Genomic DNA, 227140 nt, shown 5'->3' with positions numbered 1-227140 from the left:
GAACTTCTCGGTCTCGTCGATGGGGGCGTAGGTGCTGACGGACTCGGCACCGCGCATCACGTTGATCGCGTTGACGTAGAACTCACCGGCGACCCGGGCGGTCTGGGCGTCCTTGCCGTACGAGAACATCCCGACGCCGGGCACCAGCACGATGAGCGGGTCGGCGCCGCGGATCGCGGGGGAGTCCGGCGTCGCGTGCCGGTCGTAGTACGCCTGGTAGTCCGCGCGGTACTGCTCGTGCAGTTGGTGCAGGCGTGCGGTCTGCTCCTCGACGGAGGCCGTTGCCGGCAGGTCGAGGATGAGCGGCTTGACCTTGGTGCGCAGGAAGTGGTCCGGGCAGCTCGTGCCGAGGGCCGCGAGTGCTTCGGCGCGCTCGCTCGCCAGGAACTCGAGCACGACGTCGCTGTCGGTGAAGTGCCCGACGACCGGCTTGTCGTGCCCGGCGATGCCGCGGATCGTCGGGGCGAGGGCGGCGGCGCGTGCGCGACGTTCGTCGGTCGGAAGTGCTTCGAACCCCGCTCGGACGCCGCCGAACGGGTCCGCCGTGCCGTGCTCCGCGAGGTACTGCTCGGCGGTGTCGATGATCCAGCGGGAGTTCGCTTCGGCCTCGTCGCTCGTGTCCCCCCACGCGGTGATGCCGTGGCCGCCCAGGATCGTGCCGACGGCGTCCGGGTGGTCACGCTTGACCGCCGCGATGTCGAGCCCGAGCTGGAACCCGGGCCGTCGCCACGGCACCCAGACCACCTTGTCACCGAAGATCCGCTCGGTCAGGGCCGGACCGTCCGCCGCCGTGGCGATCGCGATGCCGGCGTCGGGGTGCAGGTGGTCGACGTGTGCGGCATCGACGAGGGCGTGCATCGCGGTGTCGATCGACGGCGCGGCACCGCCCTTGCCGTGCAGCGTGTAGTCGAAGGCGGCGACCATCTCGTCCTCGCGCTCGACGCCGGGGTAGACGTCCTGGAGGGCACGGACGCGGTCGACGCGCAGGACCGCGAGGCCCGCCGGGGTGAGGGTGCCGAGGTCGCCCCCGGAGCCCTTCACCCAGAGCAGCTCGACCGGTTCGCCCGTGACCGGGTCGGTGTCGATGCCCTTGGCGGAGGTGTTCCCGCCCGCGTAGTTCGTGATCCGCGGATCCGAGCCGAGCGCGTTCGAGCGCGCGACCAGCGCCCGGATCGTGGTGTCTGCGTCGGTGCCGTGCGCTTCGGGGTCCACCCGTGCCTCCACTGTGTTCGTCATGTTCCTACGCGCCCCAGCCGGCCTGGACGCCGCCGACGCGGTCCTCGGCGATGGACTGCTGGTACCCGGACTCCAGGTAGGCGCGCATCGGGTTCGCCGGCAGCCCGCGGGACTCGCGCCACTCGGCCAGGTCCTTCCGGACGTCGGTCTGGTACGCGTCCATGAAGACCTCGTTGGCGCCGAGGACGTCGTGCGCCTCTTGTGCGGCGGTCAGTGCGACGCGGTCCAGGAGCAGTGCGCGGGCCGTCATCTCCTGCACGTTGAGCACCGAGCGGATCTGGCCGGGGATCTTGTCCTCGACGTTGTGGCACTGGTCGAGCATGAACGCGACGTCGGGGTTGTCGTAGCCACCGCCGCGGATGACCTCGACCAGGATCCGGAACAGCTGGAACGGGTCCGCGGCGCCCACGATCAGGTCGTCGTCGGCGTAGAAGCGCGAGTTGAAGTCGAAGGAACCGAGCTTGCCGAGGCGCAGGAGCTGCATCACGATGAACTCGATGTTCGTGCCGAGGGCGTGGTGGCCGGTGTCGAGGCAGACCATCGCCTTCGGCCCGAGTGCCGCCGTCTGCACGTAGCTGGTGCCCCAGTCGGGGACGTCCGTGTGGTAGAACGACGGCTCGAAGAACTTGTACTCGAGCACCAGCCGCTGGTCGGCGCCGAGGCGGTCGTAGATCGTGCTGAGCGACTCGTGCAGACGGTCCTGGCGGGAGCGCATGTCCTCCTGCCCCGGGTAGTTCGAGCCCTCGGCGAGCCAGATCTTCAGGTCGCGGCTGCCGGTGGCGTCCATCACGTCGATGCAGCGCAGGTGGTGGTCGATCGCCTTCTGCCGGATCGTCTCGTCGACGTGGGTCAGGGCGCCGAACTTGTAGTCGTCGTCCTGGAACGTGTTCGAGTTGACGGTGCCGAGCGACACCCCGTGCTCCTCGGCGTGGCGCTTGAGGTCGGCGAAGTCGTCCACCAGGTCCCACGGGATGTGCAGTGCGACGGTGGGGGCCAGGCCGGTGTACTTCTGCACCTGGGCGGCGTCGGCGATCTTCTCGTAGGGGTCGCGCGGGGTGCCCGGCGTGCTGAACACCTTGAAGCGGGTGCCGGAGTTGCCGAAGGCCCAGCTGGGCAGCTCGATCTGCTGTCGTGCCAGCTGGTCGGCGATACCGGCGAAGCTCGGGGTCGATGTCATCGTGTCACTTCCTCGTGTGCGATTGAATCGTTTCATACAGTACGGCGCGCGGCGGTCTGCCGCAACCGTGGTGGGTGGGCGGGGTGCGACGGGGGAACCTGGTTCCGGCAGCCCCCTACGCGGCGGGGACCGCGGCGGGGGCGCGGAGGTCGTGGGTGCCCGCGCCGAGCCGCTGCTCCGCAGCACCGGGCAAGCGCACCACCGCGGTCACGCCCTCGGGCACGGTCGCCCGGACGCGCAACTCCCCGTCGACGAGCTCCCACCGCACGGCGACGTGCCCGTGCACGGTGTCGAGCGAGGTCTCCGCCCACGTCAGCCCACCGCCCGGCTGCGGGGCGATGAGCACCGACTCGTACCCCGGCGCCAGCGGCGACAGACCACCCACCACCCGGTGCATCCAGTCCGCCACGGCACCGAGTGCGTAGTGGTTGAACGAGGTCATCTCACCCGGGTTGATCGTGCCGTCCGGCAGCATCGAGTCCCACCGCTCCCACACCGTCGTCGCGCCCATCGTCACCGGGTACAGCCACGACGGGCACTCCGTCTGCAGCAGCAGCCGGTAGGCGTCCTCCAGGTGGCCGGTCTGCGTCAGCGCGTCGGTGATGAACGGGGTCCCGGCGAAGCCTGTCGAGATCCGGTACCCGGACGCCTCGACCAGCTCGGCGAGACGGTCACCGGCCACGGCCTGCTCCCGCGCGGACAGGATCCCGAACACGATCGCCAGCGTGTACACCGTGGTCGCGTCCGACAGGATCCGCCCGTCGTCCTGCAGGTAGTGGGTGCGGAACCCGGCCTGGAGGCGCGTGGCGAGTTCCCGGAACTCCGTCGCTTCCGCCTCGTGACCGCCCAACAGCTCCGCCGCGTCCGCCACGATCGTCGCGGACCGGTAGGCGCAGATGGTCGCGACGACGCCCTTGTCGGCCTTCGCGTCGGCCGGGGCCTCGGGCGGGGCGTCCGGGTCGAGCCAGTCGCCGAACTGGAACACCGTGTCCCACAGGTCCTCCGGGGACAGGTGGTCACGGACCCGGCGCAGGTGTGCGGCCATCGAGTCGAACTGCTCCTCGAGCACCGCGGTGTTGCCGTACGCCTGGTACAGGGTCCACGGCACCCAGACGCCGGCGTCCGACCAGACGGCGGTCGCGTCGGGCTTGCCGAAGTCCTCGGCGGGGGAGTACTTCAGCACGTCCGGCACCACGAACGGGATGACCCCGTCGGCGTGCTGCTGCTCGAGCCAGACGTCGCGCAGCCAGTCGGCCAGGAACGTCCGCGTGTCGAACAGGTACGAGGCCGTCGGGGCGAACGCGGCGATGTCGCCCGTCCAGCCGAGTCGCTCGTCGCGCTGCGGGCAGTCCGTCGGCACGCTCAGGAAGTTGCCCTGCATGCCCCGGACGACGTTGTCGTGGAAGGTGTTCAGCAGCTCGTGGCTCGACGCGAACGTGCCGGTGCGGGTGAGGTCCGACCCGACCTGCACGGCGGTGACCGCGGCGCGGAGCTCGTCGTGGGTGCCCGGCCAGCCGTCGACCTGCGCGTACCGGAACCCGTGGAACGTGAACCGGGGCTCGAACGTCTCGGGCTCGTCGTCACCGCGCAGGGTGAAGTGGTCCGTCGCCTTCGCGGTGCGCAGGGGGCGGGTGCCGAGCTCGTCGTGCTCGAGCACCTCGGCGTGCTGCAGGGTGAGCACGGTGCCTGCCGGGCCGGTCGCGGTGACCCGGAGCCACCCGACCAGGTTCACGCCGAAGTCGAGCAGGGTCGCTCCCGACGGGCTCGTCCAGATCGCCACCGGGGTGATCTCGGCGAGCGGGCGGACCGGCGGCACGGTGTCGGCGACGAGTTCGCGCTCGCCGATGTCGACCGTGTGCACCGTGCTCGTCCGGCCCTCGTGGCCGTCGACGCTGGGCACGGTGACCTCGCCGGGTGTCAGGAACGAGCCGTCGCGGAGTCGGGCGTCGATGTCCTGCCCGTCGTAGAGCTGGTCCGCGGTGATCGCGCTCGACAGGGCCTGCCAATCGGTGTCGGTCGTGACGTGCTGCTCGTGCCCGTCGGCGAAGGTGATCCGGAGTTCGGCGAACCCGGCGCGCTCGTCGGTGTACCAGCCACCGCCGCCGCCCCAGGCCAGGCGTCCGGCGGCCCAGCCGTTGCCGACGACGAGCGCGAGCACGGCCGGCTGCCCGGGGACCGTGTCGGTCAGGTGCTCGGTGACGTCGTGCGAGACGACGCGGATGCGCCACTCGTAGCTCGTCCACCCCGGTTCGAGCAGGTGGTCGGAGACCCGCTGCCCGCCGAGCCAGGCCTCGATGACGCCGAGGGCGCTGACGTCGAGGGTGGCGGTGGTGACGGCGCCGTGGCCGTCGTCGAGGGTGAACTCCCGACGCAGGATCGGGGCGCTGCCGAGGTCGGTGTCGGCCGCGATGAAGGGTGCGGTCCAGGTGGTCATGTGGTGGTCCTTTCACGCGACCGGTCATCGTCGACCGGTGCGGGGGTCGTGGGCCCGGCCGTCCGCCCGGGTGGGCGGTGTGGCGGAGGCGGGTCGCGCCTCCAGGCCGGGGTGGGCGGTCAGCCCTTGACGGCGCCGCTGGTCATGCCGGCGACGATCTGACGGTTGAAGAAGACGTAGAGGATCAGTGGCGGGATCGTGATGAGCAGCACGTCGGTGAACAGCAGGTTCAGCTGGCTGACCGACTGGCTCTGGAACGCGTAGAGCGTCTGCTGCACCGTCGCGTTCTCGGACCCCGGCAGGAAGTACAGCGGGTTGGTGAAGTCGTTGAACACCGTCACCGACTGCACGAGCACGACCGTGATGATCACCGGCTTGAGCAGCGGCAGGACCACCCCGAAGAACAGGCGGATCGGCCCGGCGCCGTCGAGCACGGCGGCCTCGTCGAGCTCCTTCGGGATCGTTGCGACGAACGCCCGGAAGAGCAGGATGCAGAACGACAGGCCGAAGGTCGCCTCGATGAGGATCATCCCGCCCATGGTCTTGAACAGGTTGAGCCCCTGCAGCACCCAGATGGTCGGCACGATCGCCGGCGGCACGATGAGCCCCGCCAGCACGAAGAAGTTGATCAGGCCGTTCCACCGGCTCGGGCGCCGCTGCAGCACGTACCCGACCATCGCCGAGAACACGACCATGACGGTGACGCTGCCGACGGTGAGCAGGGCGCTGTTCCAGAACGCGCGGAGGATCCCGCCGTCACCGCTCTGGAACACCGCCTGCAGGTTCTGCCACAGCTGCCAGTCGGTCGGCAGGCTGAAGCCGAGCTGGTTCGCCTCGGCCGGGTTCTTCGCCGCCTGGAGCAGGACGAACACGAACGGCACCAGGAAGACGACGAAGCTGACGACGATGGCGATCGAGCCGATGATCCACCGGCGGGCACGGCCCGGGTGGCGGGACCGCGTCGGGGTGCTGACGCGGGGGCCGGTGAGCGCGGTCACAGCTCCGCCTCCTTGCGGTTGAGGAGCCACGACACCGGCACCATGATCGCCGTGACGACGACGAACAGGACCACGTTGCCGGCGGTGGACAGGCCGTAGAACCCGGCCTGGTACTGCTTGTAGATCACGCTCGCGATCACGTCGCTCGTGAACCCCGGCCCGCCGCCGGTCATCGCCCAGATCAGGTCGAACGACCGCAGGCCGCCGATGAGCGACAGGATGATGACGGTGCCCATCGCGGGGCGGGACAGCGGCAACGTGATGTTCCGGAAGATCGACCACGCGCTCGCGCCGTCGACCCGTGCCGCCTCGAAGTACTCCTGCGGGATCGCCACGATGCCGGCGATGAAGATGAGCGTCGCGATGCCGACGCCCTTCCAGACGTCCACCGCGGCGACGCTCCACAGGGCGAGCGCCGGGTCGGTCAGCCACCCGGGAGTGGGCAGGCCGACCGAACCCAGCACGCCGTTGATGATCCCGTGGAACGGGTCCATCAGCGCCTTGAACGTGATGCCGATGCCGATGGTCGACACGAGCACCGGGAAGAACACGACCGCCCGCAGGTAGCCGCGCCCGAGCACGGGCGACGTGAGGAGCAGGGCGAGGGCGAGTCCGAGGACCACCTTCGCCGCGCTCGTCACGAAGCCGTACTGGAAGGTGTGCACGAACCCGGAGACGAGCTGCGGGTCCTGGAAGAACCGGACGAAGTTGTCGAAGCCGATGAAGGTCTGGTCGAACAGCGTCCAGCGGGTGAGCGAGAAGTAGAACCCGGCGAAGGTCGGGACCGCGAAGAACACGACGTACAGCGCGATCGCGGGGATGAAGAACCACGCGGGGTAGAACGAGCGCATCCGCTTGCGCGCTGGTCCGGGGCGGCCGGCCTTGCGTGTCTGCGGCGGGGCCACCGCCGTCGTGAGGGTCGCGGTCACGCCGATCACCAGCCCTTGATGCCGAGCTGCTGTGCCTGCTGGACGACGTCGTCGTCGTACTGGTCGGCGCCCATGCTCGCGGTGGTGATGCCCGAGCCGACCTGCACGCAGATCTTCTCGAGGTTCGGGCCCTTGATCGGGGACAGGAACTCGAGCGCGGGGCTGGCCTTGCCGTCGTCCAGGTACTGCTGCAGGTCGTCGATCATCGGGGGCACGTCGTCCGGCAGCGAGCAGGTCGAGATGACGTACGGGCCGGCGGGGGTGCCGGTGTCGTTCTGCACCTGGCAGCCCTCGGTGGAGTTCGCGAAGGCCACGAACTTCTTCGCCGCCGCCAGCTTGTCGCCCGTGGTCGTCTTCGGGATGTACAGGCCGTTCGGCTCCCAGATCGTCAGGTTCGTGTCCGCGGCGTCCTCGGCAGGCAGCGCGAACGCGCCGATGTCGTCGACGGCGTCGGGGGAGTCCTGCTGGATCGCCGAGATCGCATTCGTGAGCATCGGGTACTGCGCACCCGTGCCGTCGGCCAGCATCTTCAGGCCGTTCGCCTGCGTGGCCGAGGCGTAGTCCTCGTTGTAGAGGTCCTTGTCCTTGCCCTCGGCGAGGTGCTCGAACCCGGCGAGTGCGGGTTCGTCGGCGTAGGACTCCTTGTTGGCGGTGTAGTCGTCCGCCCACTTGTCGTCCTGCGCGGTGATGTTCGCGAAGTCGCCGAGGACGAACAGCTGGCTGGTCCAGGTGTCGCCGTAGGTCTGGATGATCGGGGCGACGTCGCCGGCGTCCTTGATCTTCTCGCTGTTGCTGATGAACTCGTCCCAGGTGGTCGGGACCTTCAGGCCGAGGTCGTCGTAGACCTTCGTGTTGTAGAGCACCGCGCCGCCGAAGCTCGTGCCGAACGGGGCGCCGTACATGCCCTTGTCGGTGCTGACGACCTTGGTGAACTGCGGGTCGACGTCGCCCGCCCACTCCTCGTCGGACAGGTCCACCAGGGTGTTGTCCGGGTTGAGGGCCTGCATGAGCGAGCCGGAGTTGTAGTTGAAGACGTCGGCGGCCTCGCCGGTCGACAGGCGGGTCTTGATCAGGTTGTCGCCGTCGGTGCCCTGGGGGCGGGTGTCGAACTTGACGGTGATGTCCGGGTTGGCCTTCTCGAAGGCCTCGATGAGCGGCTTCGCGGTGGCCGCGGTGGCCGGGGCGTTGTCGGCCTGGTACGTGATCTCGACCTTGCCGCCGCCTTCGTCGGCGGAGCCGCCGGACGAGCACGCTGCGAGCCCGCCGATCAGGACCGTTGCGCCGCCGATGGCGATCGCGCGCTTGGTCATGGAACGAACTGACATTCCTTACCTCCTCGTAAGGCCCGGGGCTGGGGTACCCCGGGTGAAACGGACCCGGATCCCGCGCCGTCGCGGGGTCCGGTTACTGCGTTTTAGAACGTTTCAATCAGGATGGAACCACGAGGATTGAAGCGTGTCAATCGCTGTGCCGATTTCGTTACGCGATCCCGCGGAGCGGGGTGCGGGACCCGCTCGTTCGCTCGCTCGCTCGTCCGTCCATTCGTCTGGTGCGAGGTTCCACACTCCGTGACGGGCGCGCGGGCTCGCACGGAGTGCGGAACCTCGCACCGAGCCGACGCGCGGCGCTGCACCGTGCGGTGGTCGCGCCGCCTGCCGGCCGGGAGGCCCGTGTCGGCCCCTCCCCGCGCCTCCCGTCCGGTGCCCGGTCGCGTCCGCGGGCCGAGTCTCGGCTCCGCGGGCAGGATGCGGCCGTGTCCGCGGGCCGAGTCTCGGCTCCGCGGGCAGGATGCGGCCGTGCGAGGGCGAGTCCTGTCCGCCGGGCCGAGTCTCGGCCGGCGCGGTCAGGCCTCGGTACGCCTCGGGTCGCTCGGCGTCGTGCCCGCGACGGCGGCTGCGGCGGCCGCTGCGGCCGCGCCCTCGCGACCGAGCGTGCTCTCGCGCGGCACCAGCTCACTGCCGAGCACGACAGTCCGGTGCACGTGCATCGGGTCGGTGAGCTCCTCGAGCAGCAGTTCCACCGCGGCCGCACCCATCTCCGAGCCGTGCATGGTCACCGAGGTCAGCGGCACCGCCCCGCCCCACGCCACGGAGTTGTGGTCGCAGCCCGACACGGGGATGTCCTCGGGGACGCGGATCCCGGCGGCTCGGAGCTCGGAGACGACCGCCATCGCGAGCAGGTCGGTCACGCCCAGAACCCCGTCGGGGCGTTCGTCCGCGGGCATCCGGGCGATGCGGAGCCCGGCGTCGGTGCCTCCAGGAGGGTCGATGTCCCCGGCGTCGACGTCGACGAGTACGACCCCCGGGTGCGCCGCGACGGCCCGCAGCACGCCGGCCCGTCGGCGGTCGACCGGCTGCAGGTCCGGGCGGGCGCTCACGAACCCGATGCGTCGGCAGCCGCGGTCGATCAGGTGCTCGGTCGCCAGGAACCCGGCCTGCTCGTTGTCCACGACCACCGCGCACGCGTCGAGTTCGGTCGGTTCGTAGTTGACGTACACGACGGGCCGGCCGTGGCGTCGCGCGACCTCGACCTGGTCGCGCGACTCCGTCATCGAGGCGAGCAGGATCCCCGACACCCGGGCGCTCTCGAGGTAGGCGAGGTGTTCGCCCTGCGCCTGCAGGTCGTCCTCGCTGCTGGCGATCAGCAGGGTGAAGCCGCGTTCCCGTGCGGCCAACTGCGCGCCGTTGACCATGTCGCTGAACAGGGAGTTCCGCAGCGACATGACGACCAGACCGATCGCGCGCGTGCTGCCGGACACCAGCGCCCGGGCGTTGCGGTTCGGGGTGTACCCGAGCGCGTCGATCGCGTCCCGCACGCGTGCGGCGGTCGCGTCGGCGACCCGCTCGGGGTGGTTCAGGACGTTCGAGACCGTGGCGAGCGAGACCCCGGCCCGGGCTGCGACGTGGTGCACGCTCGGCGGACCGTCGCGCCGGGGGACATGCACCATGCTCCGATCGTAGGCGGCGGCGGAGCCGTGTCCGGACCGGGCTCTAGGCGTCGGCGACGGAGGACTGCCGCACCACGAGCTCCGGTGTGAACTCCACGTGCTCGAGGTCGATGTCCTGCCCCTGCTCGACCTGCTTCGTCAGGAGTTCGATCGCGCGGCGACCGAGGTCCTGTGCGGGCTGCCGCACCGACGTCAGCGGGACCACGGCCGACTCGGCGAACGCGATGTCGTCGTAGCCGACGATGGCGATCTGCTCGGGCACCGCGATGGTGCCGCGCATGATGAAGGCCTGTTCGAGCCCGACGGCGAGCAGGTCGTTGGCGGCGAAGACGGCATCCGGGCGTTCGGTGGCCGGGCGTGCCTGGATCGCTTCGCCGATGCGGCGCCCTTCGAGCACGGACAGCGAGGTGGTCGGCAGGGCTTCGAGCCGGATGCCCGCGGCCTGTGCGGCGGCGAGTGCCCCGGCGTAACGGTCGGCGACCTGGCGGATGCCGAACGGCCCGCCGACGAAGGCGATGTGGGTGCGGCCGATCGCCGCGAGGTGCTCGATCGCGATGCGACCACCGGCGACGTCGTCGACGGAGACCGAGGCGAAGTGCTCGTCGTCGGCGCGACGGTCCACCAGCACCACGGCGGTGCCCTGGTCGCGCAGCCGCGCGAGGCGGGACAGGTCGTCGCCGGCGGGGGAGATCAGGAGTCCGGCGACCCGGCGTTCCTCGAACAGGTCGACGTAGGTGCGTTCGCGGTCGGTGGACTCGTCGGAGTTGCCGATCAGCACCGCGAGGCCGTTGTCCATCGCGGCGTCCTCGGCGCCCCGGGCGACGTCGGTGAAGAACGGGTTGCCGCCGTCGAGCACAATGAGGCCGACGGTGGAGCTGCGCCCGGCCCGGAGCTGGCGCGCCGAGTCGTTGCGGACGAACCCGAGCGTCGCGATCGCCGACTGCACGCGTTCCACCGTGCCGGGAGCGACCTTGTCGGGGCGGTTCAGCACGTTCGACACCGTGCCGAGGGACACGCCCGCGAGCGCTGCCACCTCTCGCACGCTGACCGCCATGTGGCCATCCTGGCATCGGCGCGGTCCGCGCGGTCGGCCCGCGCCGTGATCCGTGGAAAACGCGGACGGGAGGCGCGGGGCGGGCCGGTGCCGGGCCTCCCGTCCGTGGCGTGGTCGCGTCGACTGCCCACTCACGGTGCGAAGAGCAGCCCGGCGAGCCCGCTCTTGCCAGCGCGCACACCGGAGCGCTATCGTCCTCGTCGTCCCGTTGAAACGATTCACCGACGAACACGCGAACGGAGGACCAATGGCGGTCCGCATCGGAGCCCGGAACACCACGGGCTGGAAGGCCACCGTTTCGGTGGCCATGTCGAACTACATCGAGTCGGGGTCGATCATCGCGATCGCCACGAGCCTCAGCCTGTGGCAGGCGGAGTTCCGGATCGGCGACCTCGAGGTCGGCCTGCTCGCGAGCCTGTCCGCGAACGCCTTCGGTGCCGCCGTCGGCGCGATCGTCGGCGGACCGCTGTGCGACCGGTACGGCCGGAAGTTCATCTACACGTACGACCTGCTGCTCTACATGCTCGGCATCCTGCTCGCGGTGTTCGCCGGCAGCTACGGCATGCTCCTGGTCGGCTTCATCCTGACCGGCATCGCCGTCGGGGCGGGCGTGCCGGCGAGCTGGACCTACATCGCCGAGCAGGCCCCCGCGGACAAGCGTGCGGCCCACGTCGGCACGGCACAGCTCGCGTGGTCGATCGGGCCGATGGTCGGGTTCGCCCTGGCGATCGCCGCCGCACCGCTCGGCCTGCTCGGGAGCCGCCTCATCTTCGCCCACCTGTTCGTCGTCGCCGCGATCGTGTGGTGGCTCCGCCGCGGGCTGCCCGAGTCGGCGATCTGGAAGGACGAGCGCGCGGCCACCGGCACGGCGAACTTCTTCCACGGGATCACGCAGCTGTTCAGCCGCCGGAAGAACCTGACCGCGATGCTGTTCCTGTTCGGCGTCTACGCGCTCTGGAACACCGTCGCCGGGCAGGCCGGCATCTTCCAGCCCAGGGTGTACGCGGCGACCGGGGTCACGAGCGTCACCGAGCAGTACGGACTGCAGATCCTGGTCTGGGGCTGCACCGTGGCCGCGACCTACTTCGGCTTCATGCGGTACGCCGACCGGGTCAGCCGCCGCGCGCTCTACGCCGCCGGTGCCGTGCTGGCGATCATCGCGTGGGCCGTGCTCATCTACGCGCCCGCCAACCTCGGCACCCTGCTGTTCTTCGCCGTGGCGTGGGGCATCTCGTCGGGCATCGGCGCGCAGGCGTTCTACGGCCTGTGGACGAGCGAGCTCTTCGCCACCCGCTACCGCGCCAGCGCCCAGGGCGTGCTGTTCCTGGCCGCCCGCGTCATGGTCGGCCTGCTGAGCATCTGGTTCCCCCTGCTGCTGTCGGACATCGGGCTGCGGGCCCTCGGCGGCCTGATCCTCGGGCTCCTCGCGCTGTCGTTCCTGGTCGGCACGATCTGGGCACCGAGGACGCAGGGCAAGACCCTCGAGGCGATCGAGGCCGAGCGCTACGGCACCGTCACCACGGTCACCGGGACGGTCCGCACCGCCGACGAGCGCACCGTCCACGACGCCGAGCAGCGTCGCCGCGAACAGGCCGGCCGGTGACCCGCGTCTGCTTCCGGCTGCAGGTGCAGGTCGAGCTGCTCGACGCCTACCGCGAGCGGCACGCCGCGGTGTGGCCGGCGATGCTCCGGGCGATCGCGGCGGCGGGGCGGCGGAACTACTCGCTGTTCCTCGACGACGACGGGCTGCTCATCGGCTACTACGAGACGGACTCGGTGGCCGACGCGGACGCGGCACTCGCCGCGTCCGAGGTGGCCGCGGCGTGGGAGGCGCACATGCAGGACCTCTTCGCCGGGGCCACCGGGCGTGCCGACCAGACGGCGCGGGTGCTGCCGGAAGTCTTCAACCTCGAGGACCAGCTGGCGGCCGCACCGGACTGACGGGGGCCGTGGCTACCGTGGACGCATGCAGCCGCCAGCAGCCGGGACCCTCCGCATCCTCCACCTCTCCGACACCCACCTGACCGGCGACGGAGCCCTGCACCAGGGCGCGGTCGACACCACGGCCGCGCTCGAACGGCTGCTCGCCCACGTCGACGGGGTGCCCGGCATCGGGCTGGTGGTGGTCTCGGGTGACGTCTCCGAGGACGGCACCCCCGAGTCCTACGCGACCGTGCGGGACCGCGTCGGCGGCTGGGCGGAGCGGCACGGTGCGGCCTTCGTCGCGGTCCCCGGCAACCACGACCTGCGCGAGGGCTTCCGGCAGGTCCTGGCGAACGGGCACGTCCTGGGCCAGGGCGGTACGGCGCTGATGCACACGATGGAGTACCTGCCGCCGACGGTCCCCGTCTCCGGGCAGTCGGTCGTCGCGGGTCGCCGGATCGTGACGGTCGACACGAGCGTCCCGGGTGCCGGGTACGGCGAGCTCAGCGACGCGGCGCTCGAGCACCTGCGCACGGCCCTGGCCGAAGGCGCCAACAGCGGCTCAGACGACGCCCCGCACGGCACCGTCGTCGTCCTGCACCACCCGCCGCTGCCCGCACCGACCGAGCTGCACGAGGCCCTCCGCCTGCAGAACCCCGAGGCGCTCGCCGACGTCATCCGTGGTTCCGACGTGCGGGTCGTCCTCGCCGGCCACTACCACCACCACTTCGCCGGGTCACTCGCCGGCGTCCCGGTCCTCGTCGCCCCCGGTGTCGCGAACGACACCGACGTCGTCGGCCCGTACGACGAGGAATCGGCCGTCGTCGACAGCGGCGCACTCGTCGTCGACGTCGCCGCGGACGGCTCCGTCTGGTCGACACCGGTCCGCGTGCCCCGGGGCGATGCCGACCCGCGGGCGTTCCGCCTCGACCCCGAGACGGTCCGCGCCGTCATCGCGGCCGCCGGCAAGCACTGAGCCCGGTCCCCACGCGCGGTGGACGCGCGTGACGGCGGCCTGGAGGCCCGCGGCGGCGCCGCCACGGGCCTCCAGTCCGTCGTCTGGTCACGTCCACAGCCGCGGTACCCCACGTCTTCGGGTTGCGTGCGGGAACACCGAGTAGCACGGACGCACACCCGGAGCGAAGGAGCACCCATGCGAGTCGGCAGTGCAGTGCAGTACGACCGGTACGGCGACTTCGACGTCGTCGAGCTCGTCCCCCAGCAGAAGCCCACGGCCGGACCGGGCGAGATCGTCGTCGAGATCGTGGCCGCGGGCCTGAACCACATCGAGCGGTTCCTGCGCGAGGGGAAGCTCCGCGACCACGTCGACCTCGAGTTCCCCGCACACCAGGGCGTCGACTTCGCCGGCATCGTTCGCGCGCGGGGCGACGGCGTGAAGGACCTCCGCATCGGCGACGAGGTGATGGGGCACGCGCCGACCGGCGGTGCCCACGCCACCTGGATCGCGGTGCCGCGCGGCGCCGTCATCAAGAAGCCGGAGCACGTCGGGTGGGAGGTCGCCGGCGGCCTGTACCTGGCGGGCTGCACCGCGGTGTCGGTCGTCCGGTCGCTGCGGCTCGGACCGCAGGACACCGTCGTGATCACCGCGGCAGCGGGTGGCGTCGGCCACATCGAGTGCCAGCTGGCGCACGATGCCGGCGCGACCGTGATCGCCCTCGGCAGCCCCCGCAACCACGACTACCTGCGACAGATCGGCACGCTGCCCGTCGCGTACGGCGACGGCGAGGAAGACCGCATCCGCGACATCGCCGACGGTCGGCCGATCACCGCGTTCATCGACAACCACGGCGAGAGCAACGCCGAGCTGCTGGCCGAACGCCTCGGAGTCGGCCAGGAGCGGTTCGTGTCGTCGGAGGAGCGCCGAGACATCGAGGTCCGCTTCCTCCGTGCACCCGCCGAGGACGAGGAGACCCGCGAGCTGCTGACGCTGCTGGCGAAGGCCGTGCAGGACCGTCGGGTGCAGGTCCTGATCTCGGGCTTCTACCCGTTCGAGTACATTGTCGAGGCGTACGAGGACCTGGCGGAGATGAAGTCCCGCGGCAAGGTCGTGATCGGGATGCAGACGGTGGAGACCGGGGCGCGGCTCGACTGGTACCGCTCCGAGAAGGCCCGTGACCTGCGTGACCGGTACGCCGATGCGCGGGGGACCGACACGGAGACGATGGCCGGCGGATCGGCGTCGCCCGCGAGCTGAGCGAGCTGCTCGTCGCAGGGGCCCGACACCTTCGTGCCGGGCCCCTGCCGCGTCAGCTCAGGATGTCCTTGGAGGCGAACCGGCTGTACGCCAGCGCCCCGAACACCACGACGTACCCGAGCTGCAGCACCGCGTTCGACCCGAACGAGTCGAACGAGATCGGGTCGCGCAGCAGGTCGCCGAACCCGAGCCACTGGTGCGAGAACAGGAACGGGTGCAGCCAGTCGAGCTGGGGGAGCTGGTCGAGCACCTGCGACGCCCCGGCGAGCACGACCGTCGCGGCCATCGCCCCGACCGGCACGTTCGTCAGCGTCGACGTGAACATGCCGATCGCCACGAGCCCGAGCATCGACATCGCGACGTACAGCGCGAGCAGCAGGGCACGGCCGGCGTACGACCAGCCGCCGACCTGGGTGCCGGAGAGCAGCGTGACGGGGCCGATCGGGAACAGCACGGCGCCGATCGCCGCACCGACCAGCACCACCAGCAGCGTGGCGGCCAGGCAGAACGCGACGGCACCGGCGAACTTCACCAGGATGAACCGCACGCGGCCCGTCGGCGCGACGAGCAGGTAGCGGATCGTGCCGTGGCTGGCCTCGCCCGCGACGGTGTCACCGGCGACCACGCCGACGGTCAGCGGCAGGAACAGCGGGATCGACACCGTCAGTGCGGTGAACGCGACGAACAGGCCGTTGTTGGTGATGTCGCCGAGGAACGCCGGCCCGCCGTCGTCGTCGCCGTCGGTGGTGAGCTTCACGGCGACCGCGATCAGGATCGGCACGAGCGCGAGTGCTCCGAGCATCGCCCAGGTGCGGCGACGCCGGAACACCAGCGCGAGTTCGGAACCGAGCAGTGCGAACGGGCGCTGCCGGCGGCGGACGGGCAGGTCGCGCACGGCCGCGTCAGGCTGCGACATCGAATCCCTCTCCGGTGAGTGCGACGAACAGGTCCTCGAGGGTGCCGCCGCCCACCGTCAGGCCGCGCACCCGGACGTCGGCGCGCACGAGCTCCGCGGTGATCGTCTCGGGCAGCAGCTCGTTCGGCAGGTCGGCCACCAGCACGTCGGCCCCGCCGTCGTGCCGCGGGGTGAGCCCGAGCCGGGTGAGGACGGTACCGGCCTGGCCGATGTCGGGCGTCCGCACGGTCACGGTCCGGGCCCCGGCTGCGCGCAGCTCGTCGAGGGGGCCCTGCGCGACGATCTTGCCCGTCCGCATAACGGCTGCGTGCGTGCAGACCTGTTCGATCTCGGCCAGCAGGTGGCTCGACACGAACACCGTGGTGCCGTCGTCGGCCAGGGAGCGGATGAGGTTGCGGACCTCGCGCGTGCCCTGCGGGTCGAGGCCGTTGGTCGGCTCGTCGAGCACCAGCAGGTCGCGCGGGGACAGCAGGGCGTTCGCGAGCCCGAGTCGCTGCTTCATGCCGAGGGAGTACGCGTGCGCCTTCTTGTCGGCTGCGTGGGTCAGCCCGACGCGGTCGAGGGCACGGCCCACGCGGGCCTTGCGGGTGCGCGGGTCCGAGGTGGGGTCGGCGGCGTCGAAGCGCTGCAGGTTGGCCCGGCCGGACAGGTACGGGTAGAAGGCAGGCCCCTCGACGAGCGCGCCGACGCGGGGCAGGACGTCGTGCAGCGCCTTCGGCATCGGTTCGCCGAGCAGCTCGATGGTGCCGCCGCTCGCGCTCGAGAGCCCGAGCAGCATCCGGATCGTGGTGGTCTTGCCGGAACCGTTCGGCCCGAGGAACCCGAACACCGCGCCGCGCGGCACCGCCAGGTCGATCCCGTCGACCGCACGCTGCTTGCGGAACACCTTCTGGAGGCCCGTGGTGCGGATCGCCAGGTCGGGCACCGGCCCGGCCGTGCTCGCCTCGCGGTCGGCTGTGCTCGCCTGGTGATCGGCTGAGCTCGCCCGGGCTGTGCTCACCTCGTGGTCGTCCGCGCTCACTTCGCGGCGTCGACCAGGGAGGCGACCGGCACGGCACCCGCGAGCACGCGGCCGTCGTCGGTCAGGTAGACCGAGACGAGCGACGTCTGCACGGCACGGCCGCCGTCGACGGGCTTCGTCAGCTGGTCGAGCAGGCCCGAGGCCTCGCCCTCGAGCCCGGATCGGTCGACCGTACCCGCGGGGAGCTCGGCGATGGTGCTCCAGCCCGTGCCGGTGAAGGTCGGCTCGTCACCGCTCGGGGTGCCACGGCGGTCGCCGTGCTCGCCCTTCGCGTGGGATCCGGCGTCCGACAGGTCCTTCTCGGTCACCTTCGCGTTCGACGGCGGGGTGAAGTCGAAGAGCCGGGCCGCCGGGGCGCCGTAGTCGAGGCTCGTGAACCCGACCTGCACCGCGGGGTCGTCCGCGCCTGCAGCCTGGACGCTCGCACGGAGCGGGAGCCCGGTCTGCTGGTCGACCGCCAGCCGGACGGCTCCGACGAGGGTGTCGGACGACTTCGGCGTGAGGGTGATCTGCCAGGCGTCGTGTCCGGCGACGCTGACCTCGGTCGGCTTCGACACGGTGGTGGTCGGGGTGATCGCGTCGATGGCCTGCTTCGCGATGTCGGCCGGGGTGGTCGTGCCGCCCTGCGGGTCCTTCGCGGTGTCGCTCGGCAGGGTCACGTGCGTGGCCGTGCGTTCCTTCGAGTCCCAGGTCCAGACGTCCGAGCCGTTGCGGACGACGTCCTGCTCGGCGAGCTGCTGCGTCAGCTGGACGCGCTGCTTGTCGGGGCCGTCGACGTAGACCCGGGCGGTGTGCGATGCGGTGAGCAGCCCGAGCACGTCGGAGGCGTCGCCCTCGAGCGAGGAGCCGCCGGACCCGGTGGGCAGTTCGGGGAGCCCGAGTGCGCTCGTCTGCGAGAGCTTCCCCGAGTACTGCGCGTCCGACGACTTCGCGATGCTGGCGATGACGGCCGCCGCGCTGGGGTTCGTCCCCGCGATCGGGTCGTTCGCGGCGTTCGCGATCATCGGCGCGGCAACGGCGCCGGCGACGACGACCGGTGCGATGACGGCTGGCAGCCAGGCTGACTTCTTCATCGGGTTCCCCTCGTGGAGCATTGGAGTCGTCGGTACGGTACGTCCGGCCCCCGACAGGCAGCTGGGCGTTCCGAGGGGCCCTACGCCTGGGCGTCGACGCCGGCGGGCGCGCTGCCGTCGTACTCGCAGATGGCGTTGACCTTCTCGGCGCTGGCACTGGAACGGTCGAACTCGTAGCCGAGCCACTCCTTCGCCAGACGACGGGCGAGCTCGATGCCGACGACCCGCTGCCCCATGCAGAGGACCTGGGCGTCGTTCGACAGGATCGAGCGCTCCACGCTGTACGAGTCGTGCGCGGTCACGGCACGGATGCCCGGCACCTTGTTGGCGCTGATCGCCACACCGAGCCCGGTGCCGCAGATCAGGATCGCCCGGTCGGCCTCGCCGTTCGCCACCAGGCGCGCAGCGTCGACGGCGACGTGCGGGTAGGCGGTGTGGCCGTCCGCGTCGACGCCGACGTCGGTGACGTCCGACACCCGGTCGTCGGCGAGCAGGTCGGCCTTGATGATCTCCTTGTAGTCGAACCCGGCGTCGTCGGACCCGATCACGAGACGGTACGTCATGTGTGTGCTCCTCCCGCGCCCCGAGGTTCCGGGCGCTCCCGAACCAGTCTGCGACGGCCGTGGACATCTGTCCAGCACACAATTTCTGCGTCGTGCGTGGCGGTAGCATCGCACCATGTCGGCCGAGACCCCCACCCCGGACGGAGCCCGCACCCGGTTCCCGCTGGACACCGTCTACCAGGCGGCGCGGATGTACTACCTCGAGGACGCCACGCAGGTCGAGATCGCCTCACGCCTCGGGGTCTCGCGGCCGACCGTCTCGCGGCTCGTGGCCGAGGCTCGCAAGGCCGGACTCGTCCGCATCGAGGTCGTCGACCCGTTCCAGGACGAGACCGTGGCGCTCGCCGAACGGCTGCAGGTCGTGCTCGGGCTCCGCGCGGTGCACCTCGCCGCCGTCACCCACGCCGCCACGCTCGGCGCCGACCTGGCCGCGCCGCTGGCCGCCGCAGTTGAGGGCATGGGACTCGTCCCCGGCGACGCCGTCCTGATGTCGTCCGGCCGCACCGTGTACGACGTCGCACGGTCCGGCATGCCGACCATGCCCGGCGTGCAGCTCGTCCCGACGGTGGGTGGGCAGGCCGACCCGATGCCGTGGTTCCAGACGAACGAGATCACCCGGACGGCCGCGGAGCACTCCGGCGCGATCCCGGCGTTCCTGTTCGCCCAGGCGCTGCCGTCCCCGGTGATGCGGTCCACCCTCGACGAGGACCCGGCGTTCCAGCACGTCGTCGGGCTGTGGAGCCGGGCGAAGGGCGCGATCCTCGGCATCGGGGCGCCGACCCACACACGGGACGCCCTGGCCCGGGGCATCCCCGTCGAGGACGTCGCGTTCGACCGTGCCGCCGGGGACGTCTGCCTGAACTTCTACGCCGCGGACGGCTCGCCGATCGAGTTCCCCGGCAGCGACCGGATGGTGCGGACCTCACGCGAGATCCTGTCGACCGTGCCGCACGCGGTCGGGGTCGCCGTGGGCAGCGCCAAGGTCACGAGCATCGTCGCCGCGGTACGGGGAGGGCTGGTCAACGAGCTGGTGACGGACGCCGCGACGGCGCGCTCCGTGCTCGACGCACTCGCCTGAGCGCTCCGGCTCGGCGCCCGATCCTTCCCATCACGCGCGCGATGGATGGTGCTTTCGGGCATACCTGGTCGTTTCTTCCCGGTAGGTACGCCCGGATCCGGCAGGTACGCCCGATTCCGGCAGGTACGCCCGGTTTCGGTAGGTACGCCCGAGTCCGGCAGGTACGCCCGGTTTCGGTAGGTACGCCCGAGTCCGGCAGGTACGCCCGGTTTCGGTAGGTACGCCCGAGTCCGGCAGGTACGCCCGGTTTCGGTAGGTACGCCCGATTCCGGCAGGTACGCCTGAGTCCGGCAGGTACGCCTGAGTCCGGTAGGTACGCCCGGGTGCGGGGGCGACCGCAGGCGGCCTGGAGGCGCGGGGCGCAGCCGCACCGCGCCTCCAGGCCGGTGGTCCCCACGTCTAGCGCGTGTGCCGCACGTCCCACAGGTGGTGCACCGGGTCGTGTGCGTAGTAGGTGGCGAGCGTCGCGACGGTGAAGGCGCTGCCGTCGGACCGGAGCCCGGTGCGCTCGAGCACCTCGTCGGGCACCGCCGCGAAGGCCCGGGCCGCGCGGTCGGCCGACTCCCGCAGCTCCTCGGCGACGACCGCGGGGTCCTGCTCGCCGTAGCGGTCCGCGACGGCGGTGGCGTCCTGGTCCCAGTTCGGGAAAGTCGGGGCGTCCTCGGTGAGCATCAGCTCGAGGCGCTCCGCCATCTTCCGGTGGACGTCCCGCACGTGGGCGCCGTACTCGAGCGGTGACCAGGTCTGGTCGTCCGGGCGGTCGCGCACGTCATCGCGTCCGAGGACCGCGGGCCATCCTGCGGTGTTCTCGTCGATGATGCCCGGCACGTCGCGGACGGTCACCGCGCTGCCGTCGTAGCCGCACTCGGGACACGCGGACTCGATGACCCACGTCCAGTTCTTCGTCTCGGGTTCGATCGCCATGGGCCGATGTTACGGCCTCGTTACTCAGCTTCCGGGTTCGCCGGACTGGTGCGGATCGGCGGCGACCCCCGTTCGGGTGACACGCCGTTCCCTGAGAATCACCGGCCAATGACATTTCGGTTGCTCGGTAACGTCGCTCGCTGTTCTGGGCCGGTTCCCGACGGCCCACCGATCTTCTCGAGGAGCGATGCATGGGTTCCGACCCCAGCAGTACCCACCCCCGACCGCACCGACGGCTGCGCGAGAGCGACGTCACCGTGGTCGACAAGAGCATGATGCGACGAGCCGTCAGCGGCATGGTCGTCGGCAACACCATGGAGTGGTACGACGTCGGTGTGTACGGCTACCTGGCCGTCACGATGGGGAAGGTCTTCCTGCCGACGGCCGAACCCGCGGTGCAGATCCTGTTCAGCCTCGGGGTGTTCGCGGCGACGTACATCGCGCGGCCGCTCGGTGGCATCGTGTTCGGACGCCTCGGTGACCGGATCGGCCGGCAGAAGGTGCTCGCGACGACGTTGATCATGATGGCAGCGTCGACGTTCCTGATCGGGGCGCTCCCCGCGTACGCGACGATCGGCGTGTTCGGCCCGATCCTGCTCGTCGTGCTGAAGCTCGCGCAGGGCTTCTCGACCGGTGGTGAGTACGCCGGGGCGACGACCTTCGTCACCGAGTACGCCCCGGACCGCCGTCGCGGGTTCTTCGCGAGCATCCTGGACTTCGGCAGCTACCTGGGCTTCGCGCTCGGTGCCACGGTGGTGTCGGTGCTGCAGCTCACCCTCGGTGACGAGGCGATGACCGCCTACGGCTGGCGGTTCCCGTTCCTGGCGGCCGGTGTGATCGGCGTCGTGGCCATCTACTTCCGCCTGCGGATCGAGGAGTCGCCGGTGTTCCAGGCGACCCAGGCCGCGCAGGAGGCCGCGACCGAGTCCCGCGCGTCCTTCGAGGGTGAGCGTCCGGCCAACGTCGTCGCGATGGTCCGCCAGCACTGGCGTCCGATCGTCATCGCGATCATGCTCGTCGCCGCGTCGAACACCGTGGGCTACGCCCTGACCTCGTACATGCCGACGTACCTGACCGACTCGCTCGGGTACTCCGCCATCGACGGCACGCTGCTGACGATCCCGGTGCTCCTGCTGCTCGCGGTGATGCTGCCGCTGACCGGCAAGCTCTCCGACCGCCTCGGCCGCCGCGTCGTGATGTGGATCGGTGCGGCCACCACGGTCGTGCTCGTCGTGCCGGCGTTCATGCTCATCGGGCACGGGGCGCAGTGGTCGACGCTCGCCGGCCTCGGACTGCTCGCGCTGATGACCGCGCTGTGGGTGTCGAACCAGGCCGCGTCGCTGCCGGCGCTGTTCCCGACCTCGACGCGGTACGGCGGCATGGGCTTCGCCTACAACATCGCGATCGCGGTGTTCGGCGGGACCACGCCCCTGATCGTGCAGGCGCTGCTCACCGCGACGGGTGACGAGCTCGCGCCGGCGTACTTCCTGATGGCGATGAGCGTCGTCGGAGCGATCGGTGTCTTCTGCATGAAGGAGTCCTCGCAGCGCCCGCTGCCCGGGTCGATGCCGGCGGTGGAGACCGAGGACGAGGCGAAGGAGCTCGTGCTCACGCAGGACACGAACCCGCACCTGGACCTCGGTGACCTGCCGTTCGCGGCGCAGGACGCGGCGGCTGCCGCTGCGCGCGAGGCTGCTGCGCGGGAGGCGTCGCCGGTGCGGTGACTCGTGTGGGGGATCGGTCGGCGGGGTGGGTCCGACCGATGTGGAACGACGGGGTCGTTGTCGTACGACAACGACCCCGTCGTTCGTTGCGTGCGCGGGCTGTTGCACCGTTCGCGGAGCGACGATGTCGCCGTCGTACGACATCGACAGTGTGGTTCGGCGTCCGCACCCGCCCGCGCGCCCGCACCCACGCACCCGCCCGCGCACGCGCCCCGTCACTCGTGCCGGTGCTCCGACGCCGGGTCCACCGCGGGCCACACCGGGAACGGGTCCGGCCAGCCGCGCCACACGTCCGGCCCGGCGAGCAGCTCCGACGGCGTGAGCAGCGCCCCGTCGAGGGCCCGCTCGATCGCCCGGACGTCGAGCTGCTCGCCGACGAACCACAGCGCCTGCCCGATCGGGGCGTCGGCGTCCCACGACGGGTTCGCGGTGGGGTCGAGCGCGAGCATCGACCCGAAACTCGACCACGAGCCGACGTGGTCCGGCCGGGACGCCAGGCGGAAGAACCCCCGCGACCGCAGCACGCGGCCGTTCACCCCGGCGGACAGGTCGTCGGCGATGACGGACGACAGTCGTCCGGGGTGGAACGGCAGCGGCTCCCGGTAGCGCATCGAGACCAGGGCGTCGCGGGCTTCGCGCCCGGTGTCCGCGCCGCTCGACAGCGCCCGCATCCAGCCGGCACCGGTGGCGAGCACCCGCGCGGCTCCACCGTTCGACGCCGGCAGGTCGGCGGCGCTCCGGATCGCGGGCAGGGCGACGATCACGGCCTGGGGTGCCATCCGGTGCAGCAGTGACACGAGCGCCCGTCGCCGACGGCCGGACAGCGGCTCGATGCGGTCGAGGGCGATCACCGTCGCGTACTCGACGAGTGCGGCCATCCGGTCCGCGGCCACGAACGCGTCGTCGACGTCCGACCACAGCAGGTGCGCGACGTCGTCGGCCCGCAGCACCCCGACGACGTGCCGCAGCACCCGGTCGTCGCCGGTCTCGGACCGTGCCGCGTTGGCGAGCAGCATGCCGACCGCTCGGGCATCGGCCCCCGGGTGCAGGGTGACGACGAGCCCGTGGCCCGCGTCGGGCCCGCAGACCCGGTCGAGCTGGTCGGCCCGGTCGGCCACGGCGCGGGCGGTGGCGAAGGCACTCCCGGCGACGTGCATCCGGTGTCCGTCCGAGATCCGGGCGGCGACGCGGTCGGCGTCGACCTGGTGCAGGGCGGTGACGAGGGTGATGGCAGCAGCACGCATGTCCGCTACTGTAACTGAAAACCGTTATCAACAAGGAGGCTCGTCGTGAAGGTCCGCAACTCCCTCAAGGCCCTGAAGAAGATCCCCGGCTCGCAGGTCGTCCGACGCCGCGGCCGCGTCTACGTCATCAACAAGAAGAACCCCCGCTGGAACACCCGGCAGGGCTGACGTCAGCGGCGGTCCGTAGGGTGGCGGCATGCGACTGCTGCTCATCCGCCACGGCCAGACCCCCGCGAACGTGCACGGCATCCTCGATGCCGTGGTGCCCGGACCAGGACTGACCGAGCTCGGGCAGCAGCAGGCCGACGCCCTGCCCGCAGCGCTCGCCGACCGGGGGATCGAGCGACTGTTCGTGTCGTCGATGGTCCGCACGCAGATCACCGCGGCGCCCCTGGCGACCTCGCTCGGCCTCGAGCCCGTGGTGCTGCCGGGCCTGCGCGAGATCGAGGCGGGCGACACCCAGGGCAAGAGCGACAAGGTGTCCGTGCAGACCTACATCTCCACCGTGCACGGCTGGTCCGGCGGTGACCGCACGACCCGGATGCCCGGTGCCGAGAGCGGCGTCGAGTTCTTCGAGCGCTACGACGACGCCGTCCGGCAGATCGAGGCCACCGGGGTCGCGGTCGCCGCCGCCGTCAGCCACGGTGCCGCGATCCGCACGTGGGCGAGCGCAGCTGCGCAGAACACCCCGGACCACTTCGGCACGAAGCGTCACCTGGAGAACACCGGCATCGTCGAGCTCGAGGGTTCGTTCGCCGACGGCTGGCGCCTGGTGGACTGGGAAGGCGAGCCGGTCGGCGGCGACCAGCTCATCGACCGCACGGCGCTCGACCCCACCGGCGAGCGTTTCTGACGCGACCAGCGGGTCGCCGACGCGACCAGCGGCTCGCGAACGCGACCACGAACGGACGGGAGGCCCGGTACCAGCTGGTACCGGGCCTCCCGTCCGTCGTGTCCTTGCGTCGACTACGCGAGCTGGGACGCCGACGCGGACGTCAGCGGCACGATCACGCCGTGCGACTCACGCAGCACGTCGAGCGTGCGCTGGACCTCGTCCGCGCGCTCCTCGGTCGTCCAGTCGAGCGCCTCGGCGAGCACGTCGGCCAGCTCGTCGAGCAGGTCGATCGTGACCCCGCCGACGAACGCCAGGTTCGTGCGGCGCAGGACGACGTCGACCAGGTGGACGGCCTGCTCGTGGCGGGCGAAGTACGCGACCTCGGCGCGGGTGAGCGACGGGTCGGACTCGAGCGGCTCGACCGGGCCGTCGGTCAGGACGTCCACGACCTCGGCGGCACGGGTGCCGTAGCGCTCGAGCAGCCCCTCGACCAGGGACTCGTCCAGGCCGTCGCGGTGCGACTTGATCCACAGGGCGCGCTGCGCGTCGGTGGTCGGGAACTCCTTGCCACCGCCGATCGGCATGCCGGTCGTGTCGACCTTGCGGCTCATGCCGAGCTTGGTCGTCGCCTCGGTGGACAGGTGTGCAGCGAGGGCACGGAAGGTCGTCCACTTGCCGCCGACGAGCGACAGCACGGTCGACTTCGGCAGCCCGGCGATCTGCGTGTCCACGATCCGGTAGTCACGGGACACGAAGCCGGGGGCGGTGTCCTCGTGGCGGGGGAGCGGACGGATGCCGGAGTAGCTGTAGACGATGTGGTCGCGGGTGACGTCGATCTGCGGGAACACGTGCTTCACGAGCCCGAAGAAGTAGTCGATCTCCTCGTCGGTCGTCGTGACCGGCTTCGCGGGGTCGGCGTCGATGTCGGTCGTGCCGATGAGCACCCGGCCCTTGAGCGGGTAGATGAGGACGATGCGGCCGTCGTCGTTCTCGAAGAACAGCTCGCGGCCCTTGGTGGCCTCGAGCAGCTCGTCGTTGTGGACGACGATGTGCGAGCCCTTCGTGCCGCCCATGAACTTCGTCTCGCCACCGAACGCCTCGTTCGTCAGGTCGGTCCAGGGGCCGGAGGCGTTGATCACGACGTCGGCCGTGAAGACGAACTCGTCGCCGGTCTCGCGGTCGCGCAGCAGGACGCCGCCGTCGCGGGTGCCGGCTGCCTCGACGTAGTTGACTGCGCGTGCCTTGTCGGCTCCCGCGGCCAGGCCGTCCTTCAGGACGTCGAGGGCCAGGCGCTCGGGCTCGTGCACGCTCGCGTCGTAGTAGGTACCCGTGTACTTCAGGTCCTTGTTGAGGGCGGGCATGTCCTCGAGCGCGGCCTTCTTGGTGCGGAAGACGTGCTTCGGGACGGATCCGCCGTCACGCGAGAAGGAGTCGTAGATCGTCATGCCGATCTTGATGAGCATCGCGCCGCGCTCCTTGGTGGAGCGCTGCTTGTGCGTCAGCATGCGCAGCGGGGCGTTCATGATGCCGGAGAACGTCGAGAAGATCGGCATGGTCGTCTGCAGCGGCTTGACGTAGTGCGGGGCGATGCGGATAAGGCCGTTGCGCTCCTGTACGCTCTCGCGCACCAGGCGGAACTCGCCGTTCTCCAGGTAGCGGATGCCGCCGTGGATCATGTGGCTCGAGGCCGCGGAGGCGCCGGAGGCGTAGTCGCCACGTTCGACCAGGGCGACGTCGACGCCCTGGAGCGCCAGGTCGCGGAACGTCGCGATGCCGTTGATGCCGCCGCCGACGACGAGGACCTGCGCGTTCGGGCGCTCGGTGAGGGCGGTCACCGTGTTCCGGGGCTGTGTCTTCTTCGACATGGTTCGTCGCTTCCTTCGTCTGTTCGTGGGGTCAGGATCGATCGTGCGCTCGTTCGACAGGGCGGGCAACTCGCGTGCACGAACGTGCAGCACACGTGTCGTCCAGGCCCGACACGGCGGTCAGGAGGCGCGGCAGGGGTTGCAGAGGCCCTGCACGTCCGTGCATGGTTGCGTTCGACAGATCGGAGCACCATGAGCGATGCGGCTCAGCCCATGCGCACGCAGCAGGCGCTGCGCGCCGCCCACCTGTACTACCTGCAGGACCTGACGATGGACGCGATCGCCGACGAACTCGGCACCTCGCGCTCGTCGGTGTCGCGCCTGCTGAAGTACGCCAGGGACACCGGGCTCGTCGACATCCAGATCCGTTCTCCCCTGGACCAGGCGGCTGCGCTGAGCCGGAGCATCCGCTCCCGCTTCGGGGTGCACGCGCACGTCGTCCCGGTACCGGACCACACGAGCGACGTCGACCGGCTCGAGCGGGTCGCCCTGTCCGCCGCCCGGATCCTGACGCAGTACGTCGAGTCGAACATGGTGATCGGGATCTCGTGGGGCTCGACGGTGAGCGCGGTCAGCCGCTACCTGGTGCCGAAGACCACCCACGGCTCGACGATCGTGCAGATCAACGGCGCCGCGAACACCCGCACCACCGGCATCGTCTACGCGTCCGAGATCCTGCGCCGGTTCGGCGAGGCCTACGGCGCGTTCGTGCAGCAGTTCCCGGTGCCGGCGTTCTTCGACGACCCCGCGACGAAGGAGGCCCTGTTCCGGGAGCGCTCGATCCGCCGTGTGCTCGACCTGCACGAGCGGATGGACCTCGTCGTGTTCGGTGTCGGTGCACCGCAGGCCCCGGTGCCCTCGCACGTGTACTCCGGCGGGTACCTCGACCCCGAGGACCGCGACGAGCTCACGCAGGCGGGGGTCGTCGGTGACGTCTCGACGGTGTTCTACCGGGCCGACGGCTCGTGGAAGGACATCGGGGTGAACGCCCGCGCCGGCGCTCCGGACCTCGACACGATCAAGCGCGCGCCGCGGCGGGTCTGCGTCGTTGCCGGGCGGTCGAAGGCGGCCTCGCTGCGGGGCGCGCTGGCCGCCGGGCTCATCACGGACCTGATCCTGGACGAGAGTGTGGGGCAGGCGATCCTGCAGCCTTGAGTCGGGATCTGACGCAGTTTGTCAGTGGTGCGTCGTATGTTCTCAGCCATGGTGCCCAGTTCTGAGACCTCGGCCGACACCCGGTACTTCCGGCGCCTCATCGGTGCCGACATCGACGAGGCGCTGACCTTCTTCGGTGGCGACTACGACTTCCAGTCGCCCCGGGTCCGGCGCACTCGGCCGACGGGGCACTGGGACTTCGCCGGCGTCGGCGACGACCGGATGTCCCTCCGATCGTCGCGGTTCATGGTCGACCTGCAGACGGACAGCCGCACCGACGGCGAGTTCCTGGTGGCCTGGACCCGGACCGGATCGAGCACGCTCAGCCACGCCGGTGGCGAGCAGGCGCTCGAGCCCGGTGTCCCCGTGGTCCTGCCGTTCGCCGAGACGTTCCAGCTGCACCACCACGACATCGGGATGAACATCGTGCAGCTCGACGCTGCCTTCGTGCGGTCGATCGTGGGCGAGGACGACTTCGTGTTCGAGTCCTTGCGGCGGCCCAGCGCCGAAGGACTCCGCGCATGGCAGTCTGTCGTCCGCCGGCACTCGTCGACCTGGCTCGACGTCGAACGGCAACTCGATCCCGTCACCTTGCGGACGATCACCGAGGAGTTCGCGACCGCGGCGATCGCGGCGTTCCCGCAACGCAGTCCTTGGCGCGCCTCGGTGTCGGGGAGCGGCCCCGAGCACGACCGGCTGCGCCGGGCGCTCGAGTTCGTGCACGAGCACGCCCGCGACCCGATCGGCACTCCGGAGATCGCCGCGGCGGCCGGGCTCAGCCCGCGTGGGTTGCAGCAGTCCCTCCGCCGGCACCTCGACCAGACGCCGGGGGAAGTCCTGCGGAGCGTCCGGCTCGAAGGTGCCCGGACCGACCTGGTCGGCAGCGACCTCGACGAGACGACGGTGGCCGAGGTCGCGCGGACGTGGGGATTCGGGCACCTCGGACGCTTCTCGGCGACCTACCGCAGTCGCTTCGGGGAGCTGCCGAGCGAGTCGCTGCGCGGACGCTGACCGACCGGCGCTGGGGACCGTTCCGCCGAATTCCGTGACACGGATCGCGCTGCCGTCGTCAGGATGTTCGGTTCCGCGCTCCTGTGGGCGAATCCGGTGCTCAATGGACGGGACGAACGCACCGCCCACGAAGGAGTCCGCATGCGCATCGGCGTCCCCACCGAGATCAAGAACAACGAGTACCGCGTCGCCGCCACCCCGGCCGGCGTCGCCGAGCTCGGGTCGCACGGCCACCAGGTGCTGGTGCAGGCCGGTGCCGGGTCCGGTTCGGCCTTCACCGACGACGAGTACCGCACCGCCGGCGCGACGATCGTCGACACCGCGGCCGAGGTGTGGGAGCGCGCCGAGCTGATCCTCAAGGTGAAGGAGCCGGTCGCGTCGGAGTACCCGATGATCCGGCCGGGCCAGGTGCTCTTCACCTACCTGCACCTCGCCGCCGACCGACCGCTGACCGATGCGCTCATCGACTCGGGCGCGACGGCGATCGCCTACGAGACCGTGCAGCTGCCGGACCGCTCGCTGCCCCTGCTGTCGCCGATGTCCGAGGTCGCCGGGCGACTGTCCGCCCAGGTCGGCGCGTTCCACCTGATGCGGACGAACGGCGGGCGCGGGCTGCTGCTCGGCGGGGTCCCCGGCACGCCGAAGGGCCGCGTGGTGGTCATCGGCGGTGGTGTCGCGGGGGAGCACGCCGCGACGATGGCGCTCGGCATGGGTGCCGACGTCACGGTGTTCGACATCAGCCTGCCGCGGCTCCGGGCCCTGGACGCCCGGTTCGACGGCAGGGTCACGACCCTGCGCTCGTCGGCGCACGCCATCGCCGAGGCCCTGCGCGACGCCGACCTGGTGATCGGCTCCGTGCTCATCCCCGGGGCATCGGCGCCGAAGCTCGTCACCGACGCGATGGTCGCCGACATGCGGCGGGGTTCGGTGCTGGTCGACATCGCGATCGACCAGGGCGGCTGCTTCGAGGGCTCCCACCCGACCACCCACGACGACCCCACCTTCGCCGTGCACGACACCGTGTACTACTGCGTGGCGAACATGCCCGGCGCGGTCCCGCGCACGAGCACGATCTCGCTGACGAACGCCACGCTGCCCTACGCCGTCGCGATCGCCGACCGTGGCTGGGAGGCCGCGCTCGAGGCCGATCTCGCACTCGCCGCCGGCCTGAACGTGCACGCCGGCCGGGTCACGAACGCCGCGGTCGCCGCCGCCCACGGCCTGGTGGTGTCCGCCGAGTCGTCGCGCTGAGCCCGCGGGCGCCTGCCGCGCGACTCTTCGTGCTGAGCGACACCTCACGGGGCAGCGGCCGCGTGAGGTGTCGCTCAGCGCGAAACGACGCGCAGGCAGATCCGCGTCAGGGTGCCACCGGAGCCGCCGCCCGACCGGCACGGCCGCCGACCCAGCCGGCACGGGCACGCACCACCACGGTCACGACGACCACGGCCACCGCAGCCACCACGGCCGCCACCGCCGTCGGCGCGGAGACGAGCGGCCCCTCGAACCGGGCCACGGCGACCCACGCCAGACCCCACGCGACCGACGCCATCGGCGCCAGGCGTCCCCGGCCCCACAGTGCGATGAGGACCCCGACGAGCCCGGCCACCGCGGCGACGATCACGCCCCACGGGTCCTGGCCGAGCCCGAAGCCCCGGAAGCCCGCCGCCGTCAGCACCGCAGCGGTGTTGGCGGCCGTCGCGACGCAGACCCACCCGAGGTACAGCCCGAAGGTGCCGTCGGTCAGGATCGCCTCGACCACGCCGCGCGACGGGGTGCGCCGCAGGATCGTGAACGTCCAGATCAGCACGACGAGCAGCGCGACGATGATCGGCTCACTCGCCCACAGGAACCCGAACTGCACCGACAGGATCCACGCGGCGTTGAGCAGCAGGGAGAGCACCGCCGGCACCACCAGCCGCTCGTGCCGTTCGTCGTTCTCGGTGCGGAAGAGCTGCAGCACCGCGTAACCGATGAGCCCGGCGTAGACGACACTCCAGATCGAGAAGGCCGGGCCGTCCGGGGCGATCGCGGTGGAGGACGCCGACAGTGCGCCACCGGCGGCGTCCTGGATGGGCGTCCCACCGGCAGCGCCCGACCCCACGTACGCGCCGATCACGGCGACGACCGCGCTCACGGCCACCGCGATGCGCTTCCAGATCCTCTTCATGACAGTCCCTTTCGTCAGCATGCTGATGACCTGCACCGTAGGCGGCCGGTGCCGACGGCCGTGCAGCGCGCGGTCAGGCAGGACGCGGGGCGCGTGGCGGGGCCGCCATGGGCCTCCAGGCCGGAGACCGGCCACCCTGCGTACGGTGGTCGCGTGAGCGTCGAACTGAACACCGTCTACATCGACCGGATCGCCCCGATCGCGAGTCCGTCCCTCGACGACACCTTCCGGATGCTCGACGAACAGGGCGCCAGCGCGTGCATCGTCCTGCACCAGCCCGACGCCCAGGAACTCGGCGACGTCGCGGTCGCCCTCGGCCTGCACGAACTCGCGGTCGAGGACTCCGCCGAGGGGCACCAGCGACCGAAGCTCGAGCGCTACGGCTCGACGCTGTTCGTGGTGCTCAAGCCGGCGCTGTACAACGACCAGCAGGAAGAGGTGGGGTTCGGCGAGGTGCACGCCTTCGTCGGTGAGACCTTCTTCCTCGCCGTCGTGAAGGCCGACCCCCGCGGCAAGCAGACCGTTCCCCGGGCGCTGCAGCGGTTGAGCGGCAAGCCCGGGTTGGTGACCGTCGGCCCGCAGGCGCAGCTCTGGGCGCTGATGGACTCCATCGTCGACGGCTACGTGCCGGTGATCGACGGACTCGAAGAGGACATCAACCAGATCGAGGACCAGCTGTTCTCCGGCGAGGCCGGGGTGTCCCGGCGCGTGTACGAGCTGTTCGGCGAGGTCGTCGACTTCCAGCGTGCGGCGCGTCCACTCGTCTACATGATCGAGAACCTGCACCGCGGTGCCGAGAAGTACCACCTGCCGATCGAGATGCAGCGGCGGTTCCGTGACGTCCTCGACCACGCGATCCGGGTGGTGGAGCGCCTCGACACGTTCCGGCAGCTGCTGCAGAACGCCCTGACCGTCGACTCGACCCTGGCGGCGCAGAAGCAGAACGACGACACGAAGAAGATCTCCGGCTGGGCGGCGATCCTGTTCGCGCCGACGCTCATCGCCGCGATCTACGGGATGAACTTCACGCACATGCCCGAACTCGGCTGGACGTGGGGGTACCCGCTGTCGATCGTCGCGATGGTCCTGTTCGCCGCGATCCTGTACGTGGTGTTCAAGGTCAAGCGCTGGTTCTGAGCTGCGCCGCAACCCGAGCCGCGCCGCAACCGGAGCCGCGTCGCACCCGGATTTGCAGCGGACGGCTCCGGACCGGAAAGCTCTGACGTGCAACGACGCCGACTGGAGCCCGCATGCCGCACGAACTCGTCCACCTGACCGCCGGTGGCGTCTCGCTCGTCCTGGACTGCCGTGACGACGCGCTCCCCGCCGTCGTGCACTGGGGAGCGGCACTCGGCCCGCTCGACATCGACGCGCTGACGGCCCTCGCCGACGCCGACGTCGCGCCCGTCGCACCGAACGAGATGGACGACCCGGTCCGCCTGTCGGTGCTGCCCGAGCCGCACCGGGGCTGGAACGGTCGTCCGGGTCTCGCCGGGCACCGTGACGGCGCCGACTGGTCGCCCGCGTTCACCGTGACGTCGCTCGCGGTCACCGACTCCGCGGTCACCGCCGACGCCGAGGACACCGTCGCCGGGCTCACCGTCCGGGTGATCATCGAGATGCTCGGCTCCGGGCTGGTTCGGGCCCGCGCGAGCGTGACGAACACCGCCGACGGCGTCTACACCGTCGACGACCTGACGCTCGCGATGCCGATCCCGTCGGGGGCCCGCGAGATCCTGGACTTCGCCGGCCGCTGGGGCAAGGAACGGACCCCGCAGCGCCGCGAACTCGTCGTGGGGACCCACCAGCGCGAGGGGCGGAAGGGCCGCACCGGCACCGACGCCGCGACCGTGCTGACGGTGGGGGATCCGGGCTTCGGCTTCGCGCACGGTCAGGTCTGGGGCGTCCACACCGCCTGGAGCGGCAACCACCGGCACCACGCCGAACGGCTCGCCACGGGCCGCCAGGTCATCGGCGGCGGCGAGCTCCTGCTGCCCGGCGAGGTCCGGCTCGACACCGGTGCCACGTACGAGGGGCCGTGGGTGTACTTCGCCCACGGGGACGGCCTCGACGACCAGGCCCGACGGTTCCACCGTTGGCTCCGCAGCCGTCCGCAGCACCCGACGACGCCCCGCCCGATGACGATCAACGTGTGGGAGGCCGTGTACTTCGACCACGACCTGGCCCGGCTCGTCGACCTCGCCGAGCGTGCCGCGGCCCTCGGCGTCGAACGCTACGTGCTCGACGACGGTTGGTTCCGCGGCCGCCGCGACGACCACGCCGGCCTCGGTGACTGGTACGTCGACGAGGACGTCTGGCCGGACGGCCTCGGCCCGCTCGTCGATCGGGTCCGTGCGCTCGGCATGGAGTTCGGCCTGTGGTTCGAACCCGAGATGGTGAACGAGGACAGCGACCTCGCCCGCGCCCACCCGGAGTGGATCCTGCAGGCCGACGGTCGGTTGCCCGTCCGGTCCCGCGACCAGCAGGTGCTCAACCTGGCGATCCCCGAGGCCTTCGCGTACGTGCTCGAGCGGATGACGGCGATCATCGGCGAGTACGCGGTCGACGCCGTGAAGTGGGACCACAACCGCGACCTCGTCGAGGCGGGGTTCCCGGGCGGTGGCGCAGCGGTCCACGAGCAGACCCTCGCCGCGTACCGATTGATGGCGACGCTCGGCGAGCGGTTCCCGTCGCTGGAGATCGAGTCGTGCTCGTCGGGTGGTGGCCGGGTCGACCTCGGCGTCATCGAGCACACCGCGCGGGTGTGGGTGTCCGACGACATCGACCCGCTCGAGCGCCAGCAGATGCACCGGTGAACGCAGCAGCTCCTGCCGCCGGAGTTGCTCGGGTCGCACATCGCGAGCGGCCGGAACCACACGACCGGTCGCGTCCACGACCTCGCCTTCCGTGCCGGCACCGCCCTGGTCGGGCACCTCGGCATCGAGTGGGACCTGGTCGGCGCGACCGCCGACGAGTCCGCCGCGCTCACCGAGTGGATCGCGCTCTACCGCGAGCTCCGCCCGCTCCTGCACGGCGGCGACCTGGTGCGCTCGGACGAGGTGGACGACGCGCGGCTCGTGTACGGCACGGTCGCACCGGACCGGCAGCAGGCCGTCTTCTTCCTCGCCAGCATCGGCCGCTCTGAGGTCTCCGGCACCGGCAGGGTCACCTTCCGCGACCTCGACCCCGACACGGCGTACCGCGTCGACCCCGTGGTCATCGGCGACGGCCACGACCTGGTGCGGCCCGACTGGTGGTCGGGCCCGCGCGTGTTCAGCGGCCGGGTGCTCGGCACCGTCGGCCTGCAGCCACCGCTCATGCCGGCCGACTGCGTGGTGCCGTTCCGGGTGACGGCCGTCTGACGGCGGGTGGTCGGGGCTCCCGGCCTGGAGGCCCGTCCCGCGTCGGGCGGGCCCGTCGCGGTCCGTCATCGGGTGCGTCCAGCCCGTTAGGCTTCCGGTCATGCCGCACTCCGGACACGCGACCCCGGTCTGGGCCCTCAAGCTCGCCGTCGTCACCGCCCTGGTGGGCGTCTCCGGCGGCATCGCCGGCATCGCGGTCTGGCTCGCGCTCCAGCTCATCCAGTTCGTCGCCTTCGGGTACGGGTTCGGCGGGCACCTCGAGGCCGCCGACGCATCGTCGGGCCTGAACCGGTTCCTCGCGCTCACCGCGGCCGGCGTCCTGACCGGGTTCGCCTGGTGGGCGCTCCGTCGGTGGGGGCGCTCGATCGTCTCGGTCACCGCGGCAGTCGACGGCAAGCGGATGCCGGCCCTGGCGACGCTCGCGAACGCCGGCATCCAGATCCTGGCCGTGGGGCTCGGCGCGTCCATCGGCAAAGAGGTCGCGCCGCGTGAGGTCGGGGCCTGGCTGGCCCAACTCGTCACCCGCCGTGCGGGGCTCACCGCACGCGAGACGAAGATCCTCGTCGCCTGCGGTGCTGCGGCCGGCCTCGCCGCCGTGTACGACGTGCCCCTGGGTGGTGCGCTGTTCGCGGTCGAGGTCCTGCTCGGGGAGATCAGCTTCGCGACCGCCCTGCCCGCCTTCGCCACGAGTGCCGTCGCCGCCATCACCGCCCGGCTCGTGATCCCGGACGAGGTGCTGTACCACGTGCCCGCGATGCACCTGTCGCCGTCGCTGCTCGTCTGGGCGATCGTCGTGGGACCCGTGCTGGGGCTCGCCGGGGTCGGGTTCGTCAAGCTGACCAACCGGCTGCAGGGCATCGCCCCGAAGGGCTGGCACCTGCTCGTCGTGCTGCCGGTGGTCTTCGCGATGGTCGGGCTCATCGCGATCCCGTTCCCGGAGATCCTCGGCAACGGTCGGGCGCTCGGCCTCGTCGCGATGAACACCACGCTCGACGACGCTTCGTTCGCCGGCCTCTCGCCGATCGTGCTCCTGCTGCTGCTCGGTGTCCTGCGGACCGTGACCACCTCGGCCACCATCGGGGCCGGTGCGGTCGGTGGCACACTGACCCCGTCGATCGCGATCGGTTCGGCGATCGGCGGTGGCCTGGGCGGTGCGTGGCTGCTGCTGTGGCCGGCCGACGGTCCGAGCCTGGCGGCCTTCGCCTTCGTCGGTGCGGCGGCCTTCCTCGCCACCACCATGCGGGCGCCGTTCACCGCCCTCGTGCTCGTCGTCGAGTTCACCCAGCAGGGCACCGACATCCTCGTGCCCTCGTTGCTCGCGGTGTCCGGCGCGGTCGCCGTCGGGTACGTGCTCGCCCGCCGCCGCAGCGCACAGATGGTGTGAAGACCCCGAGCGTTCCGGTACGGACGGCTGCCCTGCGGCCTACTGTCGGCGCCAGGACGGAGCGACGGGCTCCGCACCGAGACGAGGAGCAGCCGATGGCGGGGTTCGACGACATCACGAAGAAGGCCCAGGAGTTCCTGAAGGACGGCAAGGTCCAGGACGCCCTGCAGAGCGAGAAGGCCGAGGGCGTCAGCGACAAGGTGCTCGGCGGCGTGGCCGACGCGGTCAAGAAGGCCACGGGTGGCAAGTACGACGACAAGATCGACGGTGCCCGCGACGCTGCGGACAAGAAGCTCGGCAACGAGTAGCGGACGACGTGCAACGGCCCAGGACTCGGCGTGGTCCTGGGCCGTCGCCGTGCCGACTGGACGTGGTCGGGAACAACGGACACCATGGACGGGTTGCTCCGGACAGCAGCACCAGGAGGACGAGACGTGACAGTCGTGGCGCCGAACCAGCCGCTCACCGAGACCGAGGTCGAGGCCATCAAGCGGGACTTTCCGATCCTCGCGCAGGACGTGAACGGGCAGCCGTTGGCGTACCTGGACTCCGGGGCGACGGCTGAACGCCCGCGCCAGGTCCTCGACGCCGAGCGCCGGTTCCTCGAACACGACAACGCCGCCGTCCACCGCGGGGCCCACACGCTCGCGGCGCTCAGCACCGACGCCTACGAGGACGCCCGCGCCACCGTCGCCGGCTTCATCGGAGCCGCCGCCCCGACCGAGGTCGTGTGGACCGCGAACGCCACCGACGCCCTCAACCTCGTCGCCTACGGCATGGCCAACGCCAGCCGTGGCCGCGGCGGTGCCGACGCGGAGCGCTTCCGCCTGGGCGCCGGTGACGAGATCCTCGTCACCGAGGCCGAACACCACGCCAACCTCGTGCCGTGGCAGGAGCTCGCCGCGCTGACCGGTGCCACCCTGCGCTGGATCCCGGTCGCCGACGACGGCACCTGGACCGCCGACGACGCCGCGGCGCTGATCACCGACCGCACGAAGGTCGTCGCGTTCTCGCACGTCTCGAACGTCACCGGGATGATCGCCCCCGCCGAGCAGGTCGTCGGTCTCGCCCACGCCCGCGGCGCCCTCGTCGTGCTCGACGCCTGCCAGTCCGCACCGCACCGTCCCCTCGACGTGCAGCAGCTCGGGGTCGACTTCGCCGCGTTCTCCGGGCACAAGATGCTCGGCCCGAACGGCATCGGCGTGCTCTGGGGCCGTGCCGAACTGCTCGACACTCTGCCGCCGTTCCGCACCGGTGGCTCGATGATCACCACCGTGACGATGGAGGGCTCCGAGTTCATGCCGGCGCCCGAGCGGTTCGAGGCCGGCACGCAGCCCGTCTCGCAGGCGGTCGCCCTCGCCGAGGCCGTCCGCTACCTGCAGGGCATCGGCATGGAACGCGTCCGCGCCCACGAGGAGCACCTCGCCCGCCGGATGCTCGACGGTCTCGCCGCCGTGCCCGGCATCCGCGTGGTCGGCCCGCCCGCCGGCGTCCCGCGCTCCGGCCTGGTCGCGTTCGACGTCGACGGCGTGCACGCCCACGACGTCTCGCAGTACCTCGACGCGCAGGGCATCGCCGTGCGTTCCGGCCACCACTGCGCCCAGCCCCTGCACCGTCGCCTCGGACTCGTCGCCACGAGCCGGGCGAGCACCTACGTCTACACGACCGAGCACGACGTCGACCGGTTCCTCGCGGCCGTCGCCGAGGTCCGCGACTACTTCGGAGCGACCGCGTGAACGCCCTCGACAGCCTGTACCAGCAGGTCATCCTCGACCACGCGAAGGCGCGGCACGGCGACGGTGCGATGCCCGACGCGGATGCCTCGCACTTCGAGCGGAACCCCACGTGCGGCGACGAGATCACGGTCAGCCTGCGGCTCGAACCCGGCACCGACCGCATCGCCGAGCTCGCCTGGCAGGGCGACGGCTGCTCGATCTCGATGGCCTCGGCATCCGTCCTCACCGACATGGCCGCCGGCCGCACCGTGCCCGAGTTCCTCGCACTGACCGAGTATTTCCGCACCATGATGCGCTCGCGCGGCGTCGGTGAGCCCGACGAGGACGTCCTCGAGGACCTCGTCGCCTTCCACGGTGTTTCGAAGTTCGTCATGCGCGTCAAGTGCGGCATGCTCGCCTGGGTCGCGGCGGAAGCCGCCGCGCGCGAGGCGACCGCGTCCCGCTGAGCCGGGTGCGGCTCGCGATCGCGACCACCGACCGACCGGGAGGCCCGTTACGGGCCCGCCCCGCGCCTCCAGTCAGCAGTGGGTTGCGCACGGTGCCCCGGTGCCCTCGACGAACGGCTCGGCTTCGTGCGGGTGGCGCCGTTCAACGACGACCCGTACTCGGACCGCTGGTACGCCAAGCGGATCAGCTGATGGCGCCGATCTCGCGCAGCGCGTCACCGACGCTGATGCGCTCGTTCCGATCCTGCGCCTGTGCCCAGCGGGCCTCCGCGCGCGCGATGGCCTGGTCGTCGAGACCCAGGAGCTCGTAGAGCCCGTCGAGCTCACGCGGTGCGAGGTGCATGAACCGCAGCGGGAACTTCCGTTCGGGGCTCGCGTAGCTCTGCTGGGCGAGCTGGTCGAGGACGCCCGGGTCGGTCTCTCGCTGTTCCATGAGCAGGACGACGGTTCGTGACCTCGTCCCCACGAGGAAGGCGGAACGCACGTTCTCGTCCGGATCGGTCGCCAGGGTGATCTCGACGGCGAGGGGGAGGTCCTCTTCACATGCGAGCTCCCAGCGCTGCGAGGTGTCCCCGTGGATCGCCGAGATCATGTCCGGGTGGACGCCGAGGCCGCGCTCGCCGCGTTCCGGTCGCAGCGAGGTCGGGCGGGGGTCGTCCCCGACGCGGGCGGTGGGGAAGCCGACGCCCGTGTACACGGTGTGGGCGATCGGCAGGAACTGGAGCGCCTCGTGCAGTGCGGTCGCAGCGTCCTGCACCGCCGGAGCGGTCACGTCACCGTCGGCGGCCTCGATGGCGGTGGCGTAGTCGGAGAGTGCCGCGTGCTGCTGGTCGATGGCCCGGGCGAACATCTCCTTGCCCCTGGCGGTGTCGCCGAGGAGCCGCGGGTCCAGGTGCAGCGTGACGGCGCTCGGGTCCTGCAGGTGTCCCCGTGGCGTGCCACCGCCCGACATCATGATCTCGAACGTCTCGTCTTGCTCGTGGGCATCGGTCACGTCGCTGACGCTACCGGCTCAGGGGAGCGTGACGACGAGCTTCCGGGCGGAGACACCGGCGCGGAGTTCGGCGAGGGCGTCCGGGATCGCGGCGAGTCCCGATCCGACGACGGATGCGGTCGGTGTCGCTCGGTACCGCCCAATGCGGAGCGCTTCGGGCAGGAAATCGCGGTAGATCGCGGGGCCGACCTCGGACTCCGTCGGGCGGCCGCCCCAGATCGCGGTGACGTGGACCCCGCGTCGGCGCTCGAGCCGCGCACGGATCGTCGTCACCGGTGTCGGGTACGCGGATGCGAGCCGACCGGAGCCGGTGGCTGCCCGGACGATCGGGAGCGTGCGGGTCAGCGAGCCCTGACCGAAGGCGAGGGTGCCGGCGAGCTCCCGGTCGGCGAGTGCCTCGAGGACGCGGCGTGCGGCACCGTCGTCGCGGTAGTCGAACACGGCCTCGGCCCCGAGGTCCTGCACGAACCCGTGGTTCTTCGGCGACGCGGTGCCGATGACGGCGTACCCGGCGGCCCGGGCGAGCTGGACGGCGTTGGCGCCGACGCTCGTGGACGCACCCCACACCAGGACGACCCCGTCGCGATCGACCGCATCGGCCGTCGGGAGCGACAGCGCGAGCTGGTCCGGCTCGAAGAGACCTGCCGCGGCGGTCGAGACGGCGAGTGGCAGGACCGCTGCCTGCTCGGCGGGCAGGGCATCCGGAACCGGGGTCGTCACACGGTCGAGCAGCAGGACCAGGTGCTGGAAGGCCCCCTCGGCAGCACTGTTCCGGTGCTGTTCCTGCCCCGCGGCGTGCCCGACGACCCGGTCGCCCACGCGGAAGCGCTCGACGTCCGGGCCGATCGCGACGACCGTGCCGGCGACGTCCGACCCGAGGACCGCGGGGAACCGCAGCTTCGGGAACACCAGGTGCCGGAAGAGCCCGCCGACGGCGTCGACCGGGTTGACGGCGACCGCCTCGGCGCGGACGACGAGTTCGCCGGGGCCGGGCTGGGGGACCGGTGCGGGCCCGACGGCGAACCGCCCGGTCGACGTGGTCCAGAGTGCTGCGTTGCCGGATGACGACATGGTGTCCCGATCTCTTGCTCGAAGTGAGTCATGACACGACGTGTCATCGCCCAGTCAACCATGACAGGACGTGTCATCACCACTACTGTGGACACATGCGTTGGTCTCCGGATGCCCGAGGGCGACTCGAGCGTGCGGCGTTCGAGCTCTTCGCCGAGCAGGGCTACCAGGCGACGACCGTGCCGCAGATCACCGCACGGGCCGGCCTGACGACCCGCACCTTCTTCCGGTACTTCGCCGACAAGCGCGAGGTGATCTTCGCCGGTGACGAGATCCCCGACCTCGCCCGGGCTGCCATCGAGGGTGCACCGGCCGGGATCGACCCGCTCGACATCGTCGTGCACGGCCTCCGCACCGTCGCCGACGAGCGGTTCGAGGGGCGGCACGGCGAGGTCGGCTCGGTGCGGCGGCTGGTGCTGTCCGAGTCCTCGCTCCGGGAGCGCGACGCCCGGAAGCGTGCCGACCTGACGGACGCGGTGCGCGAGGCCTTCGTCCACCGCGGGCTCGATCCGTCCGAGGCGGCGGTCATCGCCGAGACGACCGTGATGCTCTTCCACCTGGCCCTCGAGGCGTGGCTCACCGGACCGGCCGAGCGCCGGATGGCCGACGTCGTCGACGAGCAGCTCAGTGCGCTCCGTGGGGTGCTCGATCGGCGGCACGCAGCGTCATGAACACGTCGACGCCGTCGTCGGTGTCGAGCACGAAGCCATGTCGTTCGTAGAGTCGGCGAGCCGGGCTGCCCACCAGCACGTTGAGCCGCGTCGGGCCGTCGTGAGGCTCGTCGAGGACGGCGCGCAGCACGGTCGACCCGACTCCACGGCCTTGGATGTCGGGCGCGAGGTAGAAGTGCTCGACCCAGCGGACGTCGTCCTCGACCCGCACGGGTGACCGACCCGACGTCGCGGCCGTCGACCACGACGATGCGGGTCAGCTCCGGCTGGAACGCGTCGCGGAGGCGCTGTCGGACGCGCGTCTCGTCGAACACCCCGAGGCGCATCAGGTCGTCGCGCAGCACCACGGCTCGGAGCTCGACGAGCCACTCGAGGTCCTCGGTGGTGCTGTCCCGCAGTGCGACGTCCATCCGCTCAGCCTACGAACCCCGGTGCACCGTCATCGACCTCGTACGCTTGCCCGATGGACCGCGACGGCGTCATCGACCTTGTCGCGTCCCGCCGCGCCTCTGCCCGTGCACCGATCGTCGTCGGTGTCTCCGGCTACTGCGGATCCGGCAAGTCGACGCTGACGCGCACGCTCGTCGAGAGGCTCCCCGGCGCGGTCCGCATCCGCGGCGACGACTTCCTCGACCCCGTTCGGTCCCATCAGCGTTCCGCCGACTGGGACGGCGTCGATCGTCCCCGCCTGGTGTCGTCGGTGCTCGAACCGCACCGAGCCGGCCGTGCGAGCTCGTTCCAGCGGTTCGACTGGTCGGTTCGAGCCCTCGGCCCGGCCGAGCCGCTGCCGCGGACGGACGTCTTGGTCGTCGACCTGATCGGACTCTTCCACCCCGAGGCGCTCCCGCACCTCGACGTCAGCATCTGGTGTGACGTCGACCTCGACACGGCGGTGTGTCGGGGCACGGCTCGTGATCGTGCGCTCGGGCGTCGACACGATGCGCTCTGGCGGGACGTGTGGATCCCCAACGAGTGTGACTTCGAGGAGCGGTACGCGCCGAAGGATGCCGCGTCGGTGCGCTACGTGGCCTGACTGGGATCGGTCTACGCCTGCGACTGTGCACTGATCGATTGGGCGGGCCGCGCCGGTTGAGCGAGCAGGAGCGGCACAGCGAGTGCGCTGAGGAGCAGCACCGCCCCGCGTAGAAACCCGCCCGCGTCCCGGCTAGGCCTACCCGAGGGCCAGCCCCGCGGGCCACATCACCCGGTGGTCGGGCGTAGCAGCACCGCGAATAGGCGCGGGCAATGCCGGAGTGAGTGTCAGATACGGCTCTCGAAGGCGTTCCCGAGGTGAACCACCGAGACCTTGCACAATGGGAGAAAGCAATTGAGCAGGGCTGAGGGGGAACTCGTGCACGAAGCACGTAACGGGATCAGTAACCACACGATCACTGCCGAGGAGTTCGAGAAAGCTCCCGAGCGCCAGACCATCGCGCTCGCGCTTACGTGCCTTGGGTGCGGGGCTGATGCGATGTTCCGGCGCCGGTCGATCGACGGTCGGAAGGCGACGTTCTGGGCCCGGCACGCTCGGATCGATTGCCGCTACGCATCGGGTGGTGCTGGCGACACCGAGTACCGGGCGCTCCAGGAGACCGAACCGAGAACTCCAGCCGAGAACGTGGTCAAGATCCGCCCGGCCCAGCACGGAGGCGCTGCAGCGATGGGCCCTCGTATCGAGCACGATCCCGACGCGCACCCAGCGGAGCCGGGGAGGCGCGGCCGCCACACCGTGCCTGGTGAAGCGGCAACCGAGGACATCCCGACACAAGGGCTCCGTACGATCCTGCGTTCGCTGATCCGCGATCCAAAGTACCGCATCAGCTCCAAGCAACTCATGCTTCCAGGGCGCGAGAAGGACTATGCCCATCTGGTTCGACGTATCTGCGTCCGCACGCTCGACGTCACCACCGAGCACGTGGACCCGCCTCGGCGCCGGGTGTACTGGGGTGAGATCCGATGGGTTGCCTCTGCTGGCGGCTCCTACTGGCTCAACACCGAACGCTGGGACACCCTCACCGTGCGGGTGCCAGCGGAGGCGATGGCGGACCTACTCACGGCCTATCAACTCGGCGACGCCGAAGAACTCATCGGCGCCCGCTTCATCGTCTACGGCTGGCTGAATGCCAAGGATGATCGTAAATTCGTGCATGTCAGGGAACCGGCGTGGTTCGACCTTCGACTCCCTGCCGAAGATCCCGCAATCGGTTAGTGAATCACGACGACCCAATCATCCAGGTTGTTGTCGATATTGATTAGGGCACCTGATTTACCCGCAACGGTAGCTGGGTGCCCTTTCGTATGCCTTCCTGATGATTCGGTGGATCGCCATATTTACGCCCCCGAATTGGGAAAAAGAATGTCTTGAATAAGACTCCAACTTCCACATTCTAGCGCATTTCTGTGTTAAGGTAGATACATGATGATGAATGCGTCATACTTAACTACGAAACGAAGGTTAGCAATAAAATGGAAGAAGTATTACTGGCAGTTGTTATGATTCTTATTGAATCTGGTTTCTTTGATTACATCGGATTTTGGAGCCGTTCGACTTGGGCTCAAATTTACACGACGATTCGGAGAATCGGTAAATGTTTCCGCAAAGTAGCTCGATGGGTCTACGACAGATGGAAAATCTGAAATTTGGTAGGGGTTCATTGGTCGTCCAGATCATTGAGCCCCTTCTCTCTTTGTCCGCTACGCTCGTCGCGTGGATGAGGAAGCGGTCGAAGACAAATTGGTGGAACTCGGTCGACGCTGGCGTGTCGCTGTAGACGCGTACCTGCCAACAACGGCGGTGTTCCCAGCTGCCGGCACTGCGTATGGGCACGACATGGCTCGGATCGGTCCGGTTGACAGCGATCTTGTTCCCGGCGTCGTCGCCTCAGCCAAGCTCATGGCCGCGTACGACTCTGCACGGGCTCTGAGTATTCTCTGGACTGCTCGCCACGTTCACCTGCATGCCGACTACGCGCTGCTTCGGAGTGTCCTCGAGAACGCCGGCGTCGCCTGGTGGCTCTTGCAAAGTGACGCCAGTCAGGACGAGCGATTGAGGAGGGCATACCGCGTCGTCGGCGACGACCTACGCAGTGCACTCGGCAGAGAGAACTTGGCCGAGAGGCTGGCGATTACTCTTCCGATCCGAGTTCGGCACCACCGGGAGGCGAACGCCGTCAAACGAAGAATTTCGGAGATAGAACGAGCGATGCGCATGCTGGGGCGCGGAGGTCTACCTGAGGTCAAAAAGTGGGAGCGGTTTGAGATGCTGACCGAGGTGTTGCTACCGGCGCAAATTCACCATCGGAAGCTGGTACCAGACCTGGCTTTCACCTGGCCCTGGGGGATGCTGAGTTCACTTGCTCACGGTTCAATGACGAGCATGATGGGCGTATCGAACGTCGTCGAGGTAGACGGACAACATGTTGTGCACCTGAACGTCGACAACCTTTTCATGTTCGCCCGTTTGACATCTCGCCTGCTGCTATCGGCGGCACAAGGTTGGTATCGGTACACGGGTAGCTCGCCCCTGCCGGGGCCGGGACTTACCGTGGGTGACGACGTGCTATTTGACCAGGCTTGATTCCCGGGACGTCATCCACCGCGCGAGCCTCGACCGCATTGCCGAACACCACACGAGCGTCGAAGCGTCCGATTCGGTTGATCGAGGCTTTCTTGCCCTTCGCAGGTCGCTGGCAAATGAGTTGGCGGCGTTGCGGGCGGGGCCCGCGTAAACCTTCGCCCACTCGCCGCCGTCGTTCTTGGCGAGGATGTCGATTCGGGCAATGGGGCCCGGCGTGATCAGCCCTCACTGCGGAGTGACGTCACCATGCTCCGCAGGATCTGACGTGCCTCGGTCTGCTGGTCTGCGGTCAGATCGGCGAGCATCCGCTGCTCGACCCCGCGGATCGCCGCACTCGCCTGCGCCAGGCTCCGTCGCCCGCTGTCGGTGAGCTGGGTCGGGAGCGCCTTGCCGACCGACGGTTCGGTGGCACGGGTGACGAAGCCGTCCCGCTCCAGGGTCTGCAGCAACACGTTCATCGACTGCCGGGTGACGAAGGTGCCCCGCGCGAGTTCGGAGTTCGACAGGCCGGGGCGCTGTGCGAGCAGTTCGAGGCAGGAGTAGTGCGTCACCGTCATGCCGAGCGGGCGCAGGACGGCCTCCATCGACGCGCGGAGGGCGCTCGCGGTCTCCTTGAGCAGGTAGCCGATCGACGTCTCGAGGTGGATGCCGGTGTCGTCTTGACGCATGTCAGTAGTCTGACATAGCTTGTTCTGTGTCAGAAGACTGACACATCCCGAAGGAGCATCACATGACCGTCACCGGCCCCGACTTCATCTCCCTGCAGACCCGCGACCTCGACGCTTCGCAGGCGTTCTACGAGCGCTACCTCGGCCTCGTCCGCTCGCAGGCCGGCCCGCCGCACGCCGTCGTGTTCGAGACCACGCCGATCGCCTTCGCCCTGCGCGACCTGGTGCCCGGCACGGACCTCGACGCGCTGGCGCAGCCCGGCATCGGTGCCGCGATCTGGCTGCACGCGACGGACGTGCAGGCGATCCACGACGCGCTGGTCGCCGACGGGCACCGGATCGTCTCGGCGCCGATCGACGGCCCCTTCGGTCGGACGTTCACGTTCGCCGACCCCGACGGCTACCACGTCACGCTCCACGACCGCGCCTGAGCCCTGGAACCGGCCACGCGCCCGGCGCGGGCGACGCGGCGGACGCGGGGCGGGCCTCCAGGCCGGTGCCGGAGCCGACCGTCACGCTTCGTCACGATCCGTGACGGTCGCAGGTGTCCGACGTAGCGTCTCGAACCGTGACCACCAGCAGCGAGCACCGGCAGATCCGCTTCAACGCGTTCGACATGAACTGCGTCGCGCACCAGTCCTCCGGACTGTGGCGGCACCCCCGCGACCGGTCGCGGGACTACCGCGACCTGACCTACTGGACGGACCTGGCGAAGACGCTCGAGCGCGGGGCGTTCGACGGCATCTTCATCGCCGACGTCCTGGGCACCTACGACGTGTACGGGGGCTCGAACGAGGCCGCGCTCCGCACCGGGTCGCAGGTGCCCGTGAACGACCCGATCCTGCTCGTGTCGGCGATGGCATCGGTGACCGAGCACCTGGGCTTCGGCATCACGGCCGGCACCGCGTACGAACACCCGTACCCGTTCGCCCGACGCATGTCGACGCTCGACCACCTGACCAAGGGGCGGGTCGGCTGGAACGTCGTCACCGGGTACCTGCCGAGCGCCGCTCGGAACATGGGCCAGACCGACCAGCTGTCGCACGACGACCGGTACGACGTGGCGGACGAGTACCTCGAGGTCCTCTACAAGCTGTGGGAGGGCTCGTGGGAGGACGACGCCGTCGTCGCCGACCGCGAAGCCGGGGTCTTCACGGACCCGGCGAAGGTGCACCCGATCGAGCACCACGGCACGCACTTCGACGTGCCCGGCATCCACCTGTCCGAACCGTCCGTGCAGCGCACGCCCGTCATCTACCAGGCGGGTGCGTCACCGCGCGGCATCCGCTTCGCCGCGGAGAACGCGGAAGCGGTCTTCGTGGGCGCACCGACCGTCGAGCAGCTCGCGTCGACCGTCGCGAAGGTCCGGGACGCCCTGGAGGCAGCTGGTCGCGACCGGTACGCCGCCCGCGTCTACACGCTGCTCACCGTGATCACGGACGCCACCGACGAGCTGGCCCAGGCGAAGTACGAGGACTACCTGTCGTACGCGTCGGAGCTCGGTGCGCTGGTGCTCAACTCCGGCTGGATGGGCGTCGATCTGTCGCAGTGGGACCCGGACCAGCCCCTCGGCGACGTCGAGTCGAACGCGATCCAGTCGGCGGCGGCGAACATCGCGGCAGCGACGGGGGAGGACGGGTCGAAGTGGACGATCCGTGACCTGGCGCGGCAGACGGCGATCGGCGGGCTCGGCCCGGTGGCGGTCGGTGGGGGAGCGACCATCGCCGACCGGCTGCAGGAGATCCAGGAGCTGACCGACGTCGACGGCTTCAACCTGGCGTACGCGGTGACCCCGGGCACGTGGGAGGACGTCATCGAGTTCGTCATCCCGGAGCTCCGCGCCCGTGGGGCCTACCCGGAGGAGTACGAGCCGGGATCGCTGCGCCAGAAGCTGCACGGCCGCGGGGACCGGCTGTCCGACGAGCACCGTGGGGCGTCGTTCAGGATCGGGAGCCGGGCGGTCGTAGGCTGATCGGGTGATCGAGTCGTCCGTGGTCGTGCGTCCTGCGACCCCGGACGAGACCGACACCTGCATCGACCTGTGGGCCGCGGCCGTGGCTGCCCGTGACGGTGCCGCCGAGGACCCGGCGGTGCGGGAGCGCGCGCGGCAGAAGTTCGCGGCGGAGCACGTCGCCTGGTTGGTGGCCCCCGGCCCCGACGGTGCGGTCGACGGCTTCGTGCTCGTGACGGCACCGGGCACCGGTCGGTCGACGGACCCGGCGGACGCCGCCTACCTGTCGTTGCTCGCGGTGCGCCCCGGGGTGCAGGCCCGCGGGGTCGGACGGTCGCTGCTGTCCGAGGCGGTGCACGACGCCCGGGCTGCCGGACACCCCCGCGTGGTGCTGCACGTGCTCGGCGACAACGACCGGGCGGTGCGGCTGTACGAGGCGGGCGGCTTCGTGGCGACGGGCGACGAGTTCGCGCACGCGCTGAGCGGGGTCACCACCCGCGTGTACGTCGCGGGCTGACGCTGGCTACGCGTCCTGACCGCGCACCGGCGTCCACGTCGGGTAGGTCGCCGAGCGCCCGTCGCCGGACGACGTGCGGGTGATCCGGCGCTGGACCCACGGCAGGACGTACTCGCGGTAGTAGCGGAGTTCCTCGCCCAGACGGGTCCGGGCGGCACCGGGGTCCGCGGGCTCGACCGGCGCGGGGCCGTCCAGGACCGCGTGCAGCGCCAGGTCCGCGACGCGCTGGTGCCCGGTGGCGTTCATGTGCAACCGGTCGTCCGACCAGAACTCCGCACGGCGCAGGTGCGGGTCGCGCGAGACGTCGACGAACGGCAGGCCACGGCGTCGGGCGAGCGTGCCGAGCGCTTCGGCCCAGGCGTCACCGCGGCGGTTGATCAGGGAACCGAGGGGCAGGCGGGCGCTCGGGTCGGCCGGGCTGAGGAGTGCCAGGCGTGCGCCGGTGGCCTCGACGCGGTCGGCGGCGGCCTCGACCTGCCCGATCAGCGCGTCCACCTCGAAGCGCGGGCGCAGCAGGTCGTTGCCGCCGGCGCAGAAGGTGATCAGGGTCGGCGCCGGGTCGAGCGCGAGCGCGGCCTCGAGCTGGCCGTCGAGGACCCCGGCGAGCAGTCGGCCGCGCACCGCGAGGTTCGCGTACGAGACGTGGGCGTCCGAGGCTCCCGCCATCGCGCTCGCGAGTCGTCCGGTCCAGCCGGGGAACGGAGCGGGTCCGGCGTCGCCGATGCCCTCCGAGAAGCTGTCGCCGATCGCGACGTAGCGGATGGTGTCGTGCATGCGCCCATCATCGTGCACACGCCTGTGCAGGTTCCCGGCACGGCTGCCGCGAGCTTCGTGCGTTTCGTGCGCTTCGTGAGCAGAAATGGTCGGGTCACCGTTCGGCACCCGACCATTTCTGCTCACGAAGGGCTCGTCATCCTCAATGAACCCTCACAGCACCGCCTTCGGCACCCGGTGCAGGGTGACCGCACCGACGGCGGCGAAGGGGTGCAACGGGTCCGGGTCGGTCGAGCCGGTCGGCCCGCCGAGCTTCGAGTCACCGACCGCACTGAGCACCGCGTAGGCGTCCTCGGCGGTCCAGCCGTGCTCGTCGACGAGGAACGCGAAGGCGTCCTCGTACCCGCGCCGGACGCTCCCCTGCACGGGGTCGCCGAGGCCGACGAACAGCCAGTCGTCGGCGGTCTCGATGCGGGGTGCGCGGAGCACCGGGCCGCCCTTGACCAGGTCGACGGAGACGATCGCGGTGCCCTGGGCCTCGATGGCGACGAACGACGACTCGCCCTCGGCCATGAGCGCGTGGATGTCGCCGATCGACAGCAGCGCACCGGGGACCCGGACGGGCAGGGACACCGTCGAGCCGGGGCGGGCCTCGGTGACGTCCATGTTGCCGCCCTCCGGGTAGGCCGGCATGATCGTCGAGTTCTCACCCTCGGCCGGGGCCGTCCCGATGCACCCGATCATCGGCCGGACGGGGAACCGGTGCCGGTCGGACACCTGCACCGTGCCGTCCGAGATCGGGCAGCGGCGGGCGAAGACCCGGTCGCCCATCACGTGCTGCAGGGCTCCGGAGCCGGGCAGGGACACCGACCACCCGTGCGTGGTCAGCTCGATGGCGTGGATGGTCACCACGAGGGTGTCGCCGGGTTCCGCCCCCTCGACGAACACCGGGCCGGTCACCGGGTTGATCGGTGCCTGCAGCTGCGCCATGTCGTGGTGCTGGTCGAGTTCGGCGTAGACGGCGTCGGTGGTCTCGAAGCCGATGGTCTCGCCGGTGCCGGGGCGGACCCGCAGCACGGGCTCCCGGTCGGCCGAGAACCCGGGGCGGCCGAGGGTGTTCGGCAGGAAGTGGTCCGGGGTCATCGTGCGTCCTCCGTCGTCGGTTCTGCTTCCGAGCCGACCTCGGTGGAACGGCCGGTGCGTCGGTAGTACAGGAACACGGCCGCGCCGACGATCAGCCAGATGATCCCGCCGACCTTCGCCTCGACCGCGGCGTTGAGCAGGACGTACCCGATGATCAGGAACCCGACCAGCGGCACGACCAGGTGCAGCAGCCAGTTGCGCGACTTCCCCTTGACGACGTGGTGCACGAAGACGGACACGTGCAGGAGCATGAAGCCGAACAGCGCGCCGAAGTTCACGAGCGACGAGATCGTGTCGATCTGCCCGACGAAGAACAGCACCAGGATCGCGGAGAGCACCGAGACGACGATGATCGCGTTCTGCGGCACCTGGCGCCCGTTGAGCTTGTGCAGGAACGCGGGCAGCTGACGGTCGCGGCTCATCGAGAAGAGCAGGCGGCTCGTCGCGGCCTGTGCGGCCATGTCGTTCGCGATGCCGACGGCGAGCACGTTGACGGCGAAGAACGCGGTCGCCCACCCGCTCGACGAAGCCTGCTCGACGATGGTGAAGAAGGCGTTGCCGGCCTCGCTGTCCGAGAACGAGTCCCGCCCCGCGGCCAGGGCGGATGCGAGCCAGGTCTGCAGGATGAACAGGAACGCCACGATGACGAGCGCCAGGATCATCGCCGTGCCGGCTCCGCCACGACGGCCGGTGGACTCCTCGGACAGCGTCGAGATGCCGTCGAAGCCCAGGAAGCTCAGCACCGCGATCGACAGGGCCGAGGCGATGAGCGGCGCCGACACCTTGGCAGGGTCCCAGATCTGCTCGGTGCTGAAGGACGCGTCGGGGATCGTGCCACCGGTCAGCGCGACGATCGCGATGACGACGAAGATCGCGACGAAGACGAGCTCGATGAGCAGGAAGATGCGGTTCGCGAGCTTGAGCGAGGACACCCCGGCCAGGTTGATGACGGTGTTGATCGCGACGAACACGAGTGCCCACAGCCAGCGGGGCGTGCCCGGGAAGATGCCGACCATGCTCTCCGCGGCGAACACGTAGAGCAGCGTCGGGACGAGCAGGTAGTCGAGCAGGATCGCCCAGCCGGCGAAGAACCCGGCGGTGGGGTGGATGCCGCGGCCGACGTACGAGAACACGCTGCCGGCGAGGGGGATCGACTTCGCCATCTGCGCGTAGGCCAGCGCGGTGAAGATCATCGCGACGAGGCCGACCAGGTACACCAGCGGCACCATGCCGCTGGAGGCGTTGTAGACGGTCCCGAAGATCGCCCAGGGGGCGATCGGGACCATGAAGACCAGGCCGTAGATGAGCAGGTCGGTGGTGCTGACGGAGCGCTTGAGCTCCTGCTTGTAGCCGTAGGCCTCGAGCTGCTGCTGTGCGGAGAGCTCACTGTGCTGCTGCGACATGTCGGGTTCCGTTTCGGGTGGAGGGACGGGTGCGGCGGTGGGGGTGGGGACTGTTTGCCTGGAGGCGCGGGGCGGGCCCGTCCCGCGCCTCCAGGGAAGGTGGTGGCCGGGTCAGGCGTCGTCGTGCGCGGCCAGGAAGGCCGCGACGACCCGGCGGAACTCCGCCGGCTGCTCCAGGTGCGAGCAGTGGCTCGCGCCGGGGAAGACGTGCTGCCGGACGTCGGCGATCCGCTCGACGAACGGCGCCCACGTGGCGGGCGTGGCCTCGTCGTGCTCGCCGGCGACGACGAGCGTCGGCACGGCGACGCGGTCGAGCCGGTCGACGATGGTCCAGTCACGCATCGTGCCGATGACGTGGAACTCGTTCGGGCCGTTCATCGTGTGGTAGACCGTCGGCTCGCGCTCCATCTGCTCCTCGGAGTCGACGAAGTCCTGCGGCATCGGGACCACGCGGCAGACGTGCCGCTCGTAGAAGACCTGCGTCGCCGCAAGGTACTCGGGGTCGTCGACGGTGCCGGCCGTCTCGTGCCGGGTCAGGGCGTCCTGCACGTCGGCGGGCAGCTGCGCGCGGAGCTCGGCGGCGCCGTCGACCCAGAGCTGCATCGACGCGGGGGAGTTGCAGATCGCCAGCGAGCGGAGGCCCGCGGGCTGCTGCACCGCGATCTCGGCGCCGAGCATGCCGCCCCACGACTGCCCGAGCACGTGGTGGTCGCCGAGCCCGAGGTGCTCGACCAGGGCGGCGTACTCGTCGACGAACAGCTGCGGCTGCCAGGTGTCGACCGGCGCGTCCGGGCGGTGGCTGCTCCGGCCGCAGCCGAACTGGTCGTGGTGGACGACGGTCCGGCCGGTCTCGTCGGCCAGGGCCGCGAGGTTCCGGAGGTAGTCGTGGGCCATGCCGGGCCCGCCGTGCAGGACGACGAGGGGCAGCGCGCCCGCGACCGGGGTGTCGGGCGTGGTGACCCGGTACCAGGTCTCGCCGTCGCGGAACGGCATCGTGGATTCGGTGATGCTGGACATGGGGGTCAGCATGGAGCGGAAAAAGGTCCCACGCAATACCTTTTCTGCTGCCTTAACGTGGTCGTAACACCGCGAAGGGGGTCCGTGTGTCCGATCGTGCGACCGAGACGCGCGTCGACGAGATCGAGGACCGCCTCGTGACCGCCGTCGCCGTGGGGGAGTACCTGCCCGGCGCGAACCTGCCGCCGGAACGCGAACTGGCCGGCCTGCTCGGCGTCGCCCGGGTCACCGTCCGGGGCGCGATCGCCCGGCTCGTCGAACGGGGGCTGCTCGAGACCCGTCGAGGCCGGGGCGGCGGCACGTTCGTCCGCACCGAGTGGCCGGACAGCTCATCGGACGCCGTCGGGCGGGTGCTGCTCGCCCGGTGGGAGGCGATCCAGGACACCGCCGACGCCATCGCGCTGCTGCACGGGGCGCTCGCGACGGCCGCCGCGGAACGGGTCACCCCGGAGGACACCGCTCTGATCCGTGCACGGCTCGAGGTGTTCCGCGGCGCCGCCTCGGGCCTCGAGAAGCAGCAGGCCGACGCCGTGCTGCACCGGACGATCATCGACGCCGCGCGGAACGACGCCCTGCGGACGGCGCTCGCCGGGTTGGAGGCGCAGATCTCCATCGCCGCTCCGGCGCACCTGTGGGGCACGGCCGAGGGCATGGCGGAGATGGAGACCCGCGCGCTCCGCGAGCACGAACTGTTGGTGGACGCGGTGTGTTCGGGGCGGGCACCCGAGGCGGGCGTGATCGCCCGGCAGCACGTCGGGATCGACGTCGAACTGCTCGAACGGGCCGTGCGGCGGACGGGGCAGGTGCCCCGACACTGAGGGGTCGTCTGTCGGTCGGTGTGTTGGTTATCTGGTCGGTCGGTCGGTCGGTCGGTGCGGCGGTCGGTCGTCAGTGCACGGCGGGTGCCGGCACCGGGTAGACGTCGTCCGGCATCGGCCACGGCGCCCACTTCGGCCGCGGCGCGTACACCAGGTACGGCTGCGGCGTCGGGTAGCTGACGAGCTCGAGCGTCGACCCCCACGGCGTGCGGGTGTACACGAACCGGTTGCCGGCCCCCGCCTCGTCACCACGCAGGTCGCGCGGGTCGGAGTTCCGGGTCCCGCCGGCTGACTCGACCCGGGCGAGCGTCTCGTCCAGGTCGTCGGCGTACATCGCCAGGTGCTGCCACCCCAGGTCGGACGGGTGTGCGGCGTTCCGCTGCTCGGGCCCCAGGTACTCGAACAGCTCGAGCCCCGGCCCCTCCGGCAGCGCGAGCATCCGCATGGCCCCCTGCGCCATGGTGCTCGGGATGCCGAGGTAGCCGTGCGCCTCGGAACTGCTGTTCGGCGTCTCGTCACGACGCCGCATGTCGTACAGCACGACGGCGTCGAACGCCGCCTCGAAGAACTGCGTGACTGCGTCGATGTCCGGCACCGTTACGCCCACGTGGTCGATCCTGATTCCCCTGCTCATGGTCGATTCGTACCACCGGCGGTCACCGCCGCTCGGGTCGGGGCGGGGTCCGTGCGGGGTCGGTGCCCATCGATGCGGCAAGCCGCAGCGCGGCTCCGGGCGCGGTCGGCGCCGGTCTCGATCGCCGTTCCGGAACGGTCGTTCCAGGACGGGGTGCGGGACACACGACCGTTACACGAGGGAAACGGCGGGGGCGAAGTCGCTCCGTAGCTTCGTGCTCAAGCACGCACCGCCCCGCTTCCCACTCCCTCGGAGGACGCCATGGCTACCGACATCGCGACACCAGTCGCCGCGCCCCACGCCCCCACCACGACCGCCGCTCCCGCCCCAGCGGGTGCCGGTGTCGTCAAGCCCGGGTACGACCCGGCGCTCACGAACGAGGACCTCGCCCCACTGCGCGAGCAGCGCTGGACGAGCTACAACTTCTTCGCCTTCTGGATGTCCGACGTGCACTCCGTCGGCGGCTACGTCACCGCCGGGTCGCTCTTCGCCCTCGGCATCGCGAGCTGGCAGGTGCTCATCGCCCTGGTGGTCGGCATCCTCATCGTGCAGGTCTTCGCCAACCTGGTCGCGAAGCCGTCGCAGCGCACCGGTGTGCCGTACCCGGTGATCAACCGCGCGGTGTTCGGGGTGCTCGGCGCGAACGTCCCCGCCATCATCCGCGGCCTCATCGCGATGGCCTGGTACGGCGTGCAGACCTTCCTCGCCGCCCAGTCGCTGAACATCATCTTCCTCAAGTTCATCCCCGCGTCGGCGGGGCTGCTCGACCACTCGTTCCTCGGGCTGTCGGCCCTGGGCTGGATCTCGTACGCGATCCTCTGGGTGGCGCAGGGCGCGCTGTTCTGGATGGGCATGGAGGCGATCAAGCGGTTCATCGACTGGGCCGGACCGGCGGTCTACGTGGTGATGATCGTGCTCGCGGTCTACCTGGTCAGCCAGGCGGGCATCGGCAACATCTCGTTCACCCTGTCGGCCGGCGAGCCCCTGTCGTTCGGGGCGTCGATCCCGGTGATGCTGTCCGCGGTCGCCCTGGTGGTCAGCTACTTCTCCGGCCCGATGCTGAACTTCGGTGACTTCTCGCGCTACGGCCGGTCGTTCCGCGCGGTCAAGCGCGGCAACTTCTGGGGGCTGCCGATCAACTTCCTGTTCTTCTCGGTCCTGACGGTGCTCTGCGCCAGTGCGACGGTGCCGGTGTTCGGCAAGCTCATCACCGACCCGATCGAGACCGTGCAGGCCATCGGTGCCCCGTTCGCGATCCTGCTCGGCGGCCTGACGTTCGTCACCGCGACCGTCGGCATCAACATCGTGGCGAACTTCATCAGCCCCGCGTTCGACTTCTCGAACGTGGCACCCCGGAAGATCTCGTGGCGGGCCGGTGGCATGATCGCCGCGGTCGGCTCGGTGCTCCTCACGCCGTGGAACTGGTACGGCAACGACCAGGCGATCCTGTACACGCTCGGGGTCCTCGGTGCGCTGATCGGCCCGCTGTTCGGCATCCTCATCGCGGGCTACTACATCGTCGGCAAGCAGCGCATCGCGATCGACGACATGTACTCCACGAGCCGCACCGCGCGGTACTGGTACCGCGGCGGGTTCAACCCGAACGCCATCTGGACCCTCGTGGTCACCGGCGCGATCTCGGTGGCGAGCGCGGTCCTGCCCCCGGCACTCGGCGTGCTGCCGTGGCTGGCGAGCTACAGCTGGTTCATCGGGTGCGGCCTGGGCCTCGTCGTCTTCTGGGCGCTCGAGCGTCTCCGACCGAGCATGCCCGTGCTCGACGCGGACGACCCGTCGGTGGACGACGGCGCGGCCGTCGGTCGCGCCTGACCACCGGCGTCGCGGCCCGTCCTCCACAGGGCGGGTCGCGGCGCTCGGTCGTCCACAGATCCACACCACGGCCGGGAGGCCCGCCCCGCCCCCGCCACGATGGTCACCACCCAGCACCACCGGTTCCACTCGCTCCACTCGCTCCACCGGAAGGACCCCGATGCGCATCCGCGTCGTCAACCCCAACACCACCGCGTCGATGACGCGGGCGATCGGCGTCGCGGCCCAGGCCGTCGCCGCTCCCGGCACGCTGGTCGAGGCGGTCGAACCCTCGATGGGGCCGGCCTCGATCGAGAGCCACTACGAAGAGGCCCTGGCCGTGCCCGGGCTGCTCGAGCAGATCGCCCGCGGCGAGCAGGACGGGGTGGACGCGTTCGTCGTCGCCTGCTTCGGGGACCCGGGGCTCGACGCCGCACGGGAGCTCGCGACGGTGCCGGTGATCGGGATCGCCGAGGCCGGGTTCCATGCCGCCGCGATGCTCGGCCGCCGGTTCGGCGTCGTCACCACCCTGGCGCGGACGACCGGCCGCGCCCACGAGCTCGCCCACCGCTACGGCTTCGCGCCGCTCGTCACCGAGGTCCGGGCGTGCGAGGTCCCGGTGCTCGAGCTCGACGACCCCGCGTCCGGAGCGCGGGCGCTCGTGATCGAGGAGTGCCGAGCGGTCATCGACGGGGGAGCCGACGCCGTCGTGCTCGGGTGCGCGGGCATGGCCGACTTCTGCGCCGAGGTCTCGCTGGCGATCGGAGCGCCGGTCGTCGACGGCGTCGCGGCGGCCACGGTCCTGGCCGAGTCGCTCGTCCGGCTCGGCCTGTCCACGGGCAAGCGCGGCGAGTACGCCCTGCCGCCGGTGAAGGCGATGTCGGGGCTGCTGGCGGGCTTCGAACGCCACCCGGCGGCGGTCGCGACGGCCGGGGCGGGCGCGTGACGGGCCTCCCGGCGGGCGACACGGCAGACCTGGTCGTCCGCGCGCAGCGAGCCTGGGTCGACGGCACGTTCCGCCCGGCCGCGGTCGTCGTCCACGACGGCCGGGTCACCGGCGTCCTGCCCGTCGACGCGGTCGTCGACGCCGTGCAGGACCACACCGTGCCGGCCGGGCAGGTGCTGCTCCCCGGACTCGTCGACACCCACGTGCACGTCAACGAACCCGGCCGCACCGAGTGGGAGGGCTTCGCGTCCGCGACCCGTGCCGCAGCGATGGGCGGGGTCACGACGATCGTGGACATGCCGCTCAACTCGATCCCCGCGACCACCACGGTCGAGGCGCTCACCCTCAAGCGTGCGAGTGCCGAGGGCCGGGTGGCGGTCGACGTCGGGTTCTGGGGCGGCGCGGTCCCCGCGAGTCTCGGGTCGCTCGACGCCCTGCACGACGCCGGCGTCTTCGGCTTCAAGTGCTTCACGGCGCCGAGCGGTGTCGACGAGTTCCCGCACCTCGACCACGAGCAGCTCCGCGCCGCGATCGCCGAGGTCGCCCGGATCGACGCCCTGCTGATCGTGCACGCCGAAGACCCGGAGCACCTCGTGCCGCACCGGGCGCTCGGCGGTCGGTACGCCGACTTCCTGGTTACCCGGCCCGTCGCCGCCGAACGGTCCGCGATCGCGCAGGTCATCGACGGCGCGCGGGCGACCGGTGCGCGGGTGCACGTGCTGCACCTGTCCGACGCGGGCGCGCTGCCGATGCTCCGTGCGGCGAAGGACGACGGCGTCCGGATCACGGTCGAGACCTGCCCGCACTACCTGTCGTTCGAGGCGGGTACGATCCCGGACGGCGCGACCGCCTACAAGTGCTGCCCACCGATCCGTGACGACGCCAACCGCGACGCGCTCTGGGCCGGCGTGCTCGACGGCACGATCGACCTCGTCGTGTCGGACCACTCGCCCTCCACCGCCGACCTGAAGACCGACGACTGGGGCCTGGCCTGGGGCGGGGTCGCCGGCCTGCAGGTCGGATTCCGGGCGGTGTGGACCGAGGCCGAGCGCCGAGGGATCCCGCTCGAGGCGCTGCTGCCGCTGTTCACGACCGGTCCGGCCGCCCTGGTCGGGCTGCGCGACCGCGGGGTGATCGCTCCCGGTGCCCTGGCGCACTTCGCCGTGTTCGACCCGTCCGCCGAGTCCGTCATCGACGTCGCCGGGCTCGAGCACCGCAACCCGGTGTCCGCGTTCGACGGGCTCCGCGTGCGCGGCAGCGTCACCGAGACCTGGCTCCGCGGTCGTCGCATCGCCACGGCCGGTGGCGGCGTGGTCGGCGTCGAGGGGCAGCTGGCCGGACGACCCGTGCTCGCGGCGGAAACGCCCCTGTAACGATCGTTCCGGTATCGTCGGATCAGGAACGGAAGGAACCACCATGCTCCCTGTGAACCCACCCGCCCGTCTCCTCATGGGACCCGGTCCGATCGACGCCGACCCGCGCGTGCTCCGTGCTCTGTCGACGCCGCTCGTCGGCCAGTACGACCCGTGGATGACCTCGACGATGAACGAGACGCAGGCGCTCTACCGCCGCGTGTTCGGCACCCGCAACGATGCGACGCTGCTCGTGGACGGCACCTCGCGTGCGGGGATCGAAGCGGTGCTGGTGTCACTGCTCGCCCCGGGCGACCGCGTGCTCGTGCCGGTGTTCGGTCGGTTCGGGCACCTGCTCGCCGAGATCGCCGGCCGTGCGGGTGCCGAGGTCCACACCATCGAGACCGACTGGGGCCAGGTCTTCACGCCGTCCGCCATCGAGTCGGCCATCGCCCGTGTCCGTCCGAAGGTGCTGGCGGTCGTGCAGGGCGACACCTCGACCACGATGAACCAGCCGCTCGACGAGCTCGGTGCGATCTGCGAGCGGTACGGCGTCCTGCTCTACACCGACGCCACGGCGACGGTCGGCGGCAACCCGATCGAGGTCGACGCCTGGGGGATCGACGCCGTGAGCGCCGGGCTGCAGAAGTGCCTCGGCGGCCCGTCCGGCAGCGCGCCCGTCACGCTGTCGCCCAAGGCCGTGGCCGTGCTCGACGAGCGGCGGAGCGTCGAGGCCGGCATCCGCGAACCCGGTGACGACGTCGCCGACGAACCGATCCGCTCGAACTACCTCGACCTCGCGATGATCCTCGACTACTGGGGCCCCCGCCGCCTGAACCACCACACCGAGGCCGCTTCGATGCTCTACGCCGCCCACGAGTGCGCCCGCATCCTGCTCGAGGAAGGCCGCGACGCCGTCGTCGCCCGCCACGAGACCGCCGGGCGGGCGATGCTCGCCGGGGTGCAGGGCCTCGGACTCCCGGTCTTCGGTGACGTCGCCCACAAGATGCACAACGTCGTCGCCGTCGAGATCCCGTCCGACGTCGTCGGCGACCAGGTCCGCGGCGCGATGCTCGACGACCACGGGATCGAGATCGGCACCTCGTTCGGGCCGCTGCACGGACGGGTCTGGCGCATCGGCACCATGGGCTACAACGCCCGGAAGGACACCGTCGTCACGACCCTGGCCGCGCTCGAGCACACCCTGCGTCGGGCCGGGCACGCGGTCCCGCACGGCGGCGGTGTCGATGCCGCCCTCGACGTCTTCCGCGACGACACCGCAGCGGTCGCTCCCGCCGGGGCGGAGGTGCTCGCGTGAGCGCCGTGCCCGTCCTCAACGCCACCGCCGTGGGCACCGCCGACGCCGAACTCGTCGCCCGCTGGTGCGACGAGCTCGCCGCCCTCAGCGCCGAACCGGGCCGGATCACCCGCGTCTACCTGTCGCCCGAGCACGCCCGGGCGAACGCCGTCGTCGCGGGCTGGATGCAGGACGCCGGACTGTCCACCTGGCAGGACGCCGCCGGCAACCTGCACGGCCGGGCCGCGGGTGCGACGCCCGACGCCCCCGTGCTGCTGCTCGGCTCGCACCTGGACACCGTGGTGGACGCCGGACGGTACGACGGCGTCGTCGGGGTGCTCATGGCGATCCGCACGGCCGCCCGGCTCACCGCCGACGGTCCGCTGCCCGTCGCGCTCGAGGTCATCGCGTTCTCCGACGAAGAGGGCACGCGCTTCGGCAAGGCCCTGCTCGGGTCGTCCGCGGTGGCCGGGGTCTGGGACGACGCCTGGTGGGACCTGACCGACGGTGACGGCGTCACGCTCCGCCAGGCCTTCACCGACTTCGACCTCGACCCGGAGCGCGTCGGCGACGCCGCGGTCGACCCGGCGTCGGTGGTCGGCTACCTCGAGGCGCACATCGAGCAGGGGCCGCACCTCGAGCAGGCCGGGCAGGCCCTCGGGGTCGTCACGAGCATCGCGAGCGCCCGCCGGTTCTCGGTCGAAGCCGTGGGAGAGGCCCGGCACGCCGGCGGCACCCCCTACGAGCGCCGGCACGACGCCCTGCTCGCCGCCGCCGAGGCCGCGCTCGCGGTGGAACGCATCTGCCGGGCCTCGCACCAGGTCGGCACCGTCGGCACGATGACCGTCGAACCCGGAGCCGTCAACGTCGTCCCCGGGCTCGCGCGGTTCTCCGTCGACCTGCGCGGCGAGTTCGACGACGAGCGCGACGAGGTCTGGGACGAACTCACCAAGGCCTTCACACTCATCGGCGAACGGCGCGGGGTGAGCGTCACCCCGACCGAGGTGCACCGTGCGCCCGCGGTGTTCTGCTCGCCCCGGCTGATGGACGCCGTCCGCGCCGGAATCGCGTCGACGGGCGAGACCGCGCCGATGGAGCTGTTCTCGCGAGCCGGCCACGACGCGATGTCGCTCGGGCTCGTGACCGACGTCGCGATGCTGTTCCTCCGCAACCCCGACGGCATCAGTCACCACCCGGACGAGTTCGTGTCGACGCCGGACATCGCCCTCGGCCTCGACGCCCTGGCCGTCGCCGTCGACCGGGTGGCCCGCGCATGAGCACCGCCGGCCCCGACGTCCGCGCCCGGATCGACTCCGTGTGGGAACAGCTCTCGCCCGCCGAACGACGGGTCGCCGCCATGGTCCGCCACGACCCGGAACTCCTGCTCGTCGGCACCTCCGCCGAACTCGCGGCCGAGTCGGGCACCTCGAAGGCCACGGTCTCGCGACTCGTGCGGTCGCTGGGGTTCCAGGACGCCGCCGAGGTCCGGCAGAACCTGATGTCCGCACGGGGCTCGGGCCTGCCGTGGGTCGCCGAGGACGCCGCCCACGTCGACCAGCGCGCGGTCGAGGCGCGCAACCTCGACGCGGCCTTCGCATCCCTCGGCCGAGCGGACCGCCCGCGGCTGGCCCGTCGTATCGTCCGGGCCCGCCGCGTGCTCGTCCTCGGTGAGCGCGGTGCCTACCCGATCGCGCTGCAACTGCGGTCCCAGCTGGCGCAGGTGCGGTCCGACGTCCGGGTCGGTCCGTCGCCCGGGCAGCGGCTCGGCGAAGAGGTCGCCGATCTCGACCGGCACGACCTCGTCGTCCTGGTGACCGTGCGTCGGCACACCGCCGGGGTCGAACGGATCGTCCGGCACTGCGTCGACTCCGGGGCGGACGTCATCGTCCTCGGCGACCCGACGGCCGCGGTCATCGCCGCCCCCGCCGCCACCGCGATCCTCTGCCCGGTCGACTCACCGTCGGCGTTCGACTCGATGGCCGCGTTGTTCGCCGTCGTCGCCGCGATCACGAACGACGTCTACGACGCCTCGGGTCCCGGTGGCCGGGTGCGGGTCGACGCCGTCGCCACCGCCTACGACGCGTTGGGGGAGCTCGCCGCGCCCTGATCGCCGTCGGACCCGGCGCGCAGCTCGGCACGCAGTTCGGCGGCGAGGGAGGCGTTGCGGTCGGCGATGAGCCGCGGCATGTACCGGGCCAGCGCGAGCACCTCGGCCAGGCGGCCCAGCGGACCGAGCGGCGCGCGGAACGTGATGGTGTCGACCATGCGCGTGCCGCCGGCCGTCGGCTCGAAGCGGTGCTCGTGGTGGAACCGGGCGAACGGCCCACGCACCTGTTCGTCGACGAACCGGTGGGGCGCCTCCAGGTCGGTGATCCTGCTCGTCATCCGCCAGACGATCCCGAAGTGCCGCGCACGCCAGGTGACGGTCTCGCCCAGGCCGATCGTGCCGGTCGTCGTGCCGGCGACGGCGCGTTCGTCGGTCCCGGCCATCGATCGCTCGTGCGCGCCGATGTCGAGCGACAGCGCGAAGGCGCGCTCCGGCGGAACTGGCAGCTCCGTCACGACCCGGAACGAGACGGTCACGACGTCGGCCAGACCGTCGGGGTGGACCTGTCGTCGTCGTGCAATGCGGCGGCGAGCAACTGGTCGTGCCGGCGGCCGCGGTGCAGCACGCTCGACCGCGTACGTCCTTCGAGCCGAAGCCCGAGCCGCTGTGCGACCGCGGCCGACGCGGTGTTCGTGGCGATCGCGCGCCACTGCACCCGGACGAGACCGAGTCCCTCGGGCGGACCGGCGAAGGCCCACTGCAGCACGCGCTCGGCGGCCTCGGTCATGATGCCGGAGCCGCGACCGTCCGGGTGCATGGCGTAGCCGATCTCGGCGGCCCCGTCGGCGAAGGCGAACAGCCCGACCGTGCCGAGCAGCCGGAGGTCGTCCGCGCGCCGGATACCGAACTCGTACCGGCTGTCCGCCGCCCAGCCGGCCGCGACGACGTCCGTGATCCAGTACCGTGCCTCGGCGTGCCCGTACGGCACCGGCACCGGGGTGGAAGCGATGACGTCGGGGTCGTTGGCGTAGGCCACCACGTCGTCGGCGTCGCCGAGCTCGGGGGCCGAGAGCACCAGTCGCTCGGTGCGGAGGGTGACGGGCTGCACGGTTCGAGCCTAGCCACGACGGCGCGGGCGGTAGCGTCGGGGGATGACGTTCGACGCGCTCCCGTTCCCGGTCATCGACGGCCACAACGACCTGCCCTGGGAGCGCCGTGACAGCCACGACTCCGGCGTCGAGGGCATCGACACCGAGACCGACTCGCTGCACACCGACATCCCGAAGCTCCGTGCCGGCGGCGTCGTCGGGCAGTTCTGGTCGGTGTTCGTGCCCGCGGAGGACCCGGACCCCGTGACGACGACGCTGCAGCAGGTCGACCTCGCACACCGGATCATCGAGCGCTACCCCGACGACCTCGCGCTCGCCCGCACCGCCGCCGAGGTCCGTGCCGCCGTCGACTCCGGCCGGATCGCGTCGCTGTTGGGCGCCGAGGGCGGGCACTCGATCGGTGACGACCTCGCGGTTCTCCGGACCCTCGCGCGGCTCGGCGTCCGCTACATGACGCTCACCCACAACGACGACACCCCCTGGGCCGACTCCGCGACCGGGGAGCGGGCGCACGGCGGCCTGACCGACCGCGGGCGGCAGGTCGTCGCCGAGATGGAGCGGATCGGCATGCTCGTCGACCTGTCCCACACCGCACCGGCCACCATGCGGGACACCCTCGACGTGGCGACCCGACCCGTCGTGTTCAGCCACTCGTCGACCGTCGCGATCGACGACCACCCGCGGAACGTGCCCGACGACGTGCTCGCACGCCTGGCCGACAACGGCGGCGTCGTGATGATCACGTTCGTGCCGAAGTTCGTGTCGCGAGCATGGGCGGACTGGGAGGAGTCGGGCATGTCCGGCGAGCCACCCCTGGTCTCGGTGTCGGAAGTCGCCGACCACGTCGAGCACGCCCGCGACGTCGCCGGTGTGGCGCACCTGGGCCTCGGCGGCGACTACGACGGCACCCCGGTGCTGCCGCCGGACCTGCGGGACGTGTCGCGGTACCCGGTGCTCGCGGCGGAGCTCGTCCGACGCGGTTGGGGCGAGTCGGACCTTCGTGCGCTGGCCGGCGGCAACGTGCTGCGGGTGCTGGAGGCGACCGACGAGCGGTTCGCCCGGACGGCGTTCGTGCGCTGACGCGGTGGGGCGAGCCGCGAAAGCGACTCTCTTCGGCGCTGGTCGTGCTCACTCCCGCGAAGGCGACAGGTGTCCGCAAACCTTCCGCGGGCATCTGTCGCTTTCGCGGTGGGTTCGCGGAGGCATGGCCCGAGGAAGCGGCAATTGGTCCACAGCGTGTGGACCAATTGCCGGGCGCGCACGCGCCGTCACGGACAGGACCGCCTGGGGTCCGGTCGCTAGGATCGGGCGCACACCGCGCCTCCAGGAAGAGCGATGCGCGACCTGAGCTGCGAAGGACGGACCGGATGAGCGGCACCATCTACGAGAACATCTCCCAGGCGTTCGGCAACACCCCCCTCGTCAAGCTGAACCGGCTGCCGAAGGCAGGCGGGGCCGAGGTGCTCGCGAAGCTCGAGTTCTACAACCCGGGCGCCAGCGTCAAGGACCGTCTGGGCGTCGCGATCATCGACGCGGCCGAGGCCTCCGGCGCGCTGCAGCCCGGTGGCACCATCGTCGAGGGCTCGTCCGGCAACACCGGCATCGCCCTCGCGCTGGTCGGTGCCGCTCGCGGGTACCGGGTCGTCATCACGATGCCCGAGACGATGAGCGTCGAGCGCCGTGCGGTCATCCGTGCGTACGGTGCCGAGATCGTCCTGACCCCCGGGCCCGAGGGCATGAAGGGCGCGGTCGCCAAGGCCGAGTCGATCGTCGCGGAGACCCCCGGCGCCATCCTCGCCCACCAGTTCGAGACGGCTGCGAACGCCGAGATCCACCGGAAGACCACGGCGGAGGAGATCCTCCGCGACACCGAGGAGCACGTCGACGTGTTCGTCGCGGGTGTCGGCACCGGCGGCACGATCACCGGTGTCGGGCAGGTGCTCAAGGAGCGCGTGCCCGGCGTGCAGATCGTCGCCGTCGAGCCGAAGGACTCGCCCCTGCTCACCGAGGGCAAGGCCGGTCCGCACAAGATCCAGGGCATCGGCGCGAACTTCGTGCCCGAGGTCCTCGACCAGAGCGTCATCGACGAGGTGTTCGACGTCGAGCTCGACGACGCGCTCCGGGTCGCCCGTGCCCTGGCGACGCAGGAGGGCATCCTGTCGGGCATCTCGTCCGGCGCGATCATCCACGCGGCCCTCGAGATCGCCGCACGCCCCGAGAACGCCGGCAAGCGGATCGTCGCCATCGTGTGCGACACCGGAGAGCGCTACCTGTCGACGGTGCTCTTCGAGGGGCTCACTGCGTGAGTCGTCCTCTTCGACGAGGCGTGCTGCGGACCATCCGGGAGGACCTGTCCGCAGCACGCCGCGGTGACCCCGCTGCCCGCGGCGACCTGGAGAACGCGATCGTCTACTCAGGGTTGCACGCCATCTGGACGTACCGCGTGACCCACCGTCTCTGGAACGCGCAGGGGCTGCCCGGGTCCCGGTTCGCGGCCCGCCTGCTCGGGCAGGTCGCACGGTCGGTCACCGGCATCGAGATCCACCCCGGCGCGCGCATCGGCCGTCGGTTCTTCATCGACCACGGCATGGGTGTCGTGATCGGGGAGACCGCGGTCATCGGCGACGACGTGCTCGTGTTCCACGGCGTGACATTGGGCGGACGCGGCGGGGACCACGGGCCGGGAGCCCGACGGCACCCGGTGGTGGGGGACCGCGTGGTGCTCGGCGCCGGGTCGTCCTTGATCGGGGCGATCACGATCGGTCCGGACTCCGTCGTCGGGGCCAACACGGTGGTCACGAAGGACGTGCCCGCAGGATCGGTCGTCACCGGCGTCGCTGGGACTCCGCGTCCCCGGTCCGGGCACGAGGGCGTCCCGACGCTCTGAGTGCGTCGCGCCGCGTCGCGCCGCGCCGGGCACGCAAGACACCGGTGTTCGCGCATCGCACCGCGGTGTGCGGGTGTTCAGGACGCGAACACCGGTGTCGTGCCGGTGTCACCGAGCGAGTGGGAGCGTCAGCTCTTCTCGCAGGCGATGCCGTCCTTGTCGCGGTCGAGCTTGGTGTTCGCCTTGTACAGGGCGTCGTCCTTCTTCACCGTGCCCTTGAGCGCACGGTAGGTGGTCTTGCCGCCGGAGACGACCTTGTTCTTCGTGACGGACTTCTTGGCGATGCCGCCGGAGTACACCTTGTGCACCGCGGTGCAGTTGGCGTAGGACTTCGGTGCGGCCTGCGCGGTCGAGGTCCCGCCGACGACGACGGTGGTCGCGAGGACGGCGGTGGCGGCGGCGATGCCGAGGGTACGGATGATGCGCACGGGTTCCCCCTGGAACTGGTGGTGATCGCGCGAGCGACCGCCGCGTCGGGTGCGCGGCGTGGTGATCCTACGACGTGATGCAGACTCACGACCTGCCCCCGAACGGGGTGCGCTGTCGGCGGCCTGCGGCATCCTGGTCACATGGACGGCGAGCAGCTGCACGACATCGCGAGCCGCACGGCGTTGGGGCTGCCGGCGGCCGTCGAGACCCAGCCGTTCGGCGAGGGCTCCGTGGTCTACAAGGTCGTCGGCAAGATGTTCGTGATGATCACCGAGGTGCGTGGGACCCCGATCGTGAACCTCAAGTGCGCGCCGCCGCACGGGGCAGCGCTGGTGCGCGACCACGACGAGATCACGCCCGGGTGGCACATGAACAAGCGGCACTGGATCACGCTGACGCCGGGCGACGGCATCGACGAGACCCTGGTCGAGGACCTCGTGGCGAACGCCTACGACCTGGTGGTCGCCGGGCTGCCCGTGGCGAAGCGTCCGATCGACCCCTCGCGCGGCGTGCTGCCGAGCTGATCGGGCTCGGCGGGCTCGACTGGCTCGTCGGGCTCAGGGCCGCGCGGCGACCTTCGACAGGTCGTGGACGACCTTCGGCGCCAACCGTTCACCCGACTCGAGCACGGCCCGCGCACGATCGGGCGCCAGGTCGCCGAAGATCTCGCCGATGGTCACCCCGTGTTCCGGCCGGTACGTCACCTCGACGGGGTCACCCGCGGCGACCGAACCGGACTTGACCACGCGGAAGTACGCCCCCGGCCGCCCCTCGTCGGCGAACCGCTTCACCCACCCGTCGATCCCCATGCGCCGGGCGAAGGTGCCGCAGGGTGTGCGGGGGACCGTCACCTCGAGCACGAGGGTGTCGCCGATCCGCCAGCGTTCCCCGGTCACGGCCCCGGTGACGTCGATGCCGCTGGTGCGGAGGTTCTCGCCGAACAGACCGGGCGGGACCTCGCGTTCGAGCAGGTCGGCGAAGTACGCGGCGTCCTCGTCGGCGTAGGCGTACACGGCCTGGTCCACACCGCCGTGGTACTTGCGGTTCGCCTGCACGTCGGCGCGCAGCCCGAGCGGCCGGACCCGGACGCTGCCGGTGACCGGACGCTTGTCGATGGCGGTGACGCCGATGATGCCGGAGTCGGGAAGCAGGCGGTCGACGCGGCAGACGGCGGTGACGAGCGACATGGGATCAACTCTGGTGCACACACGCCCCCGCACCAAGCCGTGCCCGGCCCGGCCGGATCGAGATGAATGACCCAAGCGGTGGCCGGAGCGCCGGTCCTACGGTGAAGGGGCTTCGGTCTCCCGCCGAACGGGAGGCAGCGGCCAGTCCGCGTCACATGTGGAGCAGAAACTCACGGAGGTTCACGATGGCGTTCGTCACCACGAGCGATGGTGCAGAGATCTTCTACAAGGACTGGGGGCCGCGCGACGCGCAGCCGATCGTCTTCCACCACGGATGGCCCCTGTCGTCGGACGACTGGGACGCGCAGATGCTGTTCTTCCTGGGCAAGGGCTACCGGGTGATCGCGCACGACCGCCGCGGGCACGGGCGTTCGTCGCAGATCGGCACCGGTCACGACATGGACCACTACGCGAGCGACACGGATGCGGTCGTGCAGCACCTCGACCTGCAGAACGCGGTCCACATCGGGCACTCCACCGGTGGTGGCCAGGTCGCACGGTACGTCGCGCAGTACGGCGAGCCCCAGGGCCGGGTCGCCAAGGCCGTCCTGGTCTCGTCGGTGCCCCCGATCATGCTGCAGAGCGACACCAACCCGGAGGGCACGCCGATCTCGGTGCTCGACGGGTTCCGGAGCGCACTCGCCGCGAACCGCGCCGAGTTCTTCCAGGCCGTCGCCGAGGGCCCGTTCTACGGGTTCAAGCGTCCCGGCGTGGAGGTCTCCGCCCCGGTGGTCGCGAACTGGTGGCGCCAGGGGATGACGGGCAGCGCCCTGGCCCACTACGAGGGCATCAAGGCGTTCTCGGAGACGGACCAGACCGAGGACCTCAAGGCGATCTCCGTCCCGGTCCTCGTCACGCAGGGCGACGACGACCAGGTCGTGCCGTACAAGGCGGCCTCGCTCAAGCAGGCCGAGCTGCTCAGCAACGCCACGCTCAAGATCTACGAGGGCTACCCGCACGGGATGCTGACGACCCACGCGGACGTCATCAACCCCGACCTGCTCGCCTTCATCCAGCAGTAGGACGAGCCGACCAGCAGTAGGGCGAGCCGACACGCACGACGTCAAGGGCGCACACCGGAACCGTCCGGTGTGCGCCCTTCGGTGTGTGACGAACGCGGTGCGGGATGCGTCCCACCAGTACCCGTCCGACGACGGTGGACGGACGCACCCAGCCGTTCACCATCCACCACCAGTAGAAGGAACGCGTGCACCACCAGTCCCTCGCCGAGCTCGACGACGCGGTCCTCGCCGGCCGGTCGTCCGACGGCGACGTCCGGGCCTTCGAGGTCCTGATCCGTCGCCACACCCCGCTGCTCCGCGCCTACGCCCGTCGGACCCTCGGTTCCACCGACGAACTCGACGACGTCGTGCAGGAGACCTTCATCACCGCGTGGGACCGCCTCGACTCCCTCGATGACCTCGCGCGCGTGAAGTCGTGGTTGATGCGCATCCTGAGCCGGAAGTGCCTCGACCGGATCCGCGCGCGGCGCGTCCACGACGACGTCACCGAGCTCGAGGTCGCCGCGCCGGCCGACGACGCACCCGACCGGGTCGCCGAGGCGCGCTCGCGCGAGGACGCGGTCGAACGTGCGCTGGCCGAACTGCCCGAAGCCCAACGACGGTGCTGGATCATGAAGGAGGTGCTCGAGTACCGGTACGACGAGATCGCCGCCGAACTCGACCTGCCACCCTCGACGGTCCGGGGACTGCTGTCCCGAGCGAGGAAGAACATGATCCGACTCATGGAGGGATGGCGATGACCGACCACGACGGCATCCGGCCGGACCTGCCCGACAGCCCGGAAGCACTCGACGCCCTCGAACCCGGTGACCTCGACGGCCACTCGATCGACGAACTCGCCGACTACCTCGACGCCGGCATGCAGCCGGCGGACCCGAGCATCGACGACTCGCCCGCCTGCCAGAACGCCCTGGCCGCGATCATCCGCGTCCGCCACGCGTCGCTCCGCTCGCTCGAGGCGGCCGCGCGCGACGAGGCCCCGGCCGACGAGTCATGGATCAGCGGCGTCCTGGCGAACATCTCGATCGAGTCCCGCTCCGGTCGCGACGTCCCGCTCCGCCCCCTGTCCGAGACCGAGCGCCCGGTGATGACCGAGGGCGCCATCCGTTCCCTGATCCGGCGCACCGGTGACGAGGTCCCCGGTGTCCTCGTGGCCCGCTGCCACCTCGACGGTGACGTCACCGAACTCGCGTCCCCGATCCGGGTCGTCGTCGAGATCGCGATCGCGTCCGGTCCGTCGATCCCGGCGACCGCCGAGCTGGTCCGCACCGCCGTGGCCGGCGCCCTGGCCGAGCAGACCGACCTGCTCGTCGAGGCGATCGACGTCGTCGTCCGCGACCTGCTGCCGGACCCCGAGCCCGGCACCGACCCGGAGGAGGCCCGATGAGCACCACCGACGAGACCCTCGCCGCGATCGAGGCCGCCGTCCTCGAGGTCCCCGGGGTCACCGACCTGTACCGCTCCCGCCCGACGGTCGCGAGCGCCGTGCAGGCGGTCCGCAGCATCGCCACGAGCACCGGACCGCTCCGGATCGTCGTCGACGACGACGCCCTGCGCGTCGTCATCGGCACCGACGGCTTCCGCCCGGCCCCCGAGGTCGCCCGCGCCGTCCACGACGTCGCCCTGGCGACCGCCGCGGCACACGGCCTGGCGCTCAGCCGCGTCGACGTGCGCGTCGCGCGGGTGGGCTGACCGCGACCACAGACCGGACGGGAGGCCCGTGGTGACGCCGCCACGGGCCTCCCGTCCGCCGTGGGCGCAGCTGATCCCGCCCGGCGCGACCCGACGCCGCCTCCGGTGCCGAAGGAGACCCTCGCAGGACCACGTGCAGCGCGCCGTCAGTCCGTAGCGTGCTCGTGAGGGAGCGGCAGCAGTTCCGCACCGATCGTCGTCGCACGGACCGGAGGAACCATGGAGACCGACGCCGCCGTGGTCCCGTCCCGTCGCGTCCGCGTGTACGGACGGCCGTTCGACGCGGACTCCTACGCGCTGCGGGACTTCCTGTCGCGCTCCGTGGTGCAGTTCGACTGGTTCCCGGTCGACGTCGGTGGGGCGGTACCCGACGACCAGGTCGCGGTCGCCGACCGCGTCGATCCGTCGCGGCTCCCGCTCGTGGTGTTCCCCGACGGCACGGAACTGGTCGCACCCACCCTGCGCGAGGTCGCCGATCGGCTCGGGTGGATCCACGCACCGCGCCGCCAGGAGTACGACCTGTCGATCTACGGCGCCGGTCCCGCCGGGCTGTCAGCGGCCGTGTACGCCGCCTCCGAAGGGCTCGACGTCGTCCTGCTCGAGCGGGACGCCGTGGGCGGGCAGGCCGGGTCGAGCAGCCTCATCGAGAACTACCTGGGGTTCCCCGAGGGGATCGCCGGGGCGGACCTCGCCGAGCGTGCCCGTGAACAAGCGGTCCGGTTCGGCGCCGAACTCCTGGTGATGCGCGAGGGGGTGCGTGGGGTCTTCCACGACGGCCGCATCCACGCCGACCTCGCCGACGGCGGCCACGTCGTCGCCCGCGCGAACATCTGCGCGACCGGTGTCGAGTGGCGTCGGCTCGGGCTGCAGCGCGAGCAGGAGCTGCTGGGCTGCGGTGTCTACTACGGTGCCGGGACGAGCGAAGCGGACGGCTGCGCCGGCGAGCAGGTCTTCGTGGTCGGCGGGGCGAACTCGGCGGGCCAGGCGGCGATGAACCTGTCCCGTTCCGCGGCGCACGTCACGATGCTCGTCCGGGGAGCGTCACTGTCGGCCACGATGTCGGAGTACCTGAGCGCCAGGATCGCGGCCGCACCGAACGTGACGGTCCGGACGGGCTGCCAGGTCTCGGCGCTGCACGGGGACACCCGACTCGAGTCGATCGAGGTGACCGACGGCGACGGTGCCACGGTGTCGCTGCCGGCCACGCGGTTGTTCATCTGCATCGGCGGACGACCGGACACGAGCTGGGCCGAACAGACGCCCATGGTCCGCGACCGCCTCGGGTACCTGGTCACCGGCCCGGACCTCGACGCCGTCGACGGCTCACTCGACCAGTGGCCGCTCGAGCGGCGTCCGTTCTGGCTCGAGACGAACGTGCCCGGCTCCTTCGCCGCCGGGGACGTCCGCGCCGGGTCCGTCAAGCGCGTCGCCGCAGCGGTCGGCGAGGGCGCCATGGCCGTGACCTTCGTCCACCGCCACCTGGCGACGAGCGACTGACCGAGGAGTCCCGTGATGCCCGACGAACCCGACACGACACTGCCGACCGCCGCCGAGTCGATCACCTCCCTGGACCGGCCGACCGCCTTCTTCAACGCCCTGATGACCGAGCACTTCGTCCTCGAGAGTGCGCGGAGCATCACCGTCAGTGAGTCGAGCAGTCGCTCCTCGCTGTACCTCACCACGCTCTCGAGCTCGCTCGTCGCCTTCGGGTTCCTCGCGCACACGCCCTTCGCGCTCGGGTTCCTCGGCGCGATCATCCCGGTGATCGTCCTGCTCGGCGCGTTCACCTACGAACGCCTCGTCGAGACCTCGCTCGAGGACGTCGCCGCGCTCGCCGCGATGCAACGGATCCGTCGCTACTACGGCCGGCTGCTGCCCGAGGCCGACACGTACTTCCCGATGCCCCGCGGCCGGCACGCGGCGAACGAGCTGCTCGACATCGGCCGGGCCCCGTCGTGGTACCGGCTGCTGTTCACGATGTCGTCCGCGATCGCGGTGGTGAACTCGATCGTCGCCGGCGCCGGTGTCGCCATCCTGGTCGACCAGCTCGGCGTCGACGACCCGGGTTCGATCGTGTGGGGCGTCGGATCGGCGGTGGTGCTGGCCGTGGCGCACCTGTCGTACCAGGTGCGGTCGCACACCACGATGCACGAGCTGATCGCCCGGTCGGAAGCGCTCGACGCCGACCGCCGGCTGCCCTGACCGGTCGGGGCCCGCCGCGTCCCGCCGTCAGCGTCGATCGGCCAGCTGCTCCGACCAGTCGCCGGGGAGTCGGTCGGCCGGACCCGGGACCGACTGGGTCGTCGGGTGCGCCTGCGGGTCGGCGAGTCGGGGTCCGTCCACGAAGTCCTGCGTGACGAAGTCCCAGAACCACCCCTCGCCCGGCTCGAACGACTGCATGACCTCGTGCCCGGTGAGCGCGAAGTGCGCGGTGGCGTGCCGGTTCAGGGAGTCGTCGCAGCAGCCGACGTGTCCGCAGGCGGCACACCGACGCAGGTGCACCCACCACGAGCCCGTCGCGTCGCACTCCACGCACCCCGTGCCGGACGGGGGGACGGACGGGGAGACCATGTTCGCGCGTGCACTCATGGTCCAACCGTGCGCCGCGCACCCACCCGGGCGCTTGAGTCAAACGGCGCTGGTACCGCGCGGGCGGACTTCCTACGGTCGAACCGAGGCCGGACGAGGAGTGCGTGGTGCAGGAGACGACGGATGACAGGAGCACGTCCTTGACGACCCTCGCCACGTGGGCGCAGCAGGTCGTCGACGAGCCTCGGCACCGACGACCGGCCGTCCACGTCCCGGTCGCCGTCGCGGACCTCGGTCGGCACGGCACCTTGGGGCTCGGCGCGCTCACCGGTACCGGCACCGGCACCGCCGATGGCCTGGTCGTGTTCGACCGCCGGTGCTTCCGGATGCTCCCGGACGGCGCCGCAGCGGTCGCGGACGCGGCCGACCCGGTCGCGTTCGCGGTCGTCTCGACGTTCTCGCCCGACCTGGTGGTGACGGTCGCGTCGGTCGCCTCCGTGGCCGACCTGGAGGCCCGGATCGCCGCCGTCCTGCCGCCGCGCGACTTCGCGGTGGCGGTCTCGGTCGACGGCGTCTTCGACGAGGTCCGGACCGAGGACAGCACGACCGGGACGACGGTGCACCGCGCGGTGACGGGGCGTCTCGTCGGCTTCCGGACGCCGGGCCCGGGCGGGGTCCGTGCCGACCTGCACCTCGGGTTCCTCGACGCCACCCGCACCCGCGCCGGAGCGCTCGCCGGGTTCGCGGGGTTCTCCGGGCGGATCGAGCTCGGCTTCTCCACCGCGCCGCACCTGGCGGTTCGTGCGCTCGGCGCCGGGTTCGACGACGACCTCGCTGTGACCCAGCGTGACCCGGTGTGACCCGGGCGGCCCGACCGGAAGTCAGCCGGAGTTCAGCCGGAGCGGTGCTGCCGGAACCGCGCCGCGAGCTCCCGGCGGGACGCCACGCCCCACTTCGTGTAGACGTGGCGGACGTGGCTCGTCACCGTGTGGGTCGAGATGAACAGGTCGGACGCGATCTGCTGTGTCGTCAGGCCGGCGGCGACCCGTTCGACGACCTGGGCCTCGCGAGCGGTGAGCCCCGGGAGTCCCGAGGCGCCCGACGCAGCGGGGTCGGCGGTGGCCGCCCGGACGGTCACGCCGACGCCCCGCAGGTGTCCTCGCGACCGTTCGGCCTCGCGCAGGGCACCCGCACTGTCGAACAGCTCCGTCGCCTCCCGCCACACCTCGACGGCCGCGGGCACGGAGCGCCGCCGCAGGGCGCTCCCGAGGTCTTCGAGCGCCGCAGCCAGCACGAGCCGGCGGTCGACCCGGCGCAGCCGTTCCACCGCCGCGCCGAGGTGCTCCACGGAGTCGTGGACGAGTCCGTGGACGTGCAGCCAGGTCCCGCCGCACAGGTCGTTGTCCGGGTTCGCCGTGGCCCGGAGCCGTGCCACCCGTTCGATCCGCTCGAGTCGGTCCCGTCGGCCCCCACGGATCGCGATGCGCGCGAGGTGGACGTCGTCGGCGAAGTCGGCCGGGCTCGACATCGACGCGATCGGTTCCTCCAGGCTCCGCCACGCCACCTCGCTGCGGTCGACGGCGGCCCGGGCGTCGCCGTGTGCGTCCGCTTCGAGCGCCAGCAGCCACGAGCCGGAGCGTGCGAAGGCCGGATCGGCGTGCAGGGCCTCGGCGAAGTGCCGCGTCCGGTCGGCCGCCGTGCGGTCGCCCTGCAGCAGCGCTGTGCGGAAGAGGACCGTCCCGGCCGTGAGCGCGGCGAACTGACCGAGCTCCAGGTCCTCGGCCAGGTCGAGGACCGACTCGGCCGAGGTCTTGGCGTCCTCCAGGCGGCCCTGGTCGAAGAGCACCCGCGTGCGCAGCATCATCCAGGCCGCGGTCGGGCGCGCCAGGTGGTTGCGACGGGTCTCGATGGCGTTCGCCTCGGCGATGCGTCCTGCCCGTTCGGTGTCGCCGAGTGCACCCGCGAGGAACGCCACCCAGAGCCCCTCGGGCAACCAGGTGCTCGACGAGCCCCCGGTGGCAGCGATCCGGCTCATCGCCGACGTGATCGCCTGCGTCGCGTCCGCGAACCGGCCCTCGTTGAAGGCGAGCACGGACGCGCTGGCCTCGAAGGTGGCGACGGCGACCGGGTCCGCGTCACCGTCGCCCGTCGCCCGGGCCTCCCGCAGCGCGGTCGCGAGGTCCGCGTGCCGCCCCGCCTGGGCGAGGTTCAGCGCGCGGACGGCGAGCAGACGGGACCGCACACCGGCGCTCACGCCGGGCAGGGCCAGTGCGGACTCGACCGTCCGCAGCGCATCCGGCGTCGAGCCCTCGGTCTGCAGCCGCGCCAGGGTGAGGTGCAGGCGTGCGTCGTCCTCCGGGGCGAGGCGGCCCTGCAGGTCGTCGAGCAGCGCGCGGGCCTCGGCCGTCCGACCGCTGTGCCAGAGCAGCGGCAGGACGTCGACGACGATGCCGGGCAACGCCGGGGTGCCGTGCGCGACGTCGGCGGCGCGGAGGGCGAGCGCGCCGGCCTCGGTGGGATCCGTGCTCGCGAGGTCGATCGCCACCGTGCGCAGGACCTCGGCGGCCCGGACGTCCCCGCGCTGCGCCACCGCGGCGATGCGCGCGGCGATCGAGACCGGTGGGACACCCTGCCGCAGGAGCTCGTCCACCGCTTGCCTGAGCAGGTCGTCGCGGACGGCCGCGGGGATCATCGACTCCGCCGCCTCGCGGAGGACGTCGTGGCGGAACGACAGGTCCGTGCCGTCGTCGACGAGCACCCCCGCCTCGATCGCTTCCTGCAGCCCGGGGAGCAGTCGCTGCACCGGCTGGTCGAGCATCGCCGACAACGACCGCACCGAGAACGAGCGTCCCAGGGTCGCTCCGACCTGCACGAGCTGCTGCGTGGGCTTCGACAGGCGTCGGAGGCCCTCGCGGATCGACGCACCGAACCTCGCCGGCAGCGCGGCGCCCGGCATCGTGGCGACGCCGTCCACGATCGCCAGCAGGCCTTCGTCGACGAGCCCGCGGACGAGTTCGGCGACGAGGATCGGGATGTGCTCCGTCCGGTGTGCCGCCCGCAGGACCGAGCCGTCCGGCGTCGCGCCGACCAGGTCGGCGATCATCGCGGCGGTGGCCTCCTCGTCCAGCGGGTCGAGGTCGACGATCCGTCCCGTCGCGGCGAGCTCGTCGACGGTCGCCGTCACCGGCGGGTCCTGGTGCTCGGTCCGGACCGCGACGACCCAGAGCACGGGGACGTCGGCGAGCCGGCGCGACAGCGATCGGAGCACCGCCAGGGTCGTCGTGTCGCACCACTGCAGGTCGTCGACGACGACCACCACGCCGTTCGACGCCGCGGCCCGCTCCAGGTCGTCCTGGAGCTGCTGCAGGAGCCAGTACCGCGCCTCCGGGTCCAGCGTCACCGCGCTGAGCCGGACGCGGTCGGAGATCGGCCGGGTCCCGGCGCCGAGCGCGTCCATGATCGGTGCGAGCGGGATCAGGCGTGCGTCGCGGTCCGTGCGACCGACGGCCACGCGGAGGCCGGCTGCGGTCGCCTGGTCGACGACGTCCTCGAGCAGACGCGACTTGCCGACGCCCGCAGCGCCGCGGACGACGAGCACGTCACCCGCGCCCCGTGCCAGACCGGCCAGTGCATCGGCGGCGACTGCCTGCTCGACGCTCCGGCCACGGATCGGCAGCCCGCTTCGGGGCACGGCGGACACCGGCGCGGAGAACTCGTCTCCGCGGGGGAGCAACTCCTCGTCCGTCAACACGGCGGCCACCAGTCCTCGTCGGTGGCTGGAGTCTACGAACGGACCGCGGGCTCGCGACGGGCCCTGCCGTTACCCCGGCGACGGGTTCCGGTGACGTTCCCGGGTCGTCCGCCCGGGGTGTCGCGGGTGGTGGCCGGGGCATCCGGGGCTCGCGGGGCGAGCGGCCGGCGAGGGTGTCCCTGACAGGGTCACGTCCGGACGTCGCCCGTCCCGTCGCCTCCCAGTCGCAGGAGCGCATCCCGGAGTCCGGCCCGTGTCGTCACGCCGAGCTTCGGGAACAGCCGGTACAGGTGCCCGCTCACGGTGCGCGGCGAGAGGTACAGCTGCCCGGCGATCTGCTTGTTGGTCAGCCCGGCCGCGGCGAGGGACGCCACACGGCGTTCCTGTTCGCTCAGGTCGACCGTCTCCAGCGCCGTCGGCAGCGGACGGGCGGCACCGGCCGCGCGCAGCTCGCGTTCCGCGCGGGCCTGCCAGTCACCGGCACCGAGCACCTCGAAGGCGCGCGCTGCCATCCGGAACTGGCCCCGGGCCTCCAGGGCGTGCATCCCGCGACGCAACCACTCGCCGTAGGCCAGGCGGACGCGGGCCACCTCGAACGGCGAGACGTCGCCGTCGACGCTGGCCAGCGCGTCCTCGAAGAGGGCGCGGGCACCGTGCGTCTCGTCGACGACCGCTCGGCAGGCGAGCAGCACCAGGGAGCGGCGCGGGGTCGGCTGGTCGGTGAACGCCCGTTCCGCCCGGGCCACCAGCGCGGCACCGTGGTCGGCCAGGCGGAGCCGCGCAGCCGACTCCACCGCGTCGAGCAGCTCGATCGGTCCGTAGCTGCTCTCGAGCCACCGCCCCGCCCTGCCCGGTCGCGTCGCCGAGCGGCTGTAGGCCTCCTCGAACCGTCCCGTCGCGACGTCGAGCGCGGAGCGGGCGTGCTCCGCAGCCCGAGCGACCAGCGGCGTGCCGTGCTGCGCCGCCCACCGTGCTGCGCGGTCGGCCTTCCGTGCCGCCTGCTCCGGCTCGCCCTGCACGGAGAGCACCAGTGCCTGCAGCGCCTCGGTCAGTGCGACGAGCGTCCCGGCCTGCCAGCGCTCGGCCGCTCGGTGCACGTGGTCGAACGCCGCCCGCGCCGCGTCGAGCCGCCCCGCCTGGTAGTGCGTCACGGCGGCACGGCACGAGCTGAAGTAGCCGAGGAGCCCGGCGTCGCCCGCTCGTCGGAGCGCCGCCTCCACGTGGTCCCGGCGCGGATCCGTCGAGTCGAGCAGCGTCCACGCGATGTGCAGTGCCACGGCCTTCCACGGTTGCATGTCGGCAGCTGATGCGTGCACCTCGCGGTACAGCGCGGCACGCTGGTGCTCGGTCCGGCCGGATCCGTCCACACAGTCCTCGACGAGCCGCAGCACCGGGTCGAGGTCGCGGTCGGCGGTCAGCGCCAGCGCCTCGTCCCACCAGGAGTCGTGCCCGCCGAGGTAGCAGAGCACGTGCAGCGTCGCGACCAGGACGTCGTCGGCGCCCGCCCGGTCGGACTCCCCGAGCGCGGCCAGGACGCTCCGCCTGCCGGCGTGCACGTCACCGGACCGGACCGCCCGGGTGAACTCGACCGCCGCCACCAGCGACGGATCGGGTCGGGTGCCACGGCGGACGGCCCGTTCGGCCTCGGTGTCGACGAGACCGAAGTCCCCGGTGAAGGCCGCCGTGACCGTGACGGAGACGTCGGCCGACGGCAGCCGGGTGCCCGATCCGGCCAGGGCCCGGCCCTCGCGCACCGCGACCACCACGACCGTCCCGAGGTCCCGCGCCAGCGCGGCGAGCAGGTCGTGCAGCACGGTCCTGGCGTCCTCGTCGAGCGCGTCGAAGTCCTCGACGAGCACGACGCTGCGGGTGGCCCCCGGTGCCCCGGCGTCGTGCGCCCGGACGAGGGCGAGCCACGGGGCCAGCGACGCGGCCTCGATGACGGGGTCACCGCCCACCGCACGCCACCGGACGACCGTGTGCCCGTCCGCCCGGGCAGCGTCGGCGACGTCCGCGAGCGCCCGCGCCCGGGCGGACGCGTCCGGTCCGGTGACGACCACGAAGGGATCGGTGCCGCCGGACGGCGAGCGCAGCGCCCGCCCGGTGCCGTCGTCGTGCGCCGGTCGTGCGTCCGAGATGCTGATCGTCATCGTCGCTCCTGGATCGTCCGTCGTCCGCCGCCCGGGAGGCCCGTGGCGGCTGCTCCGGACGCTAGCGACGACGACGCGGTCACCACATCACCCCGTGGTCGCCCGGGCATCCCCCCTTGCGGAGCGGGTCATCCGACTCAGGCGTGACGAGGCACCGGGTGGCGATGCTCGACGGGAGACACCCCACGGCACCGAACCGCACCGTCAGGACGGCTGCGGAGGAAAGGCGGACACCATGGCCTCCGTCCACGGCGCACCCTGATGCCCGGCGCACCGGGCAGCCGCGTGCCCATCGACGCGCAGAGCGTCGACGCACCGCTGTCCCGTTCGGCGGTGTTCCTGACCCTCGACGTCGGGCCGGACGACGACGACCTCGATGCCGTCCGCGACGTCCTCAGCGACCTCGACGGCCTGCTGAAGACGGTCGGCTTCCGCGACCTCGACGCGCACCTGTCCTGCGTCGTCGGCATCGGGGCGGGTGCGTGGGACCGGTTCTCGCCGCATGCCCGACCGGACGCGCTGCAGCCCTTCCCCGCCCTGACCGGGCCGGTCCACTCGGCGCCGTCCACCGGAGGAGACCTGCTCTTCCACATCCGGGGCGAACGCACCGACGTCTGCTTCGAGTTCGAACGCCTGCTGCTCGCCGCGCTCGGGGAACACGTCACCGTGGTCGACGAGGTCAGCGGCTTCCGGTACTTCGACACCCGCGACCTGCTCGGCTTCGTGGACGGCACGGCGAACCCGGTCGCGCAGGACCTGGCAGCCTCCGCACTCATCGGTGCGGACGACCCGGACTGGGCCGGTGGCAGCTACGTCGTCGTGCAGAAGTACCTGCACGACCTGGCGGCGTGGAACGCCCTCGGGACGGACGCGCAGGAACGCATCATCGGCCGGTCGAAGTCGGACAACGTGGAGCGTGACAGCGCCACCGAGGTCCGGCCGTCGCACAAGTCGCTCGCGACCATCGTCGACGACGACGGGGTCGAGCACGACGTCCTCCGCGACAACATGCCCTTCGGTCGCCCCGGCAGCGGGGAGTACGGCACCTACTTCATCGGCTACAGCGCTGAGCTCTGGGTGCTCGAACGGATGCTGGAACGGATGTTCGTCGGCGATCCTCCCGGGACGTACGACCGGCTGCTCGACTTCTCGCGCGCGATCACCGGAGCGACGTTCTTCGCACCCGCTCGCGATCGTCTGGTGGACCTCGCCGCGCTCGCGGGACCACCGTCGCCGTCCGTGGTGACGGCCCCCGACGCCACCGGTCCCGGTCTCGGCATCGGTTCACTCCGCAGCACGGAAGGGCACACGCCATGAACCACCTCCTCCGCGAACTCGCGCCGTTCGGTGCCGACACCTGGGCGGTGCTCGACGCCGAGGCCCGTGACCGGCTGGTCCCGGCGCTCGCCGCACGGCGCATCGTCGACTTCGACGGTCCGCGCGGCTGGCAGTGGTCCTCGGTCGACCTCGGCCGCACCGACGCGGTGACCGGCGGGGTCGCCGACGGCATCACCGCACGGCGCCGCAGGGTCCTGCCGCTCTGCGAGGTCCGTGCGACCTTCACCGTCGCGCTCGAAGAGCTCGTGGACTCGTCCCGCGGCGCCACCGACGTCGACCTGGGCGACCTCGACGCGGCCGTGCTGCGGCTCGCGGCCCACGAGAACCGGGCGACGCTCCGGGGGTGGCCGGAGGGCGGCATCACCGGGGCCGGGCAGGCGTCGACCCAGCCCGCACAGTCGCACGACGGCTCACCGGGGTCGTTCCGGGCCGCGGTCACCGCTGCGGTCGCCGCACTCCGCGACGTCGGGGTCGCCGGGCCGTACGCCCTGGCCTGCAGCCCGCGTGACTGGGCGGACATCGTCGAGACCGACGACGCCGGCACACCCCTGCGCGAGCAGCTCGAGGGCATCACCGGCGGTCAGGTCGAGCGGGCGCCGGGCATCGACGAGTCGCTGCTGATCAGTCAGCGCGGTGGGGACTTCGTGTTCACCGTCGGCGAGGACCTGGCCCTCGGCTACCTGGGCCACGACGGCGTCGACGTCACCCTGTACGTCGAGGAGACCTTCGCGTTCCAGGTGAACACCCCCGAGGCGTCCGTCGTCCTCCGCCGGTCACTCTGAGGAGCAGGCACGACGAGCGGCCCGACGGGCGGCCCGACGGGCGTGCCCGCTGCCCGCCCGCACCGACGTGCGCGTCGCGCGGTTGGGCTGACCGCGACCACACCACGCAACGGGAGGCCCGTGGCGGACTCGCCACGGGCCTCCCGTCCGTCTGCCGGTCGCCGTCGCGACCCGCGCCGATCAGTAGAAGTTGTTCGCCTGCGAGTGCCCCCACGCCGCGCACGGGGTGCCGTACGCCGAGCTGATGTACTGCAGGCCCCAGGTGATCTGGGTGGTGGCGTTGGTGCGCCAGTCCGCGGCGATCGTGGCCATCTTCGAGCCGGGGAGCGCCTGCGGGATGCCGGTCGCGCCGCCGTTCGCGTTGACGGCCTGGTAGTTCCAGCCGGACTCCTTGGTCCACAGGTTGTCCAGGCACTGGAACTGGTCGGCACCCCAGCCGTACTCCGACGACGCGAGCGAGGTCGCCGTGGCCTTGGCGCCGGCGACGGTGTTGCCGGCGGCGAGCTTGCGGGCGGCCTCGGCTGCATCGGCGGCCGCCTGCCGCTCGGCTGCGGCCTTCGCTGCGGCTGCGGCCTTCGCGTCGACGTCCCGCTTGTCCTGCGTGGCGCTCGCCTGCGCGACGTCGGTGGCCGACGCGACCGTCGTCGAGATCCGGTTCGTCAGCGCAGCGCCGGACAGGTCCGGGTAGTCGCTCAGGGCGTCGACGCGCTGTTCGAGCGCCGAGGTGTCGACCTTGTCGTTCGCGGTCTGCATGACGGTCTTCGCCGTGGTGATCGTGGCGGCGGCCTGGGCGCGGTCGAGCGCGGTGCCGCGAAGGGCGGGCTCCGCGGTCGCCGAGGCGCTCGGGGTGCCGGTCGGCATGCCGAGGGCCTCGCCGATGGCGGGCTGCGTGCCGACGGTCAGGGCGCCACCGGCGACGGCGAGGACCGCCGCGCCGCCGGCGATCAGCGTCGCGCGGTGCCGCAGGGCCCGGCGCATCCGGCGAGTGGGGGTGTTCAGGGCCTCACGTCGGGTCGAGGCGGTGGTGGTGGGGAGCTCAGGGGTGTGTCGCATCGGTTCCGCAGGTCGGCGGCTCGGTGGGGGAGGGACTCCTGCTCGCGCGACCGAGGTCGTGCGGGCACGCCGGAGGCTGGCGGTGTCGGTGACACCGTCGGCGACGACGAGGAGTCCTCGAGCCGGTGAGGACCGGACGGTGGTGTGGGGCCCGTCCGTCCGCCGGGAGCAGCCGTGGGGTGGCCGCGGTCAGGCGGAGCCGACACCATGACCGGTCAGACTGGGCAGCGCGTCCAGGAACGCTGGCAGAACGGTCCGTCCACCACTTGGTAACGGTTCGGTAACGGTCGTGCGAGGCCTAGAAGGTGTGAGGTTCCTGGGCGTGCTCGCCCTGGGCGACACGCTCGAGCGCGGCCAGGGCGCCGGCGATCGCCTGGACGTCCGACTCGTCGAGCTCGGCGATGAGTTCGGCGACGATCCCGGTGCGGTTCGCACGGGCCTGCTCGACCGCCTCGATGCCCTCCGGCGTGGCCGTCACCATGAACGCCCGGCCGTCGCGCGGGTCGGCCTCGCGCTGGATGAAGCCGCGCTGCTCGAGCTCGGTCAGGATGCGGGTCATCGTGGGCTTCGTGACCACCTCGATCCGCGACAGGTCGCCGGGGCGCAGGGGTCCGTGCCGCTGGATCGACGCGAGCGCCGACACGATGCCGTACCCGAGTGAGGCCGAGTCGGTGCGGGCCCGTCGGTTGATCCGACCGACCGCGGCGGCCAGGCGTGCGGCGACCTCGGTACGGTCCGTCGGGCGGGGGTTCATGTGCTGCTCCGGGTGCCTGGTTCAGGTGGTCGCCAGCGATGCTATCGGTCCGCGCGGCCCCGGGACTGGGAGCGTCACGCGCGTGGCCAGGCCGCCGACCGGGAGGTCCGCGGAACGTCGACCGCCCGCCTCGCGTGCGCGAGACGGGCGGTTCCTGTACGCGGGTACAGGTGGACTCAGTGCTTCTCGCCCGGCAGCTGGTGGATCGCCTCGGTCGCGAGCTCTGCCGCGACGTTGTCGCCGGACTCGGTCGCGGCCCGGAGTCGGCGGAAGTCCTCGGTCATCCGGTCCCAGTCGACCAGCTCGTCGAGGTTCGGCAGACGCAACCGGAACGCCAGGCCGTCCATGGTGTCGCGGCAGACGCGCTGCAGGTTCTCGTTGCCGCACTCGGCGACGTACAGGGCGAAGACGTCGAGGGCGTCGTGGTTGACGGCGGCGACCTCGTGTGCCTCGAGCTCGGTGATCGTCTTGTCGAGCTGGGCCAGGATCTTCTTCCGGCTCGCCGACCCGAGGCGCGGGACCGCGAGCCGGACCACGCCGCCGAACAGCACGCCGAGGGTCTGCATCGCCTCGACGACCTCGGTCGGGTCCGGCGTGGTGACGCGGGTGTACCGGTTGGGGGCCATCTCGATCAGGCCGGCGCGGGACAGCTGGCTCAGGGCCTCGCGGATGGGTGTCCGGGAGACGCCGAGCCACGAGATGAGCTCGTCGTCGTTCAGTCGTTCGCCCGGGAGCAGGGTGCCGTCCATGATCGCGTCGTGGATCTTGTGGCGGACGGTGTCACGGAGCAGCTGGTGCTCGGTCGGGGCGCTGCGGGGGACCGGCATGCGTTCTCCTTCGGGGGCGGCGGCGTCGGGGCGCCGGGCGAACGGGCACGGTCGGCATCGCACGTGCTCGCATCACCGTACCTGATATGACAACGGCGTTCCGATCGGGTCAGCGCGTGTCAGTGTCGACGTGTCAGGTGCCGGTCCGCGCATCGCGCGTCGCGTGCCTTACTCGCGTCCCGAGCGATCTCCGAGCAAGCGGAGCGTGGCCGGGTCCTCGGCGCCGTCGTACCAGCGGTCGAGCACGGCGACGAACGGCCCCGGGGTGGCCGCGATCCGGGCGAAGAGCGTCATCGACGACCGGAGCTTCACCGCGTCGATGCCCCCGAGCAGGGTGTCGGCGGAGCGGGCGGGGGCGTCGTGTGCGACGTCGGCTGCCGTGAGCAGACGGGGCCCGAGCACCGGGTGCGCCAGGTAGGCGCGGGCTTCGTCCACGCCGGTGATCGCGTAGCGCACGGCCGTGGCGCTCCGCCCGAGGCCGGCCAGCTGCGGGAACACGAACCACATCCAGTGCGACGACTTCCGGCCCCGACGGAGTTCGTCGAGCGCGACGTCGTGGACACCCTGCTGGGCACGGACGAAGCGGTCGAGGTCGAACGGGTCGTCGGTCTGCGCGTCGGTCTGTGCGTGCGTCACCGGACGACCCCGCCCCAGCCGTACCGGACCGTCGTGCCGTCGACCACGAGCAGGGAGTCCGGGGCCCGGTCGAACAACCCCGGCATGCCGACGGCGTCGGGAAGATCGCCCTCGAGTCGGTCGAGCGTGGCCGAACGGGTGGTGAGCACCGGGTGCTGCCGCTGCCAGAACAGGGTCTGCGCCAGGTACCGCGCGTGGATGCCGGCGCGGGTGGTGAGCTCGGCGGCCAGCGGGGTGTCGACGACCTCGCCGGCGGTCACCCGCACCGAGGCCGCGTGCTTCGGCCGCACCGCCCCGGTCGGGCGTTCCTGCCGGAGCGACCGCGCCCACCGCACCGGGTGCAGCGCGCGGGTCGGGTGCCGGACGGACCGGTGCGCCACCGCGTCACCGCGGCGACGGGAACGTGCGTGCGCGAACGTGTACGGCACGCCGAGCAGTGCGTGCGCGGCCACGATGGCGGGCACGTTCGCGGTGTCGACCGTGCGGTAGGTCACCCCGCGCCGCCCCTGGTCGTCCACCGTGAGGACCTCGATCGTGACCTCGGTCATGGTGCCGAGCCGCCCGGCAGACGGGAACGGTGGCACCCGGGTCTCCCGGAACACGTACGCCGACAGCCCCACCCAGGCGCTGCCGTCGACCACGTCCGGACGGGTCCCGCGGGGGACGAGCCGCTGCAACGACGCCGGGTCGTGCCGCCAGTGCGCGAACACGATGTCCTCCCAGGCGTGCTGGGTGACCGGGCGGTGCAACAAGGGCACCGCCGCGCGGGTCCACGACGGCTGGGTCACGGCTTCGGTGCGTGCCGACCGACGCGCATGCTCCAGAGGACCAGCGGCAGCTGCAGGGGGAGCCGCAGGACCCCGATCAGCCGCATCGCCCGGCTCGAGCGGGGATGGTCGAGCAGGTCGTTCGCCATCTTGAGGTTCGCCGGGAACACCGCCGCGAACAGCGCCGCCGCCGCCCAGCCCGAGGCACGGCGGGTGGCGGGGAACGCGAGCCCGGCGGCGATGCCCAGCTCGGCCACCCCGGAGGCCAGCGTGGTCAGCCGCGGGGGCAGGGCGTCGGGCACGATCCGGTCGTACCCGCGGGGGCGCAGGAAGTGGGTGACACCGGCCGTGCCGAGGATCACCGCCAGGAGGGTGGCCGTGCGGTTGGCACGTCGGATCCGCTCACGTCGTCGCATGCGCCCCATCGTGCTCGCCGGTCCTCGGAACCAGGTCAGTGCCTCTTAACGTCAGTGTCTCTTCTTCACGTCAGTGCGGTCGCGACGAGGTCGAGGACCGCCGTCGCCACCTCGGCCTTCGTGCCGGAGGTCTCGCGGACCACCTCGCCACCGGGCACCAGGACCTCGATCGCGTTCTCCTCGCGCTCGAAGCCGGCCGACCAGCCGACGTGGTTCACGACGAGCAGGTCCGCGGGCTTCCGGCTGATCTTGGCGCGCCCGAGCTCGATCCGCGCGTCGCGGTCGGGTTCGGTCTCGGCGGCGAACCCGACGATGATCTGCCCCGTCCGCCGTGCCGCCACGAGGTCGGCGAGCACGTCCGGGTTCCGCACCAGCTCGAGCGTCATACGCTCGCCCTGGGCGTCCTTCTTGAGCTTCTCGGTGAGCACCTCGGCCGGACGGTAGTCGGCGACGGCGGCGGTCATCACGACGACGTCCGCTTCGGTGGCGGCGGCGTGCACGGCCTCCGCGAGTTCGAGCGCGGACCCGACGGGCACCACGGTCGCGTCCAGCCCCGCGGTCAGCGAGCCCTCCACGTTCGCGGCGACGAGGGTCACGGACGCGCCACGGCGGACGGCATCGGCGGCGATCGCGATGCCCTGACGGCCGCTCGAGCGGTTGCCGACGAACCGCACCGGGTCGAAGGGCTCGCGGGTGCCACCAGCGCTGACGACGACGCGGACGCCGGCCAGGTCGCCCTGTTCACCACGTGCCCCGGTGCTGGACGCGGTGCCGGTCTCCGCACTGCGGTGGCCAGCCGGGGCGGGGTGCTGACCGAGCACGGCGAGCGCGGCGGCGACGATGTCCTCGGGCTCCGCCATCCGACCGATGCCCGCGTCGTCGCCGGTGAGCGCGCCGACGACCGGGCCGACCAGGTGGACGCCGCGGTCACGCAGCGTGGCGACGTTCGCCCGGGTCGCGGGGTGCTCCCACATCTGCGGGTGCATGGCCGGTGCGACGACGACGGGTGCCTCGGTGGCGAGCAGCGTCGTGCCGAGCAGGTCGCTCGCCAGTCCGTGCGCCATCCGTGCCAGCGAGTCCGCGGTGGCGGGTGCGATGACGACCAGGTCCGCCCGGCGACCGAGCGCGACGTGGCGCACCTCGGCGACGTCGTCCCACACGCTCGTGGTGACGGGGTTGCGGCTGAGGGCCTCGAGCGTCGGCAGTCCGACGAAGCGCAGGGCGCCCTCGGTCGGGACGACGTGCACGTCGTGGCCGCGCTTGACCAGGTCGCGGACGACCCCGACGGCCTTGTAGGCGGCGATGCCCCCGGTGATCCCCACGATGACGGTCAGGGCGCGCTCTGCTGCTGCGTTCACCTGGCTCACGCTACCGGGGCCACGTGCGAGGATCGACGGCATGTGCACCGTCGTCGTCCGCGTCGACCCCGGGTCCGCGTGGCCCGTCACCGTGCTGGCCCTGCGGGACGAGTCGCCCGAGCGTCCCTGGGACCCGCCCGCTGCCTGGTGGCCGGACCGGGACCCGGACCTCCGTGGTGTCCGTGACCGCTCCGCCGGTGGTGCATGGCTCGCCGCGTCCGACCGAGCCGGCCTGGCCGTGGTGCTCAACCGCGCCGAACCCGTGACGAGCGTCGACGGCACGTGGACGACCCGCGGCGTGGTGCCGGTGGACGCCGTCGCCGACGACCTGCTGCCCGGACACGACGGCACGCTGCCGACCACCCGGGCCTTCAACCTGGTGCGCGCCACGGCCGAGGGCGCCTCGGTGCTGACCTGGGACGGCGAACAGGTCCGCACCACCGACCTCGGCCCCGGCGTCCACATGGTCACGCACGGTGCGGCCGACGATCCCGCGGCGCCGCGCATCGGTCGGTGGCTCGAGGCCTTCCGTGCCGTCGACGCCCCGGCCGGCCCGCCGGTGCTCGGTCCGTTCGACGAACTCCGCACCGTGGACTCCGGTGGCGACGCCGGGGACGGCTGGGGTGGCTGGTTCGGCGTGCTGGCGGAGTCGGCAGCGCTGCCGAGTGACCACCCCGACGCGATCCTCCGCGACGTGCACGAGGCCGAGGGGCACATGACGACCCTGTCGATCGTCGCCGCAGCGATCGCGCCGGGCCGCACCGTCCTGCAGCACGCCCGCCTGACCGAACCCGGGAAGCTGGACGGGTCGGTGGAGCTGCACCGGGCCTGACGCCGGCGACGCACCGGACCCGCCCCGGGCCTCCCGGCCGCGCCCCGCGCCCGCGTCCGCGCCTGCCTAGAGCGGCGGGCGCGTCCCGGTGAGGTCCTCGGCGACGGCCCAGAGCGAGCGGGCGAGGTCGGCGCTCCGCGCGGATCCGGGGATCGACACGGTGGTGGTCGGACCGGTCATCCCGAACGGACCCGAGGGGCCGTAGTACGCGCCGCCCACGGCGTTCGGCCCGACCGCCGCGTACAGCAGCGGCTCGGTGCCCTGCTCGACGGCCTGGGTGAACGGCAGGGCGCGGTTGCTCGACCGCACCGGCTTCGACCGACCGAGCGAGCGTCCCGCGGCCTGCAGGTTCGTCCGGGTGTAGCCGGGATGGGCGGCGGTGCTGACCAGGGGCACGTCGGCCTCGACGGTCAGGCGGTGCAGGTGCAGTGCGAGCAGCAGGTCGGCGAGCTTCGACTGCGCGTAGGCGCGCCAGCCGTTGTAGCCGCGCTCCCACTGCAGGTCGGCGAAGCGGATCCGGCCGGGGATCGCGGCGAGGCTCGACATCGTGACGACCCGGGGTGCCTCGGCCAGGGGGCCGTCGGCGAGGGGCGTGCGCGCACGCAGCAGCGACGGCAGCAGCAGGTTCGTCAGGGCGAACGGGCCGAGGAAGTTCGTGCCGAACTGCAGCTCGAAGCCGTCGACGGTCTCGAAGCGCTCCGGCGGGGCCATCACGCCGGCGTTGTTGACCAGGACGTCGATCGGACGTTCCTCGTCGACGATGCCGCTGGCGAAGCGGCGGACGCTCGCCAGGTCGGCGAGGTCGAGTTCGCGGACCTCCACGTCGGCTGCGGGATGGGCGGCGCGGATGCCGGCGGCGGCGGTCTCGCCCTTCTCGGTGCTGCGGACGGCGAGCACGACGCTGGCGCCGGCTCCGGCGAGGCGCAGGGCGGCCTCCTGTCCGGTGCCGCTGTTGGACCCGGTGACGACGATGCGGCGTCCGGTCTGGTCGGGGAGGTTCGGCATGCGGGTGACCGTACTCGTCCGGGCTGGCCGACCCCGGTCCGGGCCCGTGCCGACCCGGCCGCCGAACCGGTCGCCGACCCCGGCCGCCGACCCCGTGCGCGCACGCCGCGGTCGTGCTATGTTGATGCAAACGCATGGAAGTGCGATCAGGAGGACACATGAGCAACGCATTCGGCACCGACCGTCCCTCGGACGTCCCGCCGCCCGCACCCGAGCGGATCGGGCCGCTGCAGCTCGGCCTCGACACCTTCGGCGACGTGACCGAGCGCGCCGACGGCAGCCTGCAGTCCGACGCGCAGAGCATCCGCGACGTCGTCGACCAGGCCGTCCTCGCCGACCAGGTCGGCGTCGACTTCATCGGCGTCGGGGAGCACCACCGAGCCGACTTCGTCGTGAGCGCCCCCGAGGTCGTCCTCGCCGCGATCGCCGCCAGCACCGAGCGCATCCGGATGGGTTCAGCGGTCACCGTGCTGTCCTCCGACGACCCCGTCCGTGTCTACGAGCGCTTCGCCACCGTCGACGCGCTGTCGAACGGCCGCGCCGAGGTCATCCTGGGCCGTGGCTCCTTCACCGAGTCGTTCCCGCTGTTCGGCTACGAGCTGAGCGACTACGAGGTCCTGTTCGAGGAGAAGCTCCAGCTCTGGGCGGCCCTGCGCGGCGGCGACGCCGTCACCTGGTCCGGCACGAAGCGCGCGGGCCTGGTCGACCAGGACGTCTTCCCGAAGCTCGAGCACGGTGCCATCCCTACGTGGATCGGCGTCGGCGGCTCCCCGCAGTCGGTCATCCGCGCGGCGTCGTACGGCCTGCCGCTGTTCCTCGCCATCATCGGCGGGCAGCCGGCCCAGTTCGCCCCGTTCTCGCGCCTGTACCGCCAGGCCCTCGCGCAGCTCGACCTGCCGCAGCAGCCCATCGCGATGCACTCGCCCGGCTTCGTGGCAGCCACCGACGAAGAGGCCGCCGAGCGCTACTGGCCCTACCACAAGGCCGTCACCGACCAGCTCGGCCGGGAGCGCGGCTGGCCGCCCCTCGACGTCGCCGGGTACCGCGCGAGCCTGTCGGCCGGCGGGTCGCTCTACGTCGGCTCGCCGGAGACCGTCGCCCGCAAGGTCGCACGCAACATGCGGATCCTCGGCGCCTCGCGCTTCGACATGCGCTACGCCACGGGTCGCCTGCCGCACGCCGACATGATGCGGTCGATCGAGCTCTACGGCACCGAGGTCGCACCCCGCGTGCGCGAGCTGCTGGCGCAGCCCGTCCCCGTCGCCTGACGGACGCGGGCTCGGTCTTTTCGGGCGCGCGGGCAACGGCCGGGAGGCCCGGGGCGGCCGCCGAGATCGGCTCACGGCGGCGGCGGGTACGGTCCAGGGCATGTCGTCACGCCCCGACCACGCCGCCGGTCCCGCTGCTGGTCACGCCCCCGACTCCGTCGTGGAGCGTCGGTTCCGCGGCCGGATCATGGGCGTCGGCACCACCTCGGGCGTCCGCATCGTCGTCGGCATGTGGGACCGCTCGCCGTTCGGGCCGTTCACGGACGTGTTCCTCGAGCTCCCCGACGGCACCAGCGTGCTGCTCGCACCCGACGAGATCGTCGCCGCGTACGTCTCCGGCACCTACCGCTTCGACACCGTCTCGGTCGTCGACGTCCGCGCCCGCCGCACCGCCAGCGGGCTCGAGCTGTCCGCCGGGGCGCTGCAGGCCTCGATCGACGTCGGCGGCATCTCGCCGCTCGGCCGGATCCTGCGCATCGTCCCGAAGCCGATCGCCCGCGACCCGCGCTGGCTCGCTGCGATCGACCCCGTGGCACGCCTGCTCGCGCCCGGGTCCGGTACCGCGGGCTCGGCGGGCAACGGCCGGCGCGAGTACTACGGCGTGACCGGGGCGCACGACGTCACCGGCGTGCGGGGGACCTGGGCGGGGGAGCCCCTCGGAGACCTGGCCCCGCTCGACCCGCCCGTGGCGTTCGGCTTCGCCTCGATGCCGAAGATCCCCCAGGTCATCGACGTCGAGACCACGATCCGCGAACCCGCCTGACCTGCGCCCGACACGGAGTCGGTTTCGTGCGTGCGCATGTTCCGACGATCCGCGCGTCGATCGACTCGTGTCCGGTCGTTGCATGCACACGCATCCGGTGCGTGTGCATGCAACGACGTTCCACCTGTCGATCGACGCGTGTGGTGTCGCCTCCTGCACACGCATGCACGGCCCGACGGCCGGGATGTGCCGGGCGAGGGCGGCGTGGCGGAGGTGCGCCGGGCCTCCAGGCCGACCTCGACCCGGCCACGTCGACGCGCCGAGCTGACGCGTCCAGCGCCGGAGGGGCACACTGGTCGGAACGGTACGGCCCCGTGCACCGACGGTCGCACGTCGGTGGGAGCGGGGCGCATGACGCAAAGGAGCACCATGACCGACACACAGACGGACCAGCGCGCCGCCATCTCGGACATCGTCCACGGCGCCCACACGGCACTGCTCACCACGGTGAGCGAGGACGGGAACCTACACGCCAGGCCCCTCGCGGTGCAGGACAAGACGTTCCACGGGACCCTGCGGTTCCTGGTGCAGGACGGCAGCGAGAAGGTCGAGGACATCGCGCGGAATCCGCACGTCAACGTCTCGATCGAGTCGCAGGGCGGGTACCTGTCCATCGCCGGGACCGCGACCGTGACCCAGGACGACTCGGTCGTCGACGAGCTGTGGTCCCCGTTCGCCGAGGCCTGGTTCCCCGAGGGGCGCCAGGATCCGTCGATCCGACTGCTGACGGTCGAAGGGGTCTCGGTCGAGTACTGGACCCAGGACACCGGCCCGGTCGGCAGCCTGGTGCAGATGTTCAAGGCGGCGCTCGGCAAGCAGAGCCAGCCGGACACCGGCGACCACGGCACGATCGAGCTCTGAGGCGCGACGCCTGACGCGCGACGCCGTCGTCCTGTCCGGACGGCGGCGTCGTGCCGTGTCCGTTGCCTGCTCGGGCTGCGTGTCAGCCGCTCACGGAGGGCCGAGCAGCCACAGCACCGCGACCAGCACCGGCTGCCCGGCCAACGCGGCCGTCACGAAGGTCCACCGCATCCAGGGCTTCGCGACCAGCTCGGGCGAACCGAACAGCGGCGCGAGCGGCATGAGCAGCCGCGGGGTCGAGGCCATCGGCAGCGACACCGCGAAGATGTACAGCGCGTACGCGGCCGAGTACAGCACCGTCGTGGGCCCGAGCCGCAGCGTCGAGCGGCGCAGCAACCAGATCGGGTACGTGACGAGCAGGAACACCACGATGAGGATCCCGCCCACGCCGAGCCAGCGACCCGCGATCAAGAACCACGGCGTCAGCGGCACGAAGTCCACCCGCCCGATGAAGTTCACCCACCAGGACATCTCGGTCTCCAGGTAGGCGTTCGGCGTCCCGGTGGCGTGCGAGGCGATCACCGGCCAGGCGAGCCCCGCGAGGACCATGGTCAGGCCCGCGGCGACGACCCGGACCTGCTCGCGGAGCGGGAAGCCCTCGAACACCCGGCCGGTCTCGCGCCGTGCTCCGACCCACCGCACGAGTGCGACGACGCCGAGCACGAGCGGGATCGCCAGGGCACCGGGGCGGGTGAACGCCGCGGCGACGCCGAGTGCGGTCAGGAGCCCGTAGCGCCGACGCTCCAGGGCGAGCAGCGCCCCGAACGACAGCGCGAGGAACATGCTCTCCGCGTACCCGACCTGCAGCAGGAACGACAGCGGACCGCAGCTGAAGAAGAAGACCGCCCACATCGCGGCGGCGTGCCCGGCGCGGTCCAGCACCAGGCGGTGCAGCAGGTAGGTGGCGAGCAGCCCGGCGACGATCGCGACGAGCGGGGCACCGAGTTCGAACGGCACCCCGGTCGAGGCGGTCAGCGCCCGGATCGTGAAGGGGAACGCCGGCAGGAATGCCCAGGCGTTCTGCGCGACGTTGCCGGCGGCGTCGAGTGGCAGTGCGTCGGGGTAGCCGTGCAGCGAGATCTGCTCGTAGTACTGCCCGTCCCAGGCCACCAGGAAGGCGCCGAACCCGTGCTCGTTGCCCCAGATCGCGTTGCCCGGCAGTGCACGACCGATGAGCGGGTAGGCGAGTGCGAGCCACAGGGTCGACAGGACCCGGCCGCCCGTCCAGACGAGCAGGACCGCCGCCCACGCCGGCAGGGAGGCCACGGTGTCCAGGACGCGTCGTCGGCCGCTGGCCGTGCCCGCGGCGACCACACCGGCGCTGTCGGTGCGGCTCACGCGCGAGTTCCTCGGCGTTCGGGTGGTCGGGTCGGCACCCGGCCAGGGTAGTCGGCCCGAGCATGGGGATCGCACGGAACTGCGCCTGGAGGCCCGTCCCGCGTCGTGCGGGCTGCGTCGCGCCCGGTGGGCGGCCGGCGGGTGATCGGTGTCGCGTCCGGTGTCCCGTCCGGTGGGCGGCCCGTCCGTGACGGCGCGGACGTCCGCGGGCATAGTCTCGGTGGGCGATGACGACGACGGCGACGACACCCAGACGGCGGACGGGCAGCACGGCGGTCGCCGTGCTGGTGGCCGGGACCTTCTTCATGGAGCTCCTGGACGGCACGATCCTGGCGACCGCAGCCCCGGCGATGGGGCGTGACCTCGGGGTCGACTCCGCCGCGGTGGGCGTCGCGATCACCGCGTACCTCGTGACCCTCGCGGTGTTCATCCCGGTGTCCGGCTGGCTCACCGACCGGATCGGCTCGCGGACGGTCTTCGCCGGGGCCATCGCGCTGTTCACGATCGCGTCGGCCCTCTGCGCGCTGTCCACCGGGCTGGTCGAGCTGACGCTGTGGCGCATCCTGCAGGGCCTCGGTGGGGCGCTCATGGTGCCCGTCGGCCGGCTCGTCGTGCTCCGGAGCGCGGGGCGCGAACAACTCGTCACCGCCATCGCCATCCTGACCTGGCCGGCCCTCGCCGCACCGATCATCGCGCCGTTCATCGGCGGGGTCCTCGTCGAGACGCTGACGTGGCACTGGATCTTCCTCATCAACATCCCGCTCGGCGTCGTCGCCTTCGTCGCCGCCCTGGTGCTCGTGCCGCAGGAGCGTGCTGCGCAGCGGGTGCCGTTCGACTGGTTCGGGTCGCTGCTCGCCTGCGTCGGGCTCGGCTCGCTCGTGGTCATGGCGTCCTTGCTCGCGCTCGACGTCGTGCCGGTCACCGCGGTCGTCGTCTCCGGCGTCCTCGGCGCGGTGTGCTGCTGGCTCGCGATCCGCCACTTCCGCCGGGCTCCGCACCCGATCATGGGACTCGACGCGTTCCGACTCGAGACCTTCCGGGTGTCGCACGCCGGCGGCAGCCTGTTCCGCCTGGCGGTGTCCGCGGTGCCGTTCGTGCTCCCGCTGCTGTTCCAGGACGCCTGGGGCTGGAGCGCCGTGCTCGCCGGGTCCGCCGTGCTCTGGGTGTTCGTCGGCAACCTCGGCATCAAGCCGATGACGACCCCGTTCCTCCGCTGGTTCGGGTACCGCCCGGTGATCATCGTGTCGTCGGCCGTCGCCGCGCTGACCGTGGTCGCGATGGCGTTCATGACCGAGGACACGCCGTTCTGGCTCCTTGCCGTGCTGCTCGTCGTCAGCGGTGCCGCCCGCTCCGTGGGCTTCACGGCGTACAACACGATCGCCTTCGCCGACGTCGAGCAGGCCGACATGACCCCCGCGAACACGCTGTCGTCGACGCTACAGCAGACCGCCGCGGGATTCGGTGTCGCCGTCGCCGCCGTGGTCATCCGCGCGGCCTCCGGGCTGGGCGGCGACGGACCGTACACGGCCGCGTTCTGGGTCATCGCCGCCCTGCTCGTGGTCGCCTGCGTCGAGGGCATCCTGATGAGTCGCACAGCGGGCGACACCGTCCGCCCGGTCCGCCGTGTCCGCGCCTGATCCCGCCGCTGTCCGTTTCCGTCACGGTCACACGGACGAAACCCGGCAGGCGTTACAGTCTCAGCAACCGTCCGCGGTACCCGAGTACGGTGACCGCGGCAGGGTGACCGGAACACCCGGACAGGAAGGCAGCATGGCCGCGCCAGAGCAGCAGAGCACGATCGCATCAGAGCAGACCGTGCAGCCCACGCAGCTCCGTGTCGTCAGTTACAACCTCCGCGAGCACACCGCGAACAGCGAGCTCGCCGCACTGGCCGAGGCCTCCGAAGCCGACGTCCTGTGCGTGCAGGAGTGCGACAGCAACGACCTCGCACCGTCGATCGGCGGCCTCTCGCTCGCCGCGTCGACCCGCACCAACCGACTCGGGCTCGCGATCTACAAGCGTGACGACCGCTTCGAGGTACAGGACTTCAGCATCCACTCCCTGCAGAAGTCGCTGCACGACCGCGTCCTCGCACCCGCGCACGAGCGGCTCATCGCGATGCACCTGCGTGACACCGAGGCCGATGCCGAGGTCGTCGTCGCCTCGTTCCACGCCTCACCGCTGACCGCGACGAACTCCCTGCGCCGCAAGCAGATCGAGGCGGCGCACCAGTTCCTGCGCGAGCTGGCGAAGGACGTCCCCGCGGTCATGGTCGGCGACTTCAACTACCCGTGGTTCCAGACGAACCTGCGCCGCAAGATCGAGCAGGGCGGGTTCGCGCTGTCGCTGTCCGACCAGCCGACGTACCTGCGCTACCGCAAGTTCACGGGCCACTTCGACTTCGCGACGAGCGTCGGCCTGCACATCGCGGGCGTCGAGACCCTGCCGGCCGGCATCTCCGACCACCGCCCGATCCTGGTCCGTGCCCACTACGAGCACCCCGGCGAGACCGGCGCCGTCACCACCGTCGAGGCTCCCGCCGCCTGACCCGCGTCGTCGGCCGCTCGTGCCGAGGTCGCACGACATGCCGCGTGCGCATCGCCGAGTGGCCGCAAACTGTCGGTCGCGGGCCCGCCAGGCGATACTTCGTGCGACTTCGGCGGAGCTGAGCGGGGAGTCGTGACCGCTCGGCAGGGGACCGCCGGGCACGTCGGCGGCCCGTGGCGAGGTTGCACGACATGCCGCGTGCGCGGTGCCGAGTGGTCGTGAACTGTCGGTTGCGGGCCCGACGGCCGACGGTTCGTGCGACCTCGGCGGAGGTGAGCGGGGAGTCGTGACCGCTCGGCAGGGGCCGTCGGGCGTGTCGGCGGCGCGTGGCGAGGTTGCACGACATGCGGCGTGCGCATCGCCGAGTGGTCGGGAACTGTCGGTTGCGGGCCCGGTAAACGACGGTTCGTGCGACTTCGGCGGGGGTGAGCGGGGAGTCGTGACCGCTCGGCGGCCCGTGGCGAGGTTGCACGACATGCCGCGTGCGCGGTGCCGAGTGGTCGTGAACTGTCGGTTGCGGGCCCGACGGCCGACGGTTCGTGCGACCTCGGCGGAGGTGAGCGGGGTGTCGTGACCGCTCGGCGCACGACGCTGGGCGCGTCCGGCTGGGCGGCGACGCACCGGAGGCCCGGAGCCGGTCTCGTGGACCGGCACCGGGCCTCCAGGGGGTCGCCCTCAGAACCCGCGCCCCGCGAGCCCGCGTCAGCGACGCAGCGTCGCCCGCGCCAAGCGGTTGCCGATGAACTGGCCGAGCTGCACGATGACGACGATCGCCGCCACCGAGACGTAGACCACCCACCAGTCGTAGCGCTGCGAGCCGTAGGTGATCGCGTACTCGCCGAGCCCGCCGCCACCGATCAGTGCGCCCTGCGCCGTCATGTCGACGATGCCGATGTAGATGAACGTGTAGCCGAGGATCAGGGGGCCGAGACCCTCGGGGATGAGCACGGTCAGCAGGATCGAGACGGGGTGCGCGCCCGAGGCCCGAGCCGCCTCGACGACCCCCGGGTCGACCGACAGCAGGTTCTGCTCGACGATCCGGGACACCGCGAAGGCCGCGGCCAACGAGATCGCGAAGGTCACCGCGGGGACACCGATCGTGGTCTGCACGACGACCCGTGACAGCGGCGCGATCGCGGCGAGGAAGATCACGAACGGGATCGGGCGGATCAGGTTCACGAACACGTTGAGCACCGTGTACGCGGTGCGGTTGCCGAGGACGTTGCCCGGTCGGGTCGCGTACAGCAGCAGGCCGAGCGCGAGGCCGATGACCCCGGCGATGACCAGTGAGATCAGCGACATCACGATGGTGTCGCGGATGGCGGCGAGGAAGACGTCGAACGTGTCGATCACGCTCTGGAACGAGTTGTTGTTCACGCGGCGGCCTCCTCGTCGGTCGTGACGCCATCGGCACGGAGTGCAGCGATCGCGGCGTCGATGGCACCGGACGCACCGCCTGCTGCGCTCAGCTCGTAGGTGAGCGAACCGATCCGACGCTCACGGATCTCGCCGACGCCGCCGTAGACGAGCTCGGCGGTGACTCCGACGGCGCGGAACGCGGCGTCGATGCGGTTCTGCAGCCCGGCCTCGTCGGTGATCTGCACCGTGACGAGCCGACCCGGGTGGCGGTCCCGCAGGCGCCGGAGCGTCTCGGCGGAGGGCCGGTCGTGCAGTGCGGTGCGGACGAAGCGCTGCGCGGCACCGGTCTTCGGGGTCGAGAACACGTCGTAGACGTCCCCGACCTCGACGACCCGCCCCTGCTCCATCACGGCGACCCGGTCGGCGATCTGCCGGACGGCGTCCATCTCGTGCGTGATGACGATGATGGTGACGCCGAGCTCCCGGTTGACCCGGCGGAGCAGCGCGAGCACCTCGGACGTGGTCTCCGGGTCGAGGGCGCTGGTCGCCTCGTCGGCGAGCAGCAGGTCGGGCGACGCGGCGAGGGCGCGGGCGATGCCGACGCGCTGCTTCTGGCCGCCGGACAGCTGCTCCGGGTAGGCGTGAGCGCGTTCGAGCAGGCCGACGAAGTCGAGCAGCTCGGCGACGCGACGGTTCCGCTCGGCCTTCGGCACGCCTGCGACCTTGAGCGGGTACGCGACGTTGCCGGCGATCGTGCGGGACCGGAACAGGTTGAACTGCTGGAAGATCATCCCGATGTTGCGACGCGCCAGACGGCGGTCCCGCTCGGGGATCGCCGTCAGTTCGCGGCCCGCGACAGTCACCGTGCCGGAACTCGGCAGTTCCAACGCGTTGACGAGGCGGACCAGGGTGGACTTGCCGGCACCGGAGTACCCGATGACGCCGAGGACCTCTCCCTGGTGCACGTCCAGGGAGACGTCCTCGACGGCCACCACGGTCTCGCCGGTGTCGGCGCGGCGGTAGTGCTTCGAGACGCCGCGGAGTTCGACGAGGACCGGCACTACTGCTTGGCCGCCTTCGCGTCCTGCTCGACCTGGGCGAGCTCGTCCTGCAGCTTCGAGGCGCTCTCGTCGCGGGCGACGGCCTCGGGCAGGTCCTTCGCGAAGGCCTTCTGCACGGCGTCGTCCTGGAACAGCTCGGCCAGGTCGAGGTAGGTCTTGTTGCCCTTGTCCTCGTCGCGGACGGCGAACACGTTCACATACGGGGCGGCGCTCGCGCTCGAGGGGTCGTCCTGGTAGATCGCGTCCGAGATCGGCAGGCCGGCGGCGGTGGCGAAGTTGTTGTTCACGACGGCGGCGGCGACGGAGCCCTGCTGCAGCGCGTTCGCGGTCTGTGAGGCGTCGAGGGGCTGGACGTCGACCTTCTTCGTCTCGATGTCGTCGGCGGTGGAGAACGCCGAGCCGCCGTCCTTCAGCGTGATCAGGTCGGCCGCCTGCAGGATCAGGAGCGCACGGGCCTGGTTGATCGAGTCGTTCGGGATCGCGACCTTCGCGTTCGCGGGCAGCTCGGACGGCTTGTCGTACTTCGTCGCGTAGAGCGGCAGCGGGTACACGGCGGTCGAGCCGATCGGCTGCAGGTCGTCGTTCGAGGTGACGTTGTAGTCCGCCAGGTACTGGATGTGCTGGAACTGGTTGATGTCCAGCTGGCCGTCCTTGAGGGCGGGGTTCGGCAGCGAGTAGTCCGAGAAGTTGGTCAGCTTGACGGTGACGTTGAGCTTGTCCTTCGCGAGCTTCGTGTACGTGCTCCAGTAGCCGAGCGACTTGTCCGCGACACCGATCGTGACGGTCTTCGGGGCGGCGTCACCGGCGGCACCGGCGTCGTTGCTCCCGGAGCGGACGGCTCCGACGATGACGGCGACGACGATCGCCACGACGACGATCGCGGCGGCGACGATCCAGCCGATCGGGCGCTTGCCCTTCGGCTTCTCGGGCAGTGCGGGGGCTGCGGACATGCTGGTGCTCCTCGTGGGCCGTGCGTGTGGGGGAGCCGCGGTGGTCCGCGGCGTGGAGACGAGTGTGACGTGCGGTCCACCCCCGGTGCGAGTTCCGTTCCGTCGTGTTACGCAGCACTCGACCCGTGCCGCCTGCGTCGCAGGACGCGTCCCGACACGACTTGGTTGACTCGGATCGTGCGCAGCATCGAACTCGTCCTCGGTCCGGAGTCGGACGCCGCCGTGCAGTCCGCCTGGCAGGCCCTGATCGACGCCGACCTGCCGAGCCTCGGTCGGCACCCGTCGCCGTCGAACGCCCCGCACGTCACCCTGGCCGCCGGGGACACGCTGCCCGTGCCGGTGGGGTTCCGCACGTCGGTCCCGACTGCGATCCGGCTCGGCGGGCTGCTGCTCTTCCCCGCGGGTGTCGGTCGGTCGGTCCTCGTGCGCGCGGTGGTCGTCGACGCGGCGCTCACGACCTTCCACGGCGAGGTGCACGCGGTCGCCCCCGGCGGCGTCGAGACGTCACTGCCCGGGCACTGGTCGCCGCACGTCACGCTGGCCCGCCGGGTGCGCGACGAGGACCTGCCGCGCGCCGTCGCTGCGCTGCGCGCCGTGCCGCTGCCGGAGACGCTCGACGTCGGCGGCGTCCGGCACTGGGACGGCGAGACGCGGACGATCACGCCGCTCGCGTTCACGTCGATCTGACCGCTGGAGGGGGTCGCGTCGGGCGCGTTCCCGCACCCGGAACCAGGTTCCGGACACAGCACCGCGCGATCCCGTGGTTCCGTGTCCGGAACCTGGTTCCGACGCGTGGGCGCGGGTCGCGGGGCACGGGGCACGGCCTGGAGGCCCGGGTCAGGTCCCGAGCACGCGCTCGCCGAACGCAGATGCGAACGTCCGCTCCGGGTCGGCCCGGGCGACGAGGTCGCGGAAGTCCGCCAGCCGCGGGTACAGCGCGGCGATCGCCGCGTGGTCGAGCGAGCTCATCTTGCCCCAGTGCGGTCGGCCGTCGAAGGCCGCGAGCCGGGACTCCAGGTCGGGCAGGAGCGCGGCGACCTCGGTCGGGTGCTTCTTCCAGGTGAACGCGATGCAGAGGACGTCCTCGCCCTGGGTCGGGCTGAGCCAGAGGTCGTCCGCTGCCATCGTCCGGAGTTCGCAGACGTGCAGGTGCGGCTGGATCCGGTCGGCGAGCCCGCGGAGCGCGTCGAGAGCGGCCGCCGCGTGCCGGAGCGGGACGAAGTGCTCGCTCTGCACCTCGGACCCGTGGCTCGGGACGGACCCGATCGGGAAGTGCGGCAGGCGGTCCCACCACGGGCCGACCGAGCCGTCGCGCGCGGTCCGGTGGTCGTCGCCGGGGGTGCCGGGCAGGCGGCGTGCGCCGGCCAAGGTCTCCGGGACCGGCACGTCCTCGGCGCCCTCGGGGACGCGCGACTTCACCAGGACCTCGGTGATCGCGTCGCCGAACACCGTGTAGGCGCACACCGAGTACGCGGTGGCGTGCACCTCGGCGACGTTCGCCGTGAAGGTGTCCCAGGGGATCGCGCCGTAGACGTCCTGACGCATCCGGTAGGACGGTTCGACGTCGAGGGTCACCCGGGTCACGATGCCGAGCAGGCCGAGGTGCAGCACGGCACCGTCGAACGCGGGGTCCGTCCGGTCGATCGTCCGGGCGGAGCCGTCCGAACCGAGCACCTCGAACGCGCGCACCGCGGTGGCGAGCGAGCCCAGTGCCGTACCGGAACCGTGGGTGCCGGTCGCGACCGCACCCCCGACGGAGATGTGTGGCAGGGACCCCGTGTTGTGCAGGGCGAACCCGGCACGGTCGATGTCGGCCGCGACGTCGCCGTACCGGGTGCCGGCCCCGAGCGTGACGGTGCGGTGCTCGGCGTCGACGACCAGGTCGGTGGGGATGCCGGTCAGGTCGAGCAGGGTGCCGGCGGTGTCGGCGACGTCGTTGAACGAGTGCCGGGTGCCGAGGCCGTGCACCCGATCGGCGTCGGCCACGACCTGGGCTGCCTCGTCGATCGACGAGGGACGGACGACCCGTTCGGCCGTGTACGTGACCGTGCCGGACCAGTTGAGCTCGCTCGTCGTCGACCGCATGGCGCCCACCCTGCCACGCGGTCCGGAGACGGGCGCGGGCCGGGCGCCGGTCCCGTCACGGGTTCGGCGTCCGGCCCTGCTCGTCGGTCAGTGCGCGAGGCTCGTCGGTCAGTGCACGGGCGGGGGCGTCGGCGCGCCCTCCGGCACCTCGGGCCGGCGGACGAACACCGACGCCAGGATGCCGAACAGCGAGATGATCGCGCCGACCGTGAAGGCGGTGCCGACGCCCGACGCAGTGGCCACCTGGACCCCACGGGCACCGGAGCCCTCGACCGCGGTGGCCGCACCGATCGTCAGCAGCGTGACGAACAGGGCGGTGCCCGCAGCACCGGCGAGCTGCTGCGCCGTGCCGAGCACCGCGCTGCCGTGCGAGTACAGCTTCGGGGGCAGCCCACCGAGCGCCGCGGTGAACAGCGGCGTGAAGGTCAGGGCCAGACCGATGCTCAGCACCACGTGCGCACCGAGGACGAACCACACGCTGGTGTCGACGCCGACGGTGGAGAGCGCCCAGAGCACGGCGCTGACGATGATCGATCCGGGGATGAGCAGCACGCGCGGGCCACGGCGGTCGTAGATGCGCCCGACGATGGGGGAGAGCAGGCCCATCAGCAGGCCACCGGGGAGCAGCAGCAGGCCGACCTGCAGGACCTCGAGGCCGAGGACGCGCTCCAGGTAGATCGGCAGCAGGATGAGCGTGCCGAACATCGCCATGAAGCTCAGGCCCATCGCGACGATCGGCACCGTGAAGCCGCGGGTGCGGAAGGTGCGGAGGTCGAGCAGGGCGCTGTCGGTGCGCTGCAGGCGCGTCTGCCGGACGATGAACACCGCGAGGGCCACGGCGCCGACGACCAGGGCGGTCACCGGGACGAGCGGACCGGTCGCGCCGGCTTCACCGATGCTGGACAGGCCGTAGACGATGCCGCCGAACGCGAAGGCGGAGAGCACGACCGAGACGACGTCGATCGGCGCCTTGCGCGGCGTCGAGACGTTCTGCACCTTGACCATGCCGAGGATGAGCGCGGCGATCGCGATGGGCAGCACGAAGCCGAACAGCCAGCGCCACGAGAACGCGTTGAGGATCAGGCCGGAGATGGTCGGGCCGATGGCCGGAGCGACCGAGATGACGATCGAGATGTTGCCCATGATGCGACCACGGTGTGCGGGGTCGACGAGGGTCAGGACCGTCGTCATGAGCAGCGGCATCATGATCGCGGTGCCGCTGGCCTGCACGATGCGGCCGACGAGCAGGACGGTGAAGCCCGGCGCGAGCAGGGCGATCAGCGTGCCGACGGAGAACAGGCCCATCGCCCAGATGAACACCGGGCGGGTGTTGAAGCGCTGCAGCAGGAACCCGGTGATCGGGATGACGACCGCCATGGTGAGCAGGAAGCCGGTGGTCAGCCACTGGCCGGTCGCGGCGCTGATGTCCAGGTCGTCCATGAGCCGGGGCAGGGCCACGCCCATGATGGTCTCGTTGAGGATGACGACGAACGCGGAGACGAGCAGCAGCCCGATCACGAGTCGGGTCTCGGCAGCGGACGGCTGCGAGACGCTTCCCGTGCGGGGGGCGGAATCGACGGCCTGGGTCATGCGGGTGCTCCTGGTGGGTCACGACGGGTGGAACGGGTGCGGCGCAGGACGCGCAGACAGGCCAACTCCCTGAGTGGATGCGATTATTCCGCTTCGCTCCGACATCCGCAGGGGAACGATCGGTGCCGAGCACGCCGGTCGTCGGCGCAGCTCCCACCCACGTCGGCTCAGTGCAGGATCGCGAACCCGTCGGCGTCGCCGTGCGGCACGACCGACCGCAGGCTGACGTCGGTCACGGTCGCCGACGGCGGCCCGGTGCGCAGGCACTCGACCAACGAGTCGACGGCGACCGAGGGTCCCTCCGCCTCGACCTCCACCGTGCCGTCCCAGAGGTTCCTCGCGTAGCCGACGAGGTCGAGCCCGTCCGCCTTCCGAGCGGTCCAGTACCGGAAGCCGACCCCCTGGACCGTCCCCGACACCACGGCATGCACCCTCGTCACCGTCGTCATGTCCTCCACGCTAACCGCGTCGGACCCCCGGGAGTTTTCGGCCCCGTGACAATCTGTTTCCGGCTCGTGACGAGCGCACCGCGTCGGCAGTGATAGTGTCATCTCAACCCGAACACTTCGAGTCAGATTGACACTATCTCCACCATGGACGAAGCAGGCATCCGCGTCGCGGTCTCCACCGTGATCGTCGCACTGCGCCCGCACCCCGACACCGGCGCCCCGGCGCTGTGGATGCCGCTCGTCCGTCGCGTCGCCGAACCGTTCGAGGGTTCGTGGGCGCTCCCCGGCGGCTGGGTCGGCGACGACGAGGGCCTCGAGGACTCCGCGGCCGCCCGACTGCGTGAGACGACGAACGTCCAGCCGCGGTACCTCGAGCAGCTCTACGCGTTCGGCGACGTCGGACGCTCCCCGAGTCGCGTGGTGTCGATCGTGTACTGGGCACTCGTGCACCCGGACGAGGCGAACGTCGTGCCCGACGACTGGAACGTCCGGTGGTTCCTGGCCGACGAGCACCCGCCGCTCGCCTTCGACCACGACCGCATCGTCGAGTACGCCCTGTGGCGGCTGCGCAACAAGATGTCGTACTCGCGGATCGCGCAGGCGTTCCTCGGCGACCGATTCACCCTCGCCGAACTCCGCGGCGTGTACGAGGCGGTGCTCGGACGAGCACTCGACCCCGCGAACTTCCGTCGGCAGGTCGAGAAGACCGACGCGGTCCTGCCGACCGACGAGACCACGAGCGGGGGCCGGCACCGTCCGGCTCGGCTGTACCGCTCGAACCCCGACCTGGCCTACGCGGACAACGGCCCGCTGCAGACCGGGGCCGATCAGCACCAGCAGCGGAACCGATAGGAAACCCCGTGTCCATCGCCACGACGATCGAACTCATCTCCAACGGCAGAGCCGGCGGCAGTACCTGCACGCCCGACCTCGCGATGCCGACCTGGGACTTCGACTCCCGCCCCGGGTACGGCCCGGGGTCGTCGATGTCCGACGTCATCCCGACGAGCGCCCCGCGCCAGGGTGTCCTGCCCGACGAGTACAAGACGACCCCGACCGACGAACTCCACGAGCGCATCGAGCGGGCGAAGGCCACCCTCGGCGACCGGGTCGTCGTCCTCGGGCACTTCTACCAGCGCGACGAGGTCGTCCGGCACGCGGACTTCCTCGGCGACTCGTTCCAGCTCGCGAACGCCGCCCTGACGAAGCCCGACGCCGAGGCGATCGTGTTCTGCGGCGTGCACTTCATGGCCGAGACGGCCGACATCCTGGCGCGCGACGACCAGCGCGTGATCCTGCCGAACCTGGCCGCCGGCTGTTCGATGGCCGACATGGCCGACATCGACAGCGTCGAGGCCGCGTGGGCGGAGCTGACCGCGGTGTACGGCACCGAGCCCGACGCCGATGGCCGCGTCCCCGTGATCCCGGTCACCTACATGAACTCCGCCGCCGACCTCAAGGCCTTCTGTGGTCGCAACGGCGGCATCGTGTGCACCTCGTCGAACGCCGCGACCGTGCTCGAGTGGGCCTTCGAGCGTGGGCAGCGCGTCCTGTTCTTCCCCGACCAGCACCTCGGCCGCAACACCGCGAAGGCGATGGGCATCAGCACCGACCTGATGCCGATGTGGAACCCCCGGCTGCCCGGTGGGGGCAACACCGCTGCGGAGCTGCTCGAGGCGAAGGTCATCCTCTGGCACGGCTTCTGCTCGGTGCACCGCCGCTTCACCGTCGACCAGATCGACCAGGCCCGCCGCGAGCACCCGGGCGTGCAGGTCATCGTGCACCCGGAGTGCCCGATGGCAGTCGTCGACGCCGCCGACCACGCCGGCAGCACCGACCTGATCCGGAAGACCGTCGCCGCGGCCACCGAGCCGACGACGTTCGCGATCGGCACCGAGATCAACATGGTGAACCGCCTCGCCGCCGAGTACCCGCAGCACACGATCTTCTGCCTCGACCCGGTCGTCTGCCCCTGCTCGACGATGTACCGGATCCACCCGGGCTACCTCGCCTGGGTGCTCGAGGCCCTCGTCCGCGGCGAGGTCCTCAACGAGATCGTCGTCCCCACCGACGTGCAGGCCGACGCCAAGGTCGCGCTCGAGCGCATGCTCGCCGCCAAGCCGCGCGGCTGAGACGCGGACCCGACCGAACGAGGGAGACCACCGTGCACGTCGTCATCGTCGGCTCCGGCATCGCCGGGCTGACCGCAGCGATCCGCGCCAGTGCCCTGCACGACGTCACCCTGGTGACGAAGGGGGCGCTCGCCGACAGTGCCACCGCGTACGCCCAGGGCGGCATCGCGGTGGCGCTCGGTGCCGACGACTCCGCGGCGCTGCACCAGGCCGACACCCACGTCGCCGCGGCGGGCAGCGCCGACGCCCGGGCCGTCGAGGTCCTGTGCACCGACGGGCCGGCCCGCGTCCGCGACCTGCTCGCCCTCGGGGTGCCCTTCGACCGGTCGTCGGACCCGGCGACCCTCGACCGGTACGGCGACGACCTCGCCCGCGGCCGTGAAGCCGCGCACGGCCGGTGGCGCGTCGTGCACGCCGACGGTGACGCGACCGGAGCCGCCATCGAACGCACCCTCATCGCAGCACTGCACCGACGGCACGTCACGATCCTCGAGCGCACGAGCCTGACCGACCTGGTCGTCCGCGGCGGCGTGGTCGTCGGCGTCGACGTCCTCGACCTCGTCGGGGAACCCCGCCGGCTCGACGCCGACGCCGTCGTCATCGCGTCCGGGGGAGCCGGACACCTGTACCGCGAGACGACGAACCCGCTGGTCGCGACCGGTGACGGGGTCGCCGCCGCCTGGCGCGCCGGCGCCGTCCTCGCCGACCTGGAGTTCTTCCAGTTCCACCCGACACGGCTGGCCGTCCCCGGTGGCGGCCTGGTGTCCGAAGCCGTCCGCGGTGAGGGCGCCGTCCTCCGCGACGCCGCCGGGCACCGCTTCATGACCGACGTGCACCCGGACGCCGAGCTCGCCCCGCGTGACGTCGTCGCGCGGGGGATCGCCGCCGCGGTGCGCGACCAGGGCGGCGCGCCCGTGCTCCTCGACGCCACCGGCCTCGACGCCGGGTTCCTGGTCACGCGGTTCCCCGGACTCACCCGGGCCACCCGCGCCGCCGGCTTCGACTGGACCCGCGAGGGCGTCCCGGTCGCACCGGCCGCGCACTACTCGATGGGCGGCATCGCCACCGACGCCGAGGGCCGCACCAGCCTGCCCGGACTCCTCGCCGTCGGTGAAGCCGCCTGCACCGGGGTCCACGGCGCCAACCGGCTCGCCTCGAACTCCCTGCTCGAGGGGCTCGTCTTCGCGGTCCGCGCAGCGGACGCGGTCGCCGCACCGCGACCCGGCCTGCTCCGCCTGCGCGGGGACGCCGGTCTCCACGTCACCAGCGTGCCCCGAGCGGCCGACGCGATCCGTTCCTCCCGTCCGACCCTGCCTGGAGGCGCGACCCACCTCGACGACGTCGGTGCCGTCCGACAGGCGGTCCAGTCCGTCATGACGGACCGCGTCGGGCTGCTCCGTGACGCCGTCGGGCTGGCCAGCGCGCGCCGCGACCTGGACGCGCTGACGGCGCCGACCGGCGGCGGCGTGCGCGAGCACGAGGACCGTGCGCTGCTCGACCTGGCCCGACTCGTCGCGCTCGCCGCCGAGGCCCGCACCGAGTCCCGCGGGGCGCACGCCCGCACCGACCACCCCGACACCGACCCCACCGCCCCGGCCTCGTACGCCTGGGTCGCCGACCCCACCGACGCACACCCCGACGGCCACACGGACGAACGCGCCGACGTCTCCGCAGCCGTCCCGCAGGAGGTACCCGCATGACCACCGACCCCGGCACCATCCCGCCGCACGCGCTCCGTCGCGTGATCGAGACCGCGCTCGAGGAGGACGCACCCTGGGGCGACGTCACCAGCGAGACCCTGATCCCCGCCGAGGCGACCGCGACCGCGACCCTCGGCGCGCGCGAGCCCGGCGTGCTGAGCGGCGGGGCGGTGTTCGTCGCCGTGATGCACGCCGTCGACCCGTCGATCCACGCCGTCGTGCACGTCGCCGACGGGATGCGCTTCGTCGCGGGCGACGTCCTCGCGACCGTGACCGGGTCGGCGCGGGCCGTGCTCCGGTCCGAACGGGTCGCCCTCAACCTGGTGCAGCGGATGTCGGGCATCGCGACGACCACCGCGGCGCACGTCGCGGCCGCCGCTGGCACCTCGGCGCGGATCGTCGACACCCGGAAGACGACGCCGGGCCTCCGAGCACTCGAGCGGTACGCCGTCCGGTGCGGCGGCGGACACAACCACCGCACCTCGCTGTCCGACGCCGTGCTCGCCAAGGACAACCACCTGGCGGTGCTCCTGGCCGGCGGCATCGGCATCGGCGACGCGATCGCCCAGGCCCGCCAGCGGCTCGGGCACACCGTGCACGTGGAGGTCGAGGTGGACCGCATCGATCAGATCGAACCCGTCGTCGCTGCGGGGGTCGACACGATCATGCTCGACAACTTCACCCCGGACGAACTCGTGACCGGGGTCGGCATCGTCGCCGGACGCGCGCTCGTCGAGGCCTCGGGAGGCGTGTCGCTCGACACCGTCGCGGCGATCGCGGCGACCGGCGTCGACGTCATCTCGGTCGGGGCGCTGACCCACTCGGCGCGGGCGCTCGACCTCGGACTCGACATCGACGTCGCGGTGCCGGTGCGGGACTGACCGTGTTCTACCTGGACCGCGCCGCCACCACCCCGGTCCGCCGCGAGGTGCTCGAGGCGATGTGGCCCTACCTGACGGGGGCGTTCGGCAACCCCTCGTCGACTCACGGGGTCGGGGACGAGGCCGCGCGGGGACTCACCTCCGCGCGGGCCGCCGTCGCCGGGGTGCTCGGGTGCCGGCCCGCCGAGGTCGTCTTCACCACCGGCGGCACCGAGGGGGCGAACACCGCGATCAAGGGGATCGCCCTCGCCACACCCCGCGGTCGGCACGTCGTCACGAGCGCCATCGAGCACGAGGCCGTACTGGGGAGCTGCGCGTACCTCGCCCGCTTCCACGACTTCGACGTCACCGTGCTGCCCGTCGGGCCGGACGGCCGCGTCGACCCCGCGGTGCTGCGCGCGGCCCTCCGCCCGGACACCACGCTCGTCTCGATCGCGCACGCCGACAACGAGATCGGCACCGTGCAGGACGTTCCCGCGCTCGCGGCGGTGGCGCACGAGGTCGGGGCGCGGTTCCACACCGACGCCGTGCAGTCCGCGCCCTGGCTGCCGATCGGTCTCGCGGTGCTGGGCGTCGACGCGCTGTCGTTGTCCGGGCACAAGCTCGGCGCCCCGAAGGGCACCGGCGTGCTCGCGGTGCGCGCCGGGGTCCGGCTCGAGCCGCTGCTGCACGGCGGGGGACAGGAACGGGGGCGGCGGTCCGGCACCGAGGACGTGGCCGGTGCCGTGGCGGTGGCGACCGCCCTCGGGCTGGCGGCGGAGACGGTGCGGTCGGGGGAGGGCGCGGCGACCACCGTGCGCGACGCGGTGCTCGACGGCGTGCTCGCCGCGGTCCCCGGCGCGTTCGTCACCGGGTCGCGGGAGCACCGGTTGCCCGGGCACGCGTCGTTCTGCTTCCCGGGCGTCAACGGCGAGACCGTCCTGCTCGAGCTCGAGCAGCGTGACGTGGTGTCGTCGTCGGGCAGTGCCTGTGCTGCCGGCAGCACCGAGGCCTCCCACGTGCTCACGGCACTCGGGATCCCGGAGGACGTCGCCCGCACCGCCCTCCGCCTGACGTTCGACGCTGCCCTCACGGCCGACGACGTCCCGGTGGTCGTCGGGGCCGTGGCCGATGCCGTGGCGACCGTCCGCGCCCTCGGCTGAGGTGTACTAGACGTTCTACTCCATCTCTGGGTACGTGTCCCCCCTTCTGCGGACAACCGATCTGCGTCAGAGTGTCGTCATGGCAAACGCGATGATGACCCGGACGCGACGGGACGACCGCTTCCGAGCGGTGCAGCTCCTGCCGGCGCCGGCCACCCTCGTCGCGCTCGCCCTGGCAGCGCAGCACGACCTCGGCACGGCCCCGCTCGGGGTCATCGCCGTGGTCGGAGCGCTCGCGACCGCCGGGAGTGCCCTGCTCCCGATGGTCCGGCCAGCCGCCGCCCACCGGTCGATGCCCGCACCGACCGAGACGGACCGGTACCGAGAGGACACCGAACACCCTTGAGGTCCACCACCGTGCGGTTCCCCTGAACCGAGCCGCGCGGTGGACCCAGACCGGATGTCGACCCCCTGATCGACGTCCGGCGCGGGGCGCGACGTTCCCCCTGTCGTCGTGTCCCGCCGTACACCGCGATCCCGCCGTGGGTCGACGTCGCACCCCTGAGCGGCGTCGGTTCCCCTGCAGCCCACGGCGGGATCCGGTTCCCCGGTAGCGTCGTCGCATGCCCTCGTACCGTGCGACCCTGGCGATCGGTGCCCTCGCGCCCGGCACCGCCCCGGACGCCGTCCTGCCCGCCGCGGCCGCCCTGGTGCGCGAACACGCCGTGGTCGAGGCCGAGGACGTCCGGCTGCTCCGTGGCGTCCCCTGCGCCGTCGTGCGCTTCGAGGCCGAGGACGACCGTGCCGCCGCGGCCGTCCGCGACGCCGCCGTCGACGGGCTGCGGGACGTGGTCGAGATCCGCTCCGACGTCGTCACCCGGCGCGAGGGCGGTCGCTGGATCCCGGTCGCTTGAGAGCCAGGCGGTCGCCTGACGGTCAGGCGGTGTGCGTCGCCGGTTCCGGGGTCCCCGGCCAGACGTAGTCCAGGTCGTCCGGCACGTCCGGGAACAGCTCCCGGTAGTGCTCCGGCGCCTTCTGCACGAGCTTCGACCGGTGCGAGACGTGCAGGGCCTCGTCGTCGTTCCACGGCGGGATCGGCACGTCGCCGCGCTCGTACGCCGCCAGGTCCTCCGGCACACGACCCAGGTCGAGCAGGGTCTTCTCGAGACACGTGTCGGCGTACCCGCGCTCCGCCCAGACGCGGCACGTGGCCTCCTGGTACGCCATCAGCGCCGGACGGTAACCGCGCCACATCGCCGTCACCGGGTGGTGCTGCCAGCCGTAGTCGGGGAGCGTCAGGGCGCGCATCACCTGCAGGGTCTCGACGCGCTGCTTGCCGAGCCGCCGGTCGTCGAGGACCTCGGCGGATGCCCGGAAGTCGGCGTACGGCAGGAAGGTCTGCATGGCGCGGACGCTACCCCGACCGACTGGCACCCGACACATGTCGTCATGAACGTGCCGCCCGCCCCGGCAGCGTGTGAGCATCGACCGCATGAGCGGAGAACTGGTCGTCGGCGTCAGTGGCAGCCCATCGGACCCCTCGCGGACCTCGACCCTGGTCGCGGCGACGGTGGCCCGGTTGGCCGAGGAGATCGACGGTGCCCGGACCGAGACGATCGAGATCGGCCCGCTGCTCGCCGACCTCGGAGCGGCCTCGGGTCGCGAGACGATGTCGGACCGCACCCGCCGGGCCCTCGAGACGGTGGAGGCCGCGGACGTGCTCGTCGTCGGCAGCCCGGCCTTCCGAGCGGCCTACTCCGGCGCGTTCAAGCTGTTCTTCGACTGGGTCGGGCAGTACGACCTCGTCGACACCCCGGTGCTGCTGACCGCCACCGGCGGCAGCGACCGGCACGCCCTGTTGGTCGAGCACCAGATGCGCCCGCTGTTCGGGTTCTTCCAGTCCACGACCCTGCCGCTCGGGGTGTTCGGCAACGAGCGGGACTTCACCAAGCGCGAGGGTGGCTACGACATCGCGAGCGTCGACCTCGAGCTCCGCATCGACCAGGCCGTGCGCCGCGCCGTGCCGCTCATCCGCGGCGGCTTCGCCACCGCTGGCCTGACCGACGTGCGGCGCCCCGCCGAGTTCTGATCAGCGTGCCCTGCTCTTCCGGGCGCACCTGGTGCTTCCGGGCGTCCCTGGTCGGAACTTCTCATCGGGTACGCCCGGAATCGCCAGGCATCGCGCGTGCCATGGGAAGGAACGGGCGCGACCCAGCGTGACCAGATGGCGGACTGGAGGCCCGTGGCGACGCCGCCACGGGCCTCCCGCGCGACTGTGGCTCAGCCGAGCAGGGACGCGACGTGCGCGACCGCCAGGCGGTAGCCGTCGGCGCCCGCGCCGGCGATGACCGCCGTCGCGGCGGTGGCGACGTGGTCGACGTGGCGGAACGGCTCGCGCTTCCACGTGTTCGACAGGTGCACCTCGACGACGGGGACCCACAGGGCCTCCACCGCGTCGTGCAGCGCGACCGAGGTGTGCGCGTAGGCGGCGGGGTTGATGACGACCGCGGCGAAGTCGTCGAGCGCCTCGTGCAGCCACTCGACGAGCTCGCCCTCGCGGTTCGTCTGGCGGAAGTCGGCCTCGAGCCCGTGCACGGCCGCCTCGGTGTGCACGATCGCCTCGATCTCGGCGAGCGTCACGGTGCCGTACTGCTCCGGGTCGCGGCGCCCGAGGATGTCGAGGTTCGGGCCGTTGAGGACGAGGATGCGCGACGCGTCGGTCATGGGCCGAGCGTAGCGAACCGGGGGAGCGCTGCGCGGCTCGGACGATGTATGCGCTGGCTATGTGAACGGTCACAAATCGGTGTAACGTCTCCGTCCGGGTCGGCAGAGTTGTCGGCTGCAACACACTGACGTGGAGATGTGAATGGTTCTCGCTGCAGCGAACGAAGGGATCCGGCTCGACTTGGGCTGGGTCGACTACCTGATGATCATCGTGTACTTCGCGGTCGTCATCGGGATCGGGTTCACCGCCCGCAAGCAGGTCCGGACGAGCATGGACTTCTTCCTGTCCGGCCGCTCGATGCCGGCGTGGATCACGGGCCTGGCGTTCGTGTCCGCGAACCTCGGTGCCACCGAGATCCTCGGCATGGCGGCCAACGGTGCCCAGATCGGCATGGCCACCCTGCACTACTACCTCGTCGGTGCCGTGCCCGCGATGGTGTTCCTCGGCCTCGTGATGATGCCCTTCTACTACGGCTCGAAGGTCCGCTCCGTGCCGGAGTTCATGCTGCGCCGCTTCGGCAAGGCGCCGCACCTGGTGAACGCGATCGCCTTCGCGGTGTCGAACGTGCTCATCGCGGGCATCAACCTGTACGCGATGGCCATCGTCATCGAGGCCATGCTCGGCTGGCCGGAGTGGCTGGCGATCATCGTCTCCGCCGGCTTCGTGCTCGTCTACATCACCCTCGGCGGGCTCTCGAGCGCGATCTACAACGAGGTCATGCAGTTCTTCGTGATCATCGCCGGGCTCATCCCGCTGACGATCGTCGGTCTGCACCGCGTCGGCGGCTGGGACGGCCTGTCGAAGGCCATCACCGAGACCCAGGGCGTGCAGCACCTGCAGGCCTGGGCCGGCACCGGCTTCGGTGACGTCACCAACCCGATCGGCGCCAACTGGCTCGCCATCGTGCTCGGCCTGGGCTTCGTGCTCGGCTTCGGCTACTGGACCACGAACTTCACCGAGGTGCAGCGCGCGTTCTCGGCGAAGAACATGTCCGCGGCCCGCCGCACCCCGCTCATCGCCGCGATCCCGAAGCTCTTCATCCCGGCCATCGTCGTGATCCCCGGCCTCATCGCCGCGGCCGTCGTGGGCAACCAGTTCGCCGACGGCACGCTGACCTACAACGACGCGATCCCGAAGCTCATCCAGATGTACCTGCCGACCGGTGTGCTCGGCATCGCGGTGACCGGTCTGCTGGCGTCCTTCATGGCCGGCATGGCGGCGAACGTCTCGTCGTTCAACACCGTCTTCACCTACGACATCTGGCAGCGCTACATCCGACCGAACATGCCCGACCTGCACTACCTGAAGACCGGCCGCTGGGTCACCGTCGTCGGCGTCGTGGTCGGCATCGCGACCGCGTTCATCGCGGCCCAGGCGTCGAACATCATGACGTACATGCAGACGCTGTTCTCGTTCTTCAACGCACCGCTGTTCGCCGTGTTCATCCTCGGCCTGCTGTGGAAGCGCATGACGACGCAGGGTGCGCTCTGGGGCTACGTCCTCGGCATCGTGACCCCGACGATCACCTGGATCGCCTACCTGGTCAACCCGGACCTGTTCGCCACCGCCACCGCGGAGACCCTGTACGGCGCGATCATCTCGTTCGTCACCGTGCTGGTCGTCGGCTTCGTCGTCTCGATGCTCACCAAGCCGAAGGACGAGAAGGAGCTCGGTGGACTCGTCTACGGCGTGGGCAAGATCGACCTGCACGGCGACTCGGTCGCGACGGACACCGCCTGGTACCGCTCGCCCGCACTGCTCGGCACCGTCGCGCTCGTCCTGTGCGTCGTCCTGTACCTCCCGTTCCTCTGATCCGCGAAGGAGACCACTTCTCATGAGTGACACCACCACCCCCGGCGCGATGACCGAGGAGCAGAAGGCAGCCCTCGTCCGCTCCACCCGCCGACTCGACCTGCGCCGCATCCTCGGCGGCCTGTTCGTGCTCTACGGCGTGATCACGACCATCGTCGGGATCGTGCACTGGAACACCGACCCCGAGAAGACCGGCGGGATCCACATCAACCTGTGGGTCGGGATCTCGCTGCTCGTCGGCGGCGGCCTGTTCTTCCTCTGGGACCGCCTGAACCCGGTGCCCGCCGAGGACATCATCGGCCAGGCCGAGGCCGAGTCGCACCAGCGTGCCGCGGGCGAGGGGCGCGAGCTGGCCTGAGGCTGCTTTGGTCGGGCGTCCCCGGCCAGACGCGGAACGACGAAGTCGCTGTCGGACGACAGCGACTTCGTCGTTTCCGGCCCAGGCTGCGGACGCCTTGACCGGAGCCGAGCACGGCGGGTAGCATTGATATGTCGATCGGGTGCTGCTCGGTCGAAAGTGATCCTCGGATGTCCTGCAGCCAGCGCGGGCCCGAAGATTTGCGCTTTCGGGGGCGTGCGTCAGGAAACCAGGATCGGGCTCGTCGGCTCGTCCCGTCCACCACCGGGTTCTGACTCGTCCACGTACGCCCGCGTCCGACCAGCATGTTGTGTACCGGTTGGTTCCCCCACGAAACGGTTGCGCGCTGGACCGGGTGGGGCCAGGTTGAGCGTGACGAAAGGAACCGCCATGGACACGATGGTCTTCATCAACCTGCCCGTCACGGACCTCGAGCGCTCGAAGGCGTTCTACGAGGCACTCGGGTACTCGATCAACCCGGCGTTCAGCGACGACACCGCGGCGTGCGTGGTGGTGAGTGACGCCATCTACGTGATGATCCTGACGACGGCGAAGTTCGCCGAGTTCACCGACAAGACGATCGCCGACCCCGACACGATCGAGGTCATCAACTCGCTCAGCGCCCCGTCGAAGGAGGACGTCCACCGCATCGTCGACGCCGCGGTGGCCGCCGGCGGCACCGAAGACCGCCCGGAGATGGACCTCGGCTTCATGTACCAGCGGAGCTTCACCGACCCGGACGGACACCGCTGGGAGTACGTGTGGATGGACGAGCAGGCGACGCAGGACGGCCCGCCCGCCGAGTGAGTGATCGGCTGTCGGCGGCGCCCGCCAGGATGGTCGCATGAGCACCGAGCCCGTCGACGCCCCGCCCGTGCCCGACCTCGTCACCGGTGACGACGGCCTGGCCCGGCCGGTCTGGGCGTCGTCGGACGAGCTCCTGCGCGAGTACTACGACACCGAGTGGGGCATGCCCGTCCGCGACGAACGCGGGGTGTTCGAGCGGCTCTCGCTCGAGGCGTTCCAGTCCGGTCTGTCGTGGCGCACGATCCTCGCGAAACGACCCGCGTTCCGGGCAGCCTTCGCCGACTTCGACGCCGACACCGTCGCGGCCTTCGGTGAGGACGACGTCGCACGGCTCATGGCCGACGCCGGGATCGTCCGGAACCGCGCGAAGATCCTCGCGACGATCACCAACGCGAACGCCACGATCGCCCTGCGGCAGGACGGCGGGCTCGCCGACTTCGTGTGGTCGTTCCGGCCGGCGACCACGCCCGAGCCTCGGTCCTCCGCCGAGGTCCCGACGAAGTCCGACGAGTCCCTCGCCCTGTCGAAGGCGCTGCGGAAGCGCGGCTTCGCCTTCGTCGGACCGACGACGATGTACGCCCTGATGGAAGCGCTCGGCATCGTCGACACCCACCTGCTGGGGAGCCACCGGCGCGGGACCTCCGGCGTCTGGAGCTGACGGGCAAGCCAGCGAGAACGGGAACGGGAACGGGAACGCCGGGACTATGGTCGCGACATGGCCGACGACATCCGGATCGCGTTCCTGCTGTTCCCGCACCTGACCCAGCTCGACCTGACCGGCCCGGCGCAGGTCCTCAGCCGGGTGCCCGGCGCACGCGTCGAGTACGTGGCGGCGACGCTCGACCCGGTGCCGAGCGACTGCGGCCTGTCACTCGTCCCGACGACCACGATGAGCGATGCCCGAGCGGCGGACGTGCTCGTGGTGCCCGGTGGTGACGGTGCCTTCGACGCGATGCTCGACCCGGACGTCGTGGCCTTCGTGCGGCGCCAGGCCGAGCACGCGACGTGGATCACCTCGGTGTGCACCGGTGCCTTCGTGCTCGGCGCCGCCGGGCTGCTCGCCGGCCGACGCGCGACGACCCACTGGGCCTCGAAGCCGATGCTCGAGGCCTTCGGCGCGCAGCCGGTGGACGCCCGGATCGCCCGGGACGGTGCCGTCGTCACCGCTGCCGGGGTGAGCGCGGGCATCGACATGGCGCTGTGGCTCGCGGCCGAGCTCGCCGGACAACCCGCGGCCGAGGCGATCCAGTTGCAGATCGAGTACGACCCGCAACCGCCGTTCGACCACGGGTCGGCCGAACGCGCCGACGCCGTCGTCGTCACCCGGGCCCGCGCAGCAGCCGAGGAATCGCGCGGCGCGAGGGTGACCCGCGCCGCCGCAGCCGTCCTGCGCTGACGCGGACCTTCAGGCGGTCACGAATCCCCGCTGGTCTCCGCCGGGTGGTCACGACCCGTCGTTCCGGGTGCGGCCAGTCGACACTTCGTGACCGCTCGGGGCCATGCACGCGGGGTGTTGTGACCGGGCGATGACCGGGCGGTGGCCCGAGCCCCCGCACCCGCGCCGCCGCAGCACGCACCCGCGCCGCCGCAGCCGTCCTGCGCTAGACCAGCGGCTTCCGCATCTGCGCCGACGTCACCTGGTACCCGAGCGCCGCGTAGAGCTCCTGCGCCCCGGTGTTGTAGCCGAACACGTTCAGCCCGATGCTCGTCGCACCGTGTTCTGCAGCGGCGCGGTGCCCGAGTTCGAGCGCTCGACGGGCGTGCCCGCGGCGCCGGTGTGCCTCGTCGATCTCGACGTTGAACACCCACCAATCGGTGCTGCCCGGCGTGAGCGGCCCGATCCACAGGTACCCGATGACGGTGTCGTCCTGGTCGGTGACGTCCCACACGAGGTGCCCGTCGGCCGGTGACCCGCCCGGGAACCAGCGGTCCCGCGACTGCTGCTCGTTCGCCTCGGCCTGCTCGCGGGTCTCGCCCGCCTGCATCCGCGACTCGACGTACTCGGCCATCGTGCGCTGGAGCCAGGCCGGGAGGCGCGTGGCCGGCATCAGGGCCAGCCGCGTGTCCGTCATCGGTTGCCCTTGGAACCCCGGCTCGGCTTGCCGCGCATCTTGCCGCGTCCGGGCGTTGGGCCCTTGCCGGTGTTCGACTTCTTGCCACTGCCGGACTTGCCGCTGCCGGGCGACTTGGCCTTGGCCTTGCCGCCGGCGCCCGCGGAGCCGCCCTTGGAACCCGATGCACCCGACCCGCCGGACCCACCCGACCCGCCGGACGCACCCTTGGCACCCGACCCGGCCTTGGTGCCGCCACGAGCCGGACGCGAGTCGTCGTCGCCGTCGCGATCCGGGCCTCCTGGCTGGCGCGAACTGTTGGCGGTCCGCCCGCGCACCACGCCGATGAACTCCTCGGTGGTCTCGGTTGTGTCCTCGTCCCGCCAGACCAGCGCGATGCGCGTGCCCTCGGCGTCCATGAGCGGACGGCCCACCAGGTCCTTGCGGCTGGCGGCGCGGAACAGCGACTGGGGGAGCACGACGACGCCGACGTTCGCCTCGACCAGGTCGAGCGATCCGTCGATGTCGGCCGGTACCGGGCCGGCGTCGATCACGTGGACCTCGGCGTCGGCGAGGTCGACCTCGGCGAGTTCGGCGAGGGGGGAGTCCTTGGGCATCGCGACGACGGCCGTCTCGGTCCAGAGCGGGATGGCATTGTGCTGCTCGGACACGGGCAGGCGTGCGAAGACCATGTCGGCCTCGCCGGCCAGCGTGTCGTCGACGTCGTCGGCGCCGATCGGCCGCAGCCGGAGCTCGACGGAGGGGAAGCGTTCCCGCCAGACACGGGCCCACTTTGCGGGGGAGACCCCCGGCACGAAGGCGATGGTGAGAGCCGCGGTCATGCAGACGAGCATAGGGGCCGTACCCTTGTCCTCATGGCGCAGGAACAGACCATGAAGCCCGAGACGGCTGCGAAGAAGCTCGGCATCTTGCTGACGGCGGCTCCGGAGTCCTTCCAGAGCGCTCCCCTCACGCGGACCGCCTTCGACGAGCTCCGGACCGAACCCCCGACCTGGCTCGAGGACCTCCGACGCGACGGCCCGCACCCGCGACCTGTCGTGGCGCAGAAGCTCGGCATCTCCATCTCCGGCCTGAGCCGTGCGGGGATCGACGACGCACTGACGACGGCGGACATCAAGACGCTGCTCGAGCAGAAGCCCGAGTGGCTCGTCCGTGAGCGTGCGACGCAGGCCGCCGTGCACGCCGAGAACGCCCGCGTGAAGCAGGAGCGCGCCGCCAAGGCCGCTGCCCGCGCCGAGGACTGACCCCACCCCGCACCACCCCGCCGCACCGAGGACGCCCCACGTGCACGAGACCGTCGCCGACGCCATGCTCGTCGTGCCGCAGTTCGCGTCGGTGTGCTGCATCGTCGGTGACCGCTACCGACCGCGCCCGGGCGTGATCGTGCCGGCGGGCGTGATGCTCGTCGCGATGCTCATGCCCGTCGTCGACGCCGGTGCGGTGTGGACCCTGTTCGCCGCGACCCTCCTGCTCCTGCTCGCACCGTTGCCCGTGATGCGTCGTCGCCGCGCCGACGGCCGCCGCGCGGAGCCGATGGACGTCCACCGCGCACTCTCCGCCGTCGTGATGGCGGGGATGCTGCTGATGGGCCACGCCTCGGGCGTCGCCGGAAACCACGCCGGGCACGGTATCGCACTGTCCGCGGTGCTCGGCGCCGGCGTGATCGGCTACTCCGCGTTCAGCGGCTGGCTGCTCCGGTACGAGTGGGGTCGTGAGGACCGGCGGGCCGTCCGCAGCGGCGAGGTCTTCGCGATGACCGTCGCCGTGGTCGGCATGACCCTGGCGATGTAGCGGAGTCGGCTGCCCCGTCAGTCGCGGCCCAGCAGTCGATTCGTCGGGTCCGTCAGTCGCGCTCGGCGCTGTCCGTCCGGGCGTCCGCCGCGTGGGTCGCCCGCTGCTTCGCCGCCTGGATCGTGTCCTTGGGCACCGGCGGGACACCCCGCCGGATCCCGCGCAGGCCGACGACGAACAGGACCGCGGTCACGATCGCGAACACGACGAACGTGATCCCGGTCGCCGCCCACAGCGGCAGCGCCAGGGCGAGCAGCGCCACCGCGAAGCCGGCGAGCGCGACCAGGGTCGTCACGGCGAACCCGACGGCCACCCCGGTGAGCACGAGCCCGGTCTTCGCACCGCTCGCACGTTCACCGATCTCACGTCGCGCCGAGGCGACCTCCTCGCGCACGGCGCGCAGCACCGGCTCGAGGGCCTTCTGCACGAGTCCGGCGGTCACCGTGTCGCGGAACGACGGCCGTCCGGGAGCGGTGGTGTCGTCGTGGTCGGTGCTGCTCATGGGGTCTCCTGTCCGGGCGCGGCGGTCCGCGTCCCCTGACGGGACGCGACCGGTCCGATGATCGTCACGCTGGCTCGCGTGCGCCCGGTGCGTTCCCAGGTTGCGCAACGGACGGGAGGCCCGCCCCGCGTCGTCGACGCTGGACGGACCTCCCGGGTGGTCGGGCCCACGGCCCTACTCGGCGACCTCCTCGAGGTCGTCGATCCCACGGGCGGCGGCCGCTGCGCGGCGGGCGCGCATCGACGGCGCGGCGAGCGCGGCGAGCACGGCCACGACCGCCACACCGGTGCACGCCCAGAACCCGATGGTGAAGGCGTCGTCGGTGGGCAGTCCCTGCGGCGTGCTGTGCGAGGTGATCAGCGCTGCGATGACGGCGGTGCCGACGCTCGAGCCGATGGTGCGGACGACCGTGTTGGCGCTGATGGCCTCACCGGTCTGGCTCGCGGGGACGCTCTCGATGATCGCGTTCGAGCAGGCGGCGAGGGCCATGCCGATGCCGATGCCGGTCAGGACGCCGGAGGCCACCACCTGCCACAGCTCGGCGTGTGCGATCGCCGGCAGCACGAACGCGGCGACGATGGCGAACCCGCCGATGAGCATCGGCGGCTTCGGGCCGACCTTGCGCACCAGGATGCCCGCGATCGGCCCGGCGACGACCATCATCACGACGGTCGGCAGCAGGAAGAGACCGGCCTGGGTGACGTCCTTGCCGAAGCCGTAGCCGAGCGCCGTCGGGAGCTGCAGGAGGGTCGGCACGAGGACGAAGGTGCCGAACATCGCGAACCCGAAGACGAGTGCGACGACGTGGGCGGTCCAGACACCGCGGACCGCGAAGAGCCGGACGTCGATGAGCGGCTCGGCGACCCGGAGTTCGACCAGGACGAACACGACCAGTGCGACGGCGCCGAGGACCAGCAGGCCGATGGTCTTGCCGTCACCCCAGCCCCAGGTCTCACCCTCGCTGACGGCGAGCAGGATCGAGACGAGTGACACCGCGAGGACGAACGTGCCGGCCATGTCCAGGCGGCCGGGCTTCCGCACCGGGGACTCCGGCATGCCGAAGACCGCGCCGAGCAGTGCGATGACGACGAGCACGGCGGGGAGCCAGAACAGCCAGTGCCAGGAGAGGTGCTCGACGATGGGTCCGGCGGCGACGATGCCGACACCGGCGCCGATGCCGAAGATCGCGGACAGCAGGCCGATCGTGACGCTGACCTTCTCCTTCGGCAGCTCGTCACGCACGATGCCGATCGACAGCGGCATCACGGCTCCAGCGGCGCCCTGCAGTGCGCGGCCGACGATCAGCACGCCGAGGTTCGGTGCGAGGGCGGCGAGCACGGCGCCGACGAGCAGGATCGACAGCACGACGATCAGGACCTTGCGCTTGCCGATCATGTCGCCGAGGCGACCGAGGATCGGCGTGAGCACCGAGGCGGAGAGCAGGTAGGCGGTGAGCACCCAGCTGGTCGCGCTGGTGGAGGCGCCGAGGTCCTGCCCGATGGTCGACAGTGCCGGGGCGACCAGCGACTGCAGCACCGCGAAGGAGAGGCCGCCAAGGGACAGGTAGACGATGATCGCCGTGCTGTTCGGACGGCGCCCGTCGGTTGTGGGGTGCGAGCCGGTCCGTGGGCTCTGCATGGTGTCGGTCATCGTGCTCCGTGTCGTCGTGCTCGTAGATGTAAACAATTGCTGACATGACGAGCGTACGCGCTCTGAGGAGCATGTCAACGCTTGCTTACATGACTGTGAGGACCGCTAGGCTGCGCTCCATGAGCAAGGACGCCGCGGCCACCCGACTCCTGCTCGTGCAGGCCGCCCGGCGTCGGTTCGCCTTCGACGGGTACCGCGCGACGACCGTGCGCGACATCGCCGGGGACGCCGGGGTGAACGTCGCCCTGATCAACCGGTACTTCGGCTCGAAGGAGGGGCTCTTCCGCGCCTGCCTCGACCGCGTCGTGCGCGACCTGGGGGCCGAGGAGACGAGCGAGCAGGGCCTCGAACGGGCGCTGACGGGCATCATCACGCACATCGTGCGGGCCCCCACCGACGACGACTCCCTGCAGCTGATGCTCCTGCTGCGGTCCTCCGGCGACGACGGCGCCGATGCCATCCGCCGAGAGACGCTGCGTCGGTACGCCGAACGGCTCGCGGGCACGGTCGGCGGCGCTGGGTCCGAGGAACTGCTCGTCCGTGCCGAGATCGCGCTGGCCGTGGTGCTCGGGATGTCGATGCTCCGGCAGTCCACCGCGGTGGAACCGCTGGCATCCGCCGACGACGCCGTCGTCTCGGCCGCGCTCGAGGACGCCCTCCGCGCCCTGCTCGCACCGCCGCGGTAGCGTCGAGCCGTGTCCGACCGTCCCGCACGTCGCCCCGACCCCGCTCCGCGCCTCGACGAGGTCGACGAGCGCATCCTCTGGACCCTGTCGGCCGACGCCCGGATCCCGAACAACCGGCTCGCGGCCGCGGTCGGCATCGCGCCGTCGACCTGCCTGGCACGGGTCCGTGCGCTCGAGGACGCCGGGGTGATCCGCGGCTACCGGGCCGAGGTGGACGTCGCCCGGCTCGGGTTCTCGATCGAGGCGATGGTGTCCGTCCGGGTGCACGCCGCGGCCCGCCACGAACTGCGGGACTTCGCCAAGCGCCTGCTGCGGGTGCCCGTCGTGCAGGACGTGTCGTTCCTGGCGGGGGACAAGGACTTCCTCGTGCACATCGCGTGCGAGTCGACCGAGCAGCTCCGGGACTTCGTCGCCGACGAACTCAGCGGTGACCCCTCGGTGGCGACGACGCAGACGAACATCGTGTTCGAGCGCCTCGTGGCCGACCGGGCCACCCAGGGCCGCTCCTTCGACGAACTGCGACGCTGGCGGGCCTGACGCGCGGAACCCCTGATCAGCGCGGTCGGAACAGCGCCGTCCGGTCAGCGCTTCCGGGTCATCGGGATGTGCGGGATGCGGTCCTCCAGGTACTCGTCCCCCGAGCGCACGAAGCCGAACCGGCCGTACCACTGCTCCAGGTGCGACTGGGCACCCAGGGCGATGCTCGGCGAGCGGGACTCGGCGATCGCGGCCTCCATGAGCTGCGCGCCGAGGCCCTGGCCGCGGGCGTGCTTCGCGGTGGCGACCCGGCCGATGCGCTCGGTGCCGTCGGGCTCGCGGAGCAGGCGGAGCGTCGCGTCCACCGAACCGTTGCCGGCCCAGAACTGCACGGTGCCGGGCTCGAGGTCACGGCCGTCGATGTCGCCGTACGCGGCCTCCTGCTCGACGACGAAGACGTCCTGGCGGAGCCGCAGGATCTCGTGCAGCGTGACGATGTCCAGGTTGCGGGTCGGAGCGTTGAAGATCGAGACCACGGACGGCCCTTCCTGAGAATTTCTTCCGAAACAGGGGGTGTTCCGGACCGGATCGGCGTACATTGCCGGTCAACCACTCTACGTGCGCAGCCGAGATCAGGAGGTGAGCGCATGGACCACCCGTTGCGCGCACCCTGGCGCGCCGCACTCCGCATCGTCCTGCTGGGCGTCGGGACCCTCGCCGCCCTCGTGCTGCTGTCCCTGATCCTCGGCGCGCGACCGGCCTCCGCCGCGACGGCCTCCGCCGCACCGACCGAGCAGCGCGGACTCGTCAGCAGCGTCGTCGACGGCGTCGGTGGCACCGTGCAGGGCGTGACCGGCGAGGTCGGCAAGGTCGTCGGCGGCGTGACGGACCCCGTTCGCAAGGCCGTGTCACCCGCACCTGCTCCTGCTCCTGCACCTGCTGCGCCCGCTCCGGCCCCCGCGCCCGCACCGGCTCCGGTGCCCGCGGCGCCCGCACCGGCACCCGCAGCCCCCGCTCCGGCTCCCGCAACTCCCGTGCCGTCGAGCCCCGCTCCGGTCGCGACCACACCGGCTGCCGAGCCCTCCACGACCGCCCCCGCGGCCGCACCGGCTACGCGCCCGGTGCGACAGGTCGTCGACCAGGTGAGCAGCGCCTCCCGGCCGGTCACCGACACCGTCGCGAACGTCCTGCGCCCCGTCACCGGCACCGTGGAACGCGTCACCGACGCGCGCCCGGTGACCGCCGTCGTCGACACCGTCGACGACGTGGTCGGCAGCGTCCCGGTGGTCGGCACGGTCCTCGGCGACGACACCCTCGGCGCCGTCACCGGTCCGGTCACGGGCCTGGTCGACGACACGCTCGGCTCGGTCGGCACGACCGTCGGCACCGTCCCCGACGTGGTCGAGGGCGTCGTCCCGTCCGTCGGCGGCACCCTGCCAGGAGGCACGGACCCCGTCGTCGACGTCCCCGCGCTCCCGGTGGGCGGCGGTTCGAACCCGTCCGCCGGGCCCGTCCCGTCGGTGCCGGTCGCGAACGCACCCGTCCGGCCCGGAACCGTCGCCCCGCAGGGCGCCACGGTGCTCACCGCACCCGCGCCCGCCCGCGTCGCCGATGCCGTGGGTGACCGCCCAGCAGGGCTCCGCCCGTCCGACCGGGTCGCCGCAGCTGCCACGACGGCAACGGTCGGCCCGGTCGTCCCGGCCGTCGATGTGCAGGACGCGACCCTCGGCGGACACGCGCTGCTCGTCCCCGCGGACGGTGAGGGCCACGGGCTCCCGTTCGACGGAGCCGACGCCGGCGTGCTCGGTGGCAGCGCCTCCTCGACCTCCGGCGGCGCAGCAGCCGTCGGCATCGTCGGCTCGACCGACGACATCGTCTCCCTCGCCGCGGGGTCTCGCGGCACGCTCTCCGACGACGCGGTCCCCGCATCGGTCGTGGGCGAGCACGACGTCGCTCCTGACTGAGATCGGTGCGCCTGTCCACCACGGCAGGCACGCACACATCCCGGCTGCGTCCGCGGTCGGTGACGATCTCGATCAGGGAGTACGACCATGAACAAGTACGTCTCCAGAGGGCTCTGGTTCGCCCTCTTCGTCGGCGGGCTCACGCTCGGCGGCACGGCTGCGGCGAACGCGGCCACGACATCTGGTGCCGACGGCACCGTCTCGGGCACCCAGGTGGCCCCCGCCGTGGACGCCCCGGTGTCCCTCGGCGGCAACGCGATCGCCGTGCTCGGCGACGCGGTGTCGACGGCGACCGGGTCCACGCCCGCCGCTCCGGCGCCGGCTCCGGCCACGACCGCTCCTGCCCCCAGCACCTCGGGCGAGGACGGCACGCTCTCGGGCACCCAGGTGGTGCCGGACGTCGCGGCACCGGTGACGGTCGGCGGCAACGCCGTGGCCGTCGCCGGTGACGCGGTCTCGGCCGCCGCACCCGCGGCAGCTCCGACGCCTGCAGCCCCGGCACCAGCACCGGCTCCGGCGCCTGCCGCCCCTGCCGCTCCCGCTCCGAGCACCTCGGGCGAGGACGGCACGGCCTCCGGCACCCAGGTCGCCCCGGCCGTGACCGTCCCTGTGACGGTGTCCGGCAACGGGATCGGCGTCCTCGGCGACGGCACCTCGACGTCGACCGCCCCGGCGGCGGCGACCCCGGCACCGGCTGCCGAAGCCCCGTCGGCGCCCACCACCTCGGGCACCGACGGACTGCTCTCCGGCACCCAGGTGACCGGTCTGGTCGACGTCCCGGTGACGATCGGTGGCAACGGCATCGGTGTCCTCGGTGACGGGACCGCGACGGGCACGGCGCCCGCTGCGGGTTCGGGTACCGGGACCGCTCCGGCGGCCGGTGGTTCGACCTCGGGTTCGGACGGCACGGCTTCGGGCACGCAGGTGTCCCCGGTCGTCGACGTCCCGGTGACGATCGGTGGCAACGGCATCGGTGTCCTCGGTGACGGGACCGCGACGGGCACGGCGCCCGCTGCGGGTTCGGGTACCGGGACCGCTCCGGCGGCCGGTGGTTCGACCTCGGGTTCGGACGGCACGGCCTCGGGCACGCAGGTGTCCCCGGTCGTCTCGATCCCGGTCACGGTGGCGGACAACGGCATCGGGCTGCTCGGGACGGGAACCGCGACGGGCGCTGCGCCCGCTGCGGGCACGGGTACCGGGACCGCTCCGGCGGCTGGCGGTTCGACCTCGGGTTCGGACGGCACGGCGTCGGGCACGCAGGTGTCCCCGGTCGTCGACGTCCCCGTGACGATCGGTGGCAACGGCATCGGTGTCCTCGGTGACGGCACGAGCACCGGCGGCACGACGGCTCCGGCCACCGGCACCACGACCCCGACGACCGGCGGTTCGACCTCCGGCGACGGCGGCCTGCTCTCCGGCACCCAGGTCACCCCGGTGATCAGCCTGCCGATCACGATCGGCGGCAACGGGATCGGCATCGTCGGTGACGGCACCAGCACCACCCCCGGCACCGGCACGAACCCCGGGACCAACCCGGGCACGGACCCGGGCACGGACCCCGGTACCGACCCCGGTACGGACCCCGGTACGGACCCCGGTACGGACCCCGGTACGGACCCCGGTACCGACCCGGGCACCGTCCCCACCGACGGGACGGGCACCGACACCGGCACCACGCCCGGCACGGCGACCATCCCGGTGGGCACGGTCGGCGTCGTCGAGCCGAGCCGGGCCTCCACGACGGGTGTGGTGACCACCACGTCCGCTGCCACCAGCGGGGTCCGCACCAGCGCCGGGACCGTCGCGGCAGCCGCCGCGGCCGGTGACGGCCAGCCGGAGCTCGCGTACACGGGAGCCGGCTCGCCGGTCCTGCCCGCCGGGTTCGCGCTCCTGCTGCTCCTCGCCGGAGCGGGCACGCTCGTGCTCCGTCGCCGGCACTGACCGGCGGGTGATCGAGGGGCGTCACACCGTGGCGCCCCTCATCACCATGCCCGGGGGGCGTGCGCGTTCCACGACAGGACACCGGTTGGTCGACGGATGTCCTGTCGGAACACGTCGGCGCATCGGATGCGTGTGCATGTTCCGACGGACCGCTCGTCGATCGACTCGTGCATCGTCGCAGTGCGGACGCCGGACGCCGGACGCCGGACGCCGGACACCGCGGTGCCACGTGCTGACCGTGCCCGGGGGAGACGCCCGGTTACGACGGCCCTGCCACCGTGGCGCGGCCGTCAGCGGCCTGGGGTATCGTTCCGACTACGCAAGCGCTCCGGGGTCGGTGTAATTCCGAGCCGGTGGTGACAGTCCACGAACTGATGACGGGTGCGAACCCGACAGAGGTTGACCCGGTGGGATTCCGGGACCGACGGTGAAAGTCCGGATGGGAGGCGCGCTGGCGGACAGGACGACCCCACGACCCGTGGGGTGCGATCCGTCCGTCGATGCCGACGATCGTCGAACGCCCCCGGAGTCCCGTTGAGAGGACACCAGTGTTCACCGGCATCATCGAGGAACTCGGCACCGTCACCGCCGTCGAGCAGCAGGGCGACTCCGTCGCGCTCACCGTCCACGGCCCCGTCGTCGTGCAGGACGCCCGGCACGGCGACTCGATCGCGACGAGTGGTGTCTGCCTGACCGTCGTCGAGCAGACCCCCGAGACCTTCACCGCCTTCGTCATGAAGCAGACCCTCGACATGAGCGCCCACGGTGCGCTCCGGGTGGGGGACCGCCTGAACCTCGAGCGCGCCGCCTCGGTGGGCGACCGCCTGGGCGGGCACATCGTGCAGGGCCACATCGACGGCACCGCCACGGTGCTCGAGACGGCCGACGGTGACGGCTGGCGGCGCGTGCGGTTCTCGCTCGCGCCGGCGCTCAGCCCACTCGTGGTCGACAAGGGCTCGATCGCGCTCGACGGCGTCTCGCTCACGGTCAGCGCGGTCTCACCCGAGGACGCCGCGCCCGACGCGGCCTGGTTCGAGGTGAGCCTGATCCCCGAGACCCTCGAGGCGACGACGCTCGGGCTCCGCGTGCCGGGTGACCGGGTGAACGTCGAGACCGACGTCCTGGCGCGGCACGTGCGCCGCATGCTGCGGCTCGACGCCGCGGCGCAGTCGCTCGAGACCGTCGGATCGGAGGCCCGGTGATGGTCGCCGAGGTCGGTGCCGTCCCGCAGGCACTCGGGTCGTCGAGCATCGAGGCCGCGATCGCGTCGATCGCCGCCGGTCGCCCGGTGATCGTCGTCGACGACGAGGACCGCGAGAACGAGGGCGACGTCATCCTGTCCGCCGAGCTCGCCTCGCCGGAGTGGATCGCGTGGACCGTGGCGCACTCGTCCGGGTTCATCTGCGCGCCGGTCAGCACCGAGATCGCCGACGCCCTCGACCTGCCGCCGATGGTGGCGCACAACGAGGACGTCCGCGGCACCGCCTACACGGTCACCGTCGACGCGGCCGTCGGCGTGACCACGGGCATCAGCGCCCACGACCGTGCCCGCACGCTGCGGGTCCTCGCCGACCCGACCTCGGTGCGCGACGACCTGCACCGACCCGGACACGTGGTGCCCCTGCGTGCACGACCGGGCGGGGTCCGTGAGCGCGCCGGGCACACCGAAGCAGCGATCGAGCTCGTCACCGCTGCCGGGCTCCGGCCCGCGGCGGCGATCTGCGAGATCGTCGACGAGGACGGCAGCATGATGCGGCTGCCGGCGCTCGTCGCACTCGGGGCGCGCGAGGGCGTGCCCGTCATCACCATCGCCGCGCTCGCCGAGTGGCTGGACGCGGCAGACCGGGCGGCGGCATCAACCGCAGCGCCCACGGAAGGAACGACACGATGAGCGGAGCAGGCGCGGCGGACCGCGACCAGGTGGACGGCACCGGGATCCGGGTGGCCATCATCGCCGGCCAGTGGCACGACACGATCGCCGCGGGCCTGCTGGCCGGGGCGCAGCGCGAGGTCGAGCGGCTCGGTGCGACGGCGGACGTCATCCCCGTGCCCGGCAGCTTCGAGCTGCCCGTGGTCGCGAAGACCGCGCTCGAAGCCGGTTTCGACGCGGCGGTCGCGCTCGGCGTGATCATCCGCGGTGGCACCCCGCACTTCGAGTACGTGTCGGGCGCGGCGACGAGCGGCCTGACGCAGGTCGCGATCAACACCGGCAAGCCCGTCGGGTTCGGTGTGCTCACGTTGGACGACGAGCAGCAGGGGCTCGACCGCGCCGGGCTGCCCGACTCCAAGGAGGACAAGGGCGCTGAGGCCGCACACGCGGCGATCAGCACCGCGGTGACGCTTCGGACCCTGCGGGTCCTGGTCTGAGGCGCCGGACACCCCACACAGAACGGCCCCGCACCGGTGAGGTGCGGGGCCGTTCTGCGCTAGCTGGTCAGTGCTTGCTGATCAGCGCTTGCTGGTCAGCGCTTGCCGAACACGTGGATCGGCAGGAAGAAGGAGAGGCTCATCAGGAGCACGCCGGCCATGAAGACGAAGGCCTGGCCCGACTCCACCTGGAAGGCGAACCCGAACAGGTACATCGACACCAGCAGCAGCAGGATCGAGAAAACAGCGGCGATGACGCGGCCCACGGGATACCTCCGGGTGTCGACGAGTGGATCGTTCCCCAGTCTATCCCCAGCCGGGGGCGTGCCGGTTCACGCTCCGGGTCGCGTCGCGATCAGACGGTCGACGACGGTGAGCAGGGTCTCCATGTCGACGCTGCCCCGCTTCGGTCGCACCTCGCTCGCGGCACCGAGTGAGGCCTGGTGGTACAGCCCGTCGCCGAGGAGCTTGACGGCCTGCGCGGTCGGCTCGTCGCCGAGCGCGTCGACGAGGGTCGCGAGCCAGGCGTTCTCGGTGTCGTCGAGGGTGCGTCCGGCCTCTTCGTAACCGGCCTGCTGCAGGCGGCTCGCGGCGAGCAGGGCGAGGTCCAGCTCGCTGCCGACGAACAGGCAGTTGCGGACGAAGTAGCGGGCTGCGCCGTCCTCGGCCTCCTGCATGCGCTCGACGTCGATGGCGGACAGGTCCGACAGTCGTTCGCAGAGCCCCTCGACCAGGGCGGCCTTGGAGCCGAAGTGGTAGAGCAACCCGCCCTTTGAGACACCGGCGCGCGCGGCGACGGCGTCGAGCGTGGCGGGACGCTCGCCCTCCTCGCACACGATGGCGACGAAGCTGTCGAGGACACGGTCGCGGGCACTGGCCATGCCGAGAGTCTAGGAGCAGTTCCCGGGGGAGCGGACGCCGGCTCGTCCCTCGCCGCCGTGAACGCTCACGAATCGCCGCCGGACCGTTGCCGATCGCTCCCGTGGCCGCTAGCGTCGAACCGACCGTGAAGGTTCACGAGACGACAAGGATCCGCATGTCAGCGCAGACGGCGAACACCGCCACCACCCCGACCTCGACCGCCACCGACCGCCCCGGGTGGGCCGTCCTCGGCCCCGGCGGCATCGCCCGTCGCTTCCTCTCGCAGCTGCCCGCCAGCGGGGGCGTCCTGGTCGCGGCCGGCAGTTCGTCCGCCGAGCGGGCGCGGGTCTTCGCCGACGAGGCCGCCGGGTTCGGGTTCACGGATGTGACCGCCGGGACCTACGACGAGGTCCTCGCCGACCCGCGGGTGGACGCCGTCTACGTGTCGACCGTGCACACCGGGCACGCCCGACTCGTCCTCGCCGCACTCGAGGCGGGCAAGGCCGTCCTCTGCGAGAAGCCCCTCGCCGTGAACCACGGCACCGCGATGGCGCTGACGGACGCTGCACGCCAGGCCGGTCTGCCGCTCGTCGAGGCGTTCATGTACCGCTTCCACCCGCAGACCGCGGCGCTGCTCGACCTGATCCGCGACGGCGTGATCGGCGACGTGACCCACGTCGACGCCTCGTTCGCGTTCCGGACGGGCGAGCGCACCGGTCGCCTGTTCGACGTCGACACCGCCGGCGGCGGGATCCTCGACGTCGGTGGGTACCCGGTGACGATGGCCGCGGCGATCGTGCAGGCCGCCACCGGGGTCGCCGTCGCCGAGCCGGTGGACCTCACCGCCACGGGCACGCTCGGGCCGACCGGGGTCGACGAGTGGACGGTCGCGCAGCTCACCTACCGGGGCGGGACCACGGCGACGGTCCGGACCGGCGTCTTCGTGCAGGACGACAACGCCGTGTCGGTGTACGGCTCGCGGGGTCGCATCGTGCTCGCCGACCCGTGGACCCTCGGCGACGACCCCACCATCGAGATCCACACCGTCGACGAACCCCCTCGCTCGCTGTCCTTCGCGGGTGAGCACCCCTACGCCCGAGAAGCGGACGCCACCACCGACGCCCTGCGTGCCGGTGCGGTCGAGGCGGCGCAGATGACCATCGACGAGACCCTCGCCACCGCCCGCACGCTCGACAGGTGGCGCGCGGCGATCGGCCTGCGCTACCCCTTCGAGGCCGAGACCGCCGACATCCCGACGGTGTCCGGCCGACCGCTCACCGTGCAGGACGACAACCCGATGCGCTACGGCGAGGTGCCGGGCGTCGGCAAGCGGATGTCCCGCCTGGTGATGGGCGTCGACAACCAGCCCGACCTGGCGCACGCCAGCGCGATCTTCGACCTGTTCGTCGAGCAGGGCGGCAACGTGTTCGACACCGGGTACATCTACGGCGGCGGTGTGCTCGAGGGACGGCTCGGCAAGTGGATCCAGAACCGGGGGATCCGCGAGGACGTGGTCGTCATCACGAAGGGCGCCCACACCCCGCACTGTGACCCGGAGTCGATCACCCGGCAGCTGCTCGAGAGCCTCGAGCGCCAGGGCACCGACTACGCGGACATCTACATGATGCACCGCGACAACCCCGACATCCCGGTGGGGGAGTTCGTCGACGTGCTCGACGAACACCGCCGGGCCGGCCGCATCCGCGTCTACGGCGGCTCGAACTGGACCCCCGCACGGTTCGACGAGGCGAACGCTTACGCACGGGCCAACGGCAAGCACGGATTCGAGGTGCTCAGCAACCACTTCGGTCTCGCCGAGGCGTACGACGTGCCGTGGGACGGCTGCGAACACGCGACCGATGCGGCATCGAAGGCGTGGCTGGAGGAACGTCAGGTCCCGCTGCTGCCGTGGTCCTCGCAGGCCCGCGGGTTCTTCACCGGCCGCGCGACGCCCGAGGACACCAGCGACGCCGAGCTCGTCCGCTGCTACTACTCGGACGACAACTTCGAGCGGCTCCGGCGTGCGCGGGAGCTCGGCGAGCAGTTCGGCGTCCCCGCGACGGCGATCGCCCTGGCGTACGTGCTCAACCAGCCGTTCCCGACGTTCCCGCTCTTCGGACCCCGTACGATCGCGGAGGCCCGGTCGTCCATGACCGGCCTCTCCGTCGACCTCTCCCCGGAACAGGTGGCATGGCTGGACCTCCGCGCCTGACCCCGGGTGGCCGCGCGACGATCATCGACGTCGCCGCGGCCGCCGGGGTGTCCCGGCAGACCGTCACCCGCGCGATGAACGGCATGTCCGGCATCAGCGCGGCGACCAAGGACCGCGTGCTCCAGGCCGCGGCGGCGCTCGACTACCGTCCGTCGCGCTTCGGCCGTGGGCTCGTCACGGGTGGCGACCACCAGCTCGGGCTCGTCGTCAACGACCTGCGGAACCCCTACGCACCGGCACTCGCGTCTGCGGTGCTCGGCCTGGCCGCCGCCCGCGGGTGGAACGTCATGCTCGCCGACGTCGGGCTCGCGAGCGACTCGGACCGGATGGTGGAGTCCCTCGGTGCCCAGACCGACGTCGTGATCGGCTACCTCGGGTCCCGTGCGCCGGAGTGGATCGAACGGCTCGGCTCGGTCCCGGTCGTCGAACTCGACCCCTCGGGTCCGGTGACCCGCGCCGCGGTCCGGATCGACCCGACCGCCGCGATCGAGGACCTCGCCGACCACCTCGTCGACGTCGGGGTGAAGCACCCCGTCGTGCTCGACGCCGCCGCCGACGGCGTGCCGAGCCAGCGCGGGAAGCACATGGTCGCGGCACTCCGGCGTCGCGGGTACCTGCCCGACCTCGTCGTCGCGTCCGCGCCCACCGCAGAGGCCGGTGCCGAACGGACCGAACGGATCCTCGCCGTGCACCGCCGGGTGGACGCGGTCCTGGCGTTCAACGACGTGCTGGCCCTCGGCGTGCTGTCGGCCTGCCGTCGTGCCGGCGTCGACGTCCCCGGGGACATCCGCGTGGTCGGCGTCGACGGCCTGCCCCTCGGGACGCTCGTCGCGCCGACCCTCACCACGCTGGCCGTCGACCTCGACGAGGTCGCCGGCCAGGCCCTCGACCTGGCGCTCGGCATGCTCGCGGGCGAGCTGCCGCGCTCGGGCGAGGCCGTCGAGCGCACGGTGCGACACCGGTTGTTGCTCCGCGAATCGGCGTAGGCCCGCCGACGCGACCAGTGGATCGCCGCAAGGTCCGTGGCGGGACCGCCACGAACCTCCCGGCCGTCGTCAGTTGCATTTGCAACCAAAACCGTCCGGACGGTACACTAACGGAGTCCTGACGGGGCGCGTGTCCATCCCGCGTCCCGTCTCGTCTGCCCCACGTACCACCCGCCGTCGACCTGGTCCGGCTCGAAGTCCCAGGAGTCCGCCGTGTCCGCACTGCTCACCAGCCCCGTCGCCACCCGCGTCACCGGGAGCCGCGCCCGACGGTTCCTGGCGCTCGCCGTGCTCATGCTGCCGGTCCTGCTCATCTCGGTCGACAACACCATCCTGAGCTTCGCGCTGCCGTCGATCAGTCGCGCGCTGAACCCGGACGCCACCACGCAGCTCTGGATCGTGGACGCCTACCCGCTGGTGCTCGCCGGCTTGCTCGTCGTGATGGGCAGCATCGGTGACCGCATCGGCCGACGGCGGATCCTGGTGATCGGCGCGACCGGGTTCGCCCTGTTCTCGGTGGCCGCGGCCTTCGCGACCGACGCCTGGATGCTCGTGGCGGCCCGGATCGCGATGGGCGTGTTCGGCGCGATGCTCATGCCCGCCACGCTCTCGATCATCCGCAACGTGTTCGTGGACGCGGGGGAGCGGCGGATGGCGCTCGCCGTCTGGTCGACGATGTTCGCGGCCGGCAACGCGCTCGGCCCGCTCGTCGGCGGCGCGCTGCTCGCGCACTTCCACTGGGGCAGCGTGTTCCTGGTCGCGGTGCCGATCCTCGTGCTCATGCTCGTCGGCGTGCCGTTCTGCGTGCCGGAGTCCCGTGACCCGATGCCCGGACCGGTCGACCTGCCGAGCATGTTCCTGTCCCTCGGCGCGCTCGCACCGATCGCCTGGGCCATCAAGTCGGTCGTGCACCCCGAGGAGCGCGGCCTCGCGATCGCCATGCTCGCGGTCGGTGTCGTGTGCGGCATCGCGTTCGTCCGTCGGCAGCTGCGGTCCCGCACGCCGATGCTCGACCTGCGCCTGTTCCGCAGCACGGCCTTCACCGGCAGTGTGCTGATGAACCTGGCGGCGATGTTCTCGCTCACCGGGTTCCTGTTCTTCATCGCCCAGCACCTGCAGCTCGTGGCCGGGCTCGACCCGTTCGCATCCGGCATCGTGCTCATCCCGGGGTCGGTGCTGACCATCGTCGCCGGACTCGCGGTCGTGCCGGTCGTGGCGCGTGTCGCCCCGCGTTGGGTCGTGTCGGTCGCGCTGCTGTTCTCGGCTGCGGCGTACGCCCTCGTCGCGGTCCTCGGACACCACGCCTCCATCGCTGCCCTGGCGTTCGCGTTCGTGCTGCTCGGCATCGGGATCGGGGCGTCCGAGACGGTGACGAACGACCTCATCATCTCGACGGCTCCGGCGGACAAGGCGGGTGCGGCGTCGGCGATGTCCGAGACGGCGTACGAGATCGGCGCCGTGCTCGGGACCGCGGTGCTCGGGACGATCCTGGCGACGACCTACCGGGCGCACGTCGTGGTGCCCGACGGGTTGTCCTCGGCGGCGCACGTCGCGGCGCAGGAGACCCTCGGCGGCGCGGTCGCCGCAGCGGGGCAGCTCGGCGGCAGCGCCGGGCAGGTGCTGCTCGAGTCGGCGCGGGCGGCCTTCGACTCGGGCGTGACGATCACGGCGGGCGTCGCCGCGGTGCTCATGGTCGTGGCGGCCGCGGGTGCGCTCGTCATGCTCAAGCGCCGCTGAGCGGCCGTGCTGCGGGCCGGCGGGCTGGCTCCACGGCGCGCCCGGCCGCGCCCGAACCTGTGAATCGTTGACCTCAACCAGGGTTCAGGTCATACGTTGGGTGACAGCCGCCGAGTGACGGCAGCCCCTCCCGAAGGAACGACCACGATCACCATGCCCGACGAAGCACCGGCAACCATCGCCGACGCGTACAAGTCCGCCTTCCGCGGGCACCCTGCTGGCGTCGCCGTCATCACGGCCGAAGGCCCGGACGGACCGACCGGCCTCACCGCCTCGAGCGTCGCGAGTGTGGCCGTCGACCCGCCCGTGCTGGTCTTCTCGCTCTCGACGAACTCCGGCTCGGCCGGGGTCGTGCTCGGTGCGCCGCTGTTCGTCGTGCACCTGGTCGACTCCCTCGGGGTCGCACTCGCCAAGCGCTTCGCGTCGACCGGCAGCCCGGCCGCCGACGACCCGATCTGGGGCACCCTGCCGTCCGGCGACCGCTACCTGCCGAGTGCGGCGAGTGCGCTCCGCTGCCGACCGCTGTCGACGACGCCCATCGGCAGCTCGACCGTCGTCGTGGCCGAGGTGCTCGACATCATCGTCGGCGCCGACCGCGGCGAGCCGCTGGTCTACCACAACCGGGAATTCCACTCCCTCACCGATCGTTCCCGGCTCTCGTGAGCCGCGGAGCCGCGTCCACAACCCACTGATCGAAAGGACCTCACATGGCTGAGTACACCCTGCCGGAACTGCCGTACGACTACGCCGCGCTCGAGCCGCACATCAGCGGCAAGATCATGCAGCTGCACCACGACAAGCACCACCAGGCCTACGTGACCGGTGCCAACACCGCGCTCCAGCAGCTCGGCGAGGCCCGTGAGTCCGGCAACTTCGGCGCGATCAACAAGCTCGAGAAGGACCTCGCGTTCCACCTCGGTGGCCACGTGAACCACTCGATCTTCTGGACCAACCTCGGCCCGGACACGAAGGTCCCCGAGGGCGAGCTCGCCGCGGCGATCGACGAGTTCTTCGGTTCGTTCGAGAAGTTCCAGGCACAGTTCGCCGCCGTCGCGAACGGCATCCAGGGCTCCGGCTGGTCCGTGCTGGCCTGGGACACCGTGGGCCAGAAGCTCACCACGTTCCAGCTCTTCGACCAGCAGGGCAACATCCCGTTCGGTCTCGTCCCGATCTTCATGCTCGACATGTGGGAGCACGCCTTCTACCTCGACTACCTGAACGTCAAGGCGGACTACGTCAAGGCCGTCTGGAACATCGTCGACTGGGAGAACGTCGCCGCTCGTTTCGAGAACGCGAAGTCGCAGCGGTTCGTCACGCTCTGATCCGCGTCGGCGGGTCACCGCGGTGACCACCTGACGAACGGGAGGCACGGTGCCAGCTGGCACCGTGCCTCCCGTTCGTGGTCCGGATGCCGTTCCGGACCGCACGCCGTCACCGGGTCCGCGACCGGTCCTCGGTTGCGGACGCAGTCGCGCTCAGCGCGCAGTCGGCGCCGGTCGTGCTCGAAGCCAGGTCGTGGGCGATGCGACGCAGTGCGGCGTCGGCCTCGGTGTGCGCGCGGTCGACGAGCGCGCTCCACTGGGCTCCGCGGGCGGCCATCACCGTGTCCTGAGCCGCACGTTCGGCGAGGACGGGGTCGGCACCGTGCGCCCGGCACCACGCCCGGATGGCCGCCACGTGGCAGCGGTGTGCGCGGCGCTGCCGGTCACGCCCGTCGAGGGACTCGACCGATCCGAGTTCGAAGGTGAGTCGTGCTGCGAGCGCACGGTGCGGGTCGTCGAGCCCGCCGAACGTCGCGATCAGGTGGTCGGCGAGGGCGTCCGTGTCGGCGGCAGGGTCGAGCGCGGGCGCTCGGTGCGAGGTCGCGAGGTGCTCGACGACGGAGTCGATCAGGGCGTCGCGCGAGCCGAAGTGGTAGACGACCGGGTAGGCGCTCGTCCCGAGCACGCGGCCCAGGCCCCGGACCGTGACGTCCTCGATCTTGGTCTCGACGAAGTGGTCGACGACCTTCTTGAGGATCGCGGGTTTGCGGGTGGGGTCGGGCTTCCTGGGCATGGCATCTCCGTCGTCGGGGCGGTGGTCGCGCGACCGCCCACATACTAGCAGCCGGTATATCAGCGCTACCACGGGTCGTCGTCGTGCGATCCCTCTGTGGAACCTCCGTTTTCACCGATAGAAACGGAGTAAAACTCGGGTCCAGGTACACTGTTGCGGATGTCCATGCCGTACGAGGGTGCTCTACCGCCGTCCCGGCCCGAGGGGACCCGCGCCGGACGGGTGGTCGCGGGCCGTCGTCGGGGCGCCGGAAAACGCTTCCTGGTCGTCGGCGACGTCCTGGACGGCGTCCTCGTGCACACCACCGCGCACCGGATCGGGGTGCACGACCCCGCCGCGGAGATCCGCCACCGGCCGACCGGTGCCGGTGGCAACACGGCCACCTGGCTCGGCTGGCTCGGGGCCGAGGTCGACGTCGTCGCCCGTGTCGGGGTCGACGACGTCTACCGCCACGAGCGCGCGCTCGAGGACGCCGGGGTCCGCGCTCACCTGCGCTACGACGCGATGACGTCCACCGGGGTCGTGGTCTCGGTCCGCAACGACCACGGTCGCACCGCGATGTCTGACCCCGCCGCGAGCGGGAAGATCAGTGCCGCAGACGTCCCGCCGTCGGTGGTCGCCCGCGCCGACATCGTGCACCTGACCGGTGCCGCCATGCTCGGCGGCGGGGCCGACCGGCTCGCCGACCTGGTGGCGTGCGCCCGGACCGGCCCGGCCCGCGTGGCGGTGGACCCCTCGTCGGTGGCGGTGATCGAGACGATCGGTGCCGACCGGTTCCTCGAGGCCCTGCGGGGCGTCGACGTGCTCTTCCCCGACCAGCACGAGGCGCTCGCCCTCGCGGGGGGTGACGACCTCGACGCCGCGGTGCGTCGGCTGACCGAGCACGTCCCACTGGTCGTCGTCACGGCCGGGGCCGACGGTGTGCTCATCGGACGCCGGGGCCGCAGCGTCCACCGGGTCCCCGCGACACCGGCGACCGTCGTCGACACCATCGGGGCCGGGGACGCCTTCGTCGCCGGGTTCGTCCGTGCGTGGGCGACGGATCCGGTCCGCGTCGGTGCGGCAGCCCGTGAGGGCAGCCGCGTCGCCGCGCGGGCACTCGGCTTCGTGGGCGGTCGACCGCCGGTCTGAGCCGGGGATGCCCGCGTGGCGCCGCCTGGTCAGCGCTTCGACGGGTCAGCGCTCCGTCGGGTCAGCGCTCCGACGGTTCGGCGACGACGTTCAGGGTCTGGACGCGCCCCGCGGCGGCGGGCGCGAGCCGGATCTCGACACGCAGTCGCCCGCAGGTGCCGGGGAGCCACCAGCGCAGGTGCGACGGTGCCGCCGAGTACTCCGACACCGGTGCGGCACCGAGGTCGGCGCCGACGTCCGCGACGGCCTGTGCCACCGCCCGCCGCCGGCGGTCGTACGGCACGTCCATCGCCACGTTGGGCGTGCAGATCGCGTCCGCCAGGTCGTCGCGCCAGTCGGCCAGGAGGCGCGTCACGGCGGCCTGGGCTGCTCGCGTCGCGCGGGTGGTCGCCGCGACCCCGCTGGTCGCTCCGGCCACGTCGGCGCCGGCTCCCGCCGGGTCGGGTGCCGGGGCCGTCAACACTGCGCCGAGCACGAGGTCGTGCGCCTGCTGCGCGGCCGCGGAGACCTTGGCCTGCGTGGCGTTCTCGAACGCGACGACCCCGAGGCCGTCGCGCACGGACCACCGCATGTGCGCGGAGAAGCCCGGGTAGCCGCCGGAGTGCGAGACGAGCTCGCCGAAGTGGTCGTCCTGCTCGACGAACAGCCCGAAGCCGTACGCCGTCGCGCGGGCCGAACCCGGGACGACGGACGACGGGACGACCCGCATCGCCTGCTGCATCAGCCGGCGGTCAGCGGGGGAGACCGGGCCGGGTTCCGGTGCGGCGGAGAACGCCGAACCGAGGTGCGTCGCCCAGCGCGCCAGGTCACGCACGGTCGAGAAGAGCCCGCCGATCGACGAGAAGGCGCCGGGGCCGGTCATCGGCAGGGGTTCCCAGTCGCCCTCGTGTCCGCGGACACCGGTGACCACGAAGCCGGTCGACTCGGCGGCGCTGAACACCGTGTCGGTGAGGCCGAGGGGACGGAGCACGATCTCACTGGCGGCAGCGGTGAAGGGCCGCCCCGTCACGGCGGCGACGACCCGGCCGAGCAGCGCGTAGCCGAGGTTCGAGTAGGCGAAGCGGGTGCCGGGCAGCGAGTCGAACAGCAGGCCGCCGCGCAGGACCTCGTCGAGCTCGGCGTCCGAGATCGACTCCTGCCGGTCGGCCCAGGGGTCGTCGGTGGGGAACCCGGCCGACATCGTCAGCAGCATCCGCACCGTGGGGGCCGGGGAGTCCGGGGTCGGCAGGGTGACGGCGCCGAAGGCCGGCACGAAGTCGGTGATCGGCGCGTCGAGGTCGAGCGCACCCCGTGCGACGAGGGTCAGCAGGGTCGCGGCGGTGACGCTCTTGGTGCAGGAGGCGATGCGGTACACGGTGTCGGCGTCCGGTCGCCGGCCGTCCCCGCGGTCGCCGTGCCCACCGGACGCGACGAGGCCGAACCGGTCGAACACGCCCCACACGCTGCTCGGCGCGATGCCCTGCTCGACACGCGACCGGAACAGCTCGTCGACCTGGTCGACGACGGTGGCGATCGCCTGGCGCAGCCCGGTCACGATCGCCGCATCCGTTCGTAGGCGTCGAGCGCCCGCTGCCGCGACGCCTTCAGGTCGACCATCGGCTCGGGGCGCAGCTCGTCGGCGGGGACCCAGCGGTGGACGTACTCGCGGTGCGGGTCGAAGCGCTCGAGTTGCCGATCGGGGTTGAAGACCCGGAAGTACGGGGCGGCGTCGAAGCCGGAGCCCGCGACCCACTGCCAGTTCGCCGCGTTGTTGGCGGGGTCGGCGTCGACCAGGGTGTCCCAGAACCACTGTTCCCCGACTCGCCAGTCCACGAGCAGGTTCTTCACGAGGAAGCTGCCGGCGGCCAGCCGCACCCGGTTGTGCATGGCGCCGCTGTGCCAGAGCTCGCGCATGCCCGCGTCGACCAGGTCGAAGCCGGTCAGGCCCTGTCGCCAGCGGTCCAGCTCGGCCGGTTCCGGATCACGCCACGGGAACGCGTCGAAGTTCCGACGGACGTTGACGGTGGCGATGTCGTCGCAGTGGAAGTACTCGTTCCAGTTGAACTCGCGCCACGCCAGCTGCCGGAGGAACGCGGCGGCGTTCTGGCGCTGCGCGGGCTCGAGCCGTTCGTGCAGGCGGTGCCACACCTGGTACGGGCTGATCTCGCCCCACCGCAGGAACGGGGAGAGGCTGCTGGTGGCTTCCATCGCGGGCTCGTCGCGCTGGTCGTAGTCCTCGAGCGCGTGCTCGACGAAGTGCTCGAGCTGCTGACGGGCACCGTGCTCGCCCGGGGTCCAGGCGTCACGGAGCCCGCCGGCCCAGTCGGGCTTCGTCGGCAGCAGTGCCCAGTCGGCCAGAGCGTCACCGGTGACGTCGGCCGCAGCCGGGAGGTCGTCGGGGTCGGGCAGAGGGTGGCGCGGTTCGGGCAGTGCCTGGACGGCGTTCCAGAACGGGGTGAAGACCTTGTACGGCTCGCCCTGCCCGGTGAGCACGGTCCACGGTTCCCAGAGCAGGTTCGCGGCGAAGCTGTGCGCCTCGACGCCACGGTCGTGCAGGGCCGCCTTGATGCCGGCGTCGATGTCCCGCTCGACGGCGCCGTACCGACGGTTCCAGTACACGGCGTCCGCCCCCGTGTCGGCGACGAGCTGGTCGATCGTCGTCGCCGCGGCACCGCGCCGGAGGACCAGCCGGGAGCCCCGCTCGCGCAGGTCGGCATCGAGGGCGGTCAGGGAGTGGTGGAGCCACCAGCGGCTCGCCGCACCGATCGGACGGAGACCCGGGGACTGCTCGTCGAGGACGACCACCACCGTGACGTCGCCACCGTGGTCGATCGCCGCACGGAGCGCGGGGTTGTCCGACAGCCGCAGGTCGTCACGGAGCCAGACGATCGCGCCGGTCACACCGTCGCCGCATCCGGAGCGGCCACCGGGCGGGCCGTCGACCGCCGGCTGGGTCCCGTGCCGACCGCCAACCGGAGCTTCGTGCAGAGTTCGGTGAGGGTGCGCAGTTCGGGGTCGGACAGGCCGGCACCGACCTGCTGCGCGATGCTCGCCGCGTGCTGCACGGCGACCTGGCGGTAGACGTCGAAGCCGTGCGGGGTCAGTGCCACGATCACCCCGCGGGCGTCGGTGGGGTCCGGCTGCTTCTCGACGATGCCGCGGGCGAGGAGTCGGTCGACCAGGCGGCTGACGCTCGGCTGGGTGAGGAGCAGGTGCCCGGTGAGGTCGCGCATCCGGCAGCGACGTCCGGGCTGGGTCGACAGGTTGAAGCAGACGTCGTACTCGTTGAACGAGATCTCGTCGCCGGGGAAGTCCGCGTTGAGACTCCGCATCACGGCGACCTGGGCGCGGAAGAGCGCTTCCCAGGCGGCGACGGCGGTCGCCTTCTCACTGCGGCGTGTCTCGCTCACGTTCGCGTTCCCTCCGGTCGTACGGTCTGACCACACTACCGACGGGGTCCGACAGGAGCCGGGCGACATGCGCGAGGGCCGGCCGCCTGTCGGCGACCGGCCCTCTCCCTTGCACCAAGAGTTTCCTGCAATCACATTCCACAGCCGGTGCCACAGCAAACACCGTCTGCACCACCGACTGTATAACGAAGCGGTAACGGCGCGCCAGCCTCGCCGGGGCCGGTTCGCTGCGAGTTCACCAAGAGCAGCCGATCGGGCTCAGAAGAGGTCGGGCGACGGGGTCGACGCGTACCGCACGGCGACGTCCGCGTGCCGGTCGAAGCGGTAGCCGACGCCGCGCACGGTGCGGACGATCTCCTCGAACGCGCCGAGCTTGGAGCGGAGGCGACGCACGTGCACGTCGATGGTGCGCTCGTTCGGGGTCTCGTCCTCGCCGTCCGACCAGAGGCCCTCGATGATCGCGGAACGGTCGACGGTCTGCCCCTCGCGGAGGACCAGGAACTGCAGGAGCTCGAACTCCTTGTAGGTCAGGGGTGCCGCTTCGCCGTCGAGGGTCACGCGCTTCCGCGAGATGTCGATGACGACACCGGTCTCCTCGGGCTCGGGCTTCTCGGCCTGCTTGCGGGCGGCCACCGCGGAGCGGTCCTGCAGGGCGAGGCGGACGACGTCGACGTCCCGGCCACCGGAGTGCTCGGCGGCGACGGCGACGGCCGCGTACGTCTCGGACGACGGGACGAGCTGCGCGGTGAGGGCCTTGAGCTGCTCGACCACCGCGGCCAGGGTCGTGCCGGCGGCTGCGGCCTTCGCTTCGTCGATGCCGACGTACAGGGCGAAGCCGCGGGCCTCGGTGCCCTCGGGGAGCGCGCGGTTCCGCTGCGGTGCGACCACGGGGCTCGTCGGCACGGTGGCCGGTCCGGTGGCTGCCGGAGAGGCCGGGCGCGGTCGGATCGGGGTGACGGTGCCGAGGTCGGTCGGGGCCGGTGCGGTGCGGAGCGCGGTGCGGGGCTGGGCGATGGTGAGCGACATGGTGGTTCTCCGGGCGGTGTGGCCGGTGCGCGGGTGGCGCGGCGGCCGGTGTCGAATGCGTCATCCCGGGTACGGCGGTACGCCGATGTGCCCTGCGGTCCTGCTGCGGACCGGGGCCGACCCGGGGGAACGGGAGACAGACCTCGTGGCGTGGTGCGCGTCGCCGACGGTGTCCGTCACCCGGGGATCACGCGCTCGCGACGGGGGTGGTGTCGCGGGGGATCCGGCTGGAACGGGTGCCGATCAGGCACACATTCGACAACGCATGACCGGCATGGTCGGCATCATCACGCCGACTGTCCCCACTGCCCCTGCGGAGGAGCACGCCTCGGAGAGGACGCGGGTGGACACGGTTGCAGTCATGTGACGAGTATCTGCGGTATACCAACGCGGTGTCAACCGTCCGCGCGGACGGTGCGGTGGGCGCGACCGCACGGGCGTCGAGCGCCACGCCCGTTCTTTCCCATTGCGCACGCGATGGAAAGTGGAATCGGGCGTGCCGGGTGGAAAGAAACGACCTGGTACGCCCGGAACGACCGGGTACGCCCGGAACGGGCAGGTACGCACGGATCGACCTGGTACGCCGGAACGGGCGGGTGCGGCGGGCGCGACCGCACGGACGACAGGAGGCGCGGTGCCAGCCGGCACCGCGCCTCCTGTCCGAGAAGTGGCGGGTCTGCGCTACTCGGCCAGGCCGTAGAGCCGGTCGCCGGCGTCGCCGAGGCCCGGGACGATGTACCCGTTCTCGTCGAGCTTCTCGTCGAGCGCACCGAGGACGATCGAGACGTTGCGGTCGCCGACGGCCTGCTCGACCATGGCGAGCCCCTCGGGGGCGCCGAGGATGCACACGCACGTGATCTCCTGCGCACCGCGGGCGAACAGGAAGTCGATCGCGGCGGCGAGGGTGCCACCGGTGGCGAGCATCGGGTCGAGCACGAAGCACTGCCGCCCGGACAGGTCGTCGGGCAGGCGCTCGGCGTAGGTCTGCGGCTCGAGCGTCTGTTCGTTGCGGGCCATGCCGAGGAAGCCGACCTCGGCCGTCGGGACGAGCTTGACCATGCCCTCGAGCATGCCGAGCCCGGCGCGGAGGATCGGGACGACGAGCGGCCGCGGCTTGGCGATCGCGACGCCCATGGTGTGCGCCACCGGCGTGTCGATCGGCGTCGCCGTGACCCGGACGCCCCGCGTGGCCTCGTACGCGAGGAGCGTGACGAGCTCCTCGGTCAGGGCGCGGAACGTGGGGGAGGGCGTCGTACGGTCGCGGAGCACCGAGAGCTTGTGGGTGATGAGCGGGTGGTCGGCGACGTGGACTCGCATAGGGTCGAGCCTAGCGTGCCGTCGACCGTCAGGAGGTCCCGTGGAGGAGCCCGCAGCCCGCCCGTTCGTCCCGGCGATGGAGCGCGCGCTCGACGAGGCTCGACGGTGCCTTGAGACCGACGACGTCCCGGTCGGCGCCGTGGTGCTCGACCGTGACGGCGTCGTGGTCGCCACCGGCCGGAACGAGCGCGAGGCGCGGCAGGACCCGACGGCCCACGCCGAGGTACTGGCTCTGCGTGCTGCCGCGGCGGTGACGGGTGACTGGCACCTCGAGGAGCACACGCTCGTGGTGACGCTCGAGCCCTGCCCGATGTGCGCCGGCGCCGTCATGGCTGCACGGGTGCCCCGGGTCGTGTTCGGCGCGTGGGACCCGAAGGCGGGTGCCAGCGGCAGCGTCTACGACATCGCCAGGGACCGCCGGCTGCCGCACCGCTCCGAGGTCATCGGGGGCGTGCTCGAGGCAGCGTGCGCCGAGTTGCTCGACGACTTCTTCAGTCCGCGGCGAGGATGACGATCGCCTCGGTCGGCGGCTGTGGCCCGGTGCGCAGGACGTCCGGCTCGACGTAGATCACCCGGGCGATCGGCACGGCACTCCGGACCCGCTGCTCGACGGTGTCGATGCCGGCGGCGACGTCGCCGAGTCGGCGGTCCCCGTCGACGGCGACCTTCACGCCGACCATCAGCTCGTCCGGCCCGAGGTACAGGGTCTTCAGGTGGATGATCGCGTCGACCTCCGGGCCGTCGAGCACCGCCTGCTTGATGCGCTCGACGTCGGCGGCGGTCGCGCCCTCGCCGACGAGCAGGCTCTTCGTCTCGATGCCGAGCACCACCGCGACCGCGATGAGCAGCGCCGCGATGAGCATGGTGCCGATCGCGTCGAACACCCCGTTGCCGGTGATCGCCGTCAGGCCCACGCCGAACAGGGCGAAGACCAGGCCGAGCAGGGCCGCGGTGTCCTCGAGCATCACGACGGGCAGCTCGGGGGCCTTCGCACGGCGGACGAACTGCACCCAGCTCTGCGAGCCCTTCTGCGGTCGGGCTTCCTTCAGGGCGGTGCGGAGCGAGAAGCCCTCGAGCCCGATGGCGATGACGAGCACGACGAGGGGGAGCCACCAGTTCTCGAGCGGGTGCGGGTGGGCGAGCTTCTCGATGCCCTCGTAGAGCGAGAACACGCCGCCGACCGAGAACAGGATGATGGAGACGACGAACGCGTACACGTACCGTTCACGCCCGTAGCCGAAGGGGTGTTCCTGGTCCGCCGCTCGCCGGGCCTTGCGGCCACCGAGCAGCAGCAGGAGCTGGTTCGCGGAGTCGGCCAGGGAGTGCACGCCCTCGGCCAGCATCGACGCCGATCCGCTGATCGCCGCCGCGATGAACTTCACGATCGCGATGCCGATGTTGGCACCGAGTGCGGCGAAGATCGCCTTCGTGCCTCCGGAAGCGCTCACAGCTGTCCCCTTCTCGTGGTCTGCGACACGATCCTAGGCGGGTGGCGTCGGTAGGGTCGGGAGCATGACCATCGACCTGCCCCGCACCGCCCTGCTCGGCGTCGGCTCCATGTCCGGCGCGGTCCTCGACGGCCTGCTCGCCGCGGGACTCGACCCGGCCACCGTGACCCTCACCACGAAGTCGGAGGCGTCCGCTGCTGCCCACCGGGAGCGTGGCCTCGACGCCACCGCGAGCGACACCGACCCCGACGCCAACAGCACGGCCGTCCGTGGCGCTGCCCTCGTCGTGGTCGGCGTGAAGCCGTACATGATCGCGGACCTGCTCGACGAGGTCTCCGACGACCTGGAGCCCGGTGCCGTCCTGGTCAGCGTCGCCGTCGGCACCACCACCGCGAGCATGGAGGCTCGGGTGCCCGCCGGCGTCCGGGTCGTCCGTGCCCTGCCGAACACCCCGATCGGCGTCGGCCACGGCGTCACCGGCATCAGCGCGGGCACCTCGGCCGACGCCGAGGCCGTCGCGCTGGCGTCGTCGGTGTTCACCGCCTCGGGCGAGGTCATCGAGGTGCCGGAGGCGCAGCTCGACGCGCTGTCCGCCGTGTCCGGTTCCGGTCCCGCCTACGTCTTCCTGCTGGTCGAGCAGTGGCAGCGTGCCGCCGAGGAGCTCGGGTTCACCCACGAGCAGGCGGCGACGATGGTGCAGGGCACCGTCCGCGGCGCGGTCGAGCTGCTCGAGCGGTCGGGCCGTGAGCCCGCCGACCTGCGCCGTGCGGTGACGAGCCCGAAGGGCACGACGGAGCGGGCCGTCGCGGTGCTGCAGGACGCCGACCTGGCGGACACGCTGCTGCGCGCGTCGCGTGCCGCGATCGCGCGTGCCGAGGAGATCGCCGCGTCGTAGACGCACACCGCGTCGTGGACGCAGCCACAGTGCGGACGGGAGGCCCGTGGGGACGCCGCCACGGGCCTCCCGTCCGTCCGGTGGTCGTTACTCGTACGCGGCGAAGCGCTCGAGGTCGGTCTCGGAACCCGAGACGATGATGACGTCGTCCTCACCGATGACGCTGTCCGGCGTCGCCGGCACGAACGGGCTGCCGGGCGGCTTGATGCCCAGCACGGTCAGGCCGAAGCGGGTGCGGATCACGGTGGTGGCGAGGTCCTTGCCGCGGACCGCGCGCGGCGGGAACATCTTGACCACGGCGAAGTCGTCGTCGAACTCGATGAAGTCGAGCATCCGGCCGGAGACCAGGTGTGCCGTGCGCTCGCCGGCCTCGCGCTCGGGGTAGACGACGTGGTTCGCGCCGATGCGGGACAGGATCGTGCCGTGCGAACGACTGATCGCCTTCGCCCAGATCTGGGGGACGCCGAGGTCGACCAGGTTCGCCGTGATGAGCACGCTCGACTCCAGGTCGCTGCCCGTGCCGACGACGGCGATGGCGAAGTCCTGCGCGCCGATCTGCCGGAGCGCGTCGATGTCGGTCGCGTCCGCCTGCACCGCGTGGGTGACCCGGTCGGACCACTTCTGCACCAGTCCGGCGTCGGTGTCGACGACGAGCACCTCGCGGTCCTGGCGTTCGAGCTGCCCGGCGGTGGCGGCCCCGAAGCGCCCGAGCCCGATGACCAGGACGGGGGCGTCGTGACTGATGGCACCGTGCTGGTGCGACGAACGGGTGCGGTCAGCCAACGATCGGCCTCTCCTCGGGACGGCGGAACAGTTGCCGGCTCTGGCTGGCGGCCAGGGCAGCGGCGATGGTCACTGTACCGACCCGGCCGAGGAACATGGTGGCGGCGAGCACGTACTTGCCCGATTCCGGCAGGTTCGCGGACACGCCGGAGGACAGGCCGCTGGTCGAGAACGCCGAGATCACCTCGAACAGCACACGGTCGAGCGAGTCGTCGGTGATCTGCAGGAGCACCACGGTCGCGACGGCCACGATCGTCGCGCCCCAGAGGACGATGGCCACTGCGACCCGCAGGACGTCGCTCGGGATCCGGCGACCGAAGGCCTCCATGCTCTGGCGACCGCGGGCCTCGGCGACCGCGGCCAGGAACAGCACCGCGAGGGTCGTCACCTTGATGCCGCCGGCCGTCGAGGCGGATCCGCCGCCGATGAACATGAGCATGTCCGTCACGAGCAGGCTCGAGCCGTTGAGCTGGTCGAAGTCGACGAGCGAGAACCCGCCGGAGCGGGTCATCGTCGACAGGAAGAGCGCCTGGAACGCGGTGCGCCCGGCTCCTTCTTCGCCGAAGGTCGTCGGGTTCGACGCCTCGAGTGCGGTGTAGACGACCGCGCCGCCGAGGAGCAGGATCGCGCTCGTCGCCAGGGTGAGCTTGACGTGGATCGGCCAGCGCCGCGGGGTGCGCAGCTGCTTCGTCAGGGCACGGATCACCGGGAACCCGATGGACCCCGCCACGACACCGATCATCAGCAGCGTCAGGAACCAGTAGTCGTGGGCGAACGGGTCGAGGCCGTCGGCGTTCGGCGAGAACCCGGTGTTCGTGAAGGCCATCGCCGCGTAGTAGAAGGAGTCGCCGACCGCTGTCCAGAACGGGATGCCGGCGATGAGCACCGACGGCAGGAGCAGCAGGCCGAGGACGATCTCGATCGACAGCGTGCTCACCGCCACGGTCGCGAGCAGGGTGCCGACCTCGCCGAGCCGGACGGCCTGCCCCTCGGGCACGGCGCCGTGGTGGGTGCGGAGCGGGTTCGAGTCACCGGCCGCCATGAGCTTCGCGCGCAGGCCGAGCTTCCGGGTGACGAACAGGCCGAGGATCGACGCGAAGGTCAGCACACCGACGGCGCCGATCTGGGTGCCGATGACCACCAGGACCTTGCCGAACACCGACCAGTGCGTCGCCATGTCGACCGTGGACAGCCCGGTGACGCAGACCACCGACGCCGCGGTGAACAGGGCGTCCGCGAAGTGGGTGCTGCTGCGGTCCGCCGTGGCCCACGGCGTCATGAAGAGCACCGTGAACAGGAAGATCAGCGCGATGAACACCACGATCGCCAGTCGGGACGGCGACGAGCGCAGCACCGTCGCGATCCGGCTCGCTCGCCGTCGGCCGACACTCACGTGGTGCGGGATCGGCTCGGTTCGGTCGAGCATGCGTATGCCTCCGAGGACATGGGCCGGGACGGTTCGTCATGGTACATCCGTGGTGCCCCGGCTAGCCTTGACCCATGGCCGACATCTTCTCCGTCGTGGCGGACCCGACCCGGCGCGAGCTGCTCGGCACGCTGTTGTCCGCCTACGGTTCGGACGTCACCGGCGGGGAGCTCAGCGTCGGCCAGCTCGTCGAACGCCTCGGGGTGAGCCAGCCCACGGTGTCGAAGCACCTGCGCGTCCTGCGCGACATCGGTCTCGTCACCAGTCGCGAAGAGGGGCAGCACCGCTACTACCGACTCGACCCGGAGCCGCTCGTGCACCTCGAGGACTGGGTCCTGCCGTTCACGGGCGCGGTCGACGCCGACGGCACCCCGGCCACCACCGCGTGGACGCCGGACGGCCAGCCGGTGTCGATCCGCCGGAACGGCACGGCCGGCAAGGCGACCGTCGAGGTGGGCACCGAGCTCGGTCGTGTGATGGCCGAGGCGTCGTACCGGGCCACCGCGGCGATCTCCGGAGCGCAGCAGGGATGGGAGCGCGTCGTCGACCGCAGCCGCAAGCGTTTCACCCGCCGGGGCGACGAGGACTGAGCCCTGCCGCTCGGGCTTCCGAGGACGGGGCGGCGCCGGTGCACGCGGCGCGGACTGATCCTGGACACCGGGTCGCACACGCCTCTACAGTTGCCACTGACCACACAGGTCACACCACTCCCGTGCGCAGCGCGCGTGCGAGCCCCGAAGGCGGACCATGACCGGCAGTTTCGACGACGTGCGCTTCCTCACCGTCGCTGAGGTCGCCGAGATGATGCGCGTCTCGAAGATGACCGTGTACCGGATGGTGCACGCCGGTGAGCTCCCCGCCATCCGCTTCGGCCGTTCCTTCCGCGTCCCCGAGTCAGCCGTCGCCGACGTGCTGCGCGGTGGCGTGGCGGACGTCGGCTGAGCGCGCGTTCGACATCACAGCGGGCAGCCGGTAGACTCGGGCAGGTTGATTTTCCGCGGTCTCTTCGGCCCGGTGTCCGTACATCAGCATCAGTCCGAGCGAGGTCCACATGGGTTCTGTCATCAAGAAGCGTCGTAAGCGCATGGCGAAGAAGAAGCACCGCAAGCTCCTTCGCAAGACGCGTCACCAGCGCCGCAACAAGAAGTAGACCCTCACAGGTCTGCGCAGGTCGGAGGACCTGCACGAGAAGCCCCGGTTCGCCGGGGCTTTCGCGTTCCCGGACTACGCTGGGACCATGCCCGCAGTGACGTTCCTGACGAAGCCCGGATGCCACCTCTGCGACGACGCCCGACCCGTGGTCGAACGCGTCGTCGCCGACCACCCGGGGGTCACCCTGCAGGAACGCTCGATCCTCGACGACGACGCCCTCCGCCAGGAGTACGCGGAGGACATCCCCGTCGTGCTGATCGACGGGCGCGTCCACAGCAACTGGCACGTCGACGCCGACCGGCTCGCACGTGCGCTCGAGAAGGCCGAGGCCCGCGCATGATCTCCCACGTCGTCTCCTGGTCCCTGCGGACCGACCTCGACCGCACCGCGTCGATCGCCCACATCCGCGAACTCCTGACCGGTCTGGTCGGCACCGTCGAGTCGATCCGCTCGCTCGAGGTCGTCGAGAACGTCGCCTACCCGGACAAGAACCACGACGTCGCCGTGGTTGCCACCTTCGACGACCTCGCCGGACTCGACGCGTACCAGGTGCACCCGGAGCACCAGGCCGCGGCAGCGGAGATCCGCGAACTGGTCACGGCGCGGGCCGCCATCGACTGGCAGAGCTGAGCCGAGCCTCCCGTCCCGCCCCCGGCGCTGCGTGCGCTGCGTGCGTCCAGTGAGCAGAAAAGGTCGCCTCCGATTTCCGGAGGCGACCTTTTTCGCTCACTCGCTGATGACTACGGGGTCAGGCGCGTCGGGCCACGGAACAGGTACGTGACCTCGCGGATCGACGGCTCACCGAGCATGAGCATCAGCACGCGTGCGAGGCCCATACCGAAGCCGCCGTGCGGCGGGACGCCGTAGCGGAAGAAGTCGAGGTACCAGCCGAGCTCCTCCGGGTCGAGGCCCTTCTCGACGGCCTGCGCCTCGAGCACGTCGACGCGGTGCTCACGCTGGGCACCCGTGGAGATCTCGGCACCGTTGAAGATGAGGTCGTAGCTGTTGGTGACCGACGGGTCGCCCGGCTTCCGCATGTGGTAGTACGGCCGGATCGAGGCGTCGTACTCCGTGACGAACACGAACTCGGAGCCGTGGCGCTCCTTCGCCCAGGCGGCGACGCGGCGCTCGCCCTCGGGGTCCAGGTCACCGTCGGCGCGGACGACGTCGTAGCCGCTGTCGGCGACGATCTTGCGCGCGTCGGCCAGGGTCACGCGGGGGAACGGCGTCGCGGGGACCTGCAGCTCGAAGCCGAAGACCTCCGCGATGTCCTTGCCGTACTTCTCCTTGACGGCGGTGATGCCGGCGACCAGGACCTCTTCGTGCATCGCCATGACGTCCTCGTGGGACTCGATCCACGAGAACTCGGCGTCGACGCTGGTGAACTCGGTGGCGTGGCGGCTCGTGAAGGACGGGTCGGCGCGGAAGGCGTCCGCGATCTCGAACACGGCACCGAAGCCGGCCGGCTGCGCCATCTGCTTGAAGTTCTGCGGCGACTGGGCCAGGTAGGCGGTCGTCTCGAAGTACTCGAGCTGGAACAGCTCGGCGCGCGACTCGGATGCCGACGCCATGAGCTTCGGGGTGTGGATCTCGATGTAGTCGCGGTCGACCCAGTACGTGCGGAACGCGTGCTCCAGCGTCGTCTGGATCCGGAAGATCAGGTTCTGCTTGCGGTTGCGCAGGTCGAGGAACCGCCAGTCGAGACGCTTGTCGAGCGACGAGTCGTCGGCGATCGGGGTCTCCGGGATCGCGGCGCTCACCACCTGCAGCGCACCGATCTTGACCTCGAGCCCGCCGAGCTTCACGCGCTCGTCGTGCTTCAGCGTGCCGGTGACGTGCACGAAGGTGCCGTGCGCCAGGCCGGAGATCTCGTTGGTGGTCGCGAGGGCGGACTGTGCGGCGTCGTCGCCGTCCTCGGCCTCGCGCGTCGCCGGGTTCACGAGCTGGACGGCGCCGGTCTCGTCGCGCAGCACGACGAACTGCACCTTCTTCTGGTCTCGGACGGTCTCGACCCATCCGGCCACGGAGACGGGACCGTCGGGGAGGGCTGCCAGGTCGGCGATGCGGGTGCGTTCGATCACGGTGGTCGAGTCTAACCGCCTGCGTCCGGGGGCGTGGGCGTGGGCGTGGGCGTGGGCGGCAGGCTTCCTCCCTCCACAGGGCCGCCTGCGTCCGGCGTTCTCCACAGATGGCCGGGAGGCCCGTGGCGGCGCGCGTGGACTCCGTAGCGTTCCCGACGTGGCCGGGTCGCGGGACGGGAGGGGGACCGGGTGGGGACGGGGACGGGGGAGCTCGCGACCTGGCCGCCTGCGGCGGTCGCGACGGTCGTCGCGTCGTTGATGGCGCTCGGCGGCACCACGACGGCGACGATCTGGTCGTTCATGCGGTGGCGGCGAGAGCAGCGCGCAATCGAGCGAGCGTACGTGTGGCAACAGGTCGTCTGGGCGGCCGAGATGGTCTCGTCCGACGACGTCGGCAAAGCCGAGATCGGACGGATGGTCGCTGGAGCGATGTACGACATGCAGATTCATGGACGGGTCGATGATCCGGGTGTGAGTGTCCTGGTACGAACGCTCGGAAAAGAGGTACGCGATGCAACGGATGTTCATGCACATGACGGGTGAGGAACGTCGGCGCGCTCAGGTCCGGCTCAACCAGGTCATCCTCGACGCGTACCCGAAACGGAAGGCGCGGAAGATGATCGCCATGTTCGAGCGGGTGGAAGCTCGCCTGGAGTACACCCCGGAAGAAGCTGCCGAGGCCGAACGGCGATGGCTCGCACGGTACGAGCGTTCAGGGGAGCGACGCGCGGAGTGACCCGAGCGTGCCGATGAACTCCTCGGCCATGCCGGCCCGCTCGACGAGCTTGGCGTGCCGGGCACGGGCGTCCTCGAGGTACGCGTCGAGGCGGGCCGCCAGCGCTGGTTCGTCATCGGGGTCCTTCGCCGCGAGGGCGTCGACCACGCGGAGCAGCTCGGCCATCTCGTCGAGCGTGAACCCGAGCGGCTTCATCCGGCGGATCACGAGCAACCGTTCGAGGTCCTGCGCCGTGTAGACCCGGAACCCGCCGGTGGTGCGGCCGCTCGGCACGAGCAGCCCGACCTCGTCGTAGTGCCGGATCGTGCGCAGGGACATGCCGGCACGGTCGGCGAGCTCGCCGATGTGCATCGTGTCGGGTACATCGCTGGTGCTCACGGGGTACGACTCTACCCTCACGTGAGGGTAGAGTTCCGATCGATGTCCGTGATCACCCACGCGCCGACGGCCCCGAGCGTCCTCGCCGCCCTCCGCTCGCCCCGCATGCTCACCCGAGAGGTGCTGGCCGGCATCGTCACCGCGCTGGCCCTCATCCCCGAGGCGATCTCGTTCTCCGTCGTCGCCGGGGTCGATCCCGCGGTCGGCCTGTTCTCGAGCGTCGTCATCGCGATCGTGATCTCGATCGTCGGCGGTCGTCCCGCGATGATCTCCGCCGCAGCCGGCTCGGTGGCGCTCGTCATCGCCCCGCTCGTCCGCGAGCACGGGATCGAGTACCTGGTGCCCGCGATCGTGCTGGGTGGCGTGTTCCAGCTCGTGCTCGGGTTCCTCGGGGTGGCGCGGCTGATGCGCTTCATCCCGCGCAGCGTGAACGTCGCGTTCGTCAACGCCCTGGCCATCCTCATCTTCACCGCCCAGCTGCCGAACCTGCTCGGCGACGACGTCCCGTTCGTCGTCTGGCCGCTGACGGTGCTCGGCATCGCGATCATCGTCGGCTTCCCGTTCCTGACGAAGGCGATCCCCGCACCACTCATCGCGGTCGTCGTCGTCACCGGTCTCACGATGGTGTTCAGCGTCGCCGTGCCGACGGTGGGTGACGAGGGCGAACTGCCGACGGCGCTCCCGGGCTTCGGCGGCATCACGACGCCGTTCACCTTCGAGACGCTGCAGATCATCGCCCCGTACGCGTTCGGTGTCGCGATCGTCGGGCTGATCGAGACCCTGCTCACCGCGCAGCTCGTCGACTCCATCACCGAGACGGGCTCGAGCAAGTGGCGCGAGTCATGGGGCCAGGGCGTCGCGAACATCGCGTCCGCCTTCTTCGGTGGGACCGGCGGCTGCGCGATGATCGGCCAGACGGTGATCAACGTGAAGACCGCGGGTGCCCGGACCCGCGTCTCGACCTTCGCGGCCGGTGTCTCGGTGCTGGTCCTGACGATCGTGCTCCACGACCTCGTGGCCCAGATCCCGATGGCGGCACTGACGGCGGTCATGCTCATGGTCTGCGTCGCGACCTTCGACTGGCACAGCATCCGACCGCGCACCCTCCGACGGATGCCGCTCGGCGAGACCGCGGTCATGCTCGTCACCGTCGTGGTGGTCGTCGTGACCGAGAACCTCGCCACCGGGGTGCTCGTCGGTGTGGTCGTGGCGGCCCTGGTCTTCGCCCGACGGGTGGCGCACGTGGTGACCGTGGTCCGCGAGCCCGTCGACGACCGCACCGTGCGGTACCGGGTCCGCGGGGCGCTGTTCTTCGCCTCGTCGAACGACCTCGTCACACGGTTCTCATACGCCGAGGACCCGGAGCACGTGATCATCGACCTGGCCGACGCCCACGTGTTCGACGCGTCCACGGTCGCGGCGCTCGACGGGGTCGAACAGCGGTTCGCGAAGCACGGGTCGACCGTCGAGGTGGTGAACCTCGACACGGGCTCGATCGCGCTGCACGGACGGCTCTCCGGTGAGCTCGGCGGCTGAGTGCTTCCGCATCCGGTGAATCACCTGAGGGGGCGGTGGGAACCGCGGGCGACCTACACTGGAACCCATGCCCGCGACCCGTCTCCACCTCGTCCGGCACGGAGAGGTGCACAACCCGGGCCGCGTCCTCTACGGCCGACTCCCGGGCTTCGGGCTGAGCGACCTCGGCACGCGGATGGCCCAGGCCTCCGCGACCGCCTGGAAGGACGCCGGCATCGACGTGCGTCGGATCGTCGCCTCCCCGCTGCAGCGTACGCAGGAGTCCGCCGCACCCTGGTCGGCCGCCTACGGGCTCGACGTGACGCTCGACGAGCGCCTGATCGAGCCGACGAACCGCTACGAGGGGCAGCCCCCCGGGTTCACGAAGCGCTCGCTCGGCCGCCCGGCGGAGTGGCCGTGGATCGCGAACCCGCTGCGTCCCAGCTGGGGCGAGGCGTACGAGTCGATCGCCAACCGCATGCTCGCGGCGATGACCACGGCGTGGGAGAGCGTGGACGAGGGCGACGTCGTCCTGGTCAGCCACCAGCTGCCGATCTGGATGGTCCACCGGAAGCTCGCGGGGGAGCCCCTGTGGCACGACCCGCGCAAGCGCCGCTGTGACCTGTCGAGCATCACCACCGTCGAACGTGTGCCCGCCACGTCGACCGGTCGGTTCACCGAGGTCGGGTACGCGGACCCCGCGCAGGAACTGCGCGCGACCGCCGTCGACGAAGGAGCAGTGTGAACAGCACGAAGAGTGTGGGCGTCATCAGCAAGCGGTTCGCGGTCCTCGCAGCGACGGCCGTCGCCGCCGTGCTCGTCCTGTCTGGCTGCTCGTCGGACAGCGGCGGCATCGCGAAGCAGTACGGCAACGGCACGACCCAGAACTACATCTCCGGCGACGGTGCCGTGACCGAGGTCTCCGCGAAGGACCGCACCGACCCGGTCACCTTCCGGGCCGAGGACTCGAACGGTGACACGGTCTCGTCGAAGGACCTCCGCGGCAAGGTCGTCGTCCTGAACTTCTGGTACGCCAGCTGCCCCCCGTGCCGTGCCGAGGCGAAGTACCTCAACAAGGTGCACGACGAGTACGCCGACGCCGACGACGTCGCGTTCATCGGGGTCAACGTCCGCGACGAAGCAGCGACCGCGGCCGCCTTCGAGCGCACCTTCGACGTGCAGTACCCGACCGTCCTCGACCAGCGCACAGGCACGATGCAGCTCGCGATGTCCGGGCAGATCGCACCGAACGCGGTGCCGGCCACGATCGTCCTCGACACCAAGGGCCGCGTGGCCGCCCGGGTCCTCGGCGCGATCGACGGCACGAGCATCCTGCAGACCCTGGTCAGCGACGAGCTCGACGCCGGCAAGGCCTCCTGACCCGTGACCTCCAACCCCTTCGCCGACGCGATCCTGAGCGGCCAGATGGCCGTGGCGCTGCCCGTGGCGGCGCTCGCCGGGCTCGTGTCGTTCCTGTCCCCGTGCGTGCTGCCGCTCGTGCCGGGGTACCTCGGGTACGTCGGCGGTGTCGCCGAGGGCGGGCAGCGTCGGGGTCGTGTGGTGCTCGGCGTGCTGCTGTTCATCGCCGGGTTCACCGCGGTGTTCGTGGCGTACACGACGGTGTTCGGCGCGCTCGGCTTCTGGCTCGTGCGGTGGCGTGACCTCATCACGCAGATCCTCGGGGTCGTCGTGATCGCGATGGGCCTGGTGTTCGTCGGTCGGTTCACGTTCCTGCAGCGCACCATCAAGCCCAGCTGGACCCCGGCCACCGGGCTCCTCGGCGCCCCCCTGCTCGGCATCGTGTTCGGCCTCGGCTGGACCCCGTGCCTCGGCCCGACCCTGGCGGCCATCAACCTGCTCAGTGTCCAGTCGGGCAGCGCCTGGCAGGGCATGTGGCTCGGGGTGGCGTACTGCCTCGGGCTCGGCATCCCGTTCGTCCTCGTCGCCCTCGGCGCCGGCTGGGCCACGGGGGCCATCGCGGCGGTGAAGCGTCACATGCGCACCGTCAACATCATCGGAGGAGCGATCCTGATCGTCATCGGTCTGCTCATGGTCACCGGTATCTGGTCGGCCGTCATGTCGAGCGTCGGGGCGGTGATCCAGAGCTTTGTCCCCGCGGTCTGACCTGAACGAGCACATCCCGACGGGCGCAGGCGACGGAGCCGACAGCGCCTCCGACCCGCAGCGACCGTCCGACCACGTCGACGGCTCCGGCCCCACCGACGGTGGCATCAACCAGCCGAAGCTCGGCTTCGTCGGGTACCTCCGGTTCTTCTGGCGGCAGCTGACGAGCATGCGCACGGCACTGTTCCTGCTCATGCTGCTCGCCCTCGCGGCGATCCCGGGCTCGCTCGTCCCGCAGCGCACCGCCGACCCGAACGGCGTCGTGCAGTACAAGGCGGACCACCCGCAGCTCTACCCGGTCCTCGACAATCTGCAGGTCTTCGACACCTACACCTCGGTGTGGTTCTCCGCGATCTACCTGCTGCTCTTCATCTCGCTCATCGGCTGCATCGTGCCCCGCACGAAGCACCACTGGCAGGCACTGCGGACCCGTCCGCCGAAGACCCCCGCGCGCCTGACGCGACTGGCGGGCTTCCGCACCGTGGCGGTGCAGCCGGACGCGATGATCGACGGGACGACCGGGATCGACGCGACCACGGGCCTCCCGTCCGCCGAGCACGCGGTGACGCGCGCGATGGCGATCCTGAAGCGGTCCGGGTACCGCGTCGAGCGGTTCGGCGACTCGGTCAGCGCGGAGCGCGGCTACCTGCGCGAGACCGGCAACCTGGTGTTCCACGCCGCCCTCGTCGGGGTGCTCCTGGCGGTCGGTGTCGGCGGTGGTTTCGGCTTCACCGGTCAGCGCCTGCTGGTCGAGGGCCAGACGTTCTCGAACGTGCTCGGCTCGTACGACTCGTTCAACCCCGGTCGCTGGTTCCAGCAGACCGACCTCAAGGGCTACAACCTCCGGCTCGACAAGTTCGTGACGAAGTACGAGGAGCGCAACCTCGACGCCCTCGGGCAGGCGCTCGACTACTCGGCCACGGTCACGAGCACCGAGAAGGGCGGCGAGCCGAAGACGAGCCGCCTCGGCGTGAACGACCCGCTGCACGTCGGCGGCACCAACGTCTACCTGCTCGGCAACGGCTACGCGATGCAGGTCACGGTGCGCGACGGCGACGGCAACGTGGCCTTCAAGGACGTCGTGCCGTTCCTGCCGGAGGATGCGAACTACACCTCCACCGGCGTCATCAAGGTGCCGGACGCCAAGCCGGACCAGCTCGGCATGGTCGGGTTCTTCTACCCCACGGCATCGAAGCTCGCGAGCGGCGCCTACTCGAGTGCCTACCCGGACAGCCAGAACCCGCTGCTGACGCTGCAGGTCTACACGGGCGACCTCGGGCTCGACAGCGGAGTTCCGCAGAGCGTGTACACGCTCAGCACCAAGGGGCTCGACCAGATCGCCGGTCGGCAGTCGGACACCGCGAGCATCGCGCTCAAGCCCGGCCAGACGAAGAAGCTCCCCGAAGGCGCCGGGTCGATCACGTTCGACGGCGTCAAGCGGTACGTCTCCCTCGACGTCCACCACGACCCCTCGCAGCTCTGGGTGGGCGGGTTCGCCCTGCTCTCCACCCTCGGCCTGCTCACCTCGCTGTTCGTCCCGCGCCGCCGCGTCTGGGTGAAGGTCGTCCCGCGTCGCGATGCGCAGGGCGGCGAGTACGACCTCGAGTACGCCGGACTCGCACGCGGCGAGGACCCGAACCTCGAACGGGCCGTCGCGGACATCGCACAGCGCCACACGTCGGACCTCGGAGTTAGGATGCCCCAGTGAACGACATGACCACGAACCTCGCGACCTACTCGGTCGTGCTCACGTACTCCGCGATGGCGGTGTACGTGGTCGCGTTCATCTCGTTCGCCCTCGACATGGCCAAACGCTCCGGCGACGTCACGGCGGCCGCGAAGAACGCGGGCGCGGACGACAGCTCGGCCGACGCGGCCAGCGCTGCGGCAGCACGCGGAGCGAAGACGGTCGCGACCGTCCGCGGCGGCACCGTCGTGCTCGAGCAGGTCGCCGCACCGCCGTCGGGCGGTTCGGCCGGCCGCGGCACGAAGTTCGAACGCGTCGGCATGGCGATGACGATCCTCGCGCTCGTCCTGCACGTCGCCTCGGTCGTCCTCCGCGGCATCGCGGCCGACCGTGTGCCGTGGGGCAACATGTTCGAGTTCTCGCTGACCGGCACGGCGCTGATCACCCTGATCTTCCTGCTCGTGCAGTTCTGGCAGAACCTGAAGTTCCTCGGCGTCTTCATCACCGGCCTGACGATCATCCTGCTCGGCATCGCGACCGTGAACTACTGGGTCCCCGTCGTCCCGCTGCAGCCGGCCCTGCAGTCGTACTGGCTGGTCATCCACGTCTTCGTGGCGATCGCCGGCACCGGGTTCTTCGCGCTCGGCGCGGGGCTCGCGGTGGCGCAGCTCGTGCAGACGTACCGCCAGGGCCGCACGGCCTCCGGCAAGCTCCGCTTCATGGCGACGCTGCCCGACGCCGACCGGCTCGAGGTCCTGACCTACCGCGTCCTGCTCGTCGGCTTCGTCCTCTGGACGTTCACCCTCATCGCCGGCGCGATCTGGGCCGAGCGCGCCTGGGGCCGCTACTGGGGCTGGGACACGAAAGAGGTCTGGACCTTCATCATCTGGGTCGTCTACGCGGGCTACATCCACGCCCGTGCGACCCGCGGCTGGCGTGGTGCGCGGTCGTCCTGGCTGGCCCTCATCGGCTTCGCCGCGGTGATGTTCAACTTCTCGGTCGTGAACGTCTTCTTCAAGGGCCTGCACAGCTACTCGGGTCTGTGAGCCGCGCGGGTCGCTGACGCGGCCCTGGTCGCGACCACGACCGGACGGGAGGCACGGTGCCAGCTGGCACCGTGCCTCCCGTCCGTCGTCGGGTCGCGTGCACGGCCAGGAAGACGCCGTCGTGTCGGTGGGACGCCGCGTCGTCGGCGAGACGCCGCAGGTTTCGGCGGCGTCTCGATGACTTGGCGGCGTCGAACGGAAACGCCGGCGTCGAACGGAAACGCCGGCGTCTTGTGGAGACGACGGCGTCTCGTGAGGACGCGGCGGGCGCGCTACCCGGCGGCGAGCACGGCGTGCACACGGGCCACCCGCGCACGCCACCACGCCGTGCGCTCCGGCGATGCGGCGTACCGCTCCACCAGCTCCGCAGCGACGTCGACGCGGCGCACGGGCACCCGACCACCGACCGGCAGCAGCGGATCGGCCGTCACGTCCCCGGCGAACATGGCTGCCGTCCCGAGCCCGGCGGCGTACCCGGGCGTCATCGCCGCGGCGGCCAGGAACGCTCCCATCCCGAGCCCGACCGAGGTGTCGAGCGCACTCGAGACGACGCACGGCAACCCGGCGTCGGCGATGACGGCACGGGCGGCGGTGATCCCACCGAGCGGCTGGGCCTTCACGACCAGGACGTCGGCGGCACCGGCCCGTGCGACGGCGAGGGGGTCGCTCGCCTTCCGGACGCTCTCGTCCGCGGCGACCCGGACCCCGAGGCCGGCGATCCGCGACCGGAGCTCGGCGAGCTCGGGCACCGTCGCGCAGGGCTGCTCGGCGTACTGCAGGTCGAACGGTGCGAGCCGCTCGAGTGCCGCGGCGGCCTGCTCCACGCTCCACAGCCCGTTCGCATCGACCCGGACCGCGGCCTCGGGCCCCATCACCCGGCGGACCGCGGCGACACGGGCGACGTCGTCGTCGACGGTCGTGCCGGGCTCCGCGACCTTGACCTTGGCGGTGGTGCACCCGGGGTACCGCGCGAGCAGGTCGGCGACGTCGTCAGCGGCGATCGCCGGGACGGTGGCGTTGACCGGCACGGAGTCGGCCGCCGGTTCGTGGTCCGTCCACCCGAAGTCGACGGTGGCCCGCAGCCAGGCGGCGGCCTCGGCGTCGTCGTACTCGACGAACGGCGAGAACTCGGTCCAGCCGGCGGGGCCACGCAGCACGACCGCCTCGCGCGTGGTGATGCCGCGGAACCGCACGCGCATCGGCAGGGCCACCACGTGGGCGTCGGCGAGGAGTTCGGCGAGGTCGGGGAGCACGTCCGACATCCTCCCACCGCACCCAGGGGGCCTGCTGGTTCCTCGGAGGGGACCGCCAGGGCAGGGCACTAGCATGCATCGGTCGGCCTCGGTCGGCAGGGGAACGACCCGGAACGATGGAGGCTCGGTGGCGGTGGATCCGCGGCAGCGCGCAGCAGAGCAGCGCGCATCGCAGCGCCCGTCCGACCCGTCGAGCGCCGGAGCAGCACGCCCGGCAGCGTCGGTTCGTCCGGCAGCTGCAGCCAGACCCCCGGCGACCCGACCGGCATTTGGCGCTCGATCCGCGGCGGCTCCCGGGCGCGACTCCGACGACTTCGCACGCCTCATGCAGCGCAACACCGTCGACGTGCGGCAGACCGGTGGCACGAAGCGCCGCAACCCCGTCGTCGGCAAGATCGCCCTCGGCCTGGCCGTGGTGTCCGCCGCGGTGGACGCCAGTGCCTTCGCCGTGTTCATGGGCGGTGACACGAACTTCGCCTTCGGGATCTGCTTCGTCGTCGTGTTCCTGACGCTCATCGCCGCCGTGCTCGGGTTCGTCGCCGCCGTCGGCTCGTTCGGACGCTGGTACGGCGCCGTCGGGGTCGTCCTGGCGTTCTTCGCGAACCCCGTGATCCTCATCGTGATCATGGTGTTCGTCGCGCCGGAGATCCTGACCGACATGGGCGCCTGACCCGCCAGACGCCCGGCGGTACGTTGGGAACATGGCTGCTCCCGTCTCCGACCTGTTCGACCCCGACGTCTGGACCACCGCTCCGATCGCGGAGCAGTTCACCGACATCACGTACCACAAGCACGTCTCCAAGGGCATCGTCCGGGTCGCCTTCGACCGTCCCGAGGTCCGCAATGCCTTCCGTCCGCGCACGGTCGACGAGCTCTACCGCGCCCTCGACGACGCGCGGCAGGACCCCCGTGTCGGTGTCGTGCTGCTCACCGGCAACGGCCCGAGCCCGAAGGACGGCGGATGGGCGTTCTGCTCCGGCGGCGACCAGCGCATCCGGGGGCGGAGCGGCTACCAGTACGTCGGCGACGAGGGCGCCCCGCCCGAGGGTGTGGACCCCGCGGCCGCCCAGGCGTCGATGGGACGGCTGCACATCCTCGAGGTCCAGCGCCTGATCCGGATGATGCCCAAGGTCGTCATCGCCGTCGTCCCCGGCTGGGCTGCGGGCGGTGGGCACTCCCTGCACGCGATCTGCGACCTCACCATCGCGAGCGCCGAGCACGGGAAGTTCAAGCAGACCGATGCCGACGTCGGCTCGTTCGACGGTGGCTACGGCAGCGCCTACTACGCCAAGCAGATCGGGCAGAAGTTCGCCCGCGAGGTCTTCTTCCTCGCCCAGGAGTACTCCGCCCAGCGCGCGTACGAGATGGGTGCGGTGAACGCCGTGGTGCCGCACGCCGACCTGGAGCGTGAGGCGATCCGCTGGGGCGAGATCGTGCTGGGCAAGTCGCCGACGGCGATCCGGATGCTCAAGTACGCGTTCAACGCCGTGGACGACGGCATGGTCGGCCAGCAGGTGTTCGCGGGCGAGGCGACACGGCTCGCCTACGGCACCGACGAGGCCGTCGAGGGCCGCGACTCGTTCCTCGAGAAGCGCGCTCCCGAGTGGACCGCGTTCCCCTGGCACTACTGATGCCCCGTCCGCTGGTCGCGACCGGTACGTCGGACCCGACGGCCGTGCTGCGCGGCCTGGAGGCAGCACTCGCCGGCGGCCCCGCACTGCTCCCCGTCGCCGAGGGGGCACCGGCCCTGCCGACGCCACCTCCGGCCGAGGTCCGGCAGGCGGTCGCCCTGGTGGTCGAGACGAGCGGGTCCACCGGCACCGGCAAGCGCGTGGCGCTCTCGTCCGAGGCGCTCCTCGCCGGTGCCGCCGCGGCGGACGCGGCACTGGGTGGGCCCGGGCGCTGGGTCCTCGCGCTGCCGACGCACTACATCGCCGGCATCAACGTCCTGACCCGCTCGATCACCGCGGGCACCGAACCCGTCGTCGTGCCACCCGGGCACTTCGCGGCCGCCGCGTTCACCGAGGCCGCAGAACGGCTCGTCACCGGTCCGGCCGCGCCGCGTCGCTACACCTCACTGGTACCGGTGCAGCTCGCCCGGGTCCTCGACGACCCGGACGCCACCCGTGCGCTCGCCCGGTTCGACGCGGTCCTGGTCGGCGGGCAGGCCACCCCGGCGCCGCTCCGGCAGCGGGCGCTCGACGCCGGGGTCCGGGTCGTGACGACCTACGGTGCGAGCGAGACGAGCGGCGGATGCGTCTACGACGGCGTCCCGTTCGGCACCGTGCGCACCGCGCTGGTCGACGGCGAGCTGCACCTGGCCGGGCCGATGCTCGCCGAGGGGTACCTCGACGACGACGGCCGCACGGCGTCGGCCTTCGTCGAGCGGGACGGGCTGCGCTGGTACCGGACCGGGGACACCGCGACCCTGTCCGACGGCGTGGTCCGCGTGCTCGGACGCCTCGACGACGTGGTGATCTCCGGCGGCGAGAAGGTCCAGCTCGGTGCGGTCGAACGGCTCGTCCGCGGCCTCCCCGGGCAGGAGAGCGCCGTCGTCGCCCGGCGCTCGGCGGGGGAGTGGGGCGAGGTCCCGGTCGTCGTCACCGAGCAGCCGCTCGATGTCGAGGCCGTGCGTGCCCACGTCGGAGCCACCCTGGGCCGTGCCGCCCGGCCGGCGGACGTCGTCGTGCTGGACCGGATCCCGATGCTGTCGTCGGGCAAGCCCGACCGTCGGGCCGTGCAGGCGCTCGTGGAGCCGGGCCGCCCGTAGGGACCGCGAGCGGCCGGGTGGCGCATCGGCAATATGATCGGTGCTCGTGGCACGAACGAAGAACTCGACGCAGAAGCAGGGCCGGTCCGGCAACCCGGCGAAGGCCGCTGCCCCCGCCCGCACCAAGCGGAAGGCGACCGCGCGCGACTGGATCGGCGGCGCACGCCTGCGCACCCTGACCCTCGGTGTCGTCCCGGTCGTGCTCGGCACCGCCGTCGCGTTCGTCGACAGCGGGGAGCCCGGCGACTTCGGCGACTACCTGGCGAAGGACGGCCACCTCGCCGTCGCGCTGCTCGCCCTGGCCGTGGCACTGTTCCTGCAGATCGGCGTGAACTACAGCAACGACTACTCCGACGGGGTCCGCGGCACGGACGAGTACCGCGTCGGCCCGGCACGACTCACCGGTGCCGGCCTGGCCAAGCCCCGGACCGTGCTCACCGTCGCCCTGACGTTCTTCGGCCTGGCCGCGGTCGCCGGCCTGGTCATCGTGCTGCTCACCCAGCTGTGGTGGCTGCTGCTCGTGGGGGCCGCCGCGATCGTCGCCGCGTGGTTCTACACCGGTGGCAAGAAGCCGTACGGGTACAACGCCCTCGGCGAGGTCTTCGTCTTCGTCTTCTTCGGGCTGGTCGCCGTGCTCGGCACCCAGTTCGTGCAGATCCGCGAGGTCACGGTCAGCGGCTGGGCAGCCGCGGTGGCCGCCGGCTTCTTCGCCTGCGCGGTCCTGATGGTGAACAACATCCGCGACATCGACGAGGACCAGCTGGCGGGCAAGCGCACGCTCGCCGTGGTCGTCGGACGTCCGGTGGCCCGCGTCCTGTACGGCCTGTTCCTGATGCTGCCGTACGTCGTGCTGCTCTGGTTCGTGCTGCTGTACTTCCGCACGGGCTTCACGTACTTCTCGCTGCTGCTGGCGCTGCCGGCACTGGCGATCGGGGTGTCGTCACGGAAGCCCCGCGAACTCATCACGGCCCTGCAGCTGTCGTCGTTCGCCTCGCTCGCCTTCGGCGTGGTGCTCGGGATCACCCTGGCCGTCCAGCCGTAGCCGTCTCGGCTGCTCGACCGGACGGCCCCGCCCCCGCGCTCGGGGTCAGTCGGCGTCGGGGTCGCGGCGCGCCTCGTGCCGGTCCGCGTCGGACACCGGACGGACGACGGGAGCGGCTGCGGCGTCGGAGTCGGCGGCGTCCACGAAGTCGTCCTCGAAGTCCGAGTCGGCGTCGCGCTCCGGGGTGCCGCGGCGGTTCGCCAGGCTCAGGGCGACCTGCGTGCGCAGTCCGGACAGGGCGATGTACGAGATGAGCAGGCCCACCAGGGCGGCCACGATCGTCGCCCAGTACCACGGCATCGGCGTCAGGAGCAGGAGGAGCACGAGCGCCACCACGAAGATGCCGAGCCGAGCCAGGGTGTACAGGAGCCACGCTTTCACACGGTGAGTCTACGGACGGCCGACCGGCAGGGGCATCACAGGGTCGCGACCTAGACTTCACCACATGGTCCGCTTGTGGTTGATCGTCGCCGTGGCCGCCGTCGCCTTCACGGTGTACGCGGCCATCGACTGCGGCACGATGCCCCGTCAGCGCGTCCGTTCCCTGCGCCGCGGCGTGTGGCTCCTGCTCGTCATCGTCCTGCCCGTCATCGGCGGCGTCCTCTGGTTCCTGCTCGGTCGCACCCCGGCGGCCGACCCCGGCGCTTCGGCCCGGTACCGTGGACCCGAAGACGACCCGGACTTCCTCGGCACCACGCCGGAGCCGGGCACCACCATCACGGACAAGGACCAGGACGACGCGACCCTCCGAGACCTCGAAGACCAGTTCCACGAGCGCGACGACGACGGCCGCACCGATCGCTGACGGCCCCGCCGGTTCGGGCAGCCCGGCGACGGACACCGCGCTCGCCCTCCTGCAGGAGCTCGTGCGTGCCGGCGTCACCGACGTCGTGGTGAGCCCCGGTTCGCGTTCCCAGGCACTCGCCCTCGCGGCGGTCGCCCTGGAACGTGCCGGTGGGCTGACCGTGCACGTGCGGTTGGACGAACGGACCGCCGGGTTCTTCGCACTCGGGCTCGCGGTCGAGACGCACCGTCCCGCAGCGGTGGTGACGACGTCGGGCACCGCGGTGGCGAACCTGCATCCCGCCGTGCTCGAGGCGCACCACTCCGGCGTGCCGATGATCGTGCTGAGCGCCGACCGTCCCGACGAACTGCGCGGCATCGGCAGCAACCAGACCACAGTCCAGTCAGGGATCTTCGGCCACGCCGTCGCCTTCGTCCGCGACGTCGAGGCCCCCTCGACACACGGCGTCGACGCCTCGGTCCGCGACACCCTGCGCACCCTCGCCCGACAGGCCGTCGCCGCCGCAGCCGGGCACACCGGACAGCCCGGTCCCGCGCAGCTCAACGTCGCGTTCCGCGAGCCGCTGTCCGCCGGACTCGCCCCGGAGCACGTCAGCCCCGTGCCCGAGGACGAGGTCGACCTGGCGTTCGCCACCCGCCGGGCGCACGCCGGTCTGCCGGTCGCCGAACTCACCCCGGACGACGAACCGGCGACCGTGGTCATCGCCGGGCACGACGCCGGCGCGGACGCCGAGCGGATCGCCTGGGAACTCGGGGCGCCGCTCCTCGCCGAGGTCTCGAGCGGCGCGCGCTTCGGCCGCAACCTGGTCGTGGCCTACCGCGAACTGCTGCGCGACCCGGACCACGGCGGCGCGGTCCGCCGGGCCGTCGTGCTCGGCCACCCGACCCTCAGCAGGGAGATCCCCGCGCTCCTGCAGCGCGACGGGGTCGAGACGATCGTCGTCCGCGGACCGGCGGCCGACCCCTTCGACCCGGCCCGTGCCTCCCGACCGGACGCCGTGACCGCCTTCGTGTCCGACGTCCGCGTGACGGGCCGCACCCGGCCGGAACACCGCACGTGGGTCGGCCGCTGGGTCGGCGCCAGCCGCCGGATCCTGGGGGACGGCGACGCCGGCCCGGACCTCGACGCCAAGCGCTCCGCCGACCGCGCCGAGCGGAACAAGTTCCTGCGTGACGAGGTCGCGCTCCGTCGCCGACCCGTCGACCGCGCCATGCTCGCCGAGGCCGTCTGGGGGGTGACCTGGCCGCACGACCGGCTCGTCCTCGGGGCGTCGCAGCTCATCCGTGAAGCCGACGCCCTGGTGCTCGGCAAGAAGATCCGGGTGCACGCGAACCGCGGGCTCGCCGGCATCGACGGCACCGTCTCGACCGCACTCGGCATCGCCGCGGCGCTCGAGCACTCCTCGGCCTCCGTGGGCACCACACGCGTGCTCCTGGGTGACCTGACCCTGCTGCACGACCTCGGAGCGTTCGTCACCGGCACCGAGGAACGCACCCACCGGGTGCAGGTCGTCGTCGGCAACGACCACGGCGGCGCGATCTTCCGCGGGCTCGAGGTGGCGAAGACCACGCCCGAAGCCGACATGCGGCGGATGATGTCGACCCCGCAGCACGTCGACGTCGAGCGGGTCGTCACGGGCCTCGGGTGGGAGTACCGCCGGGCGGCGACGTGGGGTGACCTGGAGCGGGTGCTCACCGATCCAGCCGAGCGGGTCGTGATCGAGGTCCCGCTGGCCGACTGACCCGCCAGCGGCTGTCGGCGACCGCGCGACCGCGTGGGTCGCGCGCCTGCCTCAGGCCAGCGCGTCCGTGATCGGCCGGAACTTCAGGGCCGTTTCCGCGACCTCGCGCGCCGGCTCCGAACCGGCCACGATCCCGGCCCCCGCCCAGGCCCGGACGGTCCCGTCGTCGTCGATCCGCGCGCTGCGGAGCGCGAGCATCCACTCGCCGTCGCCCGTCGCGCTCATCCAGCCGACCGGCCCGGCGTAGCGGCCGCGGTCGACGCCCTCGAGCTCGGCGACGAGCCGCACGGCCACGTCCGTCGGGGTGCCGGCGACCGCGGCCGTCGGGTGCAGGGCGTCGGCGACGTCCAGCGACGTGGTGTCGGGCGGCAGCGTGGCCTGCACGTCGGTCGCCAGGTGCCACAGGTTCGGCAGCTGCAGCCGGAACGGTTCGGCGTCGGCGCGCAGGTCCGTCGCGAGCGGGGCGAGGGCCGCGAGCAGGCTGTCGATCGCGAAGGTGTGCTCCTCGACGTCCTTGGCGCTGCTGGCCAGGGCCTCGGCGGCGGCCCGGTCGGACACCTCGTCGGTGCCCCGGGCGGCGCTGCCGGCCAGCACCCGTGCGGTCAACCGCGTGCCGTCGGTGCGGGCGAGGGTCTCGGGGGTGGCGCCGACCAGCCCGTCCACCGCGAAGGTCACGCACTGCGGGTAGGCGGCCGCGAGGTCGAGCAGGACCGCCCGTCGATCGGCTCCTTGCGGCAGCGTGCCGACGAGGTCGCGGGCGAGCACCACCTTGCGGGCGCTCCCGGCCACGATGCGGCGGACGGCCTCGGTCACGTTGGCGGCGTAGGTGTCCTCGTCGATGTGCCCGGGACGCAGCGCCACGGAGACGTGCGGTCCGACGTGGGGGACCGGGACCGAGGTCCGGGTGAAGGCCAGCTGCTCCGCGCCGAGCGTGGTGTCGATCGCGGTCAGCCAGGCCTTGCCGCGACGCCGACCGAGGACCACCCGGGGCACGATGAGCACGCTCTCGTCGGCGGAGTCGTCGGCGAAGGCGAACGACCCGAACGCGACGAGCCCCGACCCGCGCAGCTGCACCGGGTCGTCGACGACGGCGGTCTCGACGATGCTGCGCCAGGTGGCCGCGGCGTCACGCATCCGGTCGGGGCCGGTGAAGGTGAACCGGAGCGCCTCACCGATGCCGACGATGCCGTCGCCGTTCCGGACGAAGGCGAGGGGACGGTCGCGGAGCGTGTGGCGGAGGACGGCGCCCGGGTCGTCGAGGATCCGGGTCGAGACCGTCAGCGGGGGCGCCGCCGTGGTGGTTCGGGTCACGGCTCCGATGCTACGCGCCGATCCCGCACCGCCCGGGTGGCTGCGAGTCCGGTGAACGCTCGGTCGGGACCTCTAGGATTGACCGTGTGAGCAGAGCGGACCTGAACAAGCGCCCGGACGAGGTGGCGGCGATGTTCGACGACGTCGCGGCCAAGTACGACCTCACGAACGACATCCTGTCGGCGGGCAACGCTCCGCTGTGGCGTGTCGCCACCGTCCGCGCGGTCGACCCGCAGCCCGGCGAGAAGGTCCTCGACATCGCCGCGGGCACCGGGACCAGCGCGGCGGCCTTCGCCAAGAAGGGCGCCGAGGTCACCGCGCTCGACCTGTCCGCCGGCATGATCGCCGTCGGCCGTGAACGCCACCCCGAGATCACCTTCGTCGAGGGCGACGCCGAGCAGCTGCCCTTCGACGACGACACGTTCGACGCCGTCACGATCTCGTTCGGGCTGCGCAACGTGAACGACCCGAAGCAGGCGCTCGCCGAGATGCTGCGCGTCCTGAAGCCCGGTGGCCGCGTCGTCATCTGTGAGTTCTCGACGCCGCCCCGCGCCCTGCTGCGCTTCGGCTACGGCACCTACCTGAAGCGCGTGCTCCCGGGCATCGCGCGGCTCTCGAGCAGCAACCCGGCCGCCTACCGCTACCTCGCCGAGTCGATCGACGCGTGGCCCGACCAGCAGGTGCTCACCCAGTGGCTCCGCGGTGTCGGCTTCTCGGTGGTCGCCTACCGCAACCTGACGGCCGGTATCGTCGCACTGCACCGTGGCCGCAAGCCCGTCGCCGACACGGTGCGCGAGTCCGCGGCACGGCGTGCGAAGGCCCGCCGTGACCACCAGAACACCGGCGAGCAGCCGCGCGTCGACCCGGCCGCCGACTGACCGGTCACCACCCCCGAAGACGGAGCAGCACTTGAATCCGAGCGTCCCGGTCGCACGTCGCGCGCCGAGCCTGCGCGCATCGCTGGGCATCGGCGAGCGGTTGTTCGCCACGCCCGCCGACCGACGCTTCATCTCCGCGGTCGACGACGGGCTCGAACTCGTCGAGCAGGGGCTCGAGGACGCCATGCGCTCCACCGACACCCTCGCCGACACCACCAGCCGGTACCTGCTGTCCGCCGGTGGCAAGCGCATCCGCCCGACCCTGACGCTCCTCATCGCCCAGCTCGGTGACGGCGTGACCGACGCCGTGGTCAAGGCCGCGGTGAGCATCGAGACCACGCACCTGGCGTCGCTGTACCACGACGACGTCATGGACGAGGCGCCCGTCCGCCGCGGGGTCCCCGCCGCGCAGATCACCTACGGCAACAACGTGGCGATCCTCACCGGCGACCTGCTCTTCGCCCGCGCCAGCCTGATCACCGCCGACCTCGGCACCGAGGGCATCCGGATGCAGGCCGAGACCTTCCAGCGCCTCTGCATGGGGCAGCTGCACGAGACCACGGGGCCGCAGCCGGACGACGACCCGCTCGAGCACTACATCCAGGTGCTCAGCGACAAGACCGGTTCGCTCATCGCCACCGCGGCACGTGCCGGCGTGATGTTCTCCGGTGCCGACCGTGCCTACCTCGACGCCGTCGGGACCTTCGGCGAGAAGGTCGGCGTCGCCTTCCAGCTCGTCGACGACGTCATCGACCTCGCCCCCGCGACGGACAAGACGGGCAAGATCGCCGGCAACGACCTGCGTGCCGGCGTCGACACCCTGCCGGTCCTGCAGCTGCGCCGGATGGCCGCGACCGACCCGTCCGCGCAGCACCTGGTCGAGCGCATCGAGCGCGACGTCAACGGTGCGCCGGACGACGTGGTCGACTCGGCGCCGTACCAGTCGGCCGTCGCCGCACTCCGCGAGCACGAGGCCACCGCGGCGACCCGAGCCGTCGCCGTCGCCTGGGCCCGCGAAGCCGTCGCCGCCCTCGCCCCGCTCCCCGACGGCACCGTGAAACGGGCACTCACCCGCTTCGCGGACTCCGTCGTCGACCGAAGCCGCTGAACACCCCTCCCGACGGCGCACGCACCGCGGCCCGGTCGGGAGGCCCCCGGGAACCCCCACCCGAACGAACTGGAGACGATCAGTGCCCACCCTCCGACTCGCCATCGTCGGCGCCGGCCCGGCCGGCATCTACGCCGCGGACATCCTGCTGCGCGAGGCCCACGGCTACGACGTGTCGATCGACCTGTTCGAGCAGCTCCCCGCGCCCTACGGTCTGGTCCGGTACGGCGTCGCACCCGACCACCCGCGCATCAAGGGCATCATCAACGCCCTGCGTGACGTCCTCGACCGCGGGGTCGTCCGGCTGTTCGGCAACGTCCGCTACGGCGAGGACATCACCCTCGAGGACCTCAAGAAGCACTACAACGCGGTCGTGTTCTCGACCGGTGCGATCAAGGACGCCGACCTCGACATCCCCGGTGTCGACCTCGACGGCTCGTACGGCGCAGCCGAGTTCGTGAGCTGGTTCGACGGCCACCCCGACGTCCCGCGCACCTGGCCGTTGAACGCCGAGAGCGTCGCGGTCATCGGCGTCGGCAACGTCGCCCTCGACGTCTCCCGCATCCTGGCGAAGCACGCCGACGACCTGCTGCCGACCGAGATCCCCGCGAACGTCTACGAGGGCCTCAAGGCATCACCCGTCACGGACGTGCACGTCTTCGGCCGGCGCGGCCCGGCACAGGTGAAGTTCACGCCGCTCGAGCTCCGCGAACTCGGCGAGGTCCGCGATGTCGACATGGTGGTCTACGACGAGGACTTCGACCACGACGAGGCCTCGAAGACCGCGATCGCGACGAACAAGCAGGTCATGGTGATCAACCGTGTCCTCGAGCAGTGGCGCACGCGCGAGGTCGGCCAGGCCAGCCGTCGGCTCCACCTGCACTTCTACGCGAAGCCCATCGAGTTCGTCGGCGACGAGCAGGGCAAGCTCACCGCCATCCGGTACGAGCGCACCCGTCCGAACGGCGAGGGCGGCGTCGAGGGCACCGGCGAGATCCGCGAGGTCCCGATCCAGGCCGCCTACCGCGCGGTCGGGTACTTCGGTTCCCCGCTGCCAGGGGTGCCGTTCGACGAGCGCCACGGCGTCATCCCGAACCACGAGGGCCAGGTCCTCGACGACGACAACCAGCAGATCCCCGGGGTGTACGCCACCGGCTGGATCAAGCGCGGTCCGGTCGGGCTCATCGGGCACACGAAGTCCGACGCGATGGAGACCGTGCAGCACATCGTCAACGACCAGGCGAGCTGGTGGACCCCGGAGGAGCCCTCCGACGAGGCGATCCCGGCCCTGCTCCGCGAGCGCGGTGTCGAGTACACCGACCTCGAGGGCTGGCACCACCTCGACACCCACGAGCAGGCGCTCGGTGCGGTCGACGGGCGTGAGCGCATCAAGGTGGTGCCGCGCGACGAGATGATCGAGGTCTCGCTCGGACGCGTCGACACCCCGACGAGCTGACGACCATGACCGACACGCGCCCCGTCCCGCCCACAGCGGTGCGGGGCGCGTCCGCGTCGGGGATGCGGCTGCAGGGCGTCGACGTGGCCCGAGCGGTCGCGCTGCTCGGCATGATGGCCGCCCACATCGGCGGCATCGCGGAGCAGCTCGACTGGACCGACCCCGCCACCTGGACCGCCGTCGCCCACGGCCGACCGTCCACGCTGTTCGCGGTCCTCGCCGGGGTCTCGATCGGTCTGACGAGCGGCCGCACCGACCCGCCCGGCCCGCCCGCCATCGGCCGCATCCGTGCCCGGCTCGCGATCCGCGCCGTGGTGGTCGTCGTCGTCGGGCTCGCCCTGATGGCACTCGACACCCCCGTGTACGTGATCCTGCCGATCTACGGAGTGCTGTTCCTGCTCGTGGTCCCGGTGCTCCGCGTCCGACCGGCGGCGCTGCTCGGCATCGCCGCGCTCTGCGCGGTGCTGTCGCCGCTCGCCGCGCTGACGATCGCGCCGGCCTACGCGGACGCCGGCATGATCGGCGTCCAGCTCGGCCTGGTCTACCCCGTGGTCACCTTCCTGGCGTACGTCCTGGTCGGTCTCGCGGTCGCGCGGGCCGGCCTGGAGGACCGTGGCCGGCAGGTCGCGCTCCTCGTGTCCGGTGCGCTGGTCGCCGCCACCGCGTACGTCGCCGGGGCGGTCCTCGCTCCGCTGCCCGACGACGCGGCCCTGGCGTTCCCCGGGGTCCCGTACGCGGGCGAGGCGTCGACCCCAGGCCAGGCCCTCGCGCAGCTGTTCCTGTCCCCGCGCGACCACTCGTCGTCGGTCGTCGACGTGGTGGGGACGGCCGGGGTGGCGGTCGCCGTCATCGCCCTCTGCCTGCTCGTGTTCGACGGCCGCGGGCGTGTCGCCGAGCGGATCGCGTTCCCCCTGGCCGCCGTCGGGTCGATGCCGCTGACGGTGTACTCGGGGCACCTCGTGGTCATCGCGATGCTGCCGACCTACCCGGAGTCGGGCGAGGCCTGGGGCTGGTTCGCCCTCGGTTCGGTGGTCTTCGCGATGCTGTGGCGGCGGTTCCTCGGCCGCGGCCCGCTCGAGCGGGTGGTCGGGGCCCTGGCGTCCCTCGTCCCGATGCGCTGAGCGCACCTGCCGGACCCGCACCGGGCCTCCAGACGGCTACTGCAGCGCCGCCGTGAGCCGCGCGACGTTGTCGAGTACCTTGGACCGGCGCGGACGGTCGATCCACTCGTCGAGCGTGAGCTCGAAGCTGTGCTCCTTGTAGGCGTCCTGCACCTCGCGTAGGGCGTCGACGAAGCGGTGCCCGCGCACCATCACGGACACCTCGAGGTTCAGGCTGAACGACCGCATGTCCATGTTGCTCGACCCGATCACCGACACCTCGTCGTCGATCGTGAAGTGCTTGGCGTGCAGGATCGTCGGCGCGCGGTACAGCCAGATCCGCACGCCGGCCCGCAGGAGTTCCTCGTAGTAGGAGCGCTGCGCGTGCCAGGTCATCGCGTGGTCGCCCATCTCACCGACGAACAGCTCGACGTCGACCCCGCGCTGCGCCGTCGTGGTGATGGCGTAGAGCATCGAGTCGTCCGGCACGAAGTACGGCGACGTGATCGAGACCTTCTGCTGCGCCGAGTAGAGCAGCGCGTTGAACAGGCGCAGGTTGTTCTCGCCGTCGAAGCCCGGCCCGGACGGCACCACCTGGCAGTCGAGCGCATCGCCGCGGTCGGCCCGCTGGACGGGGTCGCTCTCGCGCAGCAGCAGCTCGTCGGTCTCGCTGTACCAGTCCGTGACGAACAGGGCGTTGAGCCCCGCGACGACCGGTCCCTCGAACCGGGCGAACAGGTCCTTGTAGACCATGCCCTTCTCGACGTGGGACTTGATGTCGTACGACGCGTCGATCAGGTTCTGCGAGCCGGTGAACGCGACGGAGCCGTCGATCACCATGATCTTCCGGTGGTTCCGGAGGTCGGGGCGCTGGAACTTCCCCTGCAGCGGCAGGAGCGGCAGCATCAGGTGCCACTCGATGCCCGCCTGGTCCATGAACGCCAGGGTGTCCTTGTAGCCCGGGTAGCCGCGGCTGGCCCAGTGGTCGAGCAGGAACCGCACGGTGACGCCACGTGCCTGCGCCCGCGCGAGCGCCTCGAAGAACGGGCGCGTGGTGTCGTCGAGCGTCGCGATGTAGAACTCGACGTGCACGAACCGTCGGGACTGGTCGATCGCCCGGGTCATCTCGGCGATGGACTCCTCGGAGTCGGGGTAGAGCTCCGCGGAGTTGCCACCGACCAACGGCATCGCCCCGAGTTCGCGGTTCAGCCGCGTGACGCTCTCGAGCCACGCCGGCCACGGGTGGTCACGACGTACCCGCTCGATGCCCTCGGTCTGCTCGAGGATGTACGCGTTGATCTCGGTCTGCTTCTCGCGACGGGCGCGGGGGAGCTTCGTCGACCCGATGACCAGGAAGACGATGAAGCCGATGTAGGGGATGAGGAAGATCGCGAGCAGCCACGCCGTCGCGGTCTGCGGCTTCCGGTTGATCGGGACGTAGATGATCGAGAAGACGCGGATCGCCAGGTCCAGCAGGACGAGCAGGACGGTGATGACGACGCTGAGCCAGTGCTCCACGGGGTGCCGGTGTCGGGTGTCGGTCGCAGGGGCCGCGGGTCAGCGGAAGTTGATGAACTGCAACGGGACGTCGAACTCTTCACCCTTGAGGAGCTGGATCGTGTTCTGCAGGTCGTCACGGCTCTTCGACGACACGCGGAGCTCGTCGCCCTGGATCTGGCTCTTCACCGTCTTCGGGGCGTTGGCCCGCAGGAACGCGCCGATCTTCTTCGCCACGTCCTGCTCGATGCCGTTCTTGAACTTCACCTCGATGCGGTACTCCTTGCCCGAGGGGTACGGCTCGCCTGCGTCGAGGCTCTTCAGGCTGATGTTCCGCTTGATCGCCTTGCTCTGCAGCACGTCGAGGACGGCCTTGGCGCGCTCTTCCGAGTTCGCCTTGATCAGGACGTCCTCACCGCTGAACGCGACCGAGGCGTCGGCGCCCTTGAAGTCGTACCGCTGCTCGATCTCCTTGGCCGCCTGGTTGAGGGCGTTCTCCGCCTCCATCTTGTCGACCTTGCTGACCACGTCGAAGGAACTGTCTGCCATGCGGAACAGCCTAACGGCGGTGGGCCCACGTCGCCGGTTCCCGGGCGACGCGCCAGCGGCGTCCGGGCCGTGCCGATGGGGAGGGAGGCCCGGTTCGGCCCCCGTGCGCGGGCCCTGGTGGGTGCGTGGTCGCGTCCAGGGCCGATGGTCACGACCACCGTCAGCCATCCGCTATGCTTTTGTGCGCGCCTTCGGTTGGTGATCACACCGGCTGGGTGCGCATGGCAAGTTACCCAAGCGGCCAAAGGGATCTGACTGTAAATCAGCCGGCGTAGCCTTCGGGGGTTCGAATCCCTCACTTGCCACCATCTGATCGGCCCCGTCCACTGCGGACGGGGCCGATGGTGTTTCCGGGAGGATGGGTGCATGGCATCCGACCCCACACCGTCCCAGTTCGCCGACCTCGCCGAGTCGATCGCCCGTGACGCAGCGGCGCTGGCCGCACGCCGCCGCGCCGAGGGGGTCGAGGTCGCGGACCGGAAGTCGAGCATCGTCGACGTGGTCACGGCCGCCGACCGTGAGGTCGAGGCGCTCATCCGCGCCCGCATCACCGAGGCCCGCCCCGACGACGCCTTCCACGGCGAGGAGTCCGGGTCGGCCTCCGGCGCCTCGGGCATCACCTGGGTGGTGGACCCGATCGACGGCACCGTCAACTACCTGTACGGCAGCGCCGAGTACGGCGTGAGCATCGGCGTCGTGCGCGGCGCACCCGACCCGATGACCTGGGAGCCGATCGCGGGCGTCGTCGTGGCGCCGGCGACGGGCACCGTCTTCCGCGCGGCCGTCGGCCAGGGAGCGACCCGTGACGGGGACCCGTTGTCCGTCGCCGCGCCCGGTTCGCTCGCCGAGACGCTCGTCGCGACCGGGTTCGGGTACACGGCCGACCGTCGTCGGGAGCAGGTCGCGGTGCTCGCCGTACTCATCGGCGAGGTGCGGGACATCCGCCGTGGGGGAGCGGCGTCGCTCGACTGCTGCGCCGTCGGCGCGGGCGTGGTGGACGCGTACTACGAGCGCGGGATCAACCCGTGGGACATGGCCGGTGGGGCCCTCGTCGCGCAGGAGGCCGGCGCGGCGATCCGCATCTGGGAGGCCGGAGGGACCCGCTCCTTCCTGTTCGCGAGCCCGGCGGTCGTCGACGAGCTCGAGGCCCTGGTCCGTGGGCTCGAGGCGGGTGCGCTCGGAGCCGAGCGGGCCTGACGACGCGCCGGGCCCCAGGTCTGGGGGTGCCGGGTGGACGCGACCACGACTGGCGACGTGCGACGACGTTTGCTAGCGTGCTCAGGTCCCGTTATCTGCTCGTTACCATCCAACGAGCCCTTCCCCGATCAGGATCGCCACCGCACGCATGCCCCGTACTCCTCTGTCGTCCGCTCCCACCGACGGTTCCGTCGACGCCGCCACCCCGGTCGTCCACCTGACCCGACGCGCTCGGATCGAGGCAGAACGGGCAGCGGCGAAGGGCGCGGTCGTGGTGCACGAGGGACAGGGCTCGACGGGTCCGAGCTTCGACGACGTGATCGGGGCGGCAACGCCGGGAACCCCCGCGGCCCCCGTGTCGCCGATCGACCTCGCACCGGCCTCGCCCGCGCGCCCGGCCTCCCGCATCGCCACGCCGCCGGCCCCCACCTCGCCCGACGTGCAGGCGCAGCCGGTGACCCCCGCTCCCTCGGTGTCGCAGCCGCGTCGGGTCGCCGGGCAGGTCCCCGCGTCGCGTCGTCGCAGCAGCCGTCCGGCCACGAAGACCCCGGTCGACCGCGCGACCCTTCACATCCGGTCCACCGCCGCCACGACCCCTGCAGCAGCGCCGTCCCCGAAGCAGGGCGCGTCCTTCGGCCGTGCTGCTTCCCGTGTGACCGCGGTCGGCGCACTGCTCTTCGCCGCCGGCCTCGTCGTCTCGACCTCTCTGCCGGCGCAGGCGCTCTGGGTCCCGGCCTCCGGCTCGACAGCGGCCCGTGCCACCGTCGACGGCGCCACCCAGTCCATGCAGGTCAGTGCCTCGGCCGATGGTTCGACCGCCCGCGACCAGTACACGGTGTCCGATGCCACGCAGTACGCGAACGTCGACTCCTCCAGCTTCACGAACGACCCGACCGGCACGATCCAGTGGCCGTTCCTGACCGGAGTCCCGATCACCTCGGGCTTCGGCGGACGCCAGGTCGCCGGGTGCTCGTTCTGCTCGACGAACCACATGGGCGTCGACTTCGCCCCGGGTGAGGGCACCCCGATCGGCGTCATCGCCGCCGGGACCGTCATCAAGGTGCAGGCGAACGACGGCGGTTTCGGCAACGACGTCTGGGTCGAGCACGACGTCGACGGCAAGCAGTTCGTCAGCGTCTACGGCCACATGGAGGACAACTCCTTCAAGGTGGTCACCGGCCAGCACGTCGAGGTCGGCGACATCCTCGGCCTCGTCGGCAGCACGGGCAACTCCACGGGCCCGCACCTGCACCTCGAGGTGCACGTCGACGGGGTCCCGGTGGACCCGCTGGCGTGGCTCGAGACCAACGCGAACTAGCGGCCCACGACGCGGCACGCCCGGGCGTCTCGCCCGGTTCCGGAGCAGCGTCGGAGGTCTGCTATCCTCGTGTGGTGCCGTTCGCGGCACATCGCCCCGATAGCTCAGTGGTAGAGCACCTCCATGGTAAGGAGGGGGTCGTCAGTTCAATCCTGACTCGGGGCTCCGACCCGGTGCGCGTGCCGCTCCGGATCTCTGGCGGGGTAGCTCAGTTGGTTAGAGCACACGACTCATAATCGTGGGGTCGCGGGTTCAAGTCCCGCCCTCGCTACACGCAAGGCCCTCTCGTCCAGGATCCCCTGGGTCAGGGGGCCTTCTCTGTTGCCGGCCCCACTTCGATTGCTGGGACCCACCCGCCGCGCGTTCAGTCCGCCGCCTGCACATCGGCCGCGACGTTCTCCTGCGCGGCGAACTGTGTGCGGTGCAGCTCCTCGTACCGGCCACCCGCGGCCAGCAGTTCGTCGTGCGTGCCGCGCTCCACGATCGAGCCGTCCTCGACCACGAGGATCACGTCCGCGCTGCGGATCGTGGAGAGCCGGTGCGCGATCACCATCGCCGTCCGCCCCTCGAGCGCTTCGCCGAGCGCTGCCTGCACCGCTGCCTCGGACGTCGAGTCGAGTGCCGCCGTCGCCTCGTCGAGGATGACGACGCGCGGCTGGGCGAGCAGGAGCCGGGCGATCGTCATCCGCTGGCGCTCGCCCCCGGACAGCCGGTAGCCGCGTTCACCCACCATGGTGTCCAGCTGGTCGGGGAGGGACCGGATGAGCGGCTCGAGCCGCGCACGGCGGACGGCGTCCCACACCTCGTCGTCGGACGCCTCGGGCCGGGCGAACCGCAGGTTGGAGCGGATGGTCTCGTGGAACAGGTGGCCGTCCTGCGTCACCATGCCGAGGGTGTGCCGCATCGAGGCGAAGGTGACGTCGCGGACGTCCGTCCCGGCCAGGCGCACGGCGCCGCTGTCGACGTCGTACAGGCGTGCGAGCAGCTGCGCGACCGTGGACTTGCCGGCCCCGGACGAGCCGACCAGGGCGACGGTCTGCCCCGGCTCGATCCGGAAGGACAGGCCGTGCAGCACCTCCTCGCCGCCGCGGGTGTCGAGCGTGGCGACCTCCTCGAGCGAGGCGAGGGACACCTTGTCGGCGGACGGGTAGGCGAACCGGACGTCGTCGAACTCGACGGAGACGGGGCCGTCGGCGATGGTGACCGCGTCGGGCTGCTCCTGGATGAGTGGTTCGAGGTCGAGCACCTCGAAGACGCGCTCGAAGCTGACCACGGCGCTCATGATCTCCACCCGGGCGTTCGCCAGGCTCGTCAGCGGGGCGTACAGCCGAGTGAGCAGGAGCGCCAGGGTGACGACCTCACCGGTGTCCAGGCGGCCGGCGAGCGCGAGGAAGCCGCCGAGCCCGTAGACCAGCGCGAGGGCGAGGGCGGAGACGAGCATGAGCGCGGTGAAGAACACGAACTGCAGCATCGCGGTCCGGACACCGATGTCGCGGACCCGGGCGGCGCGCACGCGGAACTCCTCGGCTTCCTCGTCGGGCCGGCCGAACAGCTTGACCAGGGTGGCGCCGGGTGCCGAGAAGCGCTCGGTCATCTGGGTGCTCATCGCGGAGTTGTGGTCGGCGGCCTCGCGGCGCAGCGCGGCGAGACGGCTGCCCATCCGGCGCGCGGGGACCAGGAAGACCGGGAGCATGACGACGGCGAGGACCGTCACGAGCCACGAGGTGCTGAGCATGACGATCAGGGTGAGGACCAGCGCCACCAGGTTCGTGACCACGCCGGACAGCGTGCCGCTGAAGGCCTGCTGGGCGCCGATCACGTCGTTGTTGAGGCGGCTCACGAGCGCACCGGTCCGGGTGCGGGTGAAGAACGCGATGGGCATCTTCTGCACGTGGTCGAAGACGGCGGTGCGGAGATCCAGGATCACGCCCTCGCCGATCCGCGCCGAGTACCACCGCGTCGTCAGCGACACGGCGGCGTCGGCCACGGCCACCAGGGCGATGACCACGGCCAACCGGACGATCGTCGCGACCTGACCGCGGGCGACGATGACGTCGACCACCTGCCCGGCGAGGACCGGCGTCGCGACCGCGAGGAAGGCGCCGACGACGGACAGGCCGATGAAGACCAGCAGCTTCGCCCGGTACGGCACCGCGAACGTCAGGATCCGCCGGACGGACGCGCGGGAGAACCCGTGCTTGCCGCCCTGCGCGGACGAGATCTTGTACAGCGAGCTCCAGGCTGCGCTCTCCATGCTCATGGCGGTTCCTTTCCGGGGCCCCGGGCCCAACCTAGATGGCTGGCCGGGTCCTCGGTGACCGCCCCCGTGGCGGTGCGCCGCGCGGCCACCCGCCGGAGGCCGTCCGGCCGCCTACTGCGTGCGGTGGGAGCCGGTGTCTGTCCGCGTCGCGAGCACCCCGGCCGCACGGAACGCGTCCTCGACCGCGGCGGTGACCTGCTGCCAGGCGGCCCGTCGCCGGTTCGCTCCGATGCTGCCGCCCGACACGGCCGTGCCGTGCCCGGCCCGGCGCAGGGTGATCGTGGTGGTGGCACCGTCCACGACGGTCGACAGCTCGTACCGGCGGTACTCCCGGGCCGGCTGCACGAGCGCACCGAGCAGGATGGTGAGCGTCCGGCTGCCCGCCGTCGCGGTCATCGTGCCACCCGTCGACTCGACGTGGTGGCCCGTGCGGCGCAGCGCAGCAGCCGCGACCTCCATGGCGGTGCACCGGTCTCCCGTGTGCACGGCGAACTCCGTCGTGGTGTCCATCGGCCCTCCCCGTCCCGAACGAACCCGTGCCGTACGGCACGCCCCGATTCCCCCGAATCGGTCTCAGACAGTCTAGCTGATGCGTTCTCATGGATCACAGGCCCCCGGACGGGCCTCGGTAGACTGCCGTGGTGTCAGTGAACCCCGAGCTCGTCGGCAGGACGTTCCCGCCGGCCCAGCCCTACCTGGTCGGCCGCGAGAAGGTGCGCGAGTTCTCGCGTGCGGTCTTCGCGACCAACCCCGTCCACCACGATCCGGACGCAGCACGTGCCGCCGGGTACGACGACGTGGTCGCACCCCCGACGTTCGCCGTCGTCGTGCAGGAGGCCACGCTCGCGCAGCTCCTGAACGAGCCCGACGCCGGCATCGACTTCTCCCGCGTCGTCCACGGCGAGCAGTCCTTCACCTACGACCGGCCGATCGTCGCCGGTGACGAGCTCACCGCGACCCTGACGGTCACCAGCGTGAAGACCCTCGGCGGCAACGCGATGGTCACCGCCCAGAGCACCATGAACGACGCCGAGGGGGAGCACGTCGTCACGGCGACCTCCACCCTCGTGGTCCGAGGAGACGACGCATGACCGCCGCACCCGCCACCGCGCTCGAGGTCGGCACCGTCGTCGCCGAGCGTGACGTGCACATCACGCGCGACTCGCTCGTCCGGTACGCCGGCGCCTCCGGCGACTTCAACCCGATCCACTACCGCGACGACGTCGCCGCCTCGGTCGGCCTGCCCGGTGTCCTCGCCCACGGCATGCTCACGATGGGCATCGCGGTGCAGCCGGTCGCCGAGTGGCTCGGTGACAGCGGCTGGGTCGCGGGCTACGGCGTCCGCTTCACGCGCCCCGTCGTCGTCGACCCGGAGCAGGGTGCCACCGTCGGCATCGTCGCGAAGGTCGGCACCGTCGACGAGGACGGCCGGCCGAAGCGCATCGACCTCACCGTGACCGCCGCCGGGCAGACCGTGCTCGGCAAGGCGCAGGTCACGGTGGTGTTCCGCTGATCGTGTCCGAGCCGGTGCTGGCCGACCTGACGACGCTCCGCGTCGGCGGGGCCGCCACCCGGCTGCTCACGGCGGAGACGACCGACGAGCTCGTCGCCCACGCGCTCGACGCCTTCGACGACCACGAGTGGTTCGTCCTCGGCGGCGGCAGCAACCTGCTGGTCGCCGACCAGGGCTTCGACGGCACCGTCGTGCTGGTCCGGACGACGGGCGTCGACGCCGACCGCGACGCCGACGGCGTCACCGTCCGCGTCGCCGCGGGGGAACCGTGGGACCCGTTCGTCGCCACGACCGTCGCGAACGGCTGGACCGGCCTGGAGGCCCTCAGCGGCATCCCGGGCACCGTCGGTGCGTCCCCGGTGCAGAACATCGGCGCCTACGGGGTCGAACTCGCCGACGTGCTCACCCGCGTCGAGTTCCTCGATGCGGCCACGGGGGAGCGCGCGTGGCTCCCGGCAGCCGAGCTGGCGCTCGGCTACCGCACGTCGATCCTCAAGCACGGTCGGCGCGGTGTCGTGCTGACGGTCGAGTTCCGACTCGGGATCGTGGGGGAGCGCGGTGTGCCCGTGCAGTACGCGCAGCTCGCCGGTTCGCTCGGGGTCGAGCTCGGTGCGCTCGTGCCGCCCACGACCGTCCGCGACGAGGTCCTGCGGCTGCGCGGCTCGAAGGGCATGGTGCTCGACGGGGACGACCACGACACCTGGAGCGCCGGGTCGTTCTTCACCAACCCGATCGTCTCGCCGGCGTTCGCCGAGACCCTGCCGACGGATGCGCCCCGCTGGCCCGCGGGCGACGACGTCAAGCTCAGTGCCGCGTGGCTCATCGAGCACGCCGGCGTGCACCGCGGGTACGCGGTGCCGGGCTCCCGCGCCGCGATCTCGTCCAAGCACACCCTCGCGCTCACGAACCGCGGCGGGGCGACGGCGGCGCAGGTGGCCGAGCTCGCACGGTTCGTGCAGGTGACCGTCCTGAACCGCTTCGGTGTCTCGCTCGTCCCGGAACCCGTCGTGGTGGGGGACCTGCTCGGCTGATCGTCCGCGCGACGGGACGGACGAGCACGACGCACCACGGGCCTCCCGGCACGCAGAACGGGCCACCTCGACGAGGTGGCCCGTTCTGCGTTCCGCGGGGTGTCGTGGGCGCAGCGTCTACGCGAAGAACTTCGCCAGTCTGGCGACGCCCTCGGCGATGTCGTCGTCGCCCAGCGCGTACGACAGGCGCAGGTAGCCGGAGGGGCCGAAGGCCTCACCCGGCACGACCGCGACCTCGGCGTGCTCGAGGATCAGGTCTGCCAGCTCGAGCGTGGTCGTCGGGGTGGTGCCGGCCCACTCGCGACCGAGCAGTGCGGTGACGTCCGGGTAGACGTAGAAGGCGCCCTGCGGGGTCGGCGTGCGGAAGCCCGGGATCGCGTTGAGGCCGTCGACGATGGCCTTCCGCCGGCGGTCGAAGGCCTCGCGCATGGCGGCGACGGGCTCCTGCGGACCGGTGAGGGCGGCGATCGCGGCGCGCTGCGACACGTTCGAGACGTTCGACGACAGATGCGACTGCAGGTTCGACGCGGCCTTGACGGCGTCGGCCGGGCCGATGAACCACCCGACGCGCCAGCCGGTCATCGCGTAGGTCTTCGCGACGCCGTTCACCAGGATCGTGGTGTCGGCGAGGGCGGGGACCTCCGCCAGGATGCCGGCGAAGCGGACCCCGTCGTAGACCAGGTCCTGGTAGATCTCGTCGCTGATCACCCAGATGCCGTGCTCGAGCGCCCACTCGCCGATGGCCCGGGTCTGCTCGGCGGAGTACACGGCGCCCGTGGGGTTCGACGGCGAGCAGAACAGCAGCGCCTTGGTCGCCGGGGTGCGGGCGGCCTCGAGCTGCTCGACCGTCACCAGGTAGTCCTGGTCGCTGCCGGCGAAGACCTCGACGGGCTCGCCGCCGGCCAGCCGGATGGCCTCGGGGTAGGTGGTCCAGTACGGCGCGGGCAGCAGGACCTCGTCACCGGCGTCGACGATGGTCTGGAACGCCTGGTAGACCGCCTGCTTGCCACCGTTCGTGACGATGACCTGCGACGGCTCGACGGTGACGCCGGACACCCGGGCGGTCTTGTCGGCGATGGCCTGCTTGAGTTCGGGCAGGCCGGTCGCGGGCGTGTAGCGGTGGTTCTTCGGGTCCTGCGCGGCAGCGACGGCCGCGTCGACCACGTGCTGCGGGGTCGCGAAGTCGGGCTCGCCGGCGGCGAACGAGATCACCGGACGGCCGGCGGCCTTGAGTGCCTTGGCCTTCGCGTCGACCTTGAGCGTCGCGGACTCGGCGATGGCCGCGATGCGGGACGCGATGCGCGGACGATCGGCCGGCGCGGTGGCGAGGGTGTCGACGGACACGTGGGCGGTGGACTCGGGGCCTGGGGCTGCGGTGCTCACGGGCCCAGCCTACCGGCGCGGCACGCCGTGGAAGGGGCCAAGTGGACACCGTGTGACGGACTCCCGTAGACTCGTCCACCGGAACGCGGATCGGTGACGAACCGTGTCCGAAGGGCGGTGGCTCAATTGGTAGAGCAGCGGTCTCCAAAACCGCAGGTTGCAGGTTCGAGTCCTGTCCGCCCTGCAACTCTGGAAGGGTAGAAGTTGGCGAGCAAAGACATGGAGACGACGGCGGACGACGTCGTCGCCAAGGCGAAGCAGGACCGGGCCGAGCGCCGCGGGCCCATCGCTGCCATCGTGCTCTTCATCCGCCAGGTGATCGGCGAACTGCGCAAGGTCGTGACGCCGACCCGCAAGGAACTCTTCAGCTACACGGGCGTCGTGCTCGTGTTCGTCGTCGTCATGATGATCCTGGTGTCGATCCTCGACTTCGTGTTCGGTCTCGGCGTCGGGTACGTCTTCGGCAACGGGCCCACGGCCTGACCCCGACGTCGACTGCCGTGTGCGGTCGTTCCGAGGAGTACGGTCGCCCGAGACGGCGTCGATCGTGACGGCGTCGCTCGTGACCATGAACGAACGCCACCCCGACCCGAACCACCGAACGGAAAGAATCGACTGTGTCTGACAACTCCCGCGATGACATCGACCTCGCGACGGCTGCCGAGCAGTCCTCCGAGGTCGAGGAGAACCAGGAAGGCGACGTCGAGACCGGCGAAGGACGCTCCGTCGAGTCCGCTGAAGAGCGTGCGATCTCGATCGAGGGCGACGACGACGAGTCCCTCGGCCTCAGCTCCGAGCCCGACGACGGCACCGTCGACGCCGGCCTCGACGAAGCACTGACGGCCCTGCAGGAAGCCCGCGACCCCGAGGCCGACGCCGTCGTGGACGACGCCCTCGAGATCGACTCCGCTGACGAGGCCGAGGCCGCCGTCGAGGCCGTCGAGGACGAGGAAGAAGTCGAGCTCGAGTCCGAGACCGCCGCCGAGGCGAACGAGACGCTCGCCGCCGACGAGGCACTCGACGCCGAGGACGAGGACGACGAGCCCGCCGAGGTCGACCCGTACGAGGCCTTCAAGGCCGAGCTGCGGATGAAGCCGGGCAAGTGGTACGTCATCCACTCCTACGCGGGCTTCGAGCGCCGCGTGAAGTCGAACATCGAGAACCGCATGGTCTCGATGTCGATGGAGGACTACATCTACCAGGTCGAGGTCCCGATGGAGGACGTCGTCGAGATCAAGAACGGGCAGCGCAAGCTGGTCACCCGCGTCCGGATCCCCTCGTACGTGCTCGTCCGCATGGACCTCAACGAGGACTCGTGGTCCGTCGTCCGGCACACCCCGGGCGTCACCGGCTTCGTCGGCAACGCGCACAACCCGACGCCGCTCCGTTTCGACGAGGCGTTCGGCATGCTCAAGTCCCTCGTGCAGGTCGCCGAGGCCGCCCCGACCAAGGGTGGCGCGAAGGGCAGCGGGCTGCAGGCACAGCCCGCAGCCGAGGTCGACTTCGAGATCGGCGAGACGATCACCATCAAGGAAGGCTCGTTCGCGGGCCTGCCGGGTTCGATCTCCGAGATCAAGCCGGAGAGCGGCAAGCTCACCGTCCTCGTCTCGCTGTTCGAGCGCGAGACCCCGGTCGAGCTCAGCTTCGACCAGGTCACCAAGCTCTAGCGACCATCCAGCTGTAGCGATCACCGCGATCGACTACACTGAACGGGTTTGGGCCCGCGCGCCTCGTGCGAGCGGGCCTTCACCGCTGTCCGGAACGGCCGGACCAGCGGGAGAGTGCACGGATCCCCGTGTGTTCGATTCCAGGAGGAAGACAAGTCATGGCACCGAAGAAGAAGGTCACGGGCCTGATCAAGCTGCAGATCAACGCGGGAGCCGCCAACCCGGCCCCCCCGATCGGTCCGGCGCTCGGTCAGCACGGCGTCAACATCATGGAGTTCTGCAAGGCGTACAACGCGGCGACCGAGTCGCAGCGTGGCAACGTCGTGCCGGTCGAGATCACCGTCTACGAGGACCGTTCGTTCACGTTCGTCCTGAAGACCCCGCCGGCCGCTGAGCTCATCAAGAAGGCTGCTGGTGTGCAGAAGGGGTCCTCGACCCCGCACACGGTCAAGGTCGCGAAGATCTCGATGGACCAGGTCCGTCAGATCGCCGAGACCAAGCAGGCCGACCTGAACGCCAACGACATCGAGCAGGCCGCGAAGATCATCGCCGGCACCGCACGCTCGATGGGCATCACGGTCGAGGCCTAAGCACCGATCGGGCTCCGGCCCACCACCAGACACCTTTCCGTGGGAGAGCCTCGCCGGCTCGCCAACCACGTATCTCGCAAGGAGACCACCATGGCGAAGAAGTCCAAGGCCTACCAGGCCGCGGCCGCGAAGATCGAGGCCGACAAGTTCTACACCCCGACCGAGGCCGTCGCCCTGGCCAAGGAGACCGGTTCCTCGAAGACCGACTCCACGGTCGAGGTCGCGCTGAAGCTCGGCGTGGACCCCCGCAAGGCCGACCAGATGGTCCGCGGCACGGTCATCCTGCCGCACGGCACGGGCAAGACCGCCCGCGTCATCGTCTTCGCGACGGGTGCGGCTGCTGAGGCCGCCATCGCCGCCGGCGCCGACGAGGTCGGTGGCGACGAGCTCATCGCGAAGGTCGCCGAGGGTTACACCTCGTTCGACTCCGCAGTCTCGACCCCGGAGCTCATGGGCAAGGTCGGTCGTCTCGGTAAGGTGCTCGGCCCGCGTGGCCTCATGCCGAACCCGAAGACCGGCACCGTGACCCCGAACGTGGCGCAGGCCGTCAACGACATCAAGGGCGGCAAGATCGAGTTCCGCGTCGACAAGCACGCCAACGTGCACTTCGTCGTCGGCAAGGCCTCGTTCACGCCGGAGCAGCTCGACGAGAACATCTCGACCGCGCTCGAGGAGATCAACCGCCTCAAGCCGTCGTCCTCGAAGGGCCGTTACGTCATGAAGGGCGCCGTCTCGACGACCTTCGGCCCCGGCATCCCGCTGGACGTCAACAGCATCTGAGTCCACTGACTCACGGGTCCTCCGACCCATGGAAGGGCCCGCACCGGCAACGGTGCGGGCCCTTCCTGCACGTCGTCGCCGTGTGCCGATACCGTGGAGCCGTGCGCACCCTCGTGAACTCGCTCCGACTGATCGCCGTCATCGCCATCGTCGTCGCGGTCGTGGCGCAGTGGCTCGAGAGCTCGCAGACCCCGACCTACTCGTTCTGGAACTTCTTCGGCTACTTCACGATCCAGTCGAACCTGATCATCGCCGTGGCCCTCGCGGTGACGCTCGTCGCCGCGGCCCGTCGCAAGCGGGCGGACCTCGCCGTCTCGGTGCTCCGTGGCGCCGCGACGGTGTACATCGCGACGACGGGCATCGTGTACAACACGCTGCTCACGGGCGCGAACGTGTCGGCCTCGGTGCCGTGGTCGAACGACATCGTGCACAAGATCATCCCGGTGTACGCGGTGCTCGACTGGTTGCTGTTCTCGGACCGCGCACGGCTGCTGCTCCGCCACGTGTGGTGGTTCCTGCTCTACCCGGCGGTCTGGACCACCGTGGTGCTCGTCCGCGGCGCGACCGACGGGTGGGTGCCGTACCCGTTCCTCGATCCGGCGCAGGGCTACGGCGTCGTCGCGATCTACGTGGTCGGGATTGCGGTCTCGATCACGCTGCTCGGCATCCTCGTCGTGGGGATGAGCCGGTTGCGGCTGGTGAAGGTCTAGCTGGTGGCGGTCCAGCGCACGGTCTAGGAGCGGAACCCACGCAGCTTGTCGAGCACCAGGTCGGCGAGCTGCACCAGCCCGCGGATCTGGTCGTCGTCGCGGTCGACCCAGCGGCACTCGGGTTCGTCGGCGACCGGCACGAACCCGTCGTGCCGTTCCCAGACGAACAGGGTGCGGTCGGCGCCGAGCACGTACTGCTGCCACCAGATCTGCCGGAGGTAGTGCCGGGGGATGCTCCGCCAGGCCTTGCCGGTGGTCTTGATCTCGGCGAGCACCACGCGGGACGACTCGTCGACCCCGACGCCGTCCGGGGTGGCGAGGTGGGCGCGGTTCGCGGCGGCGTGGAACAGGTGTGCCGAGGGCTGGATGCCGTGGGTGGCGGCGACCCAGGCGGCGATGACCGGTTCGCGGTCCTTGCCGTGCTCGGTGAACGCGTTGCCGGAGAACCGGGAGCCGTAGCGCTTCTCGGTGACGACGGCTTCGACGGCGCGCAGTGAGGCGAGCCGGGCGACGTCGGTGGCGGTGATGCCCATGGCGCGGGCGCGGAGCCAGGCGACGCGGTCCGAGGAGTGCGCGACGATGCGCTCGGTGTGGCCGCGCAGGGCGGTGAACGCGGCACGCGCAGCCGGGGCCGGCGCGGACGACCCGGGAAGGGCCTCTCCCCACGAGCTCGGCCCGCCCGCCGCTTCGCGACGCCCGGGTACCGGCTCGCGTGGGCCCAAACCGGGGTCCAGGTCGCCCCACAGGGTCGGCTGCACGATCGTCACCCGACGATTGTCCCCCCGACCACCGGCAAGACCGAAACCGACGCGCTCACACGGCCGGCGGTGTGCGTCAGGAGACCAGTTCGCGCCCCTCGGCGAAGGCGACCAGCTCGTCGACCCCGGCGGGGGAGAGTGCGTAGCCGATGGCGAGGGCCGCGGCGCCCTGCAGCGCGGCGAGGGACCCGGCGCGGGACTGCACGATGACGAGGTGCTCACTGGCCAGGGGCATCGAGCGGGAGTAGACGACCTCGCGGACGCCGGCGAGCAGGTGCTCACCGGCCTGCGTGATCGATCCGCCGAGTGCGATGACGGACGGGTTGATGAGCGAGATGCAGGTCGCCAGGACCTCGCCGATGTCCCGCCCGGCCTGTCGCACGGCGTAGATCGCGTCGAGGTCCGACCGGTTCACCAGGTCGATCACGTCCGCACCCGTGTGCACGTCGTGCCCCTTCGCGCGGAGTGCGCGGGCGATCGCCGGACCCGAGGCCACGGCCTCCAGGCAGCCGGTGTTGCCGCAGTGGCAGGGGACGTCGCCGGCGCGGGAGACGCGCACGTGGCCGATGTCACCCGCGGTGCCCTGGGCGCCACGCTGGAGCCGACCTTCGGAGACGATGCCGGACCCGATGCCGGTGGCGACCTTCACGAACAGCAGGTGGTCGACGTCCGGCCAGCCGTGCTCCCGCTCACCGAGGGCAGCGATGTTGACGTCGTTGTCGAGCAGGACGTGGGCGGCGATGTGCTGACGGAGCCACGAGGGCACGTCGAAGCCGTCCCAACCGGGCATGATCGGCGGGTTGGCCGGGCGGCCCGTGGAGAACTCGACGGGCCCGGGGACGCCGATCCCGATCGCGATGACGTCCTGCCGGCTGCGCCCGACCTCGGCGAGCAGGTCGTCGATCGTCTCGACGAGCCAGGACAGCGTCGGCACCGGACCGGCGGCGATGTCGATCCGGGCCTCGCGGGTGGCGAGCGGTGCCGCGACCAGGTCGGTGACAGCGACACGACCGTGCGAGGCACCGAGGTCGGCCGCGATCACCAGCCGGGCGCGGGGCTTCAGCGCCACCTGGGCGGGCGGACGGCCACCGGTGGAGACAGCGGTGTCCACGGCACCGACCAGCCCGATGTCGATCAGGGAGTCGAGGCGCACGCCGATGGTGGAGCGTGCGAGTCCTGTCAGTGCGGCGAGCTCGGCCCTGGTGCGCGGCACGCCGTCGCGGAGGATCTGGAAGAGCTCGCTCGTCCCGACCGGAGGCGACGCTGCCGTCCGGTTCAAGTCGACCATGTGGGGAGTGAAGCACACATCGTTCGCGCCACGCAATGAAGTCCGTCGACATTCCTCGGACTTCTGCTTGACCGCCGACAAAAGTGCTCGTAGTGTGACGACCGGTCAGTGACGACCGCACCATCTCGACGAGGAGAACCCCTGGTGACCCAACCGCTCTCGGTCCAGCTCTACACGGTCCGCGATGCCCTCAGTGCTGATCTACCCGGCACCCTGCAGCGCATCGCCGACATCGGCTACACGAACGTCGAGGCCTTCGGCTTCGTCGACAACGCCGACGAACTCGCCGCCGCCCTCCGCGACGCCGGCCTCGCCGCCCCGAGCGGCCACGCCCGTCTGCTGGACGCCGGCGAGCAGGACCTCGAGCGCATCTTCCACGCCTCCACCACCCTCGGCTTCGGGACCCTCATCGACCCGCACATCGACGAGTCCCGCTGGACCACCCGCGAGGACGTCGAGGCGATCGCCCGCGAACTCAGCGCCCTCGCCCCGCGCGCCGCCGACCACGGCCTGCTGCTCGGCTACCACAACCACGCGTTCGAGTTCTCGAACCGCATCGACGGCGTCAGCGCCTACGAGGTCTTCGCCGACGCCCTGTCCGACGACGTCGTGCTCGAGCTCGACACCTACTGGGTGCAGGTCGGCGGGGACGACCCGGTCGCGGTCATCGGCAAGTACGGCGAGAAGGTCCAGTTCCTGCACGTCAAGGACGGCGACGGCTCGCACGACGACAAGCAGCAGGTCGCCGTCGGCAACGGCATCATGCCGATCCGCGAGATCATCGCCGCGGCGCCCGACGCACTGCACGTCGTCGAGCTCGACGACCACGAGGGTGACGTCTTCCAGGCCGTCGCCGACTCCTACACGTTCCTCGAGGGGGCCCGAGCATGACCGACACCACGACCGCTGCCGCAACGGCGACCGACAGCAGCACCCGCACCGGCCCGGTCGGCGTCGGCGTCATCGGCGCCGGGGTCATCTCGGACCAGTACCTGTCGAACCTCACTGTCTTCCCCGACGTGACGGTCCGCTTCATCGCCGACATCGACCTGCCGCGCGCCGCCGCCCAGGCCGAGAAGTGGGGCGTTCCCGGATCGGGCACCGTCGAGGAGCTCCTGGCCGACGACGACATCGAGATCGTCGTGAACCTGACGATCCCGGCCGCCCACGTCGGGGTCGCGCTGCAGGCCCTGGCCGCCGGCAAGCACGTCTGGGGCGAGAAGCCCTACGCCCTCGACCGTGCCAGCGCCGCGGAGCTCCGCGACGCCGCGGCCGCCGCGGGCAAGACCGTCAGCGTCGCCCCGGACACGTTCCTCGGCGCCGGCCTGCAGACCGCGCTCCGCACCATCCGCGACGGCCGCATCGGCACGCCCCTGAACGGCCTGACGCTCTTCCAGAGCCCCGGACCCGAGTCGTGGCACCCGAGCCCCGAGTTCCTCTTCGCGTACGGTGCCGGTCCGCTGTTCGACATCGGCCCGTACTACATCACCACCCTCGTCCAGACGTTCGGACCGGTGAAGAAGGTCACGGCGACGGCGTCGAAGTCCCGCGCCACCCGCACCATCGGCTCCGGACCGAAGGCCGGCACCGAGTTCCCGGTGGACGTCCCGACGAACCACTCCGCGCTGATCGAGTTCGAGAACGGCGGGAGCGCGCAGAGCGTCTTCTCGTTCGAGTCCGACCGCGGCCGCACCGGTTTCGTGGAGATCGCGGGGGAGACCGGCACCGTGGTGTTCCCCGACCCGAACAACTTCGACGGCGACACCGAGCTGTACGCCCTCGGTTCCGAGGAGCCCGAGACGATCCCCGCGGTCGGCTCCACCTACTCGCGCGGCACCGGCGTGGTCGACCTGGCCCGCTCGCTGCGGGCCGGCGACGAGAACCGCGTCCCCGGTGCGCTCGCCTTCCACGTCCTCGACGTGATGGTCTCCATCGCCGAGGCGGCAGAACGTGGCGAGGCGGTGCTCGTCGAGAGCACCGTGTCGCCCTCCCCGACCCTCCCCGAGGGCTGGGACCCCGCGGAACGCACCCTGGCCTGACCGCCGGGGCGCTGCCCGCAACCCACAGCAGCACCCGACCAGCACCATCCGCAGCACCAGCTCCACCTCTGCACCATCCCCTGCACCATCTCAACGACGAGAAAGTAGAGAGTCATGCGCACTGCCATCCGCGCACTGGCCATCACCGCGGCCGCCGCACTCACCGTGTCCGGCCTCGCAGCCTGCTCCTCCGGATCGTCCGGCGACTCCGGCGACTCCAAGACGCTCACCTACTGGGCGTCCAACCAGGGCACGTCCCTGCAGAACGACAAGGAGGTGCTGACCCCCGTCCTCAAGAAGTTCACCAAGGAGACCGGGATCAAGGTCGACCTCCAGGTCATCGGCTGGAACGACCTGCAGAACAAGATCCAGACCGCCGTCACCTCGGGCCAGGGCCCGGACGTCGTCAACATCGGCAACACCTGGGCGACCTCGCTCCAGGCCACCGGCGCCTTCCAGGAGTTCGGTGACGCCGAGATGAAGGCGATCGGCGGTGAGGACAAGTTCGGCAAGGTCGCCCTGTCCACCGGTGGCGCGCCCGACAAGACGGTCACGAGCGTCCCGCTCTACGGCCTCGCCTACGGCCTGTACTACAACAAGAAGATGCTGTCGGACGCCGGCATCACCCCGCCCACCACGTGGGAGGAGATGGTCGCCGACGCCGAGAAGCTGACCAAGGGTGACACCTACGGCTTCAGCCTCGCGGGCGGTTCGTACACCGAGAACTCGCACTTCGCGTTCATCAACTCGGCGCAGAACGGTGGCGAGTGGTTCGACAAGGACGGCAAGCCGACCTTCACCTCGAAGGCCAACGTCGACGGCATCAAGCGCTACCTCGACCTCATGCAGGACTCGAAGGTCGCCAACCCGTCGAACGCGCAGTACGACAACGCGACGCAGTCCACCACGGACTTCGCGAAGAAGAAGGCCGCGTTCATCCTCAACCAGAACAACGCCAACGCGACCATCGAGTCCCTCGGGATGAAGTCGGACGAGTACGGCGTCGTGGCGCTGCCGGCTCCCGAGGGCGGCGAGCAGATCGCCAGCTTCCCGGCCGGCATCAACCTGTCGATCTTCAAGAACACGAAGAACAAGGACGGCGCGCTCAAGTTCGTCAAGTACATGACGAGCATGGACACGCAGACGACGCTGGACAAGCCGTACTCGGCCCTGCCGGTGCTCGCCGAGGCTGCTGACTCCGTCACGGACGAGCAGACGAAGACGTTCCTCGACATCTACAACAACAAGGCGAAGCCGCTCCCGCTCGTGCCCGCCGAGGACCAGTTCGAGTCCACGGTCGGCAAGGCGATGAACGACATGTTCGCCAAGATCGCGACCGGTTCCAAGGTCTCCGAGGCCGACATCAAGTCGGCACTGCAGACCGCCCAGGACCAGGTGTCCCAGGCCGCCGGTTGATCCACCCTGGAGGCCCGGGTCGCGTCCGCCGGACGCGCCCGGGCCTCCAGCCCCTGACGTTCCAGGGCCGACCATCCGTCGGCCGTGAGGCACACGCCCCAGAGCCGACCACGCGTCGACCGTGCGGCTGGCGCCCCACGCACCCCGCGCCTCCCGGCCGCTGCCACGGCCCGCGCGGACCGCACCTGCACGCCCCTCCTGCCGAAAGGCCCCACCAGATGTCCACGACGGTCCTGCCCGACTCGGAGCGCATCGACCTGACGCACACGAAGGCCCCGACGATGTCGGGCCGTCCGCCAGGTCGCAAGCGCAAGACCCACTGGCTGCCCTACGCGCTCGTCGCGCCGGCCATCCTGTTCGAGCTGCTCATCCACATCGTCCCGATGCTCACCGGCATCTGGATCTCGTTCATCCAGCTCACCAAGTACTTCATCGCGAACTGGGGTGCCGCGCCCTTCGCCGGGTTCCGGAACTACCAGGTCGTCGTCGACTTCGACCAGGCGATCGGCCGCGGGGTCCTCAACTCGTTCCTCATCACGTGCGCCTTCACGGTCCTCGTGGTCGGGCTCTCCTGGACCTTCGGCATGGCCGCAGCCGTCGCGCTGCAGAAGCCGTTCGCCGGACGCGGGCTCTTCCGCACCCTGTTCCTCGTGCCCTACGCGCTGCCGATGTACGCCGGCGTCATCACCTGGAAGTTCATGTTCCAGCGGGACTCGGGGGCCCTGAACCACCTGCTCGTCGACCAACTCGGTCTCTTCGGCGGGGACGCCCCGTTCTGGCTCATCGGCAACAACGCCTTCGTCGCCGTCGTCGTCGTGGCGATCTGGAAGACCTGGCCGTTCGCGTTCCTGATGCTCATGGCCGGTCTGCAGTCCGTCCCCAACGACGTGTACGAGGCCGCCTCGGTCGACGGCGCCAAGCCGTTCCGCCAGTGGCGCTCGATCACGCTGCCGATGGTTCGCCCGGTCAACGTGACGCTCGTGCTCGTGATGTTCCTGTGGACGTTCAACGACTTCAACACGCCGTTCGTGCTGTTCGGCTCGACCGCGCAGCCGCCCGCCGCGGACCTGCTGAGCTTCCACATCTACAACGCGTCGTTCATCACCTGGAACTTCGGTTCCGGTGCCGCGATGAGCGTCCTGCTCCTGCTCTTCCTGCTCGTCGTCACCGGCATCTACCTCGCCGTGACCAACCGGAGGTCCGTCCGTGCGTGAGACAACTGGCGCCAAGTCCTTCAAGATCATCACCCTGGTCGTCCTGACGCTGTTCACGGTCGTACCGCTCTACGTGATGATCACCACGGCCATCAAGCCCCTCGGCGACGTGCAGGACAACTTCACGTGGATCCCGTCGAGGATCACCTTCCAGCCGTTCATCGACATGTGGTCGACGGTGCCGCTCGGCCGGTACTTCATCAACTCCCTCGTGGTCTGCACAGTGGCGACGGTGTTCTCGCTGATCATCGCGACGTTCGCCGCCTACGGTGTCTCGCGCTGGAACTTCAAGGGCAAGAGCACCTTCACCACCGCGGTGCTCTCCACGCAGATGTTCCCCGGCGTGCTGTTCCTGCTGCCGCTGTTCCTGATCTTCACGAACCTCGGCAACACCCTGGGCATCCAGCTCGTCGGGTCGTGGCTCGGCCTGATCATCACGTACCTGACCTTCACGCTGCCGTTCTCGATCTGGATGCTGGCCGGGTACTTCGAGACCATCCCGCGCGAACTCGACGAGGCCGCGATGGTCGACGGTTCGGGCCCGATGGGTGCGCTGTTCCGGGTCATCCTGCCGTCGGCCCGCCCGGGTCTGGTGGCGGTCGGGATCTACTCGTTCATGACGGCCTGGGGTGAGGTCCTCTTCGCCTCGGTCATGACGAACGGCCTCGGTTCGACCCTGGCGGTCGGTCTGCAGCAGTACTCGACGCAGACGAACGTGTACTGGAACCAGGTCATGGCGGCGTCGCTCGTCGTGTCGATCCCGGTCGTGGCCGCGTTCCTCGTGGTCCAGCGCCAGTTCGTCGCCGGCCTGACCGCGGGTGCCGTGAAGTAGGCAGAGCCTTTCCGCAAGACACCGGTGTTCGCGCTCGACGCCCCCGCATCACGCGGTGCGCAGCGTGGACACCGGTGTTTTGCCGTTCCCCACCCGACGCCCCACCGACCCCGACCACCCGACGACCGACAGGATGGAACCATGAGCGACGAGACCCGCGGGCGGCAGCTGCTGCCCGGACAGACCAGCCGCGTGCACGTGTACGACGTCGAGTCCCGCACCTCGCGGCTCGTGTTCGAGTCGGCCACGGTGCTCGTCGAGGCACCGAACGTCCTGGACGCCGAGACGCTCGTGCTCAACGGCGACGGCGACCTCTGGCTGCTGCGGCTGCCGTCGGCGGACAGCGGCACAGTCCTCGACGAGACCGCGCTCGTGCCGGTGCCGATGGACGGCGTCGACGAGATCAACAACGACCACGTGCTCGACCCGTCCGGCAGCTCCATCGTGGTGAGCGCCCGCGACGGCGAGCTGTACCGCGTCCCGCTGCCCGAGGGCGGCCCCGCGACCCGGATCACCGACGTCGCAGCGGCCCGGCCCACCAGGCGGAAGTTCTACCTGCACGGCATCGCCCCCGACGGCAGCGCCCTCGCCGCGATCGTGGGGGAGCTGTCCGAGGACGGCGTCTGGACGACCGACGTCGCGATGGTCGACCCGGAGACCGGCGAGCCGATGTTCGTCACGCGGGACGAGCACCCCGACGACGGCTGCACCATCAGTCCGGCCGGCGGGATCCTGCTCTGGAACACCGAGCGGTTCACCCCCGGCACCGCGCAGCTGGCCGTGCGCTGGCCCGGGCACGACAGCCCCGTCCGCCTGACCAACGACGACCGGGTGAACTGGTTCCCGCACCTGTCACCGGACGCTGCACACCTGCTCTACCTGTCGTACGAGCCCGGCGTGCAGGGCCACCCGGCGGACCACCGCGTGGAGCTCCGGCTGCTGCCGGGGTCGCTCGTCCGGGGTGCCCGGATCGCGGTCCAGCCCGAGACCCTGGTGGCCCTCGACGGCGGGCAGGGGACGGTCAACGTGCCGCCGTGGGCCCCCGACTCGACGTGGTTCGCGTACTGCGACTACCCGGTGGCGGGGTAGCGGGAGCGGCGGCGTCTTCACGCGCTGAGCGACAGTCCACGCGCTCCTCGAGGCGTGGACTGTCGCTGAGCGCGAAACGCGGGCGGACGCGCGGACACCCCGCCCGCCCGCGCCGCTAGACCTCGCGGACCTGCCCCTGCTTGATGTGCAGGCGCCGCTCGGCACGCTTCGCGACCCACGAGTCGTGCGTGACGATGACGACGGTCAGGCCGCGCTCCCGCCACTGCTTCTCGATGAGCGCCATGATCTCGTCGCGGGTCGACTCGTCGAGCGCACCCGTCGGCTCGTCGGCGAGCAGCACGCTCGGGTTCTTCACCAGCGCCCGGGCGATCGCCACGCGCTGCTGCTGGCCGCCGGACAGCTCGGCCGGCAGGTGCTCCATCCGCTCGCCCAGTCCGACCTCACGGAGGGCAGCGACCGCGCGCTCCCGGACCTCGCTCCGGGACCGGTTCGCGAGCGACCCCGCGAACGCCGTCTCGACGTTCTCGAGAGCCGTCAGCGTCGGGATCAGGTTGAAGCTCTGGAACACGAAGCCGATCTCGGTCGCCCGCAGGTCGGTCAGCGCGCCGTCGCCGAGCTTCGCCACGTCGCGGTCGCCACCGAGGTGGATCGAGCCGGCGCTCGGCCGATCGAGTGCTCCGAGCATCTGCAGCAGCGTCGACTTCCCGCCGCCGGTCGGCCCCTGGACGGCCACGAGTTGCCCCTGCGGGATCGTCAGGTGGACGTTCGTCAGAGCGGTGACGGTCCGGTTCTTCTGCTTGTAGGTCTTGCTGACGTTCGTCAGCCGGTACATCGGACTGGAGGCACGGCTCGCCTCCGCCTCGCCGGTCGCGGTGTCGGTGCTGGTCACGGTTGCTCCTGTCGTCGGTTCGGTCGTGTCGGTGCGGCCGGGCATCAGGCCACGCTCCGGAGCGCCTCGGCCGGACGGAGCCGGCTCGCACGCCAGCCGCCGAGCGCGCCGGCGATGAGGCCGCCGAGGATCGCGAGGCCGATCGCCAGCAGGATGATCTCGACGGTCACCGGGGCGTGCAGGACCACGTCGGTCGTCGACGCGGTGCTCGCGCCACCGCCGAAGCCCCCGGCCGGTGCACCGCCCGTCGTGCCGCTGCCCGCGGCCGCGGTCGCTGCGCCGCCGGGCATGCCACCGCCGCCGCCGGCACCACCGCCGGTCGTGCTCGACGCGCTCGCCGAGATCGTCGGACTGATGACGTTCACGACGAGGATGCCGATCAGGCCGGCTGCGGCGCCGAGCACGCCGCCGATCAGGCCCTGCACCAGGGACTCACCGGCCACCTGTCGGGTGATGCGGCCGTTCGACCAGCCGATCGCCTTGAGGGTCCCGAACTCGCGGGTGCGGCGGGTCACGCCGGAGATCGTGAAGAGGATCGCGATGAGGAACGCCGCGGCGAGCACGACGATCGACAGCCACTTGCCGAGGTTCGAGACCAGGCTCGACGCGGTGCTGAGCGACCCGGACACGCTCGAGGCCAGATCGGCCTCGGTGGAGACGGTGGCGCTCGTCAGCTTCGCCTGCAGTGCGGACTTGATCGTGCTGACGTCGGAGGAGGACTCTGCCGAGACGTAGATCGAGGTGACCTTGCCGTCGAGGTCGGCCAGCGCCTGCGCGGTGTCGAGCGGGATGTAGGTGTTCGAGCCCGTGGTCGAGGCCGAGCCGGTGGAGCTGACGATGCCGATGACGGTGAAGTCGGTGCCGCCGATGTCGACGGTGTCGCCGACCGCCTTGGACTCGCTCTTCGCGTACGACGCATCGAGCACGACGACGTCCTCGCCCGCGTCCTTCGCGGCGAAGGTGCGCCCCTTCGTGAGCTCGGTGCTCGTGAGCGGACCGACCGCGGCGCCGGACACCGGGATGCCGGTCACCGTGAACGAGTCGACGCTGAAAGACCCGCCGCCGAACCCGCCGCCGCCGGTGTCCCCGCTCGGCGGGCCCTGCTGGGTCGTGCTGTCGCTGCTGGAGTCGCTGCTGCTGTCCGTGCTGCTGTCGTCGGTCGACTGCTGCTGGACCTGGCCGGAGAACGTGCTGTTCTCGAGGGTCAGCACACCCGTCGCGGCCTTGACGCCGTCGGTGCTCGTGATCGTGGACAGGTTCGCGGCATTCAGGGTGCTCGTGCCGCGCGCGACCGCGAGCCGCGACTGCGACAGGTCGGTCGAGCCGCCGTCGTCATCGCTGTCGCCCTGGCTGCCGAAGTCGAAGCTCGGACGCCCGCCGTTCGTCGACGCCGTCGCGGTCTTGGTGACGGTGATGTCGGTGCCGACGCCGTAGACGGACTGCAGGACGCTCGACTGCGCTGCCTGCACGCCACCCGAGATCGACGACACGATCACCACGAGGGCGATGGCCAGGGCCATCCCGATCGCGATGATGACCGTCTGCTTCTTGCGGTTCGTGAGTTCGCGCCTGAGGTAGGTCAGGAACATGGTTCTCCTCGGTGGTGGCCGGCTGGGGTCACCGGCCGCGCAGAGCACGCGGCGGGGCCGACGGAGGAGAACCTAGGCACGCTGTCGATGACCGACCCATTGCGGACCTATGTGCCGGCTAAGGGCGGTTCAGCCGACGTCGCCGTACCGCTGGCGCAGGTGCTCGGCGTACCCGCCGGGGGTCCGGCCGGCGAAGCGCCCGCTCGTCACCACCGGCAGGTCGACGGTGGCGTCCACCCGGTAGCCGAGCGCCCGTGCCCGGGCCACCAGCCGCGCGTCCTCGTGCTCGGGCACGGGGTCGAACCCGCCGAGGCTGATGTACGCCGCGGCGAGCACGCCGAGGTTCGCGCCGTGCACGTGGCCGAGGGCAGCACCGGGCGGGTGCGCCCGCGTCCAGCGGTCGAGCACCGCGGGCGCCAGGTCGTCCGGGTCGGGGACGACGGCGCCGACGAGCAACTGTGCGCCGGATGCCAGGGCGTCGGACTGCTGGACGAGCCACCGTTCGTGCACGCGCGAATCGGCGTCGGTGTGGGCGAGCCACCGGGTCGCCGGATCGCCGTCGTGCACACGGAGCGCGTGCGTCGCCCCGATGGTCCGTGCCCGACCGACCCCGACACGGTCCGTGGTCAGGACGTCGACCGGGTACCGCTCGACCACCGAAGCGGTGCCGTCCGTGCAGCCGTCGAGCACCACTGTCACGGCGGCGCCGACCCCGGGTCGCTCCGTGCCGAGCCGGTCGACGGCCACCAGGAGCGCGTCGAGGCACGCGGCGATCCGGTCCGCCTCGTCGTGCGCGGGGACGACGACGTCGATGCGTGCACGCGGTTCCGGTCGGGTCACCGGATGATCCCCTCGGCCCGGGCCACCGAGGTGACCCCCGGGCCGGGCAGGACGCTCAGGACGAAGTCCTCCTCCACGTGCCGGAGCAGAGCGGGACGTGGCCACCGTTCGGTCAGCCGCGCGTCCACCGCATCACCGCTCGACACGGCCTCGTCGTCGGGGTGCCGCCAGTGGCAGGCCACGAGCACACCGTCGTCGTCGAGTGACCCGAGCACCCGGTCGATCGTCGCGTCGAGGTCGGCTGGTGACAGGTAGTACCCGACCTCGGACATCACCACCAGGTCCCAGCGCCCGTCCGGCCACTCCGCCGGCAGGGCAGCCTGCACGAACCGCGCGGTCGGGGCTCGGCGGGCTGCACGCTCCAGCGGCGCCGCCGAGATGTCGGTGCCGAGGACGTCGTCCGCGCGGTCGGCGAGGGCAGCGGTCAGGACCCCGGTCGCGCAGCCGAGCTCGAGCGCCGACCGGAAGCGCGGGCGGGGGAGTGCCGCCAGCGTCACGGCCCGCTTGCGCTGCTCGTACCAGGACCCGTCGAAGTCCCACCCCTCGGGCTTCCGGTCGTAGTGGGCGTCGAACGACTCGCGCGACCGCGACGCGGCGGACCCCGGCGCGAAGAACCACTCCGTCGTCCGCAGGTGGTGGGCGGCGTGCCGGTCGTCGACGATCGCCTCGTCCCCCGGCGCGGGCGACAGGGGCCGGGTCTGCGACGGGTAGGCGTCGAGGGCGGCACGCTTCCGGGCGACGAGGTCGTGGGGCAGCGACAGGGCCCGGACGTCGTCCCACGGGGCGACGGAGTGGTCCGGGTCGTCCCAGTGCCAGGCCCAGATCGGGTACGCGAGCAGGTCGACGTCGGCGGCGCTCGCCGCGGCGGCCTCGGCGACCTCGCCGGCGATGCGGTGGTCGCGGTGCCCGTCTCCGCGCCACGGCGCGACGAGCAGCACGGGGCGCGCGGCGCCGGCGAGCACCGTGTCGAGGGTGTCGACGACACTGTCTCGGTGTTCGCGGGTCGCGCCGTCCGGGATCCCCACCGAGGTCGACGTCACGTCGGCGTGCAGGGTGCGCAGGGCCGCCACGAACTCGTCGTCACGGGTGGCGGCGAGCGCTTCCGGGGCCGTCGTGGGGGAGTCCGGGTGGGAGCGCTCGCCGCGGGTGAGGAGCAGCACGTGCACCGTGACGCCGGCCGCTGCTGCGGCCGCGATGAGCCCACCGGCACCGAGGGTCTCGTCGTCGGGGTGCGGCGCGACGACCACCACTGACCCGGTACCGGCCAGGTCGATCGCCGGTGCGTCCAGGCCGGCGAGGAACCCCGTCCACGCCGCCGGGTCGGTGCCCGGCTCGCGGTGGTCGAAGCTCACCACGCGACGCCGCCCCGCTCGAGCACCATCCGGCCGATGCGAGCCAGGTCGCGGGCGCCGTGGTCCTGCAGGACGTAGAGCTCGAGGTCGGCGACCCGCGCGGCGACGGCAGGGTCGGCGGTCAGCGGAGCCGGGCCGATCGTGGCGACCACCCGCTCGCGCACGGCGTCGACCGATCGGCGCACCCGCGACCGGACGGTCTGGGCGAGCAGCCGCCAGTCGGTGTCGTCGGATGCCCGGTCGGAGTCGTCGATCCGGGCGGCGGCGTCGGCGAGGGCGTCCTCCGCGTCGGCGAGGTCGACCACGGTGGCGCCGAGGGCGGCCTGCAGCAGCTCGGACTCCGGGTGTGCGGTCGCGGTGTCACGGAGCACCCGGGCGAGCCCGACCGCACCACCCCACCAGCAGGCCGCGACGCCGATGCCGCCCCAGGCGAAGCCCGGACGTCGGAGGTACCAGCCGGGCGCGCCGACGGGTCGTGCCCGGACGCCGTCGAAGTCGACCGGTCCGCTCGGCACGTCCGGCATGCCGCGAGCGACCCAGGTCTCGTCGTGCACGGTGACGCCGTGCTGTCGCAGGTCCACGGCGACGAGGACCCGCTCGTCACCCAGGTGCGCGGTGACCAGGGCGTGCGAGAGCGTCGAGGCGAGCGAGCACCACGGCTTCGTGCCGTGCAGCAGGACCGTGCCGTCGTGCTGTGGTGCGGCGTCGAGCCGGAGGCCCGGCCCCTCGGCCGCGAAGACGCCCCAGGTCGAGCCGTCCGGGGCGTCGACCCCGGCCTGCGCGAGGATCCCGAGCGCGTCCAGGTGCGGTTCGACGGTGCGGGCGGTGGCGACGTCCGCCGCGGCGACCGCGGCGAGCGTGCCGAAGAACCCGCCGGCCGTGCCGGCGGACAGGGGTGGGGTGGTGGCGGCGACCGCCCGCGCGACCGCGAGGCGGTCCGTCGGTGGCGAGCCGGGCCTCCCGGTCGTCCGTTCGATCCGCGCGGTGTCCAGGTGCCGGGCCGACGGGGGCCAGGCTGCAGATCGCAACATGCACCCACCGTACGGAGCGGCAGACGTGGACGTGTCCCCGATCCACAGAACGCACTGGGCCGCGCCACAGACGACTCATAGGAACTTCTCGATACTCGAAGACGTGACCATCTCCCAGCCCGCAGCAGCCCCGCGCCTCACGCGTGCCGACGGAACCCCGTTGCGCATCCTGGTCGTCGACGACGAAGCCAGCCTCACTGACCTCTTGTCCATGGCGCTCCGCTACGAGGGCTGGGACGTCAAGAGCGCGAACGGAGGGCAGGACGCCCTGACGACCGCGCGGGAGTTCAAGCCCGACGCGATGGTGCTCGACGTGATGATGCCGGACCTCGACGGGTTGCAGGTGCTGAGCCGGCTGCGGCAGAACAACGACGACACCCCGGTGCTGTTCCTCACCGCGAAGGACTCCGTCGAGGACCGCGTGACCGGGCTCACCGCGGGCGGCGACGACTACGTCACCAAGCCGTTCTCCCTCGAGGAGGTCGTGGCGCGGCTGCGTGGGCTCATCCGCCGCTCGCAGATCTCGATCTCCGAGGCCGGCGACTCCCGCATCGTCGTCGGCGACCTGGTGCTCGACGAGGAGTCGTACGAGGTACACCGCGCCGGACGGCCCATCGAGCTGACCGCCACCGAGTTCGAGCTGCTCCGGTTCCTGATGCGCAACCCCCGTCGCGTGCTCTCGAAGGCGCAGATCCTGGACCGCGTGTGGTCGTACGACTTCGGCGGCAAGTCGTCGGTCGTCGAGATCTACATCTCCTACCTGCGCAAGAAGATCGACGCCGGTGAGACCCCGATGATCCACACGGTGCGCGGCGTCGGGTACGTCATCAAGCCGACCTCGTGACCCTGCGGCGCCGGCTCGTCCTGAGCATCGTCGCCCTCGTCGTCGCCGTCAGCGCGGTGATCGGGGCGGCCAGCATCATCGCGCTCGCCTCGATCCAGACCAGCGCGATCGACAAGCAGATCACGAGCGCCACCCACCGGGCGCAGCGGTACCTGCAGCAGAACCAGTCCGGGCAGCCGAGCATCGACCTGTCCCGACCGTCCGGGCAGGCCGCCGGCACGCTGACCGCGTACTTCGTCGACGGGCAGGTCGTCATCGCGAACGTGCTCGACGACTACGGCCGGCCGAGCGGTATCCCGCAGACGAGCGCCGAGGCACTGGGGTCCGTCCGCGTGGACGCCGACCCGGAGACGATCGACCTCGGCTCGGACGTCGGGCGGTACCGCCTCGCTGCCGTCAACGTCGGTCCGGCCGTCCTGGTCGTGGGGCTCCCGATGGCCCCCGTCTACGACAGCGTCTGGAAGCTCTTCGGGGTCGTCCTCGCCGTCGTGGCGACCGCGCTGGTCGCCGGTTCGGTCGTCGCCGCGTTCGTGGTCCGGCAGTCGCTCCGGCCGCTCGAGCGCGTCGCCGAGACCGCGTCCACCGTCGCGCGGATGCCGCTCGACCGCAGCGATGCCCTCGACGGTGTCCGCGTGCCCGACACCGACCCCCGCACCGAGGTCGGCCGGGTCGGCAGCGCGTTCAACCGCATGCTGGGGCACATCGGCAGTGCGATGCAGGCCCGGGAACGCTCGGAGCAGAAGGTGCGGCAGTTCGTCGCCGACGCCTCGCACGAGCTCCGGACCCCGCTCGCCTCGGTGCGCGGGTACGCCGAGCTCACCCGGCGCATGGGCGGCGACCTGCCCAAGGACGTCGTCTACGCCATGAGCCGCATCGAGTCCGAGTCCATCCGGATGACCTCGATGGTGGAGGACCTGCTGCTCCTCGCCCGGCTCGACGAAGGCCGCGAGATCCAGTTCGCCGAGGTCGACCTGACCGGCCTGGTGCTCGACGCCGTGAACGACGCACACGCCGCCTCACCGGAGCACCCCATCGAGGTCGACGTCCCGCCGGAGCCGGTGACCATCACGGGCGACGCCGCACGCCTGCACCAGGTCATCGTGAACCTCGTCACCAACGCCCGGACCCACACGCCCGAGGGCACCCGCATCACGGTCGGGCTCGCCCCGGTCGACGGCGGCGTGGACCTGACCGTGCGCGACACCGGCCAGGGGATCGACCCGGAGTTCCTGCCGAAGCTGTTCGAGCGCTTCGCCCGGGCCGACAGTTCGCGGTCCCGCACGGTCGGGTCGACCGGCCTCGGGCTCGCCATCGTGGACGCGGTCGTGCAGGCGCACGGCGGGCGGGTCGAGGTGACGAGCGAGCCGGGGGACACCGTGTTCACGGTGCACCTTCCGCGCGATCCTTCGGCGGCGGCCGCCGCGGCAGGGGCCGTCGCGTCGACGGCTGACCCGGCCGGGTCAGCGGATTGGTCCGCGACGCCCGCGGCGGTGGACCGTGCCCACTGACGGTCGGGAGGCGCGGTGCGGGCCCGCCCCGCGCCTCCCGACCGCTGTTTGGTCTCGTCCACGGCATCTGCTACTCTTCTCGAAGCCAAAGACCGCCGGATGTCGTGCTGCTCGCAACGTGTTTGTGAACATCGTGACCGAAGGTCCTCACTCGTGAGGCATCCCGCGCAGGTGTTCCGAACCACTCCCACCATCTGGTGAGAGCAGCTCCGAGCCTCTGCGCCGGAGCTTTTTTCGTTCGTGGACCTGGGGCTGCCGGCAAGACCCCCAAGGAGAACCATGGCGAACAAGGAAGCTGCGGTCGCCGAGCTCACGGAGTCCTTCCGTAGCTCGAACGCCGTTCTGCTCACCGAGTACCGCGGTCTCACGGTCGCGCAGCTCAAGGAGCTCCGCAACTCGATCCGTGAGCACGCCACGTACGCCGTGGTGAAGAACACGCTGACCAAGATCGCGGCGAACAACGCCGGCATCTCGTCGTTCGACGACGAGCTCGCCGGTCCGTCCGCTCTCGCCTTCGTCCACGGTGACACCGTCGCCGTCGCGAAGTCGCTGCGTGCATTCGCCAAGGCGAACCCCGAGCTCGTGGTGAAGGGCGGTTACTTCGACGGTAACCCGCTCACCGCGACCGAGGTGGACAAGCTCGCCGACCTCGAGTCCCGTGAAGTGCTGCTCGGCAAGCTCGCCGGCGCACTCAAGGCCTCGCTGTTCGGTGCTGCGTACCTGTTCCAGGCACCCCTCTCGCAGGCCGTCCGCACCGTGGACGCCCTTCGCGAGAAGCAGGAGTCCGCGGCCTGATCAGGCTCGCGTTCATCAACCACACGTACTAGCTAGTAGTAGGAGAAAATTATGGCGAAGCTTTCGCAGGACGAGCTCATCGAGGCCTTCAAGGAGCTCACGCTCATCGAGCTCTCGGACTTCGTGAAGAAGTTCGAAGAGGTCTTCGAGGTCACCGCGGCCGCCCCGGTCGCCGCTGCCGCCCCCGCCGGCGCAGCTGCTCCGGCCGAGGCCGCTGAGGAGAAGACCGAGTTCGACGTCATCCTCAAGTCCGCTGGTGACAAGAAGATCCAGGTCATCAAGGAGGTCCGTGGCCTGACGTCGCTCGGCCTCGGTGAGGCCAAGGCGCTCGTCGAGACCGCCGACGCCAAGATCCTCGAGGGTGCGAACAAGGAGACCGCCGACAAGGCGAAGGCGACCCTCGAGGCCGCTGGCGCCACGATCGAGCTCGCGTAGTCTCGACCGTTCCGGTCACGAAGGCCGCTGCCCCTCGGGGCGGCGGCCTTCGTCGTGTGCGGGGGGGCGCGGGGTGGGGCGGCGATGTTTCGCGCTGACCGACACTTCACGCGCGCTCCGGTCCGTGAAGTGTCGGTCAGCGCGTGAGCTCGGACAGCTCAGATGAAGACGCCATGCGAGCGGAAGAGCGCACGGAGGCGGTCGGGCTCGACGAGGTGCCACCAGGTCACGCGGATGACGGCCCTCACTGCGGGGAGCGCGCGGAGGCGATCCTCACGACGTTTCTCGGCCCAGAGGACGTCCGCGGGATCGCGCCCCTGCAGCATCGACGGGTCGACGTACTTCTGCCGGCCGTCGAACTCGACGACGAGGCCGAGCGACGGGAACCAGAAGTCGACGCGGTCGACCGTGCCGTCCTGGTGTCGGAACTCGACCTGCGGCTCGCACGACGGGAGCCCGACCTGCACGAACCGGATCGCGGCGAACGATTCGCCGACGGACTCGTGCCGGGCATCGAGCGCCGAGAGAACCGTCTCGGCGTGCACCGAGCCGCGTGCGGGGCGGACGGGGATCACGCCGCGGAGGTCGTCCAGGGTGAGCGCCCCATGACGGATGCCGGCATCGACAGCCACGGCGGCGACGTGGGGCGACCCCGTCGTGATGAGCGCCGTCGCGGTGTCCAGGGGAGCCGTGACCGGTACGCCGTCGAACGCCGTGGCAGCGGTCCGCGGCGTCGGACCGCTCGGATGTCGGATGAGACCGGCTCGGTGCTGGATGACCGGGACAGCCGGGTCGACCACGTGGACACGATCCGGTGCGTCTCCGACGAATGGCCAGCCGTGGATCAGCGCGGCGGTGACGTGGGAGAACACCGAGCCACGCCGCAACTGCGGCGCGATCGCCCGTGCTCGGGCGAGGTGCTGGCCGACGGAGCTCAGCGCGTCCCACTCCTCGGTCGCGATGTACACGCCCGCGAGCAGGCGGACCACCGAACCCGAGGCGTGCCGGCGTTGCAGGAGCCTCGCGTTGGTCGGGTCCTGTGCGGTGGCACGGAGCAGGCGCGGGCGGTGGGTGCTCTCGTTCATGCCGTGATGTTCGTCGTCGTCCGCCGCCGACGGTGTCGCGACGGGACATCTGTGGAGGACGTGGTCTCGACGCGGCAGCTGTGGATGAGGAACCGCGTCGCGAGTACACGCGCTCAGCGACACCTCACGGGGGACGGCGCGCGTGAGGTGTCGGTGAGTGCGTGAGGTCGTCGCGGGCGGGGCGCGCGGCGGGCGCGTCAGCGCAGGGTGCTGTGGCGGCGGCCGTAGGCCAGGTAGAGCAGGGCGCCGGCGACCATCCAGATGCCGAAGGCGATCCACGTGGTGGCGCCGAGGAACACCGCGAGCAGCACGCAGCTCAGGGTGCCGAGGACCGGCACGACGGGGAAGAGCGGGACCCGGTACGAGCGCTCCAGGTCGGGCTGCGAGCGGCGGAGCACGATGACGGACACGTTCACCAGGGCGAAGGCGACGAGGGTGCCGATGCTCGTGGCGTCGGCGAGCTCACCGAGGGGCACGAGCGCGGCGACGATCGTCACGGCGATCCCGATGATGAGCGTGTTCGCGATCGGGGTGCCGGTGCGACGGGAGACCCGCCCGAAGACCTTCGGCACCAGGCCGTCGCGGGACATCGTGAGCAGGATGCGGGTCTGGCCGTACAGGACGGTGAGGACGACGCTGGCGATGGCGACGACGGCGCCGATCGAGAACACGAGGGCGACGAGCGGCTGCCCCGTGACGTCGACGACGATGCGGACGAGCGACGCTTGGGACGACGAGAACGCCGTCCACGAGCGGGCCCCGATGGCAGCGATCGCGACGAGGATGTACAGCGCGGTGATGAGCGCGATGGAGCCGATGATCGCCCGGGGCAGGTCGCGGCGGGGGTTCTTCGCCTCTTCACCGGCGGTCGAAGCGGCGTCGAAGCCGATGTACGAGAAGAACAACCGCGACGCGGCGGCGGTGACCCCGGCGGCGCCCATCGGGGCGAGCGGTTCGAAGTTCTGCGCCCGGAACGCCGTGAACGCCACGACGACGAAGAAGACCAGCAGGGCGATCTTCACGATCACCATGACCGTGTTCACCCAGGCGCTCTCGCGGGCACCGGGCAACAGCACGACGGTGGCGAGTAGGACCAGGACCGCCGCGGGCAGGTTGACCACGCCGCCGTCGACCGGGGGAGCGGAGAGCGCGGTGGGCAGGTGCAGCCCGAACACACGGAGGGTCTCGTCGACGTACTCGCTCGCACCCACGGCGACCGCGGCCACCGAGACGGCGTACTCGAGCACGAGGCACCAGCCGCAGATCCACGCGATGCCCTCGCCCATCGTGGCGTAGGTGTACGAGTAGCTGGACCCCGAGGTCGGGACGGCGCCGGCCATCTCGGCGTACGACAGCGCGGACAGCAGTGCGGCGATCCCCGCGACGACGAACGAGATCCAGACGGCGGGACCGGCGAGCGGGACCGCGGTGCCGAGGACGACCAGGATGCCGGTACCGAGCGTGGCCCCGACGCTGATCATCGTCAGCTGCCAGACCCCGAGCGACCGTCGGAGCGGTTCACCGTTCACACCGCGGGAGGCTTCGGCCTGCAGCTGCTCGATCGGCTTGCGGCGGGCGAGCTGCGCCCCCAGGGACGTGGGACGTGACGGCGCGGACGACATGGGACCTCGGTGGTGCGGGGACGGGGACGGCACATGCTCGCACGCCCCCTGAACGGGGTCAAATACTGCGGTGCTGTGGACAGGGCGGTCGATGTCCGAGCGCGGGGCTACGGTGGCTCCATGAGCATGGGACACGGCGGGCGAGGTGGCGGTCCGCGCGGGGGTGGGCGCATCTCGAGCGGCGACTTCCGCGCGCAGAAGGCCGCCAACGCCGAGGCGCCGAAGATCCCGCACCTGGTCCGGCGCATCGCCGCGCTGTTCGAGCCGCACCGCCGGGCGATCATGCTCACGGTGGTCCTGGTGCTGGTCGGCGCGGCCATCTCGGTCGTGCCGCCGCTGCTCACCCAGCAGGCCTTCGACCGGGGGCTGTTCCCGCCGTCGGGTCGCCCGGACGTCCCGGTGCTGATCGAGCTCGTGTCCGCGATGGTCCTGCTGTGGATCGCGAGCGCCGGGGTCGGCGTCTGGCAGACGTACCTGACCGCGACGGTCGGCAACAAGGTCATGGGTGCCATGCGGATGCGCCTGTTCGCGCACCTGCAGCGGATGGAGCTCGCGTTCTTCACCCGCACCAAGACCGGCGTCATCCAGTCACGCCTGCAGAACGACGTCGGCGGCGTGGCGAGCGTCCTCAACAACACGATCTCGTCGGTGCTCGGCAACACCGTGACCGTGATCGCCGCCGTGGTCGCGATGCTCCTGCTGAGCTGGCAGATGACGCTGGTCGCCGTCGTCCTGCTGCCGCTGCTCGTGATCGCGCAGCGCCGCGTCGGCCAGGTCCGGGCCCGCATCGCCGCGCAGACGCAGGAGTCGCTGTCCGACATGACGGCCATCACGCAAGAGGCGCTGAGCGTCTCCGGCATCCTGCTCGCGAAGAGCTTCAACCAGCAGGCCAGCGAGACCCGCCGCTACGGGGACGAGAACCGCAACCAGATCACCCTGCAGGTGCGCCAGCAGATGTCCGGGCAGTGGTTCTTCGCGATCGTGCAGATCTTCCTGTCGATCATCCCGGCGATCATCTACGTCGTCGCCGCGTACCTGATCATCGGCGACGTCCCGATCACGGCCGGGACGATCGTCGCGTTCACGACGGTGCAGTCCCGGCTGCTGTTCCCGACGGTCGGGCTGCTGCGCGTGGTCCTCGACCTGCAGACCTCCGGTGCGCTCTTCGCCCGCATCTTCGAGTACTTCGACCTCAAGCCGGCCATCACGGACTCGCCGACCGCCCGGCCCGTGGACGAGTCGAAGGTCGGTCACGTCGCCTTCGAGGACGTCGTCTTCACCTACCCCGACGGCGAAGTCGACAAGCCGACCCTGCGCGGGGTGTCGTTCGAGCTCCGCCCCGGGCAGTTCGCCGCCTTCGTCGGCCCCTCCGGCGCGGGCAAGACGACGGTGTCCTACCTGGTGCCCCGGCTGTACGAGGCGACCGAGGGGTCGGTGCGGTTCGCCGGGCAGGACGTCCGCGACCTGGTGCACGAGGACCTGATGCGGCACGTCGGCATCGTCAGCCAGGAGACGTACCTGTTCCACGCCACGATCGGCGAGAACCTGCGGTACGCCAAGCCCGACGCCACCGACGACGAACTCGAGCGTGCGGCCCGTGCGGCGAACATCCACGACACGATCGCGTCGTTCCCGGACGGCTACGACACCGTCGTGGGGGAGCGCGGCTACCGTCTGTCCGGTGGCGAGAAGCAGCGCATCGCCATCGCCCGGGTCATGCTGAAGGACCCGCCGGTGCTCGTCCTCGACGAGGCCACCAGCGCACTCGACTCCATCTCCGAACACGTCGTGCAGACGGCGCTCGACACGGCGGCGGCCGGCCGGACCACCATCTCCATCGCGCACCGGCTGTCGACGATCCGCGACGCCGACGTCATCTTCGTCCTCGACCACGGCCAGATCGTCGAGCAGGGCACGCACGACGAACTCCTCGCCCTCGACGGCACGTACGCCCAGCTCCACCGGCAGCAGAACACGTCGGCGGACGTCGTCCGCCCCTGACGGTCGTGGCCGCGACCGGGCGCCGGACGGGAGGCCCGTGGCGGCGCCCGCACGGGCCTCCCGTCCGGCGCGCAGCGCGACCAGGGCACGCCGTCCGTCGCGGGGTCCCGGTGCGCTGTCCGCGCACGACACATCCCAGCGGGACCCGGGGACCGCGTCCTAGACTCGACGCCGTGCGATACGCGAACTCCGTCGTCGACCTCGTCGGCGACACCCCGCTCGTCAAGCTTAACCGGGTGACCGAGGGGGTGCGGGCGACCATCCTGGTGAAGGTCGAGTACCTGAACCCCGGTGGGTCGTCCAAGGACCGCATCGCGACCCGGATCATCGACGCGGCCGAGGCCTCCGGTGACCTGCGCCCCGGCGGCACCATCGTCGAACCGACCTCCGGCAACACCGGCGTCGGTCTGGCCCTGGTCGCACAGCAGCGCGGCTACCGGTGCGTCTTCGTGCTGCCCGACAAGGTCGGCGAGGACAAGCGCAACGTGCTGACGGCGTACGGCGCCGAGATCGTGGTGACGCCGACCGCGGTCGCGCCGGAGCACCCCGAGTCCTACTACTCGGTGTCGGACCGGCTCGTGCAGGAGATCCCCGGCGCCTACAAGCCGAACCAGTACGCGAACCCGAACGGTCCCCGCAGCCACTACGAGACCACCGGTCCGGAGATCTGGCGCGACACCGAGGGGCAGATCACCCACTTCGTCGCGGGCGTCGGCACCGGCGGCACGATCTCGGGCACCGGACGGTACCTGAAGGAGGCGTCCGACGGCGGTGTCCGCATCGTCGGGGCCGACCCCGAGGGTTCCGTGTACTCCGGCGGCACCGGTCGCCCGTACCTGGTCGAGGGCGTCGGCGAGGACTTCTGGCCGAGCGCGTACGACGCCGGCGTGCCGGACGAGATCATCGCCGTGTCGGACGCCGACTCCTTCGCGATGACCCGGCGCCTCGCGCGTGAAGAAGGACTGCTCGTCGGCGGCTCGAGCGGCATGGCCGTCGTCGCGGCGCTCCGCGCGGCCCGTGACCTGACCGAGGACGACGTCGTCGTCGTGCTGCTGCCGGACGGCGGCCGCGGGTACCTCGGCAAGATCTTCAACGACCGGTGGATGCGCTCCTACGGCTTCGCCGAGACCGACGACGAGCGCACCGTCGGCTCGCTCATCGCCGGCAAGGACGGCCGCCTCCCCGACCTGGTGCACGCGCACCCGGCAGACACCGTGCGCGACGTCGTCGACATCATGACGAAGTACGGCGTCTCGCAGATGCCCGTGCTCAGCGCGGAGCCGCCCGTCGTCATCGGCGAGGTCGTCGGCGCCGTCGAGGAGAAGGCGCTGCTCGAGCAGGTCTTCACCGGCACCGCGAAGATGTCGGACGCGCTCACCGGCTTCGTCGGCGACCCGCTGCCGCTCATCGGCGTCGGCGAGTCGGTCTCCGCGGCGCGTCGTGCGCTCGAGTCGGCCGACGCGCTCCTCGTCGTCGAGGACGGCAAGCCCGTCACCGTGCTGACCCGGCACGACCTCCTCACCTACCTCTCCGAGTAAGGAACCACCGAGCATGACCGAGTTCAGCACCCGGGCCGTCCACGCCGGCCAGGAGCCCGACGAGACCACCGGCGCCGTCATCCCGCCGATCCACCTGACGTCGACGTACGTGCAGGACGGCGTCGGCGGCATGCGCAACGGCTACGAGTACTCGCGCGCCGGCAACCCGACGCGCGACTCGCTCCAGGTGCTCCTCGCCGACCTCGACGGTGGCGTCGCGGCGTCGTCGTTCGCGTCCGGGCTCGCCGCCGAGGACGCCCTGCTCCGCGCCGCGCTGGTCCCCGGTGGTCGCGTCGTGATGGGCAACGACGTGTACGGCGGCACCCACCGCCTGGTGAGTCGGCTGCACGTGCCGTGGGGCGTCGAGCTCGTCGTCGTCGACATGAGCGACCTCGACCAGGTCCGCGCCGCGCTGCAGGGCGCACCGGCCACCACCGTGCTGTGGGTCGAGACGCCGACGAACCCGCTCATGAAGATCGCCGACATCGCCGCGCTCGCGACCCTCGGGCACGAGTCGGGCGCCCTGGTGGTCGTCGACAACACGTTCGCCTCGCCGTACCTGCAGCAGCCGCTGTCGCTCGGCGCCGACGTCGTCGTGTACTCGACCACGAAGTACCTCGGCGGCCATTCCGACGTCGTCGGGGGAGCCGTCGTGCTGGCGGACGAGGAGCTCGCGGCGAAGGTGCAGTTCCTGCAGTTCGGCGCGGGTGCGATCTCGTCGCCGTTCGACGCCTACCTGACCACCCGTGGCATCAAGACGCTCGCGGTGCGGATGGAGCGGCACTCGCGGAACGCGCAGGCCGTCGCCGAAGCGCTCGTCGTCGCGCCCGGCGTCGAGCGCGTCTACTACCCGGGCCTCCCCGACCACCCGGGCCACGACGTCGCCGCACGCCAGATGCGGGGCTTCGGCGGCATGCTCTCGGTCGCGTTGTCCGGCGGCGCCGAGGCGGCGAAGCGGTTCGCGGAGTCGACGGAGCTGTTCGCCCTGGCCGAGTCGCTCGGCGGTGTGGAGTCGCTCATCGGGTACCCGAGTGAGATGACCCACGCGTCGGTGAAGGGCACCGAGCTGGCCGTGCCGGAGAACGTCGTCCGGCTGTCGGTGGGCATCGAGGACGCCGGCGACCTGGTGGCGGACCTGGAGCAGGCGCTGGCGCGCTGACGCGGGGCGCGCGGCGCGGGACGCGGGACGCGGGACGTGGGACGCGGGACGCGGGACGTGCCACCGTGTCGTCGGCGCCCGCCCCTACGATGATCGGGTGAGCACAACGGCGTCGCGGATCAGCCTGCTGAGCGGGCCGTACGCCCTCGCGACGATCGGCATGGTCGCGATCGTCGGCGTCGCGGCGTTCCAGAACCTGGCGATGACGACGATCATGCCGGTGATCAGCCGTGACCTCGACGGCGAGACCCTGTACGCGCTCGCCTTCGCCGCCCCGCTCGCCGCCGGGGTGCCCGGCATGGTGCTCGCCGGCAACTGGACCGATCGCGCCGGTGGTCGGATCGTGGCGTGGGTCTCGGCGGCGTTCTTCGCGGTGGGGACCGCCGTGGTCATGCTCGCGCCGACCATGGAGGTGTTCCTGGCCGGGCGGCTCATCGAGGGGTTCGGCGCCGGGGCCATCGACGTGGTGCTGTACGTGCTCGTCGCCCGGATCTTCCCCGCCGAGCTGCACGGACCGGTGTTCGCCGGGTTCGCCGCGGCCTGGGTCGTCCCGGCGCTGATCGGTCCCGCCCTGGCCGGCATCGTCACCGACACGTGGAACTGGCACTGGGTCTTCGCCGGGGCACTGGTGATCGCGCTGGCCGCGTTCGTCCTGCTCGTGCCGACCCTCGGCCGGTTGCACGCCCCGGCCGCGACGCTCCGCCCGCCGTGGCAGCGGGTCCGGATCGGCTGGTCGGTGGCCGCGGCCGTGTCGATCCTGCTGCTCAACGTCGCGCCCGACCTGGCGCCGGGGGGCATGGTCGCGGCGGTCGTCGTCGGACTGGTCGGCACCTGGTTCGCCCTGCGGCCGCTGCTGCCGGCCGGCACGTTCCGGGCCGCGGCCGGGCTGCCGTCGGTCGTGCTGCTGCGCGGGCTGGTCGCGGCGTCGTTCTTCGGGAGCGAGGCGTACGTGCCGTTCCTGCTGCAGGCCGAACACGGGTTGTCGCCGTCCGCTGCGGGGCTCGCCCTCACGGTGGCGGCACTCAGCTGGGCCGCGTCGAGCTGGGCGCACGGCCGTCTGGGGGAGCGGCGGCTCACCGCCCGGCGCACCTTCGGGGTGGGACTCACGCTGGTGCTCGTCAGCCTGGTGACCGCGCTCGCGGTCGCGACGTTCGACCTGTCGTGGTGGGTGCTGGTCGCCGGCTGGTTCGTCGGCGGCGCGGGCATGGGCTCGATCTACCCGCGCGCCTCGATGCTGACCCTGCGGTTCTCCGGCGAGGGCGACGACGGCTTCGCGAGCTCGGCCCTGACGATCGCTGATGCCGCGGGCAGCGTGATCGGCCTGGCGGTGACCGGCCTGCTCTTCACCGCGACCGGTGGCGCCGACGGCACCGTGTCGTTCCCCCTGGTGTTCGCGGCGATGATCGGGTTCGCCGCACTGGCGATCGCGGCCGTCCGACGGCTCGGACCCGTGCCGGCACCGGCGACGACGACCCCGGCAGGCCCGGGCGGGACCGTGTCGTCGTCGCACGGCCCGACCGCCGGGTAGCGTGGCAGACCGGACCGAAGAGGAGACCACCGTGCTGCGCATCGTCGCCGTGACCGTCGCCCTGGCGGCGGCCCTGACCCTGGCCGGGTGCCAGGGCACGACGTCGGCTGCCCCCACACCCGTGCAGAGCACCGACCTGACGAGCTCCGACGGCGGTTTCGACCAGCACGCCGTGATCGGTGTCGTCCTGGTGCACGACGACGCGGCCCTCGCCGACCGGCTCCGCACCGACCTGACCGACGCCGGGTTCCGGCCGGACGTCCGGGTCGCTCCGGCATCGGGTGCAGCGGCGTCCCAGCGGACCGCCGTCGCCCAGCTCGTGCGGAAGGGCGCCAAGGCCCTGCTCGTGCACGCCGCCCGACCGTCCGCACTGACCGGCGTGATCCAGACCGCCCACGACGCCGGGGTCGTCGTGGTGTCCCTCGGCGATCCGCTGCCCGCGACCGGCACCGGTGGCGACGGGGTGTCCGCCGACTACCGCGTGCCGTCGGAGGGCGACGATGCCGACACCGCGGCGACGGCGGTCGACGTCGTGCAGTCCCTGCAGCGCGGCGAGAAGCCGGAGACCGACCCGACGGACGGCGACACGACGGACGCCGAGTAGGAACGGTCCGCTCAGCTCCACCACGCCGGGAACGACAGCGTGATCGTCTCGACCAGCGCCTTCCGCGACCGCCGGGGCCCGGCGAGCCAGGCCTCGATCGCCCCGACGAAGCCCTGCGCCACGAACCCCGCGGCGACGTCGTCGAGCAGGTCGGGCCGGTGTGCGGGGTCGAGCTCGCGGATGTGCAGGGCGCTCGACACCGTGAAGTGCTCGACGAGCAGCCGGTGCAGCGAGGCGTCGTTCGGGTCAGGCAGCGCCTTGCCGTAGATGTCACGGTGCGTCGTCACGTGCTCGACGACGGCGTTGATGCCGCGTCGGGTGATGGCCGCGAGCTCGTCCGCTCCGGCGCCCCGGTCGGCGGCGGCTCGGCGCTCGTCGGCGTCGTCCTGCCGGATGCGGTCGAGTTCCGGCGTCAGGACGTCGGCGAGCAGCGACCCGGGGGAGACGGCGTGCGAGTAGAACGTGGCCCGGTTGATGCCGGCGGCACGCGTGACGTCGGCGACGGTGATCTCCGAGACCGGTCGGTCCGCGGCGAGTCGCAGGATCGCCTCGCGCAGCGCTGCAGTGGTGTGCAGGATCCGGGCATCCACCATGACGCCCACCCCCTTCTGATCCGCTTCACCCGGAAGGCCCCCGAGCAACCCGACGCTACCGCATCGTCCGCGCGCGGCCGAGGGGCAGCACGAGCCGCTTCACGCGGGCGGCCCGCACCGGCGGCGCCGAGCACGCACCGGCGACCGTAGGATGGTTCCGCGGACGAATCGATTCGATCGACCCGCGATCACCCCCCCGCCCCCTCATCGTCGAAGGACTCCTGTCTCGTGACCGCGCCCGCCACCACCGGTTCGCTCCGGGTCGTCCTGCACCCGGGAGACTCGCTCTCCCGCGGGCAGCGACTCGTCTACGTCTTCGTCCTGGGCGCCCTCACGGCGCTCGGTCCGTTCACGATCGACCTGTACCTGCCGGCGTTCCCGGCGATCAAGGACCAGTTCAGCGTCACCGACGGTGCGGTCCAGCTGACGCTCACAGCGACGACGCTCGGCTTCGCCATCGGGCAGCTCCTGGTCGGCCCGTGGAGCGACAAGGTGGGTCGCCGACTGCCGCTGATCATCGCGACGACGGTGCACATCGCCGCGTCGATCGGTGCCGCGACCGCGCCGGACATCGAGCTGCTCGCGGTGTTCCGCGTGCTGCAGGGCATGGGCGCTGCGGCCGGTGGTGTCGTCGCGATGGCGACGGTGCGTGACCTGTTCGGCGGCAAGCCGCTGGTGCGGATGCTGTCCCGCCTGGCGATGGTGAACGGCCTCGCGCCGATCCTCGCGCCGCTCATCGGTTCGCAGATGCTGCAGTTCACCAGCTGGCGCGGCATCTTCGTCTTCCTCGCCTGCTACGGCCTGGCAGTGGTCATCGCCTCGATCCTGCTCATCGTCGAGACCCTGCCGCCGGCCCGCCGGCACGAGGCCGGGCACTCCACCATCGGCCAGCGCTACAAGGCGCTGTTCTCCGACCGGATCTTCGTCGGCGTCGCGCTCATCGGCGCCATGGTGTTCAGCGGTCTGTTCTCGTACCTCAGCGCATCGCCGTTCCTGTTCCAGCAGGTCTACGGGCTCGACGCGCAGCAGTACGGGCTGCTCTTCGCCGTCAACTCCGTCGGGGTCGTCCTCGGCGTGCAGATCTCGTCGCGGCTCGCCCAGCGGGTGGGTCCGCAGTGGATCCTGGCGTGCTCCACGGCGACCCTGCTGCTGGCATCGATCGCGATCATCGTCCTCTACCAGCTCGGTGCCGGTCTGGTCGGCGTGCTCGTGCCCCTCTGGTTCTTCATCGCCGCGTGCGGGTTCTCGTTCCCGCTCGTCCAGGTCATCGGTCTCGCTGCCCACGGGAAGGAAGCGGGGACCGCCGCCTCGGTGCTCGGTGCCCTGAACTTCGGCGTCGCCGGGCTCATCTCGCCGGTGGTCGGCTGGCTCGGCATCACGACGGCCACCCCGATGGCGATGGTGATGGCGTCGACCGCCGCCGTCGCGATCCTGATGCTCTGGATCGTGGTCCGCCCGCGGACGGTCCCCGCGCTCACGCACTGACGACACGGACCGTCTCGGGCCTCGCCGCCGCCCTGGCGGTGGAGGCGCAGACGGAGCTCGCCGCCGACGCGGGACCCGCGGTCGTCGGGTCCCCGCCGCCCACCGGCCTGGAGGCGCGGCTCGCGCCCGACGCGGAGCCCGCCCCTGCAGCCGCACCGGCTCCTCCCACCCCTGCCGCGGCGGTCGAGGCGACCGCCGCGGATCCGGTGGCGTCGGCGGCGACCGGCACCGCGCCTCCCGTCCGTGGCGACGCCGGCCCGCTCGGACCGGACGCGGTCTCGGCGATCCGTGACGGCTGCGCCGTCGACGGCGGCGCGATCGAACTCGGTGCCCTGGTCAACGGCGCAGCGGTGCCCGAGGTGCGGGTCCCGCCGGTCGGTCAGCGGGCGTTGAGGCCGGCGAACTCGACGGCGAGCAGCCCACCGACGACGAGCACGACGAGGCCGCCGACGAGCAGGAACGCCGACCGCTGCTCGTACCAGGCGCGGCTCGTCGGGTAGCGCTTCGCGAAGGTGCGGGCGGAGACCGGCCGGGCCTCCTCGACGACCTGCACGCCGAGGGCGTCGACGATCCGGTCGAGCCCGTCGTCACCCCACACGTCGGCACGGAGCCGGAAGAGGTGGGTGCCGGTCCGGTCGAACGCGACGAGTTCCCGCACGGTCCGGTCCACCGACGAGCCGAAGGTCGTGGCGAGCACCAGGCTGTGCACCCGGTCACGGGGGATCCGGCGGTGCGCCGTGAGGACGCCACGGATCGTCAGGCCGTCGTCGTCGATCCCGATGAACGCGGTGTGCAGTCGGACGAACACGATGCCGACGGCAGCGGCCATCGCGACGACGATGCCGGCGAACACGGCCCACGTGCGGAACGGGAACGAGACCCAGACCAGGGCGACGGCGAGCGGCACGGCCGAGAATGCGATGCTCAGCGCGGTGGAACGGACGAGGGACCGGCGCGGACGGAGGACCGTGTCGAAGACGGCGGGCCGCACGGGTACTGCGGGCACGGTGGTGTCCCCCATGGCGCGTCTCCTCGTCCCCTCGGGTGTTCCGGGCACGCTGATCAGCACGCCCTCCGAGCGACGCCCCTGCCGCTCGATGCACCGCGGTCGGCTCGTCCCGGAGCCGTTCGCTCGGCCAGCATAGGCGACCGGCGGGTACCGGGGACAGCCCGTTCCACCCCTGGTCGGCGTTTCCCGGCCAACCGAGGGGGAACAGGGCACGCGCTCGTCCGCAGGGTGGGGGACCGCTGCGCCCGAATCAACACCGCCCGTGACGGACACCGCCTCGTGGAACGACGAAGGACCCGCACCGACCGGTGCGGGTCCTTCGTGGGTGGTTCTGTCCTGCTCGCTGCGGAGAATGGGGGATTCGAACCCCCGAGGGCTTGCACCCAACACGCTTTCCAAGCGTGCGCCATAGGCCACTAGGCGAATTCTCCTGACACCGTCTCGCGACGGCGACACCCAATGGTACAGGTTCTGCGCGGTGCTCACGACCGCGTGTCGTCGGCGCCGGTGCTCCCAGATGTCGTGACATGTCCGGCGACTACCCTGGGCGTCGTGTCGACCCGCATCTACATCACGTCAGCAGAAGGGCACACGGGCAAGAGCACCGTCGCCCTCGGTGTCCTCGAGACCCTCGCCCGGTCCGTCGGCCGCGTCGGCGTGTTCCGGCCCGTCGCCCGCTCGGTCGTCGAACCCGATTACGTACTCGAGCTGCTGCTGCAGCACACGGCCGTCGGCATCTCGTACGACGACGCGGTCGGGGTCACCTACGACGACGTGCACGCCGACCCCGAGGCGGCGCTCGGCACCATCGTCACCCGGTTCGCCCAGGTCGAGCGGCAGTGCGACGCCGTCGTGGTGCTCGGCTCCGACTACACCGACGTCGGCAGCCCCACCGAGCTCTCCTTCAACGCGAAGGTCGCCGCGAACCTCGGCGCTCCGGTGCTCCTCGTGCTGGGTGGCCGCGACGCCGCCGAACGCGCGGCCCGCACCCCCGAGGGCATGGCGCAGGTGGCGGACGTCACGACCAGCGAGCTGCGGGCGGCACACGCGCAGCTGTTCGGCGTCGTGGTGAACCGTGCCGACCCGGATGCCCTCGCCGCCATCGTGACGAGCGTCGAGCAGGCCGTGCACGACGACCACCCGGACGTCCCGGTGTGGGCGATCCCCGAGGACCGCGTGCTCGTCGCCCCGACGGTCCGCGCCCTGCTGCAGGCCACCGGCGCCACCCTGGTCCGCGGTGACGACGCCCTGCTCGACCGTGAGGCCCTCGGCACCGTCGTCGCGGGCATGAGCATGGAGAACGTGCTGCCCCGGCTGATCGAGGGCGGCATCGTCGTCGTCCCCGGTGACCGGAGCGACGTCCTCATCGCCACGCTCCTCGCCAACCAGTCCGAGACGTTCCCGAGCCTGGCCGGCGTCATCCTGAACGGCGGGTTCGAGATCGCACCGCAGGTGTCCCGGCTGCTCGAGGGCCTGTCGAGCTCGCTGCCGATCGCGCAGAACGACCTCGGCACGTACGACACCGCCCTCCGGATCACCCAGACCCGTGGCCGTCTGGCCGCCGACTCGCCCCGGAAGGCCGACCTCGCGCTCGCGCTGTTCGAGCAGCACGTCGACGCCGAGGCACTGCGCGACCGGCTGCAGCTCGCCCCCTCCGGGGTCGTCACGCCGCTCATGTTCGAGCACGGTCTGCTCGACCGGGCCCGCAGCTACGGCAAGCGGATCGTCCTGCCCGAGGGCGAGGACGACCGCATCCTCCGTGCCGCCTCCACCCTGCTGCAGCGCCAGGTCTGCGAGCTCACGATCCTCGGCGACCCCGCCGCCATCCGCACGCGGGCGACCGAGCTCGGCCTCGACCTCGAGGCCGCGCAGCTCGTCTCGCCGTTCGACCCCGAGCTGCGGGAACGCTTCGCCGAGGAGTACACCCGGCTCCGCGCCCACAAGGGGATGTCCATCGAGCTCGCCCGCGACACCGTCACCGACGTCTCGTACTTCGGCACGATGATGGTGCAGCTCGGGCTCGCCGACGGCATGGTCTCCGGCGCGAAGCACACCACGGCACACACCATCCGGCCGTCGTTCGAGATCATCAAGACCCGCCCGGACACCTCGATCGTGTCGAGCGTGTTCCTGATGGCGCTCGCCGACCGCGTGCTCGTCTACGGCGACTGCGCGGTGATCCCGGACCCGACGAGCGAGCAGCTCGCCGACATCGCGATCTCGTCCGCCGAGACCGCGACCCAGTTCGGCATCGACCCCCGCGTCGCGATGCTCAGCTACTCCACCGGCGACAGCGGCTCCGGCGCCGACGTCGACAAGGTGCGCGCCGGCACCGCGTTCGTGCGGGAACGCCGGCCCGACCTGCTCGTCGAGGGCCCGATCCAGTACGACGCAGCAGCCGACCCCACGGTCGCGTCGACCAAGATGCCGGGCTCCCCGGTCGCGGGTCGGGCGACGGTGTTCATCTTCCCGGACCTCAACACCGGCAACAACACGTACAAGGCCGTGCAGCGCTCGGCCGGCGCCGTGGCGATCGGCCCGGTCCTGCAGGGCCTGCGCAAGCCGATCAACGACCTGTCGCGCGGCGCCCTGGTGGGCGACATCGTGAACACCGTCGCGATCACCGCGATCCAGGCCGGCACCGCGACCGACGCGGCCTGACCCGCCCGACCCGCACCGCGCCTCCAGGCCCGACAGAAAGTGACCACCCCGTGACCGCAGCCCTCGTCGTCAACTCCGGCTCGAGTTCGTTCAAGTACCAGCTCATCGAACTCGAGGACGAGCGCACGCTCGCCTCCGGGCTCGTCGAGCGCATCGGCGAGTCTGCCGGGGCCTGGAAGCACACCAACGCGCTGACGGGGGAGTCGTCGTCCAACGACGCCGCGTCGGTGCCCGACCACGCGGCCGGGTTCCAGGCGATGATCGACGCGTTCGCGAAGGTGGGCCCGTCGTTCGAGGAGCACCCGCCCGCCGTCGTCGGCCATCGCGTCGTGCACGGCGGCACCACCTTCGACCGCGCGACGGTCGTCACGGACCAGGTCGAGCAGCAGATCGAGGACCTCAACAGCCTCGCGCCGCTGCACAACCCCGCGAACCTCGAGGGGATCCGTGCCGCGAAGCAGGTCTTCTCGGACGTCCCGCACGTCGCCGTGTTCGACACCGCGTTCCACCAGACGATGCCGCCGCACGCGTACACGTACGCGATCCCCGCCGACCTGGCCGCCGAGTACGGGATCCGCCGCTACGGCATGCACGGCACCAGCCACAAGTACGTCTCCGAGCAGGCCGCGGAGTTCCTCGACCGGCCGCTCGCCGAGCTCAAGACGATCGTGCTGCACCTGGGCAACGGTGCCTCGGTCGCGGCGATCGACGGCGGGAGGTCCATCGAGACCTCGATGGGGCTCACGCCGCTCGAGGGACTCGTCATGGGCACCCGCTCCGGCGACCTCGACCCCGCGGTGCTCATCCACCTGCACCGCGAGGCCGGGATGACCTTCGACGAGCTCGACACGATGCTCAACAAGCGGTCCGGTCTGCTCGGCCTGACCGGCAACGGCGACATGCGGGACGTGCAGGACGCCGCCACCAAGGGCGACGAGCAGGCGGAGGCGGCGCTCGCCGTGTACCGCCACCGCATCCGTCGCTACGTGGGCGCCTACACGGCGCAGCTCGGCGGGCTCGACGCGGTCGTGTTCACCGCGGGGGTCGGCGAGAACAACGCGCTGCTGCGGCGGCGCGTGCTCGCGGGGCTCGAGCACCTGGGCATCGAGATCGATCCGGACCGCAACGAGCTGGCGTCGCGGGACGCCCGCCGCATCTCCACCGACGGCTCACGGGTCGCGGTGCTCGTGATCCCGACGAACGAGGAGCTCGAGATCGCCCGGCAGTCGGCTGCGGTCGCGCTCTGACGCGTGGCGTCGCGTCGCCTCGCGTCGCGGTGGCACGGTGTGGCGTTCGTGGGCTGGTGCGGGGCTGACTGCTGGGTGCGCGCTTGCAGCGCGGCACGGGGCGTGGAAGTCCGCACGGGGTGTGCAGGTGGGCACGGTGCGGACGGGAGGCGCGGGGCGGGCTGGCTCCGTGCCTCCCGTCCGTCCGTGGGTCACGTCGCGGCGGCACGGTGCAGCATTCGTCGGTGAGTGCGGGGCTGGCTGCTGGGTGCGCGCTTGCAGCGCGGCACGGGGCGTGGAAGTCCGCACGGGGTGAGTAGATGCGCACGGTGCGCGGCCCGGCACCGTCGGCGAGGAGCTCGCACGGGGTGGACGAAGCGCGCACGGTGCGCGCCGCGCGGACCGGTCAGGCGAGCGCGTTCAGCGCCGCCGGGATCGGGGTGTCGCCGCTGGTGACCTCGAACTGCACGCCGACCGCGGCGTCGTCGAGCAGGGCGTGCAGGACGACGGTCGCGACGTCCGCCCGTGGGATCGAGCCGCGAGGCACGGTCCGGCCGACGTGGACGGTGCCCTGCGGCGGCGTGTCGAGCAGGCCGCCGGGACGTACGATCGTCCAGCGGAGGCGTCGGGCCCGCAGGTTCGCGTCCGCTTCGGCCTTCGCCCGCAGGTAGACCTGGAACACCGCGGCGTCGTCCTGCGCGGGCACGACGGCGAGCTCGGGGTCGTAGGTGTCGGCGGCCATCGCGGAGATCATCACGTACCGCTCGATGCCGGCACGTTCGGCGGCGTCGGCGAGCAGGATCGCACCGTCACGGTCGACGGTCAGCTTCCGCTCGGCGCCGCTGTTCGGCCCGGCACCGGCGGCGAACACCACCGCATCGACACCGCGCAGGCGGAGCGCCAGGTCGTCGTCGCCGAGCTGCTCCAGGTCGGCGACGATCGCACGCGCCCCCTGTTGCTCGACGTCGGCCACGTGCGCGGGGTTGCGGACGATCGCGACGGCGTCGTGGCCGGCGTCGGTGATCTGGCGGGCGAGGAGCAGGGCGATCTGGCCGTGTCCTCCGGCGATGGCGATCTTCATGTGTTCGAGTCTGCCCGTCGCGTCCGGTAGACTTCTCGGCGGCTCCTCACGTGACGCCATCCAGGCCAACTCCCCCAGGGCGGAAACGCAGCAAGGGTAACCGGGCTCTGGCGGGTGCGTGAGGAGTCTTCTTCGTTCCGGGTCGAGGCGGCTCCCCGGCGAGGCCCCCCGTTCGGGAGGTCTCTCGTTCTTTTTCGTCGCCGCTTGCGGACAGCTTCCTGATCATGTGTAAAGATCTGCCTCAGGAACCCCCAACCAGGGTCCCGAACCTCCACCGCCTCACCAGCGGGGGAGCCTCCACCGCCTCACCAGCGGTGGATTCCGAGGATCAGGTGGCGGGCGCGCCCGCCAGGAAAAGAGACACGCATGCGCAGGCACGCGTCGCTGCTCGGTACCCCCGTACCCTCCGCAGCGGACGAACGGACACGACGGATCACCCGCGCCGACGGCCGAGCTCGAGGACGAGCGACGGACGGTCGGCGGCTCCTCCTGCGCGGCGGCGTCGTCGCCACGGTGACGGCGCTCATCGCCGCCACCGTGGCGATCCAACCCGCTGCGGCCGCCCAGACCGACGTCGCCGAGGCCGAGGGGCTGCTGCTCAGCGGCTCCGGCATCGTGAACGCCGACGCGATCGCCCAGCTCGGCGGTGCGTACTCCGCGCGGGGCGCGACCTCGGGCGGCGGCACCACGAACCAGCCGCTCAACCTGACGGCGCTCAACGCGGTCGGGGTCGACCTCGGCAACGACGTCAACCTGCTCGGCCCGAACGGCATCCTGACCCTCGGCGTCGACGGTCAGTACGCCACGACCTCGGCCACGGGCGCGACCGCGTCGTCGGGGCTCCTGACGAACGACGGCGGCATCGGGGTCGGCACGGGATCCGGCACCGGCGCGGCCACCGTCAACCTCAACCCGCTGTTCTCGCGCGTCGGCGCCGACACCACGGTGCTGTCGAACGCGCAGCTGCGGGTCGGGGCCCTGGCGTCCCGGATCCAGGCGACGCGCGGCACCACGGTCGGGACGACGACGGACTACCGGATCGCCGGGGCGGACCTGAACCTGACGAGCCCGGCGGTCGCTGGACTCAGCACTGCGCTCCGGAACGACCTGCGCACCTTCTCGGGCACGGTGAACTCCGCGGTCGGTGCCGACGGCGCGCTGTCCGGCACGACCACGGCGCTGACGAGCGAGCTGCAGCGGCTCCTGCGCACGACGAGCCTCGGCCTCGTGAACGTCAACGGCACGACGGTCACCGCGACCGTCGACCTGAACCTCGACGACACCTTGACCCGTGTGCTGCAGCAGCCACTCACGGACGGTGCGGTGACGATCACCCCGTCGACCGGCGCGATCACCGTCGACCTCGACCGGCTCACCACGCTGAACGGCCAACCCGCGAACACCTCGGTGCTGACCGAGGCGGCCGTGAGCTCGATCAACCGGAGCATCACGACGATCCTCGGCACGCAGCTGCCGACGGCACTGCAGACGGCGGTCGTGAACACGGTCAACTCGACCGCCGTGCGGGTGAACGTCACCGCGAACGTCAACGCGGCAGGCCTCCCGCTCGCCGGACTCGCGCTGCGCGCGGACACCACGCTCGGCGCCCTCGCCGGCACGTCCCCCGCCACCGCGACGGTGACGGCGACCGGTGGCCCCCTCGGCCTGAACGCGCTCGGCACCCTGCTCGCCCCGGCGGTCAACACCGTCGTCATCCCGGCACTGCAGACCATCGTGCGTCCCCTGGTGACGGGCACGGCCCTGACGAACCTCGGCACGACGCTCACCGCGACGACCTCGGCCGTCTCCACCCTGCTGAGCCCCGTCGTGCTGCTGCTCCGTCAGGTCGTCGACCTCACCGTGAACGCGCAGGACACCACGGGCTTCCGCGACCCCCGCGGGTACGACCCCGGATCGCGGAGCGTGCACGCCCTGCGGCTCTCCGTGCTCCCCGGGGCGAACGTCGCCACCGTGGACCTCGCCACCTCGACCGTGCGCGCCGCGGCGTTCGCGGCCCCGACCATCACGGCGCCCACGGCCGGACAGCAGTTGACCGTGCCGTCGGCGACCTCCACCCGCAGCGTCGTCGTGAGCGGGGCCGGCGAGCCCGGTGCCGCCGTGGCCGTGAGCCTCGGCGGGGACCGGACCGGCGCCGCGACCGTCGCTGCCGACGGGACCTGGACGACGACCATCGCCGACGTCCCCACCGGTGCGTACACCGCGACCGCGACCCAGACGGTCGGCGGCACCGCGGCCGGCACCGCGACGCAGGACTTCTCCGTCGTCGCCCAGCGCGCCCTGACGATCACCACCCCCACGGCCGGTCAGACCTTCACGACGACGGGGGAGACCGCCCCGGTCACCCTGACGGGCACCGCGACGGCCAACGCGCGCATCAGCGTCGACCTGGGCGGCGGCGTGACCGCGACGGGCACGGCGGACGACGCCGGCGCCTGGAGCGTCACCGTCCCCGAGGTCCCGGTGGGCGAGCAGACGGCGAGCGTCACGCAGACCGTCGGCGACACGACCTCGGCACCCGTGACCCGGTCCTTCCGGGTCGTGGCCGCGGCCGGCCTGACCGTCGACAGCCCCACGGCCGACCAGGACTTCCCGCTCGCTGGCGACACCCGGTCCGTCCCGTTCTCCGGCAGCGCACAGGCCGGCGCCCGCGTGGAGGTCGACCTCGGTGACGGCCTGACCGCCACCACCCGCGCGAACGCCGACGGCACCTGGTCGACGAGCGTCACGGACGTCCCGGCCGGGGAGTACTCGGCCGAGGTCACCCAGACCGTCGGCGGCACCACGAGCGCCCCGGTCACCCGCGACTTCACGGTGACGGCGGCCCCCGCGCTCACCATCGACGAGCCGGCCGACGGCAGCACCATCACCGTCGCCGACGAGAGCTCGACCACCCCGGTGACGGTGTCCGGTTCGGCCGCCCCGAACGCCCGGGTCACCGTCGGCATCGGTGGTTCCTTCACGGCCGCGGTGACCGCGGACGAGGACGGTGCCTGGACGACGACCTTCGCCGACGTCCCGGTCGGGGAGCGCACCGTCACGGCGCGCCAGAGCGTCGACGGCACCACGTCCGGCCCGGTGGAGACCACCTTCACCGTGGAGGCGGGCGACCCGCTCACGATCACCTCGCCCGACGACGGTGCTGTCATCACCGTCCTCGACGCCGACACCACCACCGACCTCGGCCTGGCCGGCACGGCCGAGGCCGGCGCCGAGGTGCGGGTCTCGCTCGGCGACGGGCTGACCGCCACCACGACGGCCGACGACGACGGCACCTGGACGCTGACCGTCACGGACGTCCCCGTCGGTCGGTACACGATCTCGGCCACGCAGACCGTCGGCGGGACCACCTCGCCGGCCGTCCGCCAGGTCGTCACGGTGCAGTCGGGCGCCCCGCTCGCCGTCACCGCTCCGGCGCAGGACGCCACCGTCACGGTCGCGACCGACGACTCCGTCGTCGACGTCACCGTGCGGGGCACCGCCCAGCCCGGCGCCCGCGTCGAGGTCGTCCTGGACGACGGCGACGCGGTGTCCACGACGGCGAGCCCGCAGGGCGCCTGGTCGGTGGTCCTGTCGGACGTCGGGACCGGCGACCACACCGCGACGGTCACCCAGACCGTAGACGGTGCGACCTCGGCACCGGTCGACCGTGACTTCGCGGTCGAGGCCGGCGACGAGCTCGTCATCGTGGCACCGGGTGACGCCCAGCAGGTGCCCGCCGGCACCGGCGGTGAGGCCAACGTGGTCGTCCGCGGCACCGCGGAGCCCGGCGCGACCGTCGCCGTCACGATCGACGAGGGCGACCCCGTCGAGGTCGTCACGGACACGGCCGGCAACTGGGAGCTCCCGACCACGCAGCTCGGCATCGGCGAGCACACCGTCGAGGCCGTGCAGACCGTGAACGGCACCGACGGCCCGGTGGTCACGCGTGACTTCACCGTGGTCCCCGGCAACGCCATCGTCATCGACACCCCGGCGAGCGGCGCACGCTTCGTCGTGGTCGACGCCGACGCCACCGCGACCGTCCGGATCACCGGCACGGCCGAGCCCGGCGCCGCGGTGACCGTGTCGGTCGGACCCGGCACCCGGTTCACCACCACGGCCGGCGACGACGGACGCTGGGCGGTCGACGCGACCGGTCTCGCCCCGACCGGCGTGTACACGGCGTCGGCCAGCCAGGAGGTCGAGGACGTCGTCACGAGCGCCGTCCCGATCACCTTCGAGGTCGTCACGGCCAACGCGCTGACGATCACCGGTCCGGACACGGACCCGATCACGGTCGCCGGACCGGACGTCGAGCGCGACGTCACGGTCACCGGCACCGGCCAGCCCGGCGCCGCGGTCACCGCGACCCTCGCCGGCTCCGAGGACCAGGAGACGACGGTCGGTGCCGACGGCACGTGGTCGGTCACGTTCCCCGACCTCGGGGTCGACGAGCACCAGGTCACGGTCACCCAGACCCTGCCCGGCACCGTCTCCGACCCGCGCACCTCCGACCCGGTCGAGCGCACGGTCGCGATCGAGGCCGCCGACGCCGTCACGATCACCGCACCGGAGACCGACGTGGTCCTCCTCGTGCCGGACGCCGACGCGACGCGCGACGTCGTCGTCACGGGCTCGGCCGAGCCGGGCGCACCGGTGACGGTGCGACTCGGCGACGACGAGGCGACCACCACCGCGGACGCGGACGGCGACTGGACGGTCACGTTCGGTGGGGTCGGTGTCGGCACCCCGACGCTCACCGCCAGCCAGACGGTCGGCGGGACCACCGCCTCCAGCCCGGACCAGACCGTCACGGTGCGGGCCGGAACCGCGCTCGCCATCGAGACCCCGGAGGACGGCGACGTCCTGACGGTCGCCGACACGTCCGGCACCGCCGACGTCGAGGTGACCGGTCGCGCCCAACCCGACGCCGAGGTGACGGTCCGGATCTCGACCGGCGAGTCCGAGACGGTGACGGCGGACGAGGACGGCCGGTGGGAGACCACCTTCCAGGGCGTCCCGGTCGGTGACCACCGCGTCACCGCGACGCAGGTCGTCGGCGGGCAGACCTCGACGCCGGTGACGGCGGCGGTGTCGGTCCGTGCCGGAGCCCCGCTCGTCGTCTCCACCCCGCGGGGTGCCACCACCGTGACGGTGGCGGACGACGACGCCACCACCGGGGTCGACTTCGCCGGTACCGGTGAGCCGGGCGCGACCGTCACGGTCGACCTCGGCGACGGCGGGACCGCCACGGCGACCGTGGACGAGGACGGCCGCTGGGCGACCACGGTCGAGGACGTGCCGACCGGCTCGTTCACGGCCTCGGTCACGCAGGCCGTGAACGGCACCACGAGTGCGGCGGTCGAACGACCGGTGTCCGTGGTCGCCGCTGCCGACCTCACCATCCGTGAGCCCGGTGACGACCCGATCACGGTGGCAGACGGCGACGCGACGACGACCGTGACGGTTGCCGGTGACGCCCAGCCCGGCGCCACGGTGACGGTCACCGTCGATGACCGTGATCCCGTCGAGGTCACCGCCGGCGACGACGGCTCGTGGAGCGTCGACGTGCCGGACCTCGGTGTCGGTGAGCACACCGTCGAGGTGACGCAGACCGTGAACGGCTCGACCTCGACCACACCGGTCGAGACGACGTTCGAGATCGAGGCGGGCGCACCCGTCGTCGTCACCGAGCCGACGGCCGACCAGGAGTACACGGTCGCCGACGGGGACGGCACGACGACGGTCGACGTCGCCGGCACCGCCGAGCCGGGCGCGACCATCGTGGTCGACCTGGGCGACGGTCGCACCGAGTCGACCACCGTGGACGACGACGGCGCGTGGAGCGTCTCGGTCCCCGGTGTGCCGGCCGGCACCACGACCGTCAGCGTCACGCAGCGCATCGACGACACCGAGTCCGCGCCGGTGACGGTGGACGTCCGCGTCCTCGTCGCCGACCCGGTCACGATCGCCACCCCGGCGGACGGCGCCACGATCCGGGTCGCCCAGCGCGACTCCGTCGCGACCCTCACCGCCGCGGGGGCCGCCGAGCCCGGTGCCGAGGTCCGTGTCACGATCGACGGCGGCGACGCCCGGACCGTGACCGCGACCGACGCCGGCACCTGGAGCGTCGACCTGCCGGACACCGCCGTCGGCGAGCACACGATCCGTGCGACCCAGACGGTCGACGGCTCGACGTCCGCAGCGGTGCGCAGCACCTTCACCGTCGCACCCGGTGCGGCGCTGACGGTCACCGCCCCGGCGGACGACACCACGTTCACCGTGCCGAGCACCGACCCCACCGCGACCGTCCCGGTCGGCGGCGAGGGCCAGCCCGGCGCGACGGTCCGTGTCGTCCTCGACGACGCCGACCCGGTCGTGGTCCGTGTCGGCACGGACGGACGGTGGGAGACCACACTGGTCGACGTGCCGGCGGGCGAGCACACGCTCGTCGTCACCCAGGTCGTGAACGGCACGACGTCCGATGCGATCGAGCGCGACGTGACCGTCGTGGTCGCCGCCGCGGACGCGATCGTCGTGACCAGCCCGGCCGACGGCGCCGACTACCGGGTGCTCGGCGGTTCGACCGACGTCCGCGTGACCGGCACCTCGGCACCGAACGCCGCCGTCTCGGTCCGCATCGACGACGGCACCGCGGTCACCACGACCGCGGACGACGACGGTACGTGGTCCGTGACGGTGCCGGACGTCGACGAAGGGACCCACACCGTCGCCGCCAGCCAGACGGTCGACGGTGCGACCACGGACGCCCCGCAGGTCGGCTTCACCGTGACGGCCGCGACGCCGGTCGTCATCTCGAGCCCGACCGACGGCCAGGCGTTCCCGACCACGGGGTCGACGACGTCGGTCCCGGTGAGCGGCACCGCCGAGCCCGGAGCGACCGTCACGGTCGACGTCGACGGCCGGACCGCCACGACGACCGCCGGTGACGACGGCTCGTGGACGGTCACGATCGGTGGCGTCCCCCTCGGGGACCACACGGTGTCGGTGACGCAGACGGTCGGCGGTCGGACCTCCGACCCGGTGACCGCCGACGTGTCGGTCGTGGCCGCGCAGGAGACGGGGATCGTCATCACGAGCCCCGACCCCGGGCAGCTGATCCCGGCGGAGGGCTTCGGTGACACCGGCTCGTTCACGGTGACCGGTCAGGCCACCCCCGGCGCCGCGGTGACGGTGACCCTGTCCACCGGGCAGGTCCGCACCACCACCGCCGACGACGAGGGCGCGTGGAGCGTCGTGTTCGAGCGCGTCCCCGAGGGGGAGTGGACGATCAGCGCCACGCAGTCGGTGAACGGCACGACCTCGGCGGCGCCCCGGGTGCCGATCGTGGTCGACACCCTGGAGCCGCTCACGGTCACCTCGCCGACACCGGGTTCGCAGTACATGGCGGACGAGGACGGTGACCACGACCTGATGGTCACGGGCACCGCCGAGCCCGGCGCGACCGTCACCGTGCAGCCGATGGGCCGCGACGCGGTCGCCACGACGGCCGACGAGGACGGCGAGTGGTGGGTCATGGTGGCGCTGCCGGTCGGCGGGCACACACTGCGGGTCACCCAGTCGGTCGGCGGGTCCACCTCGCAGGCGCAGATGGTCCGCGTCATGGTGATGGACGACGCCGTCGACCCGGAGGAGCCGGGCACGCCCGGCACCCCGGGGACGCCCGGAACGCCCGGTACCCCCGGTACCCCCGGAACGCCGGGTGCACCCGGTCTGCCCGGGGCGCCGGGGACCGGCGGCGGCTCCGGCACCGGCACCGGCAACGGCATCGGTGGTGGCTCCGGGAACGGCTCCGGCGCCGGGATCGGAGGCTCCGGCAACGGCAACGGCACCGGTGACCTGGCCTGGACCGGCGCGGACGTCGTCCCGATCGCCGGCACCGCGGCGGGCCTGGTGGCCCTCGGGTTCCTGCTGCTGG

General features: G+C 71.6%; 219 protein-coding genes, 5 tRNA genes, 1 other RNA gene, 1 pseudogene and 1 riboswitch (2 of these 227 running past the window's edge). Of the genes and pseudogenes, 138 read left to right on the top strand and 88 right to left on the bottom strand.

Annotated elements, in window-relative coordinates; all coding sequences use genetic code 11:
- The 8 genes from DEJ20_RS13840 to DEJ20_RS13805 form a co-directional block, all read right to left on the bottom strand.
- On the bottom strand, positions 1-1236 hold the 5' portion of the coding sequence (locus DEJ20_RS13840) for a bifunctional aldolase/short-chain dehydrogenase (protein ID WP_111236676.1). The gene continues 849 nt to the left of window position 1, outside the view; 1236 of the gene's 2085 nt are visible here — the first part of the coding sequence; its start codon is at positions 1234-1236; the stop codon falls past the left edge of the window.
- A 4-nt stretch (positions 1237-1240) separates the two neighbouring features.
- Positions 1241-2413: an L-rhamnose isomerase gene (gene rhaI / locus DEJ20_RS13835; protein WP_111236675.1), complete on the bottom strand. Its 1173-nt coding sequence runs from the start codon at positions 2411-2413 to the stop codon at positions 1241-1243.
- 115 nt (positions 2414-2528) lie between these two features.
- Positions 2529-4847: a family 78 glycoside hydrolase catalytic domain gene (locus tag DEJ20_RS13830; RefSeq protein WP_111236674.1), complete on the bottom strand. Its 2319-nt coding sequence runs from the start codon at positions 4845-4847 to the stop codon at positions 2529-2531.
- Between the two features lie 119 nt (positions 4848-4966).
- Entirely contained in the window at positions 4967-5845 is an 879-nt protein-coding gene (locus DEJ20_RS13825) for a carbohydrate ABC transporter permease (protein WP_111236673.1), read from the bottom strand.
- Positions 5842-6774, bottom strand: coding sequence for a carbohydrate ABC transporter permease (locus DEJ20_RS13820; protein ID WP_035809020.1), 933 nt, complete (start codon positions 6772-6774; stop codon positions 5842-5844). The genes DEJ20_RS13825 and DEJ20_RS13820 overlap by 4 nt, the downstream gene beginning before the upstream one ends.
- 5 nt (positions 6775-6779) lie before the next feature.
- On the bottom strand, positions 6780-8099 hold the full coding sequence (locus DEJ20_RS13815) for an ABC transporter substrate-binding protein (RefSeq protein ID WP_111236672.1): 1320 nt from the start codon (positions 8097-8099) through the stop codon (positions 6780-6782).
- A gap of 518 nt (positions 8100-8617) precedes the next feature.
- Positions 8618-9721, bottom strand: a complete 1104-nt coding sequence (locus DEJ20_RS13810; protein WP_111236671.1) for a LacI family DNA-binding transcriptional regulator — start codon at positions 9719-9721, stop codon at positions 8618-8620.
- A 43-nt stretch (positions 9722-9764) separates the two neighbouring features.
- Positions 9765-10775, bottom strand: a complete 1011-nt coding sequence (locus DEJ20_RS13805) for a LacI family DNA-binding transcriptional regulator (RefSeq protein ID WP_111236670.1) — start codon at positions 10773-10775, stop codon at positions 9765-9767.
- A gap of 247 nt (positions 10776-11022) precedes the next feature.
- On the opposite strand from DEJ20_RS13805, the gene DEJ20_RS13800 reads away from it, so the two are divergent.
- The 4 genes from DEJ20_RS13800 to DEJ20_RS13785 all read left to right on the top strand — a co-directional run bounded on the left by DEJ20_RS13800 (position 11023) and on the right by DEJ20_RS13785 (position 14913).
- Positions 11023-12378, top strand: a complete 1356-nt coding sequence (locus tag DEJ20_RS13800; protein ID WP_071247718.1) for an MFS transporter — start codon at positions 11023-11025, stop codon at positions 12376-12378.
- On the top strand, positions 12375-12716 hold the full coding sequence (locus tag DEJ20_RS13795; RefSeq protein WP_071405041.1) for an L-rhamnose mutarotase: 342 nt from the start codon (positions 12375-12377) through the stop codon (positions 12714-12716). The genes DEJ20_RS13800 and DEJ20_RS13795 overlap by 4 nt, the downstream gene beginning before the upstream one ends.
- A 25-nt stretch (positions 12717-12741) precedes the next feature.
- Positions 12742-13674 (top strand): metallophosphoesterase, encoded by a 933-nt coding sequence (locus tag DEJ20_RS13790; protein WP_111236669.1) that lies wholly within the window; start codon positions 12742-12744, stop codon positions 13672-13674.
- Positions 13675-13851: 177 nt separating this feature from the next.
- A complete protein-coding gene (locus DEJ20_RS13785; protein ID WP_111236668.1) occupies positions 13852-14913 on the top strand; it encodes an NADP-dependent oxidoreductase in 1062 nt (353 codons plus the stop codon).
- 52 nt (positions 14914-14965) lie between these two features.
- Here the strand turns inward: DEJ20_RS13785 and DEJ20_RS13780 are convergent, their stop codons facing one another.
- From DEJ20_RS13780 to DEJ20_RS13765, 4 genes are all read right to left on the bottom strand, one after another.
- Positions 14966-15829 (bottom strand): ABC transporter permease, encoded by an 864-nt coding sequence (locus DEJ20_RS13780; protein ID WP_111236667.1) that lies wholly within the window; start codon positions 15827-15829, stop codon positions 14966-14968.
- Positions 15816-16745 (bottom strand): ATP-binding cassette domain-containing protein, encoded by a 930-nt coding sequence (locus DEJ20_RS13775; protein WP_111236679.1) that lies wholly within the window; start codon positions 16743-16745, stop codon positions 15816-15818. Before DEJ20_RS13775 ends, DEJ20_RS13780 begins: the two co-directional genes overlap by 14 nt.
- A gap of 101 nt (positions 16746-16846) precedes the next feature.
- Complete coding sequence (locus DEJ20_RS13770; RefSeq protein WP_146245513.1) at positions 16847-17923, bottom strand: LolA family protein; 1077 nt, start codon at positions 17921-17923, stop codon at positions 16847-16849.
- Positions 17924-18003: 80 nt separating this feature from the next.
- Positions 18004-18486 carry a ribose-5-phosphate isomerase gene (locus DEJ20_RS13765; protein ID WP_111032100.1) on the bottom strand — a complete coding sequence of 161 codons (483 nt, stop codon included), beginning with the start codon at positions 18484-18486 and terminating at the stop codon, positions 18004-18006.
- A 115-nt stretch (positions 18487-18601) separates the two neighbouring features.
- On the opposite strand from DEJ20_RS13765, the gene DEJ20_RS13760 reads away from it, so the two are divergent.
- Entirely contained in the window at positions 18602-19564 is a 963-nt protein-coding gene (locus tag DEJ20_RS13760; protein ID WP_111236665.1) for a sugar-binding transcriptional regulator, read from the top strand.
- Between the two features lie 399 nt (positions 19565-19963).
- Here the strand turns inward: DEJ20_RS13760 and DEJ20_RS13755 are convergent, their stop codons facing one another.
- The gene (locus DEJ20_RS13755) at positions 19964-20488 is read right to left on the bottom strand and encodes a DinB family protein (RefSeq protein ID WP_111236664.1); all 525 of its coding nucleotides are present in this window, start codon (positions 20486-20488) and stop codon (positions 19964-19966) included.
- Between the two features lie 191 nt (positions 20489-20679).
- On the opposite strand from DEJ20_RS13755, the gene DEJ20_RS13750 reads away from it, so the two are divergent.
- Positions 20680-22212, top strand: coding sequence for an MFS transporter (locus DEJ20_RS13750; protein ID WP_111236663.1), 1533 nt, complete (start codon positions 20680-20682; stop codon positions 22210-22212).
- Positions 22213-22427: 215 nt separating this feature from the next.
- Here DEJ20_RS13750 and DEJ20_RS13745 read toward each other — a convergent pair whose 3' ends face one another.
- On the bottom strand, positions 22428-23456 hold the full coding sequence (locus DEJ20_RS13745; protein ID WP_071405048.1) for a GTP-binding protein: 1029 nt from the start codon (positions 23454-23456) through the stop codon (positions 22428-22430).
- A gap of 45 nt (positions 23457-23501) precedes the next feature.
- Between DEJ20_RS13745 and ykgO the strand changes: the two genes are divergently transcribed.
- The gene (gene ykgO, locus DEJ20_RS13740; protein ID WP_017888460.1) at positions 23502-23624 is read left to right on the top strand and encodes a type B 50S ribosomal protein L36; all 123 of its coding nucleotides are present in this window, start codon (positions 23502-23504) and stop codon (positions 23622-23624) included.
- A gap of 28 nt (positions 23625-23652) precedes the next feature.
- Complete coding sequence (locus tag DEJ20_RS13735) at positions 23653-24309, top strand: histidine phosphatase family protein (protein WP_042538188.1); 657 nt, start codon at positions 23653-23655, stop codon at positions 24307-24309.
- 113 nt (positions 24310-24422) lie between these two features.
- Here DEJ20_RS13735 and DEJ20_RS13730 read toward each other — a convergent pair whose 3' ends face one another.
- Entirely contained in the window at positions 24423-26156 is a 1734-nt protein-coding gene (locus DEJ20_RS13730) for a glycerol-3-phosphate dehydrogenase/oxidase (RefSeq protein ID WP_111236662.1), read from the bottom strand.
- Between the two features lie 213 nt (positions 26157-26369).
- On the opposite strand from DEJ20_RS13730, the gene DEJ20_RS13725 reads away from it, so the two are divergent.
- The 3 genes from DEJ20_RS13725 to ald all read left to right on the top strand — a co-directional run bounded on the left by DEJ20_RS13725 (position 26370) and on the right by ald (position 29573).
- Entirely contained in the window at positions 26370-27311 is a 942-nt protein-coding gene (locus DEJ20_RS13725; protein WP_110862278.1) for a sugar-binding transcriptional regulator, read from the top strand.
- A 48-nt stretch (positions 27312-27359) separates the two neighbouring features.
- Entirely contained in the window at positions 27360-28322 is a 963-nt protein-coding gene (locus DEJ20_RS13720; RefSeq protein WP_181431655.1) for a helix-turn-helix transcriptional regulator, read from the top strand.
- Positions 28323-28463: 141 nt separating this feature from the next.
- Entirely contained in the window at positions 28464-29573 is a 1110-nt protein-coding gene (gene ald, locus DEJ20_RS13715) for an alanine dehydrogenase (RefSeq protein ID WP_111236660.1), read from the top strand.
- Positions 29574-29679: 106 nt separating this feature from the next.
- On the opposite strand, the gene DEJ20_RS13710 is transcribed toward ald, so the two are convergent.
- Positions 29680-30489 carry a TspO-related membrane protein gene (locus tag DEJ20_RS13710; protein ID WP_111236659.1) on the bottom strand — a complete coding sequence of 270 codons (810 nt, stop codon included), beginning with the start codon at positions 30487-30489 and terminating at the stop codon, positions 29680-29682.
- Between the two features lie 153 nt (positions 30490-30642).
- Here DEJ20_RS13710 and DEJ20_RS13705 point away from each other — a divergent pair, with 153 nt between their 5' ends.
- The 6 genes and pseudogenes from DEJ20_RS13705 (at position 30643) to sufU (ending at position 37417) form a co-directional block, all read left to right on the top strand.
- Positions 30643-31626 (top strand): magnesium and cobalt transport protein CorA, encoded by a 984-nt coding sequence (locus DEJ20_RS13705; protein ID WP_111236658.1) that lies wholly within the window; start codon positions 30643-30645, stop codon positions 31624-31626.
- A gap of 113 nt (positions 31627-31739) precedes the next feature.
- Positions 31740-33851, top strand: a pseudogene (locus tag DEJ20_RS13700) (alpha-galactosidase).
- A 100-nt stretch (positions 33852-33951) separates the two neighbouring features.
- Complete coding sequence (locus tag DEJ20_RS13695; RefSeq protein ID WP_071405054.1) at positions 33952-35235, top strand: chloride channel protein; 1284 nt, start codon at positions 33952-33954, stop codon at positions 35233-35235.
- A gap of 95 nt (positions 35236-35330) precedes the next feature.
- Entirely contained in the window at positions 35331-35543 is a 213-nt protein-coding gene (locus DEJ20_RS13690) for an Rv0909 family putative TA system antitoxin (protein WP_110892438.1), read from the top strand.
- Positions 35544-35678: 135 nt separating this feature from the next.
- Complete coding sequence (locus tag DEJ20_RS13685) at positions 35679-36971, top strand: aminotransferase class V-fold PLP-dependent enzyme (RefSeq protein ID WP_111236657.1); 1293 nt, start codon at positions 35679-35681, stop codon at positions 36969-36971.
- Complete coding sequence (gene sufU, locus DEJ20_RS13680) at positions 36968-37417, top strand: Fe-S cluster assembly sulfur transfer protein SufU (RefSeq protein WP_111236656.1); 450 nt, start codon at positions 36968-36970, stop codon at positions 37415-37417. Before DEJ20_RS13685 ends, sufU begins: the two co-directional genes overlap by 4 nt.
- 184 nt (positions 37418-37601) lie before the next feature.
- Here the strand turns inward: sufU and DEJ20_RS13675 are convergent, their stop codons facing one another.
- A complete protein-coding gene (locus tag DEJ20_RS13675; RefSeq protein WP_111236655.1) occupies positions 37602-38411 on the bottom strand; it encodes a hypothetical protein in 810 nt (269 codons plus the stop codon).
- Positions 38412-38429: 18 nt separating this feature from the next.
- Positions 38430-39482 (bottom strand): zinc-binding alcohol dehydrogenase family protein, encoded by a 1053-nt coding sequence (locus DEJ20_RS13670; protein WP_111236654.1) that lies wholly within the window; start codon positions 39480-39482, stop codon positions 38430-38432.
- 95 nt (positions 39483-39577) lie between these two features.
- Here DEJ20_RS13670 and DEJ20_RS13665 point away from each other — a divergent pair, with 95 nt between their 5' ends.
- A complete protein-coding gene (locus tag DEJ20_RS13665; RefSeq protein ID WP_111236653.1) occupies positions 39578-40153 on the top strand; it encodes a TetR family transcriptional regulator in 576 nt (191 codons plus the stop codon).
- Here the strand turns inward: DEJ20_RS13665 and DEJ20_RS18100 are convergent.
- Complete coding sequence (locus DEJ20_RS18100) at positions 40107-40364, bottom strand: GNAT family N-acetyltransferase (RefSeq protein WP_349814993.1); 258 nt, start codon at positions 40362-40364, stop codon at positions 40107-40109. The genes DEJ20_RS13665 and DEJ20_RS18100 overlap by 47 nt on opposite strands.
- 252 nt (positions 40365-40616) lie before the next feature.
- Between DEJ20_RS18100 and DEJ20_RS13655 the strand changes: the two genes are divergently transcribed.
- From DEJ20_RS13655 to DEJ20_RS13645, 3 genes are all read left to right on the top strand, one after another.
- Positions 40617-41186, top strand: a complete 570-nt coding sequence (locus tag DEJ20_RS13655; RefSeq protein WP_111236652.1) for a uridine kinase family protein — start codon at positions 40617-40619, stop codon at positions 41184-41186.
- A gap of 318 nt (positions 41187-41504) precedes the next feature.
- Entirely contained in the window at positions 41505-42362 is an 858-nt protein-coding gene (locus DEJ20_RS13650; RefSeq protein ID WP_146245512.1) for a hypothetical protein, read from the top strand.
- Between the two features lie 498 nt (positions 42363-42860).
- Positions 42861-43730 carry a hypothetical protein gene (locus DEJ20_RS13645; RefSeq protein WP_146245511.1) on the top strand — a complete coding sequence of 290 codons (870 nt, stop codon included), beginning with the start codon at positions 42861-42863 and terminating at the stop codon, positions 43728-43730.
- Positions 43731-43948: 218 nt separating this feature from the next.
- Here the strand turns inward: DEJ20_RS13645 and DEJ20_RS13640 are convergent, their stop codons facing one another.
- Complete coding sequence (locus DEJ20_RS13640) at positions 43949-44398, bottom strand: MarR family winged helix-turn-helix transcriptional regulator (protein WP_111236649.1); 450 nt, start codon at positions 44396-44398, stop codon at positions 43949-43951.
- Positions 44399-44460: 62 nt separating this feature from the next.
- On the opposite strand from DEJ20_RS13640, the gene DEJ20_RS13635 reads away from it, so the two are divergent.
- The 3 genes from DEJ20_RS13635 to DEJ20_RS13625 all read left to right on the top strand — a co-directional run bounded on the left by DEJ20_RS13635 (position 44461) and on the right by DEJ20_RS13625 (position 46866).
- The gene (locus DEJ20_RS13635) at positions 44461-44829 is read left to right on the top strand and encodes a VOC family protein (RefSeq protein ID WP_111236648.1); all 369 of its coding nucleotides are present in this window, start codon (positions 44461-44463) and stop codon (positions 44827-44829) included.
- A 137-nt stretch (positions 44830-44966) separates the two neighbouring features.
- A complete protein-coding gene (locus DEJ20_RS13630; RefSeq protein WP_220035036.1) occupies positions 44967-46370 on the top strand; it encodes an LLM class flavin-dependent oxidoreductase in 1404 nt (467 codons plus the stop codon).
- Positions 46371-46374: 4 nt separating this feature from the next.
- Positions 46375-46866: a GNAT family N-acetyltransferase gene (locus DEJ20_RS13625; RefSeq protein WP_110862263.1), complete on the top strand. Its 492-nt coding sequence runs from the start codon at positions 46375-46377 to the stop codon at positions 46864-46866.
- A 6-nt stretch (positions 46867-46872) separates the two neighbouring features.
- On the opposite strand, the gene DEJ20_RS13620 is transcribed toward DEJ20_RS13625, so the two are convergent.
- The 4 genes from DEJ20_RS13620 to DEJ20_RS13605 all read right to left on the bottom strand — a co-directional run bounded on the left by DEJ20_RS13620 (position 46873) and on the right by DEJ20_RS13605 (position 51143).
- Complete coding sequence (locus DEJ20_RS13620) at positions 46873-47640, bottom strand: SGNH/GDSL hydrolase family protein (protein ID WP_084740901.1); 768 nt, start codon at positions 47638-47640, stop codon at positions 46873-46875.
- 153 nt (positions 47641-47793) lie between these two features.
- Entirely contained in the window at positions 47794-48723 is a 930-nt protein-coding gene (locus tag DEJ20_RS13615; protein WP_111236647.1) for an acetamidase/formamidase family protein, read from the bottom strand.
- On the bottom strand, positions 48720-50126 hold the full coding sequence (locus DEJ20_RS13610; RefSeq protein WP_111236646.1) for an APC family permease: 1407 nt from the start codon (positions 50124-50126) through the stop codon (positions 48720-48722). Before DEJ20_RS13610 ends, DEJ20_RS13615 begins: the two co-directional genes overlap by 4 nt.
- Positions 50127-50237: 111 nt before the next feature.
- Positions 50238-51143 (bottom strand): proline iminopeptidase-family hydrolase, encoded by a 906-nt coding sequence (locus tag DEJ20_RS13605; RefSeq protein ID WP_228513218.1) that lies wholly within the window; start codon positions 51141-51143, stop codon positions 50238-50240.
- Positions 51144-51229: 86 nt separating this feature from the next.
- On the opposite strand from DEJ20_RS13605, the gene DEJ20_RS13600 reads away from it, so the two are divergent.
- Positions 51230-51961: a FadR/GntR family transcriptional regulator gene (locus DEJ20_RS13600; RefSeq protein ID WP_111236374.1), complete on the top strand. Its 732-nt coding sequence runs from the start codon at positions 51230-51232 to the stop codon at positions 51959-51961.
- Positions 51962-52031: 70 nt separating this feature from the next.
- Here DEJ20_RS13600 and DEJ20_RS13595 read toward each other — a convergent pair whose 3' ends face one another.
- On the bottom strand, positions 52032-52595 hold the full coding sequence (locus DEJ20_RS13595; protein WP_111236373.1) for a VOC family protein: 564 nt from the start codon (positions 52593-52595) through the stop codon (positions 52032-52034).
- A gap of 261 nt (positions 52596-52856) precedes the next feature.
- On the opposite strand from DEJ20_RS13595, the gene DEJ20_RS13590 reads away from it, so the two are divergent.
- From DEJ20_RS13590 to DEJ20_RS13565, 6 genes are all read left to right on the top strand, one after another.
- On the top strand, positions 52857-54422 hold the full coding sequence (locus DEJ20_RS13590) for an NCS1 family nucleobase:cation symporter-1 (RefSeq protein ID WP_111236372.1): 1566 nt from the start codon (positions 52857-52859) through the stop codon (positions 54420-54422).
- 160 nt (positions 54423-54582) lie between these two features.
- Positions 54583-55347 (top strand): aspartate/glutamate racemase family protein, encoded by a 765-nt coding sequence (locus tag DEJ20_RS13585; RefSeq protein ID WP_111236371.1) that lies wholly within the window; start codon positions 54583-54585, stop codon positions 55345-55347.
- The gene (gene allB / locus DEJ20_RS13580) at positions 55344-56720 is read left to right on the top strand and encodes an allantoinase AllB (protein ID WP_111236370.1); all 1377 of its coding nucleotides are present in this window, start codon (positions 55344-55346) and stop codon (positions 56718-56720) included. The genes DEJ20_RS13585 and allB overlap by 4 nt, the downstream gene beginning before the upstream one ends.
- A 76-nt stretch (positions 56721-56796) precedes the next feature.
- Complete coding sequence (locus tag DEJ20_RS13575) at positions 56797-58017, top strand: pyridoxal-phosphate-dependent aminotransferase family protein (RefSeq protein ID WP_284183336.1); 1221 nt, start codon at positions 56797-56799, stop codon at positions 58015-58017.
- Entirely contained in the window at positions 58014-59273 is a 1260-nt protein-coding gene (locus DEJ20_RS13570; protein ID WP_111236368.1) for an allantoate amidohydrolase, read from the top strand. The genes DEJ20_RS13575 and DEJ20_RS13570 overlap by 4 nt, the downstream gene beginning before the upstream one ends.
- On the top strand, positions 59270-60103 hold the full coding sequence (locus tag DEJ20_RS13565) for a MurR/RpiR family transcriptional regulator (protein ID WP_111029315.1): 834 nt from the start codon (positions 59270-59272) through the stop codon (positions 60101-60103). The genes DEJ20_RS13570 and DEJ20_RS13565 overlap by 4 nt, the downstream gene beginning before the upstream one ends.
- Here the strand turns inward: DEJ20_RS13565 and DEJ20_RS13560 are convergent.
- On the bottom strand, positions 60070-60579 hold the full coding sequence (locus DEJ20_RS13560; RefSeq protein WP_111236367.1) for an SRPBCC family protein: 510 nt from the start codon (positions 60577-60579) through the stop codon (positions 60070-60072). The two genes, DEJ20_RS13565 and DEJ20_RS13560, sit on opposite strands and share 34 nt — an antisense overlap.
- Positions 60576-61151 carry a GNAT family N-acetyltransferase gene (locus tag DEJ20_RS13555; RefSeq protein ID WP_111236366.1) on the bottom strand — a complete coding sequence of 192 codons (576 nt, stop codon included), beginning with the start codon at positions 61149-61151 and terminating at the stop codon, positions 60576-60578. Before DEJ20_RS13555 ends, DEJ20_RS13560 begins: the two co-directional genes overlap by 4 nt.
- A gap of 43 nt (positions 61152-61194) precedes the next feature.
- Between DEJ20_RS13555 and DEJ20_RS13550 the strand changes: the two genes are divergently transcribed.
- From DEJ20_RS13550 to epsC, 3 genes are all read left to right on the top strand, one after another.
- Positions 61195-62232, top strand: a complete 1038-nt coding sequence (locus DEJ20_RS13550; protein WP_111236365.1) for a dipeptidase — start codon at positions 61195-61197, stop codon at positions 62230-62232.
- Between the two features lie 287 nt (positions 62233-62519).
- Positions 62520-63458: a cysteine synthase A gene (gene cysK, locus DEJ20_RS13545; RefSeq protein ID WP_111022171.1), complete on the top strand. Its 939-nt coding sequence runs from the start codon at positions 62520-62522 to the stop codon at positions 63456-63458.
- A 20-nt stretch (positions 63459-63478) separates the two neighbouring features.
- Positions 63479-64039, top strand: coding sequence for a serine O-acetyltransferase EpsC (epsC, locus tag DEJ20_RS13540; RefSeq protein ID WP_027466263.1), 561 nt, complete (start codon positions 63479-63481; stop codon positions 64037-64039).
- Positions 64040-64167: 128 nt separating this feature from the next.
- Here epsC and DEJ20_RS13535 read toward each other — a convergent pair whose 3' ends face one another.
- Positions 64168-64467 (bottom strand): excalibur calcium-binding domain-containing protein, encoded by a 300-nt coding sequence (locus tag DEJ20_RS13535; protein WP_209049853.1) that lies wholly within the window; start codon positions 64465-64467, stop codon positions 64168-64170.
- Positions 64468-64608: 141 nt separating this feature from the next.
- On the opposite strand from DEJ20_RS13535, the gene DEJ20_RS13530 reads away from it, so the two are divergent.
- Positions 64609-64992 (top strand): MmcQ/YjbR family DNA-binding protein, encoded by a 384-nt coding sequence (locus tag DEJ20_RS13530; RefSeq protein ID WP_111236363.1) that lies wholly within the window; start codon positions 64609-64611, stop codon positions 64990-64992.
- Positions 64993-65025: 33 nt separating this feature from the next.
- Here the strand turns inward: DEJ20_RS13530 and DEJ20_RS13525 are convergent, their stop codons facing one another.
- Positions 65026-65655: an MOSC domain-containing protein gene (locus DEJ20_RS13525; protein ID WP_111236362.1), complete on the bottom strand. Its 630-nt coding sequence runs from the start codon at positions 65653-65655 to the stop codon at positions 65026-65028.
- Positions 65656-65840: 185 nt separating this feature from the next.
- Between DEJ20_RS13525 and DEJ20_RS13520 the strand changes: the two genes are divergently transcribed.
- From DEJ20_RS13520 to DEJ20_RS13495, 6 genes are all read left to right on the top strand, one after another.
- A complete protein-coding gene (locus DEJ20_RS13520; protein WP_111236361.1) occupies positions 65841-66677 on the top strand; it encodes an alpha/beta fold hydrolase in 837 nt (278 codons plus the stop codon).
- Positions 66678-66862: 185 nt separating this feature from the next.
- Positions 66863-67417: an RNA polymerase sigma factor gene (locus tag DEJ20_RS13515; RefSeq protein ID WP_111236360.1), complete on the top strand. Its 555-nt coding sequence runs from the start codon at positions 66863-66865 to the stop codon at positions 67415-67417.
- The gene (locus tag DEJ20_RS13510; protein ID WP_146245483.1) at positions 67414-68064 is read left to right on the top strand and encodes an Asp23/Gls24 family envelope stress response protein; all 651 of its coding nucleotides are present in this window, start codon (positions 67414-67416) and stop codon (positions 68062-68064) included. Before DEJ20_RS13515 ends, DEJ20_RS13510 begins: the two co-directional genes overlap by 4 nt.
- Positions 68061-68369 carry a hypothetical protein gene (locus DEJ20_RS13505; protein ID WP_110863466.1) on the top strand — a complete coding sequence of 103 codons (309 nt, stop codon included), beginning with the start codon at positions 68061-68063 and terminating at the stop codon, positions 68367-68369. Before DEJ20_RS13510 ends, DEJ20_RS13505 begins: the two co-directional genes overlap by 4 nt.
- A 219-nt stretch (positions 68370-68588) precedes the next feature.
- Positions 68589-69866, top strand: coding sequence for an NAD(P)/FAD-dependent oxidoreductase (locus DEJ20_RS13500; protein WP_111236358.1), 1278 nt, complete (start codon positions 68589-68591; stop codon positions 69864-69866).
- 15 nt (positions 69867-69881) lie between these two features.
- Positions 69882-70571: a hypothetical protein gene (locus DEJ20_RS13495; protein WP_111236357.1), complete on the top strand. Its 690-nt coding sequence runs from the start codon at positions 69882-69884 to the stop codon at positions 70569-70571.
- Between the two features lie 27 nt (positions 70572-70598).
- Here DEJ20_RS13495 and DEJ20_RS13490 read toward each other — a convergent pair whose 3' ends face one another.
- Positions 70599-70958 carry a UBP-type zinc finger domain-containing protein gene (locus DEJ20_RS13490; protein WP_111236356.1) on the bottom strand — a complete coding sequence of 120 codons (360 nt, stop codon included), beginning with the start codon at positions 70956-70958 and terminating at the stop codon, positions 70599-70601.
- Positions 70959-71098: 140 nt separating this feature from the next.
- Between DEJ20_RS13490 and DEJ20_RS13485 the strand changes: the two genes are divergently transcribed.
- A complete protein-coding gene (locus DEJ20_RS13485; protein ID WP_181431631.1) occupies positions 71099-71758 on the top strand; it encodes an acetolactate decarboxylase in 660 nt (219 codons plus the stop codon).
- Between the two features lie 32 nt (positions 71759-71790).
- Here the strand turns inward: DEJ20_RS13485 and DEJ20_RS13480 are convergent, their stop codons facing one another.
- Together DEJ20_RS13480 and DEJ20_RS13475 are read right to left on the bottom strand one after the other, a co-directional pair.
- Positions 71791-74658 carry an ATP-binding protein gene (locus DEJ20_RS13480; RefSeq protein WP_111236354.1) on the bottom strand — a complete coding sequence of 956 codons (2868 nt, stop codon included), beginning with the start codon at positions 74656-74658 and terminating at the stop codon, positions 71791-71793.
- A 179-nt stretch (positions 74659-74837) separates the two neighbouring features.
- A complete protein-coding gene (locus DEJ20_RS13475) occupies positions 74838-76799 on the bottom strand; it encodes a LuxR family transcriptional regulator (RefSeq protein WP_111236353.1) in 1962 nt (653 codons plus the stop codon).
- A 261-nt stretch (positions 76800-77060) separates the two neighbouring features.
- Between DEJ20_RS13475 and DEJ20_RS13470 the strand changes: the two genes are divergently transcribed.
- Positions 77061-78116, top strand: coding sequence for a Dyp-type peroxidase (locus tag DEJ20_RS13470; protein ID WP_111236352.1), 1056 nt, complete (start codon positions 77061-77063; stop codon positions 78114-78116).
- Positions 78113-78919: a family 1 encapsulin nanocompartment shell protein gene (locus tag DEJ20_RS13465; RefSeq protein ID WP_111236351.1), complete on the top strand. Its 807-nt coding sequence runs from the start codon at positions 78113-78115 to the stop codon at positions 78917-78919. The genes DEJ20_RS13470 and DEJ20_RS13465 overlap by 4 nt, the downstream gene beginning before the upstream one ends.
- A 180-nt stretch (positions 78920-79099) precedes the next feature.
- On the opposite strand, the gene DEJ20_RS13460 is transcribed toward DEJ20_RS13465, so the two are convergent.
- From DEJ20_RS13460 to coaBC, 7 genes are all read right to left on the bottom strand, one after another.
- On the bottom strand, positions 79100-79972 hold the full coding sequence (locus DEJ20_RS13460) for an aggregation-promoting factor C-terminal-like domain-containing protein (RefSeq protein ID WP_111236350.1): 873 nt from the start codon (positions 79970-79972) through the stop codon (positions 79100-79102).
- A 298-nt stretch (positions 79973-80270) separates the two neighbouring features.
- The gene (locus DEJ20_RS13455) at positions 80271-80726 is read right to left on the bottom strand and encodes a MarR family winged helix-turn-helix transcriptional regulator (RefSeq protein WP_027466277.1); all 456 of its coding nucleotides are present in this window, start codon (positions 80724-80726) and stop codon (positions 80271-80273) included.
- 176 nt (positions 80727-80902) lie between these two features.
- The gene (locus DEJ20_RS13450) at positions 80903-81553 is read right to left on the bottom strand and encodes a GntR family transcriptional regulator (RefSeq protein WP_111236349.1); all 651 of its coding nucleotides are present in this window, start codon (positions 81551-81553) and stop codon (positions 80903-80905) included.
- A gap of 168 nt (positions 81554-81721) precedes the next feature.
- On the bottom strand, positions 81722-82189 hold the full coding sequence (locus DEJ20_RS13445; protein ID WP_111236348.1) for a DUF1810 domain-containing protein: 468 nt from the start codon (positions 82187-82189) through the stop codon (positions 81722-81724).
- Entirely contained in the window at positions 82186-82977 is a 792-nt protein-coding gene (locus tag DEJ20_RS13440) for a YqjF family protein (RefSeq protein ID WP_163342685.1), read from the bottom strand. Before DEJ20_RS13440 ends, DEJ20_RS13445 begins: the two co-directional genes overlap by 4 nt.
- Entirely contained in the window at positions 82974-83372 is a 399-nt protein-coding gene (locus DEJ20_RS13435) for a DoxX family protein (RefSeq protein ID WP_111236347.1), read from the bottom strand. Before DEJ20_RS13435 ends, DEJ20_RS13440 begins: the two co-directional genes overlap by 4 nt.
- Positions 83373-83437: 65 nt before the next feature.
- The gene (gene coaBC / locus DEJ20_RS13430) at positions 83438-84706 is read right to left on the bottom strand and encodes a bifunctional phosphopantothenoylcysteine decarboxylase/phosphopantothenate--cysteine ligase CoaBC (RefSeq protein ID WP_111236375.1); all 1269 of its coding nucleotides are present in this window, start codon (positions 84704-84706) and stop codon (positions 83438-83440) included.
- 64 nt (positions 84707-84770) lie between these two features.
- On the opposite strand from coaBC, the gene DEJ20_RS13425 reads away from it, so the two are divergent.
- Positions 84771-85562, top strand: coding sequence for an NRDE family protein (locus DEJ20_RS13425; protein ID WP_181431630.1), 792 nt, complete (start codon positions 84771-84773; stop codon positions 85560-85562).
- 66 nt (positions 85563-85628) lie between these two features.
- Here the strand turns inward: DEJ20_RS13425 and DEJ20_RS13420 are convergent, their stop codons facing one another.
- On the bottom strand, positions 85629-86567 hold the full coding sequence (locus DEJ20_RS13420) for an SDR family oxidoreductase (RefSeq protein ID WP_027466280.1): 939 nt from the start codon (positions 86565-86567) through the stop codon (positions 85629-85631).
- A gap of 158 nt (positions 86568-86725) precedes the next feature.
- Here DEJ20_RS13420 and DEJ20_RS13415 point away from each other — a divergent pair, with 158 nt between their 5' ends.
- The 3 genes from DEJ20_RS13415 to DEJ20_RS13405 all read left to right on the top strand — a co-directional run bounded on the left by DEJ20_RS13415 (position 86726) and on the right by DEJ20_RS13405 (position 89459).
- Positions 86726-87835 (top strand): LLM class flavin-dependent oxidoreductase, encoded by a 1110-nt coding sequence (locus tag DEJ20_RS13415; RefSeq protein WP_258369976.1) that lies wholly within the window; start codon positions 86726-86728, stop codon positions 87833-87835.
- Between the two features lie 100 nt (positions 87836-87935).
- Complete coding sequence (locus DEJ20_RS13410) at positions 87936-88598, top strand: hypothetical protein (protein WP_111236346.1); 663 nt, start codon at positions 87936-87938, stop codon at positions 88596-88598.
- Positions 88599-88967: 369 nt separating this feature from the next.
- Positions 88968-89459, top strand: a complete 492-nt coding sequence (locus DEJ20_RS13405) for a pyridoxamine 5'-phosphate oxidase family protein (protein WP_071247568.1) — start codon at positions 88968-88970, stop codon at positions 89457-89459.
- Between the two features lie 90 nt (positions 89460-89549).
- Here DEJ20_RS13405 and DEJ20_RS13400 read toward each other — a convergent pair whose 3' ends face one another.
- Positions 89550-90797, bottom strand: coding sequence for a putative hexosyltransferase (locus DEJ20_RS13400; protein ID WP_111236344.1), 1248 nt, complete (start codon positions 90795-90797; stop codon positions 89550-89552).
- A gap of 227 nt (positions 90798-91024) precedes the next feature.
- On the opposite strand from DEJ20_RS13400, the gene DEJ20_RS13395 reads away from it, so the two are divergent.
- Positions 91025-92434: an MFS transporter gene (locus DEJ20_RS13395; protein WP_111236343.1), complete on the top strand. Its 1410-nt coding sequence runs from the start codon at positions 91025-91027 to the stop codon at positions 92432-92434.
- 133 nt (positions 92435-92567) lie between these two features.
- Positions 92568-93344: an endonuclease/exonuclease/phosphatase family protein gene (locus DEJ20_RS13390; RefSeq protein WP_111236342.1), complete on the top strand. Its 777-nt coding sequence runs from the start codon at positions 92568-92570 to the stop codon at positions 93342-93344.
- Positions 93345-94046: 702 nt separating this feature from the next.
- On the opposite strand, the gene DEJ20_RS13385 is transcribed toward DEJ20_RS13390, so the two are convergent.
- Genes DEJ20_RS13385 through DEJ20_RS13375 form a run of 3 tightly spaced genes read right to left on the bottom strand, consistent with a single transcriptional unit; the run spans position 94047 to position 96714 of the window.
- On the bottom strand, positions 94047-94721 hold the full coding sequence (locus tag DEJ20_RS13385; RefSeq protein WP_017888525.1) for a methionine ABC transporter permease: 675 nt from the start codon (positions 94719-94721) through the stop codon (positions 94047-94049).
- Complete coding sequence (locus tag DEJ20_RS13380) at positions 94718-95764, bottom strand: methionine ABC transporter ATP-binding protein (protein ID WP_111236341.1); 1047 nt, start codon at positions 95762-95764, stop codon at positions 94718-94720. Before DEJ20_RS13380 ends, DEJ20_RS13385 begins: the two co-directional genes overlap by 4 nt.
- A complete protein-coding gene (locus tag DEJ20_RS13375; protein WP_111236340.1) occupies positions 95764-96714 on the bottom strand; it encodes a MetQ/NlpA family ABC transporter substrate-binding protein in 951 nt (316 codons plus the stop codon). The genes DEJ20_RS13380 and DEJ20_RS13375 overlap by 1 nt, the downstream gene beginning before the upstream one ends.
- Positions 96715-96891: 177 nt before the next feature.
- Between DEJ20_RS13375 and DEJ20_RS13370 the strand changes: the two genes are divergently transcribed.
- The gene (locus tag DEJ20_RS13370) at positions 96892-97401 is read left to right on the top strand and encodes a 2'-5' RNA ligase family protein (protein ID WP_111236339.1); all 510 of its coding nucleotides are present in this window, start codon (positions 96892-96894) and stop codon (positions 97399-97401) included.
- Positions 97402-97551: 150 nt separating this feature from the next.
- Here the strand turns inward: DEJ20_RS13370 and DEJ20_RS13365 are convergent, their stop codons facing one another.
- The 3 genes from DEJ20_RS13365 to DEJ20_RS13355 form a co-directional block, all read right to left on the bottom strand.
- The gene (locus DEJ20_RS13365) at positions 97552-98799 is read right to left on the bottom strand and encodes a D-arabinono-1,4-lactone oxidase (protein ID WP_111236338.1); all 1248 of its coding nucleotides are present in this window, start codon (positions 98797-98799) and stop codon (positions 97552-97554) included.
- A 108-nt stretch (positions 98800-98907) separates the two neighbouring features.
- Positions 98908-100389 (bottom strand): MDR family MFS transporter, encoded by a 1482-nt coding sequence (locus DEJ20_RS13360; protein ID WP_111236337.1) that lies wholly within the window; start codon positions 100387-100389, stop codon positions 98908-98910.
- A 167-nt stretch (positions 100390-100556) separates the two neighbouring features.
- Positions 100557-100838 (bottom strand): acylphosphatase, encoded by a 282-nt coding sequence (locus DEJ20_RS13355; RefSeq protein WP_071247546.1) that lies wholly within the window; start codon positions 100836-100838, stop codon positions 100557-100559.
- Between the two features lie 144 nt (positions 100839-100982).
- On the opposite strand from DEJ20_RS13355, the gene DEJ20_RS13350 reads away from it, so the two are divergent.
- The 7 genes from DEJ20_RS13350 (at position 100983) to DEJ20_RS13320 (ending at position 107547) form a co-directional block, all read left to right on the top strand.
- Complete coding sequence (locus DEJ20_RS13350) at positions 100983-101690, top strand: NUDIX hydrolase (RefSeq protein ID WP_035808830.1); 708 nt, start codon at positions 100983-100985, stop codon at positions 101688-101690.
- 8 nt (positions 101691-101698) lie between these two features.
- Complete coding sequence (gene nadA / locus DEJ20_RS13345) at positions 101699-102970, top strand: quinolinate synthase NadA (protein ID WP_111236336.1); 1272 nt, start codon at positions 101699-101701, stop codon at positions 102968-102970.
- 32 nt (positions 102971-103002) lie between these two features.
- Positions 103003-104670 (top strand): L-aspartate oxidase, encoded by a 1668-nt coding sequence (gene nadB / locus DEJ20_RS13340; RefSeq protein WP_111236335.1) that lies wholly within the window; start codon positions 103003-103005, stop codon positions 104668-104670.
- Complete coding sequence (gene nadC, locus DEJ20_RS13335; RefSeq protein ID WP_111236334.1) at positions 104667-105551, top strand: carboxylating nicotinate-nucleotide diphosphorylase; 885 nt, start codon at positions 104667-104669, stop codon at positions 105549-105551. The genes nadB and nadC overlap by 4 nt, the downstream gene beginning before the upstream one ends.
- Positions 105552-105553: 2 nt before the next feature.
- Positions 105554-106693, top strand: a complete 1140-nt coding sequence (locus tag DEJ20_RS13330; protein ID WP_111236333.1) for a cysteine desulfurase family protein — start codon at positions 105554-105556, stop codon at positions 106691-106693.
- A gap of 79 nt (positions 106694-106772) precedes the next feature.
- Entirely contained in the window at positions 106773-107039 is a 267-nt protein-coding gene (locus DEJ20_RS13325; RefSeq protein WP_146239634.1) for a hypothetical protein, read from the top strand.
- 217 nt (positions 107040-107256) lie between these two features.
- Entirely contained in the window at positions 107257-107547 is a 291-nt protein-coding gene (locus DEJ20_RS13320) for a hypothetical protein (RefSeq protein ID WP_110863438.1), read from the top strand.
- Between the two features lie 22 nt (positions 107548-107569).
- Here the strand turns inward: DEJ20_RS13320 and DEJ20_RS13315 are convergent, their stop codons facing one another.
- Complete coding sequence (locus DEJ20_RS13315) at positions 107570-108037, bottom strand: MSMEG_6728 family protein (protein ID WP_111236332.1); 468 nt, start codon at positions 108035-108037, stop codon at positions 107570-107572.
- Positions 108038-108125: 88 nt separating this feature from the next.
- Here DEJ20_RS13315 and DEJ20_RS13310 point away from each other — a divergent pair, with 88 nt between their 5' ends.
- Positions 108126-108722, top strand: a complete 597-nt coding sequence (locus tag DEJ20_RS13310; protein ID WP_027466300.1) for an NAD(P)H-dependent oxidoreductase — start codon at positions 108126-108128, stop codon at positions 108720-108722.
- 191 nt (positions 108723-108913) lie between these two features.
- Here the strand turns inward: DEJ20_RS13310 and aroQ are convergent, their stop codons facing one another.
- On the bottom strand, positions 108914-109357 hold the full coding sequence (gene aroQ, locus DEJ20_RS13305) for a type II 3-dehydroquinate dehydratase (protein ID WP_027466301.1): 444 nt from the start codon (positions 109355-109357) through the stop codon (positions 108914-108916).
- Between the two features lie 142 nt (positions 109358-109499).
- Here aroQ and DEJ20_RS13300 point away from each other — a divergent pair, with 142 nt between their 5' ends.
- The 5 genes from DEJ20_RS13300 (at position 109500) to DEJ20_RS13280 (ending at position 113731) form a co-directional block, all read left to right on the top strand.
- Complete coding sequence (locus DEJ20_RS13300; RefSeq protein WP_071405106.1) at positions 109500-111170, top strand: sodium:solute symporter family protein; 1671 nt, start codon at positions 109500-109502, stop codon at positions 111168-111170.
- A 22-nt stretch (positions 111171-111192) separates the two neighbouring features.
- The gene (locus DEJ20_RS13295; protein WP_027466303.1) at positions 111193-111528 is read left to right on the top strand and encodes a hypothetical protein; all 336 of its coding nucleotides are present in this window, start codon (positions 111193-111195) and stop codon (positions 111526-111528) included.
- Between the two features lie 390 nt (positions 111529-111918).
- Positions 111919-112335: a VOC family protein gene (locus DEJ20_RS13290; protein WP_111236331.1), complete on the top strand. Its 417-nt coding sequence runs from the start codon at positions 111919-111921 to the stop codon at positions 112333-112335.
- 37 nt (positions 112336-112372) lie between these two features.
- Positions 112373-112993 carry a DNA-3-methyladenine glycosylase I gene (locus DEJ20_RS13285; protein WP_111236330.1) on the top strand — a complete coding sequence of 207 codons (621 nt, stop codon included), beginning with the start codon at positions 112373-112375 and terminating at the stop codon, positions 112991-112993.
- Positions 112994-113050: 57 nt separating this feature from the next.
- The gene (locus tag DEJ20_RS13280) at positions 113051-113731 is read left to right on the top strand and encodes a DJ-1/PfpI family protein (RefSeq protein WP_111236329.1); all 681 of its coding nucleotides are present in this window, start codon (positions 113051-113053) and stop codon (positions 113729-113731) included.
- 205 nt (positions 113732-113936) lie between these two features.
- Here the strand turns inward: DEJ20_RS13280 and DEJ20_RS13275 are convergent, their stop codons facing one another.
- Positions 113937-114407, bottom strand: coding sequence for a GNAT family N-acetyltransferase (locus tag DEJ20_RS13275; RefSeq protein WP_111038132.1), 471 nt, complete (start codon positions 114405-114407; stop codon positions 113937-113939).
- Positions 114404-115228 (bottom strand): LysR family transcriptional regulator substrate-binding protein, encoded by an 825-nt coding sequence (locus DEJ20_RS13270; protein ID WP_220035028.1) that lies wholly within the window; start codon positions 115226-115228, stop codon positions 114404-114406. The genes DEJ20_RS13275 and DEJ20_RS13270 overlap by 4 nt, the downstream gene beginning before the upstream one ends.
- Before the next feature lie 33 nt (positions 115229-115261).
- On the opposite strand from DEJ20_RS13270, the gene DEJ20_RS13265 reads away from it, so the two are divergent.
- Both DEJ20_RS13265 and DEJ20_RS13260 read left to right on the top strand, forming a co-directional pair.
- The gene (locus DEJ20_RS13265; protein WP_017888549.1) at positions 115262-115651 is read left to right on the top strand and encodes a DUF5997 family protein; all 390 of its coding nucleotides are present in this window, start codon (positions 115262-115264) and stop codon (positions 115649-115651) included.
- Between the two features lie 40 nt (positions 115652-115691).
- A complete protein-coding gene (locus DEJ20_RS13260; RefSeq protein WP_111236327.1) occupies positions 115692-116198 on the top strand; it encodes a hypothetical protein in 507 nt (168 codons plus the stop codon).
- Positions 116199-116250: 52 nt separating this feature from the next.
- Here the strand turns inward: DEJ20_RS13260 and DEJ20_RS13255 are convergent, their stop codons facing one another.
- Both DEJ20_RS13255 and DEJ20_RS13250 read right to left on the bottom strand, forming a co-directional pair.
- Positions 116251-116700 carry a phage holin family protein gene (locus DEJ20_RS13255; RefSeq protein ID WP_111236326.1) on the bottom strand — a complete coding sequence of 150 codons (450 nt, stop codon included), beginning with the start codon at positions 116698-116700 and terminating at the stop codon, positions 116251-116253.
- A 174-nt stretch (positions 116701-116874) separates the two neighbouring features.
- Positions 116875-118350 carry an MFS transporter gene (locus DEJ20_RS13250; RefSeq protein ID WP_111236325.1) on the bottom strand — a complete coding sequence of 492 codons (1476 nt, stop codon included), beginning with the start codon at positions 118348-118350 and terminating at the stop codon, positions 116875-116877.
- A gap of 119 nt (positions 118351-118469) precedes the next feature.
- On the opposite strand from DEJ20_RS13250, the gene DEJ20_RS13245 reads away from it, so the two are divergent.
- Positions 118470-119036, top strand: coding sequence for a TetR/AcrR family transcriptional regulator (locus tag DEJ20_RS13245; RefSeq protein ID WP_111022213.1), 567 nt, complete (start codon positions 118470-118472; stop codon positions 119034-119036).
- Positions 119037-119045: 9 nt separating this feature from the next.
- A complete protein-coding gene (locus DEJ20_RS13240; RefSeq protein WP_027466312.1) occupies positions 119046-119573 on the top strand; it encodes an Lrp/AsnC family transcriptional regulator in 528 nt (175 codons plus the stop codon).
- Positions 119574-119617: 44 nt separating this feature from the next.
- Here DEJ20_RS13240 and DEJ20_RS13235 read toward each other — a convergent pair whose 3' ends face one another.
- Positions 119618-120049, bottom strand: coding sequence for a GNAT family N-acetyltransferase (locus DEJ20_RS13235; RefSeq protein WP_027466313.1), 432 nt, complete (start codon positions 120047-120049; stop codon positions 119618-119620).
- A 111-nt stretch (positions 120050-120160) separates the two neighbouring features.
- Between DEJ20_RS13235 and DEJ20_RS13230 the strand changes: the two genes are divergently transcribed.
- The 5 genes from DEJ20_RS13230 to ribH all read left to right on the top strand — a co-directional run bounded on the left by DEJ20_RS13230 (position 120161) and on the right by ribH (position 125785).
- On the top strand, positions 120161-121477 hold the full coding sequence (locus tag DEJ20_RS13230) for a hypothetical protein (RefSeq protein ID WP_181431632.1): 1317 nt from the start codon (positions 120161-120163) through the stop codon (positions 121475-121477).
- A gap of 87 nt (positions 121478-121564) precedes the next feature.
- On the top strand, positions 121565-123418 hold the full coding sequence (locus DEJ20_RS13225) for an LAVTG motif-containing sortase-dependent surface protein (protein ID WP_284183333.1): 1854 nt from the start codon (positions 121565-121567) through the stop codon (positions 123416-123418).
- A gap of 320 nt (positions 123419-123738) precedes the next feature.
- A riboswitch (FMN riboswitch) is annotated at positions 123739-123873 on the top strand.
- 93 nt (positions 123874-123966) lie between these two features.
- Positions 123967-124620 carry a riboflavin synthase gene (locus DEJ20_RS13220; RefSeq protein WP_111236324.1) on the top strand — a complete coding sequence of 218 codons (654 nt, stop codon included), beginning with the start codon at positions 123967-123969 and terminating at the stop codon, positions 124618-124620.
- Entirely contained in the window at positions 124620-125309 is a 690-nt protein-coding gene (gene ribB, locus DEJ20_RS13215) for a 3,4-dihydroxy-2-butanone-4-phosphate synthase (RefSeq protein ID WP_111236323.1), read from the top strand. Before DEJ20_RS13220 ends, ribB begins: the two co-directional genes overlap by 1 nt.
- The gene (gene ribH / locus DEJ20_RS13210) at positions 125306-125785 is read left to right on the top strand and encodes a 6,7-dimethyl-8-ribityllumazine synthase (RefSeq protein ID WP_111236322.1); all 480 of its coding nucleotides are present in this window, start codon (positions 125306-125308) and stop codon (positions 125783-125785) included. The genes ribB and ribH overlap by 4 nt, the downstream gene beginning before the upstream one ends.
- Positions 125786-125880: 95 nt before the next feature.
- Here the strand turns inward: ribH and DEJ20_RS13205 are convergent, their stop codons facing one another.
- Complete coding sequence (locus tag DEJ20_RS13205) at positions 125881-126051, bottom strand: hypothetical protein (protein WP_017888559.1); 171 nt, start codon at positions 126049-126051, stop codon at positions 125881-125883.
- Between the two features lie 66 nt (positions 126052-126117).
- The gene (locus DEJ20_RS13200) at positions 126118-126666 is read right to left on the bottom strand and encodes a TetR/AcrR family transcriptional regulator (RefSeq protein WP_027466318.1); all 549 of its coding nucleotides are present in this window, start codon (positions 126664-126666) and stop codon (positions 126118-126120) included.
- 155 nt (positions 126667-126821) lie between these two features.
- On the opposite strand from DEJ20_RS13200, the gene DEJ20_RS13195 reads away from it, so the two are divergent.
- The 5 genes from DEJ20_RS13195 (at position 126822) to DEJ20_RS13175 (ending at position 132903) form a co-directional block, all read left to right on the top strand.
- Complete coding sequence (locus DEJ20_RS13195) at positions 126822-128858, top strand: aldo/keto reductase (RefSeq protein ID WP_111236321.1); 2037 nt, start codon at positions 126822-126824, stop codon at positions 128856-128858.
- Positions 128837-129844: a LacI family DNA-binding transcriptional regulator gene (locus DEJ20_RS13190; RefSeq protein ID WP_111236320.1), complete on the top strand. Its 1008-nt coding sequence runs from the start codon at positions 128837-128839 to the stop codon at positions 129842-129844. Before DEJ20_RS13195 ends, DEJ20_RS13190 begins: the two co-directional genes overlap by 22 nt.
- Before the next feature lie 213 nt (positions 129845-130057).
- The gene (locus DEJ20_RS13185) at positions 130058-131581 is read left to right on the top strand and encodes an MFS transporter (protein WP_111236319.1); all 1524 of its coding nucleotides are present in this window, start codon (positions 130058-130060) and stop codon (positions 131579-131581) included.
- Between the two features lie 153 nt (positions 131582-131734).
- Complete coding sequence (locus DEJ20_RS13180) at positions 131735-132244, top strand: flavin reductase family protein (protein WP_027466322.1); 510 nt, start codon at positions 131735-131737, stop codon at positions 132242-132244.
- 44 nt (positions 132245-132288) lie between these two features.
- Positions 132289-132903: a superoxide dismutase gene (locus DEJ20_RS13175; protein WP_027466323.1), complete on the top strand. Its 615-nt coding sequence runs from the start codon at positions 132289-132291 to the stop codon at positions 132901-132903.
- A gap of 109 nt (positions 132904-133012) precedes the next feature.
- On the opposite strand, the gene DEJ20_RS13170 is transcribed toward DEJ20_RS13175, so the two are convergent.
- A complete protein-coding gene (locus DEJ20_RS13170; protein WP_111236318.1) occupies positions 133013-133636 on the bottom strand; it encodes a TetR/AcrR family transcriptional regulator in 624 nt (207 codons plus the stop codon).
- Between the two features lie 159 nt (positions 133637-133795).
- Here DEJ20_RS13170 and DEJ20_RS13165 point away from each other — a divergent pair, with 159 nt between their 5' ends.
- Positions 133796-134767 (top strand): carbohydrate kinase family protein, encoded by a 972-nt coding sequence (locus tag DEJ20_RS13165; protein ID WP_111236317.1) that lies wholly within the window; start codon positions 133796-133798, stop codon positions 134765-134767.
- 61 nt (positions 134768-134828) lie between these two features.
- Here the strand turns inward: DEJ20_RS13165 and DEJ20_RS13160 are convergent, their stop codons facing one another.
- From DEJ20_RS13160 to upp, 5 genes are all read right to left on the bottom strand, one after another.
- Positions 134829-136301, bottom strand: a complete 1473-nt coding sequence (locus DEJ20_RS13160; RefSeq protein WP_181431627.1) for a serine hydrolase domain-containing protein — start codon at positions 136299-136301, stop codon at positions 134829-134831.
- Positions 136298-137647, bottom strand: coding sequence for a cryptochrome/photolyase family protein (locus tag DEJ20_RS13155; protein WP_111236315.1), 1350 nt, complete (start codon positions 137645-137647; stop codon positions 136298-136300). The genes DEJ20_RS13160 and DEJ20_RS13155 overlap by 4 nt, the downstream gene beginning before the upstream one ends.
- On the bottom strand, positions 137644-138156 hold the full coding sequence (locus tag DEJ20_RS13150; protein ID WP_258377246.1) for a MarR family winged helix-turn-helix transcriptional regulator: 513 nt from the start codon (positions 138154-138156) through the stop codon (positions 137644-137646). The genes DEJ20_RS13155 and DEJ20_RS13150 overlap by 4 nt, the downstream gene beginning before the upstream one ends.
- 258 nt (positions 138157-138414) lie before the next feature.
- Complete coding sequence (locus DEJ20_RS13145; protein WP_027466328.1) at positions 138415-139182, bottom strand: winged helix-turn-helix domain-containing protein; 768 nt, start codon at positions 139180-139182, stop codon at positions 138415-138417.
- Between the two features lie 681 nt (positions 139183-139863).
- Positions 139864-140499, bottom strand: a complete 636-nt coding sequence (gene upp / locus DEJ20_RS13140; protein ID WP_111236313.1) for a uracil phosphoribosyltransferase — start codon at positions 140497-140499, stop codon at positions 139864-139866.
- 76 nt (positions 140500-140575) lie between these two features.
- Here upp and DEJ20_RS13135 point away from each other — a divergent pair, with 76 nt between their 5' ends.
- Positions 140576-141010, top strand: a complete 435-nt coding sequence (locus DEJ20_RS13135; RefSeq protein WP_110861637.1) for a nucleoside deaminase — start codon at positions 140576-140578, stop codon at positions 141008-141010.
- Here the strand turns inward: DEJ20_RS13135 and DEJ20_RS13130 are convergent.
- Positions 140991-141947: a cation diffusion facilitator family transporter gene (locus tag DEJ20_RS13130; RefSeq protein WP_111236312.1), complete on the bottom strand. Its 957-nt coding sequence runs from the start codon at positions 141945-141947 to the stop codon at positions 140991-140993. The two genes, DEJ20_RS13135 and DEJ20_RS13130, sit on opposite strands and share 20 nt — an antisense overlap.
- Before the next feature lie 64 nt (positions 141948-142011).
- Between DEJ20_RS13130 and proC the strand changes: the two genes are divergently transcribed.
- Positions 142012-142842, top strand: a complete 831-nt coding sequence (proC, locus tag DEJ20_RS13125; RefSeq protein WP_111236311.1) for a pyrroline-5-carboxylate reductase — start codon at positions 142012-142014, stop codon at positions 142840-142842.
- 87 nt (positions 142843-142929) lie between these two features.
- On the opposite strand, the gene DEJ20_RS13120 is transcribed toward proC, so the two are convergent.
- On the bottom strand, positions 142930-143625 hold the full coding sequence (locus DEJ20_RS13120) for a potassium channel family protein (RefSeq protein ID WP_217499818.1): 696 nt from the start codon (positions 143623-143625) through the stop codon (positions 142930-142932).
- Positions 143618-145051, bottom strand: a complete 1434-nt coding sequence (locus tag DEJ20_RS13115) for a TrkH family potassium uptake protein (protein WP_111236310.1) — start codon at positions 145049-145051, stop codon at positions 143618-143620. The genes DEJ20_RS13120 and DEJ20_RS13115 overlap by 8 nt, the downstream gene beginning before the upstream one ends.
- Positions 145052-145125: 74 nt before the next feature.
- Here DEJ20_RS13115 and DEJ20_RS13110 point away from each other — a divergent pair, with 74 nt between their 5' ends.
- The 5 genes from DEJ20_RS13110 to DEJ20_RS13090 all read left to right on the top strand — a co-directional run bounded on the left by DEJ20_RS13110 (position 145126) and on the right by DEJ20_RS13090 (position 146833).
- Positions 145126-145641: an ArsR/SmtB family transcription factor gene (locus tag DEJ20_RS13110; protein ID WP_051596885.1), complete on the top strand. Its 516-nt coding sequence runs from the start codon at positions 145126-145128 to the stop codon at positions 145639-145641.
- Positions 145642-145798: 157 nt separating this feature from the next.
- Positions 145799-145993, top strand: a complete 195-nt coding sequence (locus tag DEJ20_RS13105; RefSeq protein WP_017888579.1) for a helix-turn-helix domain-containing protein — start codon at positions 145799-145801, stop codon at positions 145991-145993.
- Between the two features lie 109 nt (positions 145994-146102).
- Positions 146103-146201, top strand: a complete 99-nt coding sequence (locus tag DEJ20_RS13100; protein ID WP_003792170.1) for a 30S ribosomal protein bS22 — start codon at positions 146103-146105, stop codon at positions 146199-146201.
- An 87-nt stretch (positions 146202-146288) separates the two neighbouring features.
- Complete coding sequence (locus tag DEJ20_RS13095; RefSeq protein WP_071247435.1) at positions 146289-146543, top strand: glutaredoxin family protein; 255 nt, start codon at positions 146289-146291, stop codon at positions 146541-146543.
- Positions 146540-146833, top strand: coding sequence for a Dabb family protein (locus DEJ20_RS13090; RefSeq protein WP_111236309.1), 294 nt, complete (start codon positions 146540-146542; stop codon positions 146831-146833). The genes DEJ20_RS13095 and DEJ20_RS13090 overlap by 4 nt, the downstream gene beginning before the upstream one ends.
- Before the next feature lie 110 nt (positions 146834-146943).
- Here the strand turns inward: DEJ20_RS13090 and aspS are convergent, their stop codons facing one another.
- Positions 146944-148284, bottom strand: a complete 1341-nt coding sequence (aspS, locus tag DEJ20_RS13085; protein WP_111236308.1) for an aspartate--tRNA(Asn) ligase — start codon at positions 148282-148284, stop codon at positions 146944-146946.
- Between the two features lie 189 nt (positions 148285-148473).
- Here aspS and DEJ20_RS13080 point away from each other — a divergent pair, with 189 nt between their 5' ends.
- Both DEJ20_RS13080 and DEJ20_RS13075 read left to right on the top strand, forming a co-directional pair.
- Entirely contained in the window at positions 148474-148827 is a 354-nt protein-coding gene (locus DEJ20_RS13080; protein ID WP_284183332.1) for a hypothetical protein, read from the top strand.
- Positions 148817-149020 (top strand): hypothetical protein, encoded by a 204-nt coding sequence (locus DEJ20_RS13075; protein WP_284183331.1) that lies wholly within the window; start codon positions 148817-148819, stop codon positions 149018-149020. The genes DEJ20_RS13080 and DEJ20_RS13075 overlap by 11 nt, the downstream gene beginning before the upstream one ends.
- Here DEJ20_RS13075 and DEJ20_RS13070 read toward each other — a convergent pair.
- Positions 148997-149371 carry a MerR family transcriptional regulator gene (locus tag DEJ20_RS13070; RefSeq protein ID WP_111235619.1) on the bottom strand — a complete coding sequence of 125 codons (375 nt, stop codon included), beginning with the start codon at positions 149369-149371 and terminating at the stop codon, positions 148997-148999. The genes DEJ20_RS13075 and DEJ20_RS13070 overlap by 24 nt on opposite strands.
- 69 nt (positions 149372-149440) lie before the next feature.
- Between DEJ20_RS13070 and DEJ20_RS13065 the strand changes: the two genes are divergently transcribed.
- The 6 genes from DEJ20_RS13065 (at position 149441) to ccsB (ending at position 155770) form a co-directional block, all read left to right on the top strand.
- The gene (locus DEJ20_RS13065) at positions 149441-150934 is read left to right on the top strand and encodes a SulP family inorganic anion transporter (protein WP_111235618.1); all 1494 of its coding nucleotides are present in this window, start codon (positions 149441-149443) and stop codon (positions 150932-150934) included.
- A gap of 67 nt (positions 150935-151001) precedes the next feature.
- Positions 151002-151658, top strand: coding sequence for a histidine phosphatase family protein (locus DEJ20_RS13060; protein WP_071406299.1), 657 nt, complete (start codon positions 151002-151004; stop codon positions 151656-151658).
- A complete protein-coding gene (locus DEJ20_RS13055; protein WP_258377179.1) occupies positions 151655-152293 on the top strand; it encodes a TlpA family protein disulfide reductase in 639 nt (212 codons plus the stop codon). Before DEJ20_RS13060 ends, DEJ20_RS13055 begins: the two co-directional genes overlap by 4 nt.
- 45 nt (positions 152294-152338) lie before the next feature.
- Entirely contained in the window at positions 152339-153037 is a 699-nt protein-coding gene (locus DEJ20_RS13050; RefSeq protein ID WP_071247888.1) for a cytochrome c biogenesis CcdA family protein, read from the top strand.
- A complete protein-coding gene (resB, locus tag DEJ20_RS13045; protein ID WP_258377178.1) occupies positions 153021-154745 on the top strand; it encodes a cytochrome c biogenesis protein ResB in 1725 nt (574 codons plus the stop codon). Before DEJ20_RS13050 ends, resB begins: the two co-directional genes overlap by 17 nt.
- Positions 154746-154750: 5 nt before the next feature.
- On the top strand, positions 154751-155770 hold the full coding sequence (gene ccsB, locus DEJ20_RS13040) for a c-type cytochrome biogenesis protein CcsB (protein ID WP_111235629.1): 1020 nt from the start codon (positions 154751-154753) through the stop codon (positions 155768-155770).
- Positions 155771-156042: 272 nt separating this feature from the next.
- Here the strand turns inward: ccsB and DEJ20_RS13035 are convergent, their stop codons facing one another.
- Positions 156043-157032, bottom strand: coding sequence for an o-succinylbenzoate synthase (locus tag DEJ20_RS13035; protein WP_111235617.1), 990 nt, complete (start codon positions 157030-157032; stop codon positions 156043-156045).
- Positions 157033-157348: 316 nt separating this feature from the next.
- Between DEJ20_RS13035 and DEJ20_RS13030 the strand changes: the two genes are divergently transcribed.
- Genes DEJ20_RS13030 through DEJ20_RS13015 form a run of 4 tightly spaced genes read left to right on the top strand, consistent with a single transcriptional unit; the run spans position 157349 to position 160835 of the window.
- Positions 157349-157693 (top strand): hypothetical protein, encoded by a 345-nt coding sequence (locus DEJ20_RS13030; protein WP_111235616.1) that lies wholly within the window; start codon positions 157349-157351, stop codon positions 157691-157693.
- Positions 157694-157724: 31 nt separating this feature from the next.
- Positions 157725-158654 carry a 1,4-dihydroxy-2-naphthoyl-CoA synthase gene (locus DEJ20_RS13025; RefSeq protein ID WP_071406303.1) on the top strand — a complete coding sequence of 310 codons (930 nt, stop codon included), beginning with the start codon at positions 157725-157727 and terminating at the stop codon, positions 158652-158654.
- The gene (locus DEJ20_RS13020) at positions 158654-159793 is read left to right on the top strand and encodes an AMP-binding protein (RefSeq protein WP_111235615.1); all 1140 of its coding nucleotides are present in this window, start codon (positions 158654-158656) and stop codon (positions 159791-159793) included. Before DEJ20_RS13025 ends, DEJ20_RS13020 begins: the two co-directional genes overlap by 1 nt.
- Positions 159794-159833: 40 nt before the next feature.
- A complete protein-coding gene (locus tag DEJ20_RS13015; protein ID WP_071406305.1) occupies positions 159834-160835 on the top strand; it encodes a 1,4-dihydroxy-2-naphthoate polyprenyltransferase in 1002 nt (333 codons plus the stop codon).
- A gap of 45 nt (positions 160836-160880) precedes the next feature.
- On the opposite strand, the gene DEJ20_RS13010 is transcribed toward DEJ20_RS13015, so the two are convergent.
- On the bottom strand, positions 160881-161216 hold the full coding sequence (locus tag DEJ20_RS13010) for a DUF4229 domain-containing protein (RefSeq protein ID WP_111235614.1): 336 nt from the start codon (positions 161214-161216) through the stop codon (positions 160881-160883).
- A 64-nt stretch (positions 161217-161280) separates the two neighbouring features.
- Between DEJ20_RS13010 and DEJ20_RS13005 the strand changes: the two genes are divergently transcribed.
- Positions 161281-161640 (top strand): PLD nuclease N-terminal domain-containing protein, encoded by a 360-nt coding sequence (locus DEJ20_RS13005; RefSeq protein WP_111235613.1) that lies wholly within the window; start codon positions 161281-161283, stop codon positions 161638-161640.
- Positions 161633-163381, top strand: coding sequence for a 2-succinyl-5-enolpyruvyl-6-hydroxy-3-cyclohexene-1-carboxylic-acid synthase (menD, locus tag DEJ20_RS13000; protein WP_111235628.1), 1749 nt, complete (start codon positions 161633-161635; stop codon positions 163379-163381). Before DEJ20_RS13005 ends, menD begins: the two co-directional genes overlap by 8 nt.
- Positions 163382-163432: 51 nt before the next feature.
- Here the strand turns inward: menD and DEJ20_RS12995 are convergent, their stop codons facing one another.
- Positions 163433-164692, bottom strand: a complete 1260-nt coding sequence (locus tag DEJ20_RS12995; protein ID WP_111235612.1) for an isochorismate synthase — start codon at positions 164690-164692, stop codon at positions 163433-163435.
- Positions 164693-164778: 86 nt separating this feature from the next.
- Here DEJ20_RS12995 and DEJ20_RS12990 point away from each other — a divergent pair, with 86 nt between their 5' ends.
- The 4 genes from DEJ20_RS12990 to DEJ20_RS12975 all read left to right on the top strand — a co-directional run bounded on the left by DEJ20_RS12990 (position 164779) and on the right by DEJ20_RS12975 (position 169255).
- Entirely contained in the window at positions 164779-165570 is a 792-nt protein-coding gene (locus DEJ20_RS12990) for a demethylmenaquinone methyltransferase (protein ID WP_017888622.1), read from the top strand.
- Between the two features lie 31 nt (positions 165571-165601).
- On the top strand, positions 165602-166678 hold the full coding sequence (locus DEJ20_RS12985; protein ID WP_027466355.1) for a polyprenyl synthetase family protein: 1077 nt from the start codon (positions 165602-165604) through the stop codon (positions 166676-166678).
- Positions 166679-166760: 82 nt separating this feature from the next.
- Positions 166761-168134 (top strand): FAD-dependent oxidoreductase, encoded by a 1374-nt coding sequence (locus tag DEJ20_RS12980; RefSeq protein WP_111235611.1) that lies wholly within the window; start codon positions 166761-166763, stop codon positions 168132-168134.
- A gap of 5 nt (positions 168135-168139) precedes the next feature.
- The gene (locus DEJ20_RS12975) at positions 168140-169255 is read left to right on the top strand and encodes a heparan-alpha-glucosaminide N-acetyltransferase domain-containing protein (RefSeq protein WP_111235610.1); all 1116 of its coding nucleotides are present in this window, start codon (positions 168140-168142) and stop codon (positions 169253-169255) included.
- Positions 169256-169291: 36 nt separating this feature from the next.
- Here DEJ20_RS12975 and cls read toward each other — a convergent pair whose 3' ends face one another.
- Together cls and DEJ20_RS12965 are read right to left on the bottom strand one after the other, a co-directional pair.
- The gene (gene cls / locus DEJ20_RS12970) at positions 169292-170752 is read right to left on the bottom strand and encodes a cardiolipin synthase (protein ID WP_111235609.1); all 1461 of its coding nucleotides are present in this window, start codon (positions 170750-170752) and stop codon (positions 169292-169294) included.
- A gap of 39 nt (positions 170753-170791) precedes the next feature.
- A complete protein-coding gene (locus DEJ20_RS12965; RefSeq protein WP_111235608.1) occupies positions 170792-171280 on the bottom strand; it encodes a YajQ family cyclic di-GMP-binding protein in 489 nt (162 codons plus the stop codon).
- A 223-nt stretch (positions 171281-171503) separates the two neighbouring features.
- Here DEJ20_RS12965 and DEJ20_RS12960 point away from each other — a divergent pair.
- The 5 genes from DEJ20_RS12960 to DEJ20_RS12940 all read left to right on the top strand — a co-directional run bounded on the left by DEJ20_RS12960 (position 171504) and on the right by DEJ20_RS12940 (position 174066).
- Positions 171504-171588 (top strand) — tRNA-Tyr (locus tag DEJ20_RS12960).
- 58 nt (positions 171589-171646) lie between these two features.
- Positions 171647-172477, top strand: coding sequence for an inositol monophosphatase family protein (locus DEJ20_RS12955; protein WP_111235607.1), 831 nt, complete (start codon positions 171647-171649; stop codon positions 172475-172477).
- A 148-nt stretch (positions 172478-172625) separates the two neighbouring features.
- Positions 172626-173795, top strand: a complete 1170-nt coding sequence (locus tag DEJ20_RS12950) for a M23 family metallopeptidase (RefSeq protein WP_111235606.1) — start codon at positions 172626-172628, stop codon at positions 173793-173795.
- A 93-nt stretch (positions 173796-173888) separates the two neighbouring features.
- Positions 173889-173960, top strand: a tRNA-Thr gene (locus tag DEJ20_RS12945).
- Positions 173961-173992: 32 nt separating this feature from the next.
- Positions 173993-174066, top strand: a tRNA-Met gene (locus DEJ20_RS12940).
- A gap of 93 nt (positions 174067-174159) precedes the next feature.
- On the opposite strand, the gene DEJ20_RS12935 is transcribed toward DEJ20_RS12940, so the two are convergent.
- Both DEJ20_RS12935 and DEJ20_RS12930 read right to left on the bottom strand, forming a co-directional pair.
- Positions 174160-176055 (bottom strand): ABC transporter ATP-binding protein, encoded by a 1896-nt coding sequence (locus tag DEJ20_RS12935; RefSeq protein ID WP_111235605.1) that lies wholly within the window; start codon positions 176053-176055, stop codon positions 174160-174162.
- A gap of 111 nt (positions 176056-176166) precedes the next feature.
- Positions 176167-176565: a hypothetical protein gene (locus DEJ20_RS12930; protein WP_071406316.1), complete on the bottom strand. Its 399-nt coding sequence runs from the start codon at positions 176563-176565 to the stop codon at positions 176167-176169.
- Between the two features lie 131 nt (positions 176566-176696).
- Here DEJ20_RS12930 and DEJ20_RS12925 point away from each other — a divergent pair, with 131 nt between their 5' ends.
- The 3 genes from DEJ20_RS12925 to DEJ20_RS12915 are packed head-to-tail and all read left to right on the top strand — an operon-like array spanning position 176697 to position 178599.
- A complete protein-coding gene (locus DEJ20_RS12925; protein WP_084741396.1) occupies positions 176697-177146 on the top strand; it encodes a MaoC family dehydratase N-terminal domain-containing protein in 450 nt (149 codons plus the stop codon).
- Positions 177143-177568, top strand: coding sequence for a MaoC/PaaZ C-terminal domain-containing protein (locus DEJ20_RS12920; RefSeq protein ID WP_027466539.1), 426 nt, complete (start codon positions 177143-177145; stop codon positions 177566-177568). The genes DEJ20_RS12925 and DEJ20_RS12920 overlap by 4 nt, the downstream gene beginning before the upstream one ends.
- Before the next feature lie 2 nt (positions 177569-177570).
- Entirely contained in the window at positions 177571-178599 is a 1029-nt protein-coding gene (locus DEJ20_RS12915; RefSeq protein WP_111235604.1) for a UDP-N-acetylmuramate dehydrogenase, read from the top strand.
- Positions 178600-178716: 117 nt separating this feature from the next.
- Here DEJ20_RS12915 and DEJ20_RS12910 read toward each other — a convergent pair whose 3' ends face one another.
- Positions 178717-179943 (bottom strand): pyridoxal phosphate-dependent aminotransferase, encoded by a 1227-nt coding sequence (locus DEJ20_RS12910; RefSeq protein WP_071406318.1) that lies wholly within the window; start codon positions 179941-179943, stop codon positions 178717-178719.
- Positions 179944-180093: 150 nt separating this feature from the next.
- On the opposite strand from DEJ20_RS12910, the gene DEJ20_RS12905 reads away from it, so the two are divergent.
- From DEJ20_RS12905 to DEJ20_RS12880, 6 genes are all read left to right on the top strand, one after another.
- Positions 180094-180166: transfer RNA gene (locus DEJ20_RS12905), tRNA-Trp, on the top strand.
- 35 nt (positions 180167-180201) lie between these two features.
- Positions 180202-180465: a preprotein translocase subunit SecE gene (gene secE, locus DEJ20_RS12900; protein ID WP_371830607.1), complete on the top strand. Its 264-nt coding sequence runs from the start codon at positions 180202-180204 to the stop codon at positions 180463-180465.
- A gap of 134 nt (positions 180466-180599) precedes the next feature.
- Positions 180600-181649, top strand: coding sequence for a transcription termination/antitermination protein NusG (gene nusG, locus DEJ20_RS12895; RefSeq protein WP_110861538.1), 1050 nt, complete (start codon positions 180600-180602; stop codon positions 181647-181649).
- 158 nt (positions 181650-181807) lie between these two features.
- Positions 181808-182239, top strand: a complete 432-nt coding sequence (gene rplK / locus DEJ20_RS12890) for a 50S ribosomal protein L11 (protein WP_017888638.1) — start codon at positions 181808-181810, stop codon at positions 182237-182239.
- A 90-nt stretch (positions 182240-182329) separates the two neighbouring features.
- Positions 182330-183019 carry a 50S ribosomal protein L1 gene (gene rplA, locus DEJ20_RS12885; protein WP_017888639.1) on the top strand — a complete coding sequence of 230 codons (690 nt, stop codon included), beginning with the start codon at positions 182330-182332 and terminating at the stop codon, positions 183017-183019.
- A gap of 101 nt (positions 183020-183120) precedes the next feature.
- On the top strand, positions 183121-183729 hold the full coding sequence (locus DEJ20_RS12880) for a Pr6Pr family membrane protein (RefSeq protein ID WP_071406320.1): 609 nt from the start codon (positions 183121-183123) through the stop codon (positions 183727-183729).
- 23 nt (positions 183730-183752) lie between these two features.
- Here the strand turns inward: DEJ20_RS12880 and DEJ20_RS12875 are convergent, their stop codons facing one another.
- Positions 183753-184496: a YqaJ viral recombinase family protein gene (locus tag DEJ20_RS12875; protein WP_111235603.1), complete on the bottom strand. Its 744-nt coding sequence runs from the start codon at positions 184494-184496 to the stop codon at positions 183753-183755.
- 67 nt (positions 184497-184563) lie between these two features.
- Positions 184564-185775 carry an ROK family transcriptional regulator gene (locus DEJ20_RS12870; protein WP_110863395.1) on the bottom strand — a complete coding sequence of 404 codons (1212 nt, stop codon included), beginning with the start codon at positions 185773-185775 and terminating at the stop codon, positions 184564-184566.
- A 144-nt stretch (positions 185776-185919) separates the two neighbouring features.
- Between DEJ20_RS12870 and DEJ20_RS12865 the strand changes: the two genes are divergently transcribed.
- From DEJ20_RS12865 to DEJ20_RS12840, 6 genes are all read left to right on the top strand, one after another.
- Entirely contained in the window at positions 185920-186666 is a 747-nt protein-coding gene (locus tag DEJ20_RS12865; RefSeq protein ID WP_111235602.1) for a sugar phosphate isomerase/epimerase family protein, read from the top strand.
- The gene (locus tag DEJ20_RS12860; protein WP_111235601.1) at positions 186663-187814 is read left to right on the top strand and encodes a Gfo/Idh/MocA family protein; all 1152 of its coding nucleotides are present in this window, start codon (positions 186663-186665) and stop codon (positions 187812-187814) included. Before DEJ20_RS12865 ends, DEJ20_RS12860 begins: the two co-directional genes overlap by 4 nt.
- A gap of 114 nt (positions 187815-187928) precedes the next feature.
- Entirely contained in the window at positions 187929-189230 is a 1302-nt protein-coding gene (locus tag DEJ20_RS12855) for an ABC transporter substrate-binding protein (protein ID WP_111235600.1), read from the top strand.
- Between the two features lie 218 nt (positions 189231-189448).
- Positions 189449-190444 carry a carbohydrate ABC transporter permease gene (locus tag DEJ20_RS12850; RefSeq protein WP_110893048.1) on the top strand — a complete coding sequence of 332 codons (996 nt, stop codon included), beginning with the start codon at positions 189449-189451 and terminating at the stop codon, positions 190442-190444.
- Positions 190437-191276 carry a carbohydrate ABC transporter permease gene (locus DEJ20_RS12845; protein ID WP_017888647.1) on the top strand — a complete coding sequence of 280 codons (840 nt, stop codon included), beginning with the start codon at positions 190437-190439 and terminating at the stop codon, positions 191274-191276. The genes DEJ20_RS12850 and DEJ20_RS12845 overlap by 8 nt, the downstream gene beginning before the upstream one ends.
- Before the next feature lie 141 nt (positions 191277-191417).
- Positions 191418-192365, top strand: coding sequence for a TolB family protein (locus tag DEJ20_RS12840; RefSeq protein WP_111235599.1), 948 nt, complete (start codon positions 191418-191420; stop codon positions 192363-192365).
- Positions 192366-192480: 115 nt separating this feature from the next.
- On the opposite strand, the gene DEJ20_RS12835 is transcribed toward DEJ20_RS12840, so the two are convergent.
- From DEJ20_RS12835 to DEJ20_RS12815, 5 genes are all read right to left on the bottom strand, one after another.
- Positions 192481-193158: an ABC transporter ATP-binding protein gene (locus DEJ20_RS12835; RefSeq protein ID WP_027466375.1), complete on the bottom strand. Its 678-nt coding sequence runs from the start codon at positions 193156-193158 to the stop codon at positions 192481-192483.
- 101 nt (positions 193159-193259) lie between these two features.
- Positions 193260-194804, bottom strand: coding sequence for an ABC transporter permease (locus tag DEJ20_RS12830; protein WP_111235598.1), 1545 nt, complete (start codon positions 194802-194804; stop codon positions 193260-193262).
- Between the two features lie 129 nt (positions 194805-194933).
- On the bottom strand, positions 194934-195644 hold the full coding sequence (locus DEJ20_RS12825; protein ID WP_181431569.1) for a glycosyltransferase family 2 protein: 711 nt from the start codon (positions 195642-195644) through the stop codon (positions 194934-194936).
- Positions 195641-196996, bottom strand: a complete 1356-nt coding sequence (locus DEJ20_RS12820) for a bifunctional PIG-L family deacetylase/class I SAM-dependent methyltransferase (RefSeq protein WP_258377177.1) — start codon at positions 196994-196996, stop codon at positions 195641-195643. The genes DEJ20_RS12825 and DEJ20_RS12820 overlap by 4 nt, the downstream gene beginning before the upstream one ends.
- Positions 196993-198027, bottom strand: coding sequence for an acyl-CoA dehydrogenase family protein (locus DEJ20_RS12815; protein ID WP_111235595.1), 1035 nt, complete (start codon positions 198025-198027; stop codon positions 196993-196995). The genes DEJ20_RS12820 and DEJ20_RS12815 overlap by 4 nt, the downstream gene beginning before the upstream one ends.
- 103 nt (positions 198028-198130) lie before the next feature.
- On the opposite strand from DEJ20_RS12815, the gene DEJ20_RS12810 reads away from it, so the two are divergent.
- The 4 genes from DEJ20_RS12810 to rplL all read left to right on the top strand — a co-directional run bounded on the left by DEJ20_RS12810 (position 198131) and on the right by rplL (position 201609).
- A complete protein-coding gene (locus DEJ20_RS12810) occupies positions 198131-198871 on the top strand; it encodes a response regulator transcription factor (RefSeq protein ID WP_017888661.1) in 741 nt (246 codons plus the stop codon).
- On the top strand, positions 198868-200379 hold the full coding sequence (locus tag DEJ20_RS12805; RefSeq protein ID WP_220034998.1) for a sensor histidine kinase: 1512 nt from the start codon (positions 198868-198870) through the stop codon (positions 200377-200379). Before DEJ20_RS12810 ends, DEJ20_RS12805 begins: the two co-directional genes overlap by 4 nt.
- A gap of 279 nt (positions 200380-200658) precedes the next feature.
- Complete coding sequence (gene rplJ, locus DEJ20_RS12800; protein ID WP_017888663.1) at positions 200659-201174, top strand: 50S ribosomal protein L10; 516 nt, start codon at positions 200659-200661, stop codon at positions 201172-201174.
- A gap of 51 nt (positions 201175-201225) precedes the next feature.
- Entirely contained in the window at positions 201226-201609 is a 384-nt protein-coding gene (rplL, locus tag DEJ20_RS12795) for a 50S ribosomal protein L7/L12 (RefSeq protein WP_027466380.1), read from the top strand.
- A gap of 158 nt (positions 201610-201767) precedes the next feature.
- Here the strand turns inward: rplL and DEJ20_RS12790 are convergent, their stop codons facing one another.
- Positions 201768-202694 carry a hypothetical protein gene (locus tag DEJ20_RS12790; protein ID WP_111235593.1) on the bottom strand — a complete coding sequence of 309 codons (927 nt, stop codon included), beginning with the start codon at positions 202692-202694 and terminating at the stop codon, positions 201768-201770.
- A 197-nt stretch (positions 202695-202891) separates the two neighbouring features.
- Positions 202892-204316 carry an amino acid permease gene (locus tag DEJ20_RS12785; RefSeq protein ID WP_111235592.1) on the bottom strand — a complete coding sequence of 475 codons (1425 nt, stop codon included), beginning with the start codon at positions 204314-204316 and terminating at the stop codon, positions 202892-202894.
- Between the two features lie 126 nt (positions 204317-204442).
- Between DEJ20_RS12785 and DEJ20_RS12780 the strand changes: the two genes are divergently transcribed.
- From DEJ20_RS12780 to DEJ20_RS12760, 5 genes are all read left to right on the top strand, one after another.
- A complete protein-coding gene (locus DEJ20_RS12780) occupies positions 204443-206317 on the top strand; it encodes an ABC transporter ATP-binding protein (protein ID WP_111235626.1) in 1875 nt (624 codons plus the stop codon).
- A gap of 173 nt (positions 206318-206490) precedes the next feature.
- Entirely contained in the window at positions 206491-207855 is a 1365-nt protein-coding gene (locus tag DEJ20_RS12775; RefSeq protein WP_027466384.1) for a cystathionine beta-synthase, read from the top strand.
- 13 nt (positions 207856-207868) lie between these two features.
- The gene (locus DEJ20_RS12770; RefSeq protein ID WP_056070707.1) at positions 207869-209014 is read left to right on the top strand and encodes a cystathionine gamma-synthase; all 1146 of its coding nucleotides are present in this window, start codon (positions 207869-207871) and stop codon (positions 209012-209014) included.
- A 97-nt stretch (positions 209015-209111) separates the two neighbouring features.
- The gene (locus tag DEJ20_RS12765; RefSeq protein ID WP_111235591.1) at positions 209112-210542 is read left to right on the top strand and encodes an MFS transporter; all 1431 of its coding nucleotides are present in this window, start codon (positions 209112-209114) and stop codon (positions 210540-210542) included.
- 1 nt (position 210543) lies between these two features.
- Positions 210544-211146: a substrate-binding domain-containing protein gene (locus DEJ20_RS12760; protein ID WP_111235590.1), complete on the top strand. Its 603-nt coding sequence runs from the start codon at positions 210544-210546 to the stop codon at positions 211144-211146.
- Between the two features lie 11 nt (positions 211147-211157).
- Here DEJ20_RS12760 and DEJ20_RS12755 read toward each other — a convergent pair whose 3' ends face one another.
- The gene (locus DEJ20_RS12755; RefSeq protein ID WP_138803833.1) at positions 211158-211739 is read right to left on the bottom strand and encodes a TetR/AcrR family transcriptional regulator; all 582 of its coding nucleotides are present in this window, start codon (positions 211737-211739) and stop codon (positions 211158-211160) included.
- A 228-nt stretch (positions 211740-211967) separates the two neighbouring features.
- Between DEJ20_RS12755 and DEJ20_RS12750 the strand changes: the two genes are divergently transcribed.
- The gene (locus tag DEJ20_RS12750) at positions 211968-213224 is read left to right on the top strand and encodes a multidrug effflux MFS transporter (RefSeq protein WP_111235589.1); all 1257 of its coding nucleotides are present in this window, start codon (positions 211968-211970) and stop codon (positions 213222-213224) included.
- Between the two features lie 379 nt (positions 213225-213603).
- Here the strand turns inward: DEJ20_RS12750 and DEJ20_RS12745 are convergent, their stop codons facing one another.
- On the bottom strand, positions 213604-214245 hold the full coding sequence (locus DEJ20_RS12745) for a YdbT family protein (RefSeq protein WP_111235588.1): 642 nt from the start codon (positions 214243-214245) through the stop codon (positions 213604-213606).
- Positions 214246-214579: 334 nt separating this feature from the next.
- Positions 214580-214664 (bottom strand) — tRNA-Ser (locus tag DEJ20_RS12740).
- A gap of 121 nt (positions 214665-214785) precedes the next feature.
- On the opposite strand from DEJ20_RS12740, the gene pta reads away from it, so the two are divergent.
- Together pta and DEJ20_RS12730 are read left to right on the top strand one after the other, a co-directional pair.
- Positions 214786-216894, top strand: coding sequence for a phosphate acetyltransferase (gene pta, locus DEJ20_RS12735; RefSeq protein ID WP_111235587.1), 2109 nt, complete (start codon positions 214786-214788; stop codon positions 216892-216894).
- Positions 216895-216944: 50 nt separating this feature from the next.
- Positions 216945-218141 carry an acetate/propionate family kinase gene (locus DEJ20_RS12730; protein WP_111235586.1) on the top strand — a complete coding sequence of 399 codons (1197 nt, stop codon included), beginning with the start codon at positions 216945-216947 and terminating at the stop codon, positions 218139-218141.
- A 385-nt stretch (positions 218142-218526) separates the two neighbouring features.
- Here the strand turns inward: DEJ20_RS12730 and DEJ20_RS12725 are convergent, their stop codons facing one another.
- Complete coding sequence (locus DEJ20_RS12725) at positions 218527-219201, bottom strand: SDR family oxidoreductase (RefSeq protein ID WP_111235585.1); 675 nt, start codon at positions 219199-219201, stop codon at positions 218527-218529.
- A gap of 37 nt (positions 219202-219238) precedes the next feature.
- On the opposite strand from DEJ20_RS12725, the gene ffs reads away from it, so the two are divergent.
- Positions 219239-219335: signal recognition particle sRNA small type (gene ffs, locus DEJ20_RS12720), an RNA gene on the top strand.
- Positions 219336-219567: 232 nt separating this feature from the next.
- Positions 219568-227140, top strand: partial view of a choice-of-anchor G family protein gene (locus DEJ20_RS12715; protein WP_111235584.1) — the 5' portion only. 47 nt of this gene lie beyond the right edge of the window; only the first 7573 of its 7620 coding nucleotides appear in the window; the start codon lies at positions 219568-219570; its stop codon lies beyond the right edge, outside the window.

The organism is Curtobacterium sp. MCSS17_005, from assembly GCF_003234225.2.
GTDB classification, from domain to species: Bacteria; Actinomycetota; Actinomycetes; order Actinomycetales; family Microbacteriaceae; genus Curtobacterium; species Curtobacterium flaccumfaciens.
This window is presented reverse-complemented; position numbering and strand designations above follow the sequence as displayed.

Coding starts and splice junctions, on each gene's coding strand:
- rhaI (WP_111236675.1), bottom strand. CDS start 2,413: ATGACATCGACCCCGAGCTTCGCCGGTATCGCCGACCAGCTGGCACGA.
- DEJ20_RS13830 (WP_111236674.1), bottom strand. CDS start 4,847: ATGACCACCTGGACCGCACCCTTCATCGCGGCCGACACCGACCTCGGC.
- DEJ20_RS13815 (WP_111236672.1), bottom strand. CDS start 8,099: ATGTCAGTTCGTTCCATGACCAAGCGCGCGATCGCCATCGGCGGCGCA.
- DEJ20_RS13810 (WP_111236671.1), bottom strand. CDS start 9,721: ATGGTGCATGTCCCCCGGCGCGACGGTCCGCCGAGCGTGCACCACGTC.
- DEJ20_RS13805 (WP_111236670.1), bottom strand. CDS start 10,775: ATGGCGGTCAGCGTGCGAGAGGTGGCAGCGCTCGCGGGCGTGTCCCTC.
- DEJ20_RS13800 (WP_071247718.1), top strand. CDS start 11,023: ATGGCGGTCCGCATCGGAGCCCGGAACACCACGGGCTGGAAGGCCACC.
- DEJ20_RS13790 (WP_111236669.1), top strand. CDS start 12,742: ATGCAGCCGCCAGCAGCCGGGACCCTCCGCATCCTCCACCTCTCCGAC.
- DEJ20_RS13785 (WP_111236668.1), top strand. CDS start 13,852: ATGCGAGTCGGCAGTGCAGTGCAGTACGACCGGTACGGCGACTTCGAC.
- DEJ20_RS13780 (WP_111236667.1), bottom strand. CDS start 15,829: ATGTCGCAGCCTGACGCGGCCGTGCGCGACCTGCCCGTCCGCCGCCGG.
- DEJ20_RS13770 (WP_146245513.1), bottom strand. CDS start 17,923: ATGAAGAAGTCAGCCTGGCTGCCAGCCGTCATCGCACCGGTCGTCGTC.
- DEJ20_RS13765 (WP_111032100.1), bottom strand. CDS start 18,486: ATGACGTACCGTCTCGTGATCGGGTCCGACGACGCCGGGTTCGACTAC.
- DEJ20_RS13760 (WP_111236665.1), top strand. CDS start 18,602: ATGTCGGCCGAGACCCCCACCCCGGACGGAGCCCGCACCCGGTTCCCG.
- DEJ20_RS13755 (WP_111236664.1), bottom strand. CDS start 20,488: ATGGCGATCGAACCCGAGACGAAGAACTGGACGTGGGTCATCGAGTCC.
- DEJ20_RS13750 (WP_111236663.1), top strand. CDS start 20,680: ATGGGTTCCGACCCCAGCAGTACCCACCCCCGACCGCACCGACGGCTG.
- DEJ20_RS13745 (WP_071405048.1), bottom strand. CDS start 23,456: ATGCGTGCTGCTGCCATCACCCTCGTCACCGCCCTGCACCAGGTCGAC.
- DEJ20_RS13735 (WP_042538188.1), top strand. CDS start 23,653: ATGCGACTGCTGCTCATCCGCCACGGCCAGACCCCCGCGAACGTGCAC.
- DEJ20_RS13730 (WP_111236662.1), bottom strand. CDS start 26,156: ATGTCGAAGAAGACACAGCCCCGGAACACGGTGACCGCCCTCACCGAG.
- DEJ20_RS13725 (WP_110862278.1), top strand. CDS start 26,370: ATGCGCACGCAGCAGGCGCTGCGCGCCGCCCACCTGTACTACCTGCAG.
- DEJ20_RS13720 (WP_181431655.1), top strand. CDS start 27,360: ATGGTGCCCAGTTCTGAGACCTCGGCCGACACCCGGTACTTCCGGCGC.
- ald (WP_111236660.1), top strand. CDS start 28,464: ATGCGCATCGGCGTCCCCACCGAGATCAAGAACAACGAGTACCGCGTC.
- DEJ20_RS13710 (WP_111236659.1), bottom strand. CDS start 30,489: ATGAAGAGGATCTGGAAGCGCATCGCGGTGGCCGTGAGCGCGGTCGTC.
- DEJ20_RS13695 (WP_071405054.1), top strand. CDS start 33,952: ATGCCGCACTCCGGACACGCGACCCCGGTCTGGGCCCTCAAGCTCGCC.
- DEJ20_RS13690 (WP_110892438.1), top strand. CDS start 35,331: ATGGCGGGGTTCGACGACATCACGAAGAAGGCCCAGGAGTTCCTGAAG.
- DEJ20_RS13670 (WP_111236654.1), bottom strand. CDS start 39,482: ATGTCGTCATCCGGCAACGCAGCACTCTGGACCACGTCGACCGGGCGG.
- DEJ20_RS13665 (WP_111236653.1), top strand. CDS start 39,578: ATGCGTTGGTCTCCGGATGCCCGAGGGCGACTCGAGCGTGCGGCGTTC.
- DEJ20_RS13655 (WP_111236652.1), top strand. CDS start 40,617: ATGGACCGCGACGGCGTCATCGACCTTGTCGCGTCCCGCCGCGCCTCT.
- DEJ20_RS13640 (WP_111236649.1), bottom strand. CDS start 44,398: ATGCGTCAAGACGACACCGGCATCCACCTCGAGACGTCGATCGGCTAC.
- DEJ20_RS13635 (WP_111236648.1), top strand. CDS start 44,461: ATGACCGTCACCGGCCCCGACTTCATCTCCCTGCAGACCCGCGACCTC.
- DEJ20_RS13620 (WP_084740901.1), bottom strand. CDS start 47,640: ATGCACGACACCATCCGCTACGTCGCGATCGGCGACAGCTTCTCGGAG.
- DEJ20_RS13615 (WP_111236647.1), bottom strand. CDS start 48,723: ATGACCCCGGACCACTTCCTGCCGAACACCCTCGGCCGCCCCGGGTTC.
- DEJ20_RS13610 (WP_111236646.1), bottom strand. CDS start 50,126: ATGTCGCAGCAGCACAGTGAGCTCTCCGCACAGCAGCAGCTCGAGGCC.
- DEJ20_RS13605 (WP_228513218.1), bottom strand. CDS start 51,143: ATGTCCAGCATCACCGAATCCACGATGCCGTTCCGCGACGGCGAGACC.
- DEJ20_RS13595 (WP_111236373.1), bottom strand. CDS start 52,595: ATGAGCAGGGGAATCAGGATCGACCACGTGGGCGTAACGGTGCCGGAC.
- DEJ20_RS13590 (WP_111236372.1), top strand. CDS start 52,857: ATGGCTACCGACATCGCGACACCAGTCGCCGCGCCCCACGCCCCCACC.
- DEJ20_RS13585 (WP_111236371.1), top strand. CDS start 54,583: ATGCGCATCCGCGTCGTCAACCCCAACACCACCGCGTCGATGACGCGG.
- DEJ20_RS13575 (WP_284183336.1), top strand. CDS start 56,797: ATGGGACCCGGTCCGATCGACGCCGACCCGCGCGTGCTCCGTGCTCTG.
- DEJ20_RS13565 (WP_111029315.1), top strand. CDS start 59,270: ATGAGCACCGCCGGCCCCGACGTCCGCGCCCGGATCGACTCCGTGTGG.
- DEJ20_RS13550 (WP_111236365.1), top strand. CDS start 61,195: ATGACGTTCGACGCGCTCCCGTTCCCGGTCATCGACGGCCACAACGAC.
- cysK (WP_111022171.1), top strand. CDS start 62,520: ATGAGCGGCACCATCTACGAGAACATCTCCCAGGCGTTCGGCAACACC.
- DEJ20_RS13530 (WP_111236363.1), top strand. CDS start 64,609: ATGGACGGCGAGCAGCTGCACGACATCGCGAGCCGCACGGCGTTGGGG.
- DEJ20_RS13525 (WP_111236362.1), bottom strand. CDS start 65,655: ATGTCGCTCGTCACCGCCGTCTGCCGCGTCGACCGCCTGCTTCCCGAC.
- DEJ20_RS13520 (WP_111236361.1), top strand. CDS start 65,841: ATGGCGTTCGTCACCACGAGCGATGGTGCAGAGATCTTCTACAAGGAC.
- DEJ20_RS13510 (WP_146245483.1), top strand. CDS start 67,414: ATGACCGACCACGACGGCATCCGGCCGGACCTGCCCGACAGCCCGGAA.
- DEJ20_RS13505 (WP_110863466.1), top strand. CDS start 68,061: ATGAGCACCACCGACGAGACCCTCGCCGCGATCGAGGCCGCCGTCCTC.
- DEJ20_RS13500 (WP_111236358.1), top strand. CDS start 68,589: ATGGAGACCGACGCCGCCGTGGTCCCGTCCCGTCGCGTCCGCGTGTAC.
- DEJ20_RS13495 (WP_111236357.1), top strand. CDS start 69,882: ATGCCCGACGAACCCGACACGACACTGCCGACCGCCGCCGAGTCGATC.
- DEJ20_RS13490 (WP_111236356.1), bottom strand. CDS start 70,958: ATGAGTGCACGCGCGAACATGGTCTCCCCGTCCGTCCCCCCGTCCGGC.
- DEJ20_RS13475 (WP_111236353.1), bottom strand. CDS start 76,799: ATGACGATCAGCATCTCGGACGCACGACCGGCGCACGACGACGGCACC.
- DEJ20_RS13470 (WP_111236352.1), top strand. CDS start 77,061: ATGCCCGGCGCACCGGGCAGCCGCGTGCCCATCGACGCGCAGAGCGTC.
- DEJ20_RS13465 (WP_111236351.1), top strand. CDS start 78,113: ATGAACCACCTCCTCCGCGAACTCGCGCCGTTCGGTGCCGACACCTGG.
- DEJ20_RS13460 (WP_111236350.1), bottom strand. CDS start 79,972: ATGCGACACACCCCTGAGCTCCCCACCACCACCGCCTCGACCCGACGT.
- DEJ20_RS13455 (WP_027466277.1), bottom strand. CDS start 80,726: ATGAACCCCCGCCCGACGGACCGTACCGAGGTCGCCGCACGCCTGGCC.
- DEJ20_RS13450 (WP_111236349.1), bottom strand. CDS start 81,553: ATGCCGGTCCCCCGCAGCGCCCCGACCGAGCACCAGCTGCTCCGTGAC.
- DEJ20_RS13435 (WP_111236347.1), bottom strand. CDS start 83,372: ATGCGACGACGTGAGCGGATCCGACGTGCCAACCGCACGGCCACCCTC.
- DEJ20_RS13425 (WP_181431630.1), top strand. CDS start 84,771: ATGTGCACCGTCGTCGTCCGCGTCGACCCCGGGTCCGCGTGGCCCGTC.
- DEJ20_RS13420 (WP_027466280.1), bottom strand. CDS start 86,567: ATGCCGAACCTCCCCGACCAGACCGGACGCCGCATCGTCGTCACCGGG.
- DEJ20_RS13415 (WP_258369976.1), top strand. CDS start 86,726: ATGAGCAACGCATTCGGCACCGACCGTCCCTCGGACGTCCCGCCGCCC.
- DEJ20_RS13410 (WP_111236346.1), top strand. CDS start 87,936: ATGTCGTCACGCCCCGACCACGCCGCCGGTCCCGCTGCTGGTCACGCC.
- DEJ20_RS13405 (WP_071247568.1), top strand. CDS start 88,968: ATGACCGACACACAGACGGACCAGCGCGCCGCCATCTCGGACATCGTC.
- DEJ20_RS13395 (WP_111236343.1), top strand. CDS start 91,025: ATGACGACGACGGCGACGACACCCAGACGGCGGACGGGCAGCACGGCG.
- DEJ20_RS13390 (WP_111236342.1), top strand. CDS start 92,568: ATGGCCGCGCCAGAGCAGCAGAGCACGATCGCATCAGAGCAGACCGTG.
- DEJ20_RS13375 (WP_111236340.1), bottom strand. CDS start 96,714: ATGTCCGCAGCCCCCGCACTGCCCGAGAAGCCGAAGGGCAAGCGCCCG.
- DEJ20_RS13365 (WP_111236338.1), bottom strand. CDS start 98,799: ATGCGGTCGACGACGAGCGAGCTCAACTGGTCCGGCACGGTCACGTAC.
- DEJ20_RS13360 (WP_111236337.1), bottom strand. CDS start 100,389: ATGACCCAGGCCGTCGATTCCGCCCCCCGCACGGGAAGCGTCTCGCAG.
- DEJ20_RS13355 (WP_071247546.1), bottom strand. CDS start 100,838: ATGACGACGGTGACGAGGGTGCATGCCGTGGTGTCGGGGACGGTCCAG.
- DEJ20_RS13350 (WP_035808830.1), top strand. CDS start 100,983: ATGGACGAAGCAGGCATCCGCGTCGCGGTCTCCACCGTGATCGTCGCA.
- nadC (WP_111236334.1), top strand. CDS start 104,667: ATGACCACCGACCCCGGCACCATCCCGCCGCACGCGCTCCGTCGCGTG.
- DEJ20_RS13325 (WP_146239634.1), top strand. CDS start 106,773: ATGGCAAACGCGATGATGACCCGGACGCGACGGGACGACCGCTTCCGA.
- DEJ20_RS13320 (WP_110863438.1), top strand. CDS start 107,257: ATGCCCTCGTACCGTGCGACCCTGGCGATCGGTGCCCTCGCGCCCGGC.
- DEJ20_RS13315 (WP_111236332.1), bottom strand. CDS start 108,037: ATGCAGACCTTCCTGCCGTACGCCGACTTCCGGGCATCCGCCGAGGTC.
- DEJ20_RS13310 (WP_027466300.1), top strand. CDS start 108,126: ATGAGCGGAGAACTGGTCGTCGGCGTCAGTGGCAGCCCATCGGACCCC.
- aroQ (WP_027466301.1), bottom strand. CDS start 109,357: ATGACCGACGCGTCGCGCATCCTCGTCCTCAACGGCCCGAACCTCGAC.
- DEJ20_RS13300 (WP_071405106.1), top strand. CDS start 109,500: ATGGTTCTCGCTGCAGCGAACGAAGGGATCCGGCTCGACTTGGGCTGG.
- DEJ20_RS13295 (WP_027466303.1), top strand. CDS start 111,193: ATGAGTGACACCACCACCCCCGGCGCGATGACCGAGGAGCAGAAGGCA.
- DEJ20_RS13290 (WP_111236331.1), top strand. CDS start 111,919: ATGGACACGATGGTCTTCATCAACCTGCCCGTCACGGACCTCGAGCGC.
- DEJ20_RS13285 (WP_111236330.1), top strand. CDS start 112,373: ATGAGCACCGAGCCCGTCGACGCCCCGCCCGTGCCCGACCTCGTCACC.
- DEJ20_RS13280 (WP_111236329.1), top strand. CDS start 113,051: ATGGCCGACGACATCCGGATCGCGTTCCTGCTGTTCCCGCACCTGACC.
- DEJ20_RS13275 (WP_111038132.1), bottom strand. CDS start 114,407: ATGACGGACACGCGGCTGGCCCTGATGCCGGCCACGCGCCTCCCGGCC.
- DEJ20_RS13270 (WP_220035028.1), bottom strand. CDS start 115,228: ATGACCGCGGCTCTCACCATCGCCTTCGTGCCGGGGGTCTCCCCCGCA.
- DEJ20_RS13265 (WP_017888549.1), top strand. CDS start 115,262: ATGGCGCAGGAACAGACCATGAAGCCCGAGACGGCTGCGAAGAAGCTC.
- DEJ20_RS13255 (WP_111236326.1), bottom strand. CDS start 116,700: ATGAGCAGCACCGACCACGACGACACCACCGCTCCCGGACGGCCGTCG.
- DEJ20_RS13250 (WP_111236325.1), bottom strand. CDS start 118,350: ATGACCGACACCATGCAGAGCCCACGGACCGGCTCGCACCCCACAACC.
- DEJ20_RS13245 (WP_111022213.1), top strand. CDS start 118,470: ATGAGCAAGGACGCCGCGGCCACCCGACTCCTGCTCGTGCAGGCCGCC.
- DEJ20_RS13230 (WP_181431632.1), top strand. CDS start 120,161: ATGGACCACCCGTTGCGCGCACCCTGGCGCGCCGCACTCCGCATCGTC.
- DEJ20_RS13225 (WP_284183333.1), top strand. CDS start 121,565: ATGAACAAGTACGTCTCCAGAGGGCTCTGGTTCGCCCTCTTCGTCGGC.
- ribB (WP_111236323.1), top strand. CDS start 124,620: ATGGTCGCCGAGGTCGGTGCCGTCCCGCAGGCACTCGGGTCGTCGAGC.
- ribH (WP_111236322.1), top strand. CDS start 125,306: ATGAGCGGAGCAGGCGCGGCGGACCGCGACCAGGTGGACGGCACCGGG.
- DEJ20_RS13200 (WP_027466318.1), bottom strand. CDS start 126,666: ATGGCCAGTGCCCGCGACCGTGTCCTCGACAGCTTCGTCGCCATCGTG.
- DEJ20_RS13195 (WP_111236321.1), top strand. CDS start 126,822: ATGTCAGCGCAGACGGCGAACACCGCCACCACCCCGACCTCGACCGCC.
- DEJ20_RS13190 (WP_111236320.1), top strand. CDS start 128,837: ATGGCTGGACCTCCGCGCCTGACCCCGGGTGGCCGCGCGACGATCATC.
- DEJ20_RS13180 (WP_027466322.1), top strand. CDS start 131,735: ATGCCCGACGAAGCACCGGCAACCATCGCCGACGCGTACAAGTCCGCC.
- DEJ20_RS13175 (WP_027466323.1), top strand. CDS start 132,289: ATGGCTGAGTACACCCTGCCGGAACTGCCGTACGACTACGCCGCGCTC.
- DEJ20_RS13170 (WP_111236318.1), bottom strand. CDS start 133,636: ATGCCCAGGAAGCCCGACCCCACCCGCAAACCCGCGATCCTCAAGAAG.
- DEJ20_RS13165 (WP_111236317.1), top strand. CDS start 133,796: ATGTCCATGCCGTACGAGGGTGCTCTACCGCCGTCCCGGCCCGAGGGG.
- DEJ20_RS13145 (WP_027466328.1), bottom strand. CDS start 139,182: ATGTCGCTCACCATCGCCCAGCCCCGCACCGCGCTCCGCACCGCACCG.
- upp (WP_111236313.1), bottom strand. CDS start 140,499: ATGCGAGTCCACGTCGCCGACCACCCGCTCATCACCCACAAGCTCTCG.
- DEJ20_RS13135 (WP_110861637.1), top strand. CDS start 140,576: ATGGAGCGCGCGCTCGACGAGGCTCGACGGTGCCTTGAGACCGACGAC.
- proC (WP_111236311.1), top strand. CDS start 142,012: ATGACCATCGACCTGCCCCGCACCGCCCTGCTCGGCGTCGGCTCCATG.
- DEJ20_RS13115 (WP_111236310.1), bottom strand. CDS start 145,051: ATGCTCGACCGAACCGAGCCGATCCCGCACCACGTGAGTGTCGGCCGA.
- DEJ20_RS13110 (WP_051596885.1), top strand. CDS start 145,126: ATGGCCGACATCTTCTCCGTCGTGGCGGACCCGACCCGGCGCGAGCTG.
- DEJ20_RS13105 (WP_017888579.1), top strand. CDS start 145,799: ATGACCGGCAGTTTCGACGACGTGCGCTTCCTCACCGTCGCTGAGGTC.
- DEJ20_RS13100 (WP_003792170.1), top strand. CDS start 146,103: ATGGGTTCTGTCATCAAGAAGCGTCGTAAGCGCATGGCGAAGAAGAAG.
- DEJ20_RS13095 (WP_071247435.1), top strand. CDS start 146,289: ATGCCCGCAGTGACGTTCCTGACGAAGCCCGGATGCCACCTCTGCGAC.
- DEJ20_RS13090 (WP_111236309.1), top strand. CDS start 146,540: ATGATCTCCCACGTCGTCTCCTGGTCCCTGCGGACCGACCTCGACCGC.
- DEJ20_RS13075 (WP_284183331.1), top strand. CDS start 148,817: ATGACGGGTGAGGAACGTCGGCGCGCTCAGGTCCGGCTCAACCAGGTC.
- DEJ20_RS13070 (WP_111235619.1), bottom strand. CDS start 149,371: ATGCACATCGGCGAGCTCGCCGACCGTGCCGGCATGTCCCTGCGCACG.
- DEJ20_RS13065 (WP_111235618.1), top strand. CDS start 149,441: ATGTCCGTGATCACCCACGCGCCGACGGCCCCGAGCGTCCTCGCCGCC.
- DEJ20_RS13060 (WP_071406299.1), top strand. CDS start 151,002: ATGCCCGCGACCCGTCTCCACCTCGTCCGGCACGGAGAGGTGCACAAC.
- DEJ20_RS13050 (WP_071247888.1), top strand. CDS start 152,339: ATGGCCGTGGCGCTGCCCGTGGCGGCGCTCGCCGGGCTCGTGTCGTTC.
- ccsB (WP_111235629.1), top strand. CDS start 154,751: ATGACCACGAACCTCGCGACCTACTCGGTCGTGCTCACGTACTCCGCG.
- DEJ20_RS13035 (WP_111235617.1), bottom strand. CDS start 157,032: ATGTCGGACGTGCTCCCCGACCTCGCCGAACTCCTCGCCGACGCCCAC.
- DEJ20_RS13030 (WP_111235616.1), top strand. CDS start 157,349: ATGCAGCGCAACACCGTCGACGTGCGGCAGACCGGTGGCACGAAGCGC.
- DEJ20_RS13025 (WP_071406303.1), top strand. CDS start 157,725: ATGGCTGCTCCCGTCTCCGACCTGTTCGACCCCGACGTCTGGACCACC.
- DEJ20_RS13020 (WP_111235615.1), top strand. CDS start 158,654: ATGCCCCGTCCGCTGGTCGCGACCGGTACGTCGGACCCGACGGCCGTG.
- DEJ20_RS13005 (WP_111235613.1), top strand. CDS start 161,281: ATGGTCCGCTTGTGGTTGATCGTCGCCGTGGCCGCCGTCGCCTTCACG.
- DEJ20_RS12975 (WP_111235610.1), top strand. CDS start 168,140: ATGACCGACACGCGCCCCGTCCCGCCCACAGCGGTGCGGGGCGCGTCC.
- DEJ20_RS12965 (WP_111235608.1), bottom strand. CDS start 171,280: ATGGCAGACAGTTCCTTCGACGTGGTCAGCAAGGTCGACAAGATGGAG.
- DEJ20_RS12955 (WP_111235607.1), top strand. CDS start 171,647: ATGGCATCCGACCCCACACCGTCCCAGTTCGCCGACCTCGCCGAGTCG.
- DEJ20_RS12950 (WP_111235606.1), top strand. CDS start 172,626: ATGCCCCGTACTCCTCTGTCGTCCGCTCCCACCGACGGTTCCGTCGAC.
- DEJ20_RS12935 (WP_111235605.1), bottom strand. CDS start 176,055: ATGAGCATGGAGAGCGCAGCCTGGAGCTCGCTGTACAAGATCTCGTCC.
- DEJ20_RS12930 (WP_071406316.1), bottom strand. CDS start 176,565: ATGGACACCACGACGGAGTTCGCCGTGCACACGGGAGACCGGTGCACC.
- DEJ20_RS12920 (WP_027466539.1), top strand. CDS start 177,143: ATGACCGCCGCACCCGCCACCGCGCTCGAGGTCGGCACCGTCGTCGCC.
- secE (WP_371830607.1), top strand. CDS start 180,202: ATGGAGACGACGGCGGACGACGTCGTCGCCAAGGCGAAGCAGGACCGG.
- rplK (WP_017888638.1), top strand. CDS start 181,808: ATGGCACCGAAGAAGAAGGTCACGGGCCTGATCAAGCTGCAGATCAAC.
- rplA (WP_017888639.1), top strand. CDS start 182,330: ATGGCGAAGAAGTCCAAGGCCTACCAGGCCGCGGCCGCGAAGATCGAG.
- DEJ20_RS12870 (WP_110863395.1), bottom strand. CDS start 185,775: ATGGTCGACTTGAACCGGACGGCAGCGTCGCCTCCGGTCGGGACGAGC.
- DEJ20_RS12860 (WP_111235601.1), top strand. CDS start 186,663: ATGACCGACACCACGACCGCTGCCGCAACGGCGACCGACAGCAGCACC.
- DEJ20_RS12855 (WP_111235600.1), top strand. CDS start 187,929: ATGCGCACTGCCATCCGCGCACTGGCCATCACCGCGGCCGCCGCACTC.
- DEJ20_RS12850 (WP_110893048.1), top strand. CDS start 189,449: ATGTCCACGACGGTCCTGCCCGACTCGGAGCGCATCGACCTGACGCAC.
- DEJ20_RS12840 (WP_111235599.1), top strand. CDS start 191,418: ATGAGCGACGAGACCCGCGGGCGGCAGCTGCTGCCCGGACAGACCAGC.
- DEJ20_RS12835 (WP_027466375.1), bottom strand. CDS start 193,158: ATGTACCGGCTGACGAACGTCAGCAAGACCTACAAGCAGAAGAACCGG.
- DEJ20_RS12830 (WP_111235598.1), bottom strand. CDS start 194,804: ATGTTCCTGACCTACCTCAGGCGCGAACTCACGAACCGCAAGAAGCAG.
- DEJ20_RS12815 (WP_111235595.1), bottom strand. CDS start 198,027: ATGTTGCGATCTGCAGCCTGGCCCCCGTCGGCCCGGCACCTGGACACC.
- rplJ (WP_017888663.1), top strand. CDS start 200,659: ATGGCGAACAAGGAAGCTGCGGTCGCCGAGCTCACGGAGTCCTTCCGT.
- rplL (WP_027466380.1), top strand. CDS start 201,226: ATGGCGAAGCTTTCGCAGGACGAGCTCATCGAGGCCTTCAAGGAGCTC.
- DEJ20_RS12790 (WP_111235593.1), bottom strand. CDS start 202,694: ATGAACGAGAGCACCCACCGCCCGCGCCTGCTCCGTGCCACCGCACAG.
- DEJ20_RS12785 (WP_111235592.1), bottom strand. CDS start 204,316: ATGTCGTCCGCGCCGTCACGTCCCACGTCCCTGGGGGCGCAGCTCGCC.
- DEJ20_RS12780 (WP_111235626.1), top strand. CDS start 204,443: ATGGGACACGGCGGGCGAGGTGGCGGTCCGCGCGGGGGTGGGCGCATC.
- DEJ20_RS12770 (WP_056070707.1), top strand. CDS start 207,869: ATGACCGAGTTCAGCACCCGGGCCGTCCACGCCGGCCAGGAGCCCGAC.
- DEJ20_RS12755 (WP_138803833.1), bottom strand. CDS start 211,739: ATGGTGGATGCCCGGATCCTGCACACCACTGCAGCGCTGCGCGAGGCG.
- DEJ20_RS12745 (WP_111235588.1), bottom strand. CDS start 214,245: ATGGGGGACACCACCGTGCCCGCAGTACCCGTGCGGCCCGCCGTCTTC.
- DEJ20_RS12725 (WP_111235585.1), bottom strand. CDS start 219,201: ATGAAGATCGCCATCGCCGGAGGACACGGCCAGATCGCCCTGCTCCTC.